Here is a 230,686-nt window from a genome sequence, read left to right as displayed (position 1 = left end):
TATTTCATCAATATTTTCAAAGTACAAGTCAAGCTCATATTCATCATGTTTCAATATATGACCCTTTTATTGGCGAATGCAATGTCCCATAGCACCGACTAGGAAGGAATAAGGTGCTATATTTCATTAACTAATTGAACTTAAACCTATAATAAAGCTCAAGATCTTTATCCATTAGCTTGAGGGCTTTCTTGGCTAAGCCTGTCGGGTTGCGACGTCCTTGCTCCCAACTTTTGATAGTTTCCTGGCTGAGTCCAAGTGCTTCGGCAAATTCATGCTGGCTGACCTTCAGTCGCATTCTTATAGACTTGATATCAATATTTTCACTATGACATTCGTTACCCATAATCAACCTCCAGTCAGCACAGGGGGTACATTGTACTCAATGCTTTTATTATTACAACTATTCATTTTAGAATAAAATGATCATCTAACTTTTCACAAATCATAAGTTGAAATAGTATAATTTTGAGGTAATCATATATAACGCTCTCAAAGAGCACTTAATAAAACAATATTTTTAAAAGGTTTAAATAATATGAAGTATACTCATGTTACTGAGATCAGGTACATGACAACCATCCAAGCCCACAAAGACATGACAATTCAATAGATAAATAGGGTGACTAAATTTGATGAGTATTAGCGGTTTTAAGATTCGTGCACTAAGGCTTCACAGTAAGATGAAAAGTGAAGAGTGCGCCAGCCACCTTGATATTACAACAACTTACCTATCTTTGATCGAAAACGGAAAACATACCCCTTCAAGAAAAGTCATCAGCAAAGCCGCCCGCTTGTTTGATATGCCCCCGAGCTACTTTCTCGAATTATCAGAACCACTTCGTGAAGCCATAGCGGTTTCCAATAACCTCAATGATGTCGAAAAGCTTTACTTGAGTTCTATGCTGCTTAAGTGAAAGTGGTATGACCTGACATCCTCGCCATATGGCGAGGATTAGTGTGTCAATTCTGATGACAGGCGATTGATAACAAGTGCTTGATTATAAATATCTTGGGCGGTTAGACGGTATAGTAAAGAAGGCTTACCCTGACACTTAGAAGTACACGCGGAAGCCCGCTCTTGCTTCTAGTTCAATATCCAGCTCGTCCAAGTACACCGCAGGGGTTAAATCAACATAGAACCCCATAGGGCGCACACGGAACTCCGCACCGATACCCGGCGTGATCGCCACATAATGCTTGTTGCGATCAACATACTGACCACCAATAAACAGGTACAAAGGTGTACCCTGCACCCCATAGGTTTTATTTACGCCGACACCAAACTGATCATCCAGGCTGACATTGATCCGAAACCCGTTGTGCTTCATATCCACGCCCCAGAACGGGTCGCCGACTGAAAGGCCGATACCTGTCTCGGCTTTAGCACTCATGGATGCACACATCCCAAGCGCCAGTAATAACGTCATTATCTTTTTCATAATATTTCCACTGCGATAAAAGCCGAAATATTAAAGCGACGAAAACGATTAAATGTTAAGGGAGAAGAGAATTAACCGACATTTTACAGTGCCGGTTATTATTTAAACTTTGTTGGTCAATGACCAATCAAAATAGCAGCACAATATATCTCACCCTGCAATTGTCGCAAAATGACCTATCAAAGAGTTTTTTTAAGTTGCTACGATCTTAGCCAAATTGATAGCGACTATCCATTGGTCACTGTTATTGGAATCACTGTTAAGGTCCATAATGAATAAAACATATCTAGTGCTTATTGGCAGTTTGCTTACCAGTCATTTTGCCGTTGCAAATTCGCCAGCAAACACCGAATTTCCAACTCAGGCTATCCAACCAAAGACACATGCCGAGCCAGTAGATTACCCGCAGTTTAGTCATATTTTATCCTCATCAAAACTACAAATTTCGACACCATACGCAACACCTGGAAGTAAATATGAACTAGCAAAGACAGGGGATTTTGAAGGTATTATCAACGAACATTTTTATGTCGATAGCCAAAGTCAGGCATTAGTATTCAATATGGCTGGCTATAAGTTAAGAAATGAACTCAGAGTGCTCGACAACTTCAGCGTTAGCGAGCCCACACTATCATATCGCTTGCGCGCAAAACTGCTCCCGGTAGCTCCAGAAAAATCGGTTGAGAATAGCCCTTCAGGAAAGAAAGAAATCACCTACCTGCAAGTTCATAATAAAGGTAATGACGAACGTGGTAACGGATATATCCCACACCCTTTAACAAGGATCACCTGGGAACTTGAGCGAAATGGACAACATGGACACTACTGGGCTGTACTAAAAACAAACGCATTAGATTGCAGTACAGGTAGTAAGCATCATGAAAGCCTTGAATGTAAGCACGCATACCAGCATGTGGATTTAGGCCCTGCTGATTTAGTCAATCCAACCGATTTCGATATTCATGTCGGAGGCAATCGCTTGGTGATCAAAGTCAATGATGAAGTAAAACTCACTCACAACATTAGGTATTGGCAAAACTTACTTAGCTACTTCAAGGCTGGGGTATATAACCAATTTGAGAATGGTAAAAGCGAAGCGCATTTTTACCAGTTGGATTATATTATCGAACGCTGATTCACCCTTGGGTTATTAAAGGCTCGCCAAGTCGAGCCTTTAACTCTAGGGACTATTTCTTACCGCGGATAGCTTTGAAGGTTTCAAAAACGAACGTCACCAAGCCACCTGCGGGATTTGAATTGGCATAATCATCCAGCGGTGCCAAAAAGTTCGACTTGAACTTCTCAACGGCTTCCTCTGGGGAGTCTGCGTAAATCACATCTCCCTCAACCTCAAATCCAATTTCCAACAACTGCAGCTTCTCATTACTAAAGCTTTCACTCTCCATCTCTAAATAAGTGAACGCTTTACGGTTTGAATCTGGCTTACAAAAGAACTGGTACTTTGCCATTCTTATTTCCTTATTGTTATTAATTGAAGTTGAGCCTCTGAGACTGTTTTCAAGCAACTATCACTCTATTAAATTCCATACAACAGAACACAAACACAGCATATTTTTGCGTCATGCTCGAAACACTTTGACGACTGTCAGCCTTCAAATCTCCCTTACAGCCCCCAAAATCCTAAGATAGAGACATAAAAAAGGCCCACCGAAGTGAGCCTTACTATCAATGGATAACTTATCTTTATATCAATGCATGACGACAGCGAGCCGATACCCATTCGGATACCACCACGGTGGCAAGAATAGAGATGAAAATCACCGTCACCTGCGGCCATGCCAGTACCGCCATCGACTCCTGAAGTTTCAGGCCGATACCACCTGCACCTACCAAGCCTAGAACCGTCGATTCACGGATATTGATATCCCAGCGGAAAATCGAGGTACCAATAAAGTTTGGCAACACCTGTGGCATCACGGCGTAATCCAAAATCTGAAGCGGAGAGGCACCTGTTGCCGTAATCGCTGCCACCTGGGTTTTGTTCACTTCTTCAATCGCTTCGTACATCAGTTTGGCGACAAAGCCAATCGAGCGCAGTGCGATAGCAATGATCCCCGCCAACAAGCCTGGGCCCAGTACCGCCACCAGCAAAAGAGCCCAGATCAATGAGTTAATCGAACGGCTCGCCGCAATGATGTAAAGCGCAATCGGACGCACAAACACGGTCGATGGTGTGGTATTCCTTGCAGCCAGAAAAGCGACAGGGAAAGCCATTACAACACCCAGCAAGGTCCCCAAGGTAGCGATGTTGAGGGTATCCCACAATGGCTGCCATAGTTGCTCCATGTATGACCAACGCGGAGGCCACATGCGCCCTGTGATATCTGCCACTTGGTTTGGGGCATCGGTGACAAAGAACCACATGGTGTCTTTGTTCATAACCTGCCAGCAGTACACGCAAAGCGAGACAAACATCAGCCAACCGAACCAGCGCCACAGGCTCTCTTTTGCCGAATACTTCTGCCAATGAGCCAGATAAGTAGATTGTGTAGTAGACATACTGGCTCCTATTGAATGCGGTTACGGATAATGGCCGATACATACTCAGCCAGCATCACAAGACCAATGATGATCAGCAAGATAGCGGCTGCCGAGCTGTACTCGTAGCGATCCATCGCGGTGTTAAGCGTTGCGCCAATACCACCGGCACCGACGATACCGATCACTGCCGATTCGCGGAAGTTGATATCCAAACGGTACATACTCAGACCAATTACACGTGGCATTACCTGCGGCTGAATCGCATAGTTCACTTGCTGGAACCAGCTCGCGCCCGTTGCCTTCATGGCTGTCAGTGCTGCCGGGTCAACTGACTCAATCTCTTCGGCAAACAACTTGGCCAAGAAGCCAATCGTCGCAAAGGTCAGGGTAACGAAACCAGCGAAGGTACCGAAACCGAACAGCGCGACACACAAAATCGCAATGATGATTTCCTGAAAGCTACGGGCAATGGCTACAAAGCTGCGGCAGAACAAATACACCGGACGCGGAGCCAGGTTACGAGCTGCCCCCAAGCCAAATGGGATCGACAGCAGCACACCGGCAACCGTCGAGGTCAGGGTCATGGTCAGGCTTTCCACCAAGCCAATGGCAATGTTATCCCAGCGGCTGACAAAGTCAGGGCGCATAAAGGCCATGATGAAATTCCAGCCCCGCTCGGTCCCTTCGTAGACGCGCATCCAGTTGATTTCTACTGAACCGATGGCGACATAAAAATAGAGACCGGCACCAAGCCAAAGTAGCCAGCGCCAAAAGGGCTGGGCGATAAACGGCGGCTTTTTCCAATGAGTAGGATAAGTCTGGGCCATTACGCAGGCTCCGCTATCAACTCAGCGGTTGCTACTGGTAACTCTTCTTCATCCTGCGATTCAGTCGTACTGTTCCAGTCTTCTTCGCCGTAGATCCGGGTAAGGGCATCGTGGCCTAGCTCTTCCGGTTTACCATCGAATACCACCTCACCAGCTTTAAGGCCGATAATGCGGTCTACAAACTGCTTAGCGAGATTCACATCGTGGATGTTGATAATCGCCGGTAGCTGGTGCTCGTTGCAGATATCGCAGATCAGTCGCATAACCTGACGGGCAGTGCGCGGATCCAATGCGGCGGTAGGCTCATCGATAAGCAATAGCTCTGGCTGCTGGGCCAAAGCACGGGCAATACCGACACGCTGGCGCTGACCACCAGAAAGGGCATCGGCACGCTTGTCGGCATGCTCCATCAAACCAACACGATCTAGCAGCGCATAGGCCGACTGGATATCTTCCCCCGGGTACTTGCGCAAGAAGCTACGCCAGAATGGCACATAGCCCAAACGACCCGACAAAACGTTTTCCATCACAGTCAGACGCTCAATCAAGGCGTATTCCTGGAAAATCATCGCAATTTTACGGCGAGATTGACGCAGTTCACGGCTCCCCAGTTTGGTCAAATCCTGCCCTTTGAACAAGACCTCTCCAGACGTTGGCTCGGTTAGGCGGTTTACACAACGGATCAGTGTTGATTTACCGGCCCCTGAGGGGCCGATAAGTCCAACAACTTCACCAGCTTGGATATCCAACGACACGTTACTCAGCGCTTTATCTTTAGGCGAGTACTGCATCGTCAGTGAACGAAGTTGAAGTGTTGACATGGTAGTTCCTATTAACGGCAAGCGTAAGAGACGTCGTTCGCCTCATCGATGGTACGGATCACCGCCCAATGCTCTTGGTAAGTAATAGGAATGAATTGTGATTCGCCGTTACGGGAGAACTCTTCTTCTAGCTTGGTGCCTTTCCAGTCAAAGCTGAAGAACGCGTCTTGGATCTTCTCTTGCAGTTCAGGGTGAAGGTTGTGGGCAACACCGTAAGCCGTCGTCGGGAAAGTCTGAGATGTGTAAATGTTCTTGATGTCAGACTCTTTCACCACTTCACGATCCAACATACGAGTCAGAACAGAGTTCGCAATAGCAGCTGCATCGTAATCTTTGTGAGCAACACCGATGATTGAGTTATCGTGCGCGCCAGAGAAAGCCGGTTTGAAGTCACGTTCAGGTTCTAGATCGTATTCTGCTTTCAGAATCGCAGATGGCGCCTTAAAGCCAGAGTTAGACGTTTGAGAGGTGAAAGCCAGGTTTTTGCCTTTCAGATCTTCCACTTTGTCGATACCTGAGTCTGGGTGAGTGATGATTTCCATTTCGTAGCCGAATGAACCATCTTCACCCGCCATGATAGTGAACGGAACAAAACCAGAACAGTTAACCGCTAGCGGCGTAGAACCCGTGTTGAAGCCGGCAATATGCAGGCGACCAGAACGCATCGCTTCAATTTGTGCCGCATTGTTCTGAACAGGGAAGAAACGTACAGATTTACCCGTTTTTTCTTCCATGTGCTCCAGAAACTCGCTCCATACACTGGCGTAAACAGATGGGTCTTCAACAGGCGTGTAAGCAAAGACCAGCGTTGATGGGTTTACCCATTCAGCTTCGTTCTGAGGTAGGTCAGCCGTTAGGTTGCCAGAGCGATCTTCGTAACGAGCATCCATTGCGAACACTGACGTAGTCAATACCAGTGATACCGCAGCAGCGAGTGATTTCTTAAACATATTAATCCCGTGATATATGAGCATGTATAAATTTCATGCTGAATATAGGGATTGTGAATGACAGAAAGGCTTAACTTCGATGATGGAAAAAAGACAATATGTTTCAAAGTTTTACACTACACATAACGACGCATAGATAAGCACGATACATTCACGTTTCATGCAGATATAGACTTTTCGTGCCTATTAATCAGTATTAGAAACCAATAATACAAGCCAATAAAAGCGGGCTTAATAGCTGAGTTCAAATTTCACCGCACCGCTATCAATATCCAAATTGCTATCATCCACCACAGCACCGCCAGCCTCAACAGAGATACTAAAGTCATCGGTTGCATTGAATTTCAAACCGGCACCAAACTCGGTGGGATCTTCGATGTTTTTGTTTTGGTAGATGCTGTAATTATCCCGCCCGGTATTATCCACTGGACGGCTGCCTTGACCGACAAATTCAAGCGATTGCTTGGAGTTTGATTCTTCAATAAAGATCTCGCCAAGCTGTCGTTCTTTTACCGCATGCGCACTGCCAGCAACCAATAACATTACCAACAGTCCATGTCGCCAATGACCTTTCATGTATAACCTCACTTCTTACCACATACACCTATGGCATATATGGTTGTAAACCATCGCTTTGTGAAAAACAATGCTTATGAGTAACCACTCAGTCATTTTTGACAAAAACACGCTCAACATCAATTTGTCCACTTACGCAGGATAGATCACGCCCAATGACGCGAGGGCAGAAGCGCCGGTTACTTCCGGTACATTGCTCGGCTGACCATGAACACGCTGGCGGGCAAGCCAGGCAAAAGCCATCGCTTCCATATAGTCCGGATCAATGCCGGCATCGCGGGTATTGCCAACAGACCAGCCTGGCAGTAGCTCGGCAAGACGCTGCATCAACAGCGGGTTATTCACGCCACCGCCGCACACCAGCAACTGTGGTCTAGCGCCTTGGGCAAATAACTCTACCTGGTCAGCAATGGTCTGGGCAGTAAACTGCAGCAGGGTTGCCTGTACACCTTGCTCCGATACGGCTTCGCCCATACCGCGCAATTGCGCTTCCAGCCATGGCAGGTTGTAGTACTCGCGCCCCGTGCTTTTCGGGTATGGACGGGATAGGTAAGGATCAGCCATCAGCTTGTCCATCAAAGGCTGGTTAACCGTACCCGATGCCGCAAAGGCGCCGTCTTGGTCATATTTCTGCCCATGGTGAAGATACACCCAGGCATCCATCAGCATATTGCCAGGCCCCGTGTCATAGCCAACCACAGGTTGCTCTGGGCGCAGCACTGAAATATTGGCAATACCGCCTATATTCAAGACGACCGTTGTCGATGCCTGCAGCGAGAACAAGCCCTTATGGAAAGCCGGTACCAAAGGTGCACCCTGGCCACCCAGTGCCATATCCTTACGGCGAAAATCCGCCACGGTAGTAATGCCTGTTTTGGCTGCAACAATATTGGCATCCCCCAACTGCATGGTGAACGGGTGGTCTCCATCAGGTTGGTGGAACACTGTCTGCCCGTGGTTGCCCACAGCCGTTACCTCAGATGCCTCGACGCCTGCCTTTTCCAGCAACTGATTAACGGCATCAGCAAACAAGTGACCGAGTTGGTGATCCAGCTGACCGATTTGCTTTAAATTCGTTGCTTGGCCAATGCACACATCTAGCAAGGCCGCTTTCAAACCTTCCGGCATTGGAAAATCATCGGTTGCCAGCAACTCAGGCCGTGAAGTTTGCTCTGCCTCAAAAGCAACCAAAGCAGTATCAACCCCATCAAGGCTGGTACCAGACATCACACCAATATACAGCTCACGGGCCATAGCATTTCCTTCCACATACGAGTATTCAACAAACAGGCATAGCGCTACCGAAGGCTTAGCCTTCTTCCCCGGTTATCCCCTTTTCGTTGCTTGCCGTCTGGATAGGGCGTGCAATATGAGGCGACTGGGTGAGCGTAACCTGCATCGATACCACATTATTGATCATATCGAGCAACGACGCCCATTGGACGGTTTTCTCTTTTTCAAACAGGCTATCAAAATTATCCGGCGTCCATTCTACGAATGGCCGAGGATTCAATGCCCGTCCCAAAAAGCGGATCTCATAATGCAGGTGGGGCCCTGTCGACAAACCGGTATTGCCCGTCCAACCGATCAGGTCACCTTTGCGGACAAACTGACCGCGCTTCACATTGAATTTCTTCATATGCGAATAGGTCGAGGTGAAACCCATGGTGTGATCAAGCTTGAGGAAGTTGCCGGAGCCCTTGTTGCTTGGCCGGGTAACTTCAACGACCCCATCGGCAGGGGCATAGATCTCCGTACCGGTATTGGCGGCAAAGTCCAAGCCCAAATGACGCTTACGCTTGCCGGTTACCGGATGGACCCGGGTACCAAACTGTGACGACATACGGATCCCCGGCGTCGGGTTGCCATTGGGGATCATGCGGAACAAGGTTCCCCTTACCGCTGAGCTGATCGCCGCACTGTCTACCCGCTCCTCAAGGGTTACCACCTCACCGTCTTCTGCCGTTTGCAGGCCAAGGATGGTTTCGACATCATCAATGCGCAATGACAAAGCATCTAATTCAGCTTTTTTCTCATTGAGCTCAGCCACCAATTCACGGTTGCTCGCACTCTCCTCGGTTAAGGAAGCGCTAAGCTGCTGGGCCTGAACATTAAGCAGGCTCAACTGCTGATTAGAGTGGAGTTTGTCTTGGTAGAGGTTATAGACACCGTACCCTCCCCCTGCCGCGGCAGCAATCAAAGCTGTCGCCACAACGGCGATATAGCGTTTCTTGAAGCGGTTAATAAGATAATGAGAGGTGCCACGATGATCGGACACCGAAATACAAATATTTTCTGACATGATGATTATTCACGACTCATCGAGATGTTGCTGCAAATCAGTTAGCTGTTCCAGCTCACGATGTAATAATTCATCAGTGCCAACATTTAATTCGACCAAACGCCGGAGGTGCCCGGCACTTTCTAAATCAATATGGAAGATATGCATACGTAAATAAGCAGCATCATGGTGAACCAACTGGGTTTCCATCCGCAGTTCGATATCAGAGTCGTGTAAGCAAAACGATAAAAAATACTTATCGTCAGGATCTTGCACAGACCAGCTCTCCGGCTTGGTCAGCAAAATACCCTGCAGGGACAGGTCCCTAACTTCCGCCTGCCATTCACCAATGGCATTGATTAGCGTAGCCGGAGCCTGATACAAAATACGACTAAAGTGACGACGTTCGACCATAATCACTGCATTCTTTGTTTGTTGTTTTATTACACTAATTCTAATGATTATTGGCTGATTAGACCAGATTTATCCTAATACAGAATTAACTATGTTGAGGTTTTATGATCTCTACACTGATAAGGCGTGGTTCAAAGAAGAGTTTCAGAACAGAAAGTGTTTCATTGATGAGAAAATATATATCGCCATTATGATTGCCGATATTCAGGCGACAATATAATGACGATCTTATCAATAGAGCGGCTTATCCAAAGCAATAAGCCGCCACGCAGCCTTAGCAGTGTTAAGGCTGGAGCGCCTGTAACCTCTCAAGACTGATATCTTGCTGGTAGTCGACTTCGGCAAAGCCAAAGCCGTTTAGCTCCATGAAGTCTTGCTTGTAACCGTCATAGTCACCCAGCTCGGTAAAGTTATCAGCCGTCATGCCAGCCATAATTTCACTGACCTGCTGCTGCACGTCTTGATCCAGCTCCCAGTCATCCATGCGGATCAAGCGCTGCTCATCGGTAAGTACGCCTCCTTCGGTATAAAAGCGCGCATTGAACAAGCGCTGCATCTGCTCGATACAGCCTTCGTGGGTACCCTTCTCTTTCATCACTTTGAATAGCGCCAGAATGTAAGGGGTAAAAGCCGGAATAAATACACTGGCCTTGGTCACTAGGGCCTTACAAACCGCAACATGTGCCTGGCCGCCAATCGCCGCAAGCTGCCTATTGAGCGCTTCGGCGGTATTGTGCATGTGCACTTTTGCCCGCCCGAGCGTGCCGTGGTGGTAGATAGGGTAAGTCACTTCAGGGCCAATGTAGGAATAGGCCACAGTGCGGCAGCCTTGCGCCAGCACACCAGCCTCAGATAAGCACTGTATCCAACTTGCCCAGTCCTCTCCGCCCATCACTTTTACCGTATCGGCAACCTCCTGCTCGGTCGCTGTCTCTACCGTCATCTCAGCCAGGCTGTCGGTTTCCAAGTTCAAAGTAGGCCCCTTCACCGGATTACCTGTGGTTTTGATCACCGAGCGCCACATCTCTCCGGTTTCAGGGTTAGGGCGCACACCGGTTGCCAAGCTGTACACTACCAGATCAACCTTGCCGCCGAGATCATTATTGATCGCCTCGATCACCATCTGTCGAACTTGCTGAGAAAATGCATCTCCCACAATATTGGTCGCAATACGGCCGGCGCTCTCAGCTTCCTGCTTGAAGAAGATGTTGTTGTACCACCCAGCACTGCCAACGCCTTTCTCGCTCGGGCCTCGCTCAAACGACACACCTATAGTGTCAGCCTCTGCCCCGCCAAAAGTGTGGGCAATACGAGAAGCCAAACCAAACCCAGACGAAGCGCCGAGCACCAAGACCCGCTTGGCTCCCTCGGTAATAGGGGAGGCTTGTTTCACATAGTCAATTTGCTTGCGTACCGCCTGCTGGCAACCGTAAGGGTGTGCCGAGCGTGCCACGACACCTTTAATCACGGGCTCAATAATCATTGTTTACTCCAAAACTGGAACCATAACCGGGACCAAAAACAGAAACCAAAAACTAAAGTTGAATACTGATGCCACCCTATCGGATTTTCGCCAACTGCAACAGCAAGGAAATCAATAAACCAGCGGATCACCTTGAAGGCTGAAAAACACAGCTATTTGGCAAAATGTTGTTTTTCATGCTCAAGCAGCCACACCTTGATATCCAGTCCACCCGCATAGCCTGTCAGCTTGCCGGAACTACCGATCACCCGGTGGCAGGGAACAATAATCGGCACTGGGTTTTTACCGTTAGCAGCGCCAACAGCACGCACCGCCTTTGGGTTACCGATATGGTTGGCAATATCACCGTATGAGCAAGTTTCGCCATATTCGATACCGTTCAACGCCTGCCAAACCGTTTTTTGGAATGCCGTCCCAGCCATGTCTAGATCAATATCGAAGTGCTCCCTTTGGCCGGTGAAGTACTCAGCCAGCTGCTGGCAGCACCGTTCGGTTACCTCCGAAGGTTGCTGTTGCGTTTCTGGTGCGGCAGCAAATTCAATGGCGGTAATTGCACTGTCGATTGCCAATACGTTCAGCCAGCCAATGGGGGTGTTGATCAGTTGGTTGTTCATAATGTTTTCCATAAATATAAAGTCAAATAACTCTGCCACGGCGCGGCCAGCTCCGGTTGGCAAGGTGGTATACCAGGGCTCTCGAGGCGTTGCTCTTCTCTTTTCTGGAGCGCTTTTTTTATCCCCAAGTCACCGACAAGAAAAATATTGGGATCGCTCAGGCCGCGCATTTTTAGGTAATCCACCGTCCATGGGCCAATACCCGGTAACGCCAATAAATCATTCGGATCTTCAATCCCTTGCTCAGTCACATACCGGGCAAACACTCGCAATGTCTCACGGCGGCGTTCAGGCATCCCCAGTTGGTTGAGGTCATATCCGCAAAATGATTCCGGCTCAGGGAAAAACAACCGCCCACTGTGGTTATCCGGATTCATTAGAATGAGCTTTTCAACTAGGTTCCGCGCCGCTTTTACCGATACCTGCTGGCCCAGTATGGCCCTTATACCTGCTTCGAAAGGGCTCCAAGTCCCCGGCAAACGCAAGCCAGTTTGAACCAAAGGCTGCCCCATTGCCTGCTCTATTGCCCGGTCTATCACCCCGGAATCGGCGTCCAAGTCCAAGCAGCGACGGATATTGGCAATAGCTCGGGGGAGGCATTGGAGATCGGCGAGGGTTAACTCTACGCAAAAGCGTGATTTATCCGGCTCATGGACAGCAGTAAACCATCCCTGGCCAAATTCCTTGCCGAATGTCCGGCCATAGCTGTTTTCATCCAGCCACTCCAGCCCTTCAATCAGGCGAGACGCAAAAAAATCCTGCACAGAATGCCAGTCATAAGGCGGACGGTAGGACAAACTCACAGTGACCGTTTGGATGTGTTCCTCTTTACCCCCTCCCTTCTGAGCCTCATTAAGCTGCTTGCGCACTTGCGACGGGGTGAGCGAGAAATGCTTCTGGAAACAGTCATTGAACCGGCGGATGCTATTAAACCCACTCGCCAACGCGATATCGGTAATAGGCAGTTGGCTCTCATGCAACAGCTTTTTCGCCAGCAGGCACTGTTGGTAAAGGCTATACGCCTTGGGCGACAACCCCATCTCCTCATTAAACAGCTGCCTCAAATAACGATCGGTAACACCAAGCCTTTCAGTTAGCTGCGCCAAGTCATTCTCTATCAGCGCCCCTTCGTCTATCAACCGCTGTGCCCGGACAAAAGTGGTGCTTTTGCCCTGCCAAGCCGGCGAGCCCGGGGCACTGTCAGGCCGGCAACGCAAGCAAGGGCGATAGCCTGCTTGCGCGGCAGCGACGGCTGACGGGAAATATTCGACATTTTTCTCCAACGGGGCGGGAGCTGGGCAAATAGAGCGGCAATAAATGCCTGTGGTTTTCACCGCAGTGAAGAACAGTCCATCGTAGCGTCTGTCCCGGGCCAAGCGGGCTTGCTGGCATTGGGCGGGGGTCATCATGGTAGTGTGTCCTTGGCCTATTGTTGGTTTGCAGGGTGGCTAATGCTTCTTTTAGTCTACCCCGCAACATGGACAATACTAGCCATTTTCGGAACTGGATGGTGAGGTTCAGCGTAGCTTCACCGCAGTACCGTATACCAAAATCTCCGAAGCGCCCTGCATGATAGCGCTGGTGGTGAAACGGACATTTACAATGGCATCGGCGCCCATAGCCTCTGCTTCTGTGATGGCGCGATGAGTGGCTTCTTGCCTCGCTTCGGTTAGCATCTCGGTATAGCCGCGGATTTCACCGCCGAAGATGGTCTTGAAACCGGCCATGATATCGCGGCCAACGTGTTTGGACTGCACCACATTGCCGGTAACCGTACCGAGCACTTCTTTGATTTCGCGGCCATAGACTTCCGGGGTCGTGACATAAAGCATATTCATCATCCTTATCTTTGATATCCAGCAATGAGTATTTTGACTGTGGCTCATTACAAAGGTTCAGATGGTAAAAAGCCAGCAGATCTACTGCTGGCTTTCAAAATATCAATGCTGATTCATCTTTGAGTGACTTCTAATTTACCACTCTACATCATTCAGGAAAGTCAGAAAGCGCTGCCAAGATTTATAATCAGCATCTTGGCGGTAGTTATCTGAGCCATACACGGTAAAGGCATGCGGCGCACCACTATAGACAATCATTTCATTGCTAACACCGGCTTTTTCTAACTCTCCGGATAAGACAGCAAAATCAGACATAGGGATCGCGGTATCCGCCGCGCCATGAAGAACTAAGATATTGCCTTTTGCCTTTGAATAATCCTGCCCGTCAGGAGTGGATAACCCGCCGTGGAAAGTCGCAAAGCCTTTCATATCAGAACCAGAGCGTGCTAGTTCCAGTACCGCAGCACCACCGAAGCAGTACCCCATCGCCACGGCTTTGTCGGTATTGGCACCGAGTGAGCCAGCCATTTGCACTGCGCCGTTCATCAAGTCACGCATTTTCTGCCGGTCTTTATAGAGCTCTCCGGTATGCTGACGCTTGTCTTTCACCTCCGTTGGCCTTACTCCGGCGCCAAACAGATCAGCGGCAAACACGGCATAGCCTTGCTCTGCCAACATTTCAGCTCGCTTCACTTCATAATCTGTGAGCCCATCCCAGTCATGGATAAGCAATACAAGTGGTGCGTCTTCCGATGGCGAAATATAGTATCCCTCGTACGCCTCATTATTCACCTTATACTCAATAGCCCTACCCTCGGCAGCATTGGTTGCAAAGGACATCAGTGTCAACATAGCTCCGAACGTCAATGTTCCTAGTGTCAAACTACCTAGCGTAAACAATGTTTTCATACCCGCTCCGGTTATCCCTATTGATTGTTTTATAACTCAGTTTCCAGCAATAAGTGTAGGCAATCGTTGACGAAAGTGTAGAAATAGCCTGACCTAGCCTTTACCCAGAACCAGAACCGGCGCCTGTTTCATTATTGTAAATAAATTTATTGGCTTAGTGCTAATATACCTAAGTTAAGGTCAACAAATGACTTGGGTACATTTACACGGAAGACACCATGACAGCATTTTCAGAATTTATTAAACACGTTGGCCGCGGGGAAAAAGGCCGTCGCCCCCTCACCCAAGAAGAAGCGCGACAAGCGCTGGACATGTACCTTGACGGCAAAGCCGAATTACTTCAACTTGCCACATTACTGATGCTGCAGCGCGTGCGCTGCGAAACCAGCGAAGAGGCGGCAGGGTACATCCAATCACTGCGCGGCCGAATTTCACCTGAATGGCAAGAACTGGACATTGATATCGACTGGCCTTGCTTTGCCGGCAAGCGCCGTCAACCGCCTTGGCTATTGCTCGCCGCCAAACTGCTGGCAAAGAACGGTATCCGTGTGATGCTGAGCGGCCACATGGCTGTCGATGCCATCAAATACCAGGTAGAAAGTGCTTGCCCGGCTCTCAATATCCAACAGGCTGCGACGCCCGATGATGCGAGACGCATCCTTGCCGAGGCGAATATCTGCTACATCCCGCTATCGAGTTACTGCGAGCCGTTAATCGACTTGCTAGCACTGCGTAATTTGGTCGGCCTGAGAACACCGCTCAATACGGTTGCCCGCGCCCTCAACCCAACCGCAGCGACCTACTCCATCCATGGTATCTTCCACCAAGGCTATGAGCAGCTGCACGCCGAAGCAGCCCAGTTGGTAGGAGACCGCAACATGGTTGCCTTCAAAGGCGAAGGCGGCGAAAGCGAGCGCAGCCCACGTACTGCCTGTCGCTTGTCTGGTGTTTCCCAGGGGCAGCTGTTCACCGAAGAGTGGCCGACTTACCTCGAAGGAGCCTCTGGCAAACACGGCGAGATCAGTGGCGAATTCTTGCAGAAAGTCTGGCTTGGTGAAGTAGACAACCATTATGGCGAATGCGCGGTGATATCTACGTTGGCAATTGTGCTAAAAATGATGGGTATTTGCAGCGAACAAGAGCATGCCTTATCAATGGCCCGCGAATGGTGGGAAAAGCGCTTGAGCTAAAAAACACTCAAGAAACCTGCATAACTGATAACCACATTTGGTAGTCGAAAATAGGTAGATTATCCGCATTCCCAACCTCTTGCTACGAGACGAATGCATGATTTCCCTAAGACTACCAAGTGTCATCTTCGCCCTATTCATGGGTGCTGCAACAGTCACCAACGCTTCTGTCAGCCCCCTGTCCACCGTCACTTCTGCCGGACAGCTGCACGGGGTGTTGGACTCTTGTCAATTCTTCGAAACACTGCCAGAGATGACCATCCAGCGAGTCAGTGATTATCTGATCCAAAGTACGCTCACGGCAGACAATACCGATCATCATGTCGCATGGGTAGAAGCTCGGGTGGAAGGTCGACAATACGCCGATAAACTGCATATCGCCAACAACAGCCTCCATGATGCCAAGTGCAACGGAATTGTTGAGTCATTCTGGAATGGCACCCTACCAACAATAAACAGGGACTAAAAAGCCCCTGCTAATTAGCCCCAGTATGGCCTGATGCGAATTTAGTGAGATGCTGTTATAGCAAATTCACTGGTTTCTGGTGACTGATTCGTAGGGCGAATGTGGAACTTATCGACTTCCAATGACAGCTCGGTCATTCGTTGTTTGATTAGGTTCATTTCGTCATGAATATCCGCAATGGCCTGCATGGTATTACCGGCTAAATCCAGCAAGCCATCAACGTCAACATCCACGCTATGGGCCGTTTGAGATTGCTGGCCCGCGGCTGTCGCGATCCCAATATTGAACTCAGCGATTTCATTGACATTCCCAATCAACCCTTCGACCAAGGCTCTGGCTTCAGATACCACGCCTTGGGTTTCCACCGTAGCTTCACGGCTTTGCTGCATGTTGATATAGGAAGCCTTGGCATTCTGGGTAATGCCATCAAGCAACTGGCGAATATCTTCCGTCGATGTCTTGCTGCGCTGGGCTAAAGTCCTCACTTCATCGGCAACAACGGCAAAACCCCGGCCTTGTTCTCCCGCCCTTGCAGCCTCAATCGCCGCATTAAGCGCCAGCAAATTGGTCTGCTCTGATATTGCATTAATGGTATCCAGGATATCGGTTACCCCTTCCATTTGCTGCTCGAGCGTTTCAATACACTGATAGGTTTCATTTACACTTTCCAGCAAGCGAGAAGTGGTTTGCTGCGACTGTTCACTTTGGGCATAGCTAGACTCGGCACTCTCGCGAGCCAGCTCAGTACTTCGCTGGGCCTCGCTCGTGATCCCCGCCACCTGCTCACTGGTTTGAGCCATTTCCGTCATAGCAGTCGCGATGCTGTCACAGCGGGTATGGGTTTGCTGACTGTCGGTTCTAGCCAATGCAATCAACTTGACCATCTCGGCCATTTCTTGCTGAGTTTGGCTCGCAACCCGGTGGGCTTTGCTCAGGGTATCGCTGACGCTGTCTGATAACCTATCCAGTTTCTTGCCGATTTCGCCGATTTCATCATCGCGCTCGTCAGCCAAGCAGATAGTAAGATCCTTCGTTGCAGCCATAGTCGACAACTTCTCTGAAAACAGAGCAACCCGCTGAGTTAATCGCTTAAGAGAAACAACGGTAAAGCCAATCAGTGGCACAACCACCAACCCAACCATACCTGCAAAAAACCACAGCTGATTAGTTACTTGCTGTTTTTCAGCCTGCACCTTGGCAGACAGCTCTGCTGACATGTGATCCCGCAAGCCTTTCACAGCCCCTATTCTTTCCGTAGCTAGACCAAACCAGCTTGGCGCAGATGGCCCAGAAACAGCAGAAAGTGAGGCTTTCTGGGCGAGAAACTGTTGTTGGATCGTCATCACTTTTTGCCAGGTCGAAGAACGTACAATATCTTCCAGCTGCTGCAAGTGCTGCCCACTGAGTAGTAAACGCGCCTGCCGAACCGCATACGCTTCATCATTAATGTAGGCTTGGATTTGTGCATAACGGTCGAGACCAGACTGTTTGCTGGCAAACACACCATTGAGTGCACCCCGCGCCATACCGGCTTGCTCTTTGGTGATCAATAATTGCAACAAGCCCTGCAACTCCTGTTTAAGCTCCGCGTTACTGATTTGCGCCAGCAGAATCGAAAGGTTATCCAATGCCAAGCGATTAATATTGGAATAGTAAGCAAACGGGGAGTCGACCAACTGCAAGCTATCGACTTGTTGACGGATACCTTGCCGCTGATCCAGCTCTGAACGAACTGCATCGAGCAATGGCCTGACGGCTTGTGGTTCGAGGTATTGTGGAGTGAAGGCAAGTAGAGATTGGTAGGCATTGTCAGCCAAAGTTCTTTGATTTCTTAGCGCCTGAACTTGGGGCCCCTGTCCTTTGGCTCCGATCACCCCCGCAGTTAACCCACGTTCAACAGCAAATTGGTGGGCAACTTCATCGTAAAGATGAAATAGCGCGACAGTTTCTTGGGCGATATCGGCTTGAGTATGCTTTTCTGTTAGCTGATAAGTTTGCCAGCCAATAACAGACAAAAGCAGTAATGTGGGAACAACAAAGGTGACGAGCAAGGTTTGGCGTATGGTCAATTGCTTGAGCGGGTTGATCATGGTTAACCTCTTGTTATGTAAATTCCTTTTACAAATTTAAAATAGCAAATAAAGGTTACGATATCCGGTACCCCCATCACCAATTGAGCAAATATTGAACTGACTCAAAAAAACTGTGAATGATTGCATTAATCACTGTTTTTGCACGCTTAAGCACCATTTGTTGACAAAACAATCAATTAACAAAGAGATTTACCATAAAGTTACCCACCGTTTTTGTGGATAACATTAAACAGCCTTTTAAAAACAGCAATTTAGCATTTTCAAGAAAATACCGCTAATTTTTTAGCGACAAAAGAAAAGCCGCACCATTGCAGTGCGGCTTATTTATTATCTCTATTCTGTTGCCCTAGTCTACCTACACAGCACACATAGAGCGTTGATTGAATTACAACTTTACAACTTGAGGCTTCACCACTCATTACGTTGAGTTTGCCGTGCCCGATACAGTCACAAGTTTAAATCGGACATCAATAGTTTTGGTGAAGAAGTATAATCACTTTATTTGTCACTTAACCAAATTGTAGTACTAAGCAATACCGACGCTTAGTGTGGTTGATTCACATCAACCGGCTCCCTGTACCCTTGAGCCAAATGAATGAAACAGCTCATTCCTCCGTAAGCTATATATGAATAAGCTCATTTACAGGTCACAAATTAAATATGGTACTAAAATCCACTTTTAGCAAACCCAAAATGCCAAATCTTCTACCAAAATGTGACTCACTCCAAACTGTGTTTTGATCCATCCCACGCTACCTCACGGGGGATCTAGTGTAGAATGCCTTCTTTCCAGTTTGATTCATGTGCAAAGAAGGTTTTTTTAACTCAATGGCAGCATTTACTAATGCTTTGATACACATTCCAACAGCCCAAGCCGCACTGGCTTTAGCCTCTATGGGGACAGGTCTTGCCTGGTCACTGTACTTTCCTGATCATGCCAATTGGTACCGCGGGATAGGTGCACTCATCGGCGTCATCCTTCTCACCCCTGTGGTACTGAAATACCTGTTCAACCCCAAACGCTTTATTCAAGATCTCCGCCATCCGCTCTACGGCAGCTTGATGGCACCCATGTCGATGACCATGCTGGTCTTATCCGACTACCTGTCTTCGTTGCATGTTGAAGTCGCTCGTTTGCTTTGGTACCCCGCTTTGGCCCTGCATATGTTCATGATGGGTTTCTTCTTTTTCTGCCAAATCAAGAATTTTCGCCTCACCAATATGTACCCAAGCTGGTTCCTGTACCCCGTCGGGGCGATCAGTGGCACTTTGGCTGGGCCTCAACTCGGGCATCATGACTTTGCCTTGGCCATGACCGATGCCTGTATCGCGATTTATTTTTTGATGTTGCCTGTTGTCCTTTACCGCCTATGCTTTGCCGGACGACTACCAAGGCCAGCAAGACCGACGCTTGCCATCATGGCAGCCCCCGTCAACCTGTCTTTGACCGCCTACCTGCTCAACGTCAGCGAGCCGGACCCAGTATTGACAGGCGCTCTGGCGGGTGTCGGGATCACCATGACGATCTTGGTATACCTGTGCTATTTCAACCTGCTCAAACAACGCTTCCAGCCATCGCTGGCTGCGGTGACCTTCCCCTCAGTGATCAGTGCCGTTGCCCTTGAGCGTCTCACCGATTGGTTTGCTATCTACTACCCGCATTGGTCTTGGCTTGAAAGACTGGGGATATTTGAAATGATTGTGGCGACCGGATTGGTACTCTGGGTCGGCTGGAATTACCTTGGCTATTACTGGCCTCGCACCGCCCCCTCCCGATTGCTTTCCAGTAATTGAGTAAAAAACCTTAACGATTAAACGGGCTTTTATGCCCGTTTTTTCATGGGGATATATAATTAAAGTGTAAATTCACATTTGCTTGCGGAGGTAGACGATGAAACACCTAGTTTTACTTGTAGCTGCCCTCAGCTTAGCGGCCTGTACCGGTCAGTCCTACGACACAGAACTGGCCCAAGAAAACCAATGGAAAATGCTTGGAGTCAAAGACGGTGAAAATGGCCGTCTGGTGCGCACCGAGAACGAACTCAATAGACTAAGCGAAATGCCTGAAGGCGCTATCAACGATTACCGCCTAGGCTACCAGCAAGGTATTGAAGATTACTGCCTGCCTTACAAAACCTACAAACACGGTAAGCAGGGGCAACAATATACCGGCCAGTGCCTCAATACCGAACACGAAACGCTCGCGATCCAAGGTTGGGAAGCCGGCTACAAAGAGTATGTCTCCGAACAAGACTTGCTCTGGCTAAACAACGAATAACACCCATCAAAAAAGCGGCACATTTTCATGTGCCGCTTCAGATTGCTGACGAACCCCACTTTTTAAGTGGGGTTCTTTTTAGAGAGCGGCCGTAGGCCGCGATCGCGATTTTTTTACCTACCAGCTCGGTTGGAGGCTCCTTTGCTCTTCTCGCCTGATATTGACTCGTATTAACCTAATTAGAGCGTTTATAAGGCCTATTTTCTGTAAGCAGCCCAGCACCAAGGCCATCTTCTTGATATTTTGAGCAGCAGCGGCCAACCAACATTGCATCTGCACCTTGTTCAACCCCCGGAACCGTGCATATCGGTGACCATGATGCTGTTTCGCATCTGCGAAGCTTCTTTCTACCGTTTCTCCCCTTCGCCGATAGGTCCTTTTACCATAAGGTGTCAGCCGTATTTTGTTTGCTCGTTCCACAGCCTCCGCGTAGATATGCCGGGTTATCACCTTCTTCATTGTTTTGCTTTGGGTGCAGTCATTTCTCATCGAGCAGAGCTCACACTCCTTGGGGGCCGAGTGGTATTCTCTGTAGCCTTCTCTTGACGTGGTTTTATAGATAAGTTCCTGGCCATTTGGGCACAGGTAAGTGTCTGTTTCTTTGTTATAGATAAAGTGCTTCTTCTTGATAGCATTCTGGGTGCGAGGCGGCCTACGGTAACCAAAGAGGCCAAGGATTTCTCTTCGTTCAAGGCTCTCAGCAACAGGAGCCGTGAAGTATCCAGCATCAAGGCCTACGGCTATAGGATTCAGGTTGAACTGGTTGAGCGTGTAGTCTAGCCGATTGATATAAGGCTGGGAGTCATTGACGTTACCTGCGGTCGCATAGGTATCGACGATAATCCCATGCATGCCATCGACGGTGCGGTGGTCAAGGTAAAAGAACCCTTGCGGCTTGTTATCCCGCGTCATAAAGCCGCTTTCAGAATCAGTCGTGCTCACTTTGGTATTTTTGAGCTTAGGCTCTGATTTTCGCTCAGCTAAAGGTTTTTTCCCTTCGGCTTCCCGCTCCTTGGCCACATCTTCGTTGAGCATCTCAAGGTAGGCACTGGTGCGGACAGCTTGCTGTTCATTGGTAAATTTCTTCTTGTTAGCATTGGCTTTGAGGTGGGTGCTGTCGGTGAATAATTCATTCCCGGCGACGAGCCCTTTATCCATGGCCTGGAGTACGATATTGGTAAAGATGCGTTCAAAAATATCCGTCCCGTTGAAGCGGCGGATGCGGTTTTGGCTGAGCGTCGAGGCATGGATAACTTTCTCTGTCAGTGACATGCGAAGGAACCACCGATAGGCCACATTGACCTCGATTTCTTTGACTAGCTGACGCTCGCTCTTGATGCCAAAGATGTAGCCCAGCAGGATGATTTTAAACAAGCGGACGGGGTCAACAGGAGGCCGGCCATTGTCTTGGCAATATAGGTGAGCGACTTCGTCTCTAATAAATTCGAAATCTATAACTTGGTCGATTTTACGTACGAGATGATGCTTCGGAACCAGCTGTTCCATTGTGACCATTTCGAGTTCGTACTGTTGGGGTGAGGGTTCTTTTAACATGTCGAGATATCCATATTTCGATATCTCTATTAGATCAAAGGCCTAGCTTAAAAGCCAGACCTTTGTCATCAGTCTGAAGCGGCACATTTTCATGTGCCGCTTTTTCTCTTCCTACCAGGTTCCCAGCCTCTCAGGCATTACCGTAGCCCTTATTTGAGGGGTACATAGTAGAAATCAAAATCCGATTTCCCAGACAATTATGCGCTTGGTTTGTCCTGCTTGGCTTTTTGTTCTTCCGCTTTTAGGCGAGCCAGAAAGAGTTGGGAAAGGGCTAACATCTCAATCATTTTGCTACCTCTGTGTGTAATTAACTATCAGAAAACGAGAGAGATACTACAAATAAATGTGACATAGCTCAAAGTAAATTGTCCATTTCATGTAAATAAGCAACAAAAAATGGCGAATGGCGCTAGTAGGATGATTTCCTTCCATTGAGAAATTAAATGAAGCATCCCCACTGGTATTTATTACTCTGAGATGAAAAATAGCTTTTTCATATTTTCCACCCATCTCACATCAACCACTTTAATAGATTTAGATCAAGAATCGGAACGATAATGCAACCAACTGAATATAAGTGTCAACTTCCATTCAGGTTAGACCACTATGCTGGTATCAGTATCTGTTTAAGGAGAGAACGATGAAACTCAGTGATATCAAAAGCCTCCGGCAGCTTAACAGCCACTACCAAAAGAATACTCAGGGTAGTATTCATCGCCGGAGAAGAAGCCGAGTTAGAGAAGAGAATCCGATTGATGATTTAGCTGAAACAACGATCTGGGCAGGACGCAACCGAAGATACAACACGGCGAATACGTGACCCCTCTATTTTAATTTCTACTTCCCCGAAAGAAAAAACGGCCCTGAGCTTTCACTCAGGGCCGTTTCCCGTTCCTAATATCCTGGGTTCCAAGCAGGATATTCACTGGGTTTCCCCAGTAGGTCTCAATCATGCAAATGTATTGGTAGACCTCTCAACCGCACTCCCCCGTTCTAAGGAATGTGGCACTTTGTTCGCAAAATGATGCTCTCAAATCTTAAAGGCAATTTATCACATAATTTTATTAATGCAAAAATTATTTGAGTGATTACTGTTTTTTTTGATTAAAATCATCAGTAACTTCATTATCTGTTGATTGGATTGAAAACTGCTTTACAACATGCAGTTTCATAGTAACTGAATTACCCTTCCCTTAAACCATCACCAAAAACAAATTAAACTCATTAAAAACAATAATTTAAAAACTCAACACCTTTATCTTATGGGGACAATACATATCAGAAATACGCTCCCCTTCCGCAGTTCAAAATGTAACCTACGTTTTCGCTCAACAAAAGTTGAATGTGATGACTCTTAAACGAAAAAAGCCCCCGAATCGGGGGCAAGAACACAACAAAGCTATATCTACGCGCCTTGAAACAAAATAAAAAGCACATCACTTGAGCAAAATCATCATTAGACCATGCTAGGATCCGGCTCCAGGCCCATCAACTGGCGGCCTAATATCTGCGCACACACATCGTAGTCGGTATAGGCATGAGCAGCTGTCATGTGTGAATCGCGGAACAGGCGCTGCCCTTCATTGTCATTAAACCAAGACATACCACCCATGGCTTCAAACAAGCGATCAACAGCTGCAATACACATCTTCACCGCATAAGCCTGGTTAGTCCGCCAGTAAGCCAATGTCTCGGCCGATGGGTATTCTTTGCGCTCGCCATGCTCTTTATGGTCTTCCCATGTCTTTTCAAGGAAAGCACGAGCAGCCGCGACTTGGTGGGTAGATTCGGCAACGCGCATCAATGCCGGTGTTGCCGCCCCAACTTTTGCCCCTGTATAGGCACGTACACGATTTTTGGTCTTTTCCTTGTAGACCTCCAGCATTCGCTCGGCAATCCCTAAACTGATAGCCGCGAAGCCACAGGCAAAGTAAGGTCGGTAAGGGGTATAGAAGATATCGCTGTCAGGGTACAAGTCGAATCCCGCCGAGCGGCCTTCCATCATGCCTTTGGCCGTTTCAATACGATGCTCGGGAATAAACACATCTTTCAACACTAAGGTTTTAGTCCCACTGGAGCGCATACCTGCGGCGAACCAGTCATCAATAATGGTGTATTCATGGCGCGGTACAACCCCGAAGCAATAAACCTTGTTGCCACTGACATCGGTGCGGTTAAAGCCAAGAATGGCCCATTCAGCATGATCACTACCACTACTCCAACGCATGTTGCCATTGAAGATCACCCCACCCTCTGCCTCTTCAGTTTGCCCAAAAGGAGCAATACTGCTGCTAGCGGTGGCATCAGGGTTATCCCCCCAGAATTCTTCTTGGGCCTGTTTGGAGAACATTGCCATCTGGTGGCTGTGCGTCGCCAGTAAGCTTGCCCCCCACGCCGTACCACCACAAGCTCCAGCCAAAGCGGCTACACAATCGGTAAACTCCGGTAATGAAATCTCCGAGCCGCCGTACGCCTTGGGCTGGAAAGCGCGGAAAAAGCCAACTTCACGCAACAGGCGGATATTCTCTTCCGGCGGCGTACGGTCCAGTTCAGCTTGCGCCGCATTTGCGGCAATAGTCGGTAGGATCGCTTGCATTTTATCTAGCAGGGGATTAGGTCGCTTCATGTCCAGTTCCTTTTGATTGTGAGCTTTGCCGTTTCTTCTTCGCGGCTTCTTTGCATTCATTATGGGAAATGGCCCCGCCGTGTTAAATGGATGTTACAAGTATTCAATTGTACTTTTCGCGGGTTTAGATAACATGTTAACTATCACTACTATAATAAAATCAAAAAACAGAAGGTCCCGCTATGGAAGCACTTACAATCCCCAACCTCAATATCGGAAAAGTCTACGATTCACGCTACAGCGACAATGAATTTCACCTTGAGCGGCTAAACAGCCTCGCCCTGTTTTTTGGCCGCAACATGCCAACCCACTACCACGACCGTTACTACCAAATCCATTGTATTTTGGAGGGCAACACCCATGTGCTGCTCGACCAGTCCCACTATTCAATGCATGGGAAAACCTTGTTTTTCACTCCGCCCACCGTGCCCCACTCTTTTGTCACCGACGACCATGCCAGCGGGTTTGTTATCACCGCCAGCCAGCAGTTAGTGTGGCGGTTATTGGATATCGAGATTGGCCGCAATGATATTGCCTCCACAGCGATGCAGCCTTTTTGTATCCCTTTGCCTGAGTCTTCACCGCTAGAAATGTTATTTGAAATGCTCGAGAAGGAATCGACAGGGCAACAGTTCATGGCAGAGTCTGCCAGCCTTAGCTGGCTGCAATTAATCCTGATAGAGATAATACGCTACGCCAACAATCAACAGGTATCGACCAGTTATCGCAGCACGGATGTCAACGTGTTCAATCAATTCAGCGTATTGATTGAAGAGCACTATCGCTCCCATTGGGCGTTGCCACATTACGCTGAGCAGATCGGGCTTACCACATCTCGGCTCAATGATATCTGCCGCAGGGTCAGCGGCCTGTCTTCTAAACGAATAATCACAGACCGGATCATGCAAGAGGCACGCCGGATGCTGCTGCTCACCGCGATGTCTATCTCTGAGGTTGGCTACGAACTTGGCTTTACCGATCCGGCCTATTTCGCCCGATTTTTTCGCAAAAATGCCGGGGTCACGGCTTCTGCATTTCGAGAAAAAGGCAGAGGCTAAAAAAGCACACAGGCTAACCTGTGTGCTTTATTCAACCAGTAAGCTTGAAGTAGCTTTAAGTTAACAATTGGCGTTTATGGATACATCGGATCCCAGAATGGGTCATCCAACCAATTAACTGATGGTTCAGATGGGTGCGGGTCATTTTCCAGCAACCAGTCATGCAAGTCTTGCTGGTGATCGGTGTTAATAAAGTTGACATCGGCTTTCACCAACTCGCTCCAAATATGATTATCGATGTAATCATTGCCTTCAGGCGTCGCCCAGAAACGAATTTTTAATGAAAACCCATGTAGCACAAAATCTAAGGCCGAGATATTTATGCCAGTTCATGAGAACGTCATAGAAGAGGTTTCGTTCCCCCGCACCAACAGCCATTTCAGCCAGGTTTTATATTTTTCTTATCAAGCCATAAAAAAAGGCCAGCACTAATATGCTAGCCTTGATTGCTCTTGACCGCTTTTGAATATACTAAGAAGCGCAATGCAATGATTGGTAACTCATGCTGTCTTGAGAAAACGTCACTTTGACCGAGTGAAGTTTGCCATCGCGGTCAAGGCTAATATAGGCACTTTCTCCCACCCACTTCACATCTACACTATCAAGCGGTTGATGGCTGTCCAGATCATGGACAACGGCGGCTTTGAACTGTAATTGCTGGCTTCTCAACAACATGTAAGACAAGTTACTGGTTGCCGGGTTATCCGGAGCCTGACCCGTCAATAACACCCCATCAGCGGCAACAAAGCATTGATAAGCTTCATCCCCTTCAATCGCGAAATGTTGTGCTGTCACGCCCGATACAGATTGGACTTTAGTATCCGTCATTCGGGCAAGAGGCCCCTCTAACGGGTTTTCACATTTCACCGCAAGCGGGCTTAGCTGGTGCTCGCCGCGTACATGCCAGGTTAAATCCAATTGCTGGCCATGGGGATTGTGCACTTGGTTAATTTCAATAGCAGCATTACCGAGCCAAACGACACTGCGGCGGAACCGGACATCACGATATGCTTCTTCGTCCCAATGTACCAAGGTATGGCTATCCAATCCTGGATGAGCTTTAGACCAATCAACCACGGTGTCTAGGCAGGTAACATCTTGCGTTTGTTTGAAGCTCAATACTTCTGGGATCGCCGGTGGCTGGTTTTGCTGGTTTACCGCCAAGGTATTGTGGGTCGCAGTATTCTTGTAATAGCCGTAGTGCAGTTCGGCACCGTATCCAGTTGTGCCTAGATCAGGTAGGATTTCCTTGCCGTCACAGCAAATAATGAGCCCCAAGCGGTCATAATGATCATGCTCGCCACCGTAAGGCGTGTGCTTGACCAGTAGCATGTTATTGCGGTTTTCATCTTTACAGATTGTCAAACCGACACCCGGCGCATGAATTGACTGGGTCGTCAGCGGCTCGGCGTCAGGCAATTCATCAACCCCGTATAGCAGGGCATCGATATTATCGCGGCTTTTATTCTGGTAAATGCTGCTCAGTGCCGAAGCAAACAGCGGATGCTTGAACTCACTGTAAGCATATTCGAACAAATGCGAGTGAGTCAGTACTTCCTGACCGGCAATACAGTCATTCAAGCGAGGGAAGCGGCCATCTATCTGCACTAGCTGCAGCGGGAAAGCCAGCATTTGGAAGAAGCTCGGGTGATCTTTAAGTGAGTACACACTACCACGCGCCATCATTTCATAGCCCATCAAAGCCTGAAGCGCGTAATAGTGATAGTGGATAGAACCTTCGAACCACAGTCCCTCGCCAATAATGCCATGCTCCAACTGATAACGAAGGCCATATGGGCTATTGACGGCAAAGTCGATAAAACGCTGCTCGTCCAGTAACAAGCCAATCACCCCGATGGTCGAGCTGATTTTCATTTCATGGTTATGCAGCTGGTCACTGCGATGCTGCATCATGAACTCTGCCCCTTCCCGCAGCAGGTTCTGCTCAATGTGATCTCGCTCTTCGGCAGTCAGTGCCTCACGGACAAAATCATAACCCCGGGCGAAATCCATATGGCAGTTAGCCTCGCATAAGGTCTGTGCATTGGCTTTGCCCGGCCCGTTGTAAGGGATCCCACCGTGCTCTTCATAGTCAGGGTAGTGATCGGCATACCCCATCAAGATCTCGCGCACTTTATCGAAGTATTTCTGCTCTCCGGTTAAATGCCACAACAGGCCAAGCTCATTACAGGCTTTGGAGTTCAAACCGTTAAGCCAGCGCCACCACGCGCCGTCATAAGGTTCACCGGTAAACACCTTGCCATCTACTGGGCAACGGTGTTTATCCGGACTATTTCTTTGCCAATCAAGGCGAACCCCATGTTCAGGACAGAAATAATACAGATTCCATGTCGCCCGAGAATCTGGCGGAACCAAGGTCTCCGATGTCAAAACTGTCTGATTGTTCTGGATCAAATTATCAATGATCGCTGAGCAATCCTTGGTTTTGATCTTAGTCATTTCTTCGCTAGAAAACTGAAGCATGAAACACCCGTTTTTTATGAACCAGTGTTTCAATTATACACAAACAACAAGACCTTTGGTAAAATTTACGCAAAAAACAAGTCAGAAAATATTCAAGAGAAAGAACTTAAGCTCAGTTATATCAAAGGCTTTTAGACCTTAAACGACTAAGCTGTTGTTATTCAATGACAATCAAAAACCGCATACGAAACAACACAACCAACAAAAACAAAATCATGTTTCAATTTTTTCTTAAGTGGATTTTGATCACAGTTTTATCGCTCGATAACACATAAAATTCGCCACATAAGATTTTCAACTATAAATCGCAACAGCCCAATCATCGAACGCAATGATTGGCATAAGCAAAGAGAGCACTATGAATACAGAGATTATGGTAATAGGCGGCTACTTTATGCTGATGATTTTCATCAGTCTCGCCTTCAAAAAAATGGCCAGTAACTCTTCTAGCGACTACTTCCGCGGGGGCGGCCGAATGCTGTGGTGGATGGTGGGGGCAACCGCCTTCATGACCCAGTTCTCGGCCTGGACCTTTACCGGGGCCGCAGGTAAAGGCTTTAACGATGGCTTTATGGCCACGGCAGTATTCTTTGGTAATACCCTTGCCTACGGTGTTTCCTACTTATATTTTGCAAAGCGCTTCCGCCAGACCCGTGTTGATACCCCAACTCAGGCTGTGCGCAACCGCTTTGGCACGACCAATGAGCAGTTCTTTACCTGGGCGATTATCCCTCTGAGTGTATTGAACGCCGGTGTTTGGCTAAATGGCCTATCGATCTTCGTGGGTGCCGTGTTTGGTTTCGACATGACAACAACCATCTGGATCACAGGCCTTGCGGTACTGGCTATCTCGCTACTAAGTGGCGCATGGGGTGTGGTGGCATCGGACTTTGTTCAAACTCTGGTTGTTGCCATCATTTCTATTGCTTGTGCCGTTGTCGCCCTTATCAAAGTCGGTGGTCCGGGTGAAATTGTCGCCAACTTCCCATCTGACTTCATGATGGGTCCAGATATGAACTACGGCCTGATCTTTGTTGGTACATTCCTGTTCTTCGTGGTAAAACAGCTACAAAGTATCAACAACATGCAGGATTCTTACCGCTTCCTGAATGCCAAAGACTCCAAAAATGCCAGCAAAGCAGCACTGATGGCGATGGGCCTAATGGCTGTGGGTAGCATCATCTGGTTCATCCCGCCATGGGCATCTGCCATCCTATACCCAGAAGCGGCAACGCAATACGCATCGCTTGGCAACAAAGCTTCTGATGCGGTCTACCTTGTATTTGCTGAAAATGCAATGCCATTGGGTACTGTCGGACTACTAGTAGCCGGTCTATTCGCCGCCACCATGTCTTCAATGGATTCGGCACTAAACCGTAACTCGGGCATCTTTGTTCGCAGCTTCTGGACCCCAGTGATCTGCAAGAACAAACCAACCAGCGAAAAATCACAGCTACGTGTTGGCCAGATTGTATGTGTGGCAAACGGCATCGTGGTTATCATGATGGCCCAGCTATTTAGCAGCCTGAAAGAGCTAAGCCTGTTTGACCTGATGATGACAGTTTCAACACTGGCTCAGTCACCAATCCTGGTTCCACTATTTATGGGTATGTTCATCAAGAAAACACCTAAGTGGGCAGCATGGGCGACAGTGGTCTTCGGTATGTTCGTCTCTTGGCTATGTATCAATGTCTTCACGCCTCAGGCTCTGGGCCAGCTGCTGGGTATCGAGTTTACCGGTCGTGAAATTGGTGAACTACGCACCATGATCACCATTGCAGCTCACTTGTTCCTGACCGCAAGCTTCTTCTGGGCAACTACCCTGTTCTACAAAGAAGAGTCGTTCACCGCAGAAGAGAAAGCTGAGATCAACACCTTCTTCGAGAACGTTGAAACCGAGTGTGTTGCAGACGACTCTCAGGACGAGTTCGACAAAATGCAGCGCGAAAAACTGGGCACCATCACCATGATGATGGGTGTGGGTCTGCTGGCCATGGTACTGGTACCAAACCCGCTATGGGGTCGAGCCCTCTTCCTAGGCTGTTCGGGTATCATCCTGCTGACGGGCTACCTGCTTAAAAAGAGCGCCCAGAGCAAGCCGGAGTCAACAGCTGAACTGGCTGCTCAGAACTAACCGCTGAAATATTGCCAACCAATGCCGCCTCACTGACCTGAGGCGGCTTTTTATTTTTACCAAGCTTCCATGCCAGTTAGGCTAATCGTTCATTGAAGAGTATGTTATGAAGAAGCCTTTTCTTGATCAGCACTTTTTGCTGCACACCCCAACAGCGCAACACCTATATCACAGCGTTGCCAAAGACCTGCCGATTATTGATTATCACAACCACCTTAGCGCCCAGGATATCTACCACGATATCCACTACCGCTCTATCGCCGATGCATGGCTCTCCCATGATCATTATGTTTGGCGGGCAATGCGCAGTAACGGGGTGGATGAGCACTACATCACAGGTGATGCGAGCGATTTTGAGAAATTTGAGAAATGGTGTGAAACCGTTCCTTATTTAATCGGCAACCCTTTCTATCATTGGGCCCACATGGAATTGCAGCGCTACTTTGGTATTACCGAACTGATCTGTCCTGAGAACTGTGACCAAATCTGGCAGCAGTGCAATGAACAGATCAGCGGCAACGGTTTTTCAACCCAGCAGCTACTGGAGCGAATGAATGTCGAGTCGCTGTGTACCACCGATGATCCGTTGAGCGATCTTCGCTACCATCGTCATTTAGCGGAAACTGACTTCAGCGTGAAAGTACTGCCAACATTTCGGGCCGACGATGTCTTCAATATCGACAACAGCAAAAAGTTCGTGACCTGGGTGGCCAAACTCGCTTCAACCACGGATTCAAGAATCCAAAATATCGATGAACTGTTCAAAGCATTGACACAGCGGTTTGATTACTTCCACCAGCATGGCTGCCGTTTATCAGATCTTGGCCTCAAGACGATACCCTATGCAGATGGCACACTGGAAGACGCCAACCAAGCCTTGATTAAAGTGCTGGCTGGCAAGCCACTATCAGACCAAGAGATACAGCAATTCAAAACCCAGCTATTCCTGTTCTTGGGCCAGAAAAACCATGACCTTGGTTGGGTTATGCAGATCCATATTGGTGTCTTGCAAGACACTAACAAACGCCGGTTCGAGCAACTCGGCGGGGCGACAGGTTTTAGTGCTATCGACGATACCTGCATTGCGCAAAACCTTGGCAAGCTCCTAAGCTCGCTGGATTACCAGCACTCCATGCCCAAGACCATCCTGTACTGCCTGAACCCGAAAGATAACTATGTACTCGGCGCTATGATTGGTGCGTTTCAGGATAGTGATTGTGGACCCGGCAAAATTCAGCTCGGGGCAGCCTGGTGGTTCAACGATCAGAAAGACGGCATTATTAACCAATTAAAAACCCTAGGTAACCTCGGTGCCCTTGGCCGGTTTGTCGGCATGCTGACCGATTCCCGAAGTTTTCTCTCCTATCCCCGCCATGAATACTTCCGTCGTATTTTGTGTAACTTGATCGGCGAGTGGGTTGAGCAAGGCGAGTTGCCAGAGGATAAAGCGCTATTGGAGCGATTGATAAGCGATATTTGTTACCGCAATGCCAAGGGATACTTCGACTTATAGTGTCGTGAATGCCTAAAAAGGCCAAGTCACAGAGTGACTTGGCCTACTGGCTACATTGGGCTCAATCAAGACATATTATTCTTTTCGCGCATCCACAATACTCTTCAAAGCCATGACCGCCTGGTACATTCCATCCTGGGTACCATCATTAATTGCAACGGCTGCTGTAACATCAGCAACGAGTTGAGAGTCAAGCTCGCCACCATCAGGATTTACTGTCTCACCGCCAACAATAAACCAATTACTGCTGCCATTTTCATAGTTAACGACATCATCGTAGTGACTATCTACCGTAAAACGCATTGACAGAATATTGCTAAAATCGCCCTGCTTCAAATCATTACCGTAAGGGTTCTTGCGGATCAATAAGTTGTAACGTGCATTATCAACCACGAGGACATTATCAACCTCTAGTGCACCAGGATTAAAATTATCAGTTATTCCATCCATGTTGTTGTTGTACGAGACACTGTTTTTCAATATATGTGGGACGGCGATCCCCTCTCCTCCCAATTTAAAGCCGTTACCAATAGATCCTACTGGGCGATCAGATGTATTGAATGTTCGTCCATTGTTATAGGCGATGGAATCAATGATAGTCACGACACCGTTGGCACCCTTTTCAGTTTTATTAAACAGATCCCAACCATCATCGATATTACTGTGGGAAATACAGTTAATAAAAATATTGCCGTCACCAACACCAAGCTTGGCAGCAAACCCATCGGCGTCGATCTGGCCTTCATCTTCATTGTTGTAACTCAGTGCATTTTCGACAATATTATGGGCTGGCCACAATGCGCGCCCAATATCGTCCGAAGATATTTGAAAACCAGTATCTGGTGCGCTATGAGTCACAATATCTTTAAAGTGGTTATAACTACCACTCACCTGAGTACGCGCTCCTTCAACCGTTATATTTAGAATATTCCAGTAACTTGCTTTATGGGTAAAAGAGGCATTTTTAAATATAGCCCCCTCTTCCCCCCGAAGTGTCTTTGGTAAATCTGGCGTACCACTTGCTGATACAGGAATTGTAATTGCGCTATACTCACCTGGCTTTAGGATAATTTCCCCGCCCGGCGAAACCAACTCAATCGCTGTTTCTAAATCCAACGGTTTTAACTGACTGCCATCTCCTGTAGGTGAACCCTCAGTACTCACAATAATTGACGATGGGTTGTTAATAGCCACCTTCTCAACAGTAAAATTCTTCGATTGAGGAATTAAGTCAGGCCCTTCCGAAGGGTTAAAAACAAGCTCGAATTGACTGCTGGCCGAGGCAATCGTTGTTGGCATCACAAACATTTCACCGGCAGCAACCGTTTTGCTTCCTAGACGAACTTGGTCTTGGATAACCTCATAGAAACCACCGTAACTGGCACGAGCTTGTACGATATAGTTATCACTGGCTGTTTTCTTGCTTGATGATATATCCCACTTGAGCGCCTTTTCCTCTGCTTTAAATAACGGCGCATCTTCCGTTTCGGCATCAGATAAAGTAAGGCTGACATTGCTCACCGTAATTTTTGCATTGCGGGCAGCAACAAATCCAACGTACTGATAATCGGGATCCATCACCTCAACAATATTGGCATTAGCTCCGCTAACTGTTTCCGAGTAGCTAAAACCATCACCTTCAGCCGTCATTTCAAAGCCTTCATCTATCCGCGAGACGCTCAACGAATAGGTGTATTCTTTACCCCATGGCATCGCTACTTGATACTCGTTTCGAGTCATCCTGGTTCCTGCAGTCCCCCATGGCTGGTACACACCTTCTCGAAATGTTGCGGCTAGTGTTATATTTTCTCTATCACTGGAGTTATGACGACGAATTTCATTTAACACCATATTTGAAGCAGCAGGAAACTCTTCATGCCCTTCCGGTTGGGGATTCGCGCGTGGTGTACCTATGATATCTCGAATCATGATACCGGCACCATCCTGATTATTCGGATTAGCATCTGTTTCGGGACCAAATTGCTCAATCACAATATCAGCACTTAAGGTAAAGTTCTTATCTGTAGGTAGCTGAGTATAGTAATAAGTTAAACCATCGTGCCCGCCAGTAATTTTACCGCCACGGCTTTCAACAGTAAAAACATCAGCTAGGGGGCCCGGTTCAACAGGCTTACCATTTACTGTCACTTCGTTAACGCCTATTTTTTCCGGCAGAACATTAGAACTGAAGTTTAAATCCGTTGACTGACCAAAGGTCACAGCCTGCCAAATAGGCTCCAGAGGCTGACCTGTCTTACTGCCATTGCTACTGTTGCACCCCAAAATAACCAATATTGAACAGCATACAAAACTTAACTTGATAAGATTATGATGCACCTTTTTCTCCATAAATTAAAAGATATCGATAACTGCAGAAATTAGCCTGACAGCCACCTCCGCAAAAAAAACACCAGATCAATATAATTGAAACAATATTCCATTTTAGTGATCTGGGACGAGTAGTAGTTAATCAATCCAGTAAATAAACATTGAAATTACAGCTTTATGAAATAGGATCACAGTTTTCTATAATCGAATTCAATTTATATGAAGAGTTTTCTTGCAGGGAAAGAGTTGTAGAGAAAGGTAGGGCGATGAACAACAAACTCAATCTCGCCTCAAGAACCGTTCATAAAAAAACCCACCGAAGTGGGTTTTTCTTTCGAGCGTCAGAGACACAAAGACGCTCATCCTATGTTATTAAGATCTAAGCTGCTCAGGGATTTCAGCAATATATAAGCTAGGAACCCCCTCGAAGTCACTGGTAAACAACACGCCACTATCATCAGGCGTGAATGAAGGATGAGGGTGAGTGATCTGGCGATCGCCATCTAACACTTCCCAAGAAGTCGAGTGCTTCGCCAGGCGAGTCGACGTTTTGGTCTTGGTGTTCAAGATGTAAAGGAACGGGTCATTCTCGATGTTATAACCATCGCTATCAGCCACATCCACTGGCGCATCACAGCCATCACCGACCATCAAAGAACCATCGAAGTTACTCATCAAGTGTGAACATGGGGGCATCACCATGACTTCTTCATTTTCTAGCGTCACCGGATCGGCTTTGTAAATCACACGATCAGTCTGGCCCTTGAAGTAAGAAACATAGGCCATCGCCGAACCGTCTGGGATCCAGAATTCATGGGTGCAAGATTCGCCCTCGGCATGCTCTTTGATCTTACGGACGTTAGAGCCGTCCTCGTTAACCAGCCACATGCGCGCATCCACAAGATCATGCGGCCCTTCATGGCAGAAACCCACGGTGGAGTCATCAAAAGGACGGTAGATTGGGTGGCCCAGCCACGCATCATCCTGATGAATAACGTCCAGTTCACCCGTCTGGATGTCAACCTTGATCAAGCGGCACGTTGGGTTGGTATGATAGAAGTCTTGGAACTTCTGCCAATCTGTCAGTGGCTTCCAGCACGATTTCAAAATCTCGATACCGACAAGCTTGGTGCAGTCAGAATTAGCCACCCACGTACCGTAACCTTTCCATTCGCTATCAACGGTATAGATAACACTCTCTTCCAGCGTCTCAAGATCCACCTTCATCAGGTGCAACTCATTCTTCACATAAAAGAAGCTTTTCTCATCCGTTGAAATGAAGCCGCCAAACGTATTGTCGCCAGCGCCTTCAGTTAGCTGTGTTGCTTGCTGCTTGTCTAGATCAAGCAAATAGTAGTTACGATTACCATCGAAGTCGCCGGCAAAAAGCAACTTAGTACCATCATTAGTAAAACACTTCTGGTAAAAGTAGTTACGGTGGCAAGTCATACCTTTCGGGGTAAGGCGAGTCACTTTCACCCCAGTATCACTGTCTTCAAAAACCTCAAAGCTCAGGTCGATTACGTTACCTTTTGCCATTCTATTTCTCCGATATTAAATCAGCAGTCAGGCTGGGATAACCTGTAAGCATAGTACGCAGTGGAACACTTACACAGCCCGACCGTCACAATAATCAAAACAATGTTTCAAGTTGATTTGATTATAACCTACCTCGATGGACAAGCACACAAAAAATCAAAACAATGGTTCAATTTAAAGAAAACAAATCAAAAACGTGACCACCCTCAAATTTATGACTTGGCATCACAATTCATTATGACCATAAGTCTCCTGTCAACACATCGCTAAGATCACATAAAATGAAACGCCATTTCTTTTTTATTGAAAAGATAAGTCGAAGTGGTATTATCCTCTCAACCATTACACAAACAGCCATCACCTTGAGGAAAAGGCATGATTCTGAATTCATTTAATCTTGATGATAAAGTAGCCATTGTCACAGGTTGCAACAGAGGGTTAGGTCAGGGCATTGCTGTAGGCCTAGCACAAGCCGGATGTCATATTGTCGGCGTTAGTTCCTCTGGCAGCGTAGAAACGCAGCAGAAAGTCGAAGCTGTTGGTCGCCAGTTTATTGATATCCGAGCCAATTTGATGAAAACCGATGATATCCCGAGTATTGTAGCTGCCACGCTAGAGCACTTCGGTAAGATCGATATTCTGGTCAACAACGCTGGGATCATCCGCCGCGACGACGCGATCAATTTCAGCGAATCCGACTGGGATGATGTCATGGATATCAACCTCAAAACCACGTTTTTCCTCAGTCAGGCCGTTGCCAAACAGTTCATTGCTCAAGGCCATGGCGGCAAGATCATCAATGTCGCATCCATGCTGTCTTTCCAGGGCGGGATCCGCGTACCGTCATACACGGCGTCTAAAAGCGGTGTCATGGGCGTCACCCGTTTGATGGCCAACGAATGGGCAAAGTACAATATCAATGTCAATGCGATCGCACCCGGTTACATGGCCACCGAAAACACCGCTCAACTGCGCAATGACAATAAACGCAACCAGCAAATCCTCGACCGCATCCCTGCTGAACGCTGGGGCAACCCAGAAGATCTAGCCGGCCCAGCCGTTTTCCTTGCTTCTGACGCCGCCAGCTATATTCAAGGCTATACCCTTGCCGTTGACGGTGGGTGGCTGGCTCGTTAATCACAACCAGGAGAAGTTAAACGCGTATCCTTGATGCCTCAACACCGAACGTAAAAAACGTTCGGTGTTTTTTTGCCTACCAAGTAATTCTCTGAACCTAGCAGCTTGAGGTGACAGGAGTATATAGGCAAAAAAAATCCCCGACCTACTCAGAGTTCAGGGATCTTGCATTAATCTTGCTTCGCCAAATTAGCTGATGAAGTCTTTGCGCATTGGCGTGAACGTGTCGATCAGTACACCCGCTTTCAGACAGCGGCAGCCATGAACGATTTCTGGCTCTTTGTACATAGTATCACCCGCTTTCACAATTTTGGTGTCATTGCCGATGGTGAACTCAAACTCGCCAGACAACACGTAAGTCAGCTGCTCGTGCGGGTGGGTATGCAGGGCACCGATCGCACCCTCTTCAAAGTGTACTTCGACGGACATCATGTTGTCGCTGTGGGCTAGGATTTTACGGCTGATCCCTTCACCCAGATCTTCCATCGCAACTTCGTTATTGAATACAAACATTTCTCTACCTTACCTATGTGGCTAAAGTTTCACTTAACACTCGATAGCGACATCTTACACCACCAGTAGAAATATTCAAAATAAATGAAACCATGTTTCACAAAAAAACGCAGCCATTAGCCGCCCACCTCAACAAACACATCTTCACCTCACCACACCGCGTTTAGTCATCCGCAAAAAATGTTTAACAAAACAGAATCTTAATTACCAAGCCTGCATGTCTATAGCTTTTCTTTAGCTTTCTCCGCTATATTTACACCAGAATCCAGCAGCAATAGACCACGGCAACCACGCTCTGCCAACCAGTACCACAAACAAAGAGGTTAATTTTTATTTTTTTGAAAAGGCTTTTCATTTTTCAAGCCATCACATATAATCAGCACATCAACGACAGAGAGATATTGTTATGAAAATCGCACTTATGATGGAAAACAGCCAGGCGCCTAAGAACGCTATGGTTGCAGCTGAACTAAACAACGTTGCAGGTGGCCTTGGCCACGACGTTTTCAACGTTGGCATGAAAGATGAAAACGACCACCACCTAACGTACATCCACCTAGGTATCATGGCGAGCATCCTTCTTAACTCTAAAGCTGTTGATTTCGTTGTAACTGGTTGTGGTACAGGCCAAGGCGCATTGATGTCTAGCAACCTACACCCTGGTGTTGTTTGTGGTTACTGCCTAGAGCCATCTGACGCATTCCTATTCAACCAAATCAACAACGGTAATGCTATCTCTCTAGCATTCGCGAAAGGTTTTGGCTGGGCGGGTGAGCTAAACGTACGCTACATCTTCGAAAAAGCCTTTACTGGCAAGCGTGGCGAAGGTTACCCAATTGAGCGTGCGGCTCCTCAGCAAGCAAACGCTGCAATCCTTAACGACGTAAAAGCGGCTGTATCTAAAGATGTCGTAGAAGGTCTGCGCGCTATCGACCAAGAGCTAGTTAAAACAGCAGTTGGCAGCAAGCAGTTCCAAGAGTGCTTCTTCGCAAGCTGCCAAGACGAAACGATCAAAGACTACGTACTGTCTGTACTAGAGAAGTAATATTACTGTAGCCAGTTAACATTACGGTTATGGAATTTGAAAAGGCTCCGAGCATGCTCGGAGCCTTTGTCGTCTTGGACTATTGATTTTCAGGCACTCTTATAAACTGTAGATAAGAAAGTGAAGTTTAGGTTACTATCCCTACCTGCAAGGAAAGCCTCCTATACTCACAACGCCATATTACTTTAGAGTCGAAGCATGGATTTATCCCAAGTCGATATCAACTCACTACTAATCCTAAAACACTTGCTCGAAGAAAAGCATGTCTCTAACACTGCTCACGGGATGAACATTAGCCAATCTTCAGTAAGCCGTGCATTACAAAAGATGCGCGTTTTTTTCTCTGACGAATTGTTGGTAAGAACCAATACCGGCTATGAGCTCACCCCCAAAGCAGAGAGTATCAAGCAAGATATCAACTTGGTGATTAATAGCCTTGAAATGCTGGTTCACAAACAGTCTTTTAAGCCACAAAACGATACGAGTACAGTGCGCTTTTTTGGGCTTCAACCTCAAGTTAATACGCTAATGCCGAGCGTTATTAATGCGATCCGTCAACGAGCACCGCATATGGTGGTAAGTGTCGATACCACAGCTCAAAGGCACTTTGAAGCGCTTATATCTGGTGATGTACATTTTGTCTTATCTTCCCATCAGCCTGAATATTCAGATCAAAACCTCTATCGCATGGCAGTGGCCAGTCGGGGATTCAAACTACTGATGGGCCGAGAGCACCCTCTTGCTGATGAAACACTGACTGCAGATAAGTTACTAAACTGCCACTTTGGCCAAATCTCATTGCAGGGAGAAAAAACCCTGTCTTTTGAGCATAAATTTATTGAGCTCGGTCTGGTAGATAAGAAAAACCGTTTGTCTATACCTGTACAGTTAAGCCATTTCAGCTCAGCTCCTAATATCGCCGCTGCAACCGATATAATATTCCATCTTCCTACACCTTATGCACTAGAAGCGTGCCGCGATGAGAGGTTAACGGTAAAAGAAGTGCCCGAAGAGTTGAAGCTGCATTTCGAATCTGTATATCTCTATTGGCATAAGCGGTTCCATGATGATCCAATGTGTAAATGGATCCGAGCGGTTTTCAAAGAGTTATTCACCGCAGAGCACACTACAGCCTGACCCCCACTATTCAATATAGGGATAGTGGCATTCGGGCTACTAAATACTGTTCTTGTTGCGACTGATTGTCATTACCTATTTAATTGATAACGATTATCAATTAAAGCCAGAACATAGTATTTATGCCGTCTATTCCTTTCGCTCGTCACCCTTTGGCAATGCTTGCCTGTGGGTTAGGTACCGCTCTATCAACCCCTATCCTAGCTCAGGACACTTCAACAACCCCAGATACCAGCGTAATGGAAACCATGGTCGTTACCGCAGCTGGCTACGAGCAATCAGTAACAGATGCCCCAGCATCTATCAGTGTCATCAGCCGCGAGCAGATCGAGAACCGCTCTTACAAAGATCTCACCGATGCTCTGCGTGACCAATCCGGCGTAGTCGTAACAGGTGGCGGGTCTCGCCAAGAGATATCACTTCGCGGTATGCCCTCAGAATACACGGCAATCCTTGTCGATGGCCGCAAGCAATCAGGCCGTGAAACCCAAGTCAGTAGCGGAGGGGGTTTTGAGCAGGATTGGCTACCACCTCTGAATGCCATAGAACGTATCGAAATTGTACGTGGCCCGATGTCAACACTATACGGCTCTGATGCCATTGGTGGTGTGATCAACATTATTACCCGCAAGGATTATCAAGAGTGGCATGGCAGCCTGCGGGCTGAAGCGACGCTTCAAGAGAATTCCCAATCAGGTAACCACTACCAAGGTGAACTTTACTTAGCGGGCCCCTTGATTGACGGATTACTGAGCGCTTCTCTGACAGGCCTATACCAAGAGCGCAAAGAAGATGACATTCTCTATGCTAACGGTGGCAAGCAACTAGACAACTACCGCGCTTCAATACATTTAACGCCGACGACAGAAGATACGTTTACGGTTGACTACACCTACCACGACCAAGAACGCGTGAATACCTCTGGCAAATCGAGGCCATCCACCGCTGAAACACAAAACAGGCGTGAGTCTTTCGGTTTGGCCCATTCAGGTAACTACAACTGGGGCTCTGGCTCTTCTTACATCAGCCAAGAAATAGTTGAGAACGTCGGCCGCAAGCTTGAGGTAGAAAATACCAACCTCAACAGCCAATGGTCATTGCCTCTTAGCAATCACTACCTCACCATCGGGGTGGCGTATGAGAAACAAGAGCTCGACAATGCGTCGTTTATCTTCAAGAACTCCCAATGGTCGGTTTTCGCTGAAAACGAATGGTATATGACAGACTCATTCGCCCTTACAGCAGGCCTTCGCTACGACGATAACGATCAATTCAGCTCCCATTTCAGCCCTCGTTTGTATGGGGTGTGGATGGTTGACTATAACTGGACAGTAAAAGGTGGTGTTTCAACCGGATATCGTGCACCGAGCCTGACAGAAATGGAAGAAGGCTGGGTTCAAGAAAGCTGTAGCGGTAGCTGCTATGTCTACGGCAATTCGGACTTGAAACCAGAAACGTCAGTTAATACCGAAATGGGTATTTACTTCGCCGGCAACGATAGCCTTAGCTCTAGCGTGACCGTGTTCTACAACGATTTCAAAGACAAAATCGAGAAAGTGAATATTGATAGTGGTTGTACCGGCCGAGCCTGTGACGCCACCTATGCCAATATTGAAGATGCGATTACCTACGGTGCAGAAACCGCAGTTTCAAGAGATATTACCGATACGGTCAACGTCGCCGCCACCTATACCTATACCTACAGTGAGAAGCAGTCTGGTGAAGATAAAGGCCAACCATTAACACAAATGCCTGAACACCTTGTATCAGTGAATACAAACTGGATGGTCAACGATACTGTCAATTCCTGGCTGCGTGTTTCCTACCGCAGTGACGAAAATGACACGATCACCAAAGATTCAAGAAATAACCTTGCCCCAGCGATCACCTATGTTGATTTTGGCGGCAGCTGGCAGGTCAATAATAACGTGAAGCTAATGGCAGGCATCTACAACTTGTTTGACCAAGAGACCACTTACGATGAGTACGGATATGTAGAAGATGGTCGTCGATACTGGGTCGGCCTCGAGACGACATTCTAACTATAATAGTCAACACTTTATTGGTACGGCCCCTGTTTGCACAGTCAGGGGCTTTGCCAATTACGGAAAAAGACACAATGAAGAAACTATTAAAACTGGTTTTACTCTCAGCCCTCGGGCTTGCCTGCTTCACGGCAAGTGCAAGCTACACCCTTGAGAAAGATATCGTTTTCAAGCAACTCGATGATAAAGCGCTAAAGCTTGATTTATACATGCCAGAGGCAACAACGGATACCAAACGGCCTCTGCTGATTTGGGTACACGGAGGTGCTTGGAAGCGAGGAAGTAAGGATGATATCCCCTTAAAAAACCCTTTGCTGCTCAACTCAATGATCGGCGAAGGCTATGCACTGGCGGCGGTTAGTTACCGGTTAAGTGGTGAAGCCAGCTTCCCGGCTCCAGTGTCTGATATCAATGATGCGATCAACTACCTTCATCAACATGCTGATAGATACAACCTGGCTGCTGATAACCTGATCGTAATGGGTCGTTCTGCCGGTGGCCACCTTGCCAATTTAATTGGTGCAACAAATACCCATGGTGATATCGACTTCTACGAAAAACCCAATTATAAGGTCAATGCTGTAGTGAGCTTCTTTGGTCCAACGGATTTGCTAGCACTTGGCAATAAGGGCAACCGACCAACGACAGAGCGCGCATCGGTTTCCCGTTTCCTTGGCACGATCCCAAGTCATGATCCTGAACTGGCAAAGCAAGCATCGCCAACAAGCTACATCAACGAAGAGTCGCCGGCTTTTATCATGTTGCATGGCGACTTGGACAAACAAGTCCCTTTAGAACAAAGTATAATGATGAAAACATTGTTGGATGAGCATGGCATTGATAACCAACTATACATCGAAGAAGGAGTCGGCCACAGCGCCCCTATATTTGATACACAGAAGTATGTGCCAAGCGTCGTTGCATTTGTAAAGAAACATCTACCGTCAGCAAACTAACCCATCTCAACCTCAGCACAGCACATGAAGTCGTCATCACTACTTCATGTGCTCCAACAGACCCCTAATACGTAAAGACAAAAAGTAGCTACGCAACCGCTACCCGTTGCTGGCGATATAGTCTCAGCATAGTTATGACATTCACACTCAGTAATGTGGCTTCAAGCAAGGTGCCGCCAATCGAGCCCACCACGATATTGTTGCTGAGCCAGCACAAAGCCCCAGCCAAGAACGCCAGACGCATCTTTATACCTTCGAGGCAGAATAGCGCGTAGGTGCCGATACAGGCTCCTGCGATGGGGAGTAAATCCAGCCACTGCTCCGCTAGGTAGAAGCCAACCGCTAAGTTACAGCCAATAAAGAAATAGGCGAGCAGCTTGGATTGAAACTTGACCGACAAGGCGGTACGGAAAGCCGAAAGCAGCGCGCTGAAACCTGCGGTAACGGCACCGAGCAAGAAAAAGTGAACCATGTGGTTGATGTTGAATACCACCATCACCACTTTTAGCTTCTTATCATCTTTTTGGTAAAACGCCGCAATTCCCAAGGCGAAACTGACAAAGCCCAGCGCCTGGGCCAAAGATATTTCACCGAACAATGTCCAGCCCTCTCTTAGTCATAAAACACAAAGTTAGTCATCAAAAAACATTGCTTATCAAATACGAAAAAACGGCCGCCCCCGTACAGGTGCAGCCGCTATCAGATACCGTTGAAATTAGCGAGCTAGCCAGCCGCCATCTACAGCCAGTGTGTAGCCGTTTACGTATGAAGCCGCATCAGAGGCTAGGAATACACACGGTCCTGCTAGATCTGAAGGCTCACCCCAGCGATCCGCTGGAATGCGCTCTAGGATTTCAGCATTACGGTTCTCGTCAGCACGTAGCTGAGCCGTATTGTTGGTCGCCATGTAGCCTGGTGCAATCGCGTTCACGTTGATGTTGTGCTTCGCCCACTCGTTAGCCATCAGACGAGTTACGCCCATTACACCGCTCTTAGACGCAGTGTATGAAGGTACGCGGATACCGCCCTGGAATGAAAGCATAGATGCAATATTTACAATCTTGCCACCGTGACCCTGAGCAATGAACTGCTTAGCAACAGCCTGAGACATGAAGAACACAGACTTGATGTTGATGTTCATAACATCATCCCAGTCAGATTCGCTGAAGTTGATCGCATCTTCACGACGAATGATCCCGGCGTTGTTTACCAGAATATCGATTTTGCCGAATTTTGTAACGGCTTGATCAACGATGCTTGCGATGTCATCCGTCTTCATCAGGTTAGCGCGGATATCAAGGAACTCACGACCAGTCTCTTTGATTTTTTCAATCGTTTCAGTTGGTTCAACAATGTTAACACCCACGATGTTACAACCAGCTTGAGCCAAACCCAATGCCATACCCTGACCAAGACCGGTGTCACAGCCTGTTACGATGGCAACCTTACCTTCTAGGTTGAATGTATTCAAAATCATGTCGTTTCCTCGATGTGTGTCCGCGGTCGTCAGACCCCGAACAAGAAATTGGTGTTCCCGTTGATGTGGTGCAACTATAGCAACACCGAAAACCCACATCAAGTTTTTTGAAAAGCCGTTTTATTTTTAAATCATCAGAGTTGACGCACATCACAAAAATGGGGGCATTCCGCGCTGATTCATATTTTATGAAAAAGGTTTTTATAAAAATAGATACAAAAAATGTTAAGTCGTATAATGGTGACAAAACGAATTAGATAGAAAGGAATTTTTGATGGAGTCAACAAAACAACCTGAAGCCGTCTCATCGGTGATGAAGGTGTTCGGGATCCTACAAGCGCTTGGCGAACAAAAAGAAATTGGTGTCACTGAACTATCGCAGCGCCTGATGATGTCAAAGAGCACTGTATATCGCTTTTTGCAGACAATGAAAATGCTCGGGTATGTATCTCAAGAAGGCGAAACTGATAAGTATGCCCTGACGCTAAAACTGTTCGAACTGGGTGCCACTTCGCTTGAGCATGTTGATCTCATCGATTTGTGCGATAAAGAGATGCAACTTATCTCACAGCAAACCAACGAAGCCCTTCACCTTGGCGCGCTGGATGAAAATGCCATCATTTATATCCATAAAATAGACTCCGGCTACAACCTGCGTATGCAATCGCGCATTGGTCGCCGCAACCCGCTCTACAGTACCGCTATCGGCAAAGTTCTGCTGGCCTACCGTAGTGAAGAGTTCACCCGAAACGCCCTGAAAGATGTTAATTTTATCAAGCACACCGATAAGACCCTTGAGAACATCGACCAACTCCTGAGCGAATTGAAAACAGTCAAAGAGCAAGCATTCGCTGAAGATAACGAAGAGCAGGAGCCCGGCCTACGCTGTTTGGCGGCACCGGTCTTTGACCGCTTCGGCAATGTCATTGCCGGACTGTCAATTTCGTTGCCAACTATTCGTTTCGATGAAAAACGCAAGTCCTACTATGTCGAACTGCTGCAAAATGCCAGCCGAAAAGTCTCGGAACAGCTTGGATTTCACAATTACCCATAAAAAATAGAAACGCAATTTCATTTTTATTGACTTGCGTATTTTTATTGTTGAAAATACCCTCAGTAACCAATATTGAGGGTTTTTTTATGTCTTTAAAACATGTCGCTGTGATCGGAGAGTGTATGGTCGAGCTACAGCGCAAGGGCGAGCTCATCAAACAGAGTTTTGGTGGTGATACGCTCAATACCGCACTCTACCTTTCCCGTCTCACCCATCAATATGGTGTTGAGACAAGCTATGTGACCGGCCTAGGTACTGACAGCTTCAGCCGCGACATGCTTGACGCCTGGCAACAAGAACACATCAATACTGAGTTTGTTTTCCAGTTGGAAGAGAAGAACCCAGGTTTGTACCTGATTGAAACTGACAATACCGGCGAGCGCACCTTCCATTACTGGCGCAACGATGCAGCGGCACGTTACTGGCTGGATAATATCGACACCCAAGCCTTGATCGAAAAGCTCAGCCGTTTTGAAATGATTTATCTGAGCGGGATCAGCCTGGCGATCTTGCCTGAGACAGCCCTCGAGCGTCTTTTCGAAGTGCTCAAAGCCTGCAAAGCCCAAGGCAGCAAGATTGTTTTCGACAATAACTACCGCCCTCGCCTATGGCAAAGTGCCGACATCGCCGCCAAGCACTACCAAACTATGCTATCGCTGACCGATATCGCCCTACTGACCTTTGATGATGAAATCATGCTCTATGGCGAGCACTCTGTAGAAGACTGTATCGCCCGCACCCAGCAAAATGGCGTAGGTGAAATCGTGATCAAGCGCGGTGCCGAAGACTGCCTAGTGGTCACAGCCGAAGGTTGCACGTCAGTGGCCGCCACCAAAGTCGACAATGTTGTCGATACTACAGCGGCGGGCGACTCTTTCAGCGCAGGTTACTTGGCAACACGCCTTACCGGTGGTAATACAGAACAAGCGGCAAAGAATGCCCATCTATTAGCGAGTACCGTGATCCAGCATCAGGGTGCCATTATTCCAGCCACAGCAATGCCTGTGTTATTCAATTCGAATTAAGGAAGACATCATGACAACGTTAAATGCTCGTATGGCCGAGCTGAAAGTTATCCCTGTAATTGCTATCAAAGATGCAGATAAAGCAGTAAAACTGGCTCAGGTACTGTCTGAGAACGGCCTGCCTTGCGCCGAGGTAACTTTCCGTACAGAAGCGGCGGCGCAAGCTATCCGCAACATGCGTGATGCCTTCCCTGAGATGCTCATTGGTGCAGGTACTGTGCTGAATGCTGAGCAAGTTGACCAAGCTATCGATGCCGGTGTTGATTTCATCGTGAGCCCAGGCTTCAACCCAACTACCGTGAAATACTGTCAGCAGCGTGAAATGCCAATCATCCCTGGCGTGAACAACCCAAGCATGGTTGAGCAGGCGATGGAACTGGGTCTTGATACCCTGAAGTTCTTCCCGGCGGAGCCTTCAGGCGGTGTGAACATGCTAAAAGCAATGACTGCCGTTTACCCAGTTAGCTTCATGCCTACTGGCGGCGTGAGCCCAAGCAATGTTAAAGATTACCTATCAGTGAAATCTGTTTTCGCTTGTGGCGGTACGTGGATGGTTCCGGGTAACCTGATTGAAGAAGAGCGCTGGGACGAACTGGCTGTGCTAGTCAAAGAAGTGGCGAACGTCGTTGCTTAAGTCCAATTGGCTAAAAAACATTTAAAAAGGCAGTGGTTTTCCACTGCCTTTTTTATTCACGGTCGCTTTCTGAAACGGCCGCCTTACGGCTCGATCAAGGCTCTGACTTCCGCGCTAAACTGGCGCTCTTTGAAGTAACACTGCCTGTCTCGCTCACCAATTTCCCGCATCACTTTACAAGGGTTGCCCACCGCAACCACATTGGCCGGGATATCTTTGGTCACCACACTGCCTGCGCCAATCACGCTGTTGTCACCAATGGTCACGCCCGGCAATACCACCGAATTAGCGCCAATCCACACATTGTTGCCAATGGTGACAGGCATGTTGAACTGCCCGACTTTCTTTCGCAAAGAAGGCTCAATCGGATGGCCTGCAGTAGCAATGGTAACGTTAGGCGCAATCATGACATAGTCACCAATCCGGATAGTGGTGTCATCAACCAGGGTAAGATTAAAGTTGGCATACACTTGCTTACCAACATGGGTGTGCCTACCCCAGTTAGCCCGCAGCGGCGGCTCAAAATTACAATCTTCGCCCATTTCGGCGAAGAAGCTTTGCAGTATTTCTTCGCGCTTTTTCACCTCTGACGGGCGGGTTTGGTTATAGTCATACAACAACTCAAGGCACTGGGTCTGTTCATCGACCAGCGCCTGCTCATTCGAAAAATAAACTTCGCCGTTATGCATTTTTTTCTGAATTTCTTCTAGTGACATGATGGGCTCTCAAAGCGGGCTCGAATATACAAAGATATAGATAACTATGCTGTTGGCTGGAGTTTGCCATTTTTGCCTTTTGCTTCAATTGCATTGGTCACACATATGAATAAACCTTTGCAAAATACCCAATCAATCGCAGTAATGTCTGTCGCCAAAATAGCAAACACGGGAGGCAAAACTGTCCGAATTTGCAACAACAGCAGTCTATGACCAGCAGGTTTTTCCTCTGCTGTTACACTTGAAAGACCCTTGTCATTTTGCTGCCTGAGGTCTTTCACAATGATCAATGCCAAACCAAAGCCTCGCTATCTGATCCCCTTGCGGCTGGCTATTTACAGTGCAGTCCTATTTGCCGTTGTCCACCTTCACGCCGAGCAGGGCAAACTGACTGTAGCCATATCCACAGATATGCCTCCTTATGTCATGGGCAATGGTAGTGAAGGGCTCGAAGTAGATATTGTCAGGCAAGCACTGGAAGGATACGAGCTCGAATTTGTCCAAATGCCACTGAGTGATGTGCAAAATGCTGTCCAGGACAAAAAAGCCGATGTCGCGATTGGTGTGTTGGTCGATGGCGGTGAGATTTACTATTCCGACCACCTTGTTACCTTCGTTAACTTCGCCATCAGCAAGAAAAATGATGCGCTTGCGATTGATACTATCGATGATCTCAAAACTCACCCGGTACTGACCTGGCAGAACGCCTACCTTGAACTGGGTGACGAATTCAAAACGCTTTTCTCACCGGGCTCCGAATACCGTTCCAACTACCATGAGTTCGGCGATCAAGCCGACCAAGTGGCCCAGTTCTGGAAAGCTGACAAGCAAGTCATTGTTATCGACCGTAGTATTTTCGAATTCTTCAGCAAGGCAATGAAGCAATCTATCGACAATGTCGAATACCACAGCCTGTTCCCACCAGTGACGGAATTCAAAGCCAGCTTCAAAGACAAGGCGGTCAAAGATGCATTCAACAAAAAACTCAAGGAAATGTGCCAAAGTGGCGCTTATATAAAGCTGCTAGAAATGTATGACGTCGAGCTGGAAAGAACGGTATGTGAAAAAATTAACTAATAAAAATAATCACGCTATCCAACAAGCTTGATTCTTTACATCAAATTAAGACCCATACAAAAACACCACGGACAGTCACCTGTTCGTGGTGTTGTTAATTCAGAGGTTGACTCACAGCAAGAGCAGCTCACCGCTTTCGAGCAAGATGTAATACATAACTATTCCAACCCTCCCATAAACAGATATTTCATCTCTAGGTAGTCTTCCATACCATGGCGGGAGCCTTCGCGGCCAAGGCCGGACTCTTTAACCCCGCCGAAAGGTGCTGCTGCCGTGGAAATCAAGCCTTCATTGATACCGACCATGCCGCTTTCCAGCGCGTCGCCGACCCGCCAGGCACGGCCTAGTGAACGTGTATAGAGGTAAGCAGCCAAACCAGAGTCGGTATTGTTGGCACGCTCAACCACTTCTTGTTCTGATTTAAAGCGGAATAACGGCGCCAGCGGCCCAAAGGTTTCTTCGCTCGCCACCAGCATCTCGTCAGTCACATCGACCATGACATGCGGTTGGACAAACTGCCCCTTTTGTTCGGCGAGATTGCCGCACAGCACTTTCGCGCCTTTGGCGAGGGCATCATCAATATGGGTACGCACTTTCTCAACCGCGCCGCTATTGATCATCGGGCCGATTTCAACCCCTTCGGCAAAGCCATCACCGACATTGAGGTTAGCAACACGAGCAGCCAGCTTTTCGGCAAACTCATCATAGACTGCATCATGAACGAAGATGCGATTAGCACAAACGCAGGTCTGGCCGGCATTGCGGAACTTGGCAATCATAGCGCCATCAACCGCAGCGTCGATATCGGCATCGTCAAAGACAATAAACGGCGCATTGCCACCAAGCTCCAGCCCCATTTTCTTAATAGAGGCTGCCGACTGACTCATCAAAATCTTGCCAACATTAGTCGAGCCGGTGAAAGAGACTTTGCGCACCTTCTTGTGCGCGGTCAGCACGCCACCGATAGCCACCGCATCGCCGGTGATCACATTGAGCAACCCGGCAGGTAAACCCGCCTGCTGTGCTAATTCCGCCAATGCCAAGGCAGTAAACGGGGTTTCCGGTGCCGGTTTTAGTATCACCGCGCAACCTGCGGCAAAGGCCGGCGCGCACTTGCGGGTGATCATCGCGGCAGGGAAGTTCCAAGGGGTAATAGCCGCGACCACACCGATCGGCTCTTTGGTCACCACGATTTTGCCATCGGTTTTATGGCTCGGGATCACCTCACCATAGGCGCGCTTGGCTTCTTCGCTGTACCACAGCACAAAGCTGGCGGCATAGGCGATTTCTCCCTTGGCTTCGGCAAAAGGCTTGCCTTGCTCGGTAGTTAGTATCTTCGCCAAGTCCTCGGTATTTTCAACAATCAAATCATACCAACGACGTAGGATCACCGAGCGGTGATCGGCCGTGGTCTGCTTCCACTGTTCGAACGCCTGCTGGGCGATATCGACACACTGCGCAGCCTCTTTCTCGCCCATGTAAGGCACATGGCCGATCACTTCTTGGGTTGATGGGTTGGTAATCGCCGTTGTCTTACCGTCTAGGGCGTTAGTCCATTCACCGCCAATATAACCTTGCTGTTTGAACAGCGCCGTTTTATTCAAATCCATCTGCTCCCCCATTATTCCGTCACCTCAAACAACACATTGACCTGCCCGGTGCCGGAGCTCGGGAAGTACTCGGTAATGATTTCCGCCTTACCCTCATACTTGTCCCAGCCTAACGCGCCAAACAACATCGCGGTATCATGCATCCCCCCTTCCCCGGAACACAACGCCGCGTAGTCAGGCAACATCTCCAAGAAGGTTTTGTAGTCGCGGCTCTGCCACAGATCCAACACCCTCAAATCAACCTGTCGGTTAAACTCTTTGGAAATGGTGAAGGTGCCATTGTTGGCGGCATAGTCATCGTTATCCCAGATGCGGTGGGACAGAGAGCCCGAGGCCAGCAGCATGACCCGGCTGTCACTCTCTTCAATCGCTTCGCGGATCGCTTCACCAAGAAGGCGGGATGACTCAATGCTGTGTACCGAGCACCATGCCGCAACCGATACCACCTTGAAATGGCTGTCCTCGTTCATGTAGCGCATCGGTACCAAGGTGCCGTATTCAAGATCCAACGACTCGACTTGGTGAGAAAGAGTAAAGACGCCTTTATCGGTCGCCTTATCCGCAATACGATTGCCGAGCTCGGCATTACCGTAGTATTGGTATTCCAGATTCTGGATGAAATGCGGGAATTCGTGGCTGGTGTAGTTACCTTTGAATTGTTCATTGGCATTGACGTGATAACCTGCATTGACCAGCCAGTGGGTATCGAGCACCACAATAGTATCGACATCAAGATCCTTGGCGAGCTGGGCAATCTGCTTGTGTCCATCAATGGCCGCCTTGCGGCAACCGTGCAGCTTACCCGGCTGCTCGGACATAATCATGGTCGGTACGTGAGTAATTTTTGCTGCAACACAGAGTTTGCCCATAATAAATTCCTTTTCTCAATCACATCCTGCCAGATAGCGGACGTCAGTTTCAGTTATTGGATTTCAGGTATTAGATTTCAGGTATTGGTTTCAGGTATTAGGCTTCAGGTATTTAGTTAAAACAGTAACAGAGTCAGGGTAGTAAACGCGCTCACCGTCAGCATACCCAACAAGGTGGTCGGCAACAGTACCGCCGAGCACAAGCCCCCCATCTGGTAACGCTGACCGATCACGGCATACACGCCGAACATCGGCACACTGGCCAAAATCACCCCGACCGAACTCATCATCGGATCAAGCTGGAACACCAGCATTAGCATGACCAAAATCGACAGAGGGTGGATCAGCAGCTTGGCAATCATCACGGTACCTATCTCCCGCTTCATCCCCGACACACTCACACCAACCAAGCCGCCACCAATCGTGAACAGCGCCACGCCAGTTACAGTACTAGCGAGCATATCAATGATGCGCTCAGCCGCCTGTGGTGGGTGCAGTGACATCGCCGAGCACGCCAGACCCAAGACAATCGACAGTACAATCGGGTTCTTTGCCAGATTCAGTGCGGTTTCCTTCATTTTCCCCTTGAGGTTGGTACCGCTGTCGTTATCCGCCATATCGGCCAAACCCAGCAGCAAAGGCAGCATGATCAGGTTCTCGACAATCAAGGTCAGGGAGAAAGGGATCAACGCCGGGGTATCAAACAGGAAAAAAATGATCGGAAAGCCAATAAGCAAGCTATTGGAGAAACTCCCGCCAAGCCCGAGCACCACACTCTCTACCGTTGTCCGGCGCAACATCCATACGGCATAGATAAATACCAGGCCGAATGCCACCAGCGACCCCAGGGTGTAAGCCAGGATATAGTCGGTATGCCACACCTCCCCGAGGGATTTGGTGCTCAAGGCGCTAAAGATGGCAGCCGGCAAGCCGAAATTGAACACAAAGGCTGCCAGCGCCTTGTGTCCGTTCTGCGGCAAGATCCCGCGGCGGAACGCGAGATAGCCCAGCCCGATCATCAGGAACACTGGCATGATGGTGGAGAAGACATACTGGAAGTGCGCCCAAGCCTGTCCCATGGCTACTGTCCTTGCTTCGCCAGTTTCTGGTGAATATTGTTTTTGCGGTAATTGAGCACCGGATGCAGCTCGGTCATCTCAAAACCGACACTCAAATAGCGCTTTTCAAAGGTCGGGGCAAGAAATTGGGTAAACACCTCGAACACCCGGTCGGCGGCTGCCTTCAAGGTCTCTATATCCCGCCCGACACCCACTTTGGCGGTCAAATGAATAAAGCTATTTTCTGGGTCTTCGTCGGCGATCAGTACATGATCACAACGGATTGCCCGGGTACGGATCCCGCCTTTGGGGAACACGCCAGTGTCAATGGCCTCGCGGTGGATCACTCGCATCAAGGCAGGAATATCAACGTCTTGCTCCAGATTCGCTGAGTATTCCATGATGAAATGAGGCATTTTCCTTCTCCTCTAGCTCAAGGGCCCCGGCACCTAGCCAGGCAGAGGTACCCTTATCAGCGGTTTACCTAGCCGCTTACTTACCTAAAGAAGGCACGTTATGGGTATCGTGGGCAATGCAGATGTTTTTGGTTTCCATATAGAAATCAAAGCTCCAGTCACCACCATCACGGCCGACACCCGACATTTTCACCCCACCAAACGGCGACGGCAGGTTGCGGTTGTTTTCCGAGTTCACCCAGATCATCCCCGCTTCCACATGGGTCGCCATACGCATTGCCCGGCCGGTATCGCGGGTCCAGATATAGCCTGACAGGCCATAATCGGTATCATTGGCAATATGCAGCGCCTGCTCTTCCGTGTCGAACTCGATAGCCGTCAGCACCGGGCCAAAAATTTCTTCCTTGGCCACACGCATGGTGTTGTCCGCTTCGGTAAACAAGGTCGGCGTCAGGTAGTTACCGTTACCTAACTCAGGCAGTGCGCGACCACCAACAGCGATCGTTGCCCCGTCCTGTTCGGCAAAATCCATGTAGCTCAATACCTTGTTGTAATGAGATTGGTGTACCAGCGGGCCGACTTCGGTTTGCGGATCCAGCGGGTGGCCGACTTGCAGGTTCTCGACACGCTGCTTGAGGGCTTCGATGAATTTTGGCTTGATACCAGATTGGATCAGCAAGCGGCTGGAGCTGGTGCAACGCTGGCCATTGAGGCTGTAAATCATAAAGACCACCGCATCCAGTGCACGCTCGAAATCAGCATCGTCAAACACAATAACCGGGTTCTTGCCGCCCAGCTCAAAGTGCACACGCTTGAGTGTCGGTGCACCTTGGGCCTGGATCATCGAACCGGTGACGGTCTCGCCAACAAACGCGACGGCTTTGATCGCCTTGTGTTCGGTCAGTGCCTTGCCTGCCACCTCACCGAAACCATTGACCATATTCCACACACCGGCTGGCAAGCCAGCTTCTTCGGCACACTCGGCCAAAATGGCCGCAGTCAATGGGCTGAACTCCGCCGGTTTGTGAACCACGGTACAGCCGGCCGCCAGCGCTGGGGCAATCTTCCAGGTCGAAAGCATGAATGGGGTATTCCACGGCGTGATCACGCCTACAGGGCCAATCGGGGTACGGATGGTGTAGTTGGTATGGTTGTCTTGGTGCAATGACAGGCCATTTTTCGCCTCAGGCGATTTATCAGCAAAGAAGCGGAAGTTAGCCGCACCACGTACCGCGGCCTGGCGCATAAAGCGCAGCGGCTGGCCGCAGTCCATGGATTCAACCAACGCGATTTCCTCGGCGCGCTCTTCGATTTTATCGGCCAGCCTGTGCAGGATCTTGCGGCGCTCGGCACCGGAGATCGCCGCCCACTCAGTAAACGCTTTCTCGGCAGCCAAACAGGCTTGGTTAACATCTTCTGCCGAGCCTTTGACCACTTTGCCCAGCGAGGTATTGTCGGTTGGGGTCAGGTTATCAAACGTCTCCCCTTCCGAGCCCAGTGTCCATTCACCATTGATATAGTGGCCCAGGGTTTGATTCTGAAAGCGCGCCAAATAGCTGTTGGCCTTGTTGATATTGGTATCGAGTTGCTGAGTCATAGTTTTCTTCCCTAAATCTTTTAATTGGAATGGGTAACAGGCTAGTCAGTCAGTTCGCCGTAGAAGGCTTTCTCTGACAGCACTGGGTTTTCCAGCGTGCCGATCCCCTCAATTGAGCAGCTCACCACATCACCCGGCTGGATATCCTTCAGCCCTTTCGGTGTACCGGTGGCAATCAGATCCCCTTCGTTTAGCGTCATAAAGCTGCTGAGGTACTCAATCAAAAACGGAATATCGAAAATCATATCGGCAGTCGTACCCTGCTGGGTCAGCTCACCATTCACCCGGGTTTCCAGTGCCAGATTGCTCACATCGGCGATATCGTCCGTGTCGACAATCCAAGGGCCGATAGGGCATAGGGAATCGCGGCTCTTCACCCTTAGGTTCGGGCGGTAGTAGTTCTCAAGGTAATCACGGATTGCATAGTCGTTGCAGATGGTATAGCCCGCGACATACTCCAGCGCTTCTTCGCGCTTGATGTTCTTACCGCTTTTGCCAATAACAGCCACCAGCTCACATTCATAATGCATGAACTCGATATCGTCCGGGCGGTAGGAAGGCTGCTGATGACCCGTCAGGGTATTGCCGCCCTTTAGGAATACCAACGGCTCTTTCGGTGGCTCAAACGCCAGCTCCGAAGCATGGTCGGCATAGTTCAGCCCAAGGGCAAAAATCGTCCCCGGGTTCTCCACCGGACATAACCATTTCACTGCTTGGGAAGGCAGTACCTCGCCACTTGCCGTTACCAGTTCGCCTTTAAAATTGACGATGACATCCAACACTTTTCCTTTGTATTCCACTCTGGCGCGCTTCATGCGTACTGGCCTCCCACTGTGTTTTGTAAACTGATTGACTGGCCCAGGCTTGATGACACCTTGTCATAGGGCTGTAATGCAATACGCTCACCAGCAAAGCCGACAGCGATGATATCGCCGGCTTCCAATGTCATGATGTGAGAAATTCGCTCCAGCAATGCCGGGACGTCCCAGTAGAGGCGGGAGATAGGCAGTTGCTGTGCTGGCTGGCCATTGACCATGGTTGTGACCACCAAATCTGATAGCTCGCCGACATCGGAAAGGGTGACGGGGGATGACAAGGTTGCCGAGCCATCCAAACACTTGCCCTTGATATCCGGACGGTAGTAACTGGTTTCCGGCAAAGAGAAGTCATGCAGCAGGGCGACACCTTCGACATACTCCAGCGCCTGTTGCTCAGACACTCGGCAGCAAGTCTGGCCGATAATGACCGCCAGGCTGGCGCCAACCACAAACTCATCGCTATCAGCTGGCCATGCGACCGCTTCAGATTCGTTGTTCCAAGTATTCCTTGGTTTGAAATACAGCACAGGCTGTGTTGGTGGTGCCTTGTAAGGCGGTTCATTGAATGCTTCCGCCATGACTTGGCGTTGCTCGCTGTCATTGAGCGCGACACACACCACTTTGCCTTTAAACATCTTTTCCATCATCTTCCTTTCAACCCCGCGATTCTTAATACACGTTGGCAACAGCAGCCGCTTCGGTCTTGATATTGGTGTCGCTGTCGCTGTCCTTATCTTTCAATTTTTTTGCTAGCCCTTCTGCGCCCTGACGCAACAACAAGGTGTCTACCCCAGCACCGATGAACTTCACCCCTTGTTCGACATATCCTTTGGCCAGGGTCGGGTTCAGTGACAAGATCCCCACCGCTTTACCCGCGCGGTTGATCACCTCAATGGCATGGTCAATAGCGGCGACGACATCCGGATGCCCCGGGTTGCCGATATGCCCCATCGAGCCGCTAAGATCCGACGGCCCGATAAAGACGCCATCAATCCCCTCGACGGCGGCAATCGCCTCAATATTCTCAATCGCCTCGGCCGTTTCTACCTGCACCAGCAGACAGATCTCTTCATTGGCCTGGTGCAAGTAGTTAGGGATCCGGTTCCACTGTGATGCCCTTGCCAAGGCGCTGCCGATACCGCGCTGTCCTATAGGGGGGTAATACACCGACTGCACCGCCTGTTTGGCTTGTTCAGCGTCGTTAACCATAGGCACCAACAAGGTCTGGGCACCGATATCCAACAAACGTTTTAGCAGTGTCGGATTACCGTCTTCAGCCCGTACAATGGCCGACGTCGGATGTGGCGCCAGCGCCTGCAGGTGATATTTGATCCCAGTTAGGTCGAACGAGGCATGCTCGCCATCGATCAATACCCAGTCGAATCCACTGCCGCCGCAAATTTCCGCGCAGCTGGTATCGGGCAGACCAAGCCACAGCCCCCATAACGGTGCCTCTTGGGTGAGGGCTTGCTTGAATACGTTTGTAGGTAGTTGATGAGTCATTAGCGTACTGCCCCCTAGACGAACTTGACCGAGATGCCACCGAGCGGGCCGAAGTCAGCATGAACACTGTCACCCGCTTTCACCGCCACCGGACGGGTAAAGGAGCCCGCCAGGATCACCTGCCCAGGTTCTAGCGAAACACCGTGCGGCGCAAAACGCTTGCACACCCAGCAGATCCCATTGGCAGGATGGCCTAATACACCAGCGGCTAGGCCGGTTTCTTCGATTTGGCCATTGAGGTAAAGCATGGCGCCAGCCCAGCGCAAATCGAGCTCGGTAGGCTTGATAGGACGGCCGCCAAGAATAATGCCGGCATTGGCTGCATTATCGGCAATGGTGTCGTACACCTTGCGGGTATAACCGGACTGAGGGTCGGTACGGTGGCAGCGGGCAGCAATCAGCTCCAGCGCAGGTACCACATAATCAGTGGCATTGAGCACATCGAAAATAGTAATGTTGTCGCCTTCGAGCTTGTCCTTAAGAATAAAGGCCAGCTCTACTTCAATACGCGGGTCGAGAAAGTCATCTGCGGGAATTTGGGCACCGTCAGGAAAAAACATATCATCAAGCAGTACGCCATAATCTGGCTGGTCAATATTCACTGCCATCTGCATTGCCCGCGATGTCAGGCCAATTTTGTAACCTTTTACTTCGGCCCCTTCACGGATTTTTCGTTCTACCCAACGGCTCTGGATACGGTAGGCGTCATCCATACTCATCTCTGGGTAGTCTAGGGTTAGTGCCGGGATCTGCTCCCTTCCTTTCTCGGCTTTATATAACCGCTCTGCCGCTACATGAATTTGATCTTCCGTTAACATTTCGCATTCCTTTTTTCTGGCTGACTGATTGCCAACGTCCCTCGTCCACGGTCATGCTGTCAGGGAAAGCAATTAGTAACTAATTAACATGTTAAATACATTAGTTAATATATTAACTAATGTCCAGCAATTCAATGAAACCAGAGAAAAATCAATATAAATCAAATGCTTAAACTCGAAAATGGACATTTAATCATTTGTCACGCAAATCTAGTTACATTCAATTTGCCGGAAAGATCACATTTGTAGGAGGTATTTACAGACTGGTCATTAATCAAACAAGTCAGAAAATAATTTCGGGAGTGATTTTATTTTCGAATCATTGATCCAGTTAACAAAGCAACAGGAAATTAACACACTTCATTAACAACCCCTTTGCTTTCTGGCGAATTAGTTAATATGTTAACTAAAGTCCAATAACGACTCACCCAGTGAGCACTACTCATCATCCATAACTAAAGGAATCCTGTTATGCGTGTAACCAAAATTGCCTCCATGACTACCGCTGCACTAATGATGTTTTCCACTTATGCCGTACAAGCAGCCCCTGAAAAAACAATCAAGATCAGTACTTGGGGTTCGCCAAACCACGGTATCAACAAAGTTGTTTGGCCAACGTGGGGGGAATGGGTTGAAGAGGCCACTGAAGGCCGCGTGACCGTAAAAGTGGAGTATGACCTTGCCCCACCGCAAACCCAGATTGATGTTGTGACCGACGGCATCGGTGAAGTCACCTGGATTTACCATGGCCACAAGGCAGGACGCTTCAAGCTTACCCAGCTGCCTGAGATCCCAACTTTTTCAGACTACGCCAGCTCAGAGCTGATCTCCCAAGCCTACTGGCGCACCTACGAAGCCTACCTAAGCAAAGGCCGCGAGCACCGCGGTGTTGAAGTACTGGCACTGAGCGTTAATGGCCCAGGCCAGTTGATCACCAAAGGGCCAGTGGGCTCACTGGACGATATCAAAGGCAAAAAGCTGCGTGTCGGTGGCGGCGTTATCTCTGATATTGCCAAAGACATGAAGGTGACACCGGTGTTTACGCCAACCACCAAGGTGTATGAGTCTATTTCGCAAGGCGTGGTCGACGGCACCTATCTGCCTTATGAATCCCTTGCTTCTTTCCGCCTCGCCGAAGTTGCTGACAACACCACGGTTTACCCGGGCGGGATCTTCCGCGGTAGCTTTGCCATCGTGATGAACCGCGACACCCTTTCAGGCTTATCGAAAGCCGATCAGGAAGCGATCCGCAACGTCTCGGGTGAAAAACTCTCTCGTCTGTTCGGCAAGATGTGGGATGACATGGACAACGTCGGTTACGAAGCCGGTATCGCTAATGGCCACACCTTTACTCCAGCGACACCGGAGATGATTGCCGACCTGAAAAAATCCACCGAGCCGTTGGTGAACAAATGGTACAAATCGGCCAAGCAACGCAAGATAGACGGCGAAGCGGCCTACAACTACTTCTATAAAGAGCTTGAACAAGGACTGTAAGCTATGAGTTGCTCAAGACTTTCTCAGGCGATTCGGCGAGGGTTGGAGGCCCTTGCCGCTCTCAGCCTGATGCTAATGATGGTGATCACCTTTGTCGATGTCGTCGGGCGCTTCTTCTTCAGCAGCCCGCTGATTGGCTCTACCGAGATGATCGAGGTATTACTGGCAGTCATGGTGTTCATGGCCTTTCCATTGGTGTCGTGGCAGGAAGAAAACATCTGCGTCGACTTGCTCGACAACGTATTCCCTAAACGATGGGTGGGTCTGCGCCAGGTGGTGATCAACCTGATCTGCTCCTGCTCGCTGGTTCTGGTTGCCATGATGAACTGGAAACTGGCTGGCCGCTCTATGGAGTATGATGAGGTCACGGAAATTCTTGAGTTGCCTCTTGGCTATGTCACTTACCTGATTTCTATTACCGGCTTTGTCGGCGGCTTACTGACTTTCTTCAATGCCCTGGTCTATGGCAAGACACTGTTCTCGCCTTCATCCAAAGCCCAGCCACTTAACACCGAGAGCAAGGGGGTTTAAATGATTGAATCAATTATTGGCTTTACGGTTCTGATTGCCCTTGTCTTCCTTCGCTTGCCACTGGCTTTTGCCATGGGTGTGGTGGGTTTCCTCGGCTTTTGGTACATCAATGACTACAACTGGAACGCGGCGATGTCGATGGCCGCCCGCCGCATTATCGATACCGGTCAGGACTACAGCCTGTCGGTGATCCCGCTGTTTATCCTGATGGGTAACTTGGTGACAAGGGCTGGACTCTCTAACGAGCTCTACCGTGCCTGTAACGCCTTTGTCGGACACCGTAAGGGTGGGCTGTCGATGTCGACTATCTTGGCTTGCGGCGGCTTCTCGGCAATCTGTGGATCTAGCTTGGCCACCTCGGCAACCATGTCGAAAGTCGCCATGCCGCCAATGCGTAAATTCGGCTATTCCGACGGGCTGGCTGCGGCCTCTATCGCTGCCGGCGGTACCTTGGGCATTTTGATCCCACCTAGCGTGATGCTGGTGATCTACGGCCTGCTCACAGAAAGCAGTATCCGCGAGCTATTCGCCGCTGGTTTCATTCCGGGATTAATCGGTATCGTCCTTTACCTGATGGCCGTGCAATGGGTGGTTTTCCGCAACCCAGAAAGCGCCCCTCCGGGTGAACGCGTCGGCTGGAAAGGCCGCTTTATCGCCCTTAAGGGGATCATGTCGACCATTTCATTGTTTGTGCTGGTAATGGGTGGGATTTATATCGGCGCCTTTACCCCAACCGAAGCGGCCGGGATCGGTGCAACAGGGGCCTTTGCCTTGGCTGCCTATCGCCGCCAGCTCAACTATGCCATCTTGCGCGACATTCTGGTTGATACCGCCAAAACGTCGGCGTCATTGTTTGCAGTCGTGATCAGCGCCCTGATATTGTCCAATTTCATTAACCGGGCCGGATTGCCGACAGCACTGATTGAAATGATCCAAGCCGTTAACGTGTCCCCGATGATGGCGCTGGGCCTGATCATATTAATCTACATCATTCTTGGCTGCGTATTCGAAAGTATGTCGATGATGCTGCTGACTGTGCCGATTTTCTTCCCGGTAGTGGTTGAGCTTGGCTTCGACCCAATCTGGTTCGGCATCGTGGTGGTAGTGGTCACCGAAATCAGCTTGATCACCCCACCGGTCGGACTCAACGTTTTTGTATTGTCCGGTATCATCAAGGATATAAACACCGCCACCATCTTCAAGGGAGTATTCCCATTCTGGGTGGCAGACATGGTACGACTGGCGCTCATCGTGTTGATGCCAGCTATCGTACTGTTTTTACCGAGCATCTTGTACGCCTAGCGGGTGCATTCACGGCGGGCTCGTTGCCTAGCAGCAAGCCCGCATTTTTTACATAACTTGGCGATATCCAAAGTAATATATAAGATCAAAATACAGCTATTTCTTTTCGGTACTTTGATTTATATTGTGAATATGTGTCTGAAACAAATAATAATTTGCGACAACACGGTAACGGCTAGAAGGTTATATTGTGACTAAGTACGAAGACTCGCTACCCCTGCAGCTGATACGCGCAAGGGATGTATCCATGGATTACTTCCGCCCTATCTTGGCGGACAATGAAATCACCGAGCAGCAATGGCGTGTGATGCGGGTGCTCGATACGCTTGGTGAAATCGATTTCTCCACCCTGTCCCGCGAATGCTGCATTCTAGGTCCTAGCCTGACTGGGATTGTGAACCGCCTTGAGAAAATGGGCTATGTACAGCGCAAGAAATCAGCCAATGACGGCCGCAAGTACTTTATCCACCTCACGCAAAAAGCAAAAGCACTGGTCGATGATCTGCGCCCGCTAATCGAAGCCCAGTACATTCAGCTTAAGGCCAAACTCGGCGAAGAGAAGTACCGCCAGCTTTCTTCCTTGCTTAATGCTTTGATAGATACCAAAGAGCAGTAATTATACTTGGCGTTAATATGCCGGGCTCAACTACAGCGATTTATTCTCCTGATACCATTATTATTCAAAATATACCCAAGTAACTTACCGTTACTTGGGTAAAAGCAATGTAATGTGATTACATTCTCACTTTACACCGTGTTATTGAGAATAATATTAACAGTACTCTATGATCCAATTACCTAAAAAGTGGGATATGGCTCCCAGCTACTTTGTTGCCTTACAAAGAGTGGTTAGTGAACATGGACTTTTTTACTCTCGATATAAGAACGCTCAACTTTATTATCATTCTGTTTTCTTGTATCTACAGTGTTGGCTTTCTTCTCTATCGGCGATCCCAAAAAGAAATACCGGGACTAGAGCTATTTGCATTATCTCTTTTGTTTATTGGTGTCGGTCCATTCTTCCTCGGCATGAGAGGAACAACACCAGACTGGTTTAGCATTGTCCTTGCTAATACTGTGATTATGTTAGGCTTTCAGTTGGTTCTGCATAGTTTATGTATTTTCAGAAAGGGTTCGCTGAAATTTACTTATTTTACCTATTCCTGCATCCCGCTCTCTATCTCGCTATTTTATTACTTCACCCACGTTTCGCCGTCAATCAAGGCAAGGGTTATGGTTATCAGTGTTTTCCTGGCCATCACCACATTCATATCAGCTATCGCAACGATAAAAGGAACAAATAAAGACTTGAAGATCGCAGTTTGGATGATGTCGACTTCTTTATTCCTCTATGGCTCATTTATGGCGTTAAGGGTCATTTGGACGTTATATTCTGGAGAGTTACATAGCTTCATGTATGCAGGAGTTATCCACCAGCTCACTTTCTTGTTCAGTATTATTCTAGTGGTTGCGCTGAGCTTCAGCATGATGTGGATGATCAACGCCCGCTTGATCAATTCTATCCGGGAGCTTTCGCGCCGAGATCCACTAACACAGCTCTACAATCGCCATGCCTTAGAGGGGAAGCTACCCAAATTAATGGCAAGCAGGCGTAAAGTGCAGCCACTCAGTATCATCATGACAGATATTGACAACTTCAAAATGATTAATGACAAGTATGGTCATTTGGCAGGAGACGAAGCGATAAAACGGGTCGCTCAAATCATCAGCGCGCAAACTCAAAACGCCTATTCGGCCTATCGGTTTGGTGGGGATGAAATATTGATTTTACTCCCCGAAACTAGCGTTGAAGATGCCAGAAACCTTGCCAACTTACTGAGGGCTAATATCTGTGAATGTGAGGTAATTGACAGCCTTGTATTAACCTCAAGTTTTGGTGTCGCTTGCCTTCAAGACGGTGAAAGCTGGGAGCAACTCGTCTCAAGGGCAGATCAAGCCCTATATCAGGCCAAGCAACAAGGAAGAAATACTGTGGTCTCTTGTTCGGGGCTCGCGGTCGCGCACTCTACGCAAACTCACCATAACGAGCTGGAGCCTTATGACAAAGCCTTGTGAATAAACTACGCTGTGTGCGGGGATCAAGCAGAGCAGAAATACAAACAATGGATACTATATCGAAAGGTACCTCAAGCCAGTTACATCTGATACAAGCCGTTTTCAGCACGCTTGAAAGCCATTATGGTTACTTCGACTGGTGGCCGGATACACCACCATACCAAACCATGCTAGGCACCATCCTCGTCCAGAATACCAATTGGAGAAATGCCGATAAGGCACTGAAGAATCTCGGTGAAGCTGCCAATAACCCGCACCTTATCGAGCTATTACCACTTGACGAACTGGCTCAAAAAATCAGGCCTAGCGGGTATTTCAATCAAAAAGCCATCAAACTCAAAGCGCTAACGGAATGGTTCAAAGGCTATAAGTACGACATAGAACAAGCTAGAGCGATTGAACTTCCAGCCCTAAGAAAGGAATTGTTAGCCATAAAGGGCGTGGGTGGAGAAACCGCTGATGCCATCTTGGTGTATGCCATCGGCAAACCCTCTTTTGTTATCGACGCCTATGCCCGGCGGATCTTCGAGCGCAACGGGTTGGATGTCCCCCCAAATTATGAAAAGTTCAGGCTTATGGTCGAGCAAGCCATTCCTGCCAATACCCAGCGCTATGCCTTTTACCACGGGCTCATGGTTGAACACGGCCAGCAGTTCTGCAATAAAACCCCTAGGTGCATTTCCTGCCCATTGAACACCACATGCATCACAGGAAAGCAGAGCTCCCATCAATAAAGATCGAAACAATTGCTTACATCTATCGCGAATTAGCAGTCAAATGCTTCGAAAAGATCCATTTTTGTCAGCTTTCTGTTATTTCACCTGACTTACTAATTACAACCCTAAGCTTGATCGCCATAATCTGCCCGCTTCCTATTTCCACAGTAAGGCAGATAATGAAAAAGTTACTCGCAACCGCAGCCTTAACCCTGCTAACTACAGCTCCGATGGTCGCTAGCGCCAATCAGCACCACACCCATCATCATTACCATCATGGCGGTCCTAACGCTTATCAGGGGCCGCGTGTTGGTTTGGGGATCTCTTATCTGTCTGACCGCTACATTGATACCGATACTGGTTTCAAGTTGGAGGGCGGGTATGATTTCAACCGTATCGTTGGATTCAACCTTTCCTATGAAGAGTCGGGCTACGACTACAAATACGGATCAGTGGACTATAGCACCATCAAACTGGGGGCTGACTTAGGCTATGCGTTCCCACTAAGCCCTAGCGTGTCTCTCAAGCCCTATTTCTCGCTAGGTTTTCACCGCACGACCGAAGACCATAACTGGTGTGAGAGAAAGTACTGCTACCACTCGAGTTATACCGACACCAACACCTATTACGGTTTCGGCGTGCGTCTGACAGCAGACATGTTTTATATCAATGTCTCCAACGAAGTCATGAAATTTGATGTGGGACCTTACCGCTACGAACCTGACCAAATCGCAGTTACGGTTGGCTTGAAGTTCTAATCGACAACAGGCCGCCAAACTCGTTGCGACAAGAGTTTGCGGCCTGATAGCTGTTTAATATGTTGCTTGCACTGGTATTTTTAAGCCACTTCCGGCATCTTCCTTGTTGCTTCGACAGCTTTGAACTCACGCGAGAAGTACACCAGCGCATCGCTCTCGGCGGTGGTAATGGATTCAACTTCAACAAAGAACACGCTGTGAGTACCTACTTCGCTCACAGAGGCGATCTTACCTTCCAGCGTCGCCAGTGAATCAGTCAGTACCGGCACACCATGCTGGTTGAATTCCCAACCCGGTAGCTGGAATCGGTCTTCCATTGCCATGCCTGTCATCCCAGCAAAATGCATCGACATGTCTTTATGTTCGGCAGCACATACATTCACGCAGATACGGCCATTGTCCTTGAAGATCTGGTTGGAAGCACTGTTGCGGTTTACGCACACCAATACCGTGGCAGGGCTATCGGTCACCGAACAGACGGCTGTCGCAGTCAGGCCAACAGTGCCTGCCTCCCCTCCTGATGTCACCACATTGACGGCTGCGGCAAGGTTAGACATGGCATCGCGAAACTGTTGTTGAATAGGCATAGTTCGTTCCTTCCTAGAGCTGGTATTGATATTGGATGTTGTAGGTTTGTGTGTATTCATTGTTACCCACCCCCAGCCAAAGCGACATAGACAGAAAATCCAATCACTTGTACTTTTCGGCTTGAGGTTGAACGCAACAAAAAAGCCCGGACACCTTGGAAGGTGCCCGGGCAAATTACGACAATTAACAAAACGTCAAACTAGAAAATTAGCTCTTCGGTGCTACGTGCAAACGGTAGCTAGGGCCGATTTCATCAGCAGTCAGCACGTGAAGTTTCGATACATCGGCACCGCCTTCAGCGAACTGGTAGAAGTCACCCACCTTGGTGTAGCTTGGTTTCTGCTGGGATACACCCGCTGGCACACCCTCGATACCATGAACCTGACCGAAGTAGATCTCGTCACTGTAAGTTGGGCTTGTTAGCGGTGTGGCAGGATCAGCACGCAGTGCCTGCAATGTTTCCTCGAGGTTGAACACCACGTTGCTGCTGAAAGTAATATGATCGCCGGTGAAAATAGCCTCTACCTGGCTGTTATCAAACAGGCTGACACGGTGGCCCTGGTTGCCGTGAACCATGCCGAACTCCACGTCTACCATGGTGTTGTTTTCCACTGTGACATTCTTCGGCGTCCACTGCTTGTTGAGCTCTTTGCCCTTCACTTCCTGGTCAAGCTGTTCGTTGTTCTTCACATCGATGATACCGGTGTTGATCACCACACCGCCGCGAACATCGGCATTACCGGCGATCTGGCCACCCGAGCCGCGCAGGCCAACTAGGTAGTTGTTGCGAACCACATGGTCTTCATCGTAGATACGGATACCACCAGTATCTTGCTTGTTGTTGCCGATGATCACGTTGTTTTCCACCACGTTGGCTTTACCGTGACGCAGGGAGATCATCGACGCACTTTCGAAGATGGTGTTGCCCGCGATACGGTTCTCGCCAGATTTAATCGAGATCAGCTCGCGCTCACCGTCAGAGTCCACCAGCAGGTTATTGACAAACTGGGTGCGTGACGGCCACTGGCTGCTCTTCGAGTCACCGATACGGATCGCTTCCCAGCTGTTGCCGTTGTAGCGGATGGCTTTTTCAATCGCCAACTCGTTATACTGGTTCTTCTTCTGCGAGTAGAAAATATTGCCTTCGATCAGGTGGTTATCCGCCTTATCGTCAATATTCTTCTGAATACCGATCAAGGTGCCGCGCTTGTGCTTACCCTCGAAACGGTTGTTGATCACCTTACCATCCTTGCCCCATAGCGATACCCACAAGTAACGTGGGTACTCACTACGACGCTCGTCAGGCTCGTACTCGTAATCATCGTTAAAGTAGTAGAAGGTTGAGTTCTGCAGGGTATTGCGCATACCTTCCAGACGCACGCCACCAAAGCGCTCTGCCGGGCCACCTTCGGTAAACACCAGGCTATCTAGGGTAATGTCATCGCCTTTGACGACCAGCTGCACCAAACCGGTCAGCAGCACTGTTCCCGGCTGTTCAGCTTTGACTGTAATGTCGTCGGCTGTCAATTCAACCACACCTAGGTTGGCATAACGGCCAGGGGCAATACTGATCACCTCACCCGGCTTGGCATTTTCAAGCTGTTGTTTCAACGCTTCAACGGCAGCTTCATTGGCTGCTTCTACCTTGGTGATATCCGCAACATCACGGCTTTGGGCTGCTACCAACTGCTCGGCAGTCAATGATTGCAGTGATACATCAGCAATGGATTGCTCAACTGCAGTCTCTGGCAACTGTACCGGCGTTGGTGACGTCGCATGGGCGTTGAAAGACAGCGCAGCTAGCAGAGCCAGTGCGATAGGCGTGTGTTTTTTCATTCTATTTTCCTTATTCCGGGCGGCAGAATCGCCGCCCGGATGTTTCACGGAGAGGATTTACAGTTTTGGATACAGCAGGTACTCGTCCCGCTTATTAGTCTTGCTCGGTAGCCAGTTCGGCGTTTTCTTCCACTTTGCCGTCAACCGCTTTGACTAGTAGCAAGCCCACACCAAGGACAATCGCACCACACAGAACGAAGATCATTCGGCCCCAGAATGGGTTAGGTAGAGCGAACATTGCCATCACACCCACACCAGCAGTAGCAATCAGAGAACCAAGCATACGGCGCTGTTTGTTATCCAGCTTCTTCTGCTCTGTTGATTCAGAAACCAATGGCGTTGCCAGGTTGTTGAAGAAGCGGTCAACGTCTTTCTGGCGCTCTTCAGATAGCGGCTTGTAGAACACGGTCGACAGGATAAAGAAGCCTGCAGTGAAAATCAGGTGACCAATCAGGCCGATGGCCACTTTCAAGTCAGACCATTCACGGCCAGTTAGCGGCTCAAGGTCGAACCAGTTCTGAACCATGTCTGCGGTAATAACGAAACCAACGAAGTAAGACACGATACCACCGACAACCAGCGTACCCCAGCCAGCCCAGTCCGGTGTTTTCTTGATAAAGAAGCCACAGAATGCCGGGATAGTCATCGGGAAGCCAATCAGTGCACCGACATACATCATGGTGTCAAACAGGCTCAGGCCTTTCAGCGAGTTGATGAACAGGGCAACCAGGATGATTGCGATACCGAAGAAGGTCGATGTCAGCTTAGATACCACCACTAGCTCTTTCTCAGGTGCGTTAGGACGCAAGATTGGCTGGTAGAAGTTCTTAACGAAGATACCTGAGTTACGGTTCAGACCAGAGTCCATTGAAGACATGGTGGCGGCGAACATCGCAGAGATCAGAAGACCCACCATACCTGCTGGCATGTATTCCTGAACGAAGTATAGGTAGGCAAAGTCACCGGCTTTAGAGCCTGCATCTGGGTATTGCGCCGCAAGATCAACACCTTGACCTGCAATGAACCAAGAAGGCATGAACCAGATTAGTGGGCCCATGGTCATCAGGATACAAGCAAGAAGCGCTGCTTTTTTCGCGTTCTTAGAGTCTTTGGCCGCTAGGTAACGGTATGAATTCAGCATGTTGTTGGTGATACTGAACTGCTTGAAGAAAAGGAAGAATGCCCAGATACCAAAGATGCTTAGGTAGTTAAGGTTGTTACCCGAAATGAAAGATGCGCCTTCTTCAAGTGGGAAGTTGTTGACGATTTCGCCCACACCGCCGCCTTGAACAACAGCAACGATAGTACAGGTCACCGTTACCGCCATGATGATAACCATCTGCATGAAGTCAGAGGCAATAACCGCCCAAGAGCCTCCTGTTACCGACATCACCAATACCACCAGACCGGTCAGGATAATGGTCATCGTCATATCAAAGCCAAAGATACCTGATGCAATGATCGCCAGACCATTTAGCCAGATACCCGCCGTGATAACACTGTTAGGCATACCAGACCAGGTAAACACCTGCTCATTGTGCTTACCAAAACGAAGGCGAATCGCTTCTATTACGGTAACCACACGCATCTGACGGAACTTCGGTGCGAAGTACAGGTAGTTCATCAGATAACCGAAGGCATTAGCCAAGAAGATGATCGCAACAGCAAAGCCGTCGTCATACGCTTTACCGGCAGCCCCCGTAAACGTCCAAGCACTGAACTGGGTCATAAATGCTGAAGCACCTACCATCCACCAAAGCATGCTACCTCCCCCTCGGAAGTAATCACTGGTGGTGTTGGTAAATGTCCGGAACATCCAACCAATTGCTATTAGGAACAAAAAGTAGATGCCGACGATCATGGTATTAAGATCCATCGTGGAAGTCCTTTTGAGTAGTAATTTGCTTATACTATAAAAACTCCGCCAACTTTCTTGTACTACAATATTCTTTAATCGCGATAACGATCACGATTATTTTAGGATAAAAGTAACACAAGAGCATAAAAACCAATAAAAACAATATCTTAAAATACACATAAACAACAAATACAGTAAAACAAAATATTGACTGAAATCAAAATGTCATACTTTTTTGATCGATTTCACGTTTATGACCAATGAAAAAATATAAAAAGAACTTCTCAAAAAACAACTAAACCACTGAATCCAATACCATTTACAATTTAACTGTGATCATGGTCACCATAGATCAGGATCACAATTAGCGTTTACCCCTGATTGACGGCAAAAATCAAAACAATACTATTGTATTACTTTATTAAGAACGCCCTACACAATTCAGGAATAACACTATGTTTAAACACTCTCCCCTGATGCTGCTTATTGGTTCAGCACTTATCGCAGGCCAAGTTAGCGCTGCTTCTATCGACTTCCGTCACGAATACCGCGGTAAATCTGAACAGCACTCTAGCCGTGTAAAGATCAATGAAAGCATTGGTGATTTTTACTTCAGTGGTGAACTGAAATTTAAAGGTGCAGATGGCAAGTTCATGGAAGATCTGCAAAACAATGGTTGGGAATTTGACTGGGGATACCGTTTCCGTCTAAACGACAACTGGACCCTTCAGCCAGGCATGCCAATTGAAGGCCGCAGCAGCGGTATGACCTATAAACCACAGGTGCGTTTGACTTATGCATTCGATAATGTAGAAGGCCTTACTTTGAGCGGTCGTTACCGTCATGACTTCAAAACTTACAGCGATGGCCAAAGCACTGATAAGCGCCACCGTGTAACAGGTAACGTTGGCTATAAAATCAATGACTGGCAGTTCGGCCTTGAAATGAACTACTACAAAGCAGAAGGTTACGAGCTTTTCGACGGTAAAGACACCAACTACGAGAATAATATTAGCATCCGCTACCGCCCAGGCGCTTGGAGCCCATATGTTGAGTTTGGTGACGTTAACTTCAACAGAACAGATGCTAGCGGTAACAACAACGATACCCGTGAGCTACGTAGCCGTGTAGGTATTACTTACAGCTTCTAATGGTTCGCCTCTAGAATATCGGCTACAGATAGACTGTTTTTTTAGCTAAAAATTGCCCCTAGCGGCAAAGTTTATTACCATAAAAAGCCGACGAAAGTCGGCTTTTTTGCCTGAAAAATTCAAAACTTCTCAAGCAACAAGTCTAAATCCAGTATACTGTAGTCATATAGTCATACATATTGTTATTGAACCAAGGATTAACATGTCTTCTAGTTTTACCGCGATTGCGGGATCCAAACGCAGCCTGCATGTGCAGGTCGCCCGCGAAATCGCCCGTCGCATTCTCTCTGGCCAGCTCGCTCAAGGCCAAGTGATCCCTGGCGAAATGACGCTCTGTGAACAATTTGGCATCAGCCGTACCGCCCTACGTGAAGCTGTTAAGCTTCTGACGTCAAAAGGCCTGCTTGAATCAAAACCGAAAATCGGTACCAAGGTTGTTGACCGCCTTAACTGGAATTTCCTAGATCCTCAACTTCTTGAGTGGATGGAAGGTTTGCAAAACGCCGAAGTCTTCTACCATCAGTTCCTTGGCCTGCGTAAAGCTATCGAACCAGAAGCCTGTGCACTAGCCGCTCGTAATGCCACAGCAGATCAACGTATCGAGCTATCTGAGACCTTCCAGCAGATGTGCGAAATTGCCGACGACTTTGACCAAGAGCGTTGGGCTGAAGTGGATATGCACTTCCACCGTTTGATTTTCTTCTCAACAGGTAACGACTTCTACTTGCCTTTCGGTAATGTGATGGCAACTATCTTCATGAGCTTCATCCACCACTCGTCTAAAGACGGCGGCGTATGTATCAATGAGCACCGTGCTATCTACGATGCCATTATGGCAGGCAATGCCGACAAGGCCCGTTCAGCGTCTCAGTTCCTACTGAAGGAAGAGAAACACCGCTTGCCAAGCGAAGTGGCTTAATTCACGCTCTTACCTGCACTGTATATATCCAATTGGCACCCTAAGCCGCTTGGATATATACAGTTCTTAATTCTCCCCTATTTCCCCCCTCTGAGTTATCACTCCACAAACTTGTCATATCGGGCTGCTAGGCTGGGATCGTCATACTTAAATGGGAATTGATATGATCCGACAAGCCAAAAAGGACGATGCCCCAGCCATTGGCATTTTGCTGACTCAGCTTGGCTATCAAGCCTCACCCGCAATTATCGAGTCAATGCTGGACGACAACAGGCAAACAACAATGGTTTTCGGTTGCGAAGACGGATTGCTCGGGCTTATTTCTTTGATCACCTTTCCGTATTTTCCCACCGGCGAGCAGATTTGCCGTATCACCGCACTTGTGGCAGAAAAAGATAAACGCGGCAAGGGCATTGGCTCAACGCTTATTGAAGTAGCAAAAAACCATACCAAGCAGCATGGCTGCCAATTATTGGAAGTCACCACTTCATTAAGCCGCTACCAAGCCCAAGAGTTTTATGCCAAGCAAGGGTTCGAGAAGCGCTCATTGCGCTATACGTTTGAAGTTTGAGTTATAAAAATAAAAACCTCGCATTGGCGAGGTTTTTGATAGATTAGCAATATTTACTTTTTCTCAATCTTATGAACAAAGCGGCACACCTCAGCATCTTCTGTCATCAGGTCATGGATTTCCACCCGGTAGTCAGGGTTGAGCACCTCACCGGTGTTCTGCTCCATGGCCGCAACCACATGGCGGCAAAAGTCAGCGCGACATTGTTTGTTTTATGTCGCCAACTGTGCTGACCATTGGTACTCGCCATCCTGATGGGCTTCTTTGGCCTGCGCAATCACCTTATCCACACCGCCCATCACCTTCACCATGCGACGCGCTTCATCGTTGCGCTCCAATGGGTGCAAATCAATGGAGTCATTACCGAACCAGTGCATCGACTGGTTGTAGTAACGTCGGGCATGGAAGCTCCATTCGCCATAGTTCTGATGCAAGTGCGGAGAGTTCGCCAACTCTTCAGGGAAGGTCACGTTGTACTGAATTTCATCCGGTGCCATACCTTGGCCAATGGCTTTTTCCGTCTCGGTGATCAGGTAGTCGATAGACTGCATCTGTGCCGTCAGCTGCTCTTTGAATACCTCACCAGATACCGGCTTGCCATGCACTTTGATACTGACATCGATATCCTGCTCCAGCAGCCACTGAGTTGCCTCACGCAGCAGTTCGGTGTCACGCCAGCGGTCGCCGCGCAAGGTAGAGAAGTTGAACAAGCCATGTGCCCAGTAGGTATTATCGATGCTGACTTTCTGTTCTGGCAGGTAAATGCTCAAACCATCTAGGGTATCTGAATGACCGGCATGGGTAACAAACGTCACCCCATCGAGCTCAAAGGTCGTTTCTGCGTCTTCCACCAGCTTGGTTGGCGCCATATAGCCTGAAATATCAGAGAGATCCACATTGACCAGACCCGTCACCGACGGTGAGTCTTCGCCCTCTTTTGGCAAGAAGGTACCCAGTTGAACCTGGCCTCGAACCATACGGGCAGGCGCTGTTGGCGATGTCACATCGGTCGATGCCGTCAGCTCTCTCTGGTGGTTTTGGTGGGCAACCACAACCGTATCATCGCTCACATTCCACTCGCCCGCTCCGAAGATATAGTGCCAGTGGGTATAAATAATGGCTGTAACAGGCTTGTTCGCTACTTCTGGCGGCAGCATCGACATAGCTTTTTCGCGTAATCACGGCTGATACCACCATCAATGACGATAATGCCTTTCTCGCCCTCGATCACATTGATATTATCCATACCAAGGCCAGTCACCGACCACACTCCAGGCTTAACTTCGTAAGCACCTTCGGTATATTGCTGATCTTTATTGTTCAAGCTTTCAGCAACAATGGCGCCAGTCGGGCTAACAACACTGTTTTGATCAACAGACAGAGAGCTGCTGGCAAATACCGATGCGGAAGATACGGCTGCAACAAGTGCTGCAACACAAGTAAGTTTAAACATAGTCTTACCTTTGCTTTATCGAAATAAGTTAATTCACCAAAAGCATATCAACAGGATTCCTTTTCAATATTACAAAGTAAAATTTCCATTCTGATATTTAGTGATACATTTCACTAAAACATTTATTAGTGATAATGAAAGTAAACGATGATAAAAAGTAAACTATCAATATTCTTAGCCGTGCTATTATTTTCAAGTATCGCTTTCTCATGCCCATTTCATATGAGCATGGAGTATGATGATAACAGTCCGGTTCTTCCCGGTACGATGCAATCGGTACTAGCAGGCATGTATGCCGAGCAAACTGGGCTTATCAACCCCGTGGTCACATTAGAAGGAATACCCGCCTTCCAAAGGGCATCTTGGTGGTTAAACCTGTTCTCAAGAAAACTTGAAAAACAAGGTGTTAATAATGTTTACATCCTGCTGGCAGACGTGCCACTATGGTCAAGTTACGGTATTAGCAACGAAGGGAAACTCGAGGTCGATATCAATCCGCCAGAGGATTATGCCAACCCATGTCGGTCTACAGGCTATCATAGAAGGCAATATTTCAATGCAGGAAGCGTTCGACAATAATATTGTCCTTATTCATCAAGACCAAAACAAAATAAAATAAAAATTAATTACTCGTTAAGTTCTGATTCAACTAATGTCACAGAGCCATAAGTATTCACAATCCTTTTTTCTTTTTCCAACTCATTCAATGATCGGTGTATTTTATATTTACTGACACCCAAATAATGAGCCATTTTTTCAGCTGTGATGTCAATATTATTGTTTTCATCTTTTAATAAAAACAATCGATGGACAATTCTTTCTTTCAAAGGAAGAAGCATCGCGGCCCTGTACGCTTTTTCAGCCAACCTAAACAAAGCTGCCGCGGAGTGAGCTACCAACCTCAAGGTTTCGGCATCTAATACCGGATCACTTCGCAACATACGATATGGCAAGAAGAGTACAGTACATGGCTGAATCGCTATCACATCAACAGGCGAGGCCTTTCCATCGAGATATCGAGGGCCATTGAGCAAACTGCCAGGGCTAAATCGCTCGGCAATAATCGTATCACCTTCCAAAGACGTAATATGGACCTCGGCATCACCGGACGCCAAGTATCCCAAACGCTGAGTTGTTTCTTCCTGGAAGACAATGATCTCATCAGCCTCGAAGCGTTTTGCGACCGCATTTTTCATAAATGCTTGGTACAAGTGCGGATAGCTCTGCTCGGAAAGCATCGAAGTGAAATGCTCTAATTCCGCTCTGTTCTCATGCTGCATGACACATTGCCCAACTCATAATCGCAACCTTATACCGATAGTAACAAACAATACTGTCCCGCTTAATGCAAAGAGCAACTCGCTACCAGGCTGTGCCCGTGTTCTGCCGAAAAAGAGATACAGTTCTTTTCCACCAGCAGCCCCCCTTTTCTCTGGAGCTCCTTGACCACCTTCGCCACCGTGTTCCGTGAAATCACCATCAGAGACGCAATATGCCGGTAATTCAAATAGATCCGATTATCCGGATTTAAATTTGCCAGATGCTGAAGACACTTAAGGATTTTTTGTTCCGGGTTCTTCTCCGACTGGATGTAGTTAATACTGATCACGGTATAGAGTTTGAGGGAAATCGACTTAAGCACAAATTGAGAGAAAACCACGGATTTGCTTAACAGCTCCCTGGCCCGAGATATAGGGATCGACAGTACGGTGACATCCGTTAACGCTTTCAGAGATTCAAGCCGAGGCTGGGGGTTCATCAGGTACATGTCATTCACTAGGATCCCAGCAGAGAAGACCGCGTAGAAGTAGTCGTCTTTTAACTCAAAGGGGGCTTGCAGAGCTATAATCCCATCTATGGGCAAATAAAGCGCCTCGGGATGCTCATTTTGAAATCCAAGATACTTCCCTCGCTGCAGGGTCCTGAACGTTCCAGCCTGTATCAGCTGTGCTGTAAGATCATCAGATAGGCCATAAATCTGTTGCAGTGTTTGTTTCATCTACCTTTGCTTCTCTCTGTACCATTTGCCTCCCTGCTGTAACCGCTAACGATCATCCCGCCGTTAAAATGACAAAACCTATTCCAATGTTATCAATGCGTATTTTACGCAAAATTGCACCTTGCAATTTATCCTTGAAAAATGCACATGATGTGACGGTTAACCGACAGTGAATTTGTAACGAATCATAACCTGTGTGCCCCTACCCGCTTGCAATGTGTTTGCAAATAATTGGCATCGCGCTCAATGTATAAAAAAACTTACAATTAAGACCAATAAGTTATACCTTCCGCACATTATGATGCTCCTTTCACTAAACAATCAGATAATTGGAGAAGGTTCATCATGCTCAGCTCAATCAAAGGCCAAACGGTAATCGTCACTGGGGGAAGCAAAGGAATCGGTAAAGGCATCGCACGCGTATTCGCACGCCAAGGTGCTAATGTGATTATCGTTGCCCGTGGTGAAGAGTCCGCCCAACAGGCCATTGCTGAATTTCATCAACAAGGATTCAACGCTGAATACTTCTTGGCAGATGTCAGCAACTGGCAGGAAATGCAGAAAATGGCTGAATTTGTCAGAGAAAAATACGGCCGTATCGATGTGCTGTGTGCCAATGCAGGGATTTTCCCGCAAGCCAGCCTTAGCGAGATGGATCCGGAGAATTGGGATCAGGTGATGGACACTAACCTAAAGAGCCTGTTCCTCAGCGTCAAAGCGGTTACGCCATTTATGAGAGAGCAAGGCAAGGGCCGGATCATCGTTACTTCATCCATTACCGGCCCTGTTACAGGTTTTCCGGGCTGGTCCCACTATGGCGCTTCTAAGGCGGGTCAATTGGGCTTTGTCAAAACTGCAGCCATTGAACTGGCTCGCGCTGGTATTACGATAAATGCCGTCATGCCAGGAAATATCTACACCGAAGGGTTACAAAATCTCGGTCAGGACTACTTAGATACCATGGCGGCATCTATCCCGCTGAACCGCTTGGGGAATGTCGAAGATATCGGCAATACGGCTCTGTTCTTTGCCTCCGACGAAGCAGGCTATATCACCGGGCAAACCCTAGTGGTTGATGGCGGCCAGATATTACCTGAATCATTGGAAGCGTTAGAAGGGATATAACAAAATCAACAGCGCCTGCATCAGGCGCTGTTATACATCGATTAAGATCATGAACTTAAGCCTAGTAGCTCTTCTTTATAGGGGGCTTTTCTGGCATTTCGGCTTTAGTGATCACACCGTCACCATCGGCATCAATGGTATCGAAATGATCCGCCAAGGGGCCTTTTACCTCGTCTCTCGATAAAACCCCGTCACCATTGGTATCAAGGTCATCAAACGATGGTTTTTTCTTGCCATGTTGCTCAGCAAAGGCAGGAAAAGACAAAAATGAAAATATAAGTGCATATAATACCGATTTCATCATCACTCCCCATTTGAACAATATCAGGGTAAGGATAGATGATTGGCTCACTGACGTATGCTTGAAGTACTTCTCATTGACCTCGCAAAGCAGTCATAATCTATATATAAATATTCTATTTTTCGAAAAAGATCGCCATTATTCAAAAATACACTTTACCTTTAATTAACATCTCTTCATATTAAGATTTCGCAAGTAAGAAAATACCAGCAAGTGAACTAGCGCTAGTGACTTGGAGAGAATATGGAAGTTCTAAATCAGCTATATCCATCTGACTCACAGATGGAGAGACTCAACAATGATCCAGACAGTGGCGAAATTCACCTGCTTAATTTATTCCGCTTCAAGGAAAAAGCCATTTACCCCGATGGCCGAGAAACGACTTTAACCGGTAAAGAGGCTTATGAACTCTATGGCAAGCCTATGCTGGAGGTATTGGATAAATACGGTGCTGAAGTCGTTTTCTATTCGGATATAACCGGATTGATAATAGGCGAAGTAGATGAACTATGGGATGCCTTTGTCATTGTAAAATACCCTTCTAGGCAAGCCCTACTCGATATGACCTCTTCAGAGGAATTTAAGACCCTGAGCATCCACCGCGAAGCTGGGCTGGAAGGGCAATTAAATATCGAGACCAGTATCCCGTAGAGACAATGTCATTAAATACATATATTCAATAGCCAATATATAAATAAGGGCAATGCTGTCTACCCGAATCAAATAATCAACCATGGAAATGTAATGGACTACATATTCTCATTGATATTGTTTGCGGTGGTATCATCCGCAACGCCAGGCCCCAATAACATTCTAGTGATGACCTCAGGGCTTAATTTTGGCATCAAAAAGAGCCTGCCTGTATTATGCGGAATATGCGTTGGCTTCTCTTTCATGTTGCTACTTGTCGGTTTTGGCTTCGGCCAGATTTTCGAGCTTTTCCCGCGCCTACACACCATCATCAAAATTTCAGGCGTGTTGTATTTGTTCTATTTGGCATGGTTGATTTCAAGCTCAAAAGACGGTTTTGGAGCAAAAGAACAATCTGAACCACTGACTTTCCTCAACGGCGCTTTATTTCAATGGGTCAATGCCAAGGCTTGGGTAGTTGCAACTGGAGCTATTGCTGCATTTACTGTTTCAGGCAGTGAATTCACCACCCAGACGCTGATTTTAGCCAGTACATTTTTGATTATTTCCTTTCCCAGTGTGGGGATCTGGCTATATTTCGGTTCATGGCTCAAGCGATACTTGAACAATGAGACCCACCGTAAATGGTTTAATTTATCCATGTCCGGTTTATTGGTACTCTCTATCTTGCCTGTCATTGGTGAACTGTTAGAGCAATTTGGATGATCTCTCGCCCCCCTTTTCGATGATGGTAATATACCCGTCTTCTACCCGTTTTAGAGATATAGAGTAAATACCTGAGAAGTTTATGCTTCGCGCCTTGGAATTATCACAGCAAGCTTTGCCAGACTGCCAGCCAAACCCACCGGTTGGCTGTGTACTGGTCAAAGACAACCAAATTGTCGCCGAAGGCCATACCCAGAAGATTGGGGGTAACCATGCCGAAGTCGAAGCGTTGAATGCCTATTCAGGCAGCCTGGAAGGGGTCAGTGCCTATGTCACGCTAGAGCCATGCTCGTTTATCGGCCGGACACCCGCTTGCGCCAAGACACTGGTCAAATCCGGGATCAAGCATGTTGTGGTAGCCATGCTCGACCCCGACCCAAGAAACTGCGGCAAGGGAATAGCGATCCTCGAGCAAGCCGGTGTAACGGTTGAATTGGGGCTATGCCAAGCGCAAGTGAGCCAATTTCTTGACCCATACCTTGGTAAGTCTTAGAACGCTTTAGCTCAAACTTACGTTGACTTCACCGTAGCTTCGCACTTTTGCCAGCCAGTTTTGAACATCCTCATCGGCGGGTATATCAGCCTCAACATCATACTCCCGTCCGATTTCTGCTGCCTTGCCTTTGCCGAAATTATGGTAGGGCAACAGCTCGACTTTCTGGATATTGTCCATTGTTTTCGCCAGCCTTGCGATAGCCTCTAAATGCTGATCTGAAAGGTTATAGCCGGGGATGATCGGGCAGCGCATGATCACCGCAGCATTGATCCGTTCAAGCAACTTGAGGTTTTCATCCACCAATCGCCTAGACAGCCCCGTCAGGGCTTTATGGGTTTTGTCTCCAGTTGCCTTGTAGTCAAACAAAAACAGGTCAACATAGGGCGCTATCGCCCGGTAATGCTCAGGCTTTGATGCACCGTTAGTTTCGATACAGACATGCAGGCCGTTTTCCTTACACTTCTTGGCGAGAGCCAAAGAAAAATCAAATTGCTTGAGCGCCTCACCGCCAGAGAGGGTCAAGCCGCCTCCTGACTTGTCAAAATAGACCTTGTCTTTGATCACCTCAGCAAAAACTTGGTTAACCGTCATCTCTTTCCCGTAGATTTTAAGCGCATCATGCATACAGGCATCGACACACAGGCCGCAGGCATCACAATTGTCAAAATCAACCAGATGCTCCCCTTCGGCGACATCAAAGGTATGTACCCCCTTCGGGCACACCTGCTCGCAAGCACGGCAACCAACGCATTTCTGCTGTGAGAAAGACAGCTGTTTCCTGACACTCAGTGACTCCGGGTTATGACACCAGACACATTTCATCTGGCATCCCTTAAGAAAAACAGCAGTACGGACACCGGGGCCATCATTGACGCTGAACTTCTGAATATCGAAGACAATACCTTGCATGGCTATACCTGTTCGTTTCGAAGAAAGAGAAAAGAGAAGAAAGGGCTGCCATCAGCAGCCCGGTTGAAATTAGTCGTTCAATGTCCGGTTAAGGATTTCCAGCTGAACATCACGGTCTAGGTTAACGAAGCGGGCACTGAAGCCACCGACACGAACCACCAAGTTCGGATACTTCTCTGGGTTGTGGTATGCATCTTCTAGCTCCCCCTTGCCCACAACACTCACCATAATTTGAGGGCCGCCTTGCTCAAAGTAGCCATCAAGCAGGGCTTCGACAATCATCCGCTTGTCTTGGTACATGTTCTTGCTGAACTTCATGTTCTGTACCGAGCCGGCATGGACATCCGCCTTCAACTTCGCCAGCGAGTTTAGCATCGCCGTTGGGCCATTTTTATCGGCACCGCTCTGTGGGTTGTTGGCATTGCTCATGTATACCCCGCGATGGCGGCCATCGGCAGAAGCACTCGTCGCCCTGCCCCACTCGGTGTTCACCTGATTGTTGATGATCACCACCAGGTAACTGTCCATCCCCACTTTGGCGGCAGAGTCTTTAATACCGTTACAGATATATTCATGCATCTCGACCGCAATCTCATCGACATAGCTGTCATCGTTACCAAATTTCGGCGCATTGATAAGATCGTATTTCATACGGTCATAGCCATCGAAATCGACTTTCAGTGCTTCGATCAGTTCGGCATAACTGTATTTGTTATCCTCGAAGATCACTTTCTTGATAGCAGCCAGTGAATCGTAAGCATTGGTATTGCCGTAGGTTTCATTGGTGCCTCCCAGCTTGTAAACACCACCATCGAGTAACGCCTTGCTACGACCGATACAATCGTCAGTCAGCATGCTGGTAAACAAGAAGCCCACTTGTTGGTTCATGACGCCATAAGAGAAAGACTGGGCATTGGCTGTCAGGTCGATATAGAAATCCAGCAGCGCCTTGTAGTTATTCATCACATCATCAAAGCTATTGACCTGCCCAGGCTGCAGCAAAGCAGTCCCTCCGCTCTTGTCCTGGCCGTCCCAAAAGTCAGTACCACCGGTCAATGAAATGTTCAGAATCTTGAGGATATTGATACAGGTATTCGGTGTACCGACACTCTTGCCCGACAGGACAAACTCGCCGCACCCAAATGGGACATAGTGCTGGGCATCCTGCTCTGAGATTTGCATCGACTTCATAACCGCAGGGACATTAACATCATCGTTGTACAAGATTGGGTAGGTCAGGCCTTCACCAATGGCATCCAGCGCGTCATTGTAGACGTCTTGGTTCATGCCCTTGTAAATGCGCAAGGTAAACTGAGGCTCGGTATCTTTATTTTCACGTACCGCCTGAATCGACAGTTTGCAGTACACATCGGCCGTTTCCGGGTTGCGGCGGCCTAAACCACCTATGACTACACGGCCATTCACTGTTGTCTTACGCGCTTCAATCAAGCGGTAGTGAGAGCGGATATAGTTAATTGCCTGGCGCTCGGTAATACGCTCGGCTTCAAGATCTGCCGCCAGCAAGTCACCAAGATAGTCGTCCATGCGGCCGTAGTTCACGACCCCGGCACACAGGCTGTACAGCCAAGTTAGCTGAATACCCTGCAAGAAAGTCTGCGGCTTCTCGCTGCGAATCGCGGCTAGGGCATCAATCAAATCACTCAGTTGGTGCTTGCGTGTGAGATCAGACGTTGCTTCGAGTTCCTTGGCACACAGCTCAATGTACTTGTTGATGACCGCTTCGACAATATCTAGGCAACCAAGGAATGATTGGTGCAGCGACACAGCCTTGGTATCCGACTGCTGGCGCGCTAACGCTAGCTTGTCGCCAATAAGGGTACGCATGCCGTTAAGGCCCAAGTCCACCAGTTTGTTGTAATCGAGGTACATGCCGCTAAGGCGAGCCGTTGCAATCGCTGGATAGTTAACATCAACAAACTTGCCCAACGTCGTCTCAGTTAGGGTCTGGCGATAATAAATCGAACGGGTGTCATGTTGCTGCCAGTAATCAAGCAGGGCGTCGACTCGGCCGTGTACCGCTGCCGGCAATTCATTCTTCAGCGCCTCAAGCTTGTCGAAATTACAGTAGTGGCCGACCCCACCTACCGATGTCACGCTACCAAAACCAATCGGCAATGAATCCACACGACCGACAACACAATCCTCTGCTTCAATTTGTCTGAACAAAATTGGATACAGCTGGGATAAACAGCCCACCTCGCGTTGGTAGATATCCTGTTCTCCCTGATGCGCTTGAGTATAGGCTTCCATAATTTCCAGCTGGGTCAGCACTGGCTTCTCACAAGGGATCTTTTTGTTGACATCAACTTGGCTTGGGTTGTTTTCGATTTTGGATGACATGGTAGGGCTCCTCTTGGCGTTATGGGATAAACATAAACCCACACTTAAAATATGTAAATACAAATATAAGTCGACCATCAAAAAGGATGATCTTGATCATGCAGTAAGAAAATTTGGCGATGGCAGTGGGGTGAGAAGGGCTTTTCTGGTAATATTTCAGTCATACATATTCATGAACTTTGCCCTAGAACCCTAAATATGTGTTAACAGGTTAGGCTACTGCAGGGACAAGGTACGCTAGTTATAAAGAAGTCGCTCTAGAGATGAAGTACATAGAAGTTTACCAAGCTATCAAAGCTGACATTGTTGCGGGAAACTACCCGGCTTGGTCCCAACTGGATGGTGAGCATGCGCTTTCTAGCCAGTTCGGCGTTAGCAGGCCGACACTGCGCAAGGCGATTGAAAAACTAAAACAAGAGTCGTTTGTCCACTCCCGCCAAGGATCGGGGATTTTCGTCAATCCGCCCGAGTTCTACCAGGACAATAACCTGACTAGTATCTCTGAGCGGATCAACAAAGATACCGACTTAAAAAACATTGTGCTGGAATTCAGCCAAACTCAGGCAAATGAGTTGCTGGCGCAAAAATTCCGCCTAGAAGAAGGTACCCCACTCTATCACTTCAAGCGGATGCGGATTATCAACGGTGAACCATCTATCTTGGAAGAAACCTGGATGCCGGTGGCGCTGTTCCCAACCTTTACCGAAGCCCACTGCGAGCAATCCGTTCTGCATTTTGTCGAACACAGTGCCGGCCATAATATCAGCCACGATGCCAAGACCATCTCAGGTAAAGCACTAAATGAAAAAGAAGCCTTCCTTCTTCGGGCTGAGCCGGGGCATATTAGCCTGTGTATTCAACACCATGTGTACCTGCTGCACTCTGTCCTGGCGCAGTACACCGTAGAAACACTGGTATCCAACGAGCTCACCACAGTTTCCATCCGCTAATAAAAACGTCGGTTTACAAAGTAAACCGACGCCTCTTTTACGCTTGTTTATCCACAAAACGATTAAAAATCAGGTAGCTGGCACACCCTATTGTTAGCGATATTCTCACCCCTAACTTGATAAAGGCGATGGGTCTCGTTATCCGGGTGCGCATCATTGACCTTACAATCAAGTGATACGTAGCGCATGGTGTACCCGCAGCGGCGGTGCGGGCTGGTATTGGCCAGTGCACCATGAAAGATGCGGCCATCATGGATGGAGCACTGGTTCGGCTCCAGTTCAAAGTACACCGCATCCTGCTCGTCAAAATAGCGGTGGTGTAATTCGGTCGAGAAGGTATGGGTTGCCTTGTCGACATCGACATATTCAAAGTTATCTTCCAGTACATGGGTGCCCGGGATCACCCGCATACAACCGTTCTCCTTGTTCGAAGGATCTATCGCCAACCAGATAGTCGCCAGCTTATCCATACGATCAATTCGGCCTTCCCAGTATTTCGAATCCTCATGCCATGGGGTAATGCGGCCGGTGTAGGCTTCTTTGCAAATAAAGTGGCTGCTCCACAAACCAATATTTGGACCAATTAAAGACTCGACCAGATCCAACACCGGTTTGGCGGTCAAAAACTTAAACAACCTTGGATCAGCATAATGCGGGCGGTTCAACTCATCAGCCCGCATCTCCCCTTTTGCAGCCATCAATGACTCAAAGATATCCTGTAACTCTGAAAATTGCTGTGGGTCAAGCAGAGGTTGCTTGTGCAGGATATAGCCATCTTGTTGGTACTGGCTACGCAATGGTGATACGTCGTTCTGGATAATTTTTTTTGTCGGGGTGAGCAGGGACATAGCGTGGCTTCCTTATTGGATAGTTTGGGCGACCTTGTTTTTGTATTTACAAATTATCGGCATTTGATATGTTATGCAAGCGCTAATTTTGTTAACAATTATCACCACCCACAAAATTGCCTATTTCTTGTAAGCGCTTTGCCTAATAAATACAGTCAGTTAAAAGAAAGGAAATGAACATGCCCCAGCCATCGCCTTCGTTAAACACCTCGCCCCTACCATGGCTCAACCAGCAATGGACCCAGGTCCCTGATCACATTGCCATTGAAAACTGCCACGAAATGGCGCAAAGCCGTGATGGCAGGATTTTTCTTTCTGTCGACCACCCTGAAAACAACATCTTGATCTTCAGAGCTGATGGGAGGTTCCTCGACAGTTGGACGTTGGGTTATGACAGCTGCCACGGCCTGACCCTATTCGAGGAGGAAGGTATTGAATATCTTCTCATCACCCAAACTGGGGTAGTAGAAATCGATGGGGTTGTCAGCAAAGGCCGTGGTGAAGTCGTGCAGGCGACCCTCGACGGTAAGGTGATCCGTACCTTTGCCAACCCATTTGAACTGGGCATTTATCACCCGGGTTTGACTTACAACCCAACCGAAACGTGCGTCGCGCCCAATGGTGATATCTACATTGCCGACGGCTATGGCGCGAGTTTCATCCATTGCTTCGCCCCAGATGGCAATTACAAATTCTCTTTTGGCGGCACTGAAAACGCGCCGGCTGCCAACTCGCTCATCAACCCGCATGGTATTGCCATCGATCACCGGCCGGCAGCTAAAGGAGGGAAACCCTTGCTGGTCATTTCCTCGAGAAAACAATCCAGCTTCAAGTTTTTCACCCTAGCAGGCGAGTTCGTCAAGTCCATCCACCTGCCCGGCGTATATGCGTGCCGACCAGTGATCCATGGGTCATTATTATATTGTGGGGTGTGCTGGTCTGGTCCTGTTGTCAGCGACGTTGATTTGGAAAATTATGCCAGCAGACTAGATAACAGTGGTTTTGTCTTGGCCATTGATGAAGATGGCAAAGTCACCCGGGCAATCGGCGCCAAACCGCCTGTTTACATTGCAGGAAATCTCCAGCCTATGGAGGCCGAGGAAAATTCACCTTTCCATCATGTCCACGATGTTTTGCCACTGAGCAGCGGCACATTGTTGGTCAGCCAATGGCGGGGCCAGCAATCACTCCCTTACGCAATATCGATTTAATGTGAATTTGATATGACAAATACACCTACAATTAACTGTGATCTTTGTCATATCACATCCGTTACTCAGCTCACATTTACTGAAACAGGCTGGATACCATTCGATAAATTTGATCTCTATCAATTTTCACCTGTCAGAGTATCACTAAGATGAAATCATAATTTGTAAATACATAAATCTCACCCCCCTACATCAAAAAGAGATCTGCACTATGATGAAAGAGATCCTAAATGAGCAGCTCATAAAGCTAGACTTGGCTGCCACAGACAAAGAAGCGGTATTCAATGAGCTTACAGACGTACTGGTCAATGCAGGCAAAGTGTCGGACAAAGAAACCTTTGTCAAAGGCCTCTGGGAGCGCGAAGCCACAGGCAATACTGGCTTCGAAGACGGGGTTGCCCTTCCCCATGCCAAAAGTAGTGCAGTGATCGCCCCCGCGATTGCGGTGGGTGTTAGCAAAGCTGGCATTGAGTATGGTGCTGAAGATGGAGAACCTTCGAAGATCTTCTTCATGATCGCTTCCCCGGAAAAAGCCAGTGACTTCCATGTCGAAGTCCTTGCCAGCCTGTCTTCAAAAATTATCGAACCCTCTTTCCTCGAAGACCTGCAAAATGCCTCCAACAGCGAGCAAGCCCTGGCATTGTTTACCGCAGATGAACAAGAAAGGGTTTCAACGCCAGAAACAAACCAAGGGCCAGCCAAAGGGTTTATCATTGGTGTGACAGGCTGCCCGGTTGGGGTCGCCCACACGTATTTGGCGGCTGAAGCCATTGAAAATGCAGCCAAAGAAATGGGTTACGACTACAAGGTAGAAACCAACGGGTCGGTAGGGGTAAAAAACGCGCCAACAGCCGAAGAAATAGCTCGCGCTGATGCCATTGTCGTCGCCTGTGACAAGCAAGTGGACTTAAACCGCTTTGCAGGTAAGAAAGTCGTGATCACCGGGGTGAAAAAGGCAATCAAAAATGCCGACACCCTGATAGAACAGGCATTAGTTGCTCCACCCTTTGCTGGCGATGACAAAGCCAGCCAAACAACAGCTGCGAAAACAGGTCCTGGTGGCTCAGGCCATGACCTTTACAAATACTTGATGAATGGCGTGTCTCATATGATCCCATTCGTCGTGGTCGGCGGTATCTTGATTGCGATTTCACTGGCGATTGGCGGTGAGCCAACCCCTGGCGGCCTCGCTATTCCGGAAGGCAGCCTGTGGAACAAAATCCTTGATGTCGGTGTGGTCGGCTTCACCCTGATGATCCCTATCCTTGCCGGCTACATTGCCTATGCCATCGCTGACCGGCCTGGACTGGCCCCGGGCTTGATCGGTGGTTGGATTGCCAATAACGGCTCCTTCTATGATGCCGATGCCGGTACCGGCTTCATTGGTGCCATCATTGCCGGTTTGCTGGTCGGTTACTTCGTTAAATGGATTGTCAGCTTCAACTACAACAAGATGATCCAACCGCTCGTCCCTATCATGATCGCGCCGATTGCCGGCTCACTGTTCATCGCTGCTGTCTTTATCTTTATCATCGGTGCGCCTATCGCCGGCATCATGGAAACCATGAACACCGTACTGGCCAACCTCTCAACCGGTAATGTTATCCTCATCGGCCTGGTGATTGGCCTGATGCAAGGGTTCGATATGGGTGGGCCATTTGGTAAGGTGGCGTTCCTATTCAGTGTCGGCCTGATTGCCGAAGGTCAAACCCAGTTTATGGGGGCGCAAGCAGCCGCTATCCCTGTCGCGCCATTGGGTATGGCTTTGGCAGCCTTTATCGGTAGCCGTATGAAACTGTTCGAAGGCGAGGAAGTGGAAAATGCCAAAGCGGCAACCGCAATGGGCCTGGTTGGTATCTCCGAAGGCGCTATCCCGTTTGCAGCCCGCGACCCGTTCGCCGTTATCCCTGCTAACATGATCGGCTCTGCTGTGGCCTGTATCCTTGGCTTTAGCTTCGGCCTGACCTGTAACGTTGCGCACGGTGGCCCAATTGTAGTTCTCCTGGGTGCTTTCAACAAACCAGCCCTGGCACTGCTTGCAATGGCTATCGGTGTGGTTACTACAGCAGCGGTGGCCATTACCCTTAAGAAGATGCGCTACAACAAAGTAAAGAAGGAACAAGCTGCACTCGCGGCTAGCTAACAAGCCAACCAATGAACAAAAAGAGCGCCTTTTTCGGCGTTCTTTTTGCTTCAGTCAGGATATCGTCATTCATCAGAGTTAGACAGCAAGGAGAAGCCAATTGCAGTAGACGGAATAGTTCGAGAAGAAAAATCAGGCAAAAAAATAGCGCTCCGTCCTAGAGCGCTGTTAGACAAGGCAAAGCTTAAGTTAGGAAGTAGATTGTTATAATAAGTCAGCTCAGGGTAGCCAATTGAGGAACGGCTATCTCGATTGATGGATGTATTATAGCGAAGAAAATACAATTATCAAACGGTATTTCTTAAAAAATAAAACACGATTTCAAAAATGATGGTGAAGTGGGTAGTGGAGCATGTGAACAAATGGTGAAAAACGCTCAGCCCAGGAATTTAGCAAAAAAATAGCGCTCCGTCCTAGAGCGCTGTTAGACAAGGCAAAGCTTAAGTTAGGAAGTGATTGTTATAATAAGTCAGTCTCAGGGTAGCCACTTGAGGAACGGCTATCTCGATTGATGGATACATTATATGATCAGCCATCTTGTAATACAATATACCCAAAGTATTCTATTACTAAACCCACCAATAATCGGCAATATCTTTGCATCAACGTGACCTAGATCTCGTTTACAGCGTAACAAACAGCCAATTAATAATACAAAAGCCTTAGCGAGCATTATGCACCAAGGCTTATATATTGTGCTTATACACTCAAACTCACTTAGGGCGCAGTGAGCCTGCATCTTGAAGTCGCTTGGGTATAAACGCAAAAAGCCGGGCGAGCCCGGCTTTCCATTAATGACTTAGTAAGTGTTAGTTATAGCTGCGAGAAAGGGCCTTCCCAGCTGAAGGTCTCGCCAGCAAAGCTTACTTCGTGCTTGCCGTCTTGCAGGCCGCCAGTTTGGTTAGATACCGCATAAGTCAGTACCTGACCGTCAACAAGGTGTAGGCGAACAACAGAAGCTACATCATCCATGCCAACAACTTCAACGCGCGCAACCTTACCGCGAGCATCAACAGATGCTTCTACCGCTTCATTGAAGTAGCCGTGAGTTTCCAGCACGTTAGCAAACAGGTGGGACTTCGCTTTCTGGCGCAATACGAACATTGGCTCAGAACGTAGGTTGAAGTCAGGATCGTTGGCACCTAGGCGGCCGAAGATCACTTCACCCTTGTTACCCGCAGAGCTCACCATGCTGTAGTAGCTGTTGTCATGCAGCCAGCTTACCAGCGTGCTACCTGATACTTCACCCTGAGCTACCTGCCAGATGTGCTGGTAGCCATCGCTTTCGCCCATTGGCTTCAAGCTAGCATTTGCTTGGTAGTCGAAATCTGTGCGAATGATCTGACCTGTATGGTGTACAGGGAAGTCATACTCATGCTCAGCTTCAGAGATCAAACGGTATAGGTCGATGATCAATGGGTTTTCAATACCGTCAACTTTCGCAAGTAGTACGCTACGCTGCATATCAACACCGGCGTAGTATTCGCGTACGATGCCGCTCATGCCCTGGAAGTCTTCGTTGTCAGTCTTGAAGAAATGCAGTTCACCGTTACGTGACTCTGCCAGTGCAGTGTTGAATTCGTTCTGCGTCTTGCGATCAACAACCACGGTGTTGTGCGCAATAGTTTGCTTACAGTAGCTCTTGTTCTCTGGAATGTAACGACCACCGAACTTAGGCTCAACATTTACCCAACGACCGAAACCGTAATCGTGCAGGGTTTCGTGGCCTTTGTTGAATACGCTTAGGTGAAGGCCGTCGTAGTGGCCGTGATCCAGTGCCGAGTGGTACTGGTGATCAGAACCGTGCTGGCCAAACCATAGCAATGCCATGGTATCTTGGTCTTTGCTGTCACGGTGGCGCATGATAGTCAGGCCACCCTTGTCGCCATCAGGGCCGTCAGTAACAAACAGGCTACCCCAGTTAAATGCAGGGATATTCTCTTCTTTCGCTACCGCGTCAGACAGTTTCTTACCAGAGATATGTACCCACACATCTTTCTGATGAGCAGCCATTGCCAATAGGTTAGCGTCTTCTTCGTAGCGGCCGAAACACGCACTTGTAGTGATCAGAACACCTTCATCATTGATGTCGATGGTCTTAGAAGAGTCGTTCAAAGCCGGTAACGTACCATCAGGGAATGCCGTTGACATTACTGCATAGCTGGTCGTTTTAATCACACCGTCTTTGTGGGCGAAAATACCCACTTCTGGCTGGCGGCGCTCAATGGCTTCAGCAAACAGCTGAATTGGGCGCAGTGAGAAGCGGTGGTAGTAAGGGCCTTCCATATAGTAGCCGTCTGGCGAGAACAGCTGAGAAAGCTGGGCTAAGAAGCCACCGCTTACACTATCGCCTTTCAGGCCGTAAAGCGCCTTATCAACGATTTCCTGGTTCTGGATAGCGTAACCACAGATACCCACACCAGCTACAGCCCATAGGCCGTGGTTGTGGATGATATCGAAGTCGTGGGCGTAAGTGTCGACGAACATATCAGCCATGATCTGGAACAGATCGTTTTCGATAAGGTGGCGCTCGTCGTCAGACAGCGTGTGGTGGATGCAGCTGTACGCACAAGAAGCGTAAAGCATCCACATGTTTTCGTTCAGTGTCTGGTGGAAGATACGGCCAGGGTGGTTACTATCTAGGCTGACGTTCAATTCCAGCTTAGGGTAAACCTCTGCGTAAGCCACCAGCAGGTTGCGGATGTAATCACGGTAAGCTTCGTTCTCGGTGATCAAGTACAGACGGCCAGCAATATCCATGTGGATATAGTTTTGTTTGTGGCGGTTGTGCTCATAGCCACCACCTTCGCCGTGGCCGGGTACTTCGATACCAACCGTTGCGATGTAGTCTTCTAGTTTTGCAATGTCACGGGCCAGTGCATTGCCCATCAGGGTATCTTTACCCAGATCTTCACGAAGGATAGCGGCTTCGTCGAAGCTCATCAGTAGTGGTTGATACGTCATTATTTCGTCTCCTGCTCAACAGCAAGGAATCCTTTCCAGCTATAGGTTGTGTCGTTAATGATAATTCGATGTTCGGTCGTGTCGGTCACATTCGGCTGGTTGCTGACCATCACAGTGAAGCGGATACCTTCACCGTCAATAGACACTACCGAGCCTGTCTCGTTGTGAGCCAAGACGTTAATCTGGTTTAGCTTACCGCGGGCATCGACAGAGGCTTCCACCGCTTCATTGAAGTAACCATGGGTCTCCAATGCCGAGGCGAACAGCAAATCTTTGCCTGTAGTACGCATAATAAAACTGGTTTCATGGCGCAGGTTAAACTGCGGGTCGTTGGCACCGGTCTGGGTGAAGATCACCTCGTTGTCAGCGCTTGAGCTGGTACCAAGCCAAGTGTAGTAGCTATTGCCTTGCAGCCAGCTAATCAAAGCGCTATTGCCCGCTTCGCCACGTGCCAGGTTCCACAGGTGCTGGTAACCATAGCTATCACCCAGCGGGTGAAGCTCGGTGTTAGTCCGGTATTCAAAGTCAGTACGGATAACCTGGCCCTGGTACTGGTGCGAGTAGTCGTACTGGTGCGGTTTGTTGCTAGTCAGGCGATACAGGTCGATCAGCAGTGGGCTCTCCAGAGCATCAGATTTCAGCATCATCACGGTACGCTGCATGCCTGTACCTGGGTAATGCTCATCAGCAAAGGCGCTCATCGCTTGCAGCTCGGCACCTTCACCCATGAAGAAGTGCGGCTTGCCGTGTACGTTGTCGGCACGGTTGGCATCAAACTGGTTCTGGCAGCTTTCGTCCACCGTCACGCTGTTGTGGTTGATGGTCTGGCGGGCATAGCTCTTGTTCTCATCCAGGTAACGGCCGCCAAATTTAGGCTCGATATTCACCCAGCGGGCAAAGCCATATTCACGCAGTACTTCCTGGCCACGGTTATAGAAAGCGATACCCAAGGTATCAAAGTGGCCATGGCCCATACCATGCTGCCCATAGTTCATGGAGAGCTGGCAGATATCTTTGTCTTTCGCCTGCATGCGCAGGAAGCCTTGCGCACCGCAATTGCCGTCAGGGCCTTCGTTCAGCTCAACGCTCGGCCAAAACGGCTGCTCGATATTGCCCTCGGCATCACAAGCTTGCGAAAGAGCCTGGCCACAAGGGTGCATCCAGACCTGGTCTTGGATCTGCGCCATACCCAGCAGGTTCTTATCAAAGCCATAACGCTTGAAGACCATGCTCACGGCCACCACTACGCCCATATCGGTAATGCCCATGCTCTTCGATGCATCGTTCAAAGCCGGAAACACACCGTTCGGGTATGCCGTTGCCAGCAAGGCATGGGTGGTCTTCTTGATCACCTGATCCTTGTAGTTGTAGATATCCAGCTCAGGCATATGGCGATGCAGTACCTCGGCAAACACCGCCAACGGACGAATTGCAAAGCGGTGGTAATAAGGGCCTTCAATGTAGTAACCCGATGGCGAAAACAGCTCTGACAACTGGGCGAGGAAGCCACCCGTTTTGCCGTCACCTTTGAGGCCATAAACCGCCATCTCGACATACTTGCGCTCGCCAATGGCTAAGCCACAAATACCCGCAGCCGCCACAGCCCAGATGCCATGGTTATGAATACGGTCAAAATCAAAGTCATACTTCTCGGTCGCCACCTCCAACATCGGCTTGAACAAGTTTTCAACGATGTGATCACGCTGCGAGTCAGAAAGCCAAGCACTGATGCATGAATAGCCTAAACTTGCATACATAAGCCACATGTGCTCGTTGAGCATTTGGTGGAACAGGCGACCTGGAGGGTTAGTGTTGCGCTGAACGTGGAAGTCGAGCTGCAAGTACTTGTCTGCATATTGGGTCAAAAGTTGCCCTGCGTACTTGGCATAGCGCTCATCTTTAGTGATCAGGAACAAACGGCCAGCCAAGTTTATGTAATGGTAGTTTTGCCTATGCTTATTATGTTCATAACCTCCGGCTTCACTTTGACCGGGAACATCCATTGGCAGTGACATATATTGCTCAAGTTCAGCCTGTAACTTTGCAATGGTATGGCCCATTAAAGAAGAGCTTCCGATTTCTTTATGTAAATCAGAAGCTTCTTCATTAGTTAATAACACTGGCAGTGTCGTTGTGTTCATATTGACCTCTAGGTTAGAGCGTATACTGCACCTCTATGATGGACATAAAATAATACAAATAGATTTTTGTTTCACTACTGTTTTGAAAAAACCCGACAGCAGTCACATTTGGCTGTCAAGGTTGATCCAAGTCAATATTGGAGCTTAAACCTATGTTTTGTATGGATATACACCCTCAATTCGCAGCCCCACCCGATCTAGCACAGAAAAATAAACTTGATTGAGGTCACGAAAATGGTGACCTTGTATTACAATATAACTTTTCAATTATTACACTAGCAGCAGTTCGATAAACTTAAGGCTGAAAAAGATGACCATTGATACTTTCGTAGTTCTGGCCTACTTCCTGTTTCTAATCGCGATTGGGTGGATGTTTAGGAAATTCACCACCTCTACCAGTGATTACTTCAGGGGGGGAGGTAAGATGTTGTGGTGGATGGTAGGTGCTACCGCCTTCATGACACAGTTTTCAGCATGGACGTTTACTGGTGCAGCAGGGAAAGCATTTACAGATGGTTTCGCCGTCGTTATTTTGTTCTTGGCAAATGCGTTCGGTTATTTCCTCAACTATCTGTATTTCGCACCAAAATTCCGCCAGCTACGTGTGGTAACAGCAATTGATGCCATCCGTATGCGTTTTGGTAAAACCACAGAGCAGTTCTTCACCTGGGGCAGCATGCCAGATAGCCTTATCTCGGCGGGTGTGTGGTTGAACGGTCTTGCAATTTTTGTTGCAGCTGTATTCAACATCCCAATGGAAGCAACCATTATCTTCACCGGTATCGTACTGATGCTGATGGCGGTAACAGGTGGTTCATGGGCCGTTATCGCGTCTGACTTTATGCAGATGCTGGTAATCATGGCAGTAACAATTACGTGTGCGATTGCGGCATACTTCCACGGTGGTGGTATTGGTAACATCGTTGATAACTTCCAAGGTAACTTCTTGGTTGGTAACAACTTGAACTACATCAGCATCTTTATTCTTTGGGTTGTATTCATCTTCATCAAGCAGTTTGGTGTAATGAACAACAGCATCAACGCATACCGCTACCTTGCTGCTAAAGACAGTGAAAACGCGCGTAAAGCCGCTGGTCTTGCTTGTATCCTAATGGTTGTTGGCCCAATTATCTGGTTCCTACCACCTTGGTACGTAAGTGCTTTCATGCCAGATTTCGCCGCGCAGTACGCTTCTATGGGTGACAAAGCGGGTGATGCAGCATACCTAGCATTCGTACAGAACGTCATGCCTGCTGGTATGGTTGGCCTACTGATGTCAGCAATGTTTGCAGCCACCATGTCTTCAATGGACTCAGGTCTGAACCGTAACGCTGGTATCTTCGTTTGTAACTTCTACCAGCCAATTTTCCGACCACATGCGAACCAGAAAGAACTGATCATCGTTAGTAAGCTGACCACTATCCTAATGGGCTTCATCATCATCTCGATTGGTCTGTTTATTAACTCTCTACGTCACCTGAGCCTGTTTGATATCGTACTGAACATTGGTGCTCTGATTGGCTTCCCTATGCTTATTCCTGTACTTCTTGGTATGTGGATTCGCAAGACCCCAGATTGGGCGGGTTGGTCAACATTGATTGTTGGTGGTGTGGTTTCTTTCATCTTCGGTATTGCACTGAAAGCCCATCACGTTGAAGGCCTATTCGGTCTAGAGCAGCCGCTAACAGGCCGTGAGTGGAGTGACCTGGTTGTTGGCCTAAGCCTAGCAGCACACGTCGTGTTCACCGGTGGTTGGTTCATGATGACGACCTTCTTCTACAAAGGACTAACGGTTGAGCGTGAGAAAGAAGTCGAGAAACTATTTGAAAACTGGAATACCCCACTGGTTTCTGGTGGTGACGAGCAGCAATCGCTAGATACAGCGCAGCGTTCAATGCTGGGTAACCTAATCAGCGTAGCAGGCTTCGGTATTCTGGCAATGGCCCTGATTCCAAATGAACCAGCTGGCCGTGGACTGTTTATTTTGTGTGGCTCTATCGTACTAACGGTCGGTATTCTGCTGGTGAGTGCTTCTCGAAAAAAGCCTGAAGCCGCAGCCGATACGAGTGCGGCTTAACCAATAACACCAGCAAAGGCTGAACCTTTGTACCCTATTTTAAATTGTAATATTTTAACACATTAATTTTTCGGGAGAATCACACAATGTTTTTCGAGATCAACAACACTGAGTGGGAAGACCTAGGCGATGGCATCAAGCGTAAAATCGTTGGCCACACTGAAGATCTAATGGCAGTACACCTAGAGTTCGCAAAAGGTGCTATCGGCCACCCACACGCCCACGATATCCATGACCAGATTGGTTACGTGGTTGAAGGTAGCTTCGAAGCAGAAGTTGACGGTGAGAAGCGCGTACTGAAGAAAGGTGACGCGTACATCGCTGCGAAACTAGCGGTTCACGGTGCAGTAGCACTTGAAGAAGGCAGCATCCTGCTAGACATGTTCTCACCAGTTCGTCAGGACTTTTTGAAGTAATTACCCTGATGGGAAGGGCACGGTAGTGTACCTTCCCATCCCCTTTTTCCGGAGTATGTATGGCTACTATGAACATTGCCATTCTTGGCGAATGCATGATTGAACTGCAACAAGCCAATGACCAACTAACCCGTAACTTTGGTGGCGATACCCTGAACACAGCGGTATACCTATCTCGCCTGACCAAGGACAAGGACATCAACACCACCTACGTAACTGCCCTAGGTAACGACAGCTTCAGTGATGAAATGTTGGCAGCTTGGAACAAGGAAGGGATCAATACGGATTTGGTGCTGCGCCTAGAAGGCAAACTGCCTGGCCTTTACTACATCGAAACCGACAGCACTGGCGAGCGCAGCTTCCACTACTGGCGCAACGATGCAGCAGCTAAGTACCTGCTTGAGCAAGAGCAAAGTGCAGAACTGCTAAACAACCTGATGGCTTTTGATGCTATTTACCTAAGCGGTATCAGCCTGGCTATCCTAACGGCAGCAAGCCGTGAGCAGCTATTTACTTTCCTTGAAGACTTCAAAGGCAAAGGTGGCAAGGTGTTGTTCGACAACAACTACCGCCCAAAGCTTTGGGCTTGTGTGAAAGAAGCGCAAGAAGCTTACCTTCGCATGCTATCCCTAACTGACATCGCACTACTGACTTTCGACGACGAGCAGCTGCTGTTCGGCGATGAAACGCTAGAAGAGTGTATTGAACGTACCCAAGGTGCTGGTGTTACCGAGCTTACGATCAAGCGCGGTAAAGATGCCTGCCTTGTTGTTACCGCAGACCAGAATGTATTCGTACCAGCCCTGGTTGCCGACAAGGTTGTCGACACCACTGCAGCAGGTGACTCATTCAGCGGTGGCTACCTAGCCAAGCGTTTTACCGGCGGTTCAGCAACCCAAGCCGCTCATGCAGGCCACCAAGTTGCATCAACAGTTATCCAGTACCGCGGTGCAGTTATCCCTGCCGAAGCGATGCCAACGATTTAACACACACTGAGTGAGAGTAAAGAATTATGAGCAACCTAAACGATAAACTAGCTGCGCTGAAAGTGATCCCAGTTATTGCGATCAAAAACGCTGAAGACGCAATCCCACTAGGTAAAGCCCTAGTAGACAACGGCATGCCTTGTGCAGAAATTACTTTCCGTACTGAAGCGGCAGCCCAAGCTATCCGTAACATGCGTAAAGAATTCCCTGAAATGCTAATCGGCGCAGGTACGGTTCTAACTAAAGAGCAAGTTGACGAAGCGATTGACGCTGGCGTTGACTTCATCGTAAGCCCTGGCTTCAACCCAACAACAGTTAAATACTGTCAGGAAAAAGGCGTAGCTATCGTCCCTGGCGTAAACAACCCAAGCCTGGTTGAGCAAGCAATGGAAATGGGTCTACGTACCCTTAAGTTCTTCCCTGCCGAGCCTTCTGGCGGTGTTTCAATGCTAAAAGCACTGACTGCAGTATACCCAGTTAAGTTCATGCCTACTGGCGGTGTTAGCCTTAACAACATCGATGACTACCTAGCAGTACCTTCAGTACTGGCTTGTGGTGGTACTTGGATGGTTCCTGGCAACCTTATCGACAACAAACAGTGGGATGAGCTAGGTCTACTAGTTAAAGACGCTGTTGCCAAAGTTCAGTAATTGCTCCACCCCCGATGAATTTTCTGATTTTAGTCGATCATTTTTGATTTTTGAATTTGTTTAGTCACTTGCCAAAGTAACTACATTATTGATCCGGTTGCCCCAGCCATGTGCTGGGGCTTTTTTTATCTATAACAGCAAGGAGATATCAGCCCTCACTGAATGAGGGGCGGGGATATTGGTATATTTCAGGCGGAGGCCTATTCATCATCTCACTGGTACGGTACAGCTCCATGTATTGGCTGTTCATCGGCGGCTCGGCATAACTTCGGGTGAACATACTGCTCTCGCACCCGGCTATCATCCATAAAGTACTACCCGCAATAAAAGCTTGTAAACACCGCCTTGTCTTCAACTTCGCTCGGCACTTCATCAGACGCTCTCACTCGCTGGATAACATCTTAACTATAAGCCAGATTCTCACTTTCTGGAGAGCGGCAGAAAACCGCCTATGGTGAAAGGAAGTAAGTAAAGGGCTCTCCATGACAACGTTCTTGATTATTGTCTCTACCTATTACCTACTGACGACGAAGAAAAACCTCTTTACACGGCGCGTCAAAGCCATCATTGGCATACTGTTGGTAGTCATCCTACTTGGCTGCTACTACCTATTTGATCATTTCCACCTGCTGGGATAATTTGCTGCATTACAACTTTCCTCTATTAATCACGTCTTCAGCAGCTTTATTGAAAAAACAGATAACAGCGATAGCTTTTTCCTGCCTTCTAAAACAGCGTTCAAAATATATAATCTCATCACTATGAAGGTGCCCCTCAGCTCCTAAGCACCAAAACTTATTATTAGGCAACATGGACGCCGGCCACCTAGCAACGTGAGAACCATACATGACGGCATTCTTGATTTTTATCGCGGTATATTTACTGTTCTTTTCCAAGAAAAGTCTTTTGACAAGATTGATTGAGGCAGTAGTGGGGGCGTTCTTTCTGTTCGTCCTGTTCATCGCTTACGTTATCTATAGCGCTTCGATATAACAGCACTAACCGCAACACAAAAAACAGGGGCCATAGTTGGCCCCTAATCAATGCACTGAAATCTTAATAGTTTACTCGCTCGTTGTTAGCTCATAATGATGCATGTCATACACCTCATCGAGCCGAGGCACTGCGCGGCCAAAGCACTTATTTAGCAGAGCCAGCAACAACTCGCCGGTGGCGACTGCATCAATCAAGGCACCGTGGCTCGGATACTCCGGCAGGCCATAGCGCTGGCGGATTGATGACAAGCGGTAATCCCCTTCTTCTCGCATATGGCGGTTGGTCACCAGCATCTTTTCTATCAATAACGTATCGAGCCATAGCAGTGGCGGCAACGGGATACCAAAGCGTTGTTGCAGGTAGTGCTCAAGGAACGACTTCTCAACGGTAAGGCCATGGACCAAAACAATCTTGCCCGCCATTTTGGCAAACAAGGCATCCATCGCCTCGTCCAGCCCTACCCCGGTCTTAAGCATCTCCGGGGTGATTTGGTTGATAATTGCCGACTGGGCGTTGATCCCGCTACTGTCCTTGATAAAGGTTTCCTCGCAACTGCTGAGGTTGAGCATGCCATTTTGCATCTCTACATAGCCAATACTGAGGATCTGATCTTTGTCCGGGTTAAGCCCTGTCGTTTCAAAGTCGAGGCTAATAATATCCCTCTCCAGCAGCGGCGTTTCCGGTGCTGGCAACTCACTACCAAGCAGACTGACCACCTGCGGGGCTGAGTCGTTCAACCCCGAATCAATGGATGCAAAGTTAGCCAGCCACTTAGCCTGTGCCCTTGCGAGACGGTTGAGCGGCTTGAAATAAGACAACATTCGTTTCATCGGTTGCTTTCCTTATGCCTGACCAAAACGCAGCTTCACCGCGTCCTGATGCTCAGCAATGATCCGGAAGGCATCCTTGAGGTGCTTGCGCTCAAAGCTACCGAACATATCCGGCGAGATATGGTTATCCGGCACCTCACCTTTCTTGAGTGCCTGCAGCTGATGGCTGTAGCGTACACGGGTAATAAATCGGTATGCACCAATAATGTCCTTAAGGCTTTCTTCACTCAGACTGCCGTGATCAAAAGCGTACTGGAATCGCTCTTCGGTGCCGGTCAGGGTACAGCCTACCGACAAACTGTAGATCCGAGCCAAATCGACAATCAGGTTAAGGGCGTATTTCTTGATATTGAGTGTGTTGCTCTGGTCACCGTTTTTCTCCAACACGAACTTATTGAAGATCCCCAGCGGTGGCTGGGTCTCCACGGTATCTCTGGCCAAGATGCTCAAAAAGCTGCTATTTTCACCCAACAGGTTCATCAAATGAGCTTGCAGCTCTTCGGAAAACACCGCATGGCCATGGATCGCCCTTACTTCTAGGAATACGGTGATATTGAGCAAGCGATCGTATTCTGGGTTTTCCGCCCACTTAGTGTAATACGCCTTCCATACCGACAATGGTTGACACCACTTCTGTACCGAGGCCATATAGTTACCGCTACAAAGGCTATAGCCACATGCGTCCATCCATTTACAGACATCCATTGCCAGCAGTTTGAAATACATACGCTGATCGTCAGTCACATCGTCCGATAAGATAATGGCATTGTCCTGATCTGACAGGGCATGGACTTCATTGCGGGCGTGGGAGCCAGCGACCACCCAAGCATACTCACACGGCGGCGGCCCCATCTTGGCTTCCACCAGCTGTAGGATCCGACGGTTAAAAGTGTCCATGATCATCGCCATCACCTGCCCAATGATCTCCGAGCCAACATTCCCTTCAATCAAGGCTTCGAAAATCGCCTGACGCTCTGAGGCCAGCTCGACCAAATCTTCTAACGAATCGGTATAGTTGATTTTCTCTATCAGGAAGATTGCCTGTACCCGGTGCTTCTGCACCAAGTGCGTAGTCGATAATACCCCAACTACCTGCCCGTCCTTGACCACAGGTAGGCTTCGGACATTGTGCTGCATCATTAAAGAAGCAGCTTTCATGACCAAGTCATCAGGTGCAACCGTGAGCGGGTTTGGCGTCATCACCTCTTGGATCTGATGATTTGGATTCACGCACTTTGCTAGCACCCGCTTAGCCAAATCCCTATCGGTCATCACCCCAACAATACTGTTACCATCCTTCACCACCGCCAGTGGTGAAGGCGTTTCAATCGTCATCCGGTAAGCTGTTTGCTGAATCGACAATGTCGCGGGCACCACGGTAACCCTATCACTGGCGACTTCTGCCACGGTTTTGAAAAACAGCCCCTTTTCATCATCTGACCACACCACACTCAATGCTGATTGGATACGAACCTGCGCCTGTGCCGCAAAATGCTGGGCATATTCCGGGTAGGAGCGCAGGATATGCTTGAGCTTGGCGTGGGGGATCAAATACAGCAGGGAGTTCTCCATCGCCGTGGCCGTGTAGGCCATTTCCGCCTGGCTACTTTCCCCTTCTGTTTGCAGAAAACTGAAACCGAAAATATCTTGCTCACCCAATTTAGCACGCAGCACCCCATCGGATTTGCGCTGCTCCATCGCGCCGGTGCGGATAATATAGAGATAGCACTCTTCCTGGTCGGTTGAGAAAGCAATGCGCTCACCCTGGCCTAGGTAATTGATTTTGATACAGCCTGCAATTTTTTCGAGGCAGTCCTGAGGCAATTTGTCGAACGGATCGACATGGGTCAGAAATTCAATGATATTCGGCAACAAGGTGTGAGACATGAGCGGTATCCGGTTAGGAGAAAAAGTCGAGTGAAGCCAATCTATAGACTAGCTGTCGATAGAAAATATAATAATACAATTGGGTGTAATTCGAAATGAGTACCTTCTCCTATCGTGACGCCACATCACGGTTCTAGCGATACCCTGCAAGGTCAAGGCCGATTCAGGTGACACCGGTATAATAATTAATCAACCCAACCCGCAACGCTTTAAATTATGACACCGAAACACTCCCTGATTACCCTATCACTCTTAGGCCTGTTGACCGCTTGCTCTTCCCAACAAGAGATTAACGCTGATGAGGATGTGGTAGTGCTCGCCCATGGCCTGGGCCGCAGCAGCCATGCGATGTGGAAGATGAAGGGTAACTTGGAACAAGCCGGCTTTGCGGTCTGTACTATCAATTATTCGACCATAGGTATTCGCTTGGAAGAGATGCTTGATGATACCCGCCAGCAGATCCAAGCTTGTGTGTCCAAAGGTGGGCAGACTCACTTTATCGGCCATTCACTCGGCGGCTTGGTGATCAGGGATTACCTGGCACAAAATCAGTTTTCCCCAGAACAGCTAGGCAAAGTTGTCTTCATGGGTACCCCTAATCAGGGCAGTGAAGTGGCCGATCATATGCAGGATCACTTCCTGATGGATATTGGCGGTGAGGTCAGCCAGTCTCTGGTGTCGGGAAAAGACAGCCTAGGCAACCAACTTCCCATGCCAGACTACCCGGTTGGGATCATCGCTGGCACCAAGCCTTCTTTCGCGACCAAGTCCTACTTTGAGTCCGCCAATGATGGGTTAGTGTCAGTTGATTCTGCCAAGGTCGGCAATATGGATGATTTTATTGCGCTTAAAGTCAGCCATACCGCTATGCGCTATAGCCAGGCAGTCTCCGGTCAAGCGATCCACTACCTCAAGCATGGCCAGTTCGACCACACTGGTGCATTACGCTAAAGTCATCACCGACGCGCGGGCAACCAAACGGCCAGAGGCGGCAGGCGCTTGCTCTATCTGGAGGGGCTTGCCATCGACGATACCCTTAACCCGCTTGAGGCAGTCATCAATCAAAGATTCGGTCGGGTAGCTGATACAGGTCAGTGGCGGGTACAGCAAGGTCGCCAGTGGCGAGTCTTCCAAGCTGATGATCGACACTTCCTGCGGCACTGCAATATTGAACTCACGCATCAAGCGCATGGCTTCGGCAGCATGGCTATCACGCTTGACCACCAGTGCGGTGTATTTGGTAAAGCTGTTGATCAGTGCCAGCAGGCCCTGCTCGACATCGCTCTTGGCTTCCACGACTAGTTGGCGGTTGAAAGGGATCGACAGGTTTTGCAGCGCGCTGCGATAGCCATCCAGCATCTGTTGGCTAGCGGCTTCCTCGGCATCATCAATCAGCAGGGCAATTTGACGGTGCCCCTTACCAAGTACATAGCGGCAGGCGCTTTCTGTGGCAAAAGCATAGTTGTAGCCACTGACCAGGCTACCTTCGATACAGACATTATCGAAATGCACTACATTGGCTGGCTGCGGGCCTGCAGGCGGTGCGCCCATCACGATGATGGCCTCACACTGGTCTTGCAGCTCATCAATGACCCGACGCTGGTCTTCAGCATCGCTGGCGTAATGCAGCAGCATGAATTTGTTGAGGGATTTTAGACCTTTGGACAACAGTGGCAGGTAGTTAGCGACATTGGTCGCTTCAGCCGATGGCAATACGACACCGATATAGTGCGAGGCTTGCTTAGCCAAATTCTGCGCTGCAACGTTAGGCCTGTAGTTCAGCTCCTCGACGGCTCTCAATACCGCCAACTTGCTCTCTTCCTTGACCCCACGCGTACCACTCAGCACACGGGAGACCGTGGCTTTAGATACATTTGCTAGCTTTGAAACATCAGTGATGGTTGCCATTAATCCGTACTACATCGTTGTTACCCAAAAATTCCCACTGTACCGTACCGTCTTCAATGCCAGCAGACACAGCAGGCGTCTATCATATCATAGTCACCTCCACAGTCATTCGACCATGAAGAAAAACCTCTTTTATCCCGGACAGTTTCCATGAGTTTCCGTACTCATTTCCACCCACAGCAACAGTAGTTAATACCCCAGTACCTTTCAGGCTGCCTCAGCGTGCATCGAGGGGAGCCATGCCGCCCCGCGCACACCGCTGCTGTCGCCAAACTTGGCTTTGACTATCTGGGTATTACACTGCTTCGAAAACACATACTTCTCGACGGCCTTCGGTAGGTCGCGGTAGATAGCTTCGGCATTGGACAACCCGCCCCCAAGTACTATCACATGGGGGTCGACGACATTGATCACCGAGGCCAAGCTACGGCCAAAGGCATCAATAAAGTGGTCATAGTAGCCTTTGGCTTCCTCGTCACCCATCTCCGCCGCAGCAATGATTTCTTGTGCACTCAAGTTGCAGCCAAGACGCTGGTTGAAACGCTCGGAAAAGCCGGTACCAGAAATAAAGCGCTCGATACAATTGTCCTTGCCGCAATAGCAAGGCTGGCTAGAGCCATCAATCCGGATATCATAGCCCGGCAGCATATTGTGACCCCACTCGCCCGCAATGGCATTGGGGCCCATCAGCAGCTGACGGTTCACCACCATCCCACCGCCACAGCCTGTGCCAACAATGACTCCGAATACGGTGTTGCCATTGGCACCAGCGCCATCCACGGCCTCTGACAGCGCGAAACAATCGGCATCATTGGCAATGTAAACATCTTGCTCCAGCGCCTGGATTAAATCCGACCATAGGTCATGGCCATTGAGGACTAAACAGTTACAGTTCTTGATTTTATCGGTCACCGGATCCACTGCCCCCGGCAGACCAATCCCGATAGACAAAGGCTGGCCGACGGATAGCCGAATATCGGCAATAAAGGCCAACAAGTTGTTCATGAAAGCCTGGTAGCTCGTTTTGATGGTCGGGATGCGCTGGCGAAACACCTGCTCCCCATTGGCATCCAGTACCAAGCCTTCAATTTTAGTCCCACCGATATCCAGTCCTAACTGCAACATCTGCCTACCCTCTTTTGTTATTAATCTTGTGCGTTTCAGCATTGCCGAGCATTCTGTGTCGATTTGCAAAAAACTCGACAATGATGAAAGTGAACAGTGGTGCCATTTACTGGTGAAAAAATTGCCTGTATTCAAGGCTGTGGGACGAGAGGGCTCATTGTCCCTCTCTTATGGTCTAGCTAACTGACTTTACGTTGGCATTACTGCACTCGGCGGTGAAGCTCAATCAGTTCAGCGACCAGCTCTTTGGCCAGCATTGAGGTCATCAGGTGATCCTGAGCATGTACCATCACCAATGTCATTTTGGTTTTACCTTCGCCCTCATCGGCTTCAATTAGCTGGGTCTGCACCAAGTGGGCCTGGTTAGCAAACTCCTGAGCTTCTTTCATCAAACCTTCGGCTTCGTCGAAATTACCCTGCTTGGCATGGCGAAGGGCTTCATAACAAAGGCTGCGTGACTGGCCCGCGTTGATGATGATGCCCATTACCTGTTCTTCTAAATCCATCTCTCTCTCCACTTTACTGCAGCCCTGCTGCTTGGCAGCAGGGCTGGGTATTACTTGATATGAATAATTGGTTTCTAATGTTTTTTTGGTGGGGGGGGGGAATTAAGCCGTTACAGGCTGGCCTTCTACCGCATCTTCGTCTGCTTTGTTCGCCTCTTCCTGCTCAAGTAGTTGCTTCTCGTAAGCCTTAAGGAATGGCATGTACATAATCGCAGCCGAAGCCATACACAGCAGACACAGGATGACAGGGCTAAATGACCAGTTCGCCGCCCAAGATGCACCGATAGGGCCAGGAGTTGTCCATGGCGTCAGCGAAACCACACGCGCTACCAAGTTCAGGTCAAGTGCAATGTATGCCAAAGTAGCGTTAATCATTGGCACCAATACAAACGGTAGGAAGAACAGCGGGTTCATGATAATTGGCGCGCCGAACAAGATAGGCTCGTTGATATTGAACATACCCGGGACAACACCCATCTTGCCGATAGTACGCAGGTGGATAGCTTTACTGCGAAGCAGCAAGAATGCCAATGGCAGGGTAGAACCCACACCACCGATTAATAGGTAGTGATCCCAGAAGCCCTGAACATAGATGTGCGGGATAGCTTCACCGGCCGCCATGGCTGCTTGGTTAACAGAAAGGTTCGCCATCCAGAACGGGTTCATGATACCGGTGACGATTAGCGCGCCGTGGATACCGGCAAACCAAAGGATCTGACACACCAGTACTGACAGCAGAAGTGCAGGCAAGGTATCAGACGCAGCAACCAACGGCTCAACCAAAGCCATGATAGCCTGCGGGATGATCATGCCAGTTTGCGATTCAATCAGCAGGTTCAGTGGGTGCAGCGTTAGGATCAACACCATCACCGGAATAAGGATTTCAAACGAACGGGCAACACCGGTCGGTACCTGAGGCGGCAGGCGAATGGTGATGTTATTGCGTTTAAGGAAGGCATACACCTCGGTCGCGTAAATCGCTACGATCAATGCAGTAAAAATACCTTGACCAGAGAAGTAAGCTGTTGAAATCATGCCATTATCAAGCGGTGCTGCCACCAGCATGAAAGACATGAACGACAGCATACCCGTGGTCAGCGGATCCAGATCATGGTGGCGAGCCAAACTCGCTGCGACCCCGACCGATATAAACAGGGTCATTATCCCCATGCTGAAGTTAAAAGGCAGCATCAGGGTATCGAAGTGGCGCTCGGAAAAGTCCAACCATGCGCGGGCAAAACCCCAGGTGGTATCTTGCGAGAACGGCGGGAAGATAAACACCAACATGAATGAACCAACAATCATGAAAGGCAGTGCGGCGATAAACCCATCACGGATCGACGTGACGTATTTTTGCTGGCCGATTGCACCGGCCATGGGGGTGATTTTTTGCTCTATCACCCCGATTAACTTGTCGTATAGGGCACTCATAACGATTCCTTTATTGTTGTAGTTCGTGATTAACCGTCAATTAACGACAGGGCAAAATCCAATACCTTGTCACCCTTCTGCATGCCGTAATCCATCATGTTGATCGGCTCTACCTTGATACCGTGGGCGTCCGCTTTCTTCTGCAGATCCTGCTGCATGTATTTCACCTGCGGGCCAAGCAATACGACTTCGTAATTACCTACCTGCTGATCGAACTCTGCCGCACCATAGGCCTTGATCTCGGCATCCAAACCACGCTTTTCAGCTTCAGCAACCATCTTTTTCACCAGCAGGCTGGTCGACATACCAGCAGAACAACACAACATGATTTTTTTCATTTTTTAAGTCCTCTATCGAATGATTTCGGTTTGAAATATACGACCAAAGGAAATTATTGGAAACCGGTTTCCGAGCAATCCATTTCTATTTGTGAGTGTGATCACCAGAAAACGCAGAATGTTCTGGCAAAATGTGATCCGTTCAATATTGAGACCGGAAACTGTTTCCAAAGGATTAGCAAAACCTATGAACATTCAAGTGATGAATGTCGCGGCAAGTGTCATCGAGCAGCGTATCTCGCCACTGGCGAACTGGCTGACTCGCAGCAACCACGTTACCGCATTGAGAGACGGCTTTTCGTTAGCGATGCCGTTTGTGATCGTCGGTAGCTTGTTGGTTCCCTTTATTTTTCCGCCATTTGCCATTAATTACACCAGCAGTTTCGGCCAGTTCTACCTCACCCTGAAACCGCTACTGGCACCGACCTTCGAGCTGACAATCGGCCTGATCGCCCTCATTGTGGCTTTCGGTGCCAGTGCAAGCCTGGCCAAGCAATACCAGCTTCCCGAACGCCTATCCGGCCTTACGGGGTGTTTGGCTTTTTTGTTGTTTATCGGCTTTAGCGGCAACGAGATGCCCAATGTCTACCTTGGCGGAATGGGCATCTTCACTGCATTGATATCAAGCACCTATGCGATTGAGATAATTCGCTTTTTCTACAAGAAATGCTGGTACATCAAGCTGCCGGATGAAGTCCCGCTGATGACGAGAAACGGCTTTCAGCTTATCTTGCCGCTGATGGTTATCCTGCTCTCTATCAGCATGATCAACGCCTATTTGCTCGCCCACACCGGGCTCATCTTGCCAGAGCTGATCGCTACCGCACTACAGCCATTGATCGTCGCCTCCGACACCCTGACGGCTGTTCTGGTTTCGCTGTTGATCTGCCACCTGCTGTGGTTTATCGGTATCCACGGTGCGCTGATCATCACCGGTATCATGAATCCGTTTTGGATAACCTACCTAGTTGAAAACCAACAGGCCCTGGCCAATGGTGCCGAACAGCTTCCGCATATCTACCTACAAGGCTTCTGGGACTTTTACCTGCTAATAGGTGGGATTGGTTCAACTTTGCCGCTTATTTTCATGGCAATGAGAAGCAAATCTAAACAATTGAAATCAGTGGGTAAAATTGGGCTTATCCCGTCCCTTTTCAATATCAACGAACCGATATTGTTCGGTTTCCCGATCATCATGAACCCGTTGTTCCTGATCCCTTTTGTCGGGGTACCGCTAATCAACGCCTCTATTGCTTGGTACCTCACCAGCATCGGTATTCTCGACAGGATGGTGGCACTGCTGCCTTGGTCGATGCCAGCTCCTCTCGGCGCGGCATGGGCCGCCAACGGCAGCTTGAGCAATCTGTGCATGTGTCTGTTTGCTATTTTCAACTCCTGGATGATTTACCGCCCGTTCTTCAAGGTGCATGAGAAGCAACTCATCGAACAAGAAGCCCTGCGCCAACGCTAGACCACCCCATACTTACAAAGCCGCCTTCCCAAGGCGGCTTTTTTGTTTCGATCAAAATCACAGAATCGCGCATACCTTGCCCGTATTTTGTGATCCTATTCATTTTATGGAAACCGGTTTCCGTTTTAATCTATATTTTCTCAGTCTATCCCCGTAGATTCCTCCATCAGAACAACAGAAAGGCAGGAAACAATGACGACCCAACACTTTCTTGTACTGGATATCGGTGGCAGCGCCGTCAAATATGCAGTCATGGATAACCAAGCCACACTGCTTCACAAAGGCAAGTTCACCAGTCCCAAGGCATCAATTGACGACTTCTGGCTGGCACTGGACAAAGTGGTATTGACCCTGCGCCAGAAATACACCCTCTGCGGTATTGCCATCAGCACCTGCGGTGCAGTGGACTGCGACAGCGGCGTTATCCATGGTGCCAGTGCCTTGCCTTACATCCATGGCCCCAATTTCAAATCGTTGATTTTCGAACGCTATCAACTAACGGCTGAACTGGAAAACGATGCCTGCTGCGCAGCCCTTGCAGAGTTGTGGCAAGGGTCGGCCCAGCAAATCAACCATTGCTGCTTGGTCGTCATTGGCAGTGGTATCGGCGGGGCTGTCATCAACAACCGCCAGATCCAACACGGCCACCAACTCCACGGCGGCGAGTTCGGCTATATGCTCACCGGCGAAAAAGACGGCCTACCCGTTACTTTCAGTGACATGGCCTCCACCCGCGCCTTGGTTGAATCGGCAACGCAAGCCATAAATGCTGAAGTTGAAAGCCTGGATGGCAAGGCTGTATTCGAGGCTGCTGAGCAGGGTGATGAACGCCTTCAAAGCGTCATCGAACATTGGTACCGCACGCTGGCAACCGGCTTGTTCAATATCCAATATTGCATTGATCCCGAGGCCATCATTATCGGTGGCGCAATTAGCGAAAGGGCTGATTTACTCGAGCACCTCAACCGCCACCTCGATGAGCTAATGCAGGCCATCCCTATCGCCAACATCAAACCTAATCTTGCAACCTGCCAGGCAGGCAATGACGCCAACCTCATTGGGGCTCTATTCCACTTCTTGCAGCGGCAAGGCTAAACCCTATTTCCGATAACACCTATCGAACAAAAACTGAGTGAACAAAGACTGAGGCAACTATGACAACTTACACTTTCCCAGAAGGTTTCCTGTGGGGTGCGGCAGCATCTGGCATCCAAACAGAAGGCACTACCAACAAGGCCCACCCATCCATTTGGGATACTTGGCACCAGAACAGCCCAGAGCGTTTCTTCAAGGAAATCGGTCCTGCGAAAGTCTGCCAAACTTACGATCGCTACCAGGAAGATGTCGCGCTGATGAAAAAGATCGGCATGAATTCCTTCCGTACTTCCATCCAGTGGTCACGCCTGATCAAAGATTTTGAAACCGGTGAAGCCTGCCCGGATGCCGTCGCCTTCTACGATGCCTACATCGACGAGATGATTGCCAACGGCATTACGCCGATGATCAACCTCTACCACTTCGATATGCCTGCTGCACTTCAGGACCAATATGGTGGTTTTGAGTCCAAGCATGTGATCGACCTGTTCGAGAAATTCGCCCGCACCGCTTTCAAGCATTTTGGCCATAAGGTCAAGCATTGGATCACCTTCAACGAGCCGATTGTCCCGGTTGAAGGCGGCTACCTGTATGACTTCCATTACCCATGCAAGAAGGACGGCAAGCTAGCAGTACAAGTCGCCTTCAACATTATGGTTGCCCATGCCAAGGCGGTATTGGCTTACCGTGAAATGAAGCTTGATGGTGAGATCGGTGTGGTGCTCAACCTGACTCCGTCATACACCCGCAACGACAGCGACGCCGACCAAGAAGCGGCATGGTATGCCGACCTGCTGTTCAACCGCAGCTTCCTCGACCCGATGGTGAAAAACACCATTCCACAAGAGCTGTGCCAGATCCTGCGCGACAACGACATCATGCCGGCATTCAGCGACAATGAAATCGATGAAATCAAAGCCGCCGAAGTCGACTTCCTTGGCGTCAACTACTACGTGCCGCGCCGCGTCAAAGCCCGCGAGGCCGAGTACACACTGGATTACTTCACGCCAGAGAAGTACTTCGAGAACTACATCAACCCGGAAGGCCGCTTCAACCCGTATCGCGACAACAATGAGATCTTGCCAACGGCTATCTACGATATTGCCAAGAACATCCAAGATAATTACGGCAACATCAAATGGTATCTGGCAGAGATCGGCATCGCCATGGATCTAGAATCGGAAGGCCCGGTACAAGAAGACGGCATGATTAACGACAGCTTCCGTACCGAGCTAATGAAAGAGCACTTCATCCAGTTGCACCGCGCGATGGAAGAAGGGGCAAACTGTTTCGGTATCCACCAGTGGACGTTCATTGACAACTGGTCTTGGCTGAACTCGTTCAAGCGCCGCTACGGCTTCTACCGCCTGGATCTGGAAACCGGCAACCGCATCCCGAAACGCCACTCAACGTGGTTCAAGGAATTGGCGACCACCAACCAATTCACAGTGTAAATCGCACCGAATTCCCCCTAGGTTGAAAGATAAAAAGCCCGGCAGTTTTCACAGCCGGGCTTTCGTTTCACCAACTTAATACTTACCAGCGCTTGTTAAGACTCAGAGGCTAACACCTGCTGCGTAGCTTGTTTTTTCTTGAAGTACCGTACGGCAACCCCCACCAGCATCACCACGCCACACAAGCCGTAGACCTGCATAAAGGTTGGATCATCTGAAACGAAACCTACCTTGCTGAACATAATGTAGGCGCCCAATACCATGTAAAGGATGACGGCCGACGCTTCGAAGCGGAACTCCCACGGCGTCACATCCATGCTCTCATTTACCGGCATCACATAGTCACTGCTGCGCGGTGCAAAGTGGCCAATCACGAACATCAAGACAGTACAAACCACAAACAGAATTGCGAGCTGGTGTAGGAAGTGCAGTGGCGTTTTGAAGATAAGCTGCATCGAGGCATAGGAGCTGACAAACACTACCAACGCCACTTTGGCCGCAATGGCAGGCACGCGCTTGGAGATATAGCCAACAAAAACAATGGTGAAGATCGGCACACTAAAGAAGCCCGCAACCATTTGTAGGTACTGGAACAGGCCTTCAGGGGCATACATGATAAACGGGGCAATACAGATAGCGACAACCGCAATGAGCACGCCGAATACCCGTCCTTTGGCAACAAGTTCTTTGTCCGTCAGCCCTTCCTTGGCAAAGATAGGCTTGTAGACGTTCAGGGCAAACAAGGTCGTTGAGCTGTTCAGTACCCCGTTAAAGGTCGATAGGATGGCACCAAACATCACCGCCACGAAGAAACCGACCAAAGGCTTGGGCAAGACTTCGTTTACCAAGCGGGTGTACATGGTATCTGGGTTACCGGCATCGGCACCGAACAAGTGGAAAGCGATAATACCCGGAATGATCAAAAATAGCGGCGAAATCACCTTGATGGCACCGGCCCAGATCACCCCTTTCTGGCCTTCCTTGAGGTTCTTGGCGCCCAGCGCACGCTGGATAATCGACTGGTCAGTACCCCAGTAGTACAGGTTCACCAATAGCAGACCAGTAAACAAGGTTGAGAACGGCAATGGATCGCTGGCTGCACCCACCGATTCCAGTTTTTCAGGCGCTGCCGTCAACAGAATATTCAAACCCTCACCAAAACTGCCGCCACCAAGGGCAAGCAGACCAAAGATAGGGATCATCAAACCACCGGTGATCAAACCCACACCGTTAATGGTATCGGCGATCACTACTGCTTTCAGGCCGCCGTAAATGGCGTAGAAGAAACCCAGCAGCCCAATCAGCGCACTGATCAACGCAATGGTCTGGAATTCCGAAATCCCCAGAATCGACTCAATATCAAAAATACCCGTCAGTACCACCGCACCTGCGTACAGGGTGGTCGGCAGAATATTAATCACGTACTGGCACAAAAACAGTAGGGTAACGAACTTCTTCACCCCAAGGTCATAGCGGCTTTCTAGGAAATCCGGCACCGTAGTGATCCCCTGTTTGAGGTAGCGGGGCACTAGGTACAGGGCGATCATGACTAAGGTTACACCACTGGCCACTTCCCAGCCCATGACCGACATATTATGGGTATAGGATTGGGCGGACATCCCGACAAAACTGGTTGCACTAAGGTTGGTTAGAATCAGGGATGAGGCAATCAAACCGCCGGTCAGTGAACGGCCGCCGAGAAAAAAGCCATCGTGGGAGTCATTCTTCGAGTTCTTCACTTTGTTGTAGGTAAACCAAACCACAAAGCCGGTGAACAAGAAGAATGAAATAAGTGTAATTTCCATCTTTCAGTTCCTTTTGTTTGGTGGCACCTGGGGTGCCACCGGGTATGTTTTAATCTTTTTGTAGGTGTAGGATCAGGGCAGATTCGGGATCGAGGATCGGCAGGATAAGGCCGATTTCCATTAAGTTATCTCCCCGTAGGTGTAGGGTTTTATCTATCCATGCCGGGCGGTGCTTCATCAGCTGAAAAGAGCTTTTTGGCATCTCGACAATTTTCACCGAGTACATCGCATCTGGCTCCAGGCAACTCAAACGAAGCGGGGCTGGCAGGGCATGGGATGGCATCGCGCGCTGGCAGACGGTGATCAGCATTTCGTCTTGGTGCTCAACGCCGTAAATGTATTGGCGCTCATCAGCCGGATCGATCCGGAAGGCGCGGCCATTGTGCAGTAGGGAGCGGAAACACTTGTGCAACTCGATGTAGTGGGCGAAAGCCGCCTTCTCTTCTTCACCGACCTTGACCGGATCCAGCTCGACACCCATATGGCCTTGCAGTGCTGTTACACCGCGCAGGTTGATGTTATGCATCCGCTTGGTTGAGTGGCACTCGGCTGGGCCAATGTGGGCACCCATTACTTCCGGTGGGAAGAAGTAACCCATGCCACGCTGGATAGTCTGGCGCTCCAAAGCGTCATTACAGTCTGATGCCCAGAAACGATGGGTACGTTTGAGCACTTCGAAATCGATGCGGCCACCACCGCTCGAGCACGATTCAATTTCAACCTCTGGGTGCTTGGCCCTCAATGCATCGAGCAAAGCATAGAAAGCCAGAGTTTGTCCCTTCACTGCTGGTTTGCCATTGTGGGCCGGCTGGACCAATTCACGGTTCATATCCCACTTGAGGTAGCTGATTTGGTAGCGACTAAGCAAGTCGTCCAAGCGGCTGAACAGGTAATCGAAACAGTCCTTGTTTTGCAGGTCGAGTACATATTGCCAACGGCCAGACGGCTGCTGGTAACCCTCGATACCCAAGACCCAATCGGGATGGGCACGGTAGAGGTGCGAGTCCATACTGACCATCTCTGGTTCAACCCACAGGCCGAACTCCATGCCGTTATCCACCACATGCTGGATCACCGGCTCCAAGCCATTTGGGTACTTGGTTTCATCAAGATACCAGTCGCCGAGCGCCGCTTTTTCGCCATCACGGCCGACAAACCAACCATCATCGATAATGAAGCGCTCAACGCCCATTCGAGCCGCTTCGCTGGCCATCCTCATGATGTAGTCAGGATCATGGTCGAAGTAGATCCCCTCCCAGGTATTAAGGTGCACCGGGCGAGGCTGATCTGGGGTGAACGCCAGAATGTTTTCGCGAACATAGCGGTGGAAACGCTCAGAGATCCCATTCAAACCAGCGTTGCTGTAGGTTGCAAAGAGCTCTGGCGTGGAATAGCTTTCATGTGGAGCCAAAGCAACTTCGCCGGAGAACAGCAACTCACTGGCCTGGATAAAGCGGCGTCCATCACTACGAACATCAGCACGCATGCGGTGGTTACCACTCCAAGCAAAGTGGAATCCCCACACCTGGCCAGATTGCTCAGTGAACCCTTTGGCACCGGCAAACAAGCCCGGGAAGTTCTCGTGCGAGGTACGGCCGCGGCGGTTTTCCTGAACAAAGCCACCGTGCTCAAACGCAACACGGTGGGTCTGGAACTCCTGGCACCAACGACCATGGAAAGTCATTAACTCATTGGCGTGATAAGGCACCGGCAAGGTACACGCCAATTTGTCCAGCGAGTAAGCCTCATCACCGAGGTTCTTGATAGTGAGCTTCTGCCGCAACACATCGCTGCTGGCATCCAATTCGAACTCCACATCCAGTTGCAGCATGGCCACGTCATCAACCAGCTCGAACACCACGCATTGGCCTTGGTGGCGGTAGTTTTCCATCGTAAACACCGGGGCAAAGTCATGGCCTTGGCGATTACCTTCAAGGCCTGGCGCATTGAAATGCCCCGCCCCAAGTTCAGGGCAAACACTCAGCGGCACATCGACATCGAGTCGCGCTTGGCTCACCGGACGCTCGGTCGCTAGAAACAGATCTTCATCAATGGCGGATACCTTGTTACCCCAATGGATAATCTCCGGAATACGCCCCAACTTAAACACCAAACTCAGGTTTTGGCTCTGCAAATGAAGTAGCTTTGTCATAGTCTCTCAAAAATTGTTTTCGATAACATTTACAAACAAACTAGATCACTAACAAGCCATTTAAAAAGCCAACGACGATGAAAATGTGATCAACGATCCTTTTAAAAACTGAGTTACGTGAGACTCATCACTAAATGTTTTCGAAAACACAAATCAACAGAAAGGCCTTTTGTCATGTTCATGATAGAATGCTTTACATGTTCAAAATGGATGGCAAGCAATGACTGCAACTTTCAAAGATGTCGCCCGTTTGGCCGGCGTATCTACCCAAACGGTATCCCGAGTTACCAACGGCGCGGAAAATGTATCGAGCAAAACCAGGGAAAGGGTACTTGCAGCCATAGAAGAGCTTGGTTATATCCCGAACAAAGCCGCGCAGGCACTTAAAGTTCAGAATAAAATCATTGGTTTGATCACGTTGGACATGGCCTTTCATGGTGCGGCGATGATTGCCAACGGGGTACGCCAACAAGCCCATGAGGCAGGCTATACATTGGCTATTTCGGCGGTGGACAACCTTGAAGATCAGGATATTGAAGGTGCCGTCAGGGAGCTGATCGCCCAGCAGGTTGAATCAATTATTATCAACGCGCCGGTATCCCGTGAGCTTGCCGGTGAGCTGATGAAAAAGTACGCCAAGGTAAAACTGCTGTTCATCGATGTGCCAGACGGCACCCTAGTCAATGCGGTCTGCAGTGCCAACGGCAACGGTGCAAAGCAAGGGGCTGAACTGCTTATCAAACTTGGACGGACCCAGCCAGTATTATTAACCGGCCCCAATGTCTCTTATGCCTCTCAGCAAAGAACCCAAATTTGGCAGGATATTTTTGCCAACCACCAGCTAGATATTATCGCCCAGTACGAAGGGGATTGGTCAGCCGCTAGCGGCTACCAAACCATGCGCCAGGCGATTGTGCAAAATCGCCACTTCGACTGCGTGCTGGTCGCCAATGATCAGATGGCTCTAGGAGCACTGCGCGCTTTAAGTGAAATGGGTATCGACGTGCCAAACAGTGTGTCGGTGATCGGCTTTGATGGCACCGAGGACAGTGCATTTTTCTCCCCGCCGCTGACCACCATCAAGCAGGATTTCAAATTACTCGGCCAGACTGCAGTCAACAAGCTGCTCACTGCCCCAGCGGATCAGGTAGACATCACCCATATCGGTGTCACGCTGATCGAGCGAGAGAGTACGGCACCGCGACAGCAGGACAAAGAACATATCCAGCAAGCCAAGCAGTTACTTGATAAAGCGCTGAGGTTGCTTGACAAATAGCAGGTCTACCGGGTTTTGCTAGGCTATCTCGATAATTTAGCCCAGATAAACAAAGCCCAGAACGATAGATCGCGCTGGGCTTTTTCAATGAGCTTAAACGTGAAACCGTAACAACAAGCTGCGACGCGAAACCGCTATGCGATTTTCCCCGCCGCTTTGATCTTCACATGAACCCGGTTGCCCTGCAGGTAACTGAGTGGAATTTCGTGGCGCTCGATCACCTGCACACTGTCGGGGCAAGCACCGGCTTCTACCGCCAGTTGCTCGGCTTCCTGCTCAAGCGACTCAAGTACTGCCAGGCGCTGATCCGGGGCAATCTCAACGATTTTATCAAGCTGACCGGAGATCTCGCCTAGGGCAACCCCGATGGCATTGGCGACTTCGAAATGCTCAGGGCGGACGACTTCACTGACCCCACTAAAACTATCAGGTAACAAAGCACTGCCACCGCCTACCAGTATCACCGGCACCTTGGCGGCCGAGGTTTTCATCTTGTCGATCCCCTCTTCTACCCGCTCCACCATCTGCTGGTAAACAAGCTCGGCAGTGATCATATCTATCCCCACAGGCGTGGCCTGCGGCTCGCCATTCCATGTCATCACACCCAATTCCAGCGCAATATCGGTCAATGTCAGGGTATCACCGCCAAAGCTGCGTGCCTTTTGGGTCAGTTGGTGACCGACACTTTCCGGCCCTAGCTGTAGCGAACGAACATCTCCTGCTTCAATCGCGCCTTTGACCACTGTTCCGCCGCCAATGCCGATAGCCAAGATATCCGGCATCCGGAAATTGGTGCGCACCTCGCCCAGCTCTACCGCTGCACTCGACTCACGCGGGTAGCCATGAGTCAACGCACCGATATCTGATGTCGTGCCACCGACATCAACCACAATCGCATCGGACAAGTTTGTCAGGTGGCTGGCACCACGGATCGAGTTGGTCGGCCCACAGGCGACAGTCAATATCGGGTATTTTAGAGCAAACTCCTGCGACATCAGGGTACCGTCATTCTGGCCGAAATACGGCGTCACATTGATACGGTGTGCTTCGAGTGCATGGCAAAAACCTTCGACAAAGCGCTTGGCTGTGCCCTGCAAGGCGGCATTGAGGATAGTGGCATTCTCTCGCTCAAGCATGCCAAGACTACCGATCTTATGCGACAGGGAAAGGCCAACGCCCGGCAACTCTTCACGTAGCCATTTCGCGGCCTGCAACTCCTGCTGGCTGTTTACCGGCGAAAACACCCCGCAAATAGCTACCGAATCAACTTTGCCGCGCATTTGCTGGCACAATTGGCGGATTTCCGCTTCTTGGATCTCGGCAATAAGCTGACCATCGTATTCGTAGCCTCCGTGCGCCTCGTAGAAGTGGCCGCCAAGCAAATCCTGCCACTCACGACTCCAGCCACACAGTGGGGGGACGCTACTGCCGCTTGGCAACGACAGGCGGATCATCCCAACCCTGTCCAGCCCCTTGCGCTCGACAATCGCATTGGTGCACTGGGTGGTGCCTAGCATGGCATGCTGGACTTGATCGCCAGTAATACCAGCCTGCGCGAGCAAAGCGTTAATCGCGCCGTCGATCCCCGATGCAATATCGGCAGTAGTGGCCACTTTGACCTTGGCCACGCAGTTCAGCGCAGCATCTAACAACACCCCGTCGGTGTTGGTACCGCCCACGTCAATACCTAAACGAAACTGACCCAAACGAAATTGTTTTTGTTCCATACGACTTTCTCCTATTTCGCTTGGGTCGTTGTGGACAACGGCTTCAATGTTTCGACCGGGCAATATTGGGCTGGGTAACCGAAATAAGCCGGCCCCGCCACGTCGATACCTTTGTCAGTCCGCCACTTTTCATCACAAGGGTAGGCAATAAGATCGACCCGCTGGCCGTAGCGCAATTGCTCAGTAGTGATCGGATGGCCGGTTTCATGGTCCAGAATCGAAATCAGATCCGGCGTTACCGCCAGCAAGTTTTCCTGTGATAAGTCACCAGCTTTTGAGCCTTGGTGGGCAAGCAGCAACTCGTTCTGGAAGTGAACATAAACATCATCAATCGGTGATTCAGGGTCAGCATGCTTAAGTCGTTCAATCGTCACACCGCCTTTGACAAAGCCGCCACTGGTATTCCTTTCAATATCAACAATCTTGCCGCTGATAATTTTGTGGCCCCCGACAATATCCAGCACCGCTGCGACGCCACTCTTGCCTTCATCGTTCGCTTTGCGGATCGCCGCACCAATCTTCATCGCCTTGCTCAAGGTTGCCGGCAGGGCACTGCGTTTAAGCGACTCACCGCGCATTGGGTAGTCACACATTGCCGCCGAGCCGCCCATTTGTTCGGTGATCGGGCGGGCAAAACGCTCTGACCATACCCCATCAAGCGGGTGTAAGGTCACCACATTGCCTTTCTCGTCAGCCAAGGTATTGGGCGCCGATGGCAAGCCATCGAGGTAAAAGGTCACCATCTGCGACTCCGGGAACGCCCGCCCCATGGCATCACAGTCAATCACCGGAATGCCTTTCTGTGCTGCAACCAAAATAGGGATAAGGGAGTTAAACCCACCGACCTCGATCGGGTAGGTGGCTTCAATCTGGCAGCCTACTGCCTTCTCCATGGCCTCAAACGCCACCAGCATCTGATCTCTTGAGTTGATTTTCTCAATCGCCACCGTTGGTGCGCCTATCATCGATGAAGGCACCGTCATCCAGCCATCTTCGACGTCATCAAGTGCAATGATCTCAACCGGTTTGGCAGCATTGGCAATGGCTACCTTGGCCATCAGGGCACCGCTGTATGGGTCACCCCCGCCTCCCGTACCCAGCACTGTCGCGCCCAAGGCAATATCATCGATCATTTGTTCATTGATAATCACGCGCAGTCTCCTTTTCAACGACTGACAACTTTACGAGCACCATATAAGCCGCCAGCGAGGCAAGGATGCCATCGATAGCCGAAATACTGGTTAGCGTAAACAATCCGAAAAATTCACCTGCAGTGCAGGCACTAATAACACTGCCGAAGCCCCAGGCTATCAAGCCTTTGAACATCCAGTCAGGGGCGTTGGAGATACGCTCGAAAATCAGCGCTTCTTTATCAATCAGGTAATATTGCGCCAGGTATACACCGGCTGATGGGGCAATAGTCACGCCCAGCAGGGTTAGGAAAGCGGTAAACTTATCGACCATGCCAAATTGGGCAATCGCTAAGCCGACAATCGTCATCAACACGACGAGCAGAGGACGTGGAACCGACGGCAGCGTCACCGACATACCCAAAGCACCCGAGCACAAGTTGCTGCTGTTGGTCGTCCACTGGGCAAACACCAGAACAATGATGGCTGCTAGGCCCAAGCCCAGCGAGAAGAAAACATCAACCAGGTTATCGGTACCTGTCATTTGGGTCAGCAGCAGCGCAACCACAATGATGGCACTGTTACCAAACAGGAAGCCGAAGCCGGCGCCGAGGATGGCATCTTTGCGGGTCTTGGCATAACGGGCAATATCCGGCGCAGCTACGGCTGCCAGGATCCAAATCGACATCACAAACGAAATCGCCTCACCCATCGACAATGGTGACTCGATTACCTTGGTTGACGAAGACTGAACACCGGACGCCATATACAAACCAATGGTGATCAGCGTGACCATAAGAGGAACAGAATAGGTACTGAGCTTACCCAGTGCCCGTACCCCGTAAACCGCAGTCACCATCATCAGCAGGCCTCCACCTACCAAGGCGGTACCATGGGAAACGACGACATCATATTTCGCCAGCGCATCCACCATAATCAAGGCAAAGAAATCGGCCTGGAAGGCAAACCATCCCACCAGTGAAATCCCGGTGATTGCCCCCATGGTTTTTCCGCCAAGCCGACCGAACACGGCACTGCTGACCAGCGGCGTTGATACACCCGCCTGAAAACCGATATTGGCACACAGCATGGCGAGCAACGCCAAAAACGCAGACCCAACGAACGTCGCTGTCAGGGCCTGCTCTATCGGCAGGCCGCTGCTGAGGAAAGCCCCAAGGAACAAGCCCGAGATATCAATCCCAATCGCCAGCCAAATCAAGCTGATCACCACCCAGCTCCGCTTTGCCTGCTGCGGGACTGGCTCCAGCTCGAAGTCATTAATTTTCGAATCCTTTCCTTTCTTGGTCATTCAGCCACCTTGCATTTTTATCCCTAAATATCACATAAAAAAAGTTAGCAGCTTGTTACATTCGAATAAATACATATTATTGAATACAAACATTCGAAATTTATTATGGTAAACCATTATGACTATCCAAGCCCCGACACTGGATAAAAGAGACCTACGCCGCCTCGAGTTATTCCGCGAAATCGTTGAACAGGGCGGGATCAGCAACGCTACCCATAGCACAGGACTGAGCCAGCCCGTACTGAGCAATCAGCTTATCACATTGGAAAAAAGCTTGGGGATCAGCCTGTGCAAGCGGGGAAGGAGTGGCTTCGAACTGACTGATGAAGGGAGGTCGGTGTATAATTATGCAAATGAAATCAGCGCAATGCTGACCGAATATGCCTTCAAACTCAAAGGGGTACAATCAACTTTATCAGGCCATGTCAGGGTCGGCTGCTTGGATAATACTGCGACCCTGAACAATAACCCTTTACTCAAGGCCATCGAGCAGTTCTACCAGCTCAGCGATGATGTCGAGGTCACCTTGGATGTCGGCGACTTCACCCAACTCAATGAAAAACTCTCGAGTGGCCAGTTGGATATGATGATCTGCGTGCTTGGTGAGCACCAGCGCACGGCATTTGACTTTGCCACCCCGCTATTTGTCGAACAGAGCCACTTGTATGCCCGAAAAGATTTGGCAGCGACGATTATTGCCAATAACTATGCGTTATCAGGCTGCAGGATAAATATGGGGGGCTACGCAGCCGAATCCATGAAACGTCTGCTCGATATTGAACTACACCCCGGTGCCAAGCTTTACAGTGGCTGGCATGTCGAATCAGGCTTGATGTTGACACTTGCTGGCAGTCATCTTAGCTTCCTGCCAACCCACCTTATCGAGCAAAACCACGCCTGCCAGCATCTGGTCGCCCTGCAGCCCAACAAATGGACGCTAGACAGCCAGTTCTACCTGATCACCAAGGCCAAGCCTGACAGCCTATCCACGGCGGTTCAGGCATTCACCAAACTGCTGAATGAAGATCGGTAAACACACCGCATCAATAATAAAAATTAGCTATCACGATGTGTGATAATCACTATCTTGCTGTTAAGTTTCAAGCTGCCAAAATGCCCGCTCTTTTGTAGCCCATGAAACAAGAGGAGATAGATTAATGGGTGCTATTGAGCGCGTGTTCCACGCCGTATTATTTGAGGTGCTGGCGGTATCGCTGTCGATTGTGTTGCTGATGACTTTTACTGACCATGAAGTCGGAGCGCTATCAGGAACCATGATAATTATCGCGACGATCGCCATGGCCTGGAACTTTGTCTTCAATTGGATATTCGATAAGTTTTTCCCGGGCGACAAAACCCAGCGCACCATCGCAATGAGAATCTTCCATGTGATTTTGTTCGAGCTGGGGCTGCTGGTGCTGACCATCCCTGTCATGGCTGTGATATTGGGGGTGAGCCTGTACCAAGCGCTGATCATGGACATTGGTGTGACGGTGTTTATTACTATTTATGCCTTCGTATTTAACTTTATCTACGACCATATTAGAGCTGTAATTTTACGCAGACAAAAATCGACTCGACCTAGAGTGGCAGTTAGCTAGCTGATCTGTTCTCTGTAGATTTTGGGGCTGATCCCAGCCTTGCGCTTAAACACACGAGAGAAGTAAAGCGGATCGGTAAAGCCAACGATCCGCCCTATATGGTTTATGGAGTAGTTGGTGGTTACCAAAAGCTGCTTAGCTCGACTAATGCGTTGATCATCCCGCCACTGGGTTACGGTAATCCCTACTTCATCACTGAACAGGTGGCCTAAACGCGAGGCGGACAGACAGGTATGTGTCGCTATATCTTCCAATGTGAAATTTTGATGGAGGTTTTGCGTCATATAGTTCATCGCCTCAATCACCCGCGGGTCAAGCGGCTTACTGATCACATCCGGCTGAATGGACTTGCAGCGGAGTAATAGCTGCTCTAGCAGGTTTAGCGCCAAGTCATTACGAAAAGGCATGTTGGATTTGGCAATATATTCGATATCGATGAACAGGCGCTCAATTAATTCGAGATCACAGCGATCCATTCCCCGGGTAAGAAAGACTCCATTTCGCTGATCCTGCCAGCTTAGCCAGTCATTCCAAAAAGCCCGCGGGCGAAAATAGACCCAGCGGTGGAACCACGAAGCACAATCTTTCTTGCGGTGATAATAATGGGCGGCACTAGGAGGAAATAACAGTAAATCACCGGATTTGACATCAAAAGCCTGATCACCATGGAAAATCGTCCCTTCCCCCTGGCTAGTAATATTGATGATGTAACCCTTCATCCCGTCGGGACGATCAATGGCGTAATCCAGCTCGTCTCCTTCAATAATCGGCGTCAAACCAGCAACAAGGTGAGCATCAAAATTATAACCGGGCTTTAGCGGATCGTCGTTTTGCATGATTTTCCTGTCTTGTTTTGATCGCAGTGTAATCTGCCTAAGACAGTGTTTCGTCGGTATCCCTCACATTTTCAAGCACCACCCACTGACGAGCACAAAAAGCTTCAAGATAAACGTCAGTTTTCGCGATTTTGGTCAAATCATCACTGGGCTGGCCGTCGTGCTGGCGATACCAGCCGGCCAATCTCTTTCCTTTCCCAGTTTTGCTTGCATCTATCACATGGCACACATCAAGCCGAGTAGGGACAGCATTGCGGGCCAAATACTCAATAGCCAGTCCCCGCTCGGTAAAAGAATAATTCAAATTGAGCGACAAGGTATCGGTGTGGTAAAGCTGACACCATAGCTCAAGGCGCTGTGTTTTATGGCGATAATGCCAATTGATATCTTCGAGTGACAACCGCCGGCCGTTGTTTACGACCTCAAGCACACCGCTATAGCAGGTCACACCGTCAAATTGCAATTCGAAATCAGCCAGGTTTGCTAAGTGCAGCCTGAGTGTCCACTGCCCCTGGCTCATTTCAACCGTTCGCTTTCGGTCAGGAAGGTTTTTCACAACAACACTCCGAGTGTGCTCCCTCGCGGGAGCACTGTTTGGCAAGAGCTAACCAATACGATAATAGACACTATTATTGCGCAGCTCCTGCTTGAATTGGCGCAAGTGGGTACTGTTGTCGATCACCGCCAGCTCAATGCCTAGCATCTCTGCATAATCGGTTAGCATGGCCAGCGTTACGGCCTGGCTGTAGACGGTATGATGCGCGCCACCGGCATGGATCCAGGCTGCAGCAGCGGTGCTAAGGTTGGGTTGCGGCTCCCACAGAGCATGGGCTACCGGTAACCGGGGTAAAGACTGAGCCGGCGCTACGGTATCGACCAAGTTGACAATCATCCGGAAACGTTCACCCAAATCAATGATTGACACATTCAACGCTTCCCCTTCCTGACCGCTGAAAATCAGACGTGGAATATCACAGTTACACCCTATAGTATGACGGTGGATCTGCAATTTAGGCTTTGCTGCCGCGATACTCGGGCACACTTCTAGCATATGGGCGCCCAGCACCTGATCCGTAGCGCCAAAGTTATAGGTATAGTCCTCCATAAAAGAGGTACCGCCTACCTTGCCTTGCCCCATCACTTTCATGATGTGTGTCATCGCTGCCGTCTTCCAGTCGCCTTCGCCGCCATAGCCAAACCCCTTCGCCATCAAACGTTGGGTTGCCAGCCCCGGCAGGTTGGTTAAGCCAGACAGGTTCTCAAACGTATTGGTAAACGCCCCTGCACCTACCGTCGTCAGGAAAGACTCTATCCCCAGCTCCAGACGTGCTTCTTGCACCAGCAGCTTCTTCTGTTCGGGGTTATTAATCAGCTCCGCCGACATGTCGTATGTCGATGCATATTCGTCTAACAAGTGGTTGACTTCACCGTCTGCAACAGCATTGACAGATTCGCTCAATTCACCTAAACCGTAACCGTGGACTTCGTACCCAAACTGAATTTGAGCGGAAACTTTGTTGCCCTCAGTAACAGCAACCTGGCGCATATTGTCACCGAAGCGTACAACCTTCAGTGCCTGCCCAGCCTGTACTCCGATCGCTGCGCGGCACCAATCATCAATGTCCTGATGCACCTGCGGGTTTTGCCAATGCCCTACGACCACTTTGCGCTCAATGTTCAAACGGCTGCCAATAAAGCCAAACTCACGGCAACCATGGGCACTCTGGTTGAGGTTCATGAAATCCATGTCGATTTCATCCCACGGCAAGGCGGCATTAAACTGGGTATGTAAATGCAAAAACGGCTTGTTCAGCTGGGTCAAACCGGCTATCCACATTTTTGCCGGCGAGAAGGTATGCATCCACAGCATCAACCCGACACAATTGGGGTCATTATTCGCGGCACGACACACGGCCAAAATCTCATCCGGTGTTTTCACCGTCCCCTTATTGGTTATTGCGACAGAAATACCCTCGGCGGCATTCAGGCCTAGGACAATCTCTTCACTGTCATTAGCCACACTACGCAGCACTTGAGGGCCATACAAGTGCTGAGAACCCGTTACAAACCATACTTGTTTTTCATTGAACGTCTCCATTATGCTTCCTTATTTTTGGTTTGGCCGTAGTAAGCATTGGCGCCGTGCTTGCGCGAATAGTGCTTGTCCAATAGTGCCTGATTAAGAGAACTGACACCGGCATTGATCTGAAGTGTCTGCAGCGCCATGCCAGCAACAACTTCGACTACCACGGCATTGTGGACGGCCTGATGGGGATCTTTACCCCAGGTAAAGGGCGCATGCTCTTTGACCAAGATCCCAGGAGAGGCCATCACATCTGCATCAGCAATGGCTTCCACGATGACTTTGCCTGTATTGAGCTCGTAATCATTGGCAATTTCCTGTTTGGTCAGGGCTCGGGTACAGGCGATCGGGCCATAGAAGTAGTCGGCATGGGTCGTGCCCAGTGCAGGAATTGCCCTGCCCGCCTGCGCCCACGCAGTAGCCTGTGGCGAATGGGTATGGACGATGCCACCGATAGCCGGGTATTGACGGTACAATGTTAAGTGTGTGGCTGTATCAGAAGACGGGTTGAGCTCACCCTCGACCACATGGCCTTGCAAATCAACCACCACCATGTTGTCGGCACTAAGTTCAGCGTATTCCACGCCACTGGGCTTAATCACCACTAAACCTGACTCGCGGTCGATACCCGATACATTGCCCCACGTGAAGGTCACCAATTGGTGACGCTGCAGATCCATATTGGCCTGCCAAACCTGATGGCGCAGTGTTTGCAGGCGCCTGACTGTTGATTCGAGCTTATTCCATTGAGTATGTTCAGACATCTTGGCGCTCCTGTGCCTGATGGAATTCGGCGATTTGCTCCATACCCTGCCCCAGCTGGCGATAGGTTGCATAACGCTGGGCACGAAGAGGCTGAACGCCTGGGTTAGGAATATAGGTCTGGCGGATCGGACTAGCCATCACAGCTTGCGCTGACGCGGTATCTGGGTAGACACCAGCACAAACAGCGGCAAAAATGGCAGCCCCCAGCGCACAACATTGATCGGACTCGACGACAATGATTTCCCGGCCGATGACATCAGCGCACATCTGCATCACATAGGGTGACTTCTGGGCGATACCACCAATGGCTATCACGCGCTCCACCGTCATCCCCTGCTCGATGAAACAGTCAACTATCGCTTTGGCACCATGGGCAGTCGACTCAACCAGAGCGGCAAAAATGGCAGGGGCATTACTGCCCAGATTCAGATCACAAACCGCGCCCTTGAGTCGCTGGTTGGCGTAAGGGGTTCGCCGGCCATTAAGCCAGTCCATGGCGACAGGAGAGGATTGCTCGATGCCTTGCTGCTGTGCGGCTTCAGATAGCAGCGGTAGCATGTCGGCAGCCAGTGCCTCTGCGGTGGGGGCAAACTCCGGATTGCGCTCGGTGTAAGCCAGCAGCGGCCACATCAGCACATTCTTGAACCATGCATACATATCGCCGAAAGCAGACTGGCCAGCTTCCAGTGCCAGTAGTCCGGGCATTGCACTCCCGTTGACCTGCCCGCAAATACCATGAATGGTTCGATCGGACACCTCCTCGGCGTCCACCATCAGGATGTCACAGGTCGAAGTACCGATAACCTTAACCAAATCGTTGGCTCCTGCTCCGGCTCCCACCGCGCCCATATGGCAGTCAAATTCACCAATGGCAATGGCGATCCCTTGCGGCAAACCCAATTTATCAGCCCAGTCCTGAGCAAGGTGGCCTGCCGCTTGATCGGATGTGAACACCTCGCTAAACATGTGCTCGCGCAAACCGGCCAGCGTTGGTGAAATAGCATTTAGGAAATGCTGGTCTGGCAACCCACCCCAGCTCTCGTGCCACATCGCTTTGTGGCCGGCGGCACATATGCTTCGGCGTAGCTTGGCCGGGTGCTGACTACCGGAAAGGATTGCCGGCACCCAGTCACACAACTCAACCCAGCTATAGGCATGCTCGGCAACCCGTTCATCCTGCTCGCTCACCCATGCAGCTTTTGCCCAGAGCCATTCAGAAGAGTACCTGCCGCCAATATAGCGGGTGTAATCTGGATACTGCCCGGAGTGAGCCAGCTCGTTGATGAGATCTGCCTTAGCAACAGAAGTATGATCTTTCCACAGCACGAACATGGCGTTGGGGTTGTGTTCGAACTCCGGCAGCAGGGCCAGGACGTTTCCGTTTTCATCAATCGGCGCAGGTGTCGAGCCCGTAGTATCGACCCCGATCCCGACAACGGATTCAGCCACTGCCCGAGGGACGTCGGCCACCACGATCTGGATAGCCTGCGTCATAGCATCCAAGTAATCTTGTGGGTGCTGGCGAAATTGCGACTTCGCAGGCTGGCAGTATAACCCTTTCATCCAGCGCGAATAGTTCACCACCGAGGACGCCACTTCCACTCCCGTGTCAGCATTAACAATAAGCGCACGTACGGAATCCGAACCAAAGTCCAAACCAATCACATGATGCTGTGTCTTTGTTGTCTCCATAACCACTCCAACTCTTTGGGCAAGCAAATTTAACTACTTGTTGTTATAGCTAGAGAGAACAGTGAATCACATAAATAACACCGCTATATTTATGGACAAAATCGCCACCGCCAATTATATGTGCTGTGATTAACAAATTTCGTAACATAGCCACAAGACATAAATTGATGGCAAAAATCACCAAAACGCACATCAAACAAGCAAAATACAGCTCAAGCATTTCTTTTGAGATCTAACTCATAGCTTCCACTGCTAAATACATGGACTTAATCGCTACATTTTCTGACTGTGATTGTTGTCACTAACAAACCCTCAAATATCCACAAAGATGGTCACTGAACACTCACCTCTACCAGTGGATGGAAGACAATGAAAATAAAAAAACTACTTACAATTGCTGCCCTGTCTGGCTTTACGATGCTAAGTGCGTCTGCAAGCGCTTTTTTTGGCTCGAGTGACGATAATCTGCGACTGGGTTACCTAGTCAAGCAGCCGGAAGAGCCATGGTTCCAAACAGAATGGTCTTTCGCGGAGAAGGCTGGTGAACAATATGGCTTTGAAGTCATCAAGATGGCCGTGCCTGATGGTGAAAAAACCCTGAACGCGATTGACACATTGGCAGCCAGTGGTGCTAAAGGCTTTGTCATCTGTACCCCCGATCCGAAACTTGGCCCTGCCATTATGGCCAAAGCCAACAGCTATGGCCTGAAGGTCGTCACGGTGGATGATCAGTTCCTCAACGCCAAGGGCGAGCCAATGACAAATGTGCCTTTGGTAATGATGGCGGCCAGCGAAATCGGCTACCGCCAAGGAACCGAGCTCTATGCTGAGATGCAAAAACGCGGCTGGGATGCATCACAAACCGGTGTCATGGCCATTACAGCCGATGAACTTGATACAGCCCGCCGCCGAGTCGATGGCTCGATCAAAGCGCTACAGGAAGCTGGATTCCCTGCCGCTCAAATTTATCGCGTACCAACCAAATCCAATGACATCCCAGGGGCACTCGATGCTGCCAACTCACTGCTTGTCCAGTACCCCACAGTCAAACAATGGATGGTTGTCGGTATGAACGACAACACCGTACTAGGCGGTGTCCGGGCGACTGAAGGACAGGGCTTCGCTGCTGAGAATGTCATTGGTATCGGCATCAACGGCGTGGATGCCGTCAATGAGTTGGCCAAGTCCAGCGCAACCGGCTTTTACGGTTCACTGCTGCCGAGCCCAGACGTTCACGGCTTCAAGAGTATCGAATCGCTCTACCATTGGGTGAAAGACGATGTGCAGCCTGAGAAGTTCGTGGAAGTCACCGACGTTGTATTGATCACCCGTGAAAACTTCCGTGATGAACTGGAGAAAAAAGGTCTTTAAGTTAGACGCGGCGGCAGTTTCCTTGCCGCCGTTTTCGTTGTAAACGGAGAAATAAATCATGGAAAATTCCCCTTCTTATCTCGAGTTTCGCAATATCTCGAAGCATTTCCCCGGGGTAAAAGCACTCAGTAACATCAGCTTTCGGGCCAACAAAGGCAGCATCCATGCTTTGATGGGCGAGAATGGCGCGGGAAAATCAACCCTGCTCAAAACCCTCAGTGGTTTGTACCTGCCTACCGAGGGTGATTTGATCGTCGACGGTAAGCCCCTGTCAATCAACTCGGCGACTGACGCACTCAACCAAGGCATTGCCATCATTTATCAAGAACTCAATCTCGTCCCGGAATTAAGTGTGGCAGAGAATATTTACCTAGGGCAGATGCCGACCAAGGGCGGTAAAGTGGACACCGAGACCCTGAACGCCCGGGCTCGGGAGCAGCTTCTGCGATTAGGGGAAGATTTCGATCCATCTCGTCCGCTGAAGGAGTTTTCCATCGGCCAATGGCAAATGGTAGAGATAGCCAAAGCGCTAAGCCGAAACGCTCAGATCATCGCTTTCGATGAGCCCACCAGTAGTCTGTCGCAGCGTGAGATCCAAAACTTATTCAAAGTGATCCGCGAGCTGCGAGATGACGGAAAAATCATCCTCTATGTATCACACCGAATGGAGGAAATTTTTGAGCTGTGCGATGCCATAACGATTTTCAAAGACGGTACCCATGTCCAGACATTCGATGAACTGTCCTCCCTAACCCACGACAGACTGGTCGAGCTAATGGTCGGGCGGGAAATAAATGATATTTACAACTACTGTCCACGCCCTTTGGGTAGCACCGGCCTGCGGCTTGAAAACCTGGAAGGAAAAGGGTTAACGACACCGGTTAACCTGAATGTTCGCCAGGGTGAAATCCTGGGCTTGTTTGGTCTGGTCGGCGCAGGCCGGACAGAACTCATGCGCCTTATTTTCGGTGCCGAGAGGGCCCAGGCAGGGCAAGTGTACATCCATGACCAGCCGACTACCATCAAAAACCCGCAACAGGCCATCAATGCCGGTATCACCCTGTGTCCTGAAAACCGAAAATCGGACGGTATCGTACCGATACTCTCGGTTGCGGAAAACACCAATATCAGCGCCCGCCCCTGGCATTTAAAGCTCGGTAGCCTGATTGACTTTTTGTGGGAGAAAACCAACGCCGAGCTGCAGCGCAATGCGCTCAAAATCAAAACCGCCTCGCTACAACAGTCAATAGGCCAACTGTCGGGCGGCAACCAGCAAAAGGTGATCCTCGGCCGCTGGCTGTCCACCGAGATGAAAGTGATCCTATTGGATGAGCCGACCCGAGGTATCGACGTTGGCGCCAAATCAGAAATTTACGAATTAATCTTTAACCTGGCAGAACGGGGGGTAACAGTGCTTGTTGTCTCGAGCGACTTGCCCGAGGTACTGGGGATCTCAGACCGGGTGATGGTCATGAAAGAAGGCGCTGTTACCGGAGAACTACAGCGTCATGACTTCAAAGAGCACGTCGCCCTCAGCCTTGCCATGCTGGGCCACAGCCAAACTGCCGCATAAAGAGGAAATTACATATGTCCGTAACAAGTTCGACCAAAGTACTGGAGCAAAAAAGCACCAAGCCTGCATTTAACTTTGCCGGAATATGGGACCGGTTTGGCATGCTGATGGTATTTGCGGTTCTATTTTTACTGTGCTGCTTCTTCGTCCCCTATTTCGCTACCTTCATCAATATGAAAGGGCTAGGGCTAGCAATTTCAATGAGTGGAATGGTGGCGTGTGCCATGCTGTTTTGCCTAGCATGCGGCGATCTCGATCTGTCCGTGGCATCGGTGATTGCCTGCTCAGGAGTAGTGACAGCGGTTGCGATCAACGCCACCAGCAGCGTGGTACTTGGGATTGGCGCTGGCCTGCTTTCAGGCGTCGCATTCGGCCTGCTCAATGGATTTGTGATTGCCAAGCTACAAATCAATGCGTTGATCACCACGCTTGCCACCATGCAAATTGCCCGCGGCCTGGGTTATATCATCTCAGACGGTAAAGCCGTGGGGATCACCGAGGAGAGTTTTTTTGCCCTCGGCAACTCCTCACTACTGGGTATCCCAACCCCGGTCTGGTTGACCATCGCTACCTTTGCGGTGTTCGCGTTTTTGCTCAACCGCACTGTCTACGGCCGCAATACACTGGCAATCGGCGGTAACGAAGAAGCAGCCCGACTGGCGGGGGTCAACGTGGTAAAAACCAAGATGCTCATTTTTACCGTTTCGGGATTTATCTCAGCATTGGCCGGCGTGATCCTGGCTGCGCGCATGACCAGTGGCCAGCCGATGACTTCTGTCGGCTTTGAACTAGTCGTAATCTCAGCTTGTGTCTTGGGCGGGGTATCGCTCAAGGGGGGAATTGGTAAAGTATCGTACGTGATTGCTGGGGTGCTCATCCTAGGTACGGTTGAAAATGCCATGAACCTGTTAAATATGTCACCCTTTGCGCAGTATGTGGTCCGTGGTGCCATCCTTCTGGCGGCGGTTATCTTTGACCGTTATAAGCAAATGGCAAGGAGTTAACTCCGTTTAGCTCAGCTCATGAATCAGTCAGGATAAAATTAATCCACCTCATCTCCAAGGCAGCAACACAGGTAACTGTGGGCTGCCTTTTCCTCGCCACCCTCAAACTAAAGATCATCCCCACCAACTAAGGAAAATAGCACTTCAGCAATTTGGCCAAGCCATCACCATGGTTATCCGTTTCACAGATAATGTCGGCACTCTGCTTCACGGTAGGATCCGCCTGCTTCATCGCAATGCCCATACCCGCAATATCTAGCATCGAAATATCGTTAAAGTTGTCACCAGCAGCAACGATACTTCTGGTTTCTATCCCTAGCTGACGTGCATAGCGGGACAAGGCGTCACCCTTATTGTTGCCTTTTAATGCCAAGTCGATACGCGACTCCCCCGACCAAGCCCCCTCGAAATGATCTTCGATCCACGTTTGGTGCAAAAACACCTTTAGTCGTTCAGGTTCCCCTTCAACCACAAACTTCCATACGTAGTCCGTAACCTCGGCTAATGAGGCAAAGTTGTCAGTCTGATAGATATTCGGTTGGCTTTCTACCGGGAAGCTTTTTGCCCAGGCATCTAGCGGCTTCATGTAGGGGATGGGATCAGATAAGGAATAGGTCATGGCATCGGTAATATACATCACCATTTTCAGCCGGTGCTGTTCGGCAGATTGGATAAAGCGCTTTGCCAAGCCTTTATCAATCGCCTTTTGGTCTAACACCTTGTCTTGCTGATAATGGTATGTATAGGTGCCGTTGCAACAAATAATCGGCGTATCAAGCTTAAACTCATCGTAGTACGGTTTAGCGGCTGTGTGATGGCGCCCGGTAACAATGACAACGTGGCAGTGCGATTTAATACGATGAACAAAGTCCTTGATTGAGGGGTTTAGCTGATGGTTATCTTGAAGTGTTGTGCCATCCAAATCGAGTGCCAGTAGTTGATGCTTCACCGTCGAACCTTCATAAACACAGACAATATTACTGGCCATTTTATTGCGATTCACAGCACAATTCATTTGTCCCATGGCTCAAGTTTGATCACCCTCTATATTTGTCGCTTATTGTGCTCTAGCGGCATAAAAAAACCGCCAGCATATCTGCTGGCGGTTTCTATGTGTCTATGCGTAAGTGTCTATGCTGGAACTTGCGCAGGAACTTGCAATTAAGCGTGAAGCAGTTCCATTGACTCTTTAGCAATTACCCACTCTTCGTTGGTTGGGATAACCATTGCTGTTGGCGTGTTTGGCTTGGTGATGATACCTGCGTTGCCAAAGCGTGCTGCAGCGTTGCCTTCTTCGTCTTCACGGTAGCCGAAGATCTTCAGGTTCTCTAGGATCTTGCTACGGATTGGCTGAGAGTTCTCACCGATACCCGCTGTGAAGATGATAGCGTCTAGCTCGTCTAGCGCAACCATGTAAGAACCGATGTACTTAGCCACACGGTAGCAGAACAGTTCGAATGCTAGTGTTGCGCCTTCGTGGCCGTTTTCCATCGCTTCGATGATGCCACGACAGTCACTTGTAAGGCCAGATACACCTAGAAGACCAGACTTCTTGTTCAGCTCGTCGAAGACTTCTTCCTGAGACCAACCTTTCTTCAGTAGGAACTCAATGATACTTGGGTCAAGGTCACCACAGCGAGTGCCCATCATTAGACCTGCAAGCGGTGTGAAGCCCATGCTAGTGTCAACAGACTTGCCGTTCTTAATCGCACACACAGATGCGCCGTTACCTAGGTGAACAGAGATGAAGTTGCTCTCTTCAATTGGCTTATTAACCACCTTCGCCGCTTCAAGACTAACGTAGTAGTGGCTTGTACCGTGGAAACCGTAACGACGGATACCGTAGTCGTTGTATAGCTTCTGAGAGATAGCACCAGTGTATGCTTTAGCCGGCATTGTCTGGTGGAAAGCAGTATCGAATACCGCGTACTGAGACAGGCTTGGGAACGCCGTCATTGCAGCGCGCATACCGATAACGTGAGCAGGGTTGTGAAGAGGAGCCAGATCGCTCAGGTTGTCGATCTCTTCCAGTACAGCTTCGTCAATCTTAACTGTCTTAGTGAATTTCTCACCGCCGTGTACAACACGGTGACCGATTGCAACGATATCTTGCTTCATGCCTTGCTCTTCAAGCAGGGCAACGATGCGATCAACAGCCTGCTGGTGGTGGTTACCTTCAGCGTCAAGCTTGTGCTCGTGCTTCTCACCATCAATTTTCCAGCTAACGACAGCTTCAGGCATGCCGAAACACTCGCCAAGACCGCTCAGGGTCGCTTCGCCGCTTACAGTATCGATAAGGGCAAACTTAAGTGAAGAACTGCCAGAGTTGATTACAAGTACTAGAGAGTTGCTCATGGGTTATCTCATCAGATTAAATTGGTCTCAAGAACAATATGTTCCGTTACACGTCTATCCGGTCTGTTGACCTATCCAGAAGAAAAATGTGTGGAGCAGCATTATCTTCTGATTTATAGCTTTTGATTACATTATTCAATTTTTTTTGAATAACTCAACTTTTGTTTCGATAATTTTGAAAAAAATTGAAAATTCACTGGTTCAGATCAAGTTTAAAGCAACGAAAACGTTTTCGTGCGTCTATTTTGTAACCAGAGGCAACAAAAAAACACAAAGAAATGTTTATTCAGTTAAACAAATTATAGAAAAAACAAGAGGCAATCAGGCGAAAAAAGCCCCTCTGCAATAAAAAGGATATCTGCGAGCCATCTTTGGCTCCGCAAAATACACGTAACTAGCTGATTAACATTATTTTATCGTGTGCAGAACGGAACCACTCGCTGATGAAAGACATCAAGTGATGGATCCGGGGGTTGATATGGACATCACGGTGGCACACTAACCACCAATTGACATCCGGCAGGGTAATATCCGCCAGCGGGATCGGCTCCAGCTCAGGGTAACGCTCGGCGATTGAATGGAAGACGACCGCGATCCCCGACCCGGATCTTGCAAGCTCGAGCTGCATCTTGAAGCTATCGGTTCGGAAATTGAAATTGGACTTGCTTAATGAATTACCAAACTGGCTGGCCGTATCGATATATACCTGCTGCTGGTCATACCCGATGATCTGGTGGCTGCTGCTGTACATTTCCCGCACCGATGCAGGTTTGCCGTACTCTGCCAGGTAATCACGGTGTGCATAGAACCCAATCGCTTCACAGTGCAACAGGCTGACAACCAGATCAGGCTGCTCCGGCTTTACTTTGGAGATCACAACATCCGCTTCGCGCTTGTTCAGGTTGACACTTTTGTTTGCCACCAGCATTTCAATTTCAATATCGGGAAACTGACGTTTGAACTCGTTCAGCAGGGCTGGCATAAAATAAAAAGAGATCGTATCGCTGGCTGCCAGCCTCACATGCCCGGTATGCTTGTCACTGTGTGCAGACGCTTTGGTGATAAAACCATCAACACCTTTTGCTGTTTCCTTGGCTGCTTCGAGCAGCTCATTACCAACAAGGGTCAAGCCCAACCCCTGCGTTGAGCGGTCAAATAAGTTAAAACCGACTTTTTCTTCCAATGCTGATATATGCCTGCTGACCGTCGGCTGGGACATTCCCAGCTTCTGCGCGGCAGCAGACATACTTCCTTCTTCAGCAACAGCAAGAAAAATACGAATGCTGTCCCATTCCATGTTATGCATTCTCAAATACCCACTATGTGTTTTTATCTATTCACTATACCGTCAAAAGGCGCTTTACTATTGATTATGATTTTGAAATGAATCGCAAGGTTGGAGTTGAACATGAAAAGAGCCTTAGTTTTAGGTGCTGAGCATGAGATGGGGGCGCTGCTATGCCAGTCGCTTGCAAACTACGGTTGGCAAGTGACCGCTACCGTTGCCGACACCAGCCAACCTTTGCCTTTGTCGGCGAACCTCACGCTGGCAGAGCTCACCAAGCAAGATCATCGTTTATTCGATGCATTGGTTGCCGAAACCGACACCGTTTTCCTGCACCTGCCTGATCCTATCCTGGACAGGCGGGTGATTTTTTCGCTCAATGAAATCTTGACGCGGGTGATCCGGTTCCAGCGCAATCTTGTTATCACCACCAATGTGTATGATACCCGCCAGCCTTGGCTGGATAGTTTGATTTTTTGGCAAAAGAAAAAACCGGTCGACTTCGCCCTGCCGAAAAAAATACGACGCCAACTGGAAAATGCCGCAGCGGCCGGTGCCAATATCAAGGTGCTTTGTTATGGCCATGACCTGAACTTTTCCCACGGCCACAGCTACCTGGGGATCCTAGTAAAGGAAACCAGCCATAAACTTATCCTGCAATCACCCAGCGCCTATAGCGTCAATCACTACTGGACCTACCTGCCCGACTTGGCCGAGAACATAGCCCAGCAAATTACTGCTGAGCCTGATTTTCCCCAACCCATGGTTATCGACTACTACCCTGGGCACCAAGCGAGTATCAAAGATATCGCCCGCGGCCTTGCGCTTAGTACTGGCAAGCCGGTTACTGTCACCCCGCTCCACTGGACCGTGCTAGAAGCGATCTCGCTCTTTTCACCATTGTTCCGCCGCTTTATCAATATGCGTTCCCTATGGCAGCGTGGCGGGCAGTTGCCAAACCGCTCGTCGCACAAGCAACCTCCTATTATCAAACATACCCCGCTGGAACTCGCCCTGCAGAAAAGTTGGCGCCAGCTTAGGCATACGCCCTACTAATTTGTCGCCCGATGGTGATAACCGTTGCTGAACTGCTGCTTAAAGGGCGCCAAACTGTTTTCAGCCCGATCACACTTCCCGAATGATTTCGATGCGTTGTACCATTTAAATCAATACGATACTGGTTAAGATAGGCTGATAACCGAACCCACATGCCACAATTCCCCTGCGCATCCATGTCGATCCACAAAGGCTGGAGAGAGATGCTGCAAAAGGCTGCAAAGCAATTCGGCCTCGAGCCCAGCGATTACTTCCCTGATGAGACAGCCAGCGAGCGGATCCGGATTCACCCAGCCGATCTGCGCGCTTTCAGCGCCCGTTTCAACCAATTGTGCCAAGACAGCGGGGAGCCGCTCTTTCCGGCATTTGCCGCCAAGCATGTCTCGCCACTCACCTTCAGCTGCTATTCTCTGGCACTATGGACTGGCAATGATCTCAACAGTTTCATTCAGGATGCCTGCCAATACTGCATCGTGATAGGCTCACCCATCCGGCTCAAGCACCACATATCGCCAACAGGCAGCAGCGAGCTTTGGGTGATCAACCATGACCCCTTCAATGATAAGTCGAAAGTCTCTGATGGCGGGTTCATGATATATATCGCCACCCTCATCGAAATGATCCAGCAGACCACTGGCGGGTTGGAGAATTTGGTGCTGAAAATCACCCGCTGGCCGTTTCCCCAAGAACAACTGCAACAGTTCGAACTGTTGATGGGGTGTAAGATAGAAACCGGCTCGCCGATTTTAAAAATCTGCTTTCCTCGCGGTGCCACAAAAACCCGGCTAAAAAGCCGCGATCCCACTCTCTATTCCGTCACTATCCCTCCCCTGCGCCAGGCGGTTAGCCAGTTGGAGAACCACGATATCATCCTGCTGATCTACAAGCTGCTTGATAGCGAACCCAACCTGAAAGCCATCTCACGGGAGAAGATTGCAGCCGAGATGCTGATGAGTGTCAGAACACTCAACCGCCGGCTTGCCGTACTGGGCTCCAGCTACCGACAGGTCGTAGAGCAATATAAACTGGAAAAAGCCCTGCTGTTGCTCAGCCAGCCCAATATCAACCTAACCGATATTGCCTTCCGGCTCGGGTTTGCCGATCTCAGCAGCTTTTCCCGCGCCTTCAAAAGCTGGACCGGCCACAGCCCAACCCATTTCCTGTAGCTGTAAATGTGACTGTGAATGTGGCAGGCACGAAAAAACCGGCCAGCCAGCTGACCGGTTTTCATCTATAACTTAGAGCTCAGGCTTACTGTTCGAAATGCTGGTAGCGCTCGTGCAACGCATCGATATCGTTACTGCACATCACATCCATATTCGCCTGCAGTTGCTTAATCGACCAGTCCCACCATTTCATTTCCAGGAGTTTGGCAATATGCGCATCACTGAATCGTTTTTTGATCTCCTGGCCCGGATTGCCCACGATCACCGCATAGGGCGCAACATCCTTAGTCACCACAGCCCGAGCGCCAATCACCGCGCCGTCTCCGATGGTAACGCCCGGCATAATCACACATTCGCTGCCGATCCACACATCATTGCCAATAACCGTATCGCCCGCACGCTCAAAGCCTGATTTCACTTTATCGCCGAACTTACCGATATCGAAAGGAAAAGAAGATATCCAATCATGCCGGTGGCCCTGGTTGCCAGCCAGCATGAATGTCGCCCCGGATGCAATTGAGCAATACTTGCCAATGATCAGCTGGTCAACCTCGCCAAAGATCCCCGATTCCCATACCGCCCGGCTTGAGTGATCCCCCAGCAGGTAACGGACGCAGTGATCCTCGAAATGCTTGTCATGGTAATAACCAGAATAATACGTGTGCTCCCCGACTGATATATTCGGGTTCTTTACATGTTCCCTAACTTCATAGCCGCCAAGCCATGAAGGAAATATGGATGAAGTCATAGCCACCCCTTATAATTGTCACCACTGCCTCACCCGGCGCTTCCAACAAAAATATCAACACAGGTCTCCGCCCATGCAGACACCGCTCTATTCTGCCTACCTCGGTGAACTCTACGGCATTGCCTTTTTTACTACTTTTGCCAACAAGTATAGTGACGATCACCACATCCATAAATGGCAGCAGTTAATTAAAGTCGAGCAAATCACTGCAAAAAAACTGAAAACAGGATTAAACGCTATCGATATCGCCTGCCCAGACCACGATAGCGAAATGGAAGGCAAAGGCCAGCGTGACGCGGAAAAGTGGCTTGATCTAGAATGGCACGCCTTGGTTGATACCCTTGCCGATTGGGTTGAGCCCTATACCCTGCGATACCGCCAGCAGGCTGCCGCCGCGACCCAGCACCATGGCTTATACCAACTGGTGGCCGAGCACGAAGATGTGATCTGGGATTTCCTGCATGCGGAGCAGCAAGAAGCCGGCTCAGGCAGCACCTTGCTTGAAGCCTTCATTGCCAAACACAGCGCTACACCAATGCCGGCATAAACGCCGCGCCGCTGATAACCCCATCAATGCGCGTTGAATCAAATTATTCATGTCATTTTTTAGGCGGTTGGCGATGTAGCTAGCAAAACGCCAAACTCTGTATTGTCGAAATCGCAAGGCTGGATTAACAATCAAAGCAGCGTTATATACAGGATAAGAATATGAGTAAGGATCAGCCCTATCAAACCCGCTGCGTCATCTTTGACTGCGACGGCACCTTGGTAGACAGCGAACGGCTGTGTAACCAAGCATTAGTGAACATTTTTTCCCGGCTTGGCGGCGAACTGAGCCTTGATGAGTGTATCGAGCATTTCCAAGGCGGCAAGATTGTCGATATCCTCGCCGAAACCCGGCGCCGCACTGGGGTAACCGTGTCTATCGATACCCTAGAACCGATGTACCGGGAGGAATGCCGCAAGCTGTTCAATGCACACCTGACACCGATTGCGGGCGTGCCGGACTTGCTCGAGGAGCTCACCCAACTGGGGATCGATATGTGCATCGCCTCCAACGGCCCGGTGCACAAGATGGAACATACCCTCGGCCTAACCAACATGCTGCACTATTTCGAGGGTAGGCTATTTAGTGGTTTCGAAGCCAGCAGCTGGAAGCCGGATCCTGACTTGCTGCACTTTGCCGCGATGAATATGGGTTACCGGCTACAAGACTGTGTCTTTGTCGATGATACTGCACGCGGTGTCCAGGCCGGGCTCAATGCCGGGATCCCCACGTTCCATTACGCTGCCCCCCATGCACCTGAAATCAAAGACCCAAGGGTGATCACCCTGACAGAAATGCCGCAGCTACTGGACTATATCCGTGCCCAATAACCAAAAAGCCCGCTGGTGTTTAAACAACAGCGGGCCCATGCTATCAACGTGACCGTTGGTTAAGTCTTGTCTTTATTGTTTGCGCTCTTGGTGTGTTCCGCATTTGTTTTATCGCTGCCAGCCAGCAGGCTATCCCACGATGTCTGCCACGGCTGCTGCTGATAGCCCGACATGGCGGATTGAACCTGACTATTATCAACCCCAAAGGGCATTGCACTATCAGGTTTAGGATCTTTGACCTGCACCGCTTCAGCATCCGCTGGCACCTTTGATGATACGGTTTGCGCCTCTTTTGTTACCGGCTTCAATGTCGCCATTTCAGTTTCCAGCTCACCCAGCGCTAAGGCTTCGAGCATCTCGTCGGTTGGCCGGTAGCCCTTGCGGCCATAGAGCTTATCAAGCAAGGCGATCACCGAATGGGGCTCAAGTTCATCACCTTGCTTGAGCAATTTGTAGACCTTGTTTGCCACATTCTGTACCCCGAGGATAGTGTCAATATCGAGATACTGTACGACTTCGTCCCGGGCTTCCTTTGCCTGTTTGTAACCATTTACATACGCCAGGGAGTACCAGATATAAGCGACCGAGGCATCAGCCATCGTCTCCCTATTATGCATTTTCGCCACCAGCAACTGGGCTTCGCCTTCTCCCCGCTCAGCAGCCCGCTCCAGCCAGTAAGACGCCCGGCTGCTGTCCTTGCTCACCCCAATCCCGGCCTGATAGCAAAACGCAGTCTTCATAAAACCATTGATATCGCCCTGCTTAGCAGCACGGAAACGCCACAGGAAGGCTTCAAGCGGCTCATTCGGTTGTGAATACTCCGACAGATACCAGTCGCCAAGGAACAACATTGCCTCCAGCAGCTCTTTATCGGCAGCTTTGAGAATGTTGTCCAACCCGCCTTCTACATCCCTCTCGGTACCCTGGCCGCGGATCATCAACACGCCGAGCGAAAACAGCTCTTTGGCCTCGCCGCGCTTGGCTTTGACCACCTGCTCCCAGTACTGCGATTTGGCTTCGCCATCAGGATCGTCAATATCAGCACGGCACAAACGCGCCAAGGCATTCTGGGCAATAATATTGTCAAGCTTGGCCGCTTTTTCGTACCAGTTAATCGCCTCCCGGACGTTCGTGAGCTCATACTCCTTGGCTAAAGACAACTGGCTTGAAACATGGCCGGTCTTGGCCTTGAAGATTTTTTCTTCGCGCTCGGCTATCTTGGCTTTTTCCAGCACCTGCTGGTAACGGGCTTCTTTCTGCCGTTTCTCTTCTATCGACTGTTGCTGTTTACCCTGGGAAGTAAACACGCGATACAGGATCCACGCCAGTAGGCCCGCAGACAGGCCGGTTATAACCATTAGATAAGGCATATCCCCTCGACACTCAGTATTCATTTTTCCATGTTACCGAACACGGCTATGGTATTCGGTGAGGCCGCCCTCTTTATACAAAAAATCGTGGCCTTTCTTTCGCTAACTCTCTATATCGACCAATAACTCAATAACTGGAGGGTGAATTCCTTAAAAGCATAGCCCCACAGGGTATTATTTTTGTAGAAACTGCCTTAAATAAAGCCAACAAAAACAAGCATAAAAGTAAATCAGTGCTAAATTTGAATGTGATCACCAAGGACAAGGAGCAAGGATGTTTCTCGACTATTTTGCCTTGGGCGTATTGTGCTTTGTCGCGGTCTTCCTGTTTTACGGGATCATCGCCATTCACGATATCCCCTACGAAATCTCCAAAAAGCGCAACCACCCACACCAGGATGCCATCCACTACGCTGGCTGGGTCAGCCTGTTCACCCTGCATGCCTTATGGCCTTTTCTTTGGATCTGGGCCACTTTATGGCGTGAAGACAGGGGCTGGGGTTTTACCAAAATCCAGAACGAGCAAAACGAGCTGCACCATGAAATCCTGAAGCTCTCGGAGCAGGTCGAACACCTGACAGGGAAAGTGGCTGAGCTGGAAGTCATGCAGGCCAAAAATGGCACCGAGCCAAACTTGGGCACCAAGAACGCGGATACAAAAAAAGACAACTCAGGCAATAATTCGCAAGAGGGTGAGCACTAATGGATCTGTTACTCATTCTGACCTATGCCGCATTGTGTATTGCGGTGTTCAAGATATTCAACATCCCGCTTAACAAGTGGACAGTACCGACCGCAGTGCTCGGCGGTATTATCCTGATCGGCACCCTGATCTTGCTGATGAACTACAACCATCCGCACAGCAACATGGGCGGACAGTTTTATGTCACTACCCCCATTGTGACGGGTGTTAGGGGCAAAGTAGTGGAAGTCCCTGTTGAGGCCAATACCGCAGTCAAAAAAGGCGATGTGCTGTTTCGCATCGACCCGACCCCGTATGAAGCCGAAGTCCAATTGCAATTAGCGGCGCTGGCCGAAGCCAAGCAAAATGTGATGGGGCTGGAGGCTGCTTACCACGCTGCCAAAGCCAGCACCGAGCGAGCAGTCGCGGAACGGGACAGAACCCTGGTCCAGTTCCAGCGCTATGAAAAAGGCTACAAGCGTGGCGCTTTCACCAAGTCGGAAGTAGACAACCGCCGCCAGTTCTACCGTAGTGCGGAGGCATCGCTCTCTGCTGCCCGGGCCGAAGAACAGCGGGCAAAACTGGCCTACGAATCGCAAATAATGGGGGAGAATACCGCTATCGCCAAGGTACGCGCCCAGTTAATCCAAGCCCAGTTCAACCTTGAGGAGACTGTTGTGCATGCGCCTACCGCTGGCTATGTCACCCAGGTCACCTTGCGCCCGGGAATGATGGCCGTACCCTTGCCGCTCAAACCGGTCATGACGTTCGTCCACCAGGAGGAGCAGTTCTTTATCGGTGCATTCAGGCAAAATTCCTTGCTCAGGCTACGCCCCGGCTTCAAGGCGGATTTTATTTTCCGTGCCCTGCCCGGTAAGACATTTCAGGGAGAAGTTGTTGAAGTACTGCCCGCCATCGGCGAAAGCCAAATCCAGGCCTCTGGTGTCCTTTATGGCAGTGACCGGCTTCTTCGCCAAGGCCGCCCGTTGGTCAAATTAAAAATCACCGATGACCTGAGCGAGTACAACCTGCCGCAAGGGGCCAATGTCGAAATCGCCGTTTATTCAGACAGCTTCGAACATGTATCGGTTATGCGTAAGGTTCTGATCAGAATGAAAAGCTGGCAGAACTACCTGTTCCTTGATCATTGATCGTTAATCACTGATAAAGCAGTATCCCAGACAAAAAGAAGTTTTTTGCTTTAAACAGAGAGAAAAACACGAAATGCACTTGCAGTGCATTTCAAAAACGATTACTCAGTTAAAATAGAGGTGGCCCAGAGTAAGGGCCACCTAGCTAATGAGAAACTTAGCGAACACGTTTGTTTGCTATTTTCTTCCACTAGATACTCCCTTTCATTGCCGTGCCCTAGACTCAATCAATCCCACCGCGATCACACCTTAGCTAATTTAAATGCAGGATACTTAATCGTCAGTATATGCTTTTACTATTTGCCACTTATACAGAATTAGCATGTATCTTTTGCCAAACTTACAGGTAGAAGTGAACAATGAGGAAGTACCATGTTATCTATTTTCGATATCTACAAAGTGGGTGTAGGCCCGTCCAGCTCCCACACCAACGGCCCGATGTTGGCCGGTTTTGATTTCTGCCAGAAAGTGGATGACATGCTGGAAAATGTGGCCCGAGTACAAGTGGATCTGTACGGCTCTTTGTCATTGACAGGCAAGGGCCACCACACCGACCGGGCTTCAATCCTCGGGTTGATGAACAACAAGCCGTATGCCATTGATATCCTGGCAGCAAACCAAGCCATGGCCGATGGCATTGCAAACCAAACCCTGTTGCTTGCAGGCAAGAAGACCATTGCCTTCAATGTCGATACTGACATGCTGTTCCATAGCGATAACCTCCCGCTGCATGAAAACGGCATGACGATTTCCGCCTTTGACCCAGCCGGCAACCCACTTTTCATCGAGACCTACTATTCGATTGGCGGCGGGTTCATTGCAACGGCCGACGAGCTGCAAAACGGTAAAGCCACCAGCGAAGTGACCGTGCCTTTCGAGTTTAAATCGGCGGAAGATATCCTCACCATTACCGAGCGCGAAGGGTTTAGTATCGGGGCTATGTTCCTGCGCAACGAGCTGGCTTTCCGCAGCCAGCAAGAGCTGGATGCCAAAGCAAGCCAGATCTGGCAGGTGATGTCGGACTGCATGGCCCGCGGGTTTGAGACCGAGGGCGTATTGGAAGGCGGCCTGCATGTGGTGCGCCGTGCACCGGCCCTATTGAAAAAACTCGAATCCAACCAGGAGATCGAGAACGATCCTATGGTGGTGCTGGACTGGGTCAATGTCTTTGCCTTTGCAGTTAGCGAAGAAAACGCCGCTGGCGGACAGGTAGTGACCTCGCCAACCAATGGGGCAGCCGGGGTGATCCCAGCCGTGCTGATGTACTACAACCAATTCATCCGCGAGCTAGACGAGAAACAAATCAAAGACTTCCTTGCTGTTTCCGCCGCTATCGGCATGCTGTACAAGATGAATGCATCGATTTCCGGTGCTGAGGTGGGCTGTCAGGGCGAAATTGGTGTGTCGTCTTCGATGGCGGCAGCAGGCCTGACCGCTATTCGCGGCGGCAGTAACGAACAAATTTGCATGGCGGCTGAAATTGCCATGGAGCACTCGCTAGGCATGACCTGCGACCCTATCGGCGGCCTGGTGCAGATCCCTTGTATTGAGCGTAATGCCATGGGCGCTATGAAAGCGATCAATGCCTCGCGCATGGCTCTCAAGCGCAACAGCAAGTCGCGCATCTCGCTCGATAAGGTGATTGATACCATGTACCAGACCGGCAAGGACATGAACAAGAAATACCGCGAAACCTCACTCGGCGGCCTGGCGATGATTCACTTAGCTCCTCCTTGTGAATAGTCCACCTTGTGAATATGCCACTAAATAAATAAGTCTTCAGGCGAGTAGCCCTCTATGTGAGAGGGTTAATCGTTGATATTTTCTTTAACCACCCTGGCCGGGTTACCCACCACAACGGTATGGGCAGGGACATCCTTGGTCACGACACTGCCACCACCAACAACAGCACCATCTCCAATGGTAACACCCGGCAAGACCAATTCATTGGCGCCAATCCACACCTGATTGCCTACCGTGATCGGCTTGGCAAACTCTTCATAGATGTAGCGGGTCGCCGCATCAAGCGGGTGGCCGGCAGTGCACAAGGTAACGTTAGGCCCAATCATCACTTCATCACCGATGACCACTTTGCCGCAGTCGAGGATCACCCCATTGGCATTCATGTAAAAGCTTTTGCCAACTTCGATGTTATAGCCGTAGTCACACATAATATTGCCATTGAGGGTCGTCGAGTCGTCCGATTTGGCAAACAATTGCTGGACAAGGGCATTGCGCTCTTTGTCGTCATCGCAGTTGCTGATTTTTCGGCATAGGCTGCGGGCCTTAAGACGATCGTCAGGCAAACCGTCGCTCCCTGGGTTATACAGCATACCTGCAATCAGGCTTTACTCTCTATCTGATAATGCCATCAAAACTCTCCCATAAAGTCCCCGTATCTAACCACAAACCGTACAGCTTCCGAGTTGCGATTCATCAACCTTCAAACAACAGAGACAAAAAAGGCCGGCAACATGCCAGCCTTTCATTGTTAGTTCTACAACGTCTGTGCGGGACTTAGAATCCCCAAGCGAAGTTGAAGCCACCACCGTTGTCAGTGCGGCTAGGTTCGCCACGGAACTCGTTAAGCTCGTTACGCTTAACTTCCAATGACAGGGTTGCACCTGGAGTGAAAGCGTAAGACAGGCCCACAGCGTACACTTGGCGGTCGCCATCTACACCATCTGCGCCGTCGAAATCAACGTGGGAAGCGTAAGCATATGGACGGAAGCCTGATTCAAGCGCGTAGTGCGCGTATACATCAAAGGCGTCGGCATCAGCCCATTCAGCATTTGGTCTATCTAGAAGGCCGGCTTTATGGATATTTTCACCCTTGGTGTAAACCGCTGCCACTTTCAGGCCACCAGCGACATATTGGCCACCGACTGTCAGCGCTGTTTGCTTGTCGCCATCTTCAAGACCGCTCACACCACTCGCAGATGAGACTTCTACCTTATTCTCAAGGTAGGCCACACCTAGGCTCAGGCCTGAGTCAAAGTCGTAGCTGGTCGATAGCGCGTAGTTGTGATCACGCTTAACGTCACTTGTCTCACCGTCGCTGGTAAAGCCGTAGTGCGCCGACACGTTCACGCCATTGTCGCTGTAGCGGTAAGCCACCAGGTTGTCACCACGGCCCGTTGCCGCGAAGCCACCGTCGGTACCTTCAGAGTAAATCGGTGTCGCATCCGGATCGATAATGATCAGGTTATCCATGTAGCGGGCAACATCGTGGTACGCCGACCACTGCTTACCGAAACGCAGATTACCCAGTTCATCACTGTTAATCGACACATAACCTAGGCGATTACGGAAATTGTTACGACCAGACGTTGGGCTGTTCAGGAACTGATCCCATTCGAACTTGGCATCCATTGTCAAACCCGGTTGGATTTGGCGCTCAACGCCCATGTTCAAAATACTACGGCTGGCAGAGAAAATATCATCTTCGCCGAATACTGGCTGGAAGGCATCAAGAACAAAGACACCACCGATATCAAACTTTGTTTGGTCATCTTCATAAAGGGTGAATGCTGACGCTTGGCCAGCCAGTAAAAGTGTAGAGATGACAGCAGAGCAGATTTTCAACTTCATTTATCAGGTACTTCTAGTGATAGTGTGACAGTAATGCGTGATTGCCAGCACAAACTATCAGAACCCCCGTAACAATGTAATAGTAAACTAGTACAACATTAAGCTTAATTTGTTTCTAATTGTTCAATAATCGAGTATATATCTATTAAAATCATCACCTTAAACAGAACAAGCGTACTGGGATATTTTTTTGCCCGATTTGTTCAAGTGGTTGTTATTTAGTCAAATGCACTATCAAAACTTTGCTTTATAGATAAAAAAACGGCTTCCCTGGGGAAGCCGTTTAATATTGGGGGTTAGCCGTTCGCTAGCCTGGCAAATTATTTAAACTCTACCAAGTTCTTCTGGTAAGCCTCAAACTGATCTTCAACCGCCTTCGAAGCGCCGCCCGTTGCCTTACTGACCGCCACAATGGCGATAGTGGCAAAGATAAAGCCTGGGACAATTTCGTATAGGTCGAAGATACCGCCAGTCAGCTGTTTCCAGATCACCACGGTCATGGCACCGATAACGATACCTGCCATGGCACCGTTGCGGTTCATTTCTTTCCAGAACAAACTTAGCAGCAAGGCCGGACCGAATGCCGCACCGAAGCCAGCCCACGCATAAGACACCAAGCCCAATACCGTGCTGTCCGGGTTCATCGCCAACATCAGGGCAATAATCGACAGCGCGACAACCGCAATACGGCCAACCTTCACAATCTCTTCCGATGTTGCCTGCGGGCGGAATACCTGCTTGTAGAAATCCTCAGCCAATGCCGAAGACGATACCAACAGCTGGGAGTCAGCAGTACTCATGATTGCTGCCAGAATCGCCGCCAGCAAAATACCGGCAATTACTGGGTGGAACATCGAGTTCACCAACAACATGAAGATACGCTCACCGTCATCTAGGTTGCCTGCCAGTTGGTTATCAACAAACAAGATACCCACTAGGCCAACTAGAACCGCTCCCGCCATCGATAGGGCCGTCCAACCCACTGCGATACGACGTGCAGTACCGATGTCAGCGTTACTGCGGGTCGCCTTGAATCGCGCCAAGATGTGCGGCTGGCCGAAGTAACCCAAGCCCCAAGCGGCTAGCGAGATAATTGCAATCGCCGACAGCGGCTCGCCCTTAACGTCATTGAACAATGTCATCAGCTCAGGGTTCTTCGCTTCCAGCGCCATCGCCAGATCGCTTGGCGTGCCGTTCATCGCTGCAATTGGCACAATCAACAGTGCCGCAGACATCAACAGGCCTTGTACCAAGTCAGTCCACGATACCGCAAGGAAACCACCAAACAAGGTGTACGACACCACACACACCGTACCGACAACCACCGCGATAGTGTAATCAAGACCGAAGACTGTCTCGAACAACTTACCACCGGCAACCAAACCCGAGCTGGTGTAGAAAAGGAAGAACAGCAAGATAAAGAATGCTGAAATAGTTTGGATCAGCTTGGATTTATCGTCGAAGCGACGAGCCAGGAATTCCGGCATGGTCAATGCGTTATCTGTGGTAATACTGTAAGTACGCAGACGCTTGGCACAGATCAGCCAGTTCAGCCAAGTACCCAGCAGCAGGCCACCAGCCAACCACAGTGACTCCATACCAGCGGCATAGGCGTAGCCCGGCAGACCCAGTAGCAACCAGCCACTCATATCCGACGCACCGGCAGACAGCGCAGCAGGCCATGGCCCTAGTGTACGACCGCCCAAGAAGTAATCGGCTGAATTTGACGTGCGTTTGTATGCAATGTAGCCAATGGCCAACATGCCAATTAGGTAGGCGATAAACGTTGCTGTAATAGCAAAGCTATTCTCTATCATTGTTGAGTTCCCTCACTGAAAGCCCCCGTCCATAGCGGGGGCATTTTGGTTATAGCGCTGATAATCAGCGTAGGTTGTTATTCGGCTGCCAGCAGGTTGCAAGCTAGTTCCCTGCTTCAGGCGGCCCAACCCGGGTTAGTGTTCCTCACCACTCCCCAACTCAAGCAAGGTAGCATTGCCACCGACTGCCGTGATGTTGATCGTCCGTGTCCTTTCGGTCACAAAACGCAGTGAGTATGTCGGGCTGCCGATCACTGGCAGCTTGTCGAGATCAGTTTCACTGATCAGCTGAGCAAGCAGGCCGTCTCGGGCAGCAAGTTGGCGCGCAAGCGCCTGGGTTGTCGACAGCTTGCCGGCATAGGCCACACCCGCAATAGCAGGATGGCTGACCAAGTCGGCAAGCTGATCATTATCGATAGCGGTGATCACACCGCCGGCACAGCCACTTTGCTCCAGCTGAGCCACGATCTCTTTGGCCTTGAGCGGATAGTCCGCAGGCAGGCAGACAAAAACGGTATTGCCTGTTACCAGCGCGGCAGCCAGCTGACCGACTAATGCCACCAGCGGGGTATCACTGTCGGCGGTGACGATGAAGCTACCGCGGCCAGCACAGTAAAGTTCATTGGATTCACCGGTCGGGCCCGGCATCAACAACGTCGATGCCACATGATCTTCGGCGTGCTGGCACTGGAATTCCACCATAGCGCGGCATTCCGCAGTCAGTTGATCGGTCCAGTGGCGCAAGATACGGGGACGGGCTTCATAGCCCAGGTTGTTCCAGCCTTCCCATGCCGCCGAGCTTGTATTTACCAATGTTTGAATAGTCATGATCACTCCTTAAATTTCTCGACGGCCATTAGGCTTCAACACAATCTTGGGTAAAGCGGTATAGGTAGTGCGGACCACCGGCTTTCGGGCCGGTGCCTGACAGCCCCTGGCCACCAAACGGCTGGACGCCAACTACCGCACCCACCTGATCGCGGTTGATGTAGCAGTTACCGACACGGGCACGACGCTCGATATGGCTGTAGGTACGCTCGTTACGACTATGTACCCCCATCGTCAGGCCAAAGCCGGTTTGGTTGATTTGGTCGATGACCTGATCCAGCTCGTTCGCCTTGAAGCGGACGATATGCAGGATCGGGCCGAAGTTTTCATTTTTCAGCACATCGATAGATGGGATTTCAAACGCCGACGGCGGCACAAAATCGCCGTGCTGGCAGCTATCAGGAATCGTGGCCTGTGCCACCAGCTTGGCTTGGTTTTTCAGTGACTGGATATGGGTCAGCAGCTTATCGCGCGCCGTTGCATCAATGACCGGACCAACATCGGTACTGTGCAGCTCAGGGCGGCCGACAGACAACTCAGCCATCGCCCCTTTGATCAGGCCAATCACCCGGTCGGCGATATCCTGCTGGATAAACAGCACACGCAATGCCGAACAACGCTGGCCCGCCGAGGCAAAGGCCGAACGCACCACATCACGCACCACCTGCTCTGGGAGGGCGGTACTGTCAACCAACATGGCATTCTGGCCACCGGTTTCAGCAATGAAAGGTACTGGCTCACAGTCTCGGGCTGCAAGGCTGCGGTTAATGCGCTGGGCGGTTTCGGTCGAACCGGTAAACGCTACCCCGGCAATGCGCGGATCAGAAGTCAGTGGTGCACCCACCTCGGCGCCAGTACCCGGCAGCAACTGGATAGCGCCGGCAGGCACGCCTGCTTCCAGCATCAGCTCGATAGCGCGGAAGGCAATCAGCGAGGTTTGCTCAGCCGGCTTAGCGACTACGGTATTACCCGCTACCAGCGCAGCAGACACCTGACCGAGGAAGATAGCCAGCGGGAAGTTCCATGGGCTGATACAAGCGAAGACACCGCGGCCTTGGTAGCTCAGCTGGCGGGTCGTACCGTCAAAGCCCATTACTGGTTTGGGCTGGGAAAACTCCTCGGCAGCCTGGTTGGCGTAGAAACGGCAGAAGTCCACCGCCTCACGAATTTCATCAATACCGTCTTGGATGGTTTTACCCGCCTCGCGATGGCAAAGGGCCACCAACTCGCCGGTATGCTCTTCGAGCAAATCAGCCAAACGCTGCAGACAAGCAGCACGCTCGGCAGCAGGAAGCGCAGACCACTGCGGGTAGGTCTCCGCCGCAATGGAGATGGCCTCATTGACCTGGGCAGCATTGGCAAAGGCCACATTACCGACGCTTTCGCGGCGATCATAAGGTGCCGTGACCGCAAAGACCCTTTCACCGGCCTGCAAGGCAACACCGTTGATAATAGGGCCGGCCTGCCACTGATGTTCGGCAAACGCCTGCACAGATTCACTGAATGGCTGCCATTGCGAAGCAATCTCGATATTTACGCCGGCCGAGTTCTTGCGCTCTTCACCGAAGATTTGCGGCGGCAGCGGGATCAAACCGTTGTGCAGGGTTGGGCGCGATTTCAGGGTATCGACCGGATGCTGGATCAAGCTTTCCACCGGGCAGTTGGCATCGACCAAACGGTGGACAAACGAGCTGTTAGCACCGTTTTCCAGCAGGCGGCGAACCAAGTAAGGCAGCAGATCTTTATGGCTACCGACTGGTGCATAGATCCTGACATTGGTCTGGTGCATTTCCATCACATGGTTGTAAAGCGCATCGCCCATGCCATGCAGACGTTGGAATTCGAAATTACGGTGTGATTGTGCCATCGCCATGATTGCCGATACCGTGTGGGCATTGTGGCTGGCAAACTGCGGATAGATAAGGCCGTTGAGGTGTGACGCCAGCAAGAAGCGCGCACACGCCAAGTATGATGCATCTGTTGCTTCTTTTCGGGTAAACACCGGATAAGCGCTATAACCACTCTGCTGTGACAGTTTCAGCTCACTATCCCAGTATGCGCCTTTCACCAAGCGCAGCGGGATCACATCACCCTGCTCTTTGGCCAGTGCCGCCAACCAAGCCAGTACCGGCAAAGCACGTTTCGAGTAAGCCTGTACCACCAAGCCAAAGCGACCCCAGCCTTTTACCTCTTCCGAGCGGTAAAGTTTTTCGAATAGCTTTAGCGACAGCTCAAGGCGGTCGGCTTCCTCAGCATCGATAGTAATACCGACATTGAGCTCACGGGCACGCTTCAATAACGAAAGTACCGACTGGTACATTTCATCCAGCACACGGGCTTCGTTCGCAACGTCATAGCGTGGATGCAGGGCCGACAGCTTGATAGAAACCGTAGGATCCGGCGAGCGGCTGTTGCTGCCTTTATCACTGGCATAGCTGTCACGGCCTACCGCCTCGACAGCCATCACGTAATCTTTGAAGTATTTTTGCGCATCCTGGGCAGTCAACGCAGCTTCGCCCAGCATATCGAATGAATAGGTAAAGCCTTGGTCGCGCTTGCCTTTACCGTTCTTCATTGCCTCGGCAATAGTACGGCCCAGCACAAACTGGTGGCCCATGATCTTCATCGCCTGGTTCATGGCCTGGCGGATCACCGGCTCGGACATCTTGTTAACGAGGCGGTTGATAACATGGCTAGGAGCGCCATCTTCCTTGCCATCAAGGCTAACCACTTTACCGGTCAGCATCAGCCCCCAGGTAGAAGCATTGACGAACAAGGAGTCGGAATTTTTCAGATGCGATTTCCAATCCGCCACACTGAGCTTGTCACGGATCAGGGCATCAGCCGTTGCTGCATCTGGAATACGCATTAGCGCCTCGGCCAGACACATCAGCAGGATCCCTTCTTTGGTATCCAGGCTATATTCAAGCAGCAGGGCATCAATCATCTGGATTGCATTCTGATCCGCCCTTACCCGCTCAATCAAGCTCGTCGCCTGCTCAGACGTAAACTGCCGCTCAACTGCCGTAGGCTCGGCCAACGGCATCAACTGCGCTAGCCATTGTGACTCATCGACACTGTAAAGTGGCGAAATCTGAGACCAGAGCTCATCCAGTGGACGCTCAATAAAACCAGGCTGAAGTACTTCTGCCGCATTGAACATAGTGATTCCCTCAATAGTATGCCGGATCAGGCAGGCAGTATTTTCCATTACTCGCTGCCCCCTACCCAAGAAAAATGTTACATCAGTGTTACCATTGAGGGGATTTTATTTTCCGCCACTCCGATAGTCTTGCTATATTCTCCGATACTTTTTAGAAAAAGTCCGGCCTTTAACAAAAATTGACAGGGATTTTTTAGAAAACGTGCATTTTTCCGTAACCAGCAGCCCTTTTTTGCTGAAGAAACACACAACGCCGGAACAATGATCAAGGTATGGCGGAACGATGATCAAGTGGGATCATGGGCAAGACAGGCACAAAAGGTTCGGCTACCGCCGTGTTTTCCAGCCGAACGCTGGCAAACGAGCAAGGAGATGGCTAAGCAAAGTCAATACCTTTACAAATGCTCAACACATAAATCTCACAGGGAGAATAGGGGGGAATAGACAGGTTTGAGGAAACTAAGGGGGTTAGCCCATAGGGTTCTCACGGCGGTAGCGGGCCGGTGGTTTGCCGAACAGCCGGGTGAAGGCTTGGGTGAAGCTGCTTTGGCTGGCAAAACCTGTACTCTGCGCGACCTGGGCAACACTCAACTGTGATTCTTCAATCAGATCCCGCGCCAGCTCCAAGCGCTTTTTCAATACGTATTGATGCGGTGTTACCCCGGTTTGCTCTTTAAACAGGAAGTGAAACTGGCTTTCCCCCAAAAACACCAGACCTGCCAGCTGGGCAACAGAGATTTTTCGGGTCAGGTGCTGGAGGATATATTGATCGATGACATCCATATTCAAGCGGTATATCTGGCGATCGTCTTTAAGCGGCTTGAAGTGGCGGTGCAACACACACATCAAGGTGTCGGTGCACGCCCGGCTGAGCAGCAAGTCTTCTGGGTGAGCAGCCATTTCAGCCGTCAGAGCCTGAATCAAGTTCTGCGCTTGCCGATCAAGATGAAAATAACTCGACTGATCAAACAGCTGGGCAATATGGCCTTGAGTGTAAGATGCCTGATACTGCTCAGCGGCAACATTGAGCACCAGTATTTCATTATTGCCAATACCAGAAAAAGCATGCTCGGAGTCCGCTGTTACCAAGCAGCCCTGTCCGGGACACACCAAATTACCTGCACCTTCGATATCAAACTCGGTCTGCCCCGACAAACCTATCACCACCTGGTTATAGCCATGGTTGTGGTGATCCATCTGCTCTGGCAGTTTGACGATTTCTGAAGGTTTGAACTGTGGCGAGTTTAGCTTTTCTTTCATGCTAAATGACCGAAGAATTTGGCGGTGATTCATAGACGGATAATACCATATTTCCCATCAACACCTAATATCGGAACTATGATCAAGTACGGAGATTTTACGGCCAATGTCATTCTGATGTTATTTTGTTGATTTTAAATACACTAATATTGCAAAGCAGGGCAAACTCACTTCGCTCCCCCCGGAACCAGACACCACAGGAGGCTAAATTAAAGTAGCTACTTTTCAGTATCTTAAACAAAAAACAATCAATATTAGGGTACTGCTATATATATGGGTTCCCAATTTTATCCGCCAAGTACATGCGCCAGCTTGATCATTGTTCGGGGCAAAAAGACAGCGTTCATGATCTTGCTTGATCATCGTTCCAGTCGGAGCGACATCGACCGTCATCCCGTTCTCCTTGATCATCGTTCCATCTACTTTCAGCAAGTTAACGATAAAATAGCGCTCCAAAGTTAAGCCATCACATAAGAAACAGATCGAAACAATGATCCTTGATCATTTTTCCTATCCCAATGCTAATTGTGTTACAAATAGCACTCTCAATAGGGATAGGCGACCATGACAGAACTGCTTGCACAACTACATTATTCATTTTCCATCACCGGCCCCATTTTCCTGATGCTTGGTCTTGGGATCTACCTCAAGCGCATTGGCATGCTAACGGAAGATTTCATCGAAACCGGCTCCAAACTGGTGTTCAACTTAACCTTACCTGCGATGCTGTTTTTGAGCGTTGCCCGCTCCAATATCTCAGAAATTGGCAACCCTGATTTGCTGCTGTTTGCGTTGGCAGCCAATATTGTTATGTATGCCTTGTTCGAGCTACTGGCCGATAAGGCAATAAAACAGAAAAAAGACCGCGGGGTCGTGGTACAAGGTGCATTTCGCGCCAATACCGGCATCATCGGCCTAGCCTATGCCAGCAATGCATTTGGCGACCCGGGGCTTGCTTTAGGCTCGCTCTACGTAGCCGTTATCACTGTCGTCTACAATATCCTTGCGGTTATCACCCTGTCGCGATCGAACCAGGATTTACCGGGGCTCAATGCCCGCTTCCTGCTGCGTTCGATTATTAAAAACCCGCTAATCATCAGCATTCTCTGTGCGCTGCCATTTTCCATTTTCTCCATTCCCCTGCCAGATATCATTACCAAATCAGGTGGTTACTTTGCAGGGATGACTTTGCCACTGGCGCTGCTATGTACCGGGGCCAGCCTGGACTTCAACCAACTACGCCAAGAGCCAACCAATACCCAGTTTGCCAGTATCGGTAAACTGATCATCGCCCCTCTGCTTATTACCCTCGCCGGAATTGGGTTTGGCTTCAGGGATCTCGAGCTTGGACTCATTTTCCTGATGAGCGCAGCGCCGACTGCCGCAGCCAGCTATGTCATGGCAAGAAACATGGGGGGGAATGCCTACCTCGCGGCTAACATCATAGCCGTGACAACATTAGGCTCAATATTCACCAGCAGTTTAGGTGTGACTTTACTAAGGACATTTAATTTCGTGAATTAATGGTAGTAACTCTTATTTAACCTTAATAAATAAGAGGGCTTTAGGGTGCAACAAGCGGCAATAGACCTTGCGTATGTTGCCGTTTTTTATTCCCAAATTTAATTCACTTGCAATAAAACAGTTTCAAGTCGTATTCGCTTATTATTAATAAATGCGGTACATCCAGGAAATATAAAACCGAATGAGTGCAGATGTATGCATAACTGGACACCCCTCCATACAGAGTGATTTTCTGCCGTTAAACCGTGGCCAAAGCGGGTCAATATCAACTCAAAAAATATGCTAATTTATTGAATAAGATACCATTCAACCCCTTTATTCCTTCCATATCCCAGGCAAATAATATGCTTATGCCAAGCAGAGCATTTTTATGCGTGATGTTTTATATCACACTAACAAAACACCAAGCCCACACATTCCTGGAAATGTCAATAGGTGATTTCCCCCCTTCCCCCTGTTTCGCACTATTGTTATAGTTCGTTCCGTAGACAGGGAGACGGTTTTCATCACTTTCTGTTTGCAGTATCCAGCTTTGGATACATGCCAAGCGGGTTTACTTTGGTATATACCCTCATACCAAAGAATATGAATCTGATTGGATACCTCTTCTACACGTCGTACAGGATTGTGCTCTTCGGAGTCAAACTCTTGTCTTTGCCGACCTTTTAGGTCGGCTTTTTTTTTATCATTTTCACCTTTCTGCCCAAAAACCCGTCATCCAGATATTGTAACCTCCGGCCATTCAATTAAACTTCAGTGTTGCAACTGCTCTATTCTATTAACTCAGGCACACTTAGTGAAAAATAAAGTCGACCCCTCTTTACTACATATTTTTAATCAGCTCCCAGGGTGTTGGGGATGTAAAGATAAGGACTCTGTCTTCGTTTATGCTAATTCCGAGTACGGGAATATTATTGGTGTTGATCACCACCTTGATTGTATCGGCCGTACCGATTTTGACATGCCAAGCCCGACGGTTGAATGTGCAGAAGCGTTCCGCGAACAGGATAATCTAGTGATAACCTCAGGCAAAAGAATGCGGGTTTTAGATATCCACCCTTATTCCGATGGAAGCTGGCGTGCACACTTATTCACTAAAACACCCTGGAAAAATGAAGAAAACGACGTCGTCGGCACTATCTTTTCTGGCGTCGAACTCAAAGATACCGCCGTATTAGAAGTTGGCCACTGGATTTGCCGCGCTGCCGGTATCGACCCGAAAGCCCAAGCCTCCTTCAACCTCGACCTTAACCACAACGCGATAAACCTCAACACCCGTGAGTCTGAAGTCCTGTTCCTGCTGCTATATGGCAAAAAACCGCAGTATATGGCTAAGGTACTCGGCGTTTCCGTCAAGACGGTTGAAAACTATGTGATCCGCCTGCGTGAAAAATTCAACGCGCGCTCTAAAAATGAACTGATCGATATCGCACTCGACCTCGGCTTTGGTTCGCATATCCCCGAAAGCATGCTCAAGCGCCAGCTCTCCGTCATTTTGAAAGAGTGACAGCACTCGCCTAACCACGATAGACGCAGACTTAGTTTACTTTTTTGCACGCCAAAGCCTGTTTCCAGATCAATTTTTGTACTGGGCTGTTTTCCTATAATCCGCCCAGTACTTAAATTAACGGCCGAAGAGCCACTGATCAGCTGGAAATACCATGAAGCAATTTACTATTACCTATGTCGTCCACCCTCACTTCAATATCCCTTGCAAATACCAGATCCAAGCAGTGAGCGAAATCGAATCAATCAGCTCTGCAGCAAAAGCGCTGAAAGTCCGCCACCCTGAAGGGGTGAGCATTGTTACCAGCCAGCAGAAAATTGCGGCATAAAAAAAGAGCAGCCTAGCGCTGCTCTTTTTGTAGTTACCACCCTTTACGGTGCCAACCGTTCAATGGCCCACTGCAGGCTATTTTCTTCACTGCGGGTATACAAGAACCTGTCATGCAAACGGTTCGCCCCACCCTGCCAAAATTCAACCGAGTTGATTTTCACCCGGTAGCCGCCCCAAAACGTCGGGACCGGCACGTCACCTTTGGCAAATTTGTCTTTCAGCTCAAAGAATTTGCTTTCCAGCGCTTGCCTTGCCGAGATACGAGAACTTTGCTTGCTCGCCCACGCCGCTATCTGGCTTTCTTTCGGGCGCGACGAGAAATACTTCAGCACTTCCATCTTGGAGAGCTTTTCTGCCGTACCGGTAATGTGGACTTGGCGCTCGAGAGGATGCCAAGGGAAGTGCAAGCTGATTTTGCTGTTATCGGCCAGCTGGGATGCTTTTCGGCTACCAAGGTTGGTATAGAAGACAAACCCGTCTTTATCAAAGTGCTTCAATAACACAATACGCTGATAAGGCTGTCCGTGCTCGTCAACAGTCGCCACTGTCATCGCAGTCGGGTCGGTCAGCTTTGCTTCTATTGCCTGTTCGAGCCAGGTATTGAAAAGTTGTTCCGGCTGCTCCGGCAAATCATGACGGCGCAACCCACCCTGTGTGTAGTCGCGACGAATATCAGACAATTCCATTGTTATCTCCGCTGATTCTGTAGATGTCTCTTATAACGCAGAAATTGTGCGCTTAGTCTTGCTGAAACACAAGTAAATTGCCTAAGAGTCTGATCTGGCGTTGCAGGATGCAACTAGGCTCGACGTTTCCCCTTGTTCAATTTGTTACATTAACCCCAAGTAACGTCAAGGTGCTCGCTTCAGCGAGATTAACTTGGATGTAGTAACAAAGGCTGCCATATGTCGAGTACGAACCTGTCGAGTAAACAACAATTTTTTTATTTCGCCCTGCTGGTTGGCAGTATTGGTGCGTTGCTGATAGGCTGGCTCACTTTCTTGCAGGTTCAGCAGCACCTTAGTGAAAAGATCACCACTGATGTGGCCCAACTCGGAAACAAAATAGACAACCAGCTCGAACGCTACAGCCAATTGCCCGAAGTGCTTGCCAGTGATCCGCGCCTCCTTTCCCCTCTGCTCGGCGCCACAGGAAAGCGGGCTGATCCCAGCCAAGGTCGCGACGACCAGTCCGTCAGCCAGTTGCTCGCGCAGTGGAACCAAACCCTCGGCGCTGACACCCTGTACCTGATAGACATGGCCGGAACCACACTGGCCTCGAGTAACTGGCAGCAAGCAGATTCATTTGTAGGACAAAATTTCAGTTACCGTCCCTATTTCCAACAAGCAGCCCGAGGCGAAAACGGCCAGTATTTTGCGCTCGGCGCCCGCTCTGACAAGCGCGGTTATTACTTCTCTGCACCGGTATTGTTCGATCACCACCCTGTCGGTGTGCTAACTATCAAGGTTGATCTCTCGCTGCTGGCCGATATCTGGCAATATGAAGACATCGAATATGCCATTGCCGACCAGCAGGGGATCATCTTCTACAGCTCTGAGCCTGAATGGCTCTATCATTCGCTGGCCCTTTTAAGCGAGGACGTCAGGCAACAAATAAAACAATCACGGCAGTATGGCAAGGTGGATATCCATGCCCTTACCGAAGCAGGCAGCCTGGCTGTATTTAGCCAAGGGTCTGTCCAGCCGCTACGTACACGACCAGCCACGCCGGCCAAAACCTATATCACTGCCCAACATGATATGGGCAAGGCGGGCTGGACTATCTTCGGCTTTACCCCGCAAACGAAAGCCTTTGAATATATGGGGCAGGTGCTGCTGCTATTTGTGCTTATCTATTCCTTGCTGTGCATCGCGGTACATTCCTGGTGGCAGACTTACCGTGCCCGGATCGCGCTGGCCAACCTCAATAGCCGGCTGGAAAAGCGTGTCGCCCAGCGCACCCACCGCCTGCAGGAAACCAACCAACAGCTGAAGCTCACCTTGCGCCAATACGAACACAGCCAAGCGGAATTGAAGCAGACCCAAGACGAGTTGCTACAGGCAGCCAAGCTGGCCATGCTGGGGGAGCTCTCTGCCAGCATCAACCACGAAATCAACCAGCCGCTTGCGGCGATCCGCACGTATGCCGAAAACAGCCGTAAGCTGCTTGAGAAACAGCGTTATGACACCGTTGGTCGCAACCTCGAGGAAATCGTACAGCTCAATACACTGATCGCAGAGATCATCGCCCGGTTCAAAGTGTTTGCCCGCAAGCGCAATTTACACCAAACCTCGTTACGTACCCATGCGGCCGACTCTATCCGCTCAGCATTGTCTTTGATGCGCAATGCGCTAATCAAACAAGGGGTTATACTTCGCCTCGAGGATTTGCCCGAGAACATTACCATCAACATCGATGCTGTCCAGTTTGAGCAGGTATTGGTCAACCTGATCCAGAACAGCCTTCAAGCACTTAAAGACCAGCCGGAGCCGCAAATCGGTATCACACTTGAAGCCGATTCAGGCCATGCGCGTTGCCGGGTATGGGATAACGGCCCCGGTTTAAGCCCAGATCAAAAGCAGCAGGTTTTCACCCCGTTTTACACCACCAAAGAAGACGGCCTAGGCCTTGGCATGACCATCTCCAAACGCATTATCGATGCCTACCAAGGTACGCTCAGTGCCGGCGACCACTTGGGTGGCGGCGCTGAATTTACAGTCTCTTTGCCCTTAAATAGCGAGATAACACCATGAATACCCCAGTCATGTTTATCGATGACGAGAAATCTATTCGCGATGCCCTCGGCCAGACCCTGGAGCTCGAGGACTATAGCGTCAGCCTTTTTGCCTCCGCCAAGCCTGCTCTGGAACAGCTGTCGAATCAATTTCCAGGGGTCATTATCTCTGATATCAATATGCCGGGTATCGATGGCCTGACATTTCTCAAGCAGGCACTGGCGTTTGATCCCGAGCTGTCAGTTGTTATGCTGACCGGCCATGGGGATATCTCAATGGCAGTGGAAGCGATGCGGCTTGGTGCCTATGACTTTTTGGAAAAACCGTTTTCAACCGAGCACCTGCTCGATGTCGTAAAACGGGCCGGAGAGAAACGCGAGCTGGTCATGGAAAACAGGGATCTGCGCCGGGAGCTAGAAGTCCAAAGCGGGCCGGGCCCGCGGATACTGGGCAATGACCCAGCCATCAAACAGCTAAGGAGGGTTTTGGCGCACCAATCAAAAACATGCGCACCGCTATTTCTCCACGGCCCAAACGGAAGCGGCAAAGCCTTGGTCTCCCGCTTTGTCCATGACCACGGCCTGCAACCCCAGCAGCCTTTCCTAACGATTGACTGCGGCGCCGCAAGCGCTGAAAGCCAGCTGGGCGATCTCACGGCCAAGCCGGCAGTTTTCGCAACCCTCTACCTCAAACACATAGATAAAACCCCCTCGCTGCTGCAAAACACAGTGCTGGCGTTCATCGAGTCCCTTGGCAACAGCAATCCCCCTGCCAGGGTGATTGTCAGTGCTGATAACGACAGCCACCTACAATGCCAGACAGGCTTTCTCCACACCCTCTATTTCAAACTTGGCTTCATCAGTATCGAGCTGCCGCCTCTTTGCCAGCGGCCCGGGGATATTCCGTTGCTGTTCCATAATTTCCTGCGAACAGACTGCAGCCGGTTCGGTATCGAGCCACCGCAAATCGATAGCCAGCTCGAACACTGGCTTGCGGGGCAAAGCTGGAAAGGCAATGTGCGGGAACTGCGTCAGTTTGCCGAACGCTATGCATTACTGGGCGCGAGGGCTATGAAGCCACAGCGAGATGATCAAAGCCCCCCGCCACTGGCTACTACACTGGCCGAGCGGGTCTCTGATTTTGAATGTAAAGTGCTTCACGATGCACTCAATAGGCACCAGGGCAGGCTGAAAGACGTGCAGCAGGAGCTGGGCCTAGCACGCAAGACGTTATATGACAAAATGAAAAAATATCACATTGATAAAAAAGAATTTAAAGCGTAGCCATCGTTGAGGTAGAGCAGCGAGCCACCCAAAGGTGAAACCAGCGCTATGCTTTCATTCAAACTTAGAAGCCACTCGAGAAAGCTGCAAGATACTTCTCTCATTGCCTATTTGGGCTTGGAAAGTTTGATAACTTATATTTTTGCTAGTTTTGACTACCTCAGTCGCCTGAACTCTTCCTTTCAACGACTTATCTTCATGCTTGCTGAGATATATTATGAATTTATTCCGCTATACCTTAACCTTGACTGCAAGTAGCCTTACCGTCCTGCTTTTATGCCTTTCAACTTTGCATATCCTTGGTACTCGCAGTCTGCTCATCGAGCAGGCTCAGCAACAGCTTAATGCCAGTACAACCTATTTCGAGCAACAAATATCAAGCGCGAACAATACTCAGCCAGCAGATTACCAGCGGCTCTTGGGGCAGCACAGTCAGTTTTTCCCGGATCTTAAGCTGCACTTTCAGGCTATCGTAACCGGGACGCCTTCATCAGACTCTAGCTCCTCATCCACCCAGCAGACGCTAACCCGCGCTTTTTGGCCGGAGCTGATTAATCAGCGGACTCTGATCGGTGACAACGATCAGGCCTACCGGTTTACAGCCGAAATGCCCAAGTCCGCCCTTGCGGCGGCATTCTGGCGTTTGTGCCTTCCAAGCTTAGTGATAGGCCTCGTTGGATACTTGGCAGCCCTGTTGCTGCTTTGGCTACTGTTAAAGCGCAAATTCCAACCGCTGGCCCAGTTAGTCCAGCACGCCAGCACTATGGGAAATAACACTCGCTCACTGCCAACTGTGCGGGTAAATAGTGCAGAGGTTGCAGCCTGGGTAAAAATGTTCGGCCACTTCAAAAAACAACTCGATGACATTTTCCTGCAGCAGGCCAACGAGGCGAATAAACTCAAAGCGCAGGCTTACCAGGACAAAGTCTCAGGCTTAGGGAACCGGCATTATTTCATCAGCCAGCTTAACGCTTGGCTTGACACTCCAGAGCAGGGCGGGCTGATCTTACTCAAATCTACTTTGCTTGATGAAATCTATCAGCAAAACGACTTCGAGATGGGCGATGCTTTTACCCGTACGCTGGCTGAGGAATTCAATGCGAACATTATTCATGCCCAGATCTTTCTTGCTAGGCTGTCTTATGACGAGTTTGCGGTGCTGCTTCCCAATATCGCCACAGAGAAACTGAATAAAGTCGCCGAGTCGATGTTTGAGGTGCATCAGCAGCAAGAGCGTTCTTACCGGGGAGAGACAACTGACTGCGTGTTTTTAGGTTTGCTGATGACGGAAAATGCGACCAGTGCCAGCCATATCCTCGGGCAGCTGGATAACATCCTGGCACAAGCGACACGCAACCCAGCTCAACCGATCCAACTGGCGGATAACCAACATCAGGTACCGAGCTTTGGCAAACAACAATGGAAAGCGCTATTGCTCGAAGCCATCGACAACAATGCGATGAGCTACAAGTACCAGCCCGTAGTCAATGAGCATCAGCAAATTATTCATTTTGAAGTTTTCTCTTCGCTTAAATCCGACCAGGCCCATTACAACGCCAACCAGTTTTTAGGCGCCATAGAGGACGTTGGTGCCGGTATCCTGCTTGATAAACATGTTATCGCTCACCATGTTAACGTGCTTAATGGCGATCTTGACCGAGGCCCATTTGCCATCAACCTCACCACCAACAGCATTGCCGACCCAGCGTTTAACCGCTGGCTGGGCGCGCTGCTGTCTCGCAACCAGCATCTCTGTGACAGGCTCTTTTTTGAAATCCCCGAAGCCTGCTTTATTCGTACACCTGACGCCTGCAGCCTGCTGTGCTCGGCGATTCGCTTTTACAAGTTCCGCTACGGTGTCGACGGCTATGGCCGCTATTTCAAATCATTGGCCTACCTTGAAGAGTTCCGCCCCAATTATGCCAAAGTTGATTTTTCTTATACCCACCAGTTAAATGATGAGTTCAAGAGCCAATTACTTTCCTCAGTTTGCCGCACAGCCCATAGCCTAAATGTGATGACCATTGCGACACGGGTTGAAACAGAAACCCAGGTAGATAGATTGTCTGAACTATTTGTCAGCGGATTTCAAGGTTTCTTCACCCAGCAGCGCGCCAAAGAAAAACGGCTACCTAAGCAGCCGTTGTATTAATGACCAAACTAGAGTTTATCAATTTACAGTGTAAATTTAATTTACAGTGTAAATTGCATGGACGTTTAAATTGGTGAGCATTGGTAGGTATGTTCATGGATATGCAATTTTGAAGGGCCATGATCAGAGTTTATCTGCATCTGCTCCTTTTCAAGTCGGCTCTGTACGCCTGCGTATAACCGATTCACTGCGGTAATCGCCACCCGAGAACGCAGCTCGTCATATTCATCGCGCAATTGCTGGTAGTCCGACTTTAAGATGGCTATTTGAGAGTTATGTTGATCGGCGGCGAATTGAATACGTTCACTCAGCTCGGCAGGCCTTTTGTGTTCAGGCAACTTATACAGCTTTAACTGTGCCTGCTTTATCTTATCGACATTTTGTAATTCAAGCTGATAGGCATGTTGCTTATCCTGCAATTGCTGCGCGAGTGCATCGAACTTGGCAAACGCATGAACAACTGTCGGGACCCCCGACAGCGCCCCCAGGTTAACGGTATGGATACTGTACCCAGCTTGTGTAACGCCACCACTTAAACTTCCTTGGCGCTTGAACTGATCCATCACGGCCACTTCCCCCCCTGCGCAAATATTACTGTGAAGCACGTGAAGGGTGAACATCGCGTTTTGTCCGCAGGTAATATCAGCAAACTGGGCAAACTTGCTGGTGACGTTACCTTTCGCCTCGATCCGGCAGCCAAGTTTATCGCCTTCCTGTTTGCGGCCAATAATCCCTTTGATTATCGACACATCCCCACCGGCTTTTAGCTCGGCTAATTCAACAAAGCCAGCAACCGTAATATTGCCCGAGGCAGAAACCTTCATACCCGGCGTAACATCACCAGTAATAAGGATACTGCCGTCAAAATTAATATGGCCGGTGGCCACATTAACGCCAGTCAGGGTCAACGCTTCATCCACCTGCATGCCTCGGGTCTTCGACACAGGAATACCTGACTTATCCGCCAGCAAAAGAAGGGGGTCTTGCTCGCTGACAACAGTGCCATCACCAGGCTGGAAATCACTGTCCTTGCCGGGCTTGGCAGGCAGCACTTTGCCCTGCACCGTATAGCCAGCGATGCCTTCCGTGGCCGGGCATCGCCTCATCAATGCCTGCCCCGCTTTGACAGTGACAAGCTCTCCGAGGTCACGCATATCGACCTTGCCATCTTCGGAAGCTTGTGGCCGAAGTATACGGTGGCTGGCATCTTCAACCAGGGTTTCAAACTTGGCATCGACGCCATTTTCAGGAAGCCGGCCAAAGGCAACAGGCAAGGTCACCTTCTCGCCGGGTTTGAGGCTGTGGGCTTGCTGCAATAAGAGATGAAGCTGGGTTTTACGGATCCCTTTTATGATGCGGTTTTGCTTTAATGCCTCGAGAATGTCTGGGCCGGTAACATGCTTGCCTGCGTAGGGGGCAGTGATAGTGATAGATGCACGCATAAAGTCAGGGTCTGCCTTAACGACAAGGTTGGCATCACGTCGCTCGGCGATGAGGATCGATTCTGTTTCCGCGGTATCGGCGACGGCATCAACTGGCACGCTAGACATCGCGAGCGCTGAATCAATGGCTTTTTCAAAGCGGTAGAACTGTTCCGCACCAACACTATGTAGCTGCTCAAGCAACAAGTCTCTTGTCGGCGCTATATCAAGATCAGCAGTCGCCGTAAATAACACTGATTGTCCATCATCAGCGATACGCAGAAAAAATTCTGCCATATCAACTCCTTTTTCCTGCTATTGGCGAACAATAAAAGATTGCGCTCCTCAATATTACAGTAACAAATCAAATACCTAGTATTTGTTTAGTCACAAATTTATCTAAAAAATATCAACAAAACCATCATAAACAATAGATTGCATATAAATAATTGCAACAAATACGAAAACAGATCAGACTAGAGCTATTGCTTTAATTTGATGTTCGCTGAGCCAACTGTCTGTGACGAAGATATAACTGCGATGAGATGGATGCTTTTTGTTGACTGAGATGATGTCTTTTCTGAGAAAGCCCTGCAACATCCCCACTGGCTGCAGGTAAAGCTGGTAGCAGGCAGTCAAAGGCAGTGCAACCGTCGATTCAATGTATATGTATTGCCGGCTTACCCGATTGGCTGTAACCTTCAAGCCATAGTCCTGGCTATCAATGGTTTCACCGCTGCTTAGCAAATGGCCATATAACCTCCCAGCAATACCACCACGCCCTACAGAAAAGCACTTCTCAGTGTCGGCATCATGATAAATAGAAGGATGAATCATATCTCTTAGCACAGGGGGGAAATCTTTAACCAAACTCATGCTCTCTCCTTATTATTATTTTATGTCTGCCATAAGAAAGTCGCTAAATGGCAGCATCCCGCTAAGGGGCCACAATTTCTAGGGGGATTCTATAAACGTAGACAACATGGCAAATATATACAAATAAAGATCACAAGCTTCCCCTTACAGTGAATTTACAGTGTAAATTTCAACAATAAAAAAGGCGGCTTATGCCACCTTTTTGTGTTAACTGCCGTCGAGATTTACACTGTAAATTGTATTAACACTGTAAGCTGTATTAACTCAAGGATTGAAACTCTTCAATTGGTAGCCGGCCTCGAGAAGAAAGGAATGCCAAGAATCGAGAAGCACTCGTCGTAACAATACTCGATTCTTCAACTCTTACTTTTTCAAGCAAAGCCAATGTAGAATCAAACTTGCCTACATCATACGCAAAGTGGGCATCAGAGCCTGTGGTAAATTTCACGCCCACTTCCTTGCCAATCTCCGCAATACGCTCACATCGCGGTTGGCTGCCAGCCCGAGATCCAGACAACGACGAATTGTTGATCTCAACCAATACATTCGCTTCCGCCGCCGCTGATAGCACACGCTCAAAATCGAAGTCAAAATTAGGATTGCCCAAATGGCCCAACGCATCGACGCGGCCGGAACGGATCACATTGAGCAACGCTTGCGTATGCGCTTCCCGCGATGAAGGGGTGAAAACGGGCTCATGGAAACTGGCAAGGATCCAGTCAAGCTTCTCTTCAACTTTTGGCAAGATGTCAATCTCACCGTCAGTATTCATGATATTTGCTTCGACCCCACGCAAGATACCAACACCATGAAGGAATCGCGGCAATACTTTCTGATTGGCGAAATGCCAAAAATGCGGAGCGCCAGGCATTGAAGATGCATGATCAGTGACACATAAAAGTTGCAGCCCCTTTTGTGCCGCTGCGGCTGCATTTTCCAATACCGTACTATATGCATGACCACTTGAAACAGTGTGGCTATGGGTATCAACAACAAATTTCATTACTCGCTCCTTGCTAAAACAGATTCTTGAGATCGGCACTGACAATATCACGCAATACGCGGTCGGCTTGCTTTCGGCCAGTCAATTTGAATTGGGTAACAATATCGCACCAGGATTTCCGTTGGATGACCTTGGCCACCACCAACTCGAGGGGTGACAGTGACAACGGATCAGATGAGCTCGCCAGTCGCCGCCAGATAAACTGCTGCAATGCCGGCAGTACTAATTCATACCCCAAGCCGCCGGCAGAAAATAACACAAGTTGCTGCTCAACCCACTCATCTGGCAACAAAGAAGGAATAGCATGAAGCGAAGCGGCTGCAGTCAAAAGGGGCAGGAGCTCATCGGTCGGCATATCTTTAAACGCTTCATTGGCATTTGCTATTAAACCTGAAGCAAATAATACACGGGCTTTTGGTAACCAAAGCTGACCAGCATTGCTGATAGGCAAAACACATAGCAATGAAGGATAGCCGCTGGCAGCATCTTTCTGTAGCCCGAGCCGGACTGGCTGATAGCCTGCATGCTGCCAAAAATGCAGCAACTCGGGAACATAACCAAAGCTGGTACCCAGGAAGTCATAACGCAATTTTGCCCAGTTTCGAACAGAAGCCAGTAAATGCTGGCCAATGCCTTGCTGCTGGAAATCGGGATGGACTGCAATACGAAGGATACGGCCAGATTGTTGGGTAGCACCTTCGACAATACCTAGATGGGCAGCCAGGGACTGTGCAAGTAAATGGCCTCGGGGCCGCCTTGCACCGAGCTGAACTTGGCTGGCAAGCTCTTCGCTGAACCCGCCTTCATCAACGACCAAGCAGCAGCCCAATACATTGACACCATTGCGGCAAAGCCAGATGTGGAGCGAGTCATCATCGAGCAGGTTAACCAAATCAGCCGGTGATGTTTGGTAATGGGCATTAACCAAAAGGCCAAATAGTGAAGACAGCAGAGATGGGGAATGTAAAAGCGTAGATTTATCCAAGTACTCATAGTGCGCGGTATCCGGGTCGAGCCCAGATGAGGCAATCTCGGCATCCAGCAGTAGCGCATTGAAAACCCACGGCTCCAACGGATCGTTGTCTGCCCAACGGATAGCTTGCTTCATTTCAAAGCCACGCCATTGGGGCATAACGCTATCGAGCTGTTGGCGGAACTTAACCGCAAACCCGCGGCCAGTCCCTTCATAACCATGGACAGTGCTAGAAAAAACCAACCGGTTGAAGGATTGCAGCAAGGATTGCAGGACAGGGGACGGGATCGCCGCCGCTTCATCGACCATGACGATGTCTGCTGATGGGAGCCCAGCCAGTAATGCATCCGGAGCAATAAACTCGATACTCCCCTTGCCTGCCTCAATCCGCTTCTGATCCGAAAATGGCAGCCCAAACTGCAACGCCACATGCCGGAATACCGTTTGGCTTGCAAGGTAAGAAGGCGCCGTAACAACAATCTTGATATCACGTTCGGCCAATAGGCTGGCGGCCGCTAATCCCAGAGCCGATGATTTTCCCCGGCCGCGATCTGCGGTTAACACTAGCGGGCGCTTGCGGTGACCCGTTACTACTTTGCGTATCGCCTCGACCGCACCCACCTGGCAGGTAGTCAGCGCACCAAATCGCAAGCCACCCACAGTTGAGGAAACATTGGCGAGCCTATCTTCTTCAGCAGCAGGTACGCGAGGTAAGTCTGGCAGAGGCTGGCCAGCTTCCAGCCAAACAACGCTAGGCTGATGCAAAAGATGATTAAGCCGCTGGTAGAAACGAGATCCGGATTGCTCAAACCATTCATCCGGCAATAACAACAGCAAGATCCCACCGCCGACAATGGTGCCGGACAATGCGCCAAGGGCTTGGGCATCCAAACCATGGTGGCCATTGATCGTGAGCATCTGGCATTCACGCCCCAGCCACAACTTGGCTTTTTTGAAAGGTATGCAGTCACCACCATCATTCACTGGCTCGCCGCAGAATAGCTGCTCAGTATAATGTTGGCTGAAGGCATCAACCACTTTTGCCGACCAGCTTTTGCAACCTTTGGCAACGACAAGATGGCGGATATTTTGATCGGCCGCACGCTCTGCGAGCATGCGGCAAAAATGAGAAAGTTGGGACATGCGATAGCTCAATGACAAACAACATATTGATCATACCAACATGCCGTTGTCGGTGCGAAAAAAAACCACGCCATAAGGCGTGGTTTTGTATCAAAATCAAAGCGGCTATTTGAGGTAGTCGGCCAGATACGACAGGATTTCGTCAGCCTGGCGTTCCGTCAGCTTCTTCAGCTTAAGCTGCAGCTTGTCGCCATCACGCAAATAACTGATCTTCCCTTTGACCAGCTCTTGCGGCTTCGGCTTCTCGGTTTCAACTTTTGGCTGCAATGTGTCGCCAATCTGCTCAAGCTTGCTGGTCACTTCACGCGTAATACGCGTGATACCAGTTGCATCGATAGATTTCCACATCGCTTCATCACCAGCAGAAATCTCGCCGACGAACGCCTTTTGCTGATCGTTGTCGAGACCAAAAAAGAGGCGGTGCAGCTTCACAATCGTCGGGCGGCCGAGTTCACCAACACTCGGGTAAGCCATCAGCAGTTCCATCGGTAGTGAGGCGGCCTTCAAGGCACCACTTACCAGGGCTTCGCTGCACTGGCAGTAACGCGCAAGCTCTTTCTGATCTGCCACTTTGCCATTATCAAGCAGCGCCTGCATTTCCTTACCGCGTTCGAAAAGCGATAGAGGTTTGTGGGCATTGGCGACATCAGACAAGAATTTGGCATGTTCGCTGTTAATTCCCTTACCGACATAGATCAGGAAATCCTTCTCGGCCAGGATACACGACATGCGACGGCGGCTACCGTCAAGCACCTCAATCCTTCCATCGTCCAGCCAGCGGCCGACCGCAGGGTATTGCTGACCGCGATCTTTCAGCGTGTTGAGGATATCGGCCAGCGCATGTTCGTTAAGAAAAGCCTGTTCACGGGCATTTTCCGCAAATACACGTGTTTTATCAGCAACCTGATCGGCATGGATTTTAACCAGTTCAAACGCAACGGTTTCCTCGCCGGCAACGGCCAACTCGATGACAGACGCCTTGTCACGGGCGGCAGTCTGGGCTTCCGTCGGCGTTGTTGCACGCCGCTTGTCAGCTTTGCCGAACAAGCGCGCATTCAGATCTTTGGTTTTAATTGCCATCCGTTAATTACTCCCGGTTCAGGTTAGCCCAGTGAGAGTGCATCACACGCTCTAACTCCAGGCCAACACGTTGGATCGCATCTTGCGCTGTCGAAAGGGTCTTTTTGCCCCCTTCAAATTCGGCTGCCGTTAGGTCGAACACAGTGCTGTAGGTATCGGCACAAGTCTCGAAAGCACGGCTACGCGGTACCGTTGCCATCATGACTTGATCACGCAGCAGGTAGTTCATCTCGGTCAGTACCGAGACCTGCTTCTTGTTATCGTCCTCGAACATGGTTGGCATCAGGCGGATAAACTCCAAACCGTGCCAATCTTCCGGGAACATTTCGTAAACTGTTGGCAAATGCTGGAAAAAGTTAACTGTCGATGCCCAGTCAAGACGCTTGGCAGCACATGGAATAATCAAGGCATTGGAGGCATACATGGCGTTCCAAACCAATGGATCGATGTGCGGGCCGGTATCAATCATAATGATATCGAACTCGTCGGCTATCGGATCGATTACCTTTTCCTTCAATAGGCGAACAATATTCAAGTCCTGGTTTTCGGCCAGATCCTGCCATGCGTCAGCATTGAACATGGCATCTTCAGGGAACGCCGCAATAGTTTTCAAGTTAGGGTACTGGGTCGGCATCACCACGTTGCCCATCAGGAATTCTTTGTCGATTTCCTGCCCCTCTGGCACATTTTCCAGCATCACATCGACGGCAGAGTAGATGGTTTCCTGGTCACCCACGCTGATCTGCGGGTTAAGGAATAGGCGCAATGACCCCTGTGGATCAAGGTCAATCAAGCAAATACGGTAACGCTTATCCAGATCCAGCGCCAGGCACGCCGCAAGGTGAACGGCTGTCATCGACTTACCCGTTCCCCCTTTCTGGTTCTGGACATTGACAATCCATGGCTTGCGACCGGCACCTTCACGCTCATAAAAAGCAGGCTTTTTTGTCGCTTCCATCAACTGGTGCGCTTCTTCCAGGCTAATGGAGTAATGGTTGGCATTATTTTTGGTAAATTGATGGCCATTGGCTTCCATACGTGAAATAGCGTCATCGAGCTTGCGGCGGGTCAGTCCCGAACGGCTCTCCATCAATGCCTTCGACATCGGGGGAAACGCTTCTTCGCGGCGCTCTTCCAATACAATCTCAATACGGTCCGCCTGGACCTGTTTGGTCTGCTCGGCGATATTGAGCAAGTTGTCTATGGTTTGTTCCCTGTTCATTGTCTTTATTCACCTTGAAACATTTTGCTCTATTGTACAGCAAAAAAACACCAAAACAATAAAAGGCTGAACAACAACGTGTGATATTTATCTCAGCATAAAGCAATAAAGAGAGCAAAAAACCGACGTTTGGGCGTGAAATTTCGGTGCACATAGAGGGTAATCCACTTGAATTACAGCCCAAAATAAAAGTGTTACAGCGTCACTATTTTACAATGTAAATCCTAACCAAGGCCTATTTTACCGGAAGCGTGATAATTGTTGGCTAATTTACGGGCGTTGACTATTTGACTGCAATTCATACGATTCTCCATCCTTCGCCTGGCAATAATGGAAAATGGCCAAAATGATGATGAAATTGATCAATTTCATTATGATCACAAAAATACCTATTTGGAAATGCAAAATGATCAGCATGAAATCATCGTAAATCATGATCTTGGCCAAAGCCCGCCAACATTGGCTTGATCATCGTTCCAATTCAAAACAAGGGATCACGAAGCATGATCAAGGCAATGCCACCGGTTGTAGCAGCGTTTACCGCGGGGCAACTTGATCGGAAAAATGATCAAGATAAAGAGGGTGTAAATCCGTGAGTTCGGGTAAAATGCCGAAAGCATGGAAAACCATGGCGAAATTACGGTGAGTGCAGGTCTAATAAGGGCTTAGCGCATAAATATCCACGCCCAATATTGCCAAAAAAGCTGTAAATCGCTAGTTTTGTGCAAAATTGAAATACATAACCATTATCTTGATCATTGATCCATCCCGGACACATGGTAAAAGCAAGGTAGAATACGGAAAGTGTCAGTTCAACATTGTTGAAAAAAACACCGATAGCAGCAAACAACGACGCGGCAGCCGGAACAATTCTTTAAACAACGCTGCCATGATCATTTTTCCGGGCTAAAAACAGCACGCTTTGCCGTGCAAAACTCAGCAATTGGACAGCAACGGCGGATCTATAACCAGCAAAGAGGTCATGCCCTGTGGATAAACTGTGGAACCACCATGATCATGTTTTCATAGCGGCGGTGATCATGCTTGCCAAATGATGATGATCATATTTCCACGGCCTCTTTGATCATCGTTTCTACGTTGCTTTGATCACTTTTCCGGAGTTACGTTGATCATGCTTTCGAATGACGAGGTTTTTAACTCTATTAAATTCAATCGCTTACAAAGAACTCACCAGCCAGATCATAAGATCATTTAATCAATAAGATCAAAATAAACAAAAAGATCAGTTTAAAAAAAGCCAATAAAAGATCTTTCTTTCTTGTTTCATTTCTATTAATCTTTTACGGAAAAATGATGCATCTACGGCTAATGGCAAATGAACTCCGCGCTTTCATCAAATAACAAAAACTCTGAAAAGATATTGATCCCAGCTCCACGATCCCACAAAGACGGGCATTTGTTCTCGATCCCAACAAACTTGATCGACTGGCTTCCTCAGTACCAGCACTTCAAAGGTGTCACCAAAAGTATTGTCGAACTCCTCAACCTGATTTCATTGCGGGGGCTATCCAGCCATGATGGTATGGTGTCGACGACTGAACTTGTGGAGGCGACCGAAGGCCAGTTAACCCGTGCCGCAATCCAGCAGCGACTGCGGGCTGCGGTAAATATTGGTTTGTTTAAACAACAACCTGTGAGGTTCGAAGAGGGCCTGGCGGGTAAAACCATGTTGCATCATTTTATCAACCCGGCCATGCTGATCTCGCAGCTGGGTACCGGCAGCCTGAATTCAGAGCAGTCCAAGGCCAAAGAGAAACAAAAACGCTCGAAAGCACTGGCCCAAAACCACGTCAACCGCCAATTGCTCAGTGAGCATGGCTTGGGCACACCGCCAACGATGCCTGATGAGGCGGATCAAATTGTGATCTCTCCCACCAGCTGGGCGGGGATCATTGACCAGGCGCTGGCCCCGCCTCGGACCAAGAAAAGCTATCAGAAGTCGATGGTCGCGATCAGTGGCACCAAGGCAATCATTGAAACACGATCATCGAAGTCGATCATGACTGTCGACGATCTTATGACCTTGTTCGCGCTGTTTACCCTGACGGTGCAATACCATGATCACCACATTGCGGATTACGAGATCCAGTCGCGCAATATGGGGAATAAAACCCCGGTGTACATCACCGATATCCTTGCCTTGCGGGGCAAAAAGGACAGTGGCCCTGCCCGTGACTCGATCCGCGAAAGTATTGATCGTATTGAATTTACTGACTTCCAGCTACACGAGCTCACCGGCCGGTGGATGAGTGAAAATATGCCGGAAGGCTTCAAGAGTGACCGGTTCCGTTTCCTTGCCCGTACCATTACCGCCTCCGAGGAAGCGCCGAAGGAAGGCGATGACGGCGAGATCAAGATCAAGCCGAACCTCTATATCCTGGTCTGGGAGCCTTCGTTCTTTGACGAGCTGCTAACCCGGGATTACTTCTTCCTGTTCCCGCCGGAGATCCTGCGTCAGCATACCCTGGTATTCCAGCTCTACTCGTTCTTCCGAAGCCGGATGTCGCGCCGTCTCAACGACTCGATGATGCTCAGCGAGCTGAACCAGAAACTGGCACGGAACATTGAATGGCGCCGCTTCTCTTCGGACTTGATCCGCGAACTGCGCAAACTGGCCGAAGACAAGATCACCGATCATGTCTTTGCGGTAAACTTGTGGGGTTACCACCTGACGATCACGCCGCATGAGGAAGACAAGCGTTATTGCGATTACCAGATTGATATCCGCTGTGATGTGGATGAGGTGATCCGGTTCTCGCGGGCGAAAACCACCAACGAGGGCAAGCGGACCATGGCACCGACGATGCCAAACCCGCTGCGCAATGAAATATTGCCCAAGCAGGAGCTTGATCAGCTTTCCGAGATCATCGACGGTGAGTTCGAGCCTATCCAGCGCAAGGAGAGCCGTCCGAAAGGGCGTTTGGGCCGCCGGGTGAAGCTGCGCAAGCACTTGGTTGAGATTAATGCCGACGAATTGACCATTACCCTGTCTAAATATACCTCCTCAGAGGCTCTGCAGCGCAGTATAACGGCATTATCGGCGATGAGCGGACATTCTGTTGCCTCGATCAGCGAAGAGTGCCACGGCTTGCTGGAGAAGCTTGATTGGTTGAGGGTTGGTGGCGAGGTGGTAGCCTATGAGACCTTGAGCAAGACCATTGAGCTATACAACTGCCAGCATGACGAGGGCCACCTGTCGATTGAACGATTGATTTCGGGTCTGGCTGTAAGGCGCAAAGTCTGCAAGCTGGTGTTCGAGGGCCATATCAACGAACAGGTGATGAATGCACTGAATGATATTGCCAGCGGTAGCTAAGTTCGTACTTTGATTAATAAAAAAATCCGGTTAGCCGCTGCTGACCGGATTTTTTTATGCCTCTTGTTCAGCTAACTTGGGTATATTATTGCTATTAATCCAACTTATTAGGATATGTCATGGAGTGGCTGAATATATGCCGGCGCTGGCAGGGGGGCACGTTGCTCGCACTGGTCGGGGTCTTCGCCGGAACCTTTAATGTCGCAGCAGCCCAATCCCGCCCCCAGGTCGGCTTGGTGCTCAGTGGCGGCGGCGCCAAGGGGGCTGCCCATATTGGTGTGCTGTCGGTGCTGGAGGAAAACCGGATCCCGGTCGATGTGATCACCGGGACCAGTATGGGGGCCTATGTCGGCGGTATGTACGCGATGGGGCTGTCGGCCCAGGAAGTCCGCCAAAAAACGATGGCGGCCGACTGGCAAAGCGGGTACGAAGACCGCGTCGGGCGTAACGACCTCGAGCTGCGCCGCAAGCAGCAGAACGACAATTACCAAATTTATAGCGATATCGGTATTGACCTGAAAGGGAACTACCGATCCAAACCCGGTGCGTTCCAAGGCCAGGGAATGGCAACCCTGCTCGGCAACCTGACCGAAAACCTGCCTGCCCTTGCGAGCTTCGATGACTTGGCCATCCCCTATCGGGCTGTGGCGACGGATATTGTCAGCGTAAAGCCGGTGGTGCTGGATAACGGGCACCTTGCAACCGCTATGCAGGCATCGATGACAGTCCCCGGGGCGCTGCAGCCGGTTCGGATAGACAACCGGATCTTGGTTGATGGCGGGATCGTCAACAACATGCCGGTTGATGCTGCGCAGGCGTTGGGCGCTGATACGATCATCGCCGTTGATCTGCGTGATGCCTTGTTTGAAGAGCAGCAGCTCAACAGCGCCTTCAATATCATCGGCCAGCTCACCACTTTCATGACCAACACCAGCTCCGATCAGCAAATGGCATTGATGGCGGAGGGCGATGTGTACCTCCAGCCGGATGTCTCCTTCATGCTAGCACCTGATTTCGATAAGATGGAACAGGCATATGTGGCAGGGCGCAAAGTCGCGCTGGATGCACTGCCGGAGCTGAAGCGCTACCAGCTGCCGGAGGCTGATTATAAAGCTTACCTGGACGAAAAGCTCAACCGCCGCTCCCAGACCCAGGCCAGCCCGGCCTACTACATCGACCGTATCAGGATCGTCAACCATACCCAGCGTTCCGACCATGCATTGCTCGAAGTGATGGATCTCGACACCGGGCGGGTGATCACCAACCATGAGATGGATGACGCGGTGAAAAGGCTCAACCGCCAGGATGTGTTCGAGCGGATCACGTACCAAATCGAGCAGCAGGAAGACGAAAATGTGCTGGTGATGGATGTGCGGGAGAAGTCCTGGGGGCCGGGCTACCTCAACCTCAAGTTCAATTTTGAGGATGATTTTGCCAACCGCTCTGACTTTGCTTTCGGTACCCAGTATATTTACACCAGCCTGACGGACAAGGGCGGCGAGTGGCAATTCGAATGGCAGCTGGGCAGCTGGAAGAAGATTGATACCAGTTTCTATTTCCCGCTCGACTACCAGAAAAACAGCTATACCTCGTTCGGGGTGAACTGGAACCGTGAAGTGCGTGAGTTTATTTTGTCCGAGGAGCAGGCGGACATGATAGGCCGGGAGCCTGGTAGCAGCGCCGAGACCGAGTACAGCGTCTATAGCGGCTATGCCGAGCTGGGCTGGAACCTCCAGCCGTGGAGCTCGCTGGCTGTTGGCTACCGTGGGGGAGTGGGTGAGGTCAGTGAAATCAACGTCAACAATACCCAGGACTATTCGGTCCACGGCCCCTATGTGTCGTTTGTTTATGACGACCTGGACAGTATGTTCTTCCCGCGCGAAGGGGTAATGCTCCGGACAGAATTCGGACTGGGTTCGAGCCGCAGTTCTATCAACGACCAAGATACGGTGTCGAGCGAGAGTGTTTATGGCCAGTTGAAACTGCTCAAGCCTTTTAGCCGTGATCGCCACAGCATCGTTGCTTCATTCCAGGCTGGAGGCTACGACGGTGATGATCTGCTGCCGGTATATGTCCAGGATTTGGGGGGCTTGTTCAACCTGTCGGGCTATCACCGCTACGAGCTCAATGGCCGCTACAAGCTATTCGGTGGCTTGGTGTATAGCTACCGCCTGCTGGACAACAATTTTGGTGCTGTGTCGGTACCTGTGTATATCGGTGGTTCGCTGGAGCGTGGCGGGGTATGGGATGATAAGTCGGATATCGATTTTGACTCCAGCCTGTCGGCCGCCAGCCTGTTTGTCGGCCTCGATACTCCGATAGGACCAGTTTACCTTGCCTATGGGCAGGCAGAAGATGGGCAGAATTCCTTCTACCTATCACTGGGGACCACCTTTGATTAATTATAAACCTGTTAATTCAATGGAATAGGTATATCCGGCGGGTATCGCTCCCTGAAATGCCGGAATATACCTGGAGGGTTTCACCAAAAATGGAACCGTGTCCTCATTGGTGAACATTGTTTTGTTATTCCTGACATTTTCCTGACACCAGCCCCCTGAGCTGAGGCAAAATGACTAACGGATATAACCTTTGTCCCTTCCGAGAGTTAGGTTTTCACTGGTAAGGATACTGGGGCGACCTAGTCACCCTCTCGGAATGCAATATATGAGTTATTTTGCGAGCCATCGACCGGCTCGCTTTTTTTTTGCCTGTGATCCACGGCAAATCCCACCAAATTGCGCCGACCTTAATCTCCCTTCCTATACTGACTATATCAACTGTAATTTTCCCCTCTCCCTCAGAAGGATACTGCGTGCGATTGAAAGGGACTCTGATCAGCCTATTGCTTCTCGTTGTGCTGGCGGGCGCCATCACCTACAAGGAATACTTCTCATCCGGAGCGGCAGCCGGCCGTTCGATGCCGACACCGACTGTGGTGGTGGCCGAAGTGGAAAAAAAATGGGTACGGCGCGAAGTAGAAGCACTAGGCACGGTGAAATCCCGTGAATCTGTGGTGCTCACCGCGAAGGTGACCGAGAAAGTGGATCGGGTGCTGTTTGAGGATGGCCAATCGATTTCTCGCGGGCAATTGCTGGTTACCCTCAATGCCGACGAGCAGCAGGCCAAAGTGCGGGCCGCCAAGGCCAACCTCAAGGAGCAACAGCGTGAATACAAGCGCATTGAAGGTCTGGTCAAGCGCAATACCATTGCCCGCTCCGAGCTCGATGCTATCTATACCGATATCGAGGTCGCCAGAGCCGTATTGGCGCAAAACGAGGCTGAGCTGGCTGCTCGATATATCCATGCGCCATTTTCCGGTGTACTGGGCTTTCGCCAGATTAGCCCCGGTGCGCTGGTGACGCCGGGGGTGGTGATCACCACCTTGGATGATATTGCCACTGTGAAACTAGACTTTTCTATTCCAGAATCTTTTCTCGGTTTGGTCGCCCAAGGGGCGGTGATTGAAGCCAGTGCCGCTGCCTATCCTGATGAAATATTCCGTGGCCAGGTGGCCAGTATCGACAGCCGTATCAATCCACAGACCCGGGCCATTGTGATACGGGCAGATATTGCAAATCCGGATCTACGGCTGCGTCCCGGTATGCTTATGACCTTGTCACTGATAGTGGGCGAGCATCAGGGGCTGGTAGTACCGGAGGAAGCCTTGGTGTCCCGCCAGCAGGAGCACTTCTTGTTCGTGGTTGGGAAGGAAGGTGCCGTTGAGCAGCGTGAAGTCGAGCTGGGGTTCCGTCGTCGGGGAGAAGCGGAAGTCTTGACTGGTATTCGCGAGGGTGAGCAGGTGATCACCCGCGGTACCCAGAGGGTAAGGCCGGGGCAAAAAGTGGAAGTCCGCGAGCAGGAGCGCTTCACTTACCGGGAGGCAGGCTGATGTGGTTGTCGGATATTTCGGTTACCCGGCCGGTGCTGGGGTCAGTGATCAGCTTGCTTCTGGTGGTGTTTGGGCTGGTAGCATTCGATAGGCTGCCGCTGCGCGAATACCCGGATATCGACCCGCCGGTGGTGAATATTTCCACCAGCTACCGGGGGGCGTCGGCGGCGATTGTCGAGACGCGGATCACCCAATTGGTGGAAGACAGGATCGCCGGGCTGGAGGGGATCCGCTCAATTAGCTCGCGCAGTCGTGACGGCCGATCCAGTGTTACCCTGGAGTTTTCTATCGGCCGGGATATTGATGCGGCTGCCAATGATGTCCGTGACCGTATTGCGGGCATCCTCAACAACCTGCCTGATGAAGCCGATCCGCCGGAAGTGCAAAAAGCCGCCGCCAGCTCGGAAGTGATTATGTGGCTCAACCTGGTTTCCGACCGGATGGATACGCTGCAGCTAACCGATTATGCCCGCCGTTATTTGGTCGATCGCTTCTCGGTGATCGATGGTGTGGCGGGGATCCGGCTAGGGGGCGGCAAGTCTTATGCCCTGAGGATCTGGATCGACCGCCAGAAGCTGGCGGCAAGGGGCCTGACTGTCACCGATATCGAAGATGCCCTGCGCAATGACAATATCGAGCTGCCAGCCGGGTCGGTGGAATCAAAAAGCCGCCAGTTTACCGTGCGGACCCAGCGTAGCTTTGTCGCCCCGGAGGACTTCGTCCGCTTGGTGGTCGGTACGGGAGACGATGGCTACCTGATCCGGCTCGGGGATGTTGCCGAGGTCGAACTGGCTGCCGAGGAAGAACGGATCACTTTCCGGGGCAATACCCAGGACATGATAGGAATTGGGATCACCCGCCAGTCGAAGGCCAACACCCTAGATGTAGCTAAAGCGGCCAATGCCTTGGTCGACCAGCTCAACCCGACGTTGCCGCCGGGGATGGAAATCAAACGTTCTTATGACTCCTCGGTGTTTATCCAGGCGTCAATTGACGAGGTTTACAAGACCCTGCTGATCGCCCTTGGCCTGGTGGTGGTGGTGATATATCTCTTCCTTGGCAGCGTTCGTGCCATGTTGATCCCAGCTCTGACCTTGCCGGTATCACTGATTGGTGCCTTCACGGTGCTCTACGCCCTCGGCTTTACCCTCAACCTGCTGACGTTGCTGGCGTTGATTTTGGCGATCGGGATTGTGGTCGATGATGCCATTGTGATGCTGGAGAATATCCACCGCCGGATCAGCACCGGAGAGCCGCCGCTCAAGGCCGCGTACCTCGGGGCGAAGCAGGTGAGTTTTGCCATTATCGCCACGACCGTGGTACTGGTGGCCGTTTTCCTGCCGATTGGCTTTCTGGAGGGGGATTTAGGCAAACTGTTCCGTGAGTTCTCGATAGCGATTAGTGCTGCCGTGATCCTTTCATCGCTGGTGGCATTGACACTTAGCCCAATGATGGCGTCTAAGCTGATGCAGCCCGTTGACAAGGAGCGGGGCATGGTACGGTTTATCAGTCGGGCAATGGCCTCTTTAACGGCAAGCTACAAATCAATGCTTTGCCATGCCATACAGCGCCCTGTACGCGTCATTGTGATGTTGCTGCTGGTACTGGCAGCCTGTGGCTGGCTGCAGCATAAACTGCCGTCAGAATTTGCTCCGCGAGAGGACAGGGGGGCAATGTTCATCATCATCAACGGCCCGCAGGGGGCGAGCTTTGATTTTATTCAGCCCTATATGGATGAGGTCGAGCACCGCTTGATGCCCCTGGTGGAATCAGGCGAGATCAAACGGCTGTTGATCCGCGCCCCGCGCGGCTGGGGGCGGGTGGCCGACTTTTCCAATGGCTTTGCTATCGTGGTACTTGAAGACTGGGCCGAGCGGCGCCCGGCGGGTGCCATCATTGGCGATATCCGCAGGCGGCTGGGTGACTTGGCCGGTATCACGGCTTTCCCGGTCATGCGCCAGCCGTTTGGCCGCGGGGTCGGCAAGCCGGTGCAGTTTGTACTGGGGGGCGGCAGTTATGAAGAGCTGGCGCAGTGGCGGGATATCTTGCTTGATGCCGCCGCCAGCAACGCCAATATCGTCGGGCTGGATCATGACTACAAGGAAACCAAGCCGCAGCTGAGGATCGTGATTGACCGTGACCGGGCGGGCGATCTGGGCGTGTCGCTCAAATCGATAGGCCAGACGCTGGAGTCCATGCTTGGCTCCCGCCAGGTGACCACGTATACATGGCGGGGCGAAGAGTACGATGTGGTGATCGAAGGCCAGCGCGAACGGCAGAATACGGCTGCGGATTTGGCTAACCTGTATGTCAGGGGCGAGCAGGGCGGGGAGCTGGTTCCGCTTTCAAGCCTGATCAGCGTTGATGAATATGCCGGGGCACCGCAGCTAAACCGCTATAACCGGGTACGGGCCATTACGCTTGAGGCCAACCTTGCCGAGGGATACACCTTGGGTGAAGCCCTTGGCTACCTCAATGGGCTAGTCGATGAATTGCTGCCTGCCGATGCGGTGGTCAACTACAAGGGCGCCTCCAAGGATTACCAGGACTCCAGTTCCTCGATTGTCTTTATCTTTGCCCTGGCGTTGCTGGTGGTATTCCTGGTGCTGGCGGCGCAGTTCGAAAGCTATATCCATCCTCTGATCATCATGCTGACTGTGCCGCTGGCCACGGTTGGGGCACTGCTCGGGCTTTATTTTACCGGCCAGACCCTCAATATTTACTCGCAGATCGGGCTTATCATGCTGATCGGCCTGTCGGCAAAGAACGGGATCTTGATTGTTGAGTTTGCCAACCAGTTGCGCGATCAGGGCATGGCATTTGATGATGCCTTATTGGAGGCCGCTTCAGAACGACTGCGGCCAATCTTGATGACGGCTATTACCACCATTGCCGGTGCTGTCCCTTTGATTTTGGCCACCGGAGCGGGAGCTGAAAACCGGATTGTGATTGGTATTGTGGTACTGTGCGGGATTACTGTGGCGACCTTGTTCACCTTGGTGGTGATCCCGGTGATGTACCGCTTGCTGGCCCGCCATACTCAGAGCCCTGAACATGTCTCACGCCAGTTGGCACAGCAGATGGAGGAGAGCTGAGGGGGAGATTGAGTGGAGAAATTTATTAGAAAGCCTCGAATTCATCAATAAAAGTACTGTTTTATACTGATAATGCTGCTGATGAAACGACAATCCCACATGATTTCGTTACTATCACAGCAAGACTTATTCTGGTGATATTGATATGAAAATTTCTGTTGATGGCGGCTCGTTCCAAGTTGCGATTGAAACTGAATTTGACGGGCTGATTGGTGAAGCGCTAGCGATCTATAACGAAACCTTTGAGCAGGCGAAAACCAATGACAAGACGATTTTGCGTTTCTTGCAAATTATCCTCGAGCACCGCGATAGCGATGATGCTATCGGCTATGCTGTCCTCGGCCTGCTGGGTTGGTACCACGCTAACATCAACTCGGTAGAGGATCAGGATATTGAGTTGAACCTGCCGAAAATCCTGCCGCACCTGATCAACCCTGCGGGTGACTTGACGGCGACCAGTGCCAGCGAAGGCAGTACCTTCTTGCATTGATAGGTTTGTCTCGTTCCATGGTATTGGATCCCAAAAAAGCCTGGCGGCAGTACCGTCAGGCTTTTTGCTGTTGGGGTCTTGGCTCGTGTTTAAATAACTTGTCCTATGTTTAAACCACTTGCGAAGTATTGGCTACGACCTTGTTGTTTAGTTCTACGTCGCTGCTTAGCGCTTTCTTGTCCAAGCGACCGCTCAGGCGGGTTAGTAGCAAGGCAACAATAACAATTGCAGCGCCGGCCCAAGGGGTATGCATCAGGCCTGCTTCGGCGACGATGTGGCCACCGCCCCATGAACCCAAGGCAATACCGATGTTGAAGGCCGCGATGTTTAGGCCAGAGGCGACATCGACTGCATCCGGGCTGACTTTCTCAGCCAGTTTTACCACGTAGACTTGCAAGCCCGGTACGTTACCGAAGGCGAAGGCACCCCATACCAAGATGGTCGCAACAGCTGCAATCGGGTTGTAAGCGGTCACATTGAACACCAATAACGTTACCGCTAGGCCGGTGAAAATAATGGTCAGGGCTTTGATTGGGCCCATCTTGTCAGCCATTCTACCGCCCCAGATGTTGCCGATAGCCACGGATACCCCGTATACCAGCATGATCAGGCCAATCGCACCGGAGTTGAAACCAGACACATCTTCCAAGATAGGTGCCAAATAGGTAAAGGCTGTAAAGGTACCGCCGTAACCTAGCGCAGTGATGGCATACACCAGCAGCAGGCGAGGCTGGGTCAATACTTTTAGCTGTGACGATAGCTTGGCCGCTGGTGGCTGCTTGAGGTTACCTGGGACCAAAAATGCACTACCAATCAGGGCAATTAGGCCAAGCAGGGCAACAATCAAGAAGGTTGCCTGCCAACCGAAGGTTTGGCCGATATAGGTGCCTAGTGGTACACCGGTTACCAAGGCCACAGTCAGGCCGGTAAACATGATGGCAATGGCACTGGCGGCTTTCTCTTTCGATACCAGCCCGGTTGCGATGGTCGAGCCAATGGAGAAGAACACCCCATGGGCCAGACCGGTCAGGATACGTGCCAATACCAGAGTGTTATAACCCGGGGCCTGCCATGCCAGCAGGTTACCGGCAACAAATAGGCTCATGACTGATAGCAGGACAACCTTGCGGTTCCATTTACCGGTTAAGGCGGTTAATACTGGGGCGCCTACGGCAACACCCAGGGCATATAAACTGACTAGCAGGCCGGCAGAAGGTAGTGAAACATTAAGGTCGGCTGCCATGGTTGGGATCAAGCCCACGATGACGAATTCTGTGGTTCCGATAGCAAAGGCGCTTAGCGTCAATGCCAATAGTGCTAAAGGCATAGTCTTTCTCTCTATTGATGTAATCAAACCGCCGCTACAACCCTGCTTTTAGGTCTCAAGGTATTCAGCTTTATCGCTAACCCTTCGCGGCACTCTCTCTGTTGGCAGGCATTATTCAAAAAAATGCTATTGCTAAAAACAGCACCTTTTACAAATGATTTTTGCTATAAATGAAAAAATGCGAAGGTGTTAAAAGACGTTGAAAGGAAAGGTGCCATGCTAACGCGCTCTGATGATTTGGAAATTTTACTGACCGTGGTCGATAGCGGCGGCTTCTCTGCGGCTGCTGAGGCATTGGATATCCAGGTTGCACGGGTCTCAAGGGCCGTCAGTAAGGTCGAGAAACAGCTCGGTGTGTCTATTCTCAACCGCACCACCCGCAGGGTAGAGTTGACCGATGAAGGACGGCAGTTCATCGAGGCGGTGAGAACGGGCCTGCAGCATATCCAACAGGCCGAGGAAGACATCATGCAGCGCGGTGAGTTACCAAAGGGGAGGCTGAGGGTAGATGCAGCCAGCCCGTTTGTATTCCACCAGCTGGTCCCGTTGATCCAGCCATTCAAAGCCGCTTATCCCGAGATAGAGCTTGAGCTGACATCCAATGAAGGTTTCGTTGATTTGTTGGAAAAGCGTACCGATGTGGCGATCCGTATCGGCAAGCTAGATGATTCCACCTTGCATGCCCGGCCGCTGGGCAGAAGCCCGCTGTATATTGTCGCTGCGCCGGAATACCTCGCCAAGCGCGGGATCCCCAAGCAGGTCAGTGAGCTTGGCCAGCATGATCTGATTGGTTTTGCCGGTGCCAAAATCCTCAATCGTTGGCCTCTCAAAGGATTGGATGCCATCACCCCTTCAATGATCTCAAGCAACGGTGAAACCGTCCGCCAGCTGGTGCTGGCGGGTAACGGTATTTCATGTCTGTCGGGCTTTATGGTCAACAAGGATTTGGAGGAAGGGCGTTTGGTCTCTTTGCTGGAAACAGAAAAACTGGTCAATACCGGCCGCGAGCAGGTCAATGCCGTATTCTATAAATCATCCTCGGTTGCTAGGCGGATCTCGGTCTTTATAGATTTTATCCAGCCGCAATTGACGCTGTAGCTATGTGGTTTGCTGTGAATATCAAAAAGCCAGCACCGGAGGCTGGCTTGATAGGTAATGGCAATAGAGCTATCGCCTAGAACGGATAGTGCTTGAACACATCTTCAATCATTTGCTTGAGGGGAGCGCCATTTTCATCGTCATCCGGGCCGTTGACGCGGGCATAGGTACGAAGCCCTGAGATCTGTACCTGGATATGGCGTGCCAGTTGGTGCGGATCTTTCTCTTTGTCAATCTCACCCAGCTCCTGGGCTTCGACGATCAGCTTTTCGAACTCACTTTCCATTTTGCGGAAAGATCGCTTGGCCTCTTGCAGCAGTTCTTCATGCTCGCCGGTGAGCTCGGCTACGGTTTTGGCCAGCATGCACATGCCGCTCGGTGCCCCGTGCTGGGTGTTGATCACCAACTGCTCCATGAACAGTTTCAGGGCAGCCACGGGCGAGGGACTATTTGTTCGGCAAGCGGCCAACTTTGCCACCCCTTGTTCGGTGTAATGTTGCAGGGCTTCTTTGAACAGCCCCTCTTTGCTGCCGAAGGCGGCGTAAATGCTGCCGGGACGCATATCGATGACGTCTTGCAGGTTGCGCATCGACGTCGCGTGAAACCCTTTTTCCCAATACAGGCTCGTGGCTTTGTCGATGACTTGCTGACGGTCAAATTTTGCATGGTTTGCCATGATGAGTTTCCAGCTTAAATTGTGAACGATAGTTCAATTTTAAGCTGAACTAAGGCTCAAGTCTAATCTATGTTTTTCTTAGAGCTTGAGCCTGAGTCCTGACCGAGCCCTTACAATACCTGCTCGCTGGCTACCAGCTCGACACGGGTCGAGACCGCATGCAGGGCGATGTTGTGGATCATCTCATCGACCGTGGTGCAGCAGTCTATCAGCATTGAGACCTTGTACTTTTCGGCGGCTTTGGAGATTGCGGTGTGGGTTACGCAGTTCTGGGTCATCATGCCGCAGACCAATAGTTCATCGACACTATGGCGGCTTAATACCTGCTCGAGGTTGGTCTGTTCGAAGCTGTCGGCAAAATGTTTGATCACTACGTCACCTTGTGGGGCTGCTGCCAAGATCTCCGGGTGGATCTCAGCTCCTGGGGTGCCTTGATTGAAAAATGGCGCCAGGCCCATCGCCGGATCAGCAAGGTGTTGGATATGGATCACCGGGATGTGCTGCTCGTTGGCCTTGGTGATTGCCGCTTTGATATAGGCAAGGGTTTGCTCGGTATTCCATAACGGGAATTTGCCGCCTGGGAAATAGTCATTCTGTAGGTCGATTACGAGTAGTGCTTTCTGTGGCTGGGCTTTCTGAGACATATCGGACTCCAATTACGATGTGTGGGGTCTAAACAAGAGGTTAAACATTGAATATGGAGCCAGTATAGGGATTGATTTGTGTGTTTCTCAGTGTCTAAAATGACATAAAACAGGTTAAAAATGACAAAGAGCATTTCCCATGAATTCTTCTGTTGTTTCTATCGGCATTGTCCAGTATTCCAACAGCCTGCGCTCGGCGGTATACGGCTTGGAGGAGCTATTTGCCATGGCAAATCATGCCAGTAAAGAGCAGGGGATAGATGTAACCTTCAAGGCTGAGGTTATTCCCTTCGATATGCACAGCACGCCTGATAAGGCATATCCAGATAACAAGGCTGCAGGCTATAAGGTTGTGATACTGCCGCCGAGCCAGCTTGGCGATGATTACCTCACGCCTCCCAAAGCGTTAATTGAATGGCTGGGTAAGCAGCACCAACAGGGCAGTATATTGGCCTCGGCCTGCGCCGGGGCATTTATCTTGGCCCGAACCGGATTGCTGGCAGGCAAGCAAGTTACTACCCATTGGGGATTGGCACCGTTGTTCCGGCAACATTTCCCTAGTTTGGATCTAGCGACGGATCCAATCCTTATCAACCAAGGCGATGTCATCACCGCTGGGGGCATGATGTCGTGGCTTGATCTGGGGCTAGAGGTTGTCTCGCAATTGGGTTCGCCGGCATTGATGCGGCTGGTGGGCAAAATGCTGGTGGTCGATACCGGCGCCCGTGAACAGCGCTATTACCAGCAGTTCAGCCCCAGTTACCAGCATGGGGACACGGTTATTGTCGCGCTGCAACACGAGCTAAATAAACGTTACAGCCAGACCCAGAGTATTGCCAGCCTAGCGCGCAGGGCAAACTTGACTGAACGGACTTTGTTGCGGCGTTTTGTCAAAGCGACCGGTTTCAAACCCACCCAATACCTCCAGCGTCTGCGGGTACAGAAAGCGTGCGAACTGCTGGAAACTACCACCGAGCCTTTCGAGTCCATTGCCTACCAAGTTGGGTATGAGGATGCCGGTGCGTGCCGCAAGGTCTTTATCAAGGTGATGGGGCTAAGCCCTGGCGAATTCAGGAAGCGCTTCGTGGCAAATCGCACAGCTTAAATAGGCCGTGTTGATTATTTCATTTTCTACAAAAGTAATTTGTCATTTTTGCTATCAATGAAAAACTGATGACTTGCTAGACTGCCCCCATCCTAATTGAGAGGGCAGCAGTTATGACCAAGTCACTATTCCAGCCGATGACACTCGGCCGCCTTACCCTGAAAAATCGCATTGTCATGCCTCCGATGACACGTTCACGCGCCAGCCAACCGGGCGATGTGGCCAATGATTTGATGGCAACCTACTACGCCCAGCGCGCCAGTGCCGGCTTGATTGTTTCTGAAGGCACCCAGATTTCATCGATGGCCAAAGGCTATGCCTGGACACCGGGTATCTATACCCCGGAGCATATCGCTGGCTGGAAAAAAGTTACCGATGCAGTCCATGCCGAAGGCGGTGCGATCTTCGCCCAGCTATGGCATGTCGGCCGTGTGACCCACCCAGACAATATTGGTGGTGAGCAGCCTATTTCTTCTTCGGCGATCAAGGCTGAAAACGTCAAGGTGTTCATCGACAACGGTACCGATGCACCGGGTTTTGTCGATGTGGTAGAGCCGCGCGAGATGACTGTCGGGGAGATCAAGGACGTTGTTGAGCAGTACCGCCAGGCTGCCCTTAATGCAATACAAGCCGGCTTCGATGGTATCGAGCTGCATGCCGCCAACGGTTACCTGATCAACCAATTTATCGACTCAGAAGCCAATAACCGCACCGATGCCTATGGTGGCAGTCTGGAAAATCGCCTGCGCTTTTTGGATGAAGTGGTTGTCGCCATGGTTGAAGCCATTGGAGCTGACCGTGTGGGTGTTCGCCTTGCGCCTTTGACGACGCTTAACGGCACCGTTGATGCCAACCCGCAAGAGACTTATACCGCTGCGGCAGCGCTGCTTAACAAGCACAACATTGTGTACCTGCACATTGCCGAAGTGGATTGGGATGACGCGCCAGATACGCCTAAGTCATTCAAGCAGGCACTGCGTGAAGCCTACCAAGGCGTACTGATTTACGCCGGCCGCTACGATGGCGACAAAGCCGAGCAAGCCATTGGGGAAGGTTTGGCAGACATGATTGGCTTTGGCCGTCCGTTTGTAGCCAACCCGGATCTGCCTGCTCGGATTGAAAACGGTTACCCACTGGCCGCGCATGATCCAGAGACCCTGTTTGGCGGGGCTGAAAAAGGTTTGATCGATTACCCAACTTATCAGGCTGAAACCAGCCCAGAGTGTGTTTAAGTTTTAGCTGGAGAGAAATAATGCTATTTGAATCATTTGATTACGGTCAGCAGTCGTTCGAAAACCGTATTGCTATGGCCCCTATGACTCGTTCGCGTACCTCGCAGCCGGGCGATGTGCCAAACGACATGATGGCAACCTACTACAAGCAGCGTGCCAATGCCGGTTTGATTATCACCGAAGGTGCGCCAATCTCTGCGGTTGGCCGTGGTTATTCGATGACCCCGGGTATCTATACCCAAGCACATATCGATGGTTGGAAAAAAGTCACTGAGGCAGTGCACAGTGCCGGCAGTAAAGTCTTCATCCAGCTTTGGCACGTAGGCCGCCGCAGCCACGAAACCATCGCCGGTGAGCAACCGGTATCGGCATCAGCGGTAAAAGATCCCGATCAGGTGTTTGGCCCATTGCCAGAAGGCGGCTTTGGTATGGTGGAAACCGGTATGCCACGCGCTTTGAGCGAGCAGGATATCCAGGACACCATTGCTGATTTTGTCCAGGCGGCCAAGAATGCGATGGAAGCCGGTTTTGACGGCGTTGAGATCCACGCTGCCCACGGTTACCTGATTGACCAGTTCATGCGTATGGCAAGCAATCAGCGCACAGACCAGTATGGTGGCAGCCAGGAAAACCGCATGCGCTTTCTGCTGAAAACCGTTGAAGCGGTTGCCAAAGAAATCGGCAGTGACAAAGTGGCTATTCGTGTGTCACCGCACGTGATTGAGGGCTATGCCGAAGAAGATCCAGAGATTATTGAGCTGACGCTTAAAGCATTGGCAAAATTGGCACCGATGAACCTGGCTTATGTCCACTTCTCGGAAAACATTTCACGCTATGTAGAAGTGCCGGAGTCATTCCGCCAGCAAGTGCGGGAAGTGTACCCGAACCCGATCATGGTGGCGGGCAAGTTGACCAAGGAGACAGCCCAGCAACTGCTTGATAAGCAGTATGCCGACTTGGTGGCCTTCGGTACGCCGTATGTCACCAATCCGGATCTGGTTCAGCGCTTCAAAAATGATTGGCCGCTGACCGAGTTCGATGCCGACGCCCGCCTGACCCTTTATGGAGGCAATGATAAGGGTTACATCGACTACCCGGAGTACCAGCAAAGCCAAATCCAAAAACAAGCCCAACCGGCCTAGTTTGTAATTCAGCACATTAATTGTACGTGACATTAACGGAATGGCCCCAACCATGCATTGCCAATGGTTGGGGCCTTTTTTTGTCAGTGGATCTTGTATTATTGGAACAATGATCAAGGCAAAAGATGGATCTTTCCTTGATCATCTTTCCATATGATCATTGATAGAAAATCTGGGCGAGTCGCTTTATCTTGGTATCGATCTCTTCGAGGGCGACGTTACCAAATCCCAGTACCGCACCATGCCAGTCTCTGTTGGCATACTCGTTCTGTTCATAATAATTCAGCGCGCGGATAGTGATACCGATGCCATTGGCGCGCTTGACCCAGGTATTTTCATCAGTACCAGTTTGCCATTTGAGTGTGACATGCAGTCCTGCTGCTTGGCTTATAACTTCAATCTCGCCGTTAAAATGCCGTTCAATCGCCTCGCAGACGTTTTGGTGTTTAGCTTTGTACAAGCGACGCATTTTACGGATATGGCGTAGAAGATCGCCCTCGGAAATAAAATCAGCCAAAGCGGCTTGGGAATGGGCCGGTGAGTCACCGGTCAAGGCATCTTTGATCATCAAGCAGGTGGGAACCAAAGCCTCAGGAACCACCATATAGCCCAGCCTTATACTGTTGAACATGACTTTGCTGAACGAACCGACATATATGATATGGCTGTCATTGCCCATTTTTCCCGCCAAACCTTGCATACTGGTATAAGGCCGATGAGCAAACTGGAATTCGCTGTCGTAGTCATCTTCAATGATCCAGCGTTGCCCCTTTGCTGCCCACTCTATGAGTTGGAGCCGTTCGTCTGTATTGAGTGTTGTTCCCATTGGGTATTGGTTACTCGGTGTAACATACAAGGTTTTGGCATCACTTGTTATCACTTGCTGTATATCTATCCCGGATTGCGCTTTCACTTCCACTGGTTGGTGCTCATAGCCCATCAGCGCGATTATCTTTCGGGCTTGGATATATCCTGGGTGCTCCATTAATACCTTATCTTCTCTTTCCATTGTTGCCATTAAGGCTATGGATAGGGCTTGCTGGGCACCAGCGGTAATGATGATCCTATTTGGGTTGCACAGAACCGAGCGACTGGTGGCAAGGTAGTCTGATAGGGCTGTTCTTAGCGCTTCACATCCTTGAATCAGCTGGTTGCCAAGCAGTGATGGACGTGAAGCATGCCGTTGCAGGAGCTTTTGCCATTTGGTGTAAGGGAAAGTGGCGAGATCTGGTATACCCGGGGCGAATGGGCGGCTGATATCGAAAGGGTTATGGGTAATGCCTACTTCGGTAGGCGGTGGTGTCGTTGAGCCCGTTTCGCTCTGTGCTGAAAGGAAGTGCTCTGGCAACTCAACGGCGACGAAATAGCCTGAGCCCTGTCGGCTTTCGATGTAGCCCTCGGCCAAGAGTTGATCATAAGTGCCTATGATGGTGTTCCTGCTTAAAACCAGTACTTTGGCGAGCTCACGGGTTGAAGGCAATTTGCCTCCTTTGGGCCAAAGGCCAGAAACGATTTTCTCCCGAATAGCGTGAAACAATTTTTCTTGTTTGGTGCCCTTACCGGTACTCAGCACCAAATCACCGGTATCGATTAATGGCATTAGAGGTGACGACATAACTGGATCCATCATTTAGTCAAAACTGGCACTCAATACGCTACCAGTTTGATTTTATATTGCCAATATTGTGAGCACGGCAAGATGAGGACACACATGCTATCGAATACCAAAAGAACAGAATTGAAGAAAAGCGTCAGAAAGGCGGTTTTCGACAGGGAAAAGCTCTATCAAATCATTGATGAAAGCCTGATTGCACATATTGCCATCGTGGAACAAGCCGGGCCGGTTGTTATTCCTATGCTGTCATGGCGGGTTGATGATTGTATTTATATTCATGGCGCCAACAACAGCAGGCTGATGCGAAACCTCAAGAAAGGAGGTCAAACATGCTTAACTTTCACTTTGTTTGATGGCTGGGTATTGGCGCGTTCGGCTTTCCACCACAGTGCCCATTATCGCTCGGCGGTTGTTTTCGGAGCATTCGACCTCGTTAGTGACAGCAATGACAAAGATATTTTGCTAAATCATTTCATCGAACAAATAGCGCCGGGTAGGACGGATGAGGTACGTTTGAGCAGTGACAAAGAGTTAGCGGCAACCATGGTGCTTCGTCTTCCTTTGACTGAAGCATCGGTCAAAATCAGTAATGGTGGAGTCAATGATGATGAAGCCGATCTCGACATTCCTGTTTGGGCCGGTTTCGTCCCGTACAAAACTCAGATTGGTCCCCTGGTCGCTGATCCATCCCTTGAGGAATGCATTGCTACACCCGATTACAGTTCGGCATATGGTCGCCGTTGGATGAAAGGCTGCTAGGCGATCCCAAAACAAGAGGCTAAATAGAATAGACAGCAGGAGATAGGCTCTCCTGCTGACATCAATCCGAAGTAAGGAGCCGAGAAGTCCTTTCCTAGACGGTGATTTCTTTTAGTGAGTAGTTACTTCTTCTCGACGAAGGTCACTTGGTATTCGCCAATACCGTCATACTTGATGGTGGTTGGCTTATCGAAGTCTACTTCGACGATACCACAGTACGAACCGGTAATGATGGCTTCGCCCGCAGAGAAGTGCATGCCACGGCGGGTCATGTAGTTGATCAGCCAGTATACTGGGTTCTGCGGCATCGTATTCGGGTGCTCGCCAGCGAAAGTCTGTACTTGCTCGCCTTGGCTTACCGTGATGTCAATTTTTGCCGCCGCGAAGGCTTTCTCACGATCGATTTCTGGACCGATGAACATACCTTGGTTGACCAGGCAGTCTGCCAGTTTTTCAAAAAATTCTGCACCGCTGTCATCGGCAAAGCGTGCCTGCATCAGTTCCAGTGCCATGTGGCATGGGCCAATTGCGTCGTTGATTTGCTCTTCGCTGTAACCTTCAGGGTTCGCTGGTAGAGCCTTGTTCAGGATAAAGGCAATTTCAGGCTCAATACGTACTGCGTTGTTGTCGGCAAACAGTGAACAGCTCTCACTTTTCTGAATAGTACCGGCAAAAATAGGTGCCACTACAAACTTGTCATCAGACAACGGTAGTAAGCACTTCCAACCGCCAACTTTGTCACTGTGTTGGTCAATCATTGATGATTGAATTTCCAGGGCATCGTCGACATTCGCCGGACGTTGCTGCTCATCCAGACGTGGGGCTTTGGTGCCAGCGACGCGGCGGTTAAGCAGTTCTGTGGCTGCTTGTTCAAAATTATTAATAGTCATATTGTATTACCTTTGGGCTTGTCCCTAAATCATATCGAGATTTGCCGTAGCTGGGTAGTGAAATCATCAGTTAGCGGCTGAGACCAAATGATTTACCTTGCTCAAAAGGGGGAAAGCATTAGGTATGAACTCTTCTCTTTATCGGTATCTGATCCCGATCTAGGATGCTGGGACCAATGATTGAAGCAGGTAATGATGATGCAAAAAGATGCCGTAATCTTTGATATGGATGGGGTATTAATCGACTCCGAGCCTTATTGGCGCCAGGCACAAGTGGAAGTACTTGCGAGCCACGGTATGGCGGCCACGTTTGATGATTGCATTCGCCTGACTATGGGTCGCCGATTGGATGATATTGCCAAGACTTGGTGTCAGCACTTTGGCCTGCAGATAGCATCGGAAGAACTGCAGCTAAGCATCATGCAAGCCGTTGTCGCACTTATCCGTCAACATGGAGAGCCTAAATTAGGGGTTGTATCCTTGCTACAAACCCTGCAGAGCGCCGGGGTGAAAATTGCGTTAGCAACCTCTTCAAGCATGCCGATCATTGATGCGGTGCTTGATAGTCTGAATATCCGACAGTTTTTTTCCTTAGTCTGCAGTGCAGACAATGAAGAATACGGCAAGCCCCATCCATCCGTGTATCTGACAGCAGCTCAAAAATTGGATGTTGCTGCTAACCAGTGTGTGGTGATTGAAGACAGCGTGACCGGCATGGTTGCTGGCTTAGCGGCAGGTATGACGACGTTTGCTGTACCGGACAGTATTGATGATCCTCGTTTTGCCGTGGCGAGTGGTAGATTCTCTTCATTAGAGGATCTCGAGCAGCACTTGAAAAAAACGGGTGAGGTGAAGGGAGTGATGGTTCGCTAACCTTCAACTTGACAGCCAATTCATTGATTAAATTGGTATTGTTTTAGCTGGTGGCGATTTGGCGCTATCGGCTAACACCATGGCGCGATCGGACAGTGTGGTTTGCCCACCATTCACTACTATATCCCTAACGAACGCATTCATTGCTCATTAGGGAGTCCAATATGTCAGAGTCAAACACTGTAGCAAGCACTGCATCAATTACAGCCAACCAACCTGCCACCATGTCCAATGTTGCTCTGATCACCGGCGCATCAGGTGGGATCGGTGAAGAGTTCGCCCGCATCCATGCGGCCAAAGGCGGCGATTTGGTGTTGGTGGCCCGCAGCGTGGATAAGCTGGAAGCCCTGCAGCAGCAACTGCAGTCGCAGTTTGGTGTTCAGGTCATCGTGATTGCCAAAGATCTTGCTTCAGCCAATGCCGCCCAAGAAGTCTTTGAACAAACCGAGACGCAGGGGATTGTGGTCGATGTGCTGATCAACAACGCCGGTTTCGGCGGCCACGGCAAATTTCATGAGCGTGATCTGGCTGCCGATCAGGCGATGATGCAACTCAACATGGTTGCCCTGACCAATTTGACCCACTATTACCTGCAGGGAATGGTGGCCCGAAACCGCGGTAAGATCCTCAATGTTTCTTCGACCGCGTCCTTTATGCCGGGGCCGCTTCAAGCTGTTTATTACGCGACCAAAGCTTATGTGACCTCTTTTTCGCAAGCGGTTGCCGAGGAAGTGGCGGATAAGAACATCACGGTAACGGCACTTTGCCCGGGCGCGGTAGCGACGGGATTTGTGGCGGCGGGCGATCTCGACGGGGTCGATATCTGGAAAAAAGCCAAGTCGGCTAAATCGGTAGCCGAGTGCGGCTATAAGGCGATGGAAAAAGGCGAGTTGGTGGCATTTAACGAGCGCCAGCTAGGTTTTGTGCTTAATTGGATTATTCCATTGCTACCTCGCAAAATGGTACTGAAAGTATCCCGTCAGGCAATGGAAAAACAATAAGATAACAACATGATAGGTATGGTGGGAGGCAAGCTATGAAGCTGGCATCGAAATTTCAGGTTCATCCGGGGTGGCGGGTATGGCTGGAGGATATGGCGATTGACGCCGCCGCGCTGCTGCGAGTCGCCAACCTGCCCAAAGATTTGCTCAGTCGTGATGATACTTACATGAGCAAAGAGGAGTATTTCCGGTTCTTCTGGGCATTGGATGAAACCGCCGGTGAGCTGGATATCGCCCTGCTGATGGCTGATGTGTTTGCGGTGGAGAGCTTTAATCCGCCGCTGTTTGCTAGCCTGTGCAGCCCGAATTTCAATGTGGCCCTCGAGCGTATCCAGCGCTTCAAACCCCTGATTGCACCGATGCGGCTCGAGTTGGATATCTCTGGTGAATGCACGACGGTCCGCATCTGTCCTGAATCTGCCGGGGAGTCTCTACCTCGTTCTATGGTAATGATTGAGTTAGTGTTTTTTACCCAGTTAGTGCGAACGGCTACCCGCAAGCACATCGAGCCGATGGAGGTGAAAAGCCCAATATTGCCCTCGAACCCTGAACGCTATACCGCCTATTTCGGCACCCGGGTCGAGCAAGGTGAGGCGGTTGAACTCGTTTTCAAGGCACAAGATGCCAAGGCCCCGTTCCTGACGGAAAATGCGGGGATGTGGCAGTTCTTCGAACCTGAATTGCAAAAGCGACTTTCCAAGCTGAGTGCTGAGGCGAGTACCGCCGAGCGGGTGAAGAGTGCGTTGCTGGAACTTATCCCAAGTGGTTTGGTGTCGGTCGACAATGTAGCGTCCGAATTGGCGATGAGCAAACGCACCTTGCAACGAAAGTTGACGGCTGAAGGAGAGAGCTACCAGAATATCTTGAGCGGCACCCGAAAGGAGCTCGCGCAGTTTTACCTCGTTAAATCACAGACCAGCTTGGCAGAGATTTCTTACTTGCTGGGCTTTCAGGAAACGACCTCTTTCTATCGGGCATTTGCCAGTTGGACCGGGAAAACGCCGGAGGCATATCGTGAGCATGCTAGGGGCTAGCAAAAGTACCAAAAAATAAGCCAGCAATTATTGCTGGCTTAAGCCTTGTTGGTTAATCGCTTGTTGGGTGTTCGCTTACCTATTGGCTATCTGCGTTTTTGCTGGTTTGGAAAGCGGTAAGCTCCTGCCGGTTGGGAGCGCCATCGGAGCCTGGTTTGCTGACCACAATGGCAGCGACCATGTTGCCAAGTTGGGTTGCACTGCTCAGTGTTAAGCCCGTGGCGAGGCCGGCAATGACCCCGGCACAATGGCTGTCACCAGCGGCAATCGTATCGGCAACATCAACCTGATAAGCCGGTATGTAAACTGGGTCTAATTCCGGTTCACAGACATGCGCCCCTTCTTTGTCAAAACGGCAAATCACGGCAAGGTTATGGCGTTTGGCAAAAGATTGTGCGTTGTTGACAGTGTCATCCGTTGAAGCTTGTGCACCTTGTAACAAGGCCAATTCATCACGGTTAAGTGTCAGTTTTGGACGCTTGGCCAATAGCTTTTCGACAAATGCCGGTTCAATATCAGCCAACCTCGGTCCAAAGTCGACAAACAATGTTTTATCGTCACTTAAGCCCAGTAGCCATTGGCGCAGGGGCTCGCTCTGAGGGCTGACAAGTTCATACCCGGAGACGTAGACGATAGCATTCTCTGGCGTCGGGATTTGGGCGAGCAATGCCTCATTCCAGAATTGCTCGCAGCCGTCCACGGTAATAAAGGTCCTTTCCTTGTTGGGTTCGACCATGGCGATACACCACCCATTGTCATGGGTAAGGTGGCGCAGCATGACTGGCAGGCCCTCTTTGTCCATTTCGGTTTCGACCAACTGTCCCCATGAACCATTGCCTACCGGGATCGCATTGATTGGCGGCAGTGCCAACCGACTCAAGGCTCTGGCGACATTAAAGGCACAGCCACCAATTTGCCTATCTTGCTCTTGGGCGACAACATCACCGCCGCTACTTGGTAGGCTATCAAGGCCAAGCATAACGTCGCCGAAGGCAGCGCCGACCACGATGACCGGACGCTGTTGCGAAAGTGCTTGAATATCAATCATAGCGGTACCCTACGCTTTCTTCTTGAGGGTAAGGCGATACAACACCATGCTGACCAAGAAGGAGACGAATAAGCCAAGGCTGGAGTCGGCAAAAATACCGACTGCCAACGGGCCGTCGATGAAACCGGTATTGGACACCATCAAACCGGACAGTGAGCCCACCACCCAACATGCTAGGGTTGGTTTATTGGTGCCGGTATCGTCGAACAATTCTTCGTCGCTGTAGCCGCAGTGGCGGTGCTTGGTGAAGAAGTCTGTCATGAAGATTGCTGCCCAAGCGGCCAGGAATACACCACAGAAGACCAAGAAGGAAATAAACGGCCCCAAGAAGTCACCGGAAACAAACAATACGTACAGGGCGACACCAAGGACCAGAACCGCATCCAGCGCAACGGCTGTACGCTGCTTGAGCTTGATCCCCATGCTTAACAGGTTAAGACTTGCAGAGTAAAGGCTCAGAACTGCAATGGTAACAATGCCGGCAACAGCAGCGGCCAGGTAAGGGACCGCCATCCATGATGGCAGTAAACGGCCAATGGCTGAGATTGGGTTTTCGTGTGAAGCCAGATCTGGAATTTGGGCTGTCAGCAAGATCCCTGTCAGCATTAGCATGATGAGCGGAAGTGCAGCACCGCCAACCACGCAGTTGAAAATACCACGATGGCTTGATGAAGGGCTTTGGTCACGGCTGTAGTCTGCGCCGGCGATAGCCCAACTGATCCCCGTACCTGCAGCGATGATAGAGACAGCAGGCAGGAAGCCGGTGATCCAACTACCGGAAGGCAGGGTCATGATGGTTTCCCAATCTGCTGTTGCCATCAGGTAAAGGACCACAAACAAGGTCATTGCTCCGAAAGTACGGGTGATCCACTTCTGCATCATCAACACCGTGTTCTGCCCTAACATGCTTACCAGCACTGTCAGTCCACCAAAAAGGATCAAAGAAATAACGGTTGTCATCGTGGTTTCGGCAAAGCCCAGGGCAGCAAACAGGGCAACCAGAGTTAGGGTACCGGTAATAATGTTGACTGCTTCCCAGCCCATGAGGTTGATCCAGCAAAATGCGGTGGGTGCAATGTTCCCCTTTTTGCCAAAGCTAGAGCGAGATAGGGTCAGGGTGGTGGTGCGGCCAATTTTACCCGCAATGCTGGACATCCCGACCAGTGCAAATGAGGCCACACCGACAATAGCTGCCAACAGTGACTGGAAAAATGACAGGCCGAAAGACACGATAATCGCGCCATATACCACGCCTAGGATACCAATATTGGCGGCACACCAGACAAAGAACAGCTCCGCTGGCTTCTTGGTCTGCTGGCTGGCAGGCACTTTGGCGATGCCAAGCTCTTCGATACTGGCATCTTGGCTGGGGGCGTGGCTCGGGGCTTGCCCGGTTAGTACATCTTTGTTACTCATGCTGCAGTCCTTAGTGAGAAGTCTTGATGGTTCCAATTGGTTTATTGACCGTGGCGGAAAGAGGCCAGGGTTTTGGCATATGGCGCAAAGTCAATCTGGTTAGCACTGTTGATCAATGCGATATGCTGTGGGGCGAAGGCTTCGATACCATTGAGCGCGCCGCAAATGGCTGTCGCCATGGCGCCGATAGTGTCGGTGTCACCGCCTAAGTTAGCCGCCAGCTCGGCACAGCGCATTGGCTCTGTACCTGCCAGCTCGACAAGGGCGATGGCGCTGGGGATCGACTCGATGATATCCATTCCCGCCCCAACCATTTCGTAAAGATCGTTGAGGGCTTGTTTGGGTTCATGTTGGCTTTCAACTACATAGAGAGCGTATTTAATTCGCTTTCCAAGAAGTGGACTGAAAGTGGACTCATATTGGCGCTGGGTGTTATTGGCAAGGCTAATGATCTCATCTTTGATTTGGTGCCATGGCGCCCCTTCTATCGCCCGACTGATCGCCCAACCCACGACAGCTGCGCCGGCAATGGCAATATCGGATTTGTGGGTGGGTAGGCACGATAGCCGGATACCTTCGATAAACGCTTGTTTGTCATGGGTTGGCAGCAGGCAACCGACCGGGGAGACACGCATGGCTGAGCCATTGGTTACGCCGTTGGCTTCAATCTCTTCAACGGAATGGCCTTGATCGATCGCGGTAAGCGCTGCTTTTGACGTTGGTCCAAGGATGTTTTTTTCAAAGGCATTGATTCTCTTCGCCCATACCATGATGTGCTTGGCAATCAGCAGTGGCTCCAGTTTGCCGTCGGCCTCGATAACAGCGTCCATCAGCGCGACGCACTGGCTGGTATCATCGGTAAACTCACCGGCGCTGAACTCATTGGCGGCAATGTTTTCTTCAGGGCCCGGCAGGAAGTCATCAATCCAGCCAAAGTAGTCGGTAACCTTATTCTTGGTCCACAGCTCAGACGGCATGCCCATTGCGTCGCCGATTGCCTGGCCGTAAAGGCAGCCTAGAATGCGATTTTCAATCGATGCCATTGGTAGTTGACCTGTATGGCTCATGGTGTTTTCTCCGGAGTATCACGGTAATGAATAGACTTTGGATAGCATGATAAGTCCACTTTAAGTCCAGTTGAATTCCTTTTGGTCGCCAATGTGATTTAGACCTCACACTTTGGTACTATCCTAATGATTTTAGTTATGTCAGCATTTTGATTTAGGCGGTATGGATTGGAACAGCAACTTCTTACGCAGATGAAAGAGGCATTGGATGCCAGTGTCTCAACCCCTTTGTACCTGCAGCTTCAACAGGCCATTGAAAAAGCGATAGCAGATAAATTGCTTACCCATGGCACTGCATTGCCTTCTGAGCGTAAGATGTCCCTGGCGCTTGGGGTATCCCGGGTGACTGTCGTTAAGGCCTTGGCTTTGCTGCATGAGCAGGGTGTGGTCGTGAAAAAGCACGGTAAAGGGACTTTGGTGAATTTACCGGTCCATTACAACCTGTCCGGCGGAGGCTTCTCATCCCAGCTTCAGCGTAAAGGCGAGGTATCCAACCGTTGGTTGACCAGAGAGTTGGTGGCAGCGCCATCGTCCATCGCCAGCGAATTAGACCTTGCTGAAGGGGCTATGATTTCGAAGATCAAGCGGGTCCGGTTGGTGGACGGGATGCCGGTCTCTATCGAAACCATGTATATCCCGGAGCGTTTCTTGCCCCGGCCTGATTTACTCGAGGGCTCATTGTATGCCCATTGGCGTGACCAAGGGATCAAGCCCTACGATCAGGATTACTCGCTGAGTATTTATACCCCAAGCCCCGAAGAAGCACGGATGCTGGAGATCCCGCCGGGTTCCCCGCTGATGAAAATTGTCCTCAAAAGCCAGGATAGCAAGGGCCGGGTGCTGGAATATGGCTCGGCCATCTGCCGCAGCGATTTCTATAACTTTGAATTCAAAGTCAGGGCTTAGCCTTAGTCCATATATTGCTTGGCATACTCGCTGAACCAATCTATGAACTGGCCTATCGTCCTGTCATTTTCTAGCTGGGTCGGGTGGGTAGTACAGGGTTAGCTCTTGGCGGCGTTGAACTCAGGTATAGAAGCTAAGTCTTAGGTTGGCGCTTTGCAATAGCTTCGAGCAATGAGTGGGAGCCCTGTGGGGCGTCCCCCCACAGGTTGAAGAAAAGGTCGCCAGCTCATGCTGGTAACCTCAATACTTATCTTCCGTGGCTGACTTTGGGTCTTGAGGATGGCGATAGCCATCCCACATAGCTCTGGTAGAGCCATACCAGCAGGGCCGCATTCATTGTGATTACGACAAATAATGCAGGGAGTCCCCCTAGGTTGGACATCATTTTTATACCGTCGATGCCTGAGAAGGCTGTCATGAACCAAGCAACGAGGGCAATGATCGCTCCCCACAGGATTTTCAGCCGTGATTTAATCGCGATAGCGTCGTTTTGATCTGTGTGGTTGGATTCAATGCATAGCGAGGAAATGGCTTCAGTATTTGAATCAGCGGCGGTCACATAGGCCAGGAAAGCGATAAAGATGAACAACCCGGTAATGATCATTGGTGCCGGTAACTGCTCTAGCAAACCGTAAACGACAGCTCCAGGCCCGTTGTCATTGAGTAGGGCATAGAAAGCACCGTTGCTGCTGAGGTCTAACTCAAGAATCATACCTGAGAAAATAGCCATCCAGATCAAAGAGAAAGAAGCTGGAATAATCAGGTTGACGACCAAGAAAGCCCTCACCGTATGACCCCGTGCGATTTTACCAAGGAATAAAGCCACGATAGGGGACCAGCCAAGCCAGTTTGCCCAGTAGAATACAGTCCAGCTCTTGGCCCAGTCATCACCTTCGGCTAATTGCAGCGAGAAGCTGCGGGGGACGAACTCGGCGAAATAATGCATCAGGGCCTGCCAGCCGTTGGTAATGATTTCGTGGGTTGGACCAAACAGAAATGCAGTAACGGCGATGGTCGCGAAGATGCAGGTGTTGATAGAGGACAACCGTGCAATCCCTTTGTGTAATCCAGACACAGAGGAGGCGACAAAACAGATCACAATCATTGCAATGACCAGCCCGAGTAAGAAAGTGCCATTGCTAAAACCGGTCACTTTGGCAATACCGCTGGACAAGACGAGAGCGCCTGTTCCCAGTGAGGAAGCCATTCCTGCGACGAGGGCAAACATTGAAATGGAGTCCACGGCCCCTCCCACCGTCTTAGAATACTGTTTTCCCAATACGGGCTGCAGTGCTGCGCTTATCGAAAAACGGCTGCTTAGGTTATAAAAGGCTAGTGCAAAAGAGAGTGCTGGAACGGCATAGATAGCAAAGGGCGTAAACGACCAGTGCATGAACATGGTTGAGAGTGCAAACTCTGCTGCTTGCGAAGTGGCCGGGGTCAACCCCAATGACTGGGGAGGTGAATATAAGTGGTACAGGGGTTCGGCGGTAGCCCAAAACAGCATACCTGCAGCTGTCGTTGTGCAGATGGTGATAGAGCCCCAGCGCCACTTGCTCAGCATCGGTTTTGCATCCTTTCCACCAATTGTCATCCCTCCAAGTGGCGAGAAAAAAACGGCAATACAGGTTATTACCATGGCAAAAGCGCCAGCAGAGAATAACCAATCAAAAGTATTTAAAATCCAATTGTTTAATTGGGTAGTCAGCCTTAAAAATGCAGGGAAATTAAACAAACTTGCCAATACGGCGAAGATCAAAACAATCAGTGGAGGAAGAAATATCTTATATCTTAACATGTTGTTCATGTGTTAATCCGCAACTCTCGGGTAACCAATCAGTCTTAACTCACTTTTTATTTCAGGTGTAAATATTGTCAGCCATTCAACCCATCATATAAAACAAGCAGCATAGGTGTGTGAGTGAGTATTGGCGTGCCAATGTTGTCGTTGTGAGCAAATACCCCTTTTAAAACTGACTGGGGTATTGATGTAGACAGTTCATCAAGTGAAAGGTCATTTAAAAATCAATGGTTTATTTTTTACTGGCCAGACCAATGAGGCAGTGAACGAACTAGCTTTATAGCCCCTCTTATTTCACTGAAGAATTTCTTTATATTTTTTAGATGGTTAATTGGAATTATTATAATATTCATCAGTATTGGACCCCTCTATTTATTTCGACGTTAGAGTAATCCTATTGATCAACGTTACATTTACGAAGAATTAATCGTGTCTTGGCAGATGAACTTTGATGTTTATGTCAAATCTGGCACTGCACGTCTACTGTGAAGTGCAAAAATAATATCTCGATCACTTTTGTCTTCATTTATGTTCAGGGTTGTTTCAAGATGAAACGGTTATGTTTATTGGTGTGTTTCAAATTGAAACACACTTTGGCTTCTCATCCTGTTTTTTGTATATATTACAGGCATAGAACCGCTTTCAGCCTATAACTGTGATTACTGCGCAGAAATTAAAAGGGCTTAACCGATTACACTACGGCTTTGTTTGCCTGCCATGACCAATAGTAATTCCAATGCCTACCATCGAAGATAGCAAAACCCGCTGGGAATTTTTCCAAAAGCACCAATGGGTATCACCTGAGTTTTCGCTTACGCCTATCTTCCGGTCGTGGCAACGCTGTGTTAAACAGATGAGTGCTTACGACTGGTCTCGGCCGCATATCGCCTCCGGTTTCACCCTTGCCTCATTGAAACGGCGTACCGAGCGCATTATCAACTGTGCAGTCACTGTCGCTGAAGATACCTACGATCTGCTGCGTGATGAAAAGCTGCTGTTGCTGGTAACAGATGACAATGGCTGCGTGATGTTTACCATCGGCCACCCTGAATTGGAGCGCAAGATGGAGGAGTTGGGGATCAAGGTCGGCTGCTTTCTAAGCGAGGATAAGATTGGGACCAACGCGGTCAGTTTCACCATCGATACTAATATGCCGAGCGAAGTTTTTGCCGGCGATCACTTCAAGCGCGAACTCCACGAAATCGCAGCAGCGGCAGCGCCCATTATCGATACCTACGGCAAGTTGCGTGGCACGATCATGCTGGTAAGAAATGCCGAAGATTACAGCCGGGAGAACCTAGTTATTGCTTCTTCCTGCGCCAAAGAGGTTAGCCTGCAGCTCCATATCCAAAGCGAGCAGGAGAACATGAATCGTCTCCAGTCCGCGCACAGTGCGGCACTCGACTACATGGATGATGGCATCATCTCCTGGGATAGCGATAACCTGATTTCCTATACTAGCCAACAAGCAGAAAAGCTGCTCAATGTTCATAGCAATGATTTATTGGATAGGGATATTTTCAGTGTTATCCGTTTTGCACCCAATATTCTCAACAGTATTGAGCAGGGGGAGATGGTTCGCCGCAAGCAGACCACGTTTGAGGTCGCCGGACGGTTTATCGAGGCCATTGTTACCTACCGGTTTATGTCCGACGGAACGCACCTGCTCTTTGTTCATCCAGTCGATAAATACCGGGATCTGGCTCAGCAGCAGGTAGGGGGCAATGCCGATTATGTCTTCGATAGCCTATCTTTTGTTTCCAAGCAGATGAAGCATGTGATCAAAGTTGCCCAAAGGGCATTGAAGACCAAGGCTCCGATTTTGATTACCGGTGAAGAGGGAGTCGGTAAAACGGAACTGGCGATGGCCATCCACAATGAGAGCCAGTACCGGGCCGGGCCATTTGTGAGCTTCAACTGCCGTTCAACCAACCCCCATCAATTGTTGCGTGATGTGTTGGGTTTCGATGAGGGCGAAGGACAGTTGTCCAAGTTTGAGCTGGCTCAGAACGGTACGCTCTATGTCGAAAATATTGAGTCCCTTGGCACCGAGCTTCAAGCGACAGTGTTAAAAATGCTGAAGACCGGGCTGGTTACCCGCAGCGACAGCCAGCGGCTAATTTCAGTCAAGTTCCAGCTGATCACTGCAACCTCTGCCGATATCGGTGAGCTTGTCGGCCAAGGCGGGTTCTCCCGCCAGCTTTATTACGATATATCTGCCAATGAACTGCATATCCCGCCGTTAAGGGAACGCCAGGATGACATCAGGCATATCCTTTTCAAGCTCGTGGCCCATTACGAGCAAAGGCACAATGTTGCGATTGAACTCGACAAAGCGGTGGAGGATATATTGCTCAACTATCACTGGTCGGGGAATACTTCAGAACTTCGCAATCTCGTTGAGCGCATACTGCTAAATAGAAATGCAAACCTTGTTGAGCTGGATGATATCCCTGAAGATGTTCGGTCCTATTGCCCAGAGATGAAGGCTGAGGTGTCTTCAGTGATGACGCTGGAAGATGTAGAGAAACAGGCGATTGTCCAGGCATGGAAGGTGTTTGACGGTCGGATGCAAGATATGGCGAAGGCGCTCAACATTGGCCGGACAACGCTTTGGCGTAAAGTAAAAAAATACCAACTGGTCGAAATGATGGAACTTGATTGACCAACCAGCAAGACATCTCTGAGTGAGTCCTGCTGCAAGCTGTATCAAGTTCCAATGCTGTTAATGAGCTCTTATTGCTTGGGCGAGGGCTTTGATCATCAACAGTGATGAGGTCGCCCCGGGGTCCTGGTGACCGATGCTTGTTTCACCCAACAAGCTAGCACGACCTTTTTGGGCCTGCATTTCAATCGTCGACACCGCCCCCTTTTCAGCTGCATCGATCATTTTGTCGAGCACCTTATCAGCTGAACAGCCCGATGCGGATAGTGTCATGGCTACCTCGATGACAGGCAGCCAGACATCGCACATTGTTTTGTCGCCGACTTCCGCCTTCCCGCGTGAGATGATACCGTCAACACCACTTTTCAGTGCATCTACGAGTTGCTCGAAAGAGAGCTGCTCGCGGGTGCCAACCGTTGCCGCTGCGCGAACAAACAAGGTGCCGTAGAGGGGGCCACTGGCACCTCCGACATTGGAATGGAGTGTCATCCCGGTGTTTTTCAAAATGGTTGAGATATTTTGTTTTTCCACCTTGGGCAGGTTTTGAGCAACCAGTTTGAAGCCCCGGTTCAAGTTTTGGCCGTGGTCTGAGTCGCCGATATCGCGATCAAGATCGGTTAGAAATTTCTGGTTGTCATCAAAGGCCTTGGCACAAAGCGCAAGCCAATTGACGATGTGCTGCTTTTCGATTTGCATTGCTAGGGTTCCTTGCTGGGGACATTGACTACCACTTGATTGCTGCGGTATCGACTGGGGCATCGAATAGCTCAATCATTTCCTGGTCTGCCTTGAGCAGCGTGATCGATATACCTTCCATATTGAGGGCCGTGCAATAATTGCCGACCAAGTTTCTCACGATACGGAAATTAGCCTTTTTGCAGCATTGCGTCAGCCGTTGGTATGCAATGTACAATTCCGATATTGGTGTACTGCCCAACCCGTTTACAATGGCGATATAGTCCTGATCGCTCTCGAACCGTTCGATGGCAGATTCTTCATTATCCCACTGACCCTCTTCGCGGTTCCAGTGGCGGAGTGTACGTCGGTACTCCTCGTTTTCTGCTAGTTTGTGGAACATCTTATCGACTAGATCGTCTGCGCTGGTGTATTCGATGCGTTCAATGCCCGGTTCGCCGTGAATGCCGATCCCGAATTCGATTTCATTCTCTGCTAGCTCGAAGGAGGGCTGCCCCGCAGCAGGGACAACACAAGCCTCGAGGGCAATGTTAATAGAGCGGCAGTTGTTGTTGACCCGACGGCCTAGGTCCTCACACTGCTCGAGTGTGTACCCTTTTTGTGCGGCGCCGCCAACGATTTTTTCAACCAACACCGTGCCGGTAATTCCCCGGCGTCCGGATGTATAGAGGCTGTCAATTACCGCGATATCATCATCAATTAGAACAAACCCCACTTTGATGCCATCAGCATGAAGCAATTCGACGGCCAGCTTGAAGTTCTTTCCGTCCCCTTTGTAGTTCTTGACTAGGAACAGTACCCCTTTGTCGTTGCTAACCTGACTGGCGCACTCGTAGATTTGATCAGGGGTCGCACGGACAAAGATTTCTCCCGGGCAGGCACCTGTCAGCATACCCTTACCGATATAACCGATATGCATGGGTTCATGGCCGGAGGCTCCGCCCGATACCAGTGCCACCTGATCGGGTGACTGCTCATGCCAGACATAGCAAGGGTGTGGGTTAACTTTCAGTTCGGGACGGGAGGTTGCGAGTCCTGCGATTTGCTCCAGCACCACATCTTCAACGTTATTGATCAGCTTTTTCATATTTCTTTTCGGTAGCTTTTATTTGTAGGTCTTGGCTCATATTAAGTGCCCGCAATAGGACTATCAATTAAATTTTCTTGTTCCAAATTGGAACGTGAATTTATCGGCGATCGTTTCATATTGAAACGCATTTTATGACTGTAATCGATAAGTGTGACTTGCTTATTATTTTCAATTTTGGGCAAAGGATTAGTGAGATGAATTTGATGGGAATATCAAAGTTCAATTTAAAAAAAACGACAAATCCTTCTGAAATAACGTTCAGGTTAATAGGATGAGCCCATCGTTGAAACAACAAAGAAGAAGGCCCCACGCTCATGGATAAAATTATTATTAGCCCAAGTAAATACGTTCAAGGTGAAAACGTTCTGGGTTCAATTGCCGGTTACGTCAAAGCACTGGGTGAAAACCCTCTGGCAATTGCTGATGAATTTGTGACAGGTTTAGTTGGTGGTACAGTCAAATCCAGCTTCCAACAAGAGCAAATGCCACTGGCGATGGATATGTTCAATGGCGAGTGTTCACGCCAGGAAATCGACCGTCTGATTGATATTGCGGCATCGCAAAACAATGACGTGATTATCGGTATTGGTGGCGGCAAAACTCTCGATACAGCCAAAGCCGTTGCCTACTATTCGAAAGTCCCTGTTGTCGTGGTGCCGACTATCGCATCAACTGATGCCCCAACCTCGGCATTGGCAGTGATTTATACACCTGAAGGCGAATTTAGCGAGTACTTACTATTCCCACAAAATCCAAATATGGTGGTAATGGATACGGCTGTGATTGCAAAAGCTCCAGTACGTTTGCTGGTTGCCGGTATGGGTGACGCACTATCTACTTACTTCGAAGCCCGTGCCAATATGACCTCCGGCAAGGCAACGATGGCTGGCGGAGCGCCAACACGTTCGGCCCAAGCATTGGCTAAACTGTGCTACGAGACCCTGCTAGAAGATGGCCTGAAAGCCAAGGTAGCTGCTGAGAATGGGGTGAGCACCAAAGCTCTGGAGAATATTATCGAAGCCAACACCTACCTTAGCGGCATTGGTTTTGAGAGTAGTGGCCTGGCGGCGGCGCATGCAATCCACAACGGATTGACCAAGCTCGAAGAGTGTCACCACCTATACCATGGTGAAAAGGTGGCCTTCGGGACACTGACACAACTCGTTCTGGAGAATGCCCCAATGGAAGAAATCAATACGGTAATTAATTTCTGCCGCAGTGTTGGTTTGCCTACTAATTTATTTGATATGGGTGTGAAGGAATTAAACCACGATAAGTTACGTGAAGTTGCCGAGGGGGCGACGGCAGAAGGTGAAACTATTCACAATATGCCATTCCCTGTGACAGCTGACGCCGTTTATTCAGCAATCTTAACAGCACATCAGCTTGGTCAATAATGACCTAACTATTTTCCAAGATATATCTAGTCCTGAATTAAAACGTCAGTTAGAAAGAGATTAACATGTCAGATCTAATATTAAATAAAAAAGAATCAATCGTCCTTGATGCGATTCACGGCTCGCTATACGCAGCACAAAATGAAAACCTCACGCTATTGGATTTCAATAATGATATTAAGGTTGTTGCCCGTAACGATTGGAAAAAAGACAAGGTAGCCTTGATCTGCGGTGGTGGTTCCGGCCACGAGCCTGCGCACGCCGGTTTTGTCGGCAAAGGCATGCTCACTGCTGCGGTATGCGGTGATCTGTTTGCTGCGCCAAGCGTGGATGCCGTGCTCAATGCCATTCTCCATGTGACGGGTGAGGCTGGTTGTCTGGTTATTATCAAAAACTACACCGGCGATCGCCTGAATTTCGGCTTGGCGGTCGAAAAGGCCAAAGAGATGGGCCACAAGGTTGATCTGATTGTGGTCGGTGACGACATCTCGATTCCTGGCAACCCACAGCCGCGCGGTATTGCCGGTACTTTGTTCGTACAAAAAGTAGCAGGTTATGTGGCTGAAAACGGCGGCTCGCTGGAAGATGTCAAACAGGCTGCAATCGAGGCGCAGGATAAAACGGCATCTATAGGTGTGGCCCTGACAAGCTGCTCGCTACCGGGTGAAAGCAATGATCGTATCGCCCAAGGTAAGGCGGAGCTTGGCTTGGGTATCCATGGTGAAGCAGGTATCGAGACGATCAATCTACCTGCTGCGAGAGATCTGGTCACCACTATGGTCACTAAATTGGTGGAAGCAAAACCAACGGCAGACAATGCGATCCTCCTCAATAACCTAGGCGGCCTCTCGCCAATTGAGATGAACATTGTTGCTAAAGAAGTGATGGAATCTGAGCTTGGTCAGCAGGCGAAGTTCATTGTTAGCGGTGCTCTGATGACTGCCATCGATATGAAAGGGTTTTCTATCTCAACGATCCAACTGACGGATGAAATCAGCAAAGCGCTGACTGCTGAGGTAGAAACGGAAGCCTGGCCTGGTGTCGTTGCACGCCGCGAACTGCCTATCACCCAGTGCGAGAATCAAATCGCGAAGAAGGCATTTGAGCCTTCTCATGATGCAGAGACGGCACTTGTGCTCAGCAAAGTTTGCCAGTCAATTATCGATATTGAAGCCGAGTTAAACCACCTGGATTCTATCGTCGGTGACGGCGATACCGGTTCAACCTTTGCTGCTGGTGCACGTAAAGTTCTGGCCCAGTTGGAGGCACAGGCCCTTCCCCTTAAGGACAAGGCCAAGCTGATGACCACTATCGCCGATTGCCTGACCTCTGTAATGGGCGGTTCTTCAGGTGTGTTGCTTTCAATCTTCTTTACTGCAGCGGGCCGTGATTTTGAATCAAACAGCTCAATGCCAACAGCATTGCAAGCAGGTTTGGCTCAGATGATGGCCTATGGCGGTGCGAAGCCTGGTGACCGTACCATGATCGATGCACTGCACCCAGCCCTTGAGGCTTGGGGACGTGATGGTTTTGTTGCGGCGATTGATGCGGCCAAAGCAGGAGCTGAAGCAACGGTGGCAATGACTAGTGCTAAGGCCGGCCGATCGTCTTACCTCAACAGCGATAGCCTGTCCGGGACCAAAGATCCGGGTGCCTACGCTATCGAGGTGGTATTTAGCCAGTTCTAATATTTCCCAGCATCGTATCTAACAATAATCAACGCTAATTAGCCATTTCCTGTGGCTAATTAGCAACAGAATGAAAATCTGGGAAATAAGATTAATCCATATATACCTGCACGAACGTGAAATAAGGCTTTGTGTGTTCACTTAGCTATCAAATTTAATTTGATAAGGGAAAATAATGAAAAACGAAAATATAGGAAGATATTTACAGTTTGCACTTGTTATACTTGCCGCTGGTTCAATATTTCCACTGGTGTATTTAAAAGCTCAGTACCAAGAGACTATCTTGGAGGTGTTTAATATGTCAATGGGACAAATGAACACAATATACACAATATTGGGTTTTGTTTTTATCATTGGATATTTTCCGAGTGGTGTACTTTGCGACAAATTCTCGGCTAAGAAATTATTAGCAATTTCTTTATTAGGTACGGCAGCCGGCGGTTTCTGGTTCGCCCAGGTCCCTAGCTACACAAGCGTTCTTATGATTTTTGGTATTTGGGGATTTTCCTCAGTGTTCACCTTCTGGGGTGCGCATATGAAGATCACTAAAATGCTGGCAAAAGAAGGTGAGGAAGGGCGTTTCTTCGGTATTCTTGATGGGGGAAGAGGCCTAGTAGAAGCGGCATTAGCGAGTATCGCGTTAATGATATTCACCTCAATGCTTGGTGGCGGTCTGGAATACACAGATAAAAAGCTTGCGCTTGAATCTGTTGTGTACATGTACTCTATCGCATTGGTTGCTGTTGCTGTTTTGATTGTGATCTTTGTTAAAGAGGATAAAGAAGCGGCAGCGTCTGCAAGCTCTGGTGAAGAAAGCAAAATCAAACTTTCAGATATCAGAAAAGTATTCAAAAACAAATTTGTATACCTACACGGTATGATTATCTTTGCTGGTTACACCATCTTTTGGACTAGCTATTACATTGGCGGCTATCTCCAAACTGGCCTAGGATTTGATGCCGTAACCGTCGGTTCTATGATGGTAGGCCTGCTTTGGATGCGCCCTATCGGTGGTATTCTTGGTGGTTTCCTTGCAGATAAATTCGGCCAGGCCAATACCATTGCTGCCGGTATTTTGGGTGGGGTTATTTGTTTGGGTGCTCTAGTCATGGTACCGAATACACTATCAGCCTATTTAATTACCGCTCTAGTAATGGTTACGGGCCTATTCTCGTATGTCATTAGGGGGACATACTGGTCTCTCCTCGGCCAGTCAAAGATTGATGCAGCAATAATGGGTACCGCGATTGGTGTTATTTCTGTGGTCGGGTATATCCCAGATATTATCATTCCGGAGATGAACACTCTTCTATGGGATATGTATGGTAATGAAGGTGGGTACCATGCCTACTTTATTGTCAGCATGATGGTTGGTCTTGTTGGGGTCATTATGACAATGCTCTATAAGCGAGAGCAGAAAAAAACCACTGAACCTCAAATTGAAAAAGTAAATTTGCAGTCAGCAAAAGCGGATTAAATTAACCCATACGAATCCTAAATATTAGTTTGAATAAAGTATGAGTGTTGACTCATGCAAGAAGTAGAGTAGAGAAATATTATGTTTAAAATGAATATTAACAATGATAAAAGCCGTTTTGAGATTAAGAATGGTCAAAAAACAATGAAGGCAGTCGTTACTATGGGTAACGGTGGCTATGAAATGCTGGAGTACAAAGATGTACCAATGCCAGTTATCAGCGAAGGTGAAGTATTAATTAAAGTACTTGCAGCTGGTGTAAATAATACAGAAATTAATACTCGTCTTGGTTGGTATTCTCAGAAGGTCACTCAAAGTACTAATACCTTGTCTACAGATAACAACGAGATTACGGAAGCCGCTGAAGAGAAAGATGGCGGCTGGAACAACGAGACACCATTCCCATTCATCCAGGGCACCGACTGTGCTGGCCTGGTTGTTGAAGCTAAAGATGAAGCAGATCAACACCTTGTTGGTAAGCGTGTGCTGATCCGTGCCTGTATCCGTCACGAAGGTTTTGAGTCTCGTGAAAATATTTGGATGGCTTCTGATTTTGACGGTGCTTTCGCTCAATATGTGAAGATTGCAGCAAGCGAAGTATTCCCCGTTGAGTGTGACTGGAGCGATGCAGAACTTGGCACGATCCCATGTGCTTACGCCACATCTGAAAATATGGTTCAACGCTCTGGCGTGAAAGCAGGTGATCGTGTGTATGTTGCTGGTGCTTCCGGCGGTGTTGGCTCTGCGGTTGTCCAACTGGCAAAACGTCGTGGCGCTTACGTTATCGCTGCTGCGGAAGGTGAAGATAAAATTGAACGAGTACGCTCATACGGTGCTGATGAAGTCATCGACTTTGGTAAAAATGCCCTAGAAGTTCTGGGTGAAATGTCGGTTGATATCATCATTGATAATGTGGCTGGTGAGAACTTTGTAAACAATCTAAAAATGCTTAAGCGTGGTGGTCGCTACGCATCTTCTGGTGCAATCGCAGGTCCATTAGTTGAGCTAGATTTCCGCACTATGTACCTACGAGATCTGACCTTTGTTGGTTGTACTGGTTGGGATGAACCCGTATTCCCGAGTCTGGTTGAGGCTATCGAAAAAGGTGAAATTAAACCGGCTTTATCAAAAACCTTCCCTCTTTCAGACATTGTTGAAGCACAAAAAGAGCTGGTGAGCCGCAAACATGTTGGCAAGCTTGTTCTTATCCCTGACCACGAAGATTAATGTAGCCGAGTCGGGGTTCGCCGAACCTCGACTATTGAGAGGAAATCAAAATGTCAATTTTTGAGAAAGTCCACGAGATTAAGCACCCTACGCTGACTAAGGAGAATTGGGGCGAGGAGCAGCCGCTTGTCCGTATCAATTTTCTGGGTAAAGAACTCGATATCAGCCAGCCATCATCAACGTTTTGGGTATACCTGTTGGGTGTTATCGTCACCTTGGTAGGTGTTCAGTTCCTTGTGATGCAAGATGGTCAAATGTCGCGCTTTTGGTGGGGTATTTCGATGATCCTCTGGGGCGTAGGCGCGATTATTGCGGGTACCAGTTACCAGGCATTTGGTTACGAACTCAAAGCCAAACACCGTGAAGAGTGTTCGTGGACTACATGGTGGGAAGTTATTTATCTAATCTTCCAGCAGGTGAGTATGAACGCAATGACAGTTGCAATTGCATATTCGTCTATTCCGCAGGAGTCAATTTGGTTTGATATCTTCATTTGGTATGCGGCGATCATGACCGTTGGCTACACCATTATTACATTCTGGGGTGCGTTTACCGCAACTAAATCGGTGATCACCTTTGAGTTTATGATGATAGCCTCTCTGCCGAGCTTCATCGCTTTCATCTTCATCAACACGGTGAGCTATATCAAAACGGGGGCTACTTATGATCTGCTTTGCATGATCTCTTGGGCTCTGATTTATGCTTCATACTACTTCTACGATAAGTACTGGAAGGCTGGTATTGGTGAGGTGCTTTGGAAAGAGAAGAAAATTTGGTTCTCTGAAAACGATGTTCTTCACGTAATTCTAGTCGCATGGTCTTTGCTGATGATTGCTGTGCCGTTCTTCACATTTGATTATGCCCACTTTGTAAATTAATAAGATCTGAACAAAGAGATTTAAGTCATACCTTCATGTCTTATAAGGGGGGCTAAGTCCCCCCTTTCATGATTTTACTTATTTATGCCAGATATAGTGCAATCGAATCTATGGCAGGTGGGTCGTGAGAGAAATAGGAAAAACATCCAAGTCACTTTTACGCAGAGAAAAAATACTATCTCTGCTGAGCGAATCTGATGACATAACAACGAGTGCTCTTGCTAAGCACTTTAAAGTCAGTGATTACACTATCCGCCGTGATCTCAATGTACTTGCCGCCGAAAATAAGATAAGGCGACATCATGGTGGAGCAAAAAATACTGATAGTCCCTTATTGACAGGCAGACGGGATAATAGAACCCAAGTAAAGCAAGCAAAACAGCTGTTACCTTTTATATACCAAGGGTGCCATATGTATATCGATAGCCCTTATCTTGCTGAAGCATTAGTGAGTTTACTACCTGATATCAATATTAAAATTCTGACTAATGATCTTAAGGTCCATCACCTTATTACCCATAAAGAGAACATTAGTATGTACTTTTTAGGTGGTAGTTTTGGCCGGCGAGAAGAAGGCTTTCATTATCCTGATTTTATTTATCGGGGCGAGTTTGAATCTATTGATATTGCGATTATTGAGGTCGATTGTATCGACAGTGAAGGTTATGCATTGAGCCATTGCATGGCTAAAGCTGCTCGTAGTCGACTTGCCCTAGAGAAAGCAAAGTCTAGTCATATTATTCACAACCCTAGAAACAACAAAAAATCAGAATCCTATTCGTTTAAAGTATGCTCGGTTGATAACATTGAGCATGTAATTGAGGTTATCCAATGACGATAGATCAAGAGCAACTTGAAGATAAGCTAGAACATGCCAGAGCAAATTATTGGATATTAACGCTTTTCTGCGGCATCTTCCTCGCACTTGTTATCAATAGAATAATTCAGTCTGAATATGATGGTATTACAGTGATATATGGAACGCTGTTGGCGACCATCGGTTATTTTGCTATCAAACTATCCCACTTGATACAACAACTCAAAGCGCAGCGTGAATAAGACCAGGCTATTAGAAGCCACTGGTATTTACTTTAATTGAAGGTGTTGCGTTGACGATGTTGCAAAAAAATGCCTGCCAGGTAGAAGCTGGCAGGCAAAAGAAGAGAGTAGGGTTTTATGTCGCTATTAGAGTTGTTCGGCCAACTGGTGGGTGATATCCAGTTTCAGCTTGTAACTATCGCGCGCGGCATTCGAGGCGCTTGATGCGCTGGAGAACGTCGCGATGACCACGTTCTTGCCCTGGTTAACATACAGGGTTTGGCCGAATACACCCCGTGCAGTAGCAATCCCTTTTTCCTCGTCATGGACCCACCAGAAGTTCTTGTATCCGGTTAACTTGTCATCGAAGGTGACGTGTTCGGTGTCTTTATACTGATTGTTGCTGACATGCTGGCGCTCTTCTTCGCTAAGGGTAAAGGTGTCCTTGACCCATTTTTCCGGGAAGAGTTGTTCACCGTTGTATTGGCCATTGTTCACCATGGCCAGGCCAAGGCGGGCGAAGTCACGCAACGTAGTATTGAAGCCCCCTGTTGCTATTGGGGTGTAAGCGATATCGGTGATGAAGAAGGCTGCTCGGTGCCTAGCTTGCCCCAGATATTTTCCGCGACGAATGTCTGTAGTGGCTGACCGCTCTGGCGTTCGATGATCCAACCAATGACATCGACATTCGGCGAGTGGTACTCGAACTTATGGCGTGGTGACAGATCCGGGTTTTGCCCGATATTCGGCAGGAAGGCTTGGATCCCCCTTGGGGTATCGTCTTTTGCCGGGTTAAGCGCCATCAGATCATAAGCTGGAATAAAGCCTAGGCGGCGGAAATACTCGGTACTGGTCGCCCCGGGCTCCATGTTGACATAGTCTTCGCTGTAGTCGAGAGCGGAGACCATGTTGAGGACGTCGCGCACGGTACGCTCGGCAAAAGCGCTGTCTTTTAGCTCAGGGATATAAGTAGGTATTTTCTTGCTGGTATCTAGCTTGCCCTGTTCAACCAAGATTCCGGCAGCCATGCCGATCATTGATTTGGTACTGGATGCCCACAAGTGGTGATCGCGAGGGCCGAACTCTCCGAAGTAACGCTCGTAAAGCACTTTGCCGTCTTTTATCTCCAGGTAGCCATCGGTGTGATCCGCCGCCAGTGCTTCAAGCAGGGTGAGCTTTTCACCTTGGTATTCAAAACTGGCCTGCTCGAGGGATTCATCCAGCTTGTAAGGGATAGATACCGTCTCGCCATCGCGTGGCACCATAACTGACGGATGGATACCGACATTGCGAAATGCCCACTGGTTGTAGGTTGGTAGTGTCCAGTTGCTGCCGGCTTGAACCCGGTCGATTCAAAAATACACTTTTGGCAGTCTGCCGCTCCTGGCATGAACGACAATTGGGTTCCTGGGCTTGATGTGTCTGGCGAAATTGTTGCCGTTGGTGAAGAGGTTACCCAGTGGCAGCCCGGTGATAAAGTACTGTATCACGGTGATATGTTCCGCCCACATGGCGCCTTTGCTGAATATGCGGTGCAGGACTCCCGTACCTTGGTTGCCCATCCAGAAGTAACTGCTGAGGTGGCAGCAGCCAGCCCATGTGCCGGTTGGACAGCGTACCGAGCCTTGGTCGATAAGCTGCATGCTCAGGAGCAAGATGCCATTTTGATTTTGGGTGGAGCGGGTGGTGTCGGTGGCTTTGCCATCCAGCTAGCCAAATCCATGGGGATCGGCACTATTATCACCACTGCTTCACAGGCCAAGCACAACTATGTTCATTCACTGGGCGCGACCCATATTATTGATTACCGCAGCCAAGACATTATCGAGCAAGTGATGGCTATCACTGAGGGGACAGGTGTACCTATCGCGTTGGACTGTGTCGGCGGTGATAACGATATCATTACCGCAAGCTGTTTGGGCTATGAAGGGGAAATGGTCGAACTGGTCTCGACAGTACGCCCGGATGCTTACCCGGATGCCTTTATGAAAGGGTTGAGCTTTCACCAGCTGAGCCTGGGCTCTGGTCACCGCAATGGTGAAAAGGCACAGCGAGATTTAGTTCGGGCCGGTGAGGCATTTTCGACACTGCTGGAAGAAGGTGTGGTGCTGGTGCCTCAGCTGAAAATCATCACACTTGATCAAGTCGGGGATGAGCTAAAAGCTATCCGCGAACAACGTACCATGGGCAAGGTGGTAGTGAAGTTCTGAGTCTTTTCTATAGACCTATGTCGAGCTTTTTATGAATCAGGCGAAGCGTTGGCTTCGCCTTTTTTTGATAAAGTGCTGCGTTATTTCTGGCGAATAAAGTGATTTTTGACGATGGCATCAAGCAGTACTTCACTGCTTTTCAGCTCGAATTTGAGCGGAGAGGTTAACTCACCAAACAAAGGCGCGCCGCCGCCAAGCACGGCCGGTATAGTTGTGATGATAAGCTCGTCGATTAAGTCTTGTGCCATGAAGCTTTGAATCGTCTTTCCGCCATCGATATACAGCTCGTTGAAGCCTTTGCCGTTGAGCTCAGCTAGGATATCTTCAAGCTCGCCGCTAACCAAAAACGCTTTGTCCTGATAGCCCTCTGGAATTGACGTAAGGCTATTGCTGATGACAAAAACCGGCTTGCTGTATGGCCATTCGCAGTCAAAACCACATACCGTCTCGAAGGTATTGCGCCCCATCACCAACGCATCGACCCGGTTCATAAAATCAACAAAACCAAAATCATTGCCCTCAGGGTTAGGGATGCTGTGTAGCCAATCCAGGTTGCCGTTCTTATCGGCGATGTAGCCATCGAGGCTGGTTGCGATGTAGACAATATTTGCCATGGTGAGCTCCTAACATGAGGTTGTAAATAGACGCGGCGTGGAAGGCCAGCAAGGTTTAGGTTATAATATTCTACATTGTAGAATATTGCGAAGTGTAAAGAGATCGGAGAATGACTGTCAAGGCTAAAAAACGGGGAAGACCGGCTGCGGCGTCGGTAGCGCTGAGTAAAGAGCGGATCATCGAATGTGCTAACGCCTTGATGAAAAAAGAGGGAAAGATCCCCAGCATCCGTAAGTTGGCAGCCAGCCTTGAAGTCGACCCGATGGCGATTTATTACTATTTTGCCAACAAGCAGGCGTTGCTCGAAGCGGTGACGGTGTCGCTGGTAGAGAAGATCTACAGCCCTGATCCCAATGGCGAGTGGCAACAAGAGTTGACCAAGTTATGCCAAAGTTACCTCAATCTTTTGGCGCAATACCCTGGATTGCTGGAGACCTTGCTTGGGATGACCTCTCACGGCCCGGCGGCGGTGTTCACCGAGCGTTTTGATTTGGCTGTAGCGGGTCTATCGCTGGATGATGAACTGCGCAACAATGCCCTGTCTATGCTAGCGGACTATCTGCACGGTTATGCCTTGGCGATGAGCTGCCAGGCTGGCGATGAGCTCAAGGTCGATATGCTTTCAGGCCCACTAGAGTTTTATATGCGGGCGTTGCAGCAGATGGTGTAATGATGGTTTTATAAATAAGGATGAAAAAGGGCGATAACCTTGATCACGCTTCCGGATTTTCTGCTTTGTCTATTAACAAAAAGGCAGCCGATTGGCTGCCTTGACTAATTGCTAGAGGCGCAGTGAGTGGGTTAACGCTGCTCAAGCGGGTAAGAGCGGTAGCTCCACATACCGTAAGTACGAAGTGCGTCGCGGTAGATACCTAGCAGTTCACCTTCCGAAGGAACCTTCAGTTCTTCCAGTGGTTTATCGGCCGCTGAAACGGTATCGAAGGTGATATCTTTCGGGCCTGTCTGCCAAGTGGCGATTTCAAACAATGATTGGCCGCGGCGGACGTGGCTCGCCGAGCTGATGATCGTTGCATGGTCGATATTATGGCGGGCAAGGGCGTAGCTGCTGTACAGCGCGTTTTCAACTGTGCTGCGGGCATAGTTGTCTTCGATAATACGATCGCGGGCAATGCCTTTTTCAACCAACCAGTCGGCCATTAATTTGCCTTCTGTTTTATGGTTACGCGGTACACCGCCGGTGAGGACGATCATTGAATCTGGCTGGGCGTTGGCCATTGCCAAGGTCATTTCAAGACGCTGGACCAAGATATCGTGCATGCTGCCATCTGGGTTCAGAGCATAACCCAGCGTGATGATTGCCGTGTTGCCCTGGTACGTTTTATCTTGCTTCTCTTTGAGCGGGGTGGCGACGATGCGGTTTACGGTGTCAAAAATACGCTGGATATCGCTGGCACGTCCGGCATTAAGCTCTTTCAGGGCATTCATATGCTCAAGTGATGCTTGGCTGTTGCCTTTGAATTGCTGCCAAACCGCTAGGTAAGCATGGGCGTCAACATCTTGTGGCGCGACGGTCAGCACTTGCTCGAATAGTTCAATCGCACGGTCGACGTTCTTGTTGTAGATCTGGGCATTGGCAGCAGAGATCAGCAAGTCGGTGCGGTATGGTTCTAGCTGGTAGGCTTCAAGCAGGCGGTTGGTGACAATCTCCATATTGCTTGGCATTTTGGCGGTAAACCCAGCATGGGAAATACGGGCTGGCGATTTGAATGCGGTAACGGCATCGGCAAGTAGCTGGTCAACAACCTGGCGCTTGGTAACAAATTGGCTGTATTCAGCGCTGGCTTGGATACTTTGCTGCGGGGCAGTATCAGCCAGAATAGACGTCGAGGAAAGGCTAAGTAAGCCACTTACGGCAAGGGCAATAAAGTTCTTTTTCATTGTTTTGTTTAATATGCATCACAAGGTGGGCAGCAATATATTGCATTGCAGGTATTGAAATTGTGATCCGGTAATAATTATGCCTATTTCTATGCGCATGAGATCACAAAGTGATGTCTTGCTTCCATATTTGTATGATGTATTGCTTTCTATTCATTGGCTTTGTGAATGTCTGATAGCTTTCGCGCCAAGTCCGAGACAGCTTGGTATATCTCATCTGCACACCCTGAATGGTTGCGTAAATCGACTTCCCTTTCTTCGAATTGGTTGCTATTGCGGCAATGAAAATAGATTTCATTTAGAATACCGATATCATATTTATTCACGATATGGACTCGCTCCCGGATGAGGCGTGGAAATTGATTGATGGTGATGTCAACGAATTTATCGTCTATTTCCAGCCAGACATGACTAAGAATATCAGGGTAGTCTGCTAAGTTATTACGACACCAAATCACCTTGGGGTTGTAACCTTTTTCTCTTAAGTACATCGCCAGCATGTTATTGGCCAAGTCACAAGAACCATAAGGAAAGGCATTGAGTTCTTGCCAGCGGGGTAGGTGGCAATAGCGGTGAGATTGGGTTTCAATAATAGAGACAAGGGCATTCCTGAATGTATGTACATGATATATCAAAATTAATCCCCATATTGCTGATCCTCAATATCAAGCATAGTCGAATAAAAAATACATTTCTTATAAATGAATAAAATATATTGAAGTTAAAAAATATTATTCATTTGCAGAAATCTTTACATGGGTGTCTGCTAAATATTTACCACTTATGAGGTGTATATTAAAAATGGAATAAATTCTGAATTTTAATTATTGAGATGGTCATTTTTATGACCATGATATTGTTGTTGAGAAACGCTTTAACTTCCCTCTTGCTTATTTTTACTTGTATTAAATTTAACCATGAACGAATTGGAAAGAGAAAAGGATCACTTTTCTCCTTCATTTTTTATTAATTCATAACGGATGGGTTTTTAGTGCAAATCGATTAATCAAATTATAAAAAAGAAGTTGGAGCATTTTTGATGAGTAAGAATACGACTAGGTTGACGAATACGGTGGGAGCAAGGCTCTCGATTCCTCTCGTTATCGGTATTATGGGGGCAAGTGCATTTTCGAGTCAGGTATTAGCTGACGATATGACGTACCTTGAAGAGTTTGGTAAAAGGTTGTTTTTTGAGAATATTTCTCTCAACAACAATATGTCCTGCTCGACCTGTCATGAAGGTTCAGCTGGCGGAACTAACAATAACTCCCACATCAACAACACCGAAGTGGCAGTAAGGGGCTCAGATGGAGTCAGTGTGGGGGCCTTGAAGCCGCCAACAAACCAGTATCTACAATTCTTGGATTATGAACAGGCTTGGAGCAGAAAAGGGGTGCAAAACTTTGATCCATCATGTTTTGCTCCACCGCCAGCAGGTTCTGCACCATGTGGCGGGGCATTCTGGAACGGCCGTGCCAAGGGGGATGTTATCGAAGAGGAAGGCATCGATGTTTTTGCTGGGCTGAGCAGTGAATATAAAGCGATGTACCAGAAATATCTCGGCCCGTTGGCCGATCAAGCCCATGCCAGCCCCTTCATAAACCCAGTTGAGCAGCAAGAGCCCACCAAAAGATCGACCTGTATCCAGGTGCGGGACGATACCGAATGGGGGGAACAACTGTATAAATTTGCCTGGGGCAAAGACCTTAAATGTGGTAAGAGAAACGTTGATAAAGTTTTCGCCCAGTTTGCCGTCGCTATTGCGGCTTGGCAGATGTCGAGTGATAACAACCGTTTTGATTCAAAGCGCGATATTGCCCTTAAGAATGATGCCGATGGTAAATTCCCGTTGGATGGATTTACCGAGCAAGAAAATCTCGGTCATGATCTGTTTTATGGATTGGCAGGCCCTGGTGTAGATGATAACCGACCTGGATTTGGCGGTGCTCGTTGTGCCTTCTGCCACCAGAGCGGGAATGATCAGGGTGAGGGCAAGTTTGAACGTTACACCAACGATAGGTACTTTAATATTGGCGTGCCTCGCAACCATAATATTCCCAATGATCCAGAACCCGATGCAGGCCTGACATTTACTACCGGCAATCCGTTTAATGAGGGGCAGCATAAAGTGCCAACTCTTCGTAACGTGGACAAGCGCCCGCACGATGGATTTGTCAAAGCGTATACCCACAATGGTTGGTTTAAATCTCTGGAGCAGTTGGTACACTTCTATAATACCGCGACGATCAAAGCTAGCTGCGAAGATGATAAAAATATCTTCAATGCCACTGTAGAAGAAGCTATAGCGAATGATTGTTGGCCAAAACCAGAGCATAGTTTGACTTTCCAGTTTGCGCAGTTCGGTGTTGGGAACCTGCTTTTAACCGAGGATGAAGAGTTGGCGGTTGTTGCTTACCTGAAAACGCTCAGTGATCAGACACACCCAACCAAGCCGAGCCGTTACAAGCTGCACATCAAGGATCCAAAACGTATGCAGCACAGCACCTTGGGGGGCGGTTCCCATTTCCCACAGGAGCCAGAGCCTAAAGACCCATTTGCTGACAAGTTCTCATTCGGTGGGTTCTAAGGTAAAGCAGTAAATACAGTCTACTAGAAACCAAAAACACCCAAGCAGCGCTCGCTGCTTGGGTGTTTTTTTATATTCAAAGAAAGCCGCTTGTTTAAGCTTGACCGATCATTTTAAGGTACTCGGCTTCGGTGTAGTAATCGGCTTTTTCAGCCCTGTCGAGGAACACTAAGCCATTGAGGTGATCTAGCTCATGCTGGAAAATCCTCGCAATGAAACCTTCCATCTGGGTTTTGACTTCTTTGCCTTCAAGCGTGTCGTATCGCACCTCGATGTGGGAGTGGCGGTTGACCAGTGCGCGGATCCCCGGAATGCTCAAACAACCTTCCCAGTCTTTTTCCATGCTTTCGCTGGCCCAGGTGATTTCCGGGTTGAGCATCAAGGTCGGCTCCATCATTGGCGCATCGGGATAGCGTGGATTCGGGCGCGATGCCACGATAAACGCACGGATAGACTCGCTGACCTGCGGCGCGGCGATACCGACACCATTACTCTCCAGCATCTTTTGCTGCAATGCATTGAAGAAGGCAGCGAACTCCTGATATTGGGCGGCCGAAAGTGGTGTGGCGTGTTCGCGTAAGACAGGGTTACCGAGCTGGGCGATGGTGAGCGTTTCCATGGTGCTAGTCCTTTTCACAGTTTCTCCGTAAAGCTTAAGTGAAACATGAAAAAAGAAAAACTACTTGTTGCTACCTTGATGCTTTAATTAGCTGGCTAGAAATTTCAAAAACGCATAAAGACGTCCATGTCGCTCTGACTCTGGTGCGCCAGCCCGGTGCACCCATGCAGAGTAAGTTTTGAAATTTTACCCAGCTAATCAAACGATAGTCTTGCTTACATCATCGCAAACAGTAGGAATACGATAGCGCAGCCAACCAGCAAAACGAGTGGGTAGGCTTTACTGTTGTGTGGCTCTTCCTGCGGTTGCTCTTGCATGGCTGCTGCAGCTATCGGCTCGGCATCTGCGGTAGTGTTGGAAGCATGCTCAGCGTCTGTTTCAGCTTCTTTTTCATCCGCGCCAAATAGCGCCATCACCTCAGTTTGGGTGCGTGCGGCCAATAATTGATCTCGAAAATCATCATCAACCAGCGACGAGGTCAGGGTGGTCAGCACTTCCATATGGGTAGAGCCAGCTTCGGCGGGCGGGATTGCCAATAGGAAAATCATATTGACCGGCTCGTCGCCGTCGAGCCCCTGCCATTGCAGTTCGTCTTTGACAAAGGCGCAGGCAAATACCGGCTCGGTAACGGCTTCGGACTTTCCGTGCGGCACCGCGAGGTATTCACCAAGGGCGGTTGGGCCTTCCTCTTCACGCTTGAGTACTGCATCGAGGAAGATCTGGCGGTCGGTCAGTTTGCCTGCCTGATCGATTTTGTCGGTCAGGTTTTCGATGGCGGTAATACGGTCATCGAATACGGCATCGAGCATGATCAGATCAGGTGAGGTTAATTGGGCCAGTTTCATGGTCTTACTCCTTATTGTTCATGCGTTAGCCAGACATACTGATACGGTGCCAGGGTCGCTTGTGATGCGAAGGCTTCGCCACTGATCAAGTCCGTACCACCTTGCGCCAACTCTACGTGTTGGGTTTGGCTGGTCAGGTTGAGGATGTAGGTAATGCGCTGTTCACCTTCCCCGCGGATCAAGCCGAATAAGCCTTTGCCTAAATCCAACACAGTCTGTTTTGAAAGTGGTGAAAACGCGGTGTGCTGCTGGCGCAGGTTCAGCAAAGCGATCATTTTACTGTAAACCTGCTGGCGCAATGAGCCTTGGGTATTTAGCTCACCTTCCAATTCATCCAAGCTGAACTTTTCGCGGTTGATACGGCGGTTGATACCTGATGCTTCCATCCCAGCGATATCATTCTCGCTACCAAGGAAACTGTGGTAGTAGATAGCCGGTACACCGATAAATGACAGCAACAGTGATTGCGCGGCAATGAACTTGCGTGCTTTGTCATCATCGGTATCGCTTGGCTCGGTGATCGCACTGAGGTAGTTGATATTGAGCTCATACGGCGACTGGGTACCATCGCCATTGTGCTTGTAGTTGACGCGTCCGCCTTTACGCTCGACTTCGCTGCACATGAACTGGCGGTCGTCATCGGTCAGGATCCCTTCGGTCGGGCGTACTCCGATCCCGTCGTGGCTGGCAAGGAAGTTGAAGTAGGTGGTCTGGCGGCCAGCACTGAGGTTTTCCATTGCTTCGCGGGTGAGTCCTTCAGCCCACTGGGTCAATACCGAGCTGTCCTCGGACAGGAAGGCGTGCAGGGTCAGCGGCGGCAGCGGGAACTGATAGACCATATGGGCTTCATCACCGTCGCCGAAGTAGGCCACGTTCTCCGGATGAGGCACATTGGTTTCGGTGATCAGCAGGGTACCGCTGGCTGCAATATCCAGTACCAAGCGCCATAGCTTAATAATGTCATGGGCCTGCGGCAGGTGGATACAACTGGTACCGAGCACCTTCCAGATAAAGCCAATCGCATCGAGGCGGATAGAGCGGCCGCCGTTGGCCGCATACATCAACAGGATATCGATGCTCTCAAGCAAGATTTGAGGGTTGGCGAAGTTGATGTCGATTTGGTCGTCCGAGAAGGTCGTCCAGACATGGGTGGTCTCGCCATTGGCCTTGGTAAACGGCGTCAGCAGCGGCAAAGCACGCGGGCGGGTGACACTGCTGTAATCCAGGCTTGGGTCTGATTCGACGAAGTAGTCCTGATAGCGCTCATCGCCAGCCAGGTAGCCCTGGAACCAGTCACTGCTCTTGGAAATATGGTTGATCACACAGTCGTACATTAGGTTGAAGTTCTCAGCCAGGGCGTTGAGCTCATCCCAATCGCCGAGGTTGGGATCGACCTTGCGGTAGTCAACCACACTAAAACCATCGTCCGAGGTATACGGGAACATCGGCAGGATATGGATATTGCTGATTGCTCTTTTGAGGTACTTGTCAGCGAAGGCTTTCATGGTCGCCAATGTCGGCTTGCCTTGCTCGCTGATGCTATCGCCATAAGTGATCAGGTAGCTAGTGGTCTGGTCGACCCATGCCGGGTAGGCTGGTGCCTTACCTTGCCATTTGTCGATCAGCGCAAGAATATCTTCAGTGATCTGCGGCGCTTGCTCTTGGCCATAAATATCGGCCACTTTCTGGGTAATGGTTTGGGCAAACATTAGCAATGTTCCTTGTCAGAGGTTGAAGCGACCGTGCAGATCAGGCGCAGGTCGATAGTATTGTTCGGGGCAACCACAGGCTTGGCATCCGCAATCAGTTGTTCACGGTAGTTGACGATAGCGACATCGGCAAAGCTGTCGAATTGCGACATATCCAAGGTGATGGATTGCTCTGTTGGGTTGAACAGGCGTAGGACTAGCACTTTGTCATCGTAGAAAGAGTGCGACACGCTCGACAGTTCAAGTTCCTCTTTAACCCTGAGCAAGCTGAACTTTTTGGCCATTGGCTTGGCGTCAAAACGGACTTGGAAGCGCTCGAGACGGTTTTCAAAGCTGTTTAGGCGCTGGCTCTGGTAGCTAAACGGCTGGTTGAGGTACTCGGTTTCCAGCTCGCGGATCACTTGCTGTGAGGCACATTCTGTCATGGCGATAGCGAAACTGAAGCGCATGGATTGCTGCAACTGGGCATCTGGCGTGTATACCACGGTGTTGTTGATCCCCGATGCACGCCCCGGACGCCATAGCAGATCATCTTTGCCTAGGTAGCCAACTGCCTTGAACAAGGTCAGGGCAACCTGGTCGTGCTGGCTGTTGTGAGCCGCTTTGAGGATTTGGTATTCCTTGATCCCGCGACCGTTGATGATAAGGGCCTTGCTAGGCTCAGCTGCATCGCTGGCGATGGCAACAGCACCCTCGGTGGTTTCGATATCTACCGGGCACTCGCGATAGCGCTCGCGCCAGTTTTCCTCTGCGCCGAACAGCACGGGTGTAATTGGGCGCTCAATCGTAGCAAACGGCAGGGTACTGATAGAGCTCGCTGCATTGATATCACTATTGATTAAGACACGAACCCGGTGGTCTTTGACGTGGTTGACGGTATCAATGTCGACCTGCAGGTTGCGCTCGCCATGGTGCAGGGTGAACGTTAGCTTGAATACGATTTCGCTGTTGGCATCCCCTTGGCGGCGGTCTTCCAAATCGTGCGGTACCAAAATCCGGCTTTGCAGGGTCATTTGCTGCATCAGCTCTCCGCGCTGGCTGCCAAGCAGTGACAGCGGCTGGGAGTAAAGCGGGGTATCGCCTTCCAGCGGTGAAAAATCATAGGAATCACCATCATCCGCTTGGTTTTCAAACTGAACGAGGTTAGTGATGGTGCGGCCACTGTGCTTGTCGGTTAGCACCAGTTCGCCGTTCTCCAAAGCAAGGTGCAAGCGGTCGTTTTCGATCTGGGCTGAAGTACCGTTTTGTGCCTTGGCCATTGAGCCGGCCTCGCAGACCTGAAGAGTCTGGTAACCGAGCGCTGGGATAGCGTTGAGCTTGGCTTTGAGCTCGAAACGGTAATACGGCGGGACAGGGACTTCTTTCTCGCCGTCCTTGGTAACCTCGATAACCTTACCGCCATCGAGCGTGTCGCGCTTGACCAGTTCAGTCGTGACCGCTTGGCCGTTGTGTTCCAGCGTAATATCGCCAAAGGTACTGAACACTACGATATTGGTAATACCGGAATACGGTTTGATTCGGTTGTTGAACACCATTACCTCACCTTCGTCGCACACCTGGCTGGCGATGTCCTTGACGATAAGGTTGTACAGGCCATGGCAGATCTCCTCCGCTTGCTTGAGGCGGTGCATGATATCGGCGTTGGTGGCATCGCTGTTGCAGCCGCCCATGCTGTCGTGGGCATGGCATTCGATGATTTTCTTCCAGGCGATGTCAATGAGCTCGGTGTGGACGGCAATACCGTGCGCCTTGGCAATTGCGGTGACCAACTCGAGTTTTTTCAGCAGGAACTGCTCGATGTCGAAGTTGAGTTTCTTTATGTCGTAGCGCACCGAGCCGATGGTTTTGTGGATGCGGGTATAGCGCGGGATCTTGAACTCGCCCCTGTAGGTGTCGAAATCGCTGCTGTTATGGCGCAGGTAATCGACATAGTTTTCCATCGACGAAATTACATAGGTGTCACCGGCCGCGCTGCGCTCGGTGGCCTTGGCTAGTGTGTCCGGTAAGTTAGGATCGATATTAACCTGATCGCCCCCGGATGGGATCAGCACTTCGTCGAGGCCGGCAAGGGCTTTGATTTTCTCGACCATCGGGAAAATTTTGTTTTCGAGATGGCTAGGCTCAGCCACGATATTCTTCGCCGCACCGTAACCATGGACCAGGTTATAGGCAATGATGTTGTCACCACCCGGTGACTGCCAGAAAAAGTTGGAACGCTCGACCTGCTGGTCGTAGTCGATACCGCGCCAGAAGATGATATTGTCGATCCCGAAGCCTTTGAATAGGGTTGGCATCTGGGCATTGTGGCCGAAGGTATCCGGCAGGTAGCCGACCGTCATGCTGTGGCCTAGCTGCTCGGCGACATGCATGCCGTATTTGAGGTTGCGGATAATAGATTCGCCAGCGACGTTGAAAGTATCGGTTTGGGTGTACCAAGGGCCAATAAACAGACGCTTGTCGCTGACCAGTTTCGCCATGCGCTCACGCATGTGCGGCATCACTTTAAGGTAGTCTTCAACAATGGCTGATTGTCCATCAAGGTGGTAGCAGCTATAGCTAGGCTGGCTTTCCAGTGTCTCGATCACCTTGGTGAAGTTGTAGGTTGCAAGAACATCGCTGTCCTGCTGGGTGAAGTACCACTCACGATCCCAGTGGGTGTGGGGAATAACATGCACTTTAGCCATGCTGACTTCTCTTCTCTTGATTTAATTCGGTTTGGTTTAATTCGGTATGAAAGGGGCAGTGTTTACCACCCCTGTCTTTGTTGTTCGGGTTTGAATCCGTTTGGGTAAACTAGCCCTGTGGCTAGTGGCTACCTTTAGGTTGCGGCTTGGTACAAAGCAGCAGTGCGATAGCAATAAAGCTGGAGCCAACAATGACCGAGATGGTGTAGCTGACAGGATCCGAGGATAGGAACCAGCCCCATACCGCAGGCAGTGGCAGGCTTTGCCAGACATTGAGCACGACGGCTAGCTGGGTACCGATGATTGAACCTAGGATCATAATCGGGATCATTTTCGGGTTTTTCAGAATGAATGGGATAGCCCCTTCCGAGATACCGATAAGGCCGAGCATCAGCGAGGTTTTACCGACCGTTTGCTCTTCGCGGCTGAATACGCGTGGGCGGAACTTGCCGTCAAGCAGGGCAGCGATACCGACACCGATAGGCGGAATAACGATACCCAGTTCACGGGCAATCAGGTCGAAGTTCTCACCCATGCCGTTAAGGCCAAGGGCAACCGAGCCAGCCGCTTTGTTGATTGGGCCGCCAAGGTCAAAGGCGGTACCGGCAGCAATGACCATCGAGTAAATCCCACGGCCTGCGTCACCAGCTTCAGTAAACAGTTTGACCATCGCCATGTTGACGGCACCAAAGAACGGGTTGATCGCATACTCCATAGTCAGCACCATGACGATACCGCTGATGAGCGGCACCAGCAGCATGGTTTTCAGGGTTGTGAGTTCGGTTTTCACCTTGATGGTGTCGTTGAGGTAGCGAACCAGATAACCAATCAGGAAACCGATGGCGATAGCACCGAAGAAGCCTGATGGTGCCCATACCTCGATGCCGAAGAAGCGTTTGTAGACCTCGTCGCTCATCACCCCGCCGATAAAGGCCGGTACCAGTGCAGGCTTACCAGCAATGGAATAGGCAAGGTAGGCGGCGAAGATTGGGTACATGAATTTGATGGTCATGAAACCAAGGCGGTCGAGGGTTTCGACCGGGGTACCGGAGATATCAACGAACTCACCAGTGATCTTGGCGACCGCCATCAGCAGGCCACCGAGTACCACCACTGGTAGCATATAACTGATGCCCGTCATGATGTGACCAATGAACACCTGATAGGCAGAGCGTTTTTCCTGAACCGGTAGAACAGCCCCAGAAGTGGATTTGTCTTTCTCCCGTTTCATGGCTTCTGGCAGCAGGACATCGACATGCTTAATCAATTCCTGAGTGCGCACCTGTAGCGGGTTGGCATTGTCAAAGCGATCCATGTCCATGATAGGTACGTCGACAGCCAGGACAACAGCATCAGCGCTGGCAATGTCGTGGGCGGTCAGTTTGTTTTTGACCCCGTCACTGCCCTGCGTTTCTACTTTGACTTCGTAGCCTTGCTTTTCAGCCCAGCTCTGAATTTTCTTTGCCGCCATAAACGTATGGGCGATACCTGTAGGGCAAGCCGTTACTGCGACCAGTTTTTTCTTCGCCATGGTTTCATATCCATTGTTCTAAACTGCAGACAGTATAAAAAGCGGCGATCGGCAAGCGTTATGGTTTCTTGGTACAAGGTGCGTATGACGATACTTTTGAGAGCTTACTCACGGATTTTCATCCGCTGTTCGCGATTAAATACGCCCATCCAATGACGACGTGACGACAATTATTACAATGAATACCTTCCGTGGGACCGAACGCATCATCTATGAGTTTATTATTAGCCACGCCAAGCAATTGGGCGAGATCTCGGCCAAGGAGATCGCGGCCAAGGCGCTGACCACCACGACCTCGGTCAACCGGGTGTGCAAGAAGATGGGGTATGCCAGCTATACCGAATTGCGCTACAAGCTAGCGGCAGACCTGGCCCGCCAGCGCTCGTCATCGGAAGAGGAAGGGCAGGATCAGGCAGTGATTGCCAAGCTGGCATCCGGCCTCAAGGCCACCAATGTGGTCTACCTCTACTCCCGCGGTGCATCGATTGTCAGTGTAAATTACTTGTCCCGTTTCTTGTCCCTCGCCAATATTCCCCATTTGGTGATCACCGATATTCACCAGCTCACTATGGCAAACGCGGGTATCTTGGTACTGATCAGCAAGTCGGGGGAAACCAACGCGGTGGTGGACATGGCCCACAATGCCAAGCGCAAAGGGATGAAAGTATTCTCAGTAAGCCTGCGCGGCTCGACCTTGAGCCAAATTAGCCATCTCAATGTGGACCTGGAAGAGCAGATAGATGGGATTTCGCTTTACAGCCGGGAGAGCCAACTACACATACTAGAGGTAGTCGATAAGCTGGGCGAGCAGTTGTTGACCTAGTTGAGGCGTAAAATGCTATTTTTCGATAAAGCTGACACAGCTAACCGGGGATGATTTTAAAACCTACCCGCCATGGACGGCGGGTTGGAGTTACATGGATGTACTCGCACGTTTTTAAAATCGTCTCCGGTTGGCTGGGAGCCACCCTGTCGACCTCAATCATCCATACACATGATCAGCATAGCGGCGAAAGCCAGAAAGGCGGTCATCATCAGGAACACATCGTTGTAGGCCATGATGGCGGCATCGCGCTGCATGGTTGACAGCAATGTGGCTTGGGCCTGCTGCATCGCGGTGCCAGCATCACTACCTGCCTTGATAAAGAAATCACTTTGCTGCAACAGCTGCTGCCAGCCATTGGTGCTGACACTTGGAAGTGATTCCTTGATGTGCCCGAGGTGTTCCCGGGTTTTGTTATCCAACAGAGTGGCGATAATCGCGATACTGAATGCCCCACCGAGGTTGCGCATGACATTGGTCAGGGTCGAGGCATCTGGCGTGTCTGCTTTGCTGATGTGTTTCATCGCCACTAGGGACAGCGGCACCATGATAAACGGACTGCCGATAGCACGCAGCACCATGGAGAGGATCAGCTGCTGGCCGCCGAAATCCACTGTCATGTGGGTGTTGACGTAACAGCTCAGGCCGAACATGGTAAAGCCGAATGTCACCAAGTACTTGGGTTTGATGAACTGGACCAGTTTGGGCACGATGGGGAATAGCAGCAACTGCGGGAAACCCATCCACATCAATACTTCACCGATTTCCATCGCGTTGTAGCGCTGGATCTGGGTCAGATACAGAGGCAGCACATAAATCGAACCGAGCAGCGCCATCCCGAGGATCAAATACGCCAGACATGACATCGCAAATTGTTTCTCGCGTAGCAGCCGCAGGTTGACTAGTGGCTTTTTGTGTTGCAGCTCGTTGATGACAAAGTACACCAAGCTGACGGCGGAGATGATCGCGAGAGTGACAATAAAGCTTGAGCTGAACCACTCTTCACGGTTCCCTTCCTCCAATACCACTTCCAAACAGCCAAGCCCGAGCGCCATAGTGACTATCCCGAACCAGTCTGCCTTGAGTAAAGAGCCAAGGTTGAGCGGCTCTTTACTCAAGCCATAGCGGATCATCGAAATGACCAAGATAGCCGGCGGGATGTTGATATAGAAAATGTAATGCCACGACAGGTTTTCGGTCAGCCAGCCGCCGAAAGTCGGTCCGATGGACGGGGCAAAGGTTGCTGTCACACCGAATAGCGCCATCCCCACTGCACGCTTCTGGATTGGCAGGAGCTGTATGACCAGCGAGAAGGCCAGCGGGATCAGGGCACCACCGCTAAAGCCCTGCATGGCACGGAACACAATCATCGAACTCATGTTCCACGACAGTGAGCATAGGAAGGATGACAGGGTAAAAATCGCCGTGGTCCATGTCAGGTATCGGCGTTTCCCCAGCGCTTTTGACAGCCAGCCACTGAGTGGAATGGCGATCATTTCTGCCACCAGATAAGAGGTGGAAATCCACGAACTCTCATCCAGTGTGGCAGATAGCGCCCCCTGGATATCTTTGAGCGAGGAGTTGGTGATTTGGATATCCAAAATCGCCATAAACGCCCCAATCAGACCGCCGAACAGGGCGATCCAGTGGCGACGAGGGACATGGAGCGACTCGCTTTCAGCAGACTGTGTCTGTTGCTGTGGGTTGGTCGTGATATCGGCACCCATGGCTTAGCCTCGTGTATCGACAGTGGCTACGACTGATAACCCTGGGATCAAGCGGCCTTTTAAACCTTGAGCGTCGGGAATGGTGATTTTGACCGGTACGCGCTGGACAATCTTGGTGAAGTTGCCGGTAGCATTTTCTGGCGGTAGCAACGCAAATTTTGCGCCGGTCGCTGGTGAGAAACTGTCGACGACGCCTTGCAGCGGCTGGCCCGGGAAGGCATCTAGCTCAACCGTGACACGTTGGCCTTTGTGGATCCCGCTTAGCTGGGTTTCCTTGAAGTTGGCTTCGATCCATACATTGGAGGTGGGCACCAAACTCATTAGCGGCATACCCGGCTGAACGTATAGGCCAACCCGCAGGCTACGTTTGCCGACGATGCCGTCTACTGGGGCATAGATGTTGGTGTAAGCAAGGTTGAGTTCTGCCTGTTCCAGTTGTGCTTGCGCTTCGGTCACTGCGGCCTCGGCCTGCTTGATTTGGCTGGCGATGACCACAAGCTGATCTTTGGCGCCCTGGTAGCTGGCATTGGCTTCCTCAAGCTGGGCAGCTGTCACCTTCTGGTGTGAGGTCATGCTGTCGAGCTCATCCTGCGAGGAGTAATTGCGCTTTAGCAGGCTGCGGGTGCGCGCAACTTGCTGCTTAGCACGATCGAATTCGGCTTTGGCAGAAGCAATTTGGCTTTCTACCTGGCGGATTTGGGTCTTTTGCAACTGCTCTTGGGCATGGAGGTTGTCGATAGCCGCTTGGCTAACGGCTAAATTGGCCTTGGCCTGATCTAAAGCAGCCTCGAAGTCACGGTCATCAATTTTGGCCAGCAGATCGCCGGCTTTGACCTGCTGGTTATCCGAGACGAAAGATTTGGTGATATAGCCACCGACCTTGGGGCTGATATTGGTGATATCGCCTTGTAGGTAGGCGTTGTCGGTGGATTCGAAATACTGGCCATAGCCGAACCAGTAGCCGCCACCCAATGCACCGAGCGAAAGCATGATCAAGGTTGCGATCAATGGCGCTTTTTTCTTGTTGCGCTTGGGTAGTGCCGCAGGTGCGGTTTGTGGCTGGTTAGCATTGGCTACTGCAGGCGCTTGGGGATGATCGGCCATTTTACCCTCTGTGTCTTATAAGAATTGGTTTTCGGAAAGTGTTTCAAATTGTAAATGATCTCGATTGGTTGATAAGATAAGAAAAAAGGGAAACACTGTTGCACAAATCTTACTAATACTCGAAAGGCGGGGTTGTGATGGACTTGAATTCGGTAGCGATTTTTTCACAAGTCGTTGATTGTGGTAGTTTTACCCAGGCTGCGGATGTGCTTGATATGACCAAGTCAACGGTCAGCCGAAAAGTCGCCGAGTTGGAAGAACATCTGGGTGTGCGTTTGATCACGCGTTCGACCCGAAGTTTGATCCTAACGCCAGAGGGGGAAGCCTTTTACCAGTCTTGTGTACAGATGCTGGAAATCATGGGGCAGGCTGAGCTTGAAGTCAGTGCTAACCAGGATCTTATTCGCGGCCGGTTATATGTGGTGATGCCGGTGGAATTGGGGCACCAGGTGATGGGCGGTTTTCTCAATGCCTTCTTGAAGCAATACCCGCATGTGTCGCTGCATGTCGAAATGACTAACCGTGAAGTCGATATCATCGGTGAGGGGATCGATCTCTATGCCCAGGTGGGTGAGCTGGGGGATTCCTGCCTTGTCTCGAGAAAACTCACTGAATCCCGTAGGGTATTGGCTGCCAGCCCTGAGTATCTTGAGCAATATGGCATGATCTCAGGCCCGGAAGATCTCAAGTCGCCGCATCACCAAATCAAGATCCATAACAAGGCGGTGAAAATGCCCAACTGGCACCTGATGCATGAGGGGGGAGAGGTCAGTATTGATTTGCCCTACCGCTTGAAGGTTAATACCATTACCGCTTCCCTTTCGGCATGCTTGGATGGGCTAGGCATTGCGGTACTGCCCGAGTTTATTTGCCGTGAACACTTTGCGTCAGGGAAACTAGTTCAGTTGTTACCGCAGTGGGATATGCCGCTGGTGCCGGTTAGTTTGGTTTATCCGCAACGAAAACTGATGCCCAAGCGGCTGCGGGTGCTGGTGGATTTTTTGGTCGAGCAGTTTGAACAGCGGGTGAAAACATAATCTCCAAGTACAGCCACAACCACCCAATAGCACGGAGCTAGTTTGAAGCCAGCTGCTGTTGTTCGTTTGCTTCTGCCTCAGCCTCTAGCTCGACACTGGCTAAGTCATCGACTTCGGCATCGAGGATCTGGTAGCCCTTGAGCTCCATGCAGCGGCGCAATACCAAAGATTGGGTTTGGGTTGCTTTTACCGAGCCGATCGCAGCGCCGGTTCCAGCCCCAAGCGCCAAACCCCACACCATGCTCTCGCCCATACCGACATCATCAGACAGCAAGCCGCCTAGGGCACCGGCAGCGGTGCCGATCATCGCCATGTTGGTGGCACTGGTTCGTACAGATTCACTTTTGTCGACTTCCTGGGTTTTCTCGCGGCACTCTGCCAAGTCTTGTTCATACTCGAGCTGGGTTTTGTCATGGGAGCCGACAACTGGCGCAGCATTGTATGAGCAGGCAGAAAGTAAAGCGGTACACATGAGTAGGGCTACATTTTTCACAGGTCTGTTTTCGCTGGCCAAAGAGAGATGGCCGCTATGGTAGGGGGAAAAGCTATGTTCTTCAATACAGTGTTTTTTATTTTTTGTATCCTAATGCTAACAGAGCAATATTTAGGCACTGA

The 230,686-nt window shown here is 49.7% G+C and carries 200 protein-coding genes and 1 pseudogene (1 of these 201 cut by a window edge); 91 read left to right on the top strand and 110 right to left on the bottom strand.

The window, feature by feature from the left end; all coding sequences use genetic code 11:
• Nucleotides 1-54 carry the beginning of a hypothetical protein gene (locus tag ACXAGQ_RS23530; protein ID WP_475257221.1) on the bottom strand. Its footprint begins 117 nt before the window's first position, so 54 of the gene's 171 nt are visible here — the first part of the coding sequence; it begins with the start codon at nt 52-54; the stop codon falls past the left edge of the window.
• A 76-nt stretch (nt 55-130) separates the two neighbouring features.
• Nucleotides 131-346 carry a NadS family protein gene (nadS, locus tag ACXAGQ_RS23525; protein ID WP_475257220.1) on the bottom strand — a complete coding sequence of 72 codons (216 nt, stop codon included), beginning with the start codon at nt 344-346 and terminating at the stop codon, nt 131-133.
• Nucleotides 347-635: 289 nt separating this feature from the next.
• On the opposite strand from nadS, the gene ACXAGQ_RS23520 reads away from it, so the two are divergent.
• Nucleotides 636-917 (top strand): helix-turn-helix domain-containing protein, encoded by a 282-nt coding sequence (locus tag ACXAGQ_RS23520; RefSeq protein ID WP_475244481.1) that lies wholly within the window; start codon nt 636-638, stop codon nt 915-917.
• A gap of 138 nt (nt 918-1,055) precedes the next feature.
• Here the strand turns inward: ACXAGQ_RS23520 and ACXAGQ_RS23515 are convergent, their stop codons facing one another.
• Entirely contained in the window at nt 1,056-1,442 is a 387-nt protein-coding gene (locus ACXAGQ_RS23515; protein WP_475257218.1) for a hypothetical protein, read from the bottom strand.
• A 271-nt stretch (nt 1,443-1,713) separates the two neighbouring features.
• On the opposite strand from ACXAGQ_RS23515, the gene ACXAGQ_RS23510 reads away from it, so the two are divergent.
• Nucleotides 1,714-2,577: a polysaccharide lyase family 7 protein gene (locus ACXAGQ_RS23510; protein WP_475257216.1), complete on the top strand. Its 864-nt coding sequence runs from the start codon at nt 1,714-1,716 to the stop codon at nt 2,575-2,577.
• A gap of 52 nt (nt 2,578-2,629) precedes the next feature.
• Here the strand turns inward: ACXAGQ_RS23510 and ACXAGQ_RS23505 are convergent, their stop codons facing one another.
• The 14 genes from ACXAGQ_RS23505 to ACXAGQ_RS23440 all read right to left on the bottom strand — a co-directional run bounded on the left by ACXAGQ_RS23505 (nt 2,630) and on the right by ACXAGQ_RS23440 (nt 14,588).
• Nucleotides 2,630-2,911, bottom strand: coding sequence for a hypothetical protein (locus tag ACXAGQ_RS23505; RefSeq protein WP_475244478.1), 282 nt, complete (start codon nt 2,909-2,911; stop codon nt 2,630-2,632).
• Between the two features lie 235 nt (nt 2,912-3,146).
• A complete protein-coding gene (gene phnE, locus ACXAGQ_RS23500; RefSeq protein ID WP_475257214.1) occupies nt 3,147-3,962 on the bottom strand; it encodes a phosphonate ABC transporter, permease protein PhnE in 816 nt (271 codons plus the stop codon).
• Between the two features lie 8 nt (nt 3,963-3,970).
• Nucleotides 3,971-4,771 (bottom strand): phosphonate ABC transporter, permease protein PhnE, encoded by an 801-nt coding sequence (gene phnE / locus ACXAGQ_RS23495; protein WP_475257212.1) that lies wholly within the window; start codon nt 4,769-4,771, stop codon nt 3,971-3,973.
• The gene (gene phnC, locus ACXAGQ_RS23490; protein ID WP_475257210.1) at nt 4,771-5,592 is read right to left on the bottom strand and encodes a phosphonate ABC transporter ATP-binding protein; all 822 of its coding nucleotides are present in this window, start codon (nt 5,590-5,592) and stop codon (nt 4,771-4,773) included. Before phnC ends, phnE (ACXAGQ_RS23495) begins: the two co-directional genes overlap by 1 nt.
• An 11-nt stretch (nt 5,593-5,603) precedes the next feature.
• Nucleotides 5,604-6,542, bottom strand: a complete 939-nt coding sequence (gene phnD / locus ACXAGQ_RS23485; RefSeq protein WP_475257209.1) for a phosphate/phosphite/phosphonate ABC transporter substrate-binding protein — start codon at nt 6,540-6,542, stop codon at nt 5,604-5,606.
• Nucleotides 6,543-6,773: 231 nt separating this feature from the next.
• On the bottom strand, nt 6,774-7,118 hold the full coding sequence (locus tag ACXAGQ_RS23480) for a hypothetical protein (RefSeq protein ID WP_475257207.1): 345 nt from the start codon (nt 7,116-7,118) through the stop codon (nt 6,774-6,776).
• 132 nt (nt 7,119-7,250) lie between these two features.
• Nucleotides 7,251-8,372, bottom strand: coding sequence for an anhydro-N-acetylmuramic acid kinase (locus tag ACXAGQ_RS23475; RefSeq protein WP_475257205.1), 1,122 nt, complete (start codon nt 8,370-8,372; stop codon nt 7,251-7,253).
• A 55-nt stretch (nt 8,373-8,427) separates the two neighbouring features.
• Entirely contained in the window at nt 8,428-9,420 is a 993-nt protein-coding gene (locus tag ACXAGQ_RS23470) for a M23 family metallopeptidase (protein ID WP_475257203.1), read from the bottom strand.
• 9 nt (nt 9,421-9,429) lie between these two features.
• Complete coding sequence (locus ACXAGQ_RS23465) at nt 9,430-9,813, bottom strand: PilZ domain-containing protein (protein ID WP_475257201.1); 384 nt, start codon at nt 9,811-9,813, stop codon at nt 9,430-9,432.
• Nucleotides 9,814-10,096: 283 nt separating this feature from the next.
• Nucleotides 10,097-11,296, bottom strand: coding sequence for an enoyl-ACP reductase FabV (gene fabV / locus ACXAGQ_RS23460; protein ID WP_475257200.1), 1,200 nt, complete (start codon nt 11,294-11,296; stop codon nt 10,097-10,099).
• A gap of 152 nt (nt 11,297-11,448) precedes the next feature.
• Nucleotides 11,449-11,910, bottom strand: a complete 462-nt coding sequence (locus ACXAGQ_RS23455) for a methylated-DNA--[protein]-cysteine S-methyltransferase (RefSeq protein ID WP_475257198.1) — start codon at nt 11,908-11,910, stop codon at nt 11,449-11,451.
• The gene (locus ACXAGQ_RS23450) at nt 11,907-13,319 is read right to left on the bottom strand and encodes a DNA-3-methyladenine glycosylase 2 family protein (protein ID WP_475257196.1); all 1,413 of its coding nucleotides are present in this window, start codon (nt 13,317-13,319) and stop codon (nt 11,907-11,909) included. Before ACXAGQ_RS23450 ends, ACXAGQ_RS23455 begins: the two co-directional genes overlap by 4 nt.
• A 108-nt stretch (nt 13,320-13,427) precedes the next feature.
• A complete protein-coding gene (locus ACXAGQ_RS23445; RefSeq protein WP_475257195.1) occupies nt 13,428-13,742 on the bottom strand; it encodes a heavy metal-binding domain-containing protein in 315 nt (104 codons plus the stop codon).
• Between the two features lie 141 nt (nt 13,743-13,883).
• Nucleotides 13,884-14,588: a dienelactone hydrolase family protein gene (locus tag ACXAGQ_RS23440; RefSeq protein WP_475257441.1), complete on the bottom strand. Its 705-nt coding sequence runs from the start codon at nt 14,586-14,588 to the stop codon at nt 13,884-13,886.
• Nucleotides 14,589-14,875: 287 nt separating this feature from the next.
• Between ACXAGQ_RS23440 and ACXAGQ_RS23435 the strand changes: the two genes are divergently transcribed.
• The gene (locus tag ACXAGQ_RS23435; RefSeq protein WP_475257194.1) at nt 14,876-15,847 is read left to right on the top strand and encodes a glycosyl transferase family protein; all 972 of its coding nucleotides are present in this window, start codon (nt 14,876-14,878) and stop codon (nt 15,845-15,847) included.
• A 97-nt stretch (nt 15,848-15,944) separates the two neighbouring features.
• Complete coding sequence (locus ACXAGQ_RS23430) at nt 15,945-16,313, top strand: hypothetical protein (protein ID WP_475257192.1); 369 nt, start codon at nt 15,945-15,947, stop codon at nt 16,311-16,313.
• 41 nt (nt 16,314-16,354) lie between these two features.
• Here ACXAGQ_RS23430 and ACXAGQ_RS23425 read toward each other — a convergent pair whose 3' ends face one another.
• Nucleotides 16,355-18,403: a methyl-accepting chemotaxis protein gene (locus tag ACXAGQ_RS23425; protein WP_475257190.1), complete on the bottom strand. Its 2,049-nt coding sequence runs from the start codon at nt 18,401-18,403 to the stop codon at nt 16,355-16,357.
• Nucleotides 18,404-19,234: 831 nt separating this feature from the next.
• Here ACXAGQ_RS23425 and ACXAGQ_RS23420 point away from each other — a divergent pair.
• Together ACXAGQ_RS23420 and ACXAGQ_RS23415 are read left to right on the top strand one after the other, a co-directional pair.
• Nucleotides 19,235-20,200 carry a TDT family transporter gene (locus tag ACXAGQ_RS23420; protein ID WP_475257188.1) on the top strand — a complete coding sequence of 322 codons (966 nt, stop codon included), beginning with the start codon at nt 19,235-19,237 and terminating at the stop codon, nt 20,198-20,200.
• Nucleotides 20,201-20,297: 97 nt separating this feature from the next.
• Nucleotides 20,298-20,684, top strand: coding sequence for a DUF2799 domain-containing protein (locus ACXAGQ_RS23415; RefSeq protein ID WP_475257187.1), 387 nt, complete (start codon nt 20,298-20,300; stop codon nt 20,682-20,684).
• A gap of 117 nt (nt 20,685-20,801) precedes the next feature.
• On the opposite strand, the gene ACXAGQ_RS23410 is transcribed toward ACXAGQ_RS23415, so the two are convergent.
• Nucleotides 20,802-22,238 (bottom strand): IS1182 family transposase, encoded by a 1,437-nt coding sequence (locus ACXAGQ_RS23410; RefSeq protein WP_475251115.1) that lies wholly within the window; start codon nt 22,236-22,238, stop codon nt 20,802-20,804.
• A gap of 1,456 nt (nt 22,239-23,694) precedes the next feature.
• On the bottom strand, nt 23,695-24,864 hold the full coding sequence (locus tag ACXAGQ_RS23405; protein ID WP_475257185.1) for a p-hydroxyphenylacetate 3-hydroxylase oxygenase component: 1,170 nt from the start codon (nt 24,862-24,864) through the stop codon (nt 23,695-23,697).
• Between the two features lie 182 nt (nt 24,865-25,046).
• On the opposite strand from ACXAGQ_RS23405, the gene hpaA reads away from it, so the two are divergent.
• Entirely contained in the window at nt 25,047-25,922 is an 876-nt protein-coding gene (gene hpaA, locus ACXAGQ_RS23400; RefSeq protein WP_475257184.1) for a 4-hydroxyphenylacetate catabolism regulatory protein HpaA, read from the top strand.
• A 74-nt stretch (nt 25,923-25,996) separates the two neighbouring features.
• Here the strand turns inward: hpaA and ACXAGQ_RS23395 are convergent, their stop codons facing one another.
• A complete protein-coding gene (locus ACXAGQ_RS23395) occupies nt 25,997-26,221 on the bottom strand; it encodes a hypothetical protein (RefSeq protein WP_475257182.1) in 225 nt (74 codons plus the stop codon).
• 172 nt (nt 26,222-26,393) lie between these two features.
• Entirely contained in the window at nt 26,394-28,406 is a 2,013-nt protein-coding gene (locus tag ACXAGQ_RS23390; protein ID WP_475257181.1) for a heparinase II/III domain-containing protein, read from the bottom strand.
• A gap of 358 nt (nt 28,407-28,764) precedes the next feature.
• Here ACXAGQ_RS23390 and ACXAGQ_RS23385 point away from each other — a divergent pair, with 358 nt between their 5' ends.
• A complete protein-coding gene (locus ACXAGQ_RS23385) occupies nt 28,765-30,540 on the top strand; it encodes a sodium:solute symporter family protein (RefSeq protein WP_475257179.1) in 1,776 nt (591 codons plus the stop codon).
• Between the two features lie 106 nt (nt 30,541-30,646).
• Nucleotides 30,647-32,053 carry a glucuronate isomerase gene (uxaC, locus tag ACXAGQ_RS23380; RefSeq protein WP_475257177.1) on the top strand — a complete coding sequence of 469 codons (1,407 nt, stop codon included), beginning with the start codon at nt 30,647-30,649 and terminating at the stop codon, nt 32,051-32,053.
• Nucleotides 32,054-32,128: 75 nt separating this feature from the next.
• Here uxaC and ACXAGQ_RS23375 read toward each other — a convergent pair whose 3' ends face one another.
• Complete coding sequence (locus tag ACXAGQ_RS23375) at nt 32,129-34,390, bottom strand: right-handed parallel beta-helix repeat-containing protein (RefSeq protein WP_475257175.1); 2,262 nt, start codon at nt 34,388-34,390, stop codon at nt 32,129-32,131.
• Nucleotides 34,391-34,753: 363 nt separating this feature from the next.
• Nucleotides 34,754-35,920: an oligogalacturonate lyase family protein gene (locus ACXAGQ_RS23370; protein WP_475257174.1), complete on the bottom strand. Its 1,167-nt coding sequence runs from the start codon at nt 35,918-35,920 to the stop codon at nt 34,754-34,756.
• Nucleotides 35,921-36,295: 375 nt separating this feature from the next.
• Between ACXAGQ_RS23370 and kduD (ACXAGQ_RS23365) the strand changes: the two genes are divergently transcribed.
• On the top strand, nt 36,296-37,057 hold the full coding sequence (gene kduD / locus ACXAGQ_RS23365) for a 2-dehydro-3-deoxy-D-gluconate 5-dehydrogenase KduD (RefSeq protein ID WP_317522779.1): 762 nt from the start codon (nt 36,296-36,298) through the stop codon (nt 37,055-37,057).
• A gap of 189 nt (nt 37,058-37,246) precedes the next feature.
• Here the strand turns inward: kduD (ACXAGQ_RS23365) and ACXAGQ_RS23360 are convergent, their stop codons facing one another.
• The gene (locus ACXAGQ_RS23360) at nt 37,247-37,570 is read right to left on the bottom strand and encodes a cupin domain-containing protein (protein WP_281028313.1); all 324 of its coding nucleotides are present in this window, start codon (nt 37,568-37,570) and stop codon (nt 37,247-37,249) included.
• A 406-nt stretch (nt 37,571-37,976) separates the two neighbouring features.
• Between ACXAGQ_RS23360 and ACXAGQ_RS23355 the strand changes: the two genes are divergently transcribed.
• The 4 genes from ACXAGQ_RS23355 to ACXAGQ_RS23340 all read left to right on the top strand — a co-directional run bounded on the left by ACXAGQ_RS23355 (nt 37,977) and on the right by ACXAGQ_RS23340 (nt 42,753).
• The gene (locus ACXAGQ_RS23355) at nt 37,977-38,615 is read left to right on the top strand and encodes an RpiB/LacA/LacB family sugar-phosphate isomerase (protein WP_475257172.1); all 639 of its coding nucleotides are present in this window, start codon (nt 37,977-37,979) and stop codon (nt 38,613-38,615) included.
• A 198-nt stretch (nt 38,616-38,813) separates the two neighbouring features.
• Nucleotides 38,814-39,752: a LysR family transcriptional regulator gene (locus tag ACXAGQ_RS23350; protein ID WP_475257171.1), complete on the top strand. Its 939-nt coding sequence runs from the start codon at nt 38,814-38,816 to the stop codon at nt 39,750-39,752.
• A gap of 122 nt (nt 39,753-39,874) precedes the next feature.
• Nucleotides 39,875-41,794 carry a TonB-dependent receptor domain-containing protein gene (locus ACXAGQ_RS23345; protein ID WP_475257170.1) on the top strand — a complete coding sequence of 640 codons (1,920 nt, stop codon included), beginning with the start codon at nt 39,875-39,877 and terminating at the stop codon, nt 41,792-41,794.
• 77 nt (nt 41,795-41,871) lie between these two features.
• Complete coding sequence (locus tag ACXAGQ_RS23340) at nt 41,872-42,753, top strand: alpha/beta hydrolase fold domain-containing protein (protein WP_475257169.1); 882 nt, start codon at nt 41,872-41,874, stop codon at nt 42,751-42,753.
• Between the two features lie 88 nt (nt 42,754-42,841).
• Here the strand turns inward: ACXAGQ_RS23340 and ACXAGQ_RS23335 are convergent, their stop codons facing one another.
• Both ACXAGQ_RS23335 and kduD (ACXAGQ_RS23330) read right to left on the bottom strand, forming a co-directional pair.
• Entirely contained in the window at nt 42,842-43,351 is a 510-nt protein-coding gene (locus ACXAGQ_RS23335; protein ID WP_475257168.1) for a YgjV family protein, read from the bottom strand.
• 117 nt (nt 43,352-43,468) lie between these two features.
• The gene (gene kduD, locus ACXAGQ_RS23330; protein ID WP_317522769.1) at nt 43,469-44,230 is read right to left on the bottom strand and encodes a 2-dehydro-3-deoxy-D-gluconate 5-dehydrogenase KduD; all 762 of its coding nucleotides are present in this window, start codon (nt 44,228-44,230) and stop codon (nt 43,469-43,471) included.
• Nucleotides 44,231-44,504: 274 nt separating this feature from the next.
• Between kduD (ACXAGQ_RS23330) and kdgR the strand changes: the two genes are divergently transcribed.
• The 3 genes from kdgR to ACXAGQ_RS23315 all read left to right on the top strand — a co-directional run bounded on the left by kdgR (nt 44,505) and on the right by ACXAGQ_RS23315 (nt 46,943).
• A complete protein-coding gene (gene kdgR / locus ACXAGQ_RS23325; RefSeq protein ID WP_317522768.1) occupies nt 44,505-45,284 on the top strand; it encodes a DNA-binding transcriptional regulator KdgR in 780 nt (259 codons plus the stop codon).
• 86 nt (nt 45,285-45,370) lie between these two features.
• Nucleotides 45,371-46,309 carry a 2-dehydro-3-deoxygluconokinase gene (gene kdgK / locus ACXAGQ_RS23320; protein WP_475257167.1) on the top strand — a complete coding sequence of 313 codons (939 nt, stop codon included), beginning with the start codon at nt 45,371-45,373 and terminating at the stop codon, nt 46,307-46,309.
• Nucleotides 46,310-46,319: 10 nt separating this feature from the next.
• On the top strand, nt 46,320-46,943 hold the full coding sequence (locus ACXAGQ_RS23315; protein ID WP_475257165.1) for a bifunctional 4-hydroxy-2-oxoglutarate aldolase/2-dehydro-3-deoxy-phosphogluconate aldolase: 624 nt from the start codon (nt 46,320-46,322) through the stop codon (nt 46,941-46,943).
• 83 nt (nt 46,944-47,026) lie between these two features.
• On the opposite strand, the gene ACXAGQ_RS23310 is transcribed toward ACXAGQ_RS23315, so the two are convergent.
• Complete coding sequence (locus tag ACXAGQ_RS23310) at nt 47,027-47,659, bottom strand: sugar O-acetyltransferase (RefSeq protein ID WP_475257164.1); 633 nt, start codon at nt 47,657-47,659, stop codon at nt 47,027-47,029.
• Between the two features lie 44 nt (nt 47,660-47,703).
• Complete coding sequence (locus tag ACXAGQ_RS23305; protein ID WP_475257163.1) at nt 47,704-47,955, bottom strand: hypothetical protein; 252 nt, start codon at nt 47,953-47,955, stop codon at nt 47,704-47,706.
• Between ACXAGQ_RS23305 and ACXAGQ_RS23300 the strand changes: the two genes are divergently transcribed.
• A complete protein-coding gene (locus ACXAGQ_RS23300; protein WP_475257161.1) occupies nt 47,942-48,736 on the top strand; it encodes a substrate-binding periplasmic protein in 795 nt (264 codons plus the stop codon). The two genes, ACXAGQ_RS23305 and ACXAGQ_RS23300, sit on opposite strands and share 14 nt — an antisense overlap.
• Nucleotides 48,737-48,894: 158 nt before the next feature.
• Here the strand turns inward: ACXAGQ_RS23300 and ACXAGQ_RS23295 are convergent, their stop codons facing one another.
• From ACXAGQ_RS23295 to hpaH, 9 genes are all read right to left on the bottom strand, one after another.
• Complete coding sequence (locus tag ACXAGQ_RS23295) at nt 48,895-50,346, bottom strand: NAD-dependent succinate-semialdehyde dehydrogenase (RefSeq protein WP_475257160.1); 1,452 nt, start codon at nt 50,344-50,346, stop codon at nt 48,895-48,897.
• 11 nt (nt 50,347-50,357) lie between these two features.
• On the bottom strand, nt 50,358-51,215 hold the full coding sequence (hpaD, locus tag ACXAGQ_RS23290) for a 3,4-dihydroxyphenylacetate 2,3-dioxygenase (RefSeq protein WP_475257158.1): 858 nt from the start codon (nt 51,213-51,215) through the stop codon (nt 50,358-50,360).
• Between the two features lie 116 nt (nt 51,216-51,331).
• Complete coding sequence (locus ACXAGQ_RS23285; protein WP_475257157.1) at nt 51,332-52,294, bottom strand: AEC family transporter; 963 nt, start codon at nt 52,292-52,294, stop codon at nt 51,332-51,334.
• Between the two features lie 2 nt (nt 52,295-52,296).
• Nucleotides 52,297-52,689 carry a 5-carboxymethyl-2-hydroxymuconate Delta-isomerase gene (locus tag ACXAGQ_RS23280; RefSeq protein ID WP_475244432.1) on the bottom strand — a complete coding sequence of 131 codons (393 nt, stop codon included), beginning with the start codon at nt 52,687-52,689 and terminating at the stop codon, nt 52,297-52,299.
• A gap of 76 nt (nt 52,690-52,765) precedes the next feature.
• Complete coding sequence (gene hpaE / locus ACXAGQ_RS23275; protein WP_475257156.1) at nt 52,766-54,286, bottom strand: 5-carboxymethyl-2-hydroxymuconate semialdehyde dehydrogenase; 1,521 nt, start codon at nt 54,284-54,286, stop codon at nt 52,766-52,768.
• Nucleotides 54,287-54,327: 41 nt separating this feature from the next.
• A complete protein-coding gene (locus tag ACXAGQ_RS23270; protein WP_475257155.1) occupies nt 54,328-55,101 on the bottom strand; it encodes a fumarylacetoacetate hydrolase family protein in 774 nt (257 codons plus the stop codon).
• Entirely contained in the window at nt 55,098-55,748 is a 651-nt protein-coding gene (locus ACXAGQ_RS23265) for a fumarylacetoacetate hydrolase family protein (RefSeq protein WP_475257153.1), read from the bottom strand. The genes ACXAGQ_RS23270 and ACXAGQ_RS23265 overlap by 4 nt, the downstream gene beginning before the upstream one ends.
• Before the next feature lie 25 nt (nt 55,749-55,773).
• Nucleotides 55,774-56,607 (bottom strand): 4-hydroxy-2-oxoheptanedioate aldolase, encoded by an 834-nt coding sequence (gene hpaI / locus ACXAGQ_RS23260; protein ID WP_475257151.1) that lies wholly within the window; start codon nt 56,605-56,607, stop codon nt 55,774-55,776.
• 14 nt (nt 56,608-56,621) lie between these two features.
• Nucleotides 56,622-57,425 (bottom strand): 2-oxo-hept-4-ene-1,7-dioate hydratase, encoded by an 804-nt coding sequence (gene hpaH / locus ACXAGQ_RS23255; RefSeq protein WP_475244427.1) that lies wholly within the window; start codon nt 57,423-57,425, stop codon nt 56,622-56,624.
• A 471-nt stretch (nt 57,426-57,896) separates the two neighbouring features.
• Between hpaH and ACXAGQ_RS23250 the strand changes: the two genes are divergently transcribed.
• The 7 genes from ACXAGQ_RS23250 (at nt 57,897) to ACXAGQ_RS23220 (ending at nt 64,305) form a co-directional block, all read left to right on the top strand.
• The gene (locus ACXAGQ_RS23250) at nt 57,897-58,922 is read left to right on the top strand and encodes a TRAP transporter substrate-binding protein (protein WP_475244426.1); all 1,026 of its coding nucleotides are present in this window, start codon (nt 57,897-57,899) and stop codon (nt 58,920-58,922) included.
• 3 nt (nt 58,923-58,925) lie between these two features.
• A complete protein-coding gene (locus ACXAGQ_RS23245; RefSeq protein ID WP_475257150.1) occupies nt 58,926-59,453 on the top strand; it encodes a TRAP transporter small permease in 528 nt (175 codons plus the stop codon).
• Nucleotides 59,454-60,755, top strand: coding sequence for a TRAP transporter large permease (locus ACXAGQ_RS23240; RefSeq protein ID WP_475257148.1), 1,302 nt, complete (start codon nt 59,454-59,456; stop codon nt 60,753-60,755). It abuts the gene before it with no gap.
• A 190-nt stretch (nt 60,756-60,945) separates the two neighbouring features.
• Nucleotides 60,946-61,371 carry a homoprotocatechuate degradation operon regulator HpaR gene (gene hpaR / locus ACXAGQ_RS23235; RefSeq protein ID WP_475257147.1) on the top strand — a complete coding sequence of 142 codons (426 nt, stop codon included), beginning with the start codon at nt 60,946-60,948 and terminating at the stop codon, nt 61,369-61,371.
• 242 nt (nt 61,372-61,613) lie between these two features.
• The gene (locus ACXAGQ_RS23230) at nt 61,614-62,831 is read left to right on the top strand and encodes a GGDEF domain-containing protein (protein WP_475257145.1); all 1,218 of its coding nucleotides are present in this window, start codon (nt 61,614-61,616) and stop codon (nt 62,829-62,831) included.
• 47 nt (nt 62,832-62,878) lie between these two features.
• Nucleotides 62,879-63,565, top strand: coding sequence for an endonuclease (locus ACXAGQ_RS23225; protein WP_475257144.1), 687 nt, complete (start codon nt 62,879-62,881; stop codon nt 63,563-63,565).
• A gap of 161 nt (nt 63,566-63,726) precedes the next feature.
• A complete protein-coding gene (locus ACXAGQ_RS23220) occupies nt 63,727-64,305 on the top strand; it encodes a porin family protein (RefSeq protein WP_475257142.1) in 579 nt (192 codons plus the stop codon).
• 80 nt (nt 64,306-64,385) lie between these two features.
• Here ACXAGQ_RS23220 and hpaC read toward each other — a convergent pair whose 3' ends face one another.
• The 3 genes from hpaC to ACXAGQ_RS23205 form a co-directional block, all read right to left on the bottom strand.
• Entirely contained in the window at nt 64,386-64,892 is a 507-nt protein-coding gene (gene hpaC / locus ACXAGQ_RS23215; protein WP_475257141.1) for a 4-hydroxyphenylacetate 3-monooxygenase, reductase component, read from the bottom strand.
• A 208-nt stretch (nt 64,893-65,100) separates the two neighbouring features.
• On the bottom strand, nt 65,101-66,729 hold the full coding sequence (locus ACXAGQ_RS23210; protein ID WP_475257140.1) for a polysaccharide lyase 6 family protein: 1,629 nt from the start codon (nt 66,727-66,729) through the stop codon (nt 65,101-65,103).
• A 94-nt stretch (nt 66,730-66,823) separates the two neighbouring features.
• Nucleotides 66,824-68,605: a sodium:solute symporter family transporter gene (locus ACXAGQ_RS23205; protein ID WP_475257139.1), complete on the bottom strand. Its 1,782-nt coding sequence runs from the start codon at nt 68,603-68,605 to the stop codon at nt 66,824-66,826.
• A gap of 437 nt (nt 68,606-69,042) precedes the next feature.
• Here ACXAGQ_RS23205 and ACXAGQ_RS23200 point away from each other — a divergent pair, with 437 nt between their 5' ends.
• From ACXAGQ_RS23200 to ACXAGQ_RS23190, 3 genes are all read left to right on the top strand, one after another.
• A complete protein-coding gene (locus ACXAGQ_RS23200; protein WP_475257137.1) occupies nt 69,043-69,738 on the top strand; it encodes an oligogalacturonate-specific porin KdgM family protein in 696 nt (231 codons plus the stop codon).
• Between the two features lie 202 nt (nt 69,739-69,940).
• Entirely contained in the window at nt 69,941-70,657 is a 717-nt protein-coding gene (locus tag ACXAGQ_RS23195; protein ID WP_475257136.1) for a FadR/GntR family transcriptional regulator, read from the top strand.
• Between the two features lie 163 nt (nt 70,658-70,820).
• Nucleotides 70,821-71,228 carry a GNAT family N-acetyltransferase gene (locus ACXAGQ_RS23190; protein ID WP_475257135.1) on the top strand — a complete coding sequence of 136 codons (408 nt, stop codon included), beginning with the start codon at nt 70,821-70,823 and terminating at the stop codon, nt 71,226-71,228.
• Nucleotides 71,229-71,440: 212 nt separating this feature from the next.
• Here ACXAGQ_RS23190 and ACXAGQ_RS23185 read toward each other — a convergent pair whose 3' ends face one another.
• Both ACXAGQ_RS23185 and ACXAGQ_RS23180 read right to left on the bottom strand, forming a co-directional pair.
• Nucleotides 71,441-72,391 carry an alkyl sulfatase dimerization domain-containing protein gene (locus ACXAGQ_RS23185; RefSeq protein ID WP_475257133.1) on the bottom strand — a complete coding sequence of 317 codons (951 nt, stop codon included), beginning with the start codon at nt 72,389-72,391 and terminating at the stop codon, nt 71,441-71,443.
• The gene (locus ACXAGQ_RS23180; RefSeq protein ID WP_475257131.1) at nt 72,367-72,681 is read right to left on the bottom strand and encodes a hypothetical protein; all 315 of its coding nucleotides are present in this window, start codon (nt 72,679-72,681) and stop codon (nt 72,367-72,369) included. Before ACXAGQ_RS23180 ends, ACXAGQ_RS23185 begins: the two co-directional genes overlap by 25 nt.
• A gap of 147 nt (nt 72,682-72,828) precedes the next feature.
• Here ACXAGQ_RS23180 and ACXAGQ_RS23175 point away from each other — a divergent pair, with 147 nt between their 5' ends.
• Nucleotides 72,829-73,260, top strand: a complete 432-nt coding sequence (locus ACXAGQ_RS23175; RefSeq protein WP_475257130.1) for a hypothetical protein — start codon at nt 72,829-72,831, stop codon at nt 73,258-73,260.
• A 47-nt stretch (nt 73,261-73,307) separates the two neighbouring features.
• On the opposite strand, the gene ACXAGQ_RS23170 is transcribed toward ACXAGQ_RS23175, so the two are convergent.
• Together ACXAGQ_RS23170 and ACXAGQ_RS23165 are read right to left on the bottom strand one after the other, a co-directional pair.
• Nucleotides 73,308-73,961, bottom strand: coding sequence for a Crp/Fnr family transcriptional regulator (locus ACXAGQ_RS23170; protein ID WP_475257128.1), 654 nt, complete (start codon nt 73,959-73,961; stop codon nt 73,308-73,310).
• Nucleotides 73,962-74,023: 62 nt separating this feature from the next.
• The gene (locus tag ACXAGQ_RS23165; RefSeq protein WP_475257127.1) at nt 74,024-74,680 is read right to left on the bottom strand and encodes a Crp/Fnr family transcriptional regulator; all 657 of its coding nucleotides are present in this window, start codon (nt 74,678-74,680) and stop codon (nt 74,024-74,026) included.
• A 345-nt stretch (nt 74,681-75,025) separates the two neighbouring features.
• Between ACXAGQ_RS23165 and fabG the strand changes: the two genes are divergently transcribed.
• On the top strand, nt 75,026-75,805 hold the full coding sequence (fabG, locus tag ACXAGQ_RS23160) for a 3-oxoacyl-ACP reductase FabG (protein WP_475257125.1): 780 nt from the start codon (nt 75,026-75,028) through the stop codon (nt 75,803-75,805).
• 61 nt (nt 75,806-75,866) lie between these two features.
• Here the strand turns inward: fabG and ACXAGQ_RS23155 are convergent, their stop codons facing one another.
• Nucleotides 75,867-76,157: a hypothetical protein gene (locus tag ACXAGQ_RS23155; protein WP_475257124.1), complete on the bottom strand. Its 291-nt coding sequence runs from the start codon at nt 76,155-76,157 to the stop codon at nt 75,867-75,869.
• A gap of 192 nt (nt 76,158-76,349) precedes the next feature.
• Between ACXAGQ_RS23155 and ACXAGQ_RS23150 the strand changes: the two genes are divergently transcribed.
• The 3 genes from ACXAGQ_RS23150 (at nt 76,350) to ACXAGQ_RS23140 (ending at nt 77,955) form a co-directional block, all read left to right on the top strand.
• Nucleotides 76,350-76,757, top strand: a complete 408-nt coding sequence (locus ACXAGQ_RS23150; protein ID WP_475257123.1) for a DUF1330 domain-containing protein — start codon at nt 76,350-76,352, stop codon at nt 76,755-76,757.
• 93 nt (nt 76,758-76,850) lie between these two features.
• A complete protein-coding gene (locus ACXAGQ_RS23145; protein ID WP_475257121.1) occupies nt 76,851-77,462 on the top strand; it encodes a LysE family translocator in 612 nt (203 codons plus the stop codon).
• Between the two features lie 82 nt (nt 77,463-77,544).
• On the top strand, nt 77,545-77,955 hold the full coding sequence (locus ACXAGQ_RS23140) for a bifunctional diaminohydroxyphosphoribosylaminopyrimidine deaminase/5-amino-6-(5-phosphoribosylamino)uracil reductase RibD (RefSeq protein ID WP_475257119.1): 411 nt from the start codon (nt 77,545-77,547) through the stop codon (nt 77,953-77,955).
• Between the two features lie 6 nt (nt 77,956-77,961).
• Here the strand turns inward: ACXAGQ_RS23140 and ACXAGQ_RS23135 are convergent, their stop codons facing one another.
• Both ACXAGQ_RS23135 and ACXAGQ_RS23130 read right to left on the bottom strand, forming a co-directional pair.
• The gene (locus ACXAGQ_RS23135; RefSeq protein WP_475257118.1) at nt 77,962-78,867 is read right to left on the bottom strand and encodes a glycyl-radical enzyme activating protein; all 906 of its coding nucleotides are present in this window, start codon (nt 78,865-78,867) and stop codon (nt 77,962-77,964) included.
• Between the two features lie 69 nt (nt 78,868-78,936).
• A complete protein-coding gene (locus ACXAGQ_RS23130) occupies nt 78,937-81,228 on the bottom strand; it encodes a pyruvate formate lyase family protein (protein ID WP_475257116.1) in 2,292 nt (763 codons plus the stop codon).
• A gap of 263 nt (nt 81,229-81,491) precedes the next feature.
• On the opposite strand from ACXAGQ_RS23130, the gene ACXAGQ_RS23125 reads away from it, so the two are divergent.
• Entirely contained in the window at nt 81,492-82,178 is a 687-nt protein-coding gene (locus ACXAGQ_RS23125) for a GntR family transcriptional regulator (protein ID WP_475257115.1), read from the top strand.
• Between the two features lie 62 nt (nt 82,179-82,240).
• Here ACXAGQ_RS23125 and ACXAGQ_RS23120 read toward each other — a convergent pair whose 3' ends face one another.
• Nucleotides 82,241-83,026 carry a phytanoyl-CoA dioxygenase family protein gene (locus ACXAGQ_RS23120; RefSeq protein ID WP_475257113.1) on the bottom strand — a complete coding sequence of 262 codons (786 nt, stop codon included), beginning with the start codon at nt 83,024-83,026 and terminating at the stop codon, nt 82,241-82,243.
• Nucleotides 83,027-83,205: 179 nt separating this feature from the next.
• Between ACXAGQ_RS23120 and ACXAGQ_RS23115 the strand changes: the two genes are divergently transcribed.
• Nucleotides 83,206-84,237 carry an NHL repeat-containing protein gene (locus tag ACXAGQ_RS23115; RefSeq protein WP_475257111.1) on the top strand — a complete coding sequence of 344 codons (1,032 nt, stop codon included), beginning with the start codon at nt 83,206-83,208 and terminating at the stop codon, nt 84,235-84,237.
• Between the two features lie 211 nt (nt 84,238-84,448).
• Nucleotides 84,449-86,380 carry a PTS fructose transporter subunit IIABC gene (locus tag ACXAGQ_RS23110; RefSeq protein WP_475257109.1) on the top strand — a complete coding sequence of 644 codons (1,932 nt, stop codon included), beginning with the start codon at nt 84,449-84,451 and terminating at the stop codon, nt 86,378-86,380.
• 813 nt (nt 86,381-87,193) lie between these two features.
• On the opposite strand, the gene ACXAGQ_RS23105 is transcribed toward ACXAGQ_RS23110, so the two are convergent.
• Nucleotides 87,194-89,344, bottom strand: coding sequence for a heparinase II/III domain-containing protein (locus ACXAGQ_RS23105; protein WP_475257107.1), 2,151 nt, complete (start codon nt 89,342-89,344; stop codon nt 87,194-87,196).
• Nucleotides 89,344-91,485: a heparinase II/III domain-containing protein gene (locus ACXAGQ_RS23100; protein ID WP_475257105.1), complete on the bottom strand. Its 2,142-nt coding sequence runs from the start codon at nt 91,483-91,485 to the stop codon at nt 89,344-89,346. Before ACXAGQ_RS23100 ends, ACXAGQ_RS23105 begins: the two co-directional genes overlap by 1 nt.
• Nucleotides 91,486-91,795: 310 nt before the next feature.
• Between ACXAGQ_RS23100 and ACXAGQ_RS23095 the strand changes: the two genes are divergently transcribed.
• The 5 genes from ACXAGQ_RS23095 to ACXAGQ_RS23075 all read left to right on the top strand — a co-directional run bounded on the left by ACXAGQ_RS23095 (nt 91,796) and on the right by ACXAGQ_RS23075 (nt 96,252).
• On the top strand, nt 91,796-93,562 hold the full coding sequence (locus ACXAGQ_RS23095; protein ID WP_475257103.1) for a sodium:solute symporter family protein: 1,767 nt from the start codon (nt 91,796-91,798) through the stop codon (nt 93,560-93,562).
• Between the two features lie 86 nt (nt 93,563-93,648).
• On the top strand, nt 93,649-93,978 hold the full coding sequence (locus tag ACXAGQ_RS23090) for a cupin domain-containing protein (protein WP_187463440.1): 330 nt from the start codon (nt 93,649-93,651) through the stop codon (nt 93,976-93,978).
• Nucleotides 93,979-94,037: 59 nt separating this feature from the next.
• Nucleotides 94,038-94,964: a 2-dehydro-3-deoxygluconokinase gene (gene kdgK / locus ACXAGQ_RS23085; RefSeq protein ID WP_475257101.1), complete on the top strand. Its 927-nt coding sequence runs from the start codon at nt 94,038-94,040 to the stop codon at nt 94,962-94,964.
• Nucleotides 94,965-94,990: 26 nt separating this feature from the next.
• Complete coding sequence (locus ACXAGQ_RS23080) at nt 94,991-95,614, top strand: bifunctional 4-hydroxy-2-oxoglutarate aldolase/2-dehydro-3-deoxy-phosphogluconate aldolase (RefSeq protein WP_187463438.1); 624 nt, start codon at nt 94,991-94,993, stop codon at nt 95,612-95,614.
• Between the two features lie 482 nt (nt 95,615-96,096).
• Nucleotides 96,097-96,252, top strand: coding sequence for a hypothetical protein (locus tag ACXAGQ_RS23075; RefSeq protein ID WP_475257099.1), 156 nt, complete (start codon nt 96,097-96,099; stop codon nt 96,250-96,252).
• Nucleotides 96,253-96,678: 426 nt separating this feature from the next.
• Here ACXAGQ_RS23075 and ACXAGQ_RS23070 read toward each other — a convergent pair whose 3' ends face one another.
• Complete coding sequence (locus tag ACXAGQ_RS23070; RefSeq protein WP_475257097.1) at nt 96,679-97,440, bottom strand: 3'-5' exonuclease; 762 nt, start codon at nt 97,438-97,440, stop codon at nt 96,679-96,681.
• Between the two features lie 12 nt (nt 97,441-97,452).
• Nucleotides 97,453-99,327 (bottom strand): DUF294 nucleotidyltransferase-like domain-containing protein, encoded by a 1,875-nt coding sequence (locus tag ACXAGQ_RS23065; protein ID WP_475257095.1) that lies wholly within the window; start codon nt 99,325-99,327, stop codon nt 97,453-97,455.
• A 216-nt stretch (nt 99,328-99,543) separates the two neighbouring features.
• On the opposite strand from ACXAGQ_RS23065, the gene ACXAGQ_RS23060 reads away from it, so the two are divergent.
• Entirely contained in the window at nt 99,544-100,278 is a 735-nt protein-coding gene (locus ACXAGQ_RS23060; protein ID WP_475257094.1) for an esterase/lipase family protein, read from the top strand.
• Here the strand turns inward: ACXAGQ_RS23060 and ACXAGQ_RS23055 are convergent.
• The 5 genes from ACXAGQ_RS23055 to ACXAGQ_RS23035 form a co-directional block, all read right to left on the bottom strand.
• Nucleotides 100,270-101,235 (bottom strand): LacI family DNA-binding transcriptional regulator, encoded by a 966-nt coding sequence (locus ACXAGQ_RS23055; protein ID WP_475257093.1) that lies wholly within the window; start codon nt 101,233-101,235, stop codon nt 100,270-100,272. The genes ACXAGQ_RS23060 and ACXAGQ_RS23055 overlap by 9 nt on opposite strands.
• A gap of 207 nt (nt 101,236-101,442) precedes the next feature.
• Nucleotides 101,443-102,357: an ROK family protein gene (locus tag ACXAGQ_RS23050; protein WP_475257440.1), complete on the bottom strand. Its 915-nt coding sequence runs from the start codon at nt 102,355-102,357 to the stop codon at nt 101,443-101,445.
• Between the two features lie 203 nt (nt 102,358-102,560).
• Complete coding sequence (chbA, locus tag ACXAGQ_RS23045) at nt 102,561-102,866, bottom strand: PTS N,N'-diacetylchitobiose transporter subunit IIA (RefSeq protein ID WP_187464111.1); 306 nt, start codon at nt 102,864-102,866, stop codon at nt 102,561-102,563.
• 102 nt (nt 102,867-102,968) lie between these two features.
• Entirely contained in the window at nt 102,969-104,297 is a 1,329-nt protein-coding gene (locus tag ACXAGQ_RS23040; RefSeq protein ID WP_475257091.1) for a PTS sugar transporter subunit IIC, read from the bottom strand.
• A 29-nt stretch (nt 104,298-104,326) separates the two neighbouring features.
• Nucleotides 104,327-104,635: a PTS sugar transporter subunit IIB gene (locus tag ACXAGQ_RS23035; protein WP_107299461.1), complete on the bottom strand. Its 309-nt coding sequence runs from the start codon at nt 104,633-104,635 to the stop codon at nt 104,327-104,329.
• A 187-nt stretch (nt 104,636-104,822) separates the two neighbouring features.
• On the opposite strand from ACXAGQ_RS23035, the gene ACXAGQ_RS23030 reads away from it, so the two are divergent.
• The 3 genes from ACXAGQ_RS23030 (at nt 104,823) to ACXAGQ_RS23020 (ending at nt 108,655) form a co-directional block, all read left to right on the top strand.
• Complete coding sequence (locus tag ACXAGQ_RS23030) at nt 104,823-106,106, top strand: PTS sugar transporter subunit IIC (RefSeq protein ID WP_475257089.1); 1,284 nt, start codon at nt 104,823-104,825, stop codon at nt 106,104-106,106.
• 192 nt (nt 106,107-106,298) lie between these two features.
• A complete protein-coding gene (locus ACXAGQ_RS23025) occupies nt 106,299-107,201 on the top strand; it encodes an ROK family protein (protein ID WP_475257087.1) in 903 nt (300 codons plus the stop codon).
• A 59-nt stretch (nt 107,202-107,260) separates the two neighbouring features.
• Nucleotides 107,261-108,655 carry a glycoside hydrolase family 1 protein gene (locus ACXAGQ_RS23020; protein ID WP_475257086.1) on the top strand — a complete coding sequence of 465 codons (1,395 nt, stop codon included), beginning with the start codon at nt 107,261-107,263 and terminating at the stop codon, nt 108,653-108,655.
• A 95-nt stretch (nt 108,656-108,750) separates the two neighbouring features.
• Here the strand turns inward: ACXAGQ_RS23020 and ACXAGQ_RS23015 are convergent, their stop codons facing one another.
• Nucleotides 108,751-110,460 (bottom strand): solute:sodium symporter family transporter, encoded by a 1,710-nt coding sequence (locus tag ACXAGQ_RS23015; RefSeq protein ID WP_475257085.1) that lies wholly within the window; start codon nt 110,458-110,460, stop codon nt 108,751-108,753.
• A 49-nt stretch (nt 110,461-110,509) separates the two neighbouring features.
• Nucleotides 110,510-112,612 carry an alpha-galactosidase gene (locus tag ACXAGQ_RS23010; protein WP_475257084.1) on the bottom strand — a complete coding sequence of 701 codons (2,103 nt, stop codon included), beginning with the start codon at nt 112,610-112,612 and terminating at the stop codon, nt 110,510-110,512.
• A gap of 220 nt (nt 112,613-112,832) precedes the next feature.
• On the opposite strand from ACXAGQ_RS23010, the gene ACXAGQ_RS23005 reads away from it, so the two are divergent.
• Nucleotides 112,833-113,888, top strand: coding sequence for a LacI family DNA-binding transcriptional regulator (locus ACXAGQ_RS23005; protein ID WP_475257082.1), 1,056 nt, complete (start codon nt 112,833-112,835; stop codon nt 113,886-113,888).
• Nucleotides 113,889-114,022: 134 nt separating this feature from the next.
• Here the strand turns inward: ACXAGQ_RS23005 and ACXAGQ_RS23000 are convergent, their stop codons facing one another.
• The 3 genes from ACXAGQ_RS23000 to ACXAGQ_RS22990 are packed head-to-tail and all read right to left on the bottom strand — an operon-like array spanning nt 114,023 to nt 118,054.
• The gene (locus ACXAGQ_RS23000) at nt 114,023-115,615 is read right to left on the bottom strand and encodes a hydantoinase/oxoprolinase N-terminal domain-containing protein (RefSeq protein WP_475257080.1); all 1,593 of its coding nucleotides are present in this window, start codon (nt 115,613-115,615) and stop codon (nt 114,023-114,025) included.
• Nucleotides 115,616-115,626: 11 nt separating this feature from the next.
• Nucleotides 115,627-116,766: a DUF917 domain-containing protein gene (locus tag ACXAGQ_RS22995; protein ID WP_475257078.1), complete on the bottom strand. Its 1,140-nt coding sequence runs from the start codon at nt 116,764-116,766 to the stop codon at nt 115,627-115,629.
• Nucleotides 116,753-118,054, bottom strand: a complete 1,302-nt coding sequence (locus ACXAGQ_RS22990) for a cytosine permease (RefSeq protein ID WP_475257076.1) — start codon at nt 118,052-118,054, stop codon at nt 116,753-116,755. Before ACXAGQ_RS22990 ends, ACXAGQ_RS22995 begins: the two co-directional genes overlap by 14 nt.
• Before the next feature lie 118 nt (nt 118,055-118,172).
• Here ACXAGQ_RS22990 and ACXAGQ_RS22985 point away from each other — a divergent pair, with 118 nt between their 5' ends.
• Nucleotides 118,173-119,087, top strand: a complete 915-nt coding sequence (locus ACXAGQ_RS22985) for a LysR family transcriptional regulator (protein WP_475257075.1) — start codon at nt 118,173-118,175, stop codon at nt 119,085-119,087.
• Nucleotides 119,088-119,211: 124 nt separating this feature from the next.
• Nucleotides 119,212-119,655 carry a PACE efflux transporter gene (locus tag ACXAGQ_RS22980; RefSeq protein WP_475257074.1) on the top strand — a complete coding sequence of 148 codons (444 nt, stop codon included), beginning with the start codon at nt 119,212-119,214 and terminating at the stop codon, nt 119,653-119,655.
• Here the strand turns inward: ACXAGQ_RS22980 and araC are convergent.
• Genes araC through ACXAGQ_RS22955 form a run of 5 tightly spaced genes read right to left on the bottom strand, consistent with a single transcriptional unit; the run spans nt 119,652 to nt 125,031 of the window.
• Nucleotides 119,652-120,491, bottom strand: a complete 840-nt coding sequence (araC, locus tag ACXAGQ_RS22975) for an arabinose operon transcriptional regulator AraC (protein WP_475257072.1) — start codon at nt 120,489-120,491, stop codon at nt 119,652-119,654. The two genes, ACXAGQ_RS22980 and araC, sit on opposite strands and share 4 nt — an antisense overlap.
• A 37-nt stretch (nt 120,492-120,528) precedes the next feature.
• Nucleotides 120,529-121,047, bottom strand: coding sequence for a hypothetical protein (locus ACXAGQ_RS22970; protein WP_475257071.1), 519 nt, complete (start codon nt 121,045-121,047; stop codon nt 120,529-120,531).
• Nucleotides 121,048-121,095: 48 nt separating this feature from the next.
• Nucleotides 121,096-122,589, bottom strand: a complete 1,494-nt coding sequence (gene araA / locus ACXAGQ_RS22965) for an L-arabinose isomerase (protein WP_475257069.1) — start codon at nt 122,587-122,589, stop codon at nt 121,096-121,098.
• Nucleotides 122,589-123,338 carry an L-ribulose-5-phosphate 4-epimerase gene (locus ACXAGQ_RS22960; protein WP_475257067.1) on the bottom strand — a complete coding sequence of 250 codons (750 nt, stop codon included), beginning with the start codon at nt 123,336-123,338 and terminating at the stop codon, nt 122,589-122,591. Before ACXAGQ_RS22960 ends, araA begins: the two co-directional genes overlap by 1 nt.
• Nucleotides 123,331-125,031: a ribulokinase gene (locus ACXAGQ_RS22955; RefSeq protein ID WP_475257066.1), complete on the bottom strand. Its 1,701-nt coding sequence runs from the start codon at nt 125,029-125,031 to the stop codon at nt 123,331-123,333. The genes ACXAGQ_RS22960 and ACXAGQ_RS22955 overlap by 8 nt, the downstream gene beginning before the upstream one ends.
• 369 nt (nt 125,032-125,400) lie before the next feature.
• On the opposite strand from ACXAGQ_RS22955, the gene ACXAGQ_RS22950 reads away from it, so the two are divergent.
• The 3 genes from ACXAGQ_RS22950 to araH are packed head-to-tail and all read left to right on the top strand — an operon-like array spanning nt 125,401 to nt 128,979.
• Nucleotides 125,401-126,402, top strand: coding sequence for an arabinose ABC transporter substrate-binding protein (locus ACXAGQ_RS22950; protein ID WP_475257064.1), 1,002 nt, complete (start codon nt 125,401-125,403; stop codon nt 126,400-126,402).
• Nucleotides 126,403-126,460: 58 nt separating this feature from the next.
• Nucleotides 126,461-127,975, top strand: a complete 1,515-nt coding sequence (gene araG / locus ACXAGQ_RS22945) for an L-arabinose ABC transporter ATP-binding protein AraG (protein WP_475257062.1) — start codon at nt 126,461-126,463, stop codon at nt 127,973-127,975.
• Nucleotides 127,976-127,989: 14 nt separating this feature from the next.
• Nucleotides 127,990-128,979 (top strand): L-arabinose ABC transporter permease AraH, encoded by a 990-nt coding sequence (gene araH, locus ACXAGQ_RS22940; RefSeq protein WP_475257061.1) that lies wholly within the window; start codon nt 127,990-127,992, stop codon nt 128,977-128,979.
• Nucleotides 128,980-129,106: 127 nt separating this feature from the next.
• Here araH and ACXAGQ_RS22935 read toward each other — a convergent pair whose 3' ends face one another.
• From ACXAGQ_RS22935 to ACXAGQ_RS22925, 3 genes are all read right to left on the bottom strand, one after another.
• Nucleotides 129,107-129,967, bottom strand: a complete 861-nt coding sequence (locus tag ACXAGQ_RS22935; RefSeq protein WP_475257438.1) for a Cof-type HAD-IIB family hydrolase — start codon at nt 129,965-129,967, stop codon at nt 129,107-129,109.
• Nucleotides 129,968-130,140: 173 nt separating this feature from the next.
• Nucleotides 130,141-131,334: an acetate/propionate family kinase gene (locus ACXAGQ_RS22930; protein ID WP_475257059.1), complete on the bottom strand. Its 1,194-nt coding sequence runs from the start codon at nt 131,332-131,334 to the stop codon at nt 130,141-130,143.
• A 394-nt stretch (nt 131,335-131,728) separates the two neighbouring features.
• Nucleotides 131,729-132,640 (bottom strand): LysR family transcriptional regulator, encoded by a 912-nt coding sequence (locus ACXAGQ_RS22925; RefSeq protein WP_475257057.1) that lies wholly within the window; start codon nt 132,638-132,640, stop codon nt 131,729-131,731.
• 102 nt (nt 132,641-132,742) lie between these two features.
• Here ACXAGQ_RS22925 and ACXAGQ_RS22920 point away from each other — a divergent pair, with 102 nt between their 5' ends.
• Together ACXAGQ_RS22920 and ACXAGQ_RS22915 are read left to right on the top strand one after the other, a co-directional pair.
• Complete coding sequence (locus ACXAGQ_RS22920; protein WP_475257056.1) at nt 132,743-133,675, top strand: Rossmann-fold NAD(P)-binding domain-containing protein; 933 nt, start codon at nt 132,743-132,745, stop codon at nt 133,673-133,675.
• Between the two features lie 203 nt (nt 133,676-133,878).
• Nucleotides 133,879-134,841 (top strand): helix-turn-helix transcriptional regulator, encoded by a 963-nt coding sequence (locus ACXAGQ_RS22915; RefSeq protein WP_475257055.1) that lies wholly within the window; start codon nt 133,879-133,881, stop codon nt 134,839-134,841.
• An 85-nt stretch (nt 134,842-134,926) separates the two neighbouring features.
• Here the strand turns inward: ACXAGQ_RS22915 and ACXAGQ_RS22910 are convergent, their stop codons facing one another.
• Nucleotides 134,927-135,589 carry a CatB-related O-acetyltransferase gene (locus tag ACXAGQ_RS22910; RefSeq protein WP_475257054.1) on the bottom strand — a complete coding sequence of 221 codons (663 nt, stop codon included), beginning with the start codon at nt 135,587-135,589 and terminating at the stop codon, nt 134,927-134,929.
• Nucleotides 135,590-135,662: 73 nt separating this feature from the next.
• Here ACXAGQ_RS22910 and ACXAGQ_RS22905 point away from each other — a divergent pair, with 73 nt between their 5' ends.
• Both ACXAGQ_RS22905 and yieH read left to right on the top strand, forming a co-directional pair.
• Nucleotides 135,663-136,136, top strand: coding sequence for a hypothetical protein (locus ACXAGQ_RS22905; RefSeq protein ID WP_475257052.1), 474 nt, complete (start codon nt 135,663-135,665; stop codon nt 136,134-136,136).
• Nucleotides 136,137-136,297: 161 nt separating this feature from the next.
• Entirely contained in the window at nt 136,298-136,966 is a 669-nt protein-coding gene (gene yieH / locus ACXAGQ_RS22900) for a 6-phosphogluconate phosphatase (RefSeq protein ID WP_475257050.1), read from the top strand.
• A 59-nt stretch (nt 136,967-137,025) separates the two neighbouring features.
• Here yieH and ACXAGQ_RS22895 read toward each other — a convergent pair whose 3' ends face one another.
• Nucleotides 137,026-138,360: a tetratricopeptide repeat protein gene (locus tag ACXAGQ_RS22895; protein ID WP_475257049.1), complete on the bottom strand. Its 1,335-nt coding sequence runs from the start codon at nt 138,358-138,360 to the stop codon at nt 137,026-137,028.
• A gap of 250 nt (nt 138,361-138,610) precedes the next feature.
• Here ACXAGQ_RS22895 and ACXAGQ_RS22890 point away from each other — a divergent pair, with 250 nt between their 5' ends.
• The 3 genes from ACXAGQ_RS22890 (at nt 138,611) to ACXAGQ_RS22880 (ending at nt 141,912) form a co-directional block, all read left to right on the top strand.
• Nucleotides 138,611-139,039 carry a DUF3302 domain-containing protein gene (locus ACXAGQ_RS22890; RefSeq protein WP_475257047.1) on the top strand — a complete coding sequence of 143 codons (429 nt, stop codon included), beginning with the start codon at nt 138,611-138,613 and terminating at the stop codon, nt 139,037-139,039.
• The gene (locus tag ACXAGQ_RS22885; protein ID WP_475257045.1) at nt 139,039-140,169 is read left to right on the top strand and encodes an HlyD family secretion protein; all 1,131 of its coding nucleotides are present in this window, start codon (nt 139,039-139,041) and stop codon (nt 140,167-140,169) included. The genes ACXAGQ_RS22890 and ACXAGQ_RS22885 overlap by 1 nt, the downstream gene beginning before the upstream one ends.
• Nucleotides 140,170-140,541: 372 nt before the next feature.
• On the top strand, nt 140,542-141,912 hold the full coding sequence (locus ACXAGQ_RS22880) for an L-serine ammonia-lyase (protein WP_475257043.1): 1,371 nt from the start codon (nt 140,542-140,544) through the stop codon (nt 141,910-141,912).
• Between the two features lie 65 nt (nt 141,913-141,977).
• Here ACXAGQ_RS22880 and ACXAGQ_RS22875 read toward each other — a convergent pair whose 3' ends face one another.
• The 6 genes from ACXAGQ_RS22875 to ACXAGQ_RS22850 all read right to left on the bottom strand — a co-directional run bounded on the left by ACXAGQ_RS22875 (nt 141,978) and on the right by ACXAGQ_RS22850 (nt 150,828).
• Nucleotides 141,978-142,502, bottom strand: a complete 525-nt coding sequence (locus tag ACXAGQ_RS22875; RefSeq protein ID WP_475257041.1) for a sugar O-acetyltransferase — start codon at nt 142,500-142,502, stop codon at nt 141,978-141,980.
• 184 nt (nt 142,503-142,686) lie between these two features.
• Entirely contained in the window at nt 142,687-143,760 is a 1,074-nt protein-coding gene (locus tag ACXAGQ_RS22870) for a porin (protein WP_475257039.1), read from the bottom strand.
• 320 nt (nt 143,761-144,080) lie between these two features.
• Nucleotides 144,081-145,577 carry a sodium/proline symporter PutP gene (gene putP / locus ACXAGQ_RS22865; protein WP_475257037.1) on the bottom strand — a complete coding sequence of 499 codons (1,497 nt, stop codon included), beginning with the start codon at nt 145,575-145,577 and terminating at the stop codon, nt 144,081-144,083.
• A 135-nt stretch (nt 145,578-145,712) separates the two neighbouring features.
• Nucleotides 145,713-146,405: an aldehyde dehydrogenase family protein gene (locus tag ACXAGQ_RS22860; protein ID WP_475257036.1), complete on the bottom strand. Its 693-nt coding sequence runs from the start codon at nt 146,403-146,405 to the stop codon at nt 145,713-145,715.
• A gap of 28 nt (nt 146,406-146,433) precedes the next feature.
• A complete protein-coding gene (putA, locus tag ACXAGQ_RS22855) occupies nt 146,434-149,568 on the bottom strand; it encodes a bifunctional proline dehydrogenase/L-glutamate gamma-semialdehyde dehydrogenase PutA (RefSeq protein WP_475257437.1) in 3,135 nt (1,044 codons plus the stop codon).
• Between the two features lie 468 nt (nt 149,569-150,036).
• Nucleotides 150,037-150,828, bottom strand: a complete 792-nt coding sequence (locus tag ACXAGQ_RS22850) for a helix-turn-helix domain-containing protein (RefSeq protein WP_475257034.1) — start codon at nt 150,826-150,828, stop codon at nt 150,037-150,039.
• Between the two features lie 564 nt (nt 150,829-151,392).
• Here ACXAGQ_RS22850 and ACXAGQ_RS22845 point away from each other — a divergent pair.
• The 3 genes from ACXAGQ_RS22845 (at nt 151,393) to ACXAGQ_RS22835 (ending at nt 154,187) form a co-directional block, all read left to right on the top strand.
• Nucleotides 151,393-152,352 (top strand): AEC family transporter, encoded by a 960-nt coding sequence (locus ACXAGQ_RS22845; RefSeq protein ID WP_475257032.1) that lies wholly within the window; start codon nt 151,393-151,395, stop codon nt 152,350-152,352.
• A 796-nt stretch (nt 152,353-153,148) separates the two neighbouring features.
• Nucleotides 153,149-153,859 (top strand): helix-turn-helix transcriptional regulator, encoded by a 711-nt coding sequence (locus ACXAGQ_RS22840; RefSeq protein ID WP_475257030.1) that lies wholly within the window; start codon nt 153,149-153,151, stop codon nt 153,857-153,859.
• A 154-nt stretch (nt 153,860-154,013) separates the two neighbouring features.
• Nucleotides 154,014-154,187 carry an addiction module component gene (locus tag ACXAGQ_RS22835; RefSeq protein ID WP_475257029.1) on the top strand — a complete coding sequence of 58 codons (174 nt, stop codon included), beginning with the start codon at nt 154,014-154,016 and terminating at the stop codon, nt 154,185-154,187.
• A 43-nt stretch (nt 154,188-154,230) separates the two neighbouring features.
• Here the strand turns inward: ACXAGQ_RS22835 and pdxH are convergent, their stop codons facing one another.
• Nucleotides 154,231-154,875: a pyridoxamine 5'-phosphate oxidase gene (gene pdxH, locus ACXAGQ_RS22830; RefSeq protein ID WP_475257027.1), complete on the bottom strand. Its 645-nt coding sequence runs from the start codon at nt 154,873-154,875 to the stop codon at nt 154,231-154,233.
• A gap of 219 nt (nt 154,876-155,094) precedes the next feature.
• Between pdxH and ACXAGQ_RS22825 the strand changes: the two genes are divergently transcribed.
• The 3 genes from ACXAGQ_RS22825 (at nt 155,095) to ACXAGQ_RS22815 (ending at nt 160,359) form a co-directional block, all read left to right on the top strand.
• Nucleotides 155,095-156,942 (top strand): sensor histidine kinase, encoded by a 1,848-nt coding sequence (locus tag ACXAGQ_RS22825; protein WP_475257026.1) that lies wholly within the window; start codon nt 155,095-155,097, stop codon nt 156,940-156,942.
• A complete protein-coding gene (locus ACXAGQ_RS22820; RefSeq protein ID WP_475257025.1) occupies nt 156,939-158,207 on the top strand; it encodes a sigma-54-dependent transcriptional regulator in 1,269 nt (422 codons plus the stop codon). The genes ACXAGQ_RS22825 and ACXAGQ_RS22820 overlap by 4 nt, the downstream gene beginning before the upstream one ends.
• Nucleotides 158,208-158,424: 217 nt before the next feature.
• A complete protein-coding gene (locus ACXAGQ_RS22815) occupies nt 158,425-160,359 on the top strand; it encodes an EAL domain-containing protein (protein ID WP_475257023.1) in 1,935 nt (644 codons plus the stop codon).
• A 65-nt stretch (nt 160,360-160,424) separates the two neighbouring features.
• On the opposite strand, the gene ACXAGQ_RS22810 is transcribed toward ACXAGQ_RS22815, so the two are convergent.
• The 6 genes from ACXAGQ_RS22810 to ACXAGQ_RS22785 all read right to left on the bottom strand — a co-directional run bounded on the left by ACXAGQ_RS22810 (nt 160,425) and on the right by ACXAGQ_RS22785 (nt 168,077).
• Complete coding sequence (locus ACXAGQ_RS22810; RefSeq protein WP_475257022.1) at nt 160,425-162,077, bottom strand: DUF342 domain-containing protein; 1,653 nt, start codon at nt 162,075-162,077, stop codon at nt 160,425-160,427.
• Nucleotides 162,078-162,251: 174 nt separating this feature from the next.
• On the bottom strand, nt 162,252-162,656 hold the full coding sequence (locus tag ACXAGQ_RS22805) for a hypothetical protein (protein WP_475257020.1): 405 nt from the start codon (nt 162,654-162,656) through the stop codon (nt 162,252-162,254).
• A gap of 259 nt (nt 162,657-162,915) precedes the next feature.
• Nucleotides 162,916-163,659: a PHP domain-containing protein gene (locus tag ACXAGQ_RS22800; RefSeq protein ID WP_475257018.1), complete on the bottom strand. Its 744-nt coding sequence runs from the start codon at nt 163,657-163,659 to the stop codon at nt 162,916-162,918.
• Between the two features lie 13 nt (nt 163,660-163,672).
• Nucleotides 163,673-165,775: a tRNA(Met) cytidine acetyltransferase TmcA gene (locus ACXAGQ_RS22795; RefSeq protein WP_475257017.1), complete on the bottom strand. Its 2,103-nt coding sequence runs from the start codon at nt 165,773-165,775 to the stop codon at nt 163,673-163,675.
• A gap of 105 nt (nt 165,776-165,880) precedes the next feature.
• Nucleotides 165,881-166,855, bottom strand: a complete 975-nt coding sequence (locus ACXAGQ_RS22790) for a ParB/RepB/Spo0J family partition protein (protein ID WP_475257016.1) — start codon at nt 166,853-166,855, stop codon at nt 165,881-165,883.
• A 7-nt stretch (nt 166,856-166,862) separates the two neighbouring features.
• Nucleotides 166,863-168,077, bottom strand: coding sequence for an AAA family ATPase (locus tag ACXAGQ_RS22785; RefSeq protein ID WP_475257015.1), 1,215 nt, complete (start codon nt 168,075-168,077; stop codon nt 166,863-166,865).
• 1,336 nt (nt 168,078-169,413) lie between these two features.
• Here ACXAGQ_RS22785 and ACXAGQ_RS22780 point away from each other — a divergent pair.
• The 5 genes from ACXAGQ_RS22780 to ACXAGQ_RS22760 all read left to right on the top strand — a co-directional run bounded on the left by ACXAGQ_RS22780 (nt 169,414) and on the right by ACXAGQ_RS22760 (nt 178,891).
• Nucleotides 169,414-171,414, top strand: coding sequence for a replication initiator protein RctB domain-containing protein (locus ACXAGQ_RS22780; RefSeq protein ID WP_475257013.1), 2,001 nt, complete (start codon nt 169,414-169,416; stop codon nt 171,412-171,414).
• Between the two features lie 119 nt (nt 171,415-171,533).
• On the top strand, nt 171,534-173,816 hold the full coding sequence (locus tag ACXAGQ_RS22775) for a patatin-like phospholipase family protein (protein ID WP_475257011.1): 2,283 nt from the start codon (nt 171,534-171,536) through the stop codon (nt 173,814-173,816).
• 413 nt (nt 173,817-174,229) lie between these two features.
• Nucleotides 174,230-175,306: an efflux RND transporter periplasmic adaptor subunit gene (locus ACXAGQ_RS22770; protein ID WP_475257010.1), complete on the top strand. Its 1,077-nt coding sequence runs from the start codon at nt 174,230-174,232 to the stop codon at nt 175,304-175,306.
• Entirely contained in the window at nt 175,306-178,401 is a 3,096-nt protein-coding gene (locus ACXAGQ_RS22765) for an efflux RND transporter permease subunit (RefSeq protein WP_475257008.1), read from the top strand. Before ACXAGQ_RS22770 ends, ACXAGQ_RS22765 begins: the two co-directional genes overlap by 1 nt.
• A gap of 145 nt (nt 178,402-178,546) precedes the next feature.
• Nucleotides 178,547-178,891, top strand: a complete 345-nt coding sequence (locus ACXAGQ_RS22760) for a hypothetical protein (protein WP_475257006.1) — start codon at nt 178,547-178,549, stop codon at nt 178,889-178,891.
• A 109-nt stretch (nt 178,892-179,000) separates the two neighbouring features.
• On the opposite strand, the gene ACXAGQ_RS22755 is transcribed toward ACXAGQ_RS22760, so the two are convergent.
• Nucleotides 179,001-180,218, bottom strand: a complete 1,218-nt coding sequence (locus tag ACXAGQ_RS22755) for an MFS transporter (protein WP_475257005.1) — start codon at nt 180,216-180,218, stop codon at nt 179,001-179,003.
• 216 nt (nt 180,219-180,434) lie between these two features.
• On the opposite strand from ACXAGQ_RS22755, the gene ACXAGQ_RS22750 reads away from it, so the two are divergent.
• Complete coding sequence (locus tag ACXAGQ_RS22750; protein ID WP_475257003.1) at nt 180,435-181,316, top strand: LysR family transcriptional regulator; 882 nt, start codon at nt 180,435-180,437, stop codon at nt 181,314-181,316.
• Between the two features lie 76 nt (nt 181,317-181,392).
• On the opposite strand, the gene ACXAGQ_RS22745 is transcribed toward ACXAGQ_RS22750, so the two are convergent.
• Together ACXAGQ_RS22745 and ACXAGQ_RS22740 are read right to left on the bottom strand one after the other, a co-directional pair.
• A complete protein-coding gene (locus ACXAGQ_RS22745; protein WP_475257002.1) occupies nt 181,393-181,992 on the bottom strand; it encodes a TetR/AcrR family transcriptional regulator in 600 nt (199 codons plus the stop codon).
• A 110-nt stretch (nt 181,993-182,102) separates the two neighbouring features.
• Nucleotides 182,103-182,636 (bottom strand): cysteine hydrolase family protein, encoded by a 534-nt coding sequence (locus ACXAGQ_RS22740; protein WP_475257000.1) that lies wholly within the window; start codon nt 182,634-182,636, stop codon nt 182,103-182,105.
• A gap of 139 nt (nt 182,637-182,775) precedes the next feature.
• On the opposite strand from ACXAGQ_RS22740, the gene ACXAGQ_RS22735 reads away from it, so the two are divergent.
• From ACXAGQ_RS22735 to ACXAGQ_RS22725, 3 genes are all read left to right on the top strand, one after another.
• Nucleotides 182,776-183,741: a GlxA family transcriptional regulator gene (locus ACXAGQ_RS22735; RefSeq protein ID WP_475256998.1), complete on the top strand. Its 966-nt coding sequence runs from the start codon at nt 182,776-182,778 to the stop codon at nt 183,739-183,741.
• A 113-nt stretch (nt 183,742-183,854) separates the two neighbouring features.
• Nucleotides 183,855-184,973, top strand: coding sequence for an alkene reductase (locus tag ACXAGQ_RS22730; RefSeq protein ID WP_475256997.1), 1,119 nt, complete (start codon nt 183,855-183,857; stop codon nt 184,971-184,973).
• 20 nt (nt 184,974-184,993) lie between these two features.
• Nucleotides 184,994-186,115 carry an alkene reductase gene (locus ACXAGQ_RS22725; RefSeq protein ID WP_475256995.1) on the top strand — a complete coding sequence of 374 codons (1,122 nt, stop codon included), beginning with the start codon at nt 184,994-184,996 and terminating at the stop codon, nt 186,113-186,115.
• 157 nt (nt 186,116-186,272) lie between these two features.
• Here the strand turns inward: ACXAGQ_RS22725 and pdxR are convergent, their stop codons facing one another.
• On the bottom strand, nt 186,273-187,730 hold the full coding sequence (pdxR, locus tag ACXAGQ_RS22720) for a MocR-like pyridoxine biosynthesis transcription factor PdxR (protein ID WP_475256993.1): 1,458 nt from the start codon (nt 187,728-187,730) through the stop codon (nt 186,273-186,275).
• A 96-nt stretch (nt 187,731-187,826) separates the two neighbouring features.
• Between pdxR and ACXAGQ_RS22715 the strand changes: the two genes are divergently transcribed.
• Nucleotides 187,827-188,489 carry a pyridoxamine 5'-phosphate oxidase family protein gene (locus tag ACXAGQ_RS22715; RefSeq protein ID WP_475256991.1) on the top strand — a complete coding sequence of 221 codons (663 nt, stop codon included), beginning with the start codon at nt 187,827-187,829 and terminating at the stop codon, nt 188,487-188,489.
• Between the two features lie 122 nt (nt 188,490-188,611).
• On the opposite strand, the gene ACXAGQ_RS22710 is transcribed toward ACXAGQ_RS22715, so the two are convergent.
• Nucleotides 188,612-189,379 (bottom strand): hydratase, encoded by a 768-nt coding sequence (locus tag ACXAGQ_RS22710; RefSeq protein WP_475256989.1) that lies wholly within the window; start codon nt 189,377-189,379, stop codon nt 188,612-188,614.
• Nucleotides 189,380-189,571: 192 nt separating this feature from the next.
• On the opposite strand from ACXAGQ_RS22710, the gene hxpB reads away from it, so the two are divergent.
• From hxpB to ACXAGQ_RS22695, 3 genes are all read left to right on the top strand, one after another.
• Complete coding sequence (gene hxpB / locus ACXAGQ_RS22705) at nt 189,572-190,252, top strand: hexitol phosphatase HxpB (protein ID WP_475256987.1); 681 nt, start codon at nt 189,572-189,574, stop codon at nt 190,250-190,252.
• Nucleotides 190,253-190,476: 224 nt separating this feature from the next.
• Nucleotides 190,477-191,253: an SDR family NAD(P)-dependent oxidoreductase gene (locus ACXAGQ_RS22700; protein ID WP_475257436.1), complete on the top strand. Its 777-nt coding sequence runs from the start codon at nt 190,477-190,479 to the stop codon at nt 191,251-191,253.
• A 35-nt stretch (nt 191,254-191,288) separates the two neighbouring features.
• On the top strand, nt 191,289-192,287 hold the full coding sequence (locus ACXAGQ_RS22695) for an AraC family transcriptional regulator (RefSeq protein ID WP_475256985.1): 999 nt from the start codon (nt 191,289-191,291) through the stop codon (nt 192,285-192,287).
• A gap of 79 nt (nt 192,288-192,366) precedes the next feature.
• Here ACXAGQ_RS22695 and ACXAGQ_RS22690 read toward each other — a convergent pair whose 3' ends face one another.
• The 3 genes from ACXAGQ_RS22690 to ACXAGQ_RS22680 are packed head-to-tail and all read right to left on the bottom strand — an operon-like array spanning nt 192,367 to nt 195,818.
• Nucleotides 192,367-193,335, bottom strand: coding sequence for a PfkB family carbohydrate kinase (locus ACXAGQ_RS22690; protein ID WP_475256984.1), 969 nt, complete (start codon nt 193,333-193,335; stop codon nt 192,367-192,369).
• A gap of 9 nt (nt 193,336-193,344) precedes the next feature.
• The gene (locus ACXAGQ_RS22685; RefSeq protein WP_475256983.1) at nt 193,345-194,751 is read right to left on the bottom strand and encodes a purine-cytosine permease family protein; all 1,407 of its coding nucleotides are present in this window, start codon (nt 194,749-194,751) and stop codon (nt 193,345-193,347) included.
• Between the two features lie 41 nt (nt 194,752-194,792).
• A complete protein-coding gene (locus tag ACXAGQ_RS22680) occupies nt 194,793-195,818 on the bottom strand; it encodes an ADP-ribosylglycohydrolase family protein (protein WP_475256982.1) in 1,026 nt (341 codons plus the stop codon).
• A 168-nt stretch (nt 195,819-195,986) separates the two neighbouring features.
• Here ACXAGQ_RS22680 and ACXAGQ_RS22675 point away from each other — a divergent pair, with 168 nt between their 5' ends.
• The gene (locus ACXAGQ_RS22675) at nt 195,987-196,724 is read left to right on the top strand and encodes a GntR family transcriptional regulator (RefSeq protein ID WP_475256981.1); all 738 of its coding nucleotides are present in this window, start codon (nt 195,987-195,989) and stop codon (nt 196,722-196,724) included.
• A gap of 247 nt (nt 196,725-196,971) precedes the next feature.
• Here the strand turns inward: ACXAGQ_RS22675 and ACXAGQ_RS22670 are convergent, their stop codons facing one another.
• Entirely contained in the window at nt 196,972-198,522 is a 1,551-nt protein-coding gene (locus ACXAGQ_RS22670; RefSeq protein ID WP_475257434.1) for a BCCT family transporter, read from the bottom strand.
• A gap of 739 nt (nt 198,523-199,261) precedes the next feature.
• Here ACXAGQ_RS22670 and dhaR point away from each other — a divergent pair.
• Nucleotides 199,262-201,190, top strand: coding sequence for a dihydroxyacetone kinase operon transcriptional regulator DhaR (dhaR, locus tag ACXAGQ_RS22665; RefSeq protein WP_475256979.1), 1,929 nt, complete (start codon nt 199,262-199,264; stop codon nt 201,188-201,190).
• A gap of 60 nt (nt 201,191-201,250) precedes the next feature.
• Here dhaR and dhaL read toward each other — a convergent pair whose 3' ends face one another.
• Both dhaL and dhaK read right to left on the bottom strand, forming a co-directional pair.
• Complete coding sequence (dhaL, locus tag ACXAGQ_RS22660) at nt 201,251-201,886, bottom strand: dihydroxyacetone kinase subunit DhaL (RefSeq protein WP_475256978.1); 636 nt, start codon at nt 201,884-201,886, stop codon at nt 201,251-201,253.
• Between the two features lie 28 nt (nt 201,887-201,914).
• A complete protein-coding gene (gene dhaK / locus ACXAGQ_RS22655; RefSeq protein WP_475256977.1) occupies nt 201,915-202,973 on the bottom strand; it encodes a dihydroxyacetone kinase subunit DhaK in 1,059 nt (352 codons plus the stop codon).
• 317 nt (nt 202,974-203,290) lie between these two features.
• Between dhaK and ACXAGQ_RS22650 the strand changes: the two genes are divergently transcribed.
• From ACXAGQ_RS22650 to ACXAGQ_RS22620, 7 genes are all read left to right on the top strand, one after another.
• A complete protein-coding gene (locus ACXAGQ_RS22650; RefSeq protein WP_475256975.1) occupies nt 203,291-204,373 on the top strand; it encodes a glycerol dehydrogenase in 1,083 nt (360 codons plus the stop codon).
• Nucleotides 204,374-204,438: 65 nt separating this feature from the next.
• The gene (locus ACXAGQ_RS22645; protein ID WP_475256973.1) at nt 204,439-206,061 is read left to right on the top strand and encodes a dihydroxyacetone kinase subunit DhaK; all 1,623 of its coding nucleotides are present in this window, start codon (nt 204,439-204,441) and stop codon (nt 206,059-206,061) included.
• Between the two features lie 175 nt (nt 206,062-206,236).
• On the top strand, nt 206,237-207,538 hold the full coding sequence (locus tag ACXAGQ_RS22640; RefSeq protein ID WP_475256971.1) for an MFS transporter: 1,302 nt from the start codon (nt 206,237-206,239) through the stop codon (nt 207,536-207,538).
• 144 nt (nt 207,539-207,682) lie between these two features.
• Nucleotides 207,683-208,765, top strand: coding sequence for a zinc-binding dehydrogenase (locus ACXAGQ_RS22635; protein ID WP_475256969.1), 1,083 nt, complete (start codon nt 207,683-207,685; stop codon nt 208,763-208,765).
• Between the two features lie 50 nt (nt 208,766-208,815).
• The gene (locus ACXAGQ_RS22630; protein ID WP_475256968.1) at nt 208,816-209,643 is read left to right on the top strand and encodes a hypothetical protein; all 828 of its coding nucleotides are present in this window, start codon (nt 208,816-208,818) and stop codon (nt 209,641-209,643) included.
• A gap of 124 nt (nt 209,644-209,767) precedes the next feature.
• Nucleotides 209,768-210,478, top strand: coding sequence for a DeoR family transcriptional regulator (locus ACXAGQ_RS22625; protein ID WP_475256967.1), 711 nt, complete (start codon nt 209,768-209,770; stop codon nt 210,476-210,478).
• Nucleotides 210,475-210,702: a hypothetical protein gene (locus ACXAGQ_RS22620; protein ID WP_475256965.1), complete on the top strand. Its 228-nt coding sequence runs from the start codon at nt 210,475-210,477 to the stop codon at nt 210,700-210,702. The genes ACXAGQ_RS22625 and ACXAGQ_RS22620 overlap by 4 nt, the downstream gene beginning before the upstream one ends.
• 126 nt (nt 210,703-210,828) lie before the next feature.
• Here ACXAGQ_RS22620 and ACXAGQ_RS22615 read toward each other — a convergent pair whose 3' ends face one another.
• Together ACXAGQ_RS22615 and ACXAGQ_RS22610 are read right to left on the bottom strand one after the other, a co-directional pair.
• Nucleotides 210,829-211,212, bottom strand: a complete 384-nt coding sequence (locus ACXAGQ_RS22615) for a hypothetical protein (RefSeq protein WP_475256963.1) — start codon at nt 211,210-211,212, stop codon at nt 210,829-210,831.
• A 23-nt stretch (nt 211,213-211,235) separates the two neighbouring features.
• A complete protein-coding gene (locus ACXAGQ_RS22610; RefSeq protein ID WP_475256962.1) occupies nt 211,236-211,946 on the bottom strand; it encodes a serine hydrolase domain-containing protein in 711 nt (236 codons plus the stop codon).
• 63 nt (nt 211,947-212,009) lie between these two features.
• Here ACXAGQ_RS22610 and ACXAGQ_RS22605 point away from each other — a divergent pair.
• Nucleotides 212,010-212,891: pseudogene (locus ACXAGQ_RS22605) on the top strand (zinc-binding dehydrogenase); the annotation flags it as partial.
• Nucleotides 212,892-212,971: 80 nt separating this feature from the next.
• Here the strand turns inward: ACXAGQ_RS22605 and ACXAGQ_RS22600 are convergent.
• On the bottom strand, nt 212,972-213,505 hold the full coding sequence (locus tag ACXAGQ_RS22600) for a dihydrofolate reductase family protein (protein ID WP_475256960.1): 534 nt from the start codon (nt 213,503-213,505) through the stop codon (nt 212,972-212,974).
• Nucleotides 213,506-213,615: 110 nt separating this feature from the next.
• Between ACXAGQ_RS22600 and ACXAGQ_RS22595 the strand changes: the two genes are divergently transcribed.
• Complete coding sequence (locus ACXAGQ_RS22595; protein ID WP_475256958.1) at nt 213,616-214,176, top strand: TetR/AcrR family transcriptional regulator; 561 nt, start codon at nt 213,616-213,618, stop codon at nt 214,174-214,176.
• 131 nt (nt 214,177-214,307) lie between these two features.
• Here the strand turns inward: ACXAGQ_RS22595 and ACXAGQ_RS22590 are convergent, their stop codons facing one another.
• Both ACXAGQ_RS22590 and ACXAGQ_RS22585 read right to left on the bottom strand, forming a co-directional pair.
• Nucleotides 214,308-215,405 carry an ElyC/SanA/YdcF family protein gene (locus ACXAGQ_RS22590; RefSeq protein WP_475256956.1) on the bottom strand — a complete coding sequence of 366 codons (1,098 nt, stop codon included), beginning with the start codon at nt 215,403-215,405 and terminating at the stop codon, nt 214,308-214,310.
• Nucleotides 215,406-215,554: 149 nt separating this feature from the next.
• Nucleotides 215,555-216,040, bottom strand: coding sequence for a hypothetical protein (locus tag ACXAGQ_RS22585; protein WP_475256954.1), 486 nt, complete (start codon nt 216,038-216,040; stop codon nt 215,555-215,557).
• Nucleotides 216,041-216,444: 404 nt separating this feature from the next.
• Between ACXAGQ_RS22585 and ACXAGQ_RS22580 the strand changes: the two genes are divergently transcribed.
• A complete protein-coding gene (locus tag ACXAGQ_RS22580; protein WP_475256953.1) occupies nt 216,445-217,992 on the top strand; it encodes a cytochrome-c peroxidase in 1,548 nt (515 codons plus the stop codon).
• 94 nt (nt 217,993-218,086) lie between these two features.
• Here ACXAGQ_RS22580 and def read toward each other — a convergent pair whose 3' ends face one another.
• From def to ACXAGQ_RS22555, 5 genes are all read right to left on the bottom strand, one after another.
• On the bottom strand, nt 218,087-218,629 hold the full coding sequence (gene def, locus ACXAGQ_RS22575; protein ID WP_475256951.1) for a peptide deformylase: 543 nt from the start codon (nt 218,627-218,629) through the stop codon (nt 218,087-218,089).
• 197 nt (nt 218,630-218,826) lie between these two features.
• Nucleotides 218,827-219,456 (bottom strand): fructose PTS transporter subunit IIA, encoded by a 630-nt coding sequence (locus ACXAGQ_RS22570; RefSeq protein ID WP_475256949.1) that lies wholly within the window; start codon nt 219,454-219,456, stop codon nt 218,827-218,829.
• An 11-nt stretch (nt 219,457-219,467) separates the two neighbouring features.
• Nucleotides 219,468-221,165, bottom strand: a complete 1,698-nt coding sequence (locus tag ACXAGQ_RS22565) for an alpha-amylase family glycosyl hydrolase (protein ID WP_475256947.1) — start codon at nt 221,163-221,165, stop codon at nt 219,468-219,470.
• Nucleotides 221,165-223,849, bottom strand: coding sequence for a glycoside hydrolase family 38 N-terminal domain-containing protein (locus ACXAGQ_RS22560; RefSeq protein ID WP_475256945.1), 2,685 nt, complete (start codon nt 223,847-223,849; stop codon nt 221,165-221,167). Before ACXAGQ_RS22560 ends, ACXAGQ_RS22565 begins: the two co-directional genes overlap by 1 nt.
• A 121-nt stretch (nt 223,850-223,970) precedes the next feature.
• The gene (locus ACXAGQ_RS22555) at nt 223,971-225,380 is read right to left on the bottom strand and encodes a PTS fructose transporter subunit IIC (protein WP_475256944.1); all 1,410 of its coding nucleotides are present in this window, start codon (nt 225,378-225,380) and stop codon (nt 223,971-223,973) included.
• 178 nt (nt 225,381-225,558) lie between these two features.
• Here ACXAGQ_RS22555 and ACXAGQ_RS22550 point away from each other — a divergent pair, with 178 nt between their 5' ends.
• On the top strand, nt 225,559-226,203 hold the full coding sequence (locus ACXAGQ_RS22550) for a MurR/RpiR family transcriptional regulator (protein WP_475256943.1): 645 nt from the start codon (nt 225,559-225,561) through the stop codon (nt 226,201-226,203).
• A 155-nt stretch (nt 226,204-226,358) separates the two neighbouring features.
• On the opposite strand, the gene ACXAGQ_RS22545 is transcribed toward ACXAGQ_RS22550, so the two are convergent.
• Both ACXAGQ_RS22545 and ACXAGQ_RS22540 read right to left on the bottom strand, forming a co-directional pair.
• Nucleotides 226,359-227,930 (bottom strand): DHA2 family efflux MFS transporter permease subunit, encoded by a 1,572-nt coding sequence (locus tag ACXAGQ_RS22545; protein ID WP_475256941.1) that lies wholly within the window; start codon nt 227,928-227,930, stop codon nt 226,359-226,361.
• A gap of 3 nt (nt 227,931-227,933) precedes the next feature.
• Nucleotides 227,934-228,920, bottom strand: coding sequence for an HlyD family secretion protein (locus ACXAGQ_RS22540; protein ID WP_475257433.1), 987 nt, complete (start codon nt 228,918-228,920; stop codon nt 227,934-227,936).
• A gap of 251 nt (nt 228,921-229,171) precedes the next feature.
• Here ACXAGQ_RS22540 and ACXAGQ_RS22535 point away from each other — a divergent pair, with 251 nt between their 5' ends.
• Nucleotides 229,172-230,071: a LysR family transcriptional regulator gene (locus tag ACXAGQ_RS22535; protein ID WP_475256940.1), complete on the top strand. Its 900-nt coding sequence runs from the start codon at nt 229,172-229,174 to the stop codon at nt 230,069-230,071.
• Between the two features lie 37 nt (nt 230,072-230,108).
• Here ACXAGQ_RS22535 and ACXAGQ_RS22530 read toward each other — a convergent pair whose 3' ends face one another.
• Nucleotides 230,109-230,564: a glycine zipper family protein gene (locus tag ACXAGQ_RS22530; RefSeq protein ID WP_475256938.1), complete on the bottom strand. Its 456-nt coding sequence runs from the start codon at nt 230,562-230,564 to the stop codon at nt 230,109-230,111.
• Nucleotides 230,565-230,686: the final 122 nt, after the last annotated feature.

Source organism: Photobacterium sp. ABD4_091 (assembly GCF_056160145.1).
The sequence above is the reverse complement of the archived record's forward strand: the minus strand, read 5'-3'. Positions and strand labels throughout refer to the sequence as shown.

Bases quoted from the DNA above. Each gene is read 5' to 3' on its own strand.
- ACXAGQ_RS22920 (WP_475257056.1), top strand. From the start codon at position 132,743: ATGAAAAGAGCCTTAGTTTTAGGTGCTGAGCATGAGATGGGGGCGCTG.
- ACXAGQ_RS22555 (WP_475256944.1), bottom strand. From the start codon at position 225,380: ATGGCGAAGAAAAAACTGGTCGCAGTAACGGCTTGCCCTACAGGTATC.
- kdgK (WP_475257167.1), top strand. From the start codon at position 45,371: ATGTCTTTAAAACATGTCGCTGTGATCGGAGAGTGTATGGTCGAGCTA.
- ACXAGQ_RS22595 (WP_475256958.1), top strand. From the start codon at position 213,616: ATGACTGTCAAGGCTAAAAAACGGGGAAGACCGGCTGCGGCGTCGGTA.
- hpaI (WP_475257151.1), bottom strand. From the start codon at position 56,607: ATGACTCATCAACTACCTACAAACGTATTCAAGCAAGCCCTCACCCAA.
- ACXAGQ_RS22710 (WP_475256989.1), bottom strand. From the start codon at position 189,379: ATGACTATTAATAATTTTGAACAAGCAGCCACAGAACTGCTTAACCGC.
- putA (WP_475257437.1), bottom strand. From the start codon at position 149,568: ATGTTCAATGCGGCAGAAGTACTTCAGCCTGGTTTTATTGAGCGTCCA.
- hpaC (WP_475257141.1), bottom strand. From the start codon at position 64,892: ATGCCTATTCAACAACAGTTTCGCGATGCCATGTCTAACCTTGCCGCA.
- ACXAGQ_RS22760 (WP_475257006.1), top strand. From the start codon at position 178,547: ATGAAAATTTCTGTTGATGGCGGCTCGTTCCAAGTTGCGATTGAAACT.
- ACXAGQ_RS23470 (WP_475257203.1), bottom strand. From the start codon at position 9,420: ATGTCAGAAAATATTTGTATTTCGGTGTCCGATCATCGTGGCACCTCT.
- ACXAGQ_RS22835 (WP_475257029.1), top strand. From the start codon at position 154,014: ATGAAGCAATTTACTATTACCTATGTCGTCCACCCTCACTTCAATATC.
- pdxR (WP_475256993.1), bottom strand. From the start codon at position 187,730: ATGTCGTCACCTCTAATGCCATTAATCGATACCGGTGATTTGGTGCTG.
- ACXAGQ_RS22870 (WP_475257039.1), bottom strand. From the start codon at position 143,760: ATGAAGTTGAAAATCTGCTCTGCTGTCATCTCTACACTTTTACTGGCT.
- ACXAGQ_RS22825 (WP_475257026.1), top strand. From the start codon at position 155,095: ATGTCGAGTACGAACCTGTCGAGTAAACAACAATTTTTTTATTTCGCC.
- ACXAGQ_RS23125 (WP_475257115.1), top strand. From the start codon at position 81,492: ATGAAGTACATAGAAGTTTACCAAGCTATCAAAGCTGACATTGTTGCG.
- ACXAGQ_RS22715 (WP_475256991.1), top strand. From the start codon at position 187,827: ATGCTATCGAATACCAAAAGAACAGAATTGAAGAAAAGCGTCAGAAAG.
- ACXAGQ_RS22650 (WP_475256975.1), top strand. From the start codon at position 203,291: ATGGATAAAATTATTATTAGCCCAAGTAAATACGTTCAAGGTGAAAAC.
- ACXAGQ_RS23080 (WP_187463438.1), top strand. From the start codon at position 94,991: ATGAGCAACCTAAACGATAAACTAGCTGCGCTGAAAGTGATCCCAGTT.
- ACXAGQ_RS22930 (WP_475257059.1), bottom strand. From the start codon at position 131,334: ATGAGCAACTCTCTAGTACTTGTAATCAACTCTGGCAGTTCTTCACTT.
- ACXAGQ_RS22820 (WP_475257025.1), top strand. From the start codon at position 156,939: ATGAATACCCCAGTCATGTTTATCGATGACGAGAAATCTATTCGCGAT.
- ACXAGQ_RS23265 (WP_475257153.1), bottom strand. From the start codon at position 55,748: ATGGAAAAGATGTTTAAAGGCAAAGTGGTGTGTGTCGCGCTCAATGAC.
- ACXAGQ_RS23135 (WP_475257118.1), bottom strand. From the start codon at position 78,867: ATGCAAGGTATTGTCTTCGATATTCAGAAGTTCAGCGTCAATGATGGC.
- ACXAGQ_RS23270 (WP_475257155.1), bottom strand. From the start codon at position 55,101: ATGAAGCGCGCCAGAGTGGAATACAAAGGAAAAGTGTTGGATGTCATC.
- ACXAGQ_RS23040 (WP_475257091.1), bottom strand. From the start codon at position 104,297: ATGAGTGCCCTATACGACAAGTTAATCGGGGTGATAGAGCAAAAAATC.
- ACXAGQ_RS22540 (WP_475257433.1), bottom strand. From the start codon at position 228,920: ATGCTTTCGCTCGGTGCATTGGGTGGCGGCTACTGGTTCGGCTATGGC.
- hpaH (WP_475244427.1), bottom strand. From the start codon at position 57,425: ATGTTAACGGAAGATCAAATTCATGTAGCGGCAGAGCGGTTATATAAA.
- ACXAGQ_RS23190 (WP_475257135.1), top strand. From the start codon at position 70,821: ATGATCCGACAAGCCAAAAAGGACGATGCCCCAGCCATTGGCATTTTG.
- ACXAGQ_RS23345 (WP_475257170.1), top strand. From the start codon at position 39,875: ATGCCGTCTATTCCTTTCGCTCGTCACCCTTTGGCAATGCTTGCCTGT.
- ACXAGQ_RS23480 (WP_475257207.1), bottom strand. From the start codon at position 7,118: ATGAAAGGTCATTGGCGACATGGACTGTTGGTAATGTTATTGGTTGCT.
- ACXAGQ_RS22645 (WP_475256973.1), top strand. From the start codon at position 204,439: ATGTCAGATCTAATATTAAATAAAAAAGAATCAATCGTCCTTGATGCG.
- ACXAGQ_RS23035 (WP_107299461.1), bottom strand. From the start codon at position 104,635: ATGAAAAAAATCATGTTGTGTTGTTCTGCTGGTATGTCGACCAGCCTG.
- ACXAGQ_RS22790 (WP_475257016.1), bottom strand. From the start codon at position 166,855: ATGGCAATTAAAACCAAAGATCTGAATGCGCGCTTGTTCGGCAAAGCT.
- ACXAGQ_RS22890 (WP_475257047.1), top strand. From the start codon at position 138,611: ATGTTTCTCGACTATTTTGCCTTGGGCGTATTGTGCTTTGTCGCGGTC.
- ACXAGQ_RS23510 (WP_475257216.1), top strand. From the start codon at position 1,714: ATGAATAAAACATATCTAGTGCTTATTGGCAGTTTGCTTACCAGTCAT.
- ACXAGQ_RS22745 (WP_475257002.1), bottom strand. From the start codon at position 181,992: ATGGCAAACCATGCAAAATTTGACCGTCAGCAAGTCATCGACAAAGCC.
- dhaK (WP_475256977.1), bottom strand. From the start codon at position 202,973: ATGAAAAAGCTGATCAATAACGTTGAAGATGTGGTGCTGGAGCAAATC.
- ACXAGQ_RS22765 (WP_475257008.1), top strand. From the start codon at position 175,306: ATGTGGTTGTCGGATATTTCGGTTACCCGGCCGGTGCTGGGGTCAGTG.
- ACXAGQ_RS23095 (WP_475257103.1), top strand. From the start codon at position 91,796: ATGACCATTGATACTTTCGTAGTTCTGGCCTACTTCCTGTTTCTAATC.
- ACXAGQ_RS22895 (WP_475257049.1), bottom strand. From the start codon at position 138,360: ATGAATACTGAGTGTCGAGGGGATATGCCTTATCTAATGGTTATAACC.
- ACXAGQ_RS23000 (WP_475257080.1), bottom strand. From the start codon at position 115,615: ATGGAACAAAAACAATTTCGTTTGGGTCAGTTTCGTTTAGGTATTGAC.
- ACXAGQ_RS22560 (WP_475256945.1), bottom strand. From the start codon at position 223,849: ATGGCTAAAGTGCATGTTATTCCCCACACCCACTGGGATCGTGAGTGG.
- ACXAGQ_RS22980 (WP_475257074.1), top strand. From the start codon at position 119,212: ATGGGTGCTATTGAGCGCGTGTTCCACGCCGTATTATTTGAGGTGCTG.
- ACXAGQ_RS22885 (WP_475257045.1), top strand. From the start codon at position 139,039: ATGGATCTGTTACTCATTCTGACCTATGCCGCATTGTGTATTGCGGTG.
- ACXAGQ_RS22780 (WP_475257013.1), top strand. From the start codon at position 169,414: ATGAACTCCGCGCTTTCATCAAATAACAAAAACTCTGAAAAGATATTG.
- ACXAGQ_RS22950 (WP_475257064.1), top strand. From the start codon at position 125,401: ATGAAAATAAAAAAACTACTTACAATTGCTGCCCTGTCTGGCTTTACG.
- ACXAGQ_RS23210 (WP_475257140.1), bottom strand. From the start codon at position 66,729: ATGAAAAAACACACGCCTATCGCACTGGCTCTGCTAGCTGCGCTGTCT.
- kdgK (WP_475257101.1), top strand. From the start codon at position 94,038: ATGGCTACTATGAACATTGCCATTCTTGGCGAATGCATGATTGAACTG.
- ACXAGQ_RS23390 (WP_475257181.1), bottom strand. From the start codon at position 28,406: ATGCTTCAGTTTTCTAGCGAAGAAATGACTAAGATCAAAACCAAGGAT.
- ACXAGQ_RS23285 (WP_475257157.1), bottom strand. From the start codon at position 52,294: ATGGGACAGGCTTGGGCGCACTTCCAGTATGTCTTCTCCACCATCATG.
- ACXAGQ_RS23010 (WP_475257084.1), bottom strand. From the start codon at position 112,612: ATGACAAAGCTACTTCATTTGCAGAGCCAAAACCTGAGTTTGGTGTTT.
- ACXAGQ_RS22880 (WP_475257043.1), top strand. From the start codon at position 140,542: ATGTTATCTATTTTCGATATCTACAAAGTGGGTGTAGGCCCGTCCAGC.
- ACXAGQ_RS22680 (WP_475256982.1), bottom strand. From the start codon at position 195,818: ATGAGCCATACAGGTCAACTACCAATGGCATCGATTGAAAATCGCATT.
- ACXAGQ_RS22905 (WP_475257052.1), top strand. From the start codon at position 135,663: ATGCAGACACCGCTCTATTCTGCCTACCTCGGTGAACTCTACGGCATT.
- ACXAGQ_RS22695 (WP_475256985.1), top strand. From the start codon at position 191,289: ATGAAGCTGGCATCGAAATTTCAGGTTCATCCGGGGTGGCGGGTATGG.
- ACXAGQ_RS23230 (WP_475257145.1), top strand. From the start codon at position 61,614: ATGGACTTTTTTACTCTCGATATAAGAACGCTCAACTTTATTATCATT.
- ACXAGQ_RS23355 (WP_475257172.1), top strand. From the start codon at position 37,977: ATGAAAATCGCACTTATGATGGAAAACAGCCAGGCGCCTAAGAACGCT.
- ACXAGQ_RS23105 (WP_475257107.1), bottom strand. From the start codon at position 89,344: ATGACGTATCAACCACTACTGATGAGCTTCGACGAAGCCGCTATCCTT.
- yieH (WP_475257050.1), top strand. From the start codon at position 136,298: ATGAGTAAGGATCAGCCCTATCAAACCCGCTGCGTCATCTTTGACTGC.
- ACXAGQ_RS22550 (WP_475256943.1), top strand. From the start codon at position 225,559: ATGAATACCTTCCGTGGGACCGAACGCATCATCTATGAGTTTATTATT.
- ACXAGQ_RS23175 (WP_475257130.1), top strand. From the start codon at position 72,829: ATGATAAAAAGTAAACTATCAATATTCTTAGCCGTGCTATTATTTTCA.
- ACXAGQ_RS23465 (WP_475257201.1), bottom strand. From the start codon at position 9,813: ATGGTCGAACGTCGTCACTTTAGTCGTATTTTGTATCAGGCTCCGGCT.
- ACXAGQ_RS22800 (WP_475257018.1), bottom strand. From the start codon at position 163,659: ATGAAATTTGTTGTTGATACCCATAGCCACACTGTTTCAAGTGGTCAT.
- ACXAGQ_RS22640 (WP_475256971.1), top strand. From the start codon at position 206,237: ATGAAAAACGAAAATATAGGAAGATATTTACAGTTTGCACTTGTTATA.
- ACXAGQ_RS23240 (WP_475257148.1), top strand. From the start codon at position 59,454: ATGATTGAATCAATTATTGGCTTTACGGTTCTGATTGCCCTTGTCTTC.
- ACXAGQ_RS23060 (WP_475257094.1), top strand. From the start codon at position 99,544: ATGACACCGAAACACTCCCTGATTACCCTATCACTCTTAGGCCTGTTG.
- ACXAGQ_RS22700 (WP_475257436.1), top strand. From the start codon at position 190,477: ATGTCCAATGTTGCTCTGATCACCGGCGCATCAGGTGGGATCGGTGAA.
- ACXAGQ_RS22545 (WP_475256941.1), bottom strand. From the start codon at position 227,930: ATGGGTGCCGATATCACGACCAACCCACAGCAACAGACACAGTCTGCT.
- ACXAGQ_RS23310 (WP_475257164.1), bottom strand. From the start codon at position 47,659: ATGTCACTAGAAGAAATTCAGAAAAAAATGCATAACGGCGAAGTTTAT.
- ACXAGQ_RS23425 (WP_475257190.1), bottom strand. From the start codon at position 18,403: ATGATCAACCCGCTCAAGCAATTGACCATACGCCAAACCTTGCTCGTC.
- ACXAGQ_RS22845 (WP_475257032.1), top strand. From the start codon at position 151,393: ATGACAGAACTGCTTGCACAACTACATTATTCATTTTCCATCACCGGC.
- ACXAGQ_RS23475 (WP_475257205.1), bottom strand. From the start codon at position 8,372: ATGGCCCGTGAGCTGTATATTGGTGTGATGTCTGGTACCAGCCTTGAT.
- ACXAGQ_RS23200 (WP_475257137.1), top strand. From the start codon at position 69,043: ATGTTTAAACACTCTCCCCTGATGCTGCTTATTGGTTCAGCACTTATC.
- ACXAGQ_RS23245 (WP_475257150.1), top strand. From the start codon at position 58,926: ATGAGTTGCTCAAGACTTTCTCAGGCGATTCGGCGAGGGTTGGAGGCC.
- ACXAGQ_RS23450 (WP_475257196.1), bottom strand. From the start codon at position 13,319: ATGATGACCCCCGCCCAATGCCAGCAAGCCCGCTTGGCCCGGGACAGA.
- ACXAGQ_RS23115 (WP_475257111.1), top strand. From the start codon at position 83,206: ATGCCCCAGCCATCGCCTTCGTTAAACACCTCGCCCCTACCATGGCTC.
- ACXAGQ_RS23415 (WP_475257187.1), top strand. From the start codon at position 20,298: ATGAAACACCTAGTTTTACTTGTAGCTGCCCTCAGCTTAGCGGCCTGT.
- chbA (WP_187464111.1), bottom strand. From the start codon at position 102,866: ATGGATTTAGAAGAACAGGTAATGGGCATCATCATCAACGCGGGCCAG.
- ACXAGQ_RS22935 (WP_475257438.1), bottom strand. From the start codon at position 129,967: ATGGCCAGTAATATTGTCTGTGTTTATGAAGGTTCGACGGTGAAGCAT.
- pdxH (WP_475257027.1), bottom strand. From the start codon at position 154,875: ATGGAATTGTCTGATATTCGTCGCGACTACACACAGGGTGGGTTGCGC.
- ACXAGQ_RS22860 (WP_475257036.1), bottom strand. From the start codon at position 146,405: ATGACTATTCAAACATTGGTAAATACAAGCTCGGCGGCATGGGAAGGC.
- ACXAGQ_RS23005 (WP_475257082.1), top strand. From the start codon at position 112,833: ATGACTGCAACTTTCAAAGATGTCGCCCGTTTGGCCGGCGTATCTACC.
- ACXAGQ_RS22985 (WP_475257075.1), top strand. From the start codon at position 118,173: ATGACTATCCAAGCCCCGACACTGGATAAAAGAGACCTACGCCGCCTC.
- araG (WP_475257062.1), top strand. From the start codon at position 126,461: ATGGAAAATTCCCCTTCTTATCTCGAGTTTCGCAATATCTCGAAGCAT.
- ACXAGQ_RS23195 (WP_475257136.1), top strand. From the start codon at position 69,941: ATGTCTTCTAGTTTTACCGCGATTGCGGGATCCAAACGCAGCCTGCAT.
- hpaD (WP_475257158.1), bottom strand. From the start codon at position 51,215: ATGGGCAAACTCTGTGTTGCAGCAAAAATTACTCACGTACCGACCATG.
- putP (WP_475257037.1), bottom strand. From the start codon at position 145,577: ATGATAGAGAATAGCTTTGCTATTACAGCAACGTTTATCGCCTACCTA.
- ACXAGQ_RS23410 (WP_475251115.1), bottom strand. From the start codon at position 22,238: ATGTTAAAAGAACCCTCACCCCAACAGTACGAACTCGAAATGGTCACA.
- ACXAGQ_RS22630 (WP_475256968.1), top strand. From the start codon at position 208,816: ATGTCAATTTTTGAGAAAGTCCACGAGATTAAGCACCCTACGCTGACT.
- ACXAGQ_RS23370 (WP_475257174.1), bottom strand. From the start codon at position 35,920: ATGGCAAAAGGTAACGTAATCGACCTGAGCTTTGAGGTTTTTGAAGAC.
- ACXAGQ_RS23315 (WP_475257165.1), top strand. From the start codon at position 46,320: ATGACAACGTTAAATGCTCGTATGGCCGAGCTGAAAGTTATCCCTGTA.
- ACXAGQ_RS22815 (WP_475257023.1), top strand. From the start codon at position 158,425: ATGAATTTATTCCGCTATACCTTAACCTTGACTGCAAGTAGCCTTACC.
- ACXAGQ_RS22875 (WP_475257041.1), bottom strand. From the start codon at position 142,502: ATGCTGTATAACCCAGGGAGCGACGGTTTGCCTGACGATCGTCTTAAG.
- ACXAGQ_RS22955 (WP_475257066.1), bottom strand. From the start codon at position 125,031: ATGGAGACAACAAAGACACAGCATCATGTGATTGGTTTGGACTTTGGT.
- ACXAGQ_RS23220 (WP_475257142.1), top strand. From the start codon at position 63,727: ATGAAAAAGTTACTCGCAACCGCAGCCTTAACCCTGCTAACTACAGCT.
- araC (WP_475257072.1), bottom strand. From the start codon at position 120,491: ATGCAAAACGACGATCCGCTAAAGCCCGGTTATAATTTTGATGCTCAC.
- ACXAGQ_RS22635 (WP_475256969.1), top strand. From the start codon at position 207,683: ATGAAGGCAGTCGTTACTATGGGTAACGGTGGCTATGAAATGCTGGAG.
- ACXAGQ_RS23145 (WP_475257121.1), top strand. From the start codon at position 76,851: ATGGACTACATATTCTCATTGATATTGTTTGCGGTGGTATCATCCGCA.
- ACXAGQ_RS22910 (WP_475257054.1), bottom strand. From the start codon at position 135,589: ATGACTTCATCCATATTTCCTTCATGGCTTGGCGGCTATGAAGTTAGG.
- ACXAGQ_RS22685 (WP_475256983.1), bottom strand. From the start codon at position 194,751: ATGAGTAACAAAGATGTACTAACCGGGCAAGCCCCGAGCCACGCCCCC.
- ACXAGQ_RS22850 (WP_475257034.1), bottom strand. From the start codon at position 150,828: ATGAAAGAAAAGCTAAACTCGCCACAGTTCAAACCTTCAGAAATCGTC.
- ACXAGQ_RS23300 (WP_475257161.1), top strand. From the start codon at position 47,942: ATGATCAATGCCAAACCAAAGCCTCGCTATCTGATCCCCTTGCGGCTG.
- ACXAGQ_RS22565 (WP_475256947.1), bottom strand. From the start codon at position 221,165: ATGTTTGCCCAAACCATTACCCAGAAAGTGGCCGATATTTATGGCCAA.
- ACXAGQ_RS23100 (WP_475257105.1), bottom strand. From the start codon at position 91,485: ATGAACACAACGACACTGCCAGTGTTATTAACTAATGAAGAAGCTTCT.
- ACXAGQ_RS23070 (WP_475257097.1), bottom strand. From the start codon at position 97,440: ATGAAACGAATGTTGTCTTATTTCAAGCCGCTCAACCGTCTCGCAAGG.
- ACXAGQ_RS23025 (WP_475257087.1), top strand. From the start codon at position 106,299: ATGACGACCCAACACTTTCTTGTACTGGATATCGGTGGCAGCGCCGTC.
- ACXAGQ_RS23225 (WP_475257144.1), top strand. From the start codon at position 62,879: ATGGATACTATATCGAAAGGTACCTCAAGCCAGTTACATCTGATACAA.
- dhaR (WP_475256979.1), top strand. From the start codon at position 199,262: ATGCCTACCATCGAAGATAGCAAAACCCGCTGGGAATTTTTCCAAAAG.
- ACXAGQ_RS23165 (WP_475257127.1), bottom strand. From the start codon at position 74,680: ATGAAACAAACACTGCAACAGATTTATGGCCTATCTGATGATCTTACA.
- nadS (WP_475257220.1), bottom strand. From the start codon at position 346: ATGGGTAACGAATGTCATAGTGAAAATATTGATATCAAGTCTATAAGA.
- ACXAGQ_RS23420 (WP_475257188.1), top strand. From the start codon at position 19,235: ATGGCAGCATTTACTAATGCTTTGATACACATTCCAACAGCCCAAGCC.
- uxaC (WP_475257177.1), top strand. From the start codon at position 30,647: ATGAAGAAGCCTTTTCTTGATCAGCACTTTTTGCTGCACACCCCAACA.
- ACXAGQ_RS23505 (WP_475244478.1), bottom strand. From the start codon at position 2,911: ATGGCAAAGTACCAGTTCTTTTGTAAGCCAGATTCAAACCGTAAAGCG.
- dhaL (WP_475256978.1), bottom strand. From the start codon at position 201,886: ATGCAAATCGAAAAGCAGCACATCGTCAATTGGCTTGCGCTTTGTGCC.
- phnE (WP_475257214.1), bottom strand. From the start codon at position 3,962: ATGTCTACTACACAATCTACTTATCTGGCTCATTGGCAGAAGTATTCG.
- ACXAGQ_RS23170 (WP_475257128.1), bottom strand. From the start codon at position 73,961: ATGCAGCATGAGAACAGAGCGGAATTAGAGCATTTCACTTCGATGCTT.
- hpaE (WP_475257156.1), bottom strand. From the start codon at position 54,286: ATGACTCAGCAACTCGATACCAATATCAACAAGGCCAACAGCTATTTG.
- ACXAGQ_RS23360 (WP_281028313.1), bottom strand. From the start codon at position 37,570: ATGTTTGTATTCAATAACGAAGTTGCGATGGAAGATCTGGGTGAAGGG.
- ACXAGQ_RS23295 (WP_475257160.1), bottom strand. From the start codon at position 50,346: ATGGATTTGAATAAAACGGCGCTGTTCAAACAGCAAGGTTATATTGGC.
- ACXAGQ_RS22785 (WP_475257015.1), bottom strand. From the start codon at position 168,077: ATGAACAGGGAACAAACCATAGACAACTTGCTCAATATCGCCGAGCAG.
- ACXAGQ_RS22620 (WP_475256965.1), top strand. From the start codon at position 210,475: ATGACGATAGATCAAGAGCAACTTGAAGATAAGCTAGAACATGCCAGA.
- ACXAGQ_RS23030 (WP_475257089.1), top strand. From the start codon at position 104,823: ATGAACATTCAAGTGATGAATGTCGCGGCAAGTGTCATCGAGCAGCGT.
- phnE (WP_475257212.1), bottom strand. From the start codon at position 4,771: ATGGCCCAGACTTATCCTACTCATTGGAAAAAGCCGCCGTTTATCGCC.
- ACXAGQ_RS23280 (WP_475244432.1), bottom strand. From the start codon at position 52,689: ATGCCTCATTTCATCATGGAATACTCAGCGAATCTGGAGCAAGACGTT.
- ACXAGQ_RS23340 (WP_475257169.1), top strand. From the start codon at position 41,872: ATGAAGAAACTATTAAAACTGGTTTTACTCTCAGCCCTCGGGCTTGCC.
- ACXAGQ_RS22755 (WP_475257005.1), bottom strand. From the start codon at position 180,218: ATGCCTTTAGCACTATTGGCATTGACGCTAAGCGCCTTTGCTATCGGA.
- ACXAGQ_RS23075 (WP_475257099.1), top strand. From the start codon at position 96,097: ATGACAACGTTCTTGATTATTGTCTCTACCTATTACCTACTGACGACG.
- kduD (WP_317522779.1), top strand. From the start codon at position 36,296: ATGATTCTGAATTCATTTAATCTTGATGATAAAGTAGCCATTGTCACA.
- ACXAGQ_RS22670 (WP_475257434.1), bottom strand. From the start codon at position 198,522: ATGTTAAGATATAAGATATTTCTTCCTCCACTGATTGTTTTGATCTTC.
- kdgR (WP_317522768.1), top strand. From the start codon at position 44,505: ATGGAGTCAACAAAACAACCTGAAGCCGTCTCATCGGTGATGAAGGTG.
- ACXAGQ_RS23140 (WP_475257119.1), top strand. From the start codon at position 77,545: ATGCTTCGCGCCTTGGAATTATCACAGCAAGCTTTGCCAGACTGCCAG.
- araH (WP_475257061.1), top strand. From the start codon at position 127,990: ATGTCCGTAACAAGTTCGACCAAAGTACTGGAGCAAAAAAGCACCAAG.
- ACXAGQ_RS23515 (WP_475257218.1), bottom strand. From the start codon at position 1,442: ATGAAAAAGATAATGACGTTATTACTGGCGCTTGGGATGTGTGCATCC.
- ACXAGQ_RS22590 (WP_475256956.1), bottom strand. From the start codon at position 215,405: ATGAAAAAGAACTTTATTGCCCTTGCCGTAAGTGGCTTACTTAGCCTT.
- fabV (WP_475257200.1), bottom strand. From the start codon at position 11,296: ATGATTATTGAGCCCGTGATTAAAGGTGTCGTGGCACGCTCGGCACAC.
- ACXAGQ_RS22730 (WP_475256997.1), top strand. From the start codon at position 183,855: ATGACCAAGTCACTATTCCAGCCGATGACACTCGGCCGCCTTACCCTG.
- ACXAGQ_RS22750 (WP_475257003.1), top strand. From the start codon at position 180,435: ATGCTAACGCGCTCTGATGATTTGGAAATTTTACTGACCGTGGTCGAT.
- ACXAGQ_RS22810 (WP_475257022.1), bottom strand. From the start codon at position 162,077: ATGGCAGAATTTTTTCTGCGTATCGCTGATGATGGACAATCAGTGTTA.
- fabG (WP_475257125.1), top strand. From the start codon at position 75,026: ATGCTCAGCTCAATCAAAGGCCAAACGGTAATCGTCACTGGGGGAAGC.
- ACXAGQ_RS23435 (WP_475257194.1), top strand. From the start codon at position 14,876: ATGACAGCATTTTCAGAATTTATTAAACACGTTGGCCGCGGGGAAAAA.
- ACXAGQ_RS23150 (WP_475257123.1), top strand. From the start codon at position 76,350: ATGGAAGTTCTAAATCAGCTATATCCATCTGACTCACAGATGGAGAGA.
- ACXAGQ_RS22925 (WP_475257057.1), bottom strand. From the start codon at position 132,640: ATGCATAACATGGAATGGGACAGCATTCGTATTTTTCTTGCTGTTGCT.
- ACXAGQ_RS22915 (WP_475257055.1), top strand. From the start codon at position 133,879: ATGCTGCAAAAGGCTGCAAAGCAATTCGGCCTCGAGCCCAGCGATTAC.
- ACXAGQ_RS23090 (WP_187463440.1), top strand. From the start codon at position 93,649: ATGTTTTTCGAGATCAACAACACTGAGTGGGAAGACCTAGGCGATGGC.
- phnD (WP_475257209.1), bottom strand. From the start codon at position 6,542: ATGTTTAAGAAATCACTCGCTGCTGCGGTATCACTGGTATTGACTACG.
- ACXAGQ_RS22535 (WP_475256940.1), top strand. From the start codon at position 229,172: ATGGACTTGAATTCGGTAGCGATTTTTTCACAAGTCGTTGATTGTGGT.
- ACXAGQ_RS23405 (WP_475257185.1), bottom strand. From the start codon at position 24,864: ATGAAGCGACCTAATCCCCTGCTAGATAAAATGCAAGCGATCCTACCG.
- ACXAGQ_RS23015 (WP_475257085.1), bottom strand. From the start codon at position 110,460: ATGGAAATTACACTTATTTCATTCTTCTTGTTCACCGGCTTTGTGGTT.
- ACXAGQ_RS23385 (WP_475257179.1), top strand. From the start codon at position 28,765: ATGAATACAGAGATTATGGTAATAGGCGGCTACTTTATGCTGATGATT.
- ACXAGQ_RS22690 (WP_475256984.1), bottom strand. From the start codon at position 193,335: ATGATTGATATTCAAGCACTTTCGCAACAGCGTCCGGTCATCGTGGTC.
- hpaA (WP_475257184.1), top strand. From the start codon at position 25,047: ATGGAAGCACTTACAATCCCCAACCTCAATATCGGAAAAGTCTACGAT.
- ACXAGQ_RS22990 (WP_475257076.1), bottom strand. From the start codon at position 118,054: ATGACCAAGAAAGGAAAGGATTCGAAAATTAATGACTTCGAGCTGGAG.
- ACXAGQ_RS22725 (WP_475256995.1), top strand. From the start codon at position 184,994: ATGCTATTTGAATCATTTGATTACGGTCAGCAGTCGTTCGAAAACCGT.
- ACXAGQ_RS23250 (WP_475244426.1), top strand. From the start codon at position 57,897: ATGCGTGTAACCAAAATTGCCTCCATGACTACCGCTGCACTAATGATG.
- ACXAGQ_RS22610 (WP_475256962.1), bottom strand. From the start codon at position 211,946: ATGGTGCCACGCGATGGCGAGACGGTATCTATCCCTTACAAGCTGGAT.
- ACXAGQ_RS23430 (WP_475257192.1), top strand. From the start codon at position 15,945: ATGATTTCCCTAAGACTACCAAGTGTCATCTTCGCCCTATTCATGGGT.
- ACXAGQ_RS22960 (WP_475257067.1), bottom strand. From the start codon at position 123,338: ATGTCTGAACATACTCAATGGAATAAGCTCGAATCAACAGTCAGGCGC.
- ACXAGQ_RS22775 (WP_475257011.1), top strand. From the start codon at position 171,534: ATGGAGTGGCTGAATATATGCCGGCGCTGGCAGGGGGGCACGTTGCTC.
- ACXAGQ_RS23205 (WP_475257139.1), bottom strand. From the start codon at position 68,605: ATGGATCTTAATACCATGATCGTCGGCATCTACTTTTTGTTCCTAATA.
- ACXAGQ_RS22805 (WP_475257020.1), bottom strand. From the start codon at position 162,656: ATGAGTTTGGTTAAAGATTTCCCCCCTGTGCTAAGAGATATGATTCAT.
- ACXAGQ_RS23110 (WP_475257109.1), top strand. From the start codon at position 84,449: ATGATGAAAGAGATCCTAAATGAGCAGCTCATAAAGCTAGACTTGGCT.
- ACXAGQ_RS23440 (WP_475257441.1), bottom strand. From the start codon at position 14,588: ATGTCCTTTGCAACCAATGCTGCCGAGGGTAGGGCTATTGAGTATAAG.
- ACXAGQ_RS22795 (WP_475257017.1), bottom strand. From the start codon at position 165,775: ATGTCCCAACTTTCTCATTTTTGCCGCATGCTCGCAGAGCGTGCGGCC.
- ACXAGQ_RS23185 (WP_475257133.1), bottom strand. From the start codon at position 72,391: ATGTCGATGCTGCCGCCAGAAGTAGCGAACAAGCCTGTTACAGCCATT.
- ACXAGQ_RS23180 (WP_475257131.1), bottom strand. From the start codon at position 72,681: ATGTTTAAACTTACTTGTGTTGCAGCACTTGTTGCAGCCGTATCTTCC.
- ACXAGQ_RS22735 (WP_475256998.1), top strand. From the start codon at position 182,776: ATGAATTCTTCTGTTGTTTCTATCGGCATTGTCCAGTATTCCAACAGC.
- hxpB (WP_475256987.1), top strand. From the start codon at position 189,572: ATGATGATGCAAAAAGATGCCGTAATCTTTGATATGGATGGGGTATTA.
- ACXAGQ_RS22600 (WP_475256960.1), bottom strand. From the start codon at position 213,505: ATGGCAAATATTGTCTACATCGCAACCAGCCTCGATGGCTACATCGCC.
- ACXAGQ_RS23055 (WP_475257093.1), bottom strand. From the start codon at position 101,235: ATGGCAACCATCACTGATGTTTCAAAGCTAGCAAATGTATCTAAAGCC.
- ACXAGQ_RS22740 (WP_475257000.1), bottom strand. From the start codon at position 182,636: ATGTCTCAGAAAGCCCAGCCACAGAAAGCACTACTCGTAATCGACCTA.
- ACXAGQ_RS23445 (WP_475257195.1), bottom strand. From the start codon at position 13,742: ATGCTTTATGTCACGACCCCGGAAGTCTATGGCCGCGAAATCAAAGAA.
- ACXAGQ_RS23065 (WP_475257095.1), bottom strand. From the start codon at position 99,327: ATGTCTCACACCTTGTTGCCGAATATCATTGAATTTCTGACCCATGTC.
- ACXAGQ_RS22580 (WP_475256953.1), top strand. From the start codon at position 216,445: ATGAGTAAGAATACGACTAGGTTGACGAATACGGTGGGAGCAAGGCTC.
- araA (WP_475257069.1), bottom strand. From the start codon at position 122,589: ATGGAGACGTTCAATGAAAAACAAGTATGGTTTGTAACGGGTTCTCAG.
- phnC (WP_475257210.1), bottom strand. From the start codon at position 5,592: ATGTCAACACTTCAACTTCGTTCACTGACGATGCAGTACTCGCCTAAA.
- ACXAGQ_RS23520 (WP_475244481.1), top strand. From the start codon at position 636: ATGAGTATTAGCGGTTTTAAGATTCGTGCACTAAGGCTTCACAGTAAG.
- ACXAGQ_RS23455 (WP_475257198.1), bottom strand. From the start codon at position 11,910: ATGAACAACCAACTGATCAACACCCCCATTGGCTGGCTGAACGTATTG.
- ACXAGQ_RS23120 (WP_475257113.1), bottom strand. From the start codon at position 83,026: ATGTCCCTGCTCACCCCGACAAAAAAAATTATCCAGAACGACGTATCA.
- kduD (WP_317522769.1), bottom strand. From the start codon at position 44,230: ATGATTTTGAATACATTCAACCTAGAAGGTAAGGTTGCCATCGTAACA.
- ACXAGQ_RS22570 (WP_475256949.1), bottom strand. From the start codon at position 219,456: ATGAAACTGGCCCAATTAACCTCACCTGATCTGATCATGCTCGATGCC.
- ACXAGQ_RS23350 (WP_475257171.1), top strand. From the start codon at position 38,814: ATGGATTTATCCCAAGTCGATATCAACTCACTACTAATCCTAAAACAC.
- ACXAGQ_RS23130 (WP_475257116.1), bottom strand. From the start codon at position 81,228: ATGTCATCCAAAATCGAAAACAACCCAAGCCAAGTTGATGTCAACAAA.
- ACXAGQ_RS23020 (WP_475257086.1), top strand. From the start codon at position 107,261: ATGACAACTTACACTTTCCCAGAAGGTTTCCTGTGGGGTGCGGCAGCA.